Source organism: Bradyrhizobium sp. A11 (assembly GCF_042077125.1).
Taxonomy (GTDB): domain Bacteria; phylum Pseudomonadota; class Alphaproteobacteria; order Rhizobiales; family Xanthobacteraceae; genus Bradyrhizobium; species Bradyrhizobium japonicum_B.
This window is the reverse complement of the sequence record NZ_CP149509.1, coordinates 1763939-1994624: the sequence shown is the minus strand read 5'-3', so window position 1 is coordinate 1994624 and position 230686 is coordinate 1763939. Positions and strand designations below refer to the sequence as shown.

212 protein-coding genes and 3 pseudogenes (2 of these 215 cut by a window edge) are annotated in these 230686 nt (G+C 64.9%); 87 read left to right on the top strand and 128 right to left on the bottom strand.

The genetic code is table 11. From position 1 onward, the window contains the following. From WI560_RS09260 to ltnD, 6 genes are all read right to left on the bottom strand, one after another. Positions 1-544, bottom strand: the 5' end (the start) of a protein-coding gene (locus WI560_RS09260; protein WP_375307745.1) for a methyl-accepting chemotaxis protein. Its footprint begins 1553 nt before the window's first position; only the first 544 of its 2097 coding nucleotides appear in the window; it begins with the start codon at positions 542-544; its stop codon lies off the left edge, out of view. Between the two features lie 243 nt (positions 545-787). Further along, on the bottom strand, positions 788-2482 hold the full coding sequence (locus WI560_RS09255; RefSeq protein WP_375307744.1) for a methyl-accepting chemotaxis protein: 1695 nt from the start codon (positions 2480-2482) through the stop codon (positions 788-790). Positions 2483-2711: 229 nt separating this feature from the next. Beyond that, positions 2712-4403 (bottom strand): methyl-accepting chemotaxis protein, encoded by a 1692-nt coding sequence (locus tag WI560_RS09250; RefSeq protein ID WP_375307743.1) that lies wholly within the window; start codon positions 4401-4403, stop codon positions 2712-2714. A 170-nt stretch (positions 4404-4573) separates the two neighbouring features. Further along, a complete protein-coding gene (otnK, locus tag WI560_RS09245) occupies positions 4574-5863 on the bottom strand; it encodes a 3-oxo-tetronate kinase (RefSeq protein ID WP_375307742.1) in 1290 nt (429 codons plus the stop codon). After that, positions 5860-6642 carry a 2-oxo-tetronate isomerase gene (gene otnI, locus WI560_RS09240; protein ID WP_375307741.1) on the bottom strand — a complete coding sequence of 261 codons (783 nt, stop codon included), beginning with the start codon at positions 6640-6642 and terminating at the stop codon, positions 5860-5862. The genes otnK and otnI overlap by 4 nt, the downstream gene beginning before the upstream one ends. Before the next feature lie 17 nt (positions 6643-6659). After that, positions 6660-7577: an L-threonate dehydrogenase gene (ltnD, locus tag WI560_RS09235; protein ID WP_375307740.1), complete on the bottom strand. Its 918-nt coding sequence runs from the start codon at positions 7575-7577 to the stop codon at positions 6660-6662. Positions 7578-7682: 105 nt separating this feature from the next. Between ltnD and WI560_RS09230 the strand changes: the two genes are divergently transcribed. Further along, positions 7683-8369: an aldolase gene (locus tag WI560_RS09230; RefSeq protein WP_375307739.1), complete on the top strand. Its 687-nt coding sequence runs from the start codon at positions 7683-7685 to the stop codon at positions 8367-8369. 142 nt (positions 8370-8511) lie between these two features. On the opposite strand, the gene WI560_RS09225 is transcribed toward WI560_RS09230, so the two are convergent. The 6 genes from WI560_RS09225 to WI560_RS09200 form a co-directional block, all read right to left on the bottom strand. Continuing rightward, positions 8512-9216, bottom strand: coding sequence for an ABC transporter ATP-binding protein (locus WI560_RS09225; protein ID WP_375307738.1), 705 nt, complete (start codon positions 9214-9216; stop codon positions 8512-8514). Continuing rightward, positions 9200-9931, bottom strand: coding sequence for an ABC transporter ATP-binding protein (locus tag WI560_RS09220; RefSeq protein ID WP_375307737.1), 732 nt, complete (start codon positions 9929-9931; stop codon positions 9200-9202). The genes WI560_RS09225 and WI560_RS09220 overlap by 17 nt, the downstream gene beginning before the upstream one ends. Beyond that, positions 9928-10911, bottom strand: coding sequence for a branched-chain amino acid ABC transporter permease (locus WI560_RS09215; RefSeq protein WP_375307736.1), 984 nt, complete (start codon positions 10909-10911; stop codon positions 9928-9930). Before WI560_RS09215 ends, WI560_RS09220 begins: the two co-directional genes overlap by 4 nt. Beyond that, positions 10911-11744, bottom strand: coding sequence for a branched-chain amino acid ABC transporter permease (locus WI560_RS09210; protein WP_375307735.1), 834 nt, complete (start codon positions 11742-11744; stop codon positions 10911-10913). Before WI560_RS09210 ends, WI560_RS09215 begins: the two co-directional genes overlap by 1 nt. 194 nt (positions 11745-11938) lie before the next feature. Continuing rightward, on the bottom strand, positions 11939-13183 hold the full coding sequence (locus tag WI560_RS09205; protein ID WP_375307734.1) for an ABC transporter substrate-binding protein: 1245 nt from the start codon (positions 13181-13183) through the stop codon (positions 11939-11941). A gap of 89 nt (positions 13184-13272) precedes the next feature. Then, complete coding sequence (locus WI560_RS09200; protein WP_375307733.1) at positions 13273-14088, bottom strand: putative hydro-lyase; 816 nt, start codon at positions 14086-14088, stop codon at positions 13273-13275. Between the two features lie 119 nt (positions 14089-14207). Between WI560_RS09200 and WI560_RS09195 the strand changes: the two genes are divergently transcribed. The 4 genes from WI560_RS09195 (at position 14208) to WI560_RS09180 (ending at position 18468) form a co-directional block, all read left to right on the top strand. Then, positions 14208-15125 carry a LysR family transcriptional regulator gene (locus WI560_RS09195; RefSeq protein ID WP_028135248.1) on the top strand — a complete coding sequence of 306 codons (918 nt, stop codon included), beginning with the start codon at positions 14208-14210 and terminating at the stop codon, positions 15123-15125. A gap of 83 nt (positions 15126-15208) precedes the next feature. Next, positions 15209-16459 (top strand): Zn-dependent hydrolase, encoded by a 1251-nt coding sequence (locus tag WI560_RS09190; protein ID WP_375307732.1) that lies wholly within the window; start codon positions 15209-15211, stop codon positions 16457-16459. A 12-nt stretch (positions 16460-16471) separates the two neighbouring features. After that, on the top strand, positions 16472-17383 hold the full coding sequence (locus WI560_RS09185) for an NAD(P)-dependent oxidoreductase (protein ID WP_375307731.1): 912 nt from the start codon (positions 16472-16474) through the stop codon (positions 17381-17383). An 11-nt stretch (positions 17384-17394) separates the two neighbouring features. Next, complete coding sequence (locus tag WI560_RS09180) at positions 17395-18468, top strand: malate/lactate/ureidoglycolate dehydrogenase (protein WP_375307730.1); 1074 nt, start codon at positions 17395-17397, stop codon at positions 18466-18468. A 180-nt stretch (positions 18469-18648) separates the two neighbouring features. On the opposite strand, the gene WI560_RS09175 is transcribed toward WI560_RS09180, so the two are convergent. Beyond that, positions 18649-19722 (bottom strand): tartrate dehydrogenase, encoded by a 1074-nt coding sequence (locus WI560_RS09175; RefSeq protein WP_375307729.1) that lies wholly within the window; start codon positions 19720-19722, stop codon positions 18649-18651. A 155-nt stretch (positions 19723-19877) separates the two neighbouring features. Here WI560_RS09175 and WI560_RS09170 point away from each other — a divergent pair, with 155 nt between their 5' ends. The 3 genes from WI560_RS09170 (at position 19878) to WI560_RS09160 (ending at position 22923) form a co-directional block, all read left to right on the top strand. Beyond that, on the top strand, positions 19878-20654 hold the full coding sequence (locus tag WI560_RS09170; RefSeq protein WP_375307728.1) for an SDR family oxidoreductase: 777 nt from the start codon (positions 19878-19880) through the stop codon (positions 20652-20654). Positions 20655-20768: 114 nt separating this feature from the next. Next, positions 20769-22187, top strand: coding sequence for an amidase (locus tag WI560_RS09165; protein WP_375307727.1), 1419 nt, complete (start codon positions 20769-20771; stop codon positions 22185-22187). A gap of 85 nt (positions 22188-22272) precedes the next feature. Then, the gene (locus WI560_RS09160; RefSeq protein ID WP_375307726.1) at positions 22273-22923 is read left to right on the top strand and encodes an aspartate/glutamate racemase family protein; all 651 of its coding nucleotides are present in this window, start codon (positions 22273-22275) and stop codon (positions 22921-22923) included. Here WI560_RS09160 and WI560_RS09155 read toward each other — a convergent pair. Continuing rightward, positions 22920-23567 (bottom strand): TetR/AcrR family transcriptional regulator, encoded by a 648-nt coding sequence (locus tag WI560_RS09155; protein ID WP_375307725.1) that lies wholly within the window; start codon positions 23565-23567, stop codon positions 22920-22922. The two genes, WI560_RS09160 and WI560_RS09155, sit on opposite strands and share 4 nt — an antisense overlap. 157 nt (positions 23568-23724) lie before the next feature. Here WI560_RS09155 and WI560_RS09150 point away from each other — a divergent pair, with 157 nt between their 5' ends. The 4 genes from WI560_RS09150 to WI560_RS09135 are packed head-to-tail and all read left to right on the top strand — an operon-like array spanning position 23725 to position 27159. After that, positions 23725-23934 carry a ferredoxin gene (locus tag WI560_RS09150; RefSeq protein ID WP_028135239.1) on the top strand — a complete coding sequence of 70 codons (210 nt, stop codon included), beginning with the start codon at positions 23725-23727 and terminating at the stop codon, positions 23932-23934. A 55-nt stretch (positions 23935-23989) separates the two neighbouring features. Further along, positions 23990-25210: a cytochrome P450 gene (locus tag WI560_RS09145; RefSeq protein ID WP_375307724.1), complete on the top strand. Its 1221-nt coding sequence runs from the start codon at positions 23990-23992 to the stop codon at positions 25208-25210. 36 nt (positions 25211-25246) lie between these two features. Then, positions 25247-25909: a sulfite oxidase-like oxidoreductase gene (locus tag WI560_RS09140; RefSeq protein WP_375307723.1), complete on the top strand. Its 663-nt coding sequence runs from the start codon at positions 25247-25249 to the stop codon at positions 25907-25909. A 26-nt stretch (positions 25910-25935) separates the two neighbouring features. Continuing rightward, complete coding sequence (locus tag WI560_RS09135) at positions 25936-27159, top strand: alpha/beta fold hydrolase (protein WP_375307722.1); 1224 nt, start codon at positions 25936-25938, stop codon at positions 27157-27159. Between the two features lies 1 nt (position 27160). On the opposite strand, the gene WI560_RS09130 is transcribed toward WI560_RS09135, so the two are convergent. The 16 genes from WI560_RS09130 to WI560_RS09055 form a co-directional block, all read right to left on the bottom strand. Continuing rightward, positions 27161-28237 (bottom strand): YeeE/YedE family protein, encoded by a 1077-nt coding sequence (locus WI560_RS09130; protein ID WP_375307721.1) that lies wholly within the window; start codon positions 28235-28237, stop codon positions 27161-27163. A gap of 2 nt (positions 28238-28239) precedes the next feature. After that, positions 28240-29244: a zinc-binding alcohol dehydrogenase family protein gene (locus tag WI560_RS09125; RefSeq protein ID WP_375307720.1), complete on the bottom strand. Its 1005-nt coding sequence runs from the start codon at positions 29242-29244 to the stop codon at positions 28240-28242. 64 nt (positions 29245-29308) lie between these two features. Further along, positions 29309-30640 carry a phenylacetate--CoA ligase PaaK gene (gene paaK / locus WI560_RS09120; protein WP_375307719.1) on the bottom strand — a complete coding sequence of 444 codons (1332 nt, stop codon included), beginning with the start codon at positions 30638-30640 and terminating at the stop codon, positions 29309-29311. 47 nt (positions 30641-30687) lie between these two features. Next, positions 30688-31137 (bottom strand): hydroxyphenylacetyl-CoA thioesterase PaaI, encoded by a 450-nt coding sequence (paaI, locus tag WI560_RS09115; protein WP_375307718.1) that lies wholly within the window; start codon positions 31135-31137, stop codon positions 30688-30690. A 101-nt stretch (positions 31138-31238) separates the two neighbouring features. Then, a complete protein-coding gene (paaE, locus tag WI560_RS09110; protein ID WP_375307717.1) occupies positions 31239-32321 on the bottom strand; it encodes a 1,2-phenylacetyl-CoA epoxidase subunit PaaE in 1083 nt (360 codons plus the stop codon). Between the two features lie 2 nt (positions 32322-32323). After that, entirely contained in the window at positions 32324-32827 is a 504-nt protein-coding gene (paaD, locus tag WI560_RS09105) for a 1,2-phenylacetyl-CoA epoxidase subunit PaaD (protein WP_375307716.1), read from the bottom strand. Next, entirely contained in the window at positions 32821-33597 is a 777-nt protein-coding gene (paaC, locus tag WI560_RS09100) for a 1,2-phenylacetyl-CoA epoxidase subunit PaaC (RefSeq protein ID WP_375307715.1), read from the bottom strand. The genes paaD and paaC overlap by 7 nt, the downstream gene beginning before the upstream one ends. Before the next feature lie 137 nt (positions 33598-33734). Next, positions 33735-34022: a 1,2-phenylacetyl-CoA epoxidase subunit PaaB gene (paaB, locus tag WI560_RS09095; RefSeq protein WP_015687593.1), complete on the bottom strand. Its 288-nt coding sequence runs from the start codon at positions 34020-34022 to the stop codon at positions 33735-33737. 10 nt (positions 34023-34032) lie between these two features. After that, positions 34033-35025: a 1,2-phenylacetyl-CoA epoxidase subunit PaaA gene (gene paaA, locus WI560_RS09090; protein ID WP_375307714.1), complete on the bottom strand. Its 993-nt coding sequence runs from the start codon at positions 35023-35025 to the stop codon at positions 34033-34035. A 76-nt stretch (positions 35026-35101) separates the two neighbouring features. Then, positions 35102-35968 carry a phenylacetic acid degradation operon negative regulatory protein PaaX gene (gene paaX / locus WI560_RS09085; RefSeq protein ID WP_375307713.1) on the bottom strand — a complete coding sequence of 289 codons (867 nt, stop codon included), beginning with the start codon at positions 35966-35968 and terminating at the stop codon, positions 35102-35104. Between the two features lie 99 nt (positions 35969-36067). After that, positions 36068-36838: an esterase/lipase family protein gene (locus tag WI560_RS09080; RefSeq protein ID WP_375307712.1), complete on the bottom strand. Its 771-nt coding sequence runs from the start codon at positions 36836-36838 to the stop codon at positions 36068-36070. Between the two features lie 199 nt (positions 36839-37037). Further along, positions 37038-38324: a DUF445 domain-containing protein gene (locus tag WI560_RS09075; protein ID WP_375307711.1), complete on the bottom strand. Its 1287-nt coding sequence runs from the start codon at positions 38322-38324 to the stop codon at positions 37038-37040. A gap of 188 nt (positions 38325-38512) precedes the next feature. Beyond that, complete coding sequence (locus tag WI560_RS09070) at positions 38513-38968, bottom strand: phasin (RefSeq protein ID WP_375307710.1); 456 nt, start codon at positions 38966-38968, stop codon at positions 38513-38515. Positions 38969-39176: 208 nt separating this feature from the next. Continuing rightward, complete coding sequence (locus WI560_RS09065) at positions 39177-39770, bottom strand: GNAT family N-acetyltransferase (protein ID WP_257193606.1); 594 nt, start codon at positions 39768-39770, stop codon at positions 39177-39179. After that, positions 39767-40849, bottom strand: coding sequence for a PHA/PHB synthase family protein (locus WI560_RS09060; RefSeq protein WP_375307709.1), 1083 nt, complete (start codon positions 40847-40849; stop codon positions 39767-39769). Before WI560_RS09060 ends, WI560_RS09065 begins: the two co-directional genes overlap by 4 nt. Beyond that, positions 40846-41229: a hypothetical protein gene (locus WI560_RS09055; RefSeq protein WP_375307708.1), complete on the bottom strand. Its 384-nt coding sequence runs from the start codon at positions 41227-41229 to the stop codon at positions 40846-40848. The genes WI560_RS09060 and WI560_RS09055 overlap by 4 nt, the downstream gene beginning before the upstream one ends. Before the next feature lie 160 nt (positions 41230-41389). Between WI560_RS09055 and WI560_RS09050 the strand changes: the two genes are divergently transcribed. Further along, on the top strand, positions 41390-42304 hold the full coding sequence (locus tag WI560_RS09050; RefSeq protein ID WP_375307707.1) for an alpha/beta fold hydrolase: 915 nt from the start codon (positions 41390-41392) through the stop codon (positions 42302-42304). On the opposite strand, the gene WI560_RS09045 is transcribed toward WI560_RS09050, so the two are convergent. From WI560_RS09045 to WI560_RS09020, 6 genes are all read right to left on the bottom strand, one after another. After that, positions 42301-42975, bottom strand: coding sequence for a spermidine synthase (locus WI560_RS09045; RefSeq protein WP_375307706.1), 675 nt, complete (start codon positions 42973-42975; stop codon positions 42301-42303). The two genes, WI560_RS09050 and WI560_RS09045, sit on opposite strands and share 4 nt — an antisense overlap. 30 nt (positions 42976-43005) lie before the next feature. Further along, positions 43006-46239, bottom strand: a complete 3234-nt coding sequence (locus WI560_RS09040; protein ID WP_375307705.1) for a bifunctional cytochrome P450/NADPH--P450 reductase — start codon at positions 46237-46239, stop codon at positions 43006-43008. A 151-nt stretch (positions 46240-46390) separates the two neighbouring features. Further along, positions 46391-47386, bottom strand: a complete 996-nt coding sequence (locus WI560_RS09035) for an alpha/beta fold hydrolase (RefSeq protein WP_375307704.1) — start codon at positions 47384-47386, stop codon at positions 46391-46393. A 10-nt stretch (positions 47387-47396) separates the two neighbouring features. Next, positions 47397-48947, bottom strand: a complete 1551-nt coding sequence (locus WI560_RS09030; RefSeq protein WP_257177361.1) for a wax ester/triacylglycerol synthase family O-acyltransferase — start codon at positions 48945-48947, stop codon at positions 47397-47399. A gap of 48 nt (positions 48948-48995) precedes the next feature. Further along, complete coding sequence (locus WI560_RS09025; RefSeq protein WP_257177360.1) at positions 48996-49796, bottom strand: triacylglycerol lipase; 801 nt, start codon at positions 49794-49796, stop codon at positions 48996-48998. Then, positions 49796-50053, bottom strand: coding sequence for a DUF6489 family protein (locus tag WI560_RS09020; RefSeq protein ID WP_028135213.1), 258 nt, complete (start codon positions 50051-50053; stop codon positions 49796-49798). Before WI560_RS09020 ends, WI560_RS09025 begins: the two co-directional genes overlap by 1 nt. Before the next feature lie 304 nt (positions 50054-50357). On the opposite strand from WI560_RS09020, the gene WI560_RS09015 reads away from it, so the two are divergent. From WI560_RS09015 to WI560_RS08960, 12 genes are all read left to right on the top strand, one after another. Then, positions 50358-51953 carry an ABC transporter substrate-binding protein gene (locus tag WI560_RS09015; protein WP_375161293.1) on the top strand — a complete coding sequence of 532 codons (1596 nt, stop codon included), beginning with the start codon at positions 50358-50360 and terminating at the stop codon, positions 51951-51953. Positions 51954-52056: 103 nt separating this feature from the next. Next, a complete protein-coding gene (locus WI560_RS09010) occupies positions 52057-53037 on the top strand; it encodes an ABC transporter permease (RefSeq protein ID WP_028135211.1) in 981 nt (326 codons plus the stop codon). 11 nt (positions 53038-53048) lie between these two features. After that, positions 53049-54023 (top strand): ABC transporter permease, encoded by a 975-nt coding sequence (locus tag WI560_RS09005; protein ID WP_375307703.1) that lies wholly within the window; start codon positions 53049-53051, stop codon positions 54021-54023. A 28-nt stretch (positions 54024-54051) separates the two neighbouring features. Further along, a complete protein-coding gene (locus tag WI560_RS09000) occupies positions 54052-55038 on the top strand; it encodes an ABC transporter ATP-binding protein (protein WP_375161296.1) in 987 nt (328 codons plus the stop codon). Beyond that, positions 55035-56024 carry an ABC transporter ATP-binding protein gene (locus tag WI560_RS08995; protein ID WP_257177356.1) on the top strand — a complete coding sequence of 330 codons (990 nt, stop codon included), beginning with the start codon at positions 55035-55037 and terminating at the stop codon, positions 56022-56024. Before WI560_RS09000 ends, WI560_RS08995 begins: the two co-directional genes overlap by 4 nt. Before the next feature lie 81 nt (positions 56025-56105). After that, complete coding sequence (locus WI560_RS08990) at positions 56106-57911, top strand: gamma-glutamyltransferase family protein (RefSeq protein ID WP_375307702.1); 1806 nt, start codon at positions 56106-56108, stop codon at positions 57909-57911. 10 nt (positions 57912-57921) lie between these two features. Beyond that, positions 57922-58632: a DUF1028 domain-containing protein gene (locus tag WI560_RS08985; RefSeq protein WP_375307701.1), complete on the top strand. Its 711-nt coding sequence runs from the start codon at positions 57922-57924 to the stop codon at positions 58630-58632. Further along, a complete protein-coding gene (locus tag WI560_RS08980; RefSeq protein WP_375307700.1) occupies positions 58629-59618 on the top strand; it encodes an ABC transporter ATP-binding protein in 990 nt (329 codons plus the stop codon). Before WI560_RS08985 ends, WI560_RS08980 begins: the two co-directional genes overlap by 4 nt. After that, on the top strand, positions 59618-60724 hold the full coding sequence (locus WI560_RS08975; RefSeq protein ID WP_375307699.1) for an ABC transporter ATP-binding protein: 1107 nt from the start codon (positions 59618-59620) through the stop codon (positions 60722-60724). The genes WI560_RS08980 and WI560_RS08975 overlap by 1 nt, the downstream gene beginning before the upstream one ends. Before the next feature lie 22 nt (positions 60725-60746). Beyond that, complete coding sequence (locus WI560_RS08970; protein WP_375307698.1) at positions 60747-62255, top strand: ABC transporter substrate-binding protein; 1509 nt, start codon at positions 60747-60749, stop codon at positions 62253-62255. A 157-nt stretch (positions 62256-62412) separates the two neighbouring features. Then, a complete protein-coding gene (locus WI560_RS08965; RefSeq protein WP_375307697.1) occupies positions 62413-63354 on the top strand; it encodes an ABC transporter permease in 942 nt (313 codons plus the stop codon). Between the two features lie 4 nt (positions 63355-63358). After that, entirely contained in the window at positions 63359-64243 is an 885-nt protein-coding gene (locus WI560_RS08960) for an ABC transporter permease (RefSeq protein ID WP_375161303.1), read from the top strand. Positions 64244-64360: 117 nt separating this feature from the next. Here WI560_RS08960 and WI560_RS08955 read toward each other — a convergent pair whose 3' ends face one another. The 8 genes from WI560_RS08955 to WI560_RS08920 form a co-directional block, all read right to left on the bottom strand. Further along, positions 64361-65104, bottom strand: coding sequence for a hypothetical protein (locus WI560_RS08955; protein ID WP_375307696.1), 744 nt, complete (start codon positions 65102-65104; stop codon positions 64361-64363). A gap of 9 nt (positions 65105-65113) precedes the next feature. After that, positions 65114-66364 carry an adenylate/guanylate cyclase domain-containing protein gene (locus tag WI560_RS08950; RefSeq protein ID WP_375307695.1) on the bottom strand — a complete coding sequence of 417 codons (1251 nt, stop codon included), beginning with the start codon at positions 66362-66364 and terminating at the stop codon, positions 65114-65116. Then, complete coding sequence (locus WI560_RS08945; protein ID WP_375307694.1) at positions 66361-66744, bottom strand: response regulator; 384 nt, start codon at positions 66742-66744, stop codon at positions 66361-66363. Before WI560_RS08945 ends, WI560_RS08950 begins: the two co-directional genes overlap by 4 nt. 255 nt (positions 66745-66999) lie before the next feature. Beyond that, positions 67000-70095 (bottom strand): MexW/MexI family multidrug efflux RND transporter permease subunit, encoded by a 3096-nt coding sequence (locus WI560_RS08940; protein ID WP_375307693.1) that lies wholly within the window; start codon positions 70093-70095, stop codon positions 67000-67002. Between the two features lie 70 nt (positions 70096-70165). Next, positions 70166-71359 carry an efflux RND transporter periplasmic adaptor subunit gene (locus WI560_RS08935; RefSeq protein ID WP_257177344.1) on the bottom strand — a complete coding sequence of 398 codons (1194 nt, stop codon included), beginning with the start codon at positions 71357-71359 and terminating at the stop codon, positions 70166-70168. Position 71360: 1 nt separating this feature from the next. Then, on the bottom strand, positions 71361-72050 hold the full coding sequence (locus WI560_RS08930) for a TetR/AcrR family transcriptional regulator (protein WP_375307692.1): 690 nt from the start codon (positions 72048-72050) through the stop codon (positions 71361-71363). A 139-nt stretch (positions 72051-72189) separates the two neighbouring features. Beyond that, positions 72190-72780, bottom strand: a complete 591-nt coding sequence (locus tag WI560_RS08925) for a thiamine pyrophosphate-dependent enzyme (protein WP_375307691.1) — start codon at positions 72778-72780, stop codon at positions 72190-72192. After that, positions 72777-73319 carry a phosphonopyruvate decarboxylase gene (locus WI560_RS08920; RefSeq protein WP_375307690.1) on the bottom strand — a complete coding sequence of 181 codons (543 nt, stop codon included), beginning with the start codon at positions 73317-73319 and terminating at the stop codon, positions 72777-72779. Before WI560_RS08920 ends, WI560_RS08925 begins: the two co-directional genes overlap by 4 nt. Before the next feature lie 119 nt (positions 73320-73438). Here WI560_RS08920 and WI560_RS08915 point away from each other — a divergent pair, with 119 nt between their 5' ends. Further along, positions 73439-74659 carry a cytochrome P450 gene (locus tag WI560_RS08915; RefSeq protein ID WP_375307689.1) on the top strand — a complete coding sequence of 407 codons (1221 nt, stop codon included), beginning with the start codon at positions 73439-73441 and terminating at the stop codon, positions 74657-74659. 98 nt (positions 74660-74757) lie between these two features. Here WI560_RS08915 and WI560_RS08910 read toward each other — a convergent pair whose 3' ends face one another. The 9 genes from WI560_RS08910 to WI560_RS08870 form a co-directional block, all read right to left on the bottom strand. Then, positions 74758-75621 carry a sugar phosphate isomerase/epimerase family protein gene (locus WI560_RS08910; protein WP_375307688.1) on the bottom strand — a complete coding sequence of 288 codons (864 nt, stop codon included), beginning with the start codon at positions 75619-75621 and terminating at the stop codon, positions 74758-74760. Next, the gene (locus tag WI560_RS08905) at positions 75621-76811 is read right to left on the bottom strand and encodes a dihydrodipicolinate synthase family protein (RefSeq protein ID WP_375307687.1); all 1191 of its coding nucleotides are present in this window, start codon (positions 76809-76811) and stop codon (positions 75621-75623) included. The genes WI560_RS08910 and WI560_RS08905 overlap by 1 nt, the downstream gene beginning before the upstream one ends. Before the next feature lie 162 nt (positions 76812-76973). Further along, positions 76974-78125 carry a Gfo/Idh/MocA family protein gene (locus tag WI560_RS08900; protein ID WP_375307686.1) on the bottom strand — a complete coding sequence of 384 codons (1152 nt, stop codon included), beginning with the start codon at positions 78123-78125 and terminating at the stop codon, positions 76974-76976. Continuing rightward, complete coding sequence (locus WI560_RS08895; protein WP_375308802.1) at positions 78122-79519, bottom strand: hypothetical protein; 1398 nt, start codon at positions 79517-79519, stop codon at positions 78122-78124. The genes WI560_RS08900 and WI560_RS08895 overlap by 4 nt, the downstream gene beginning before the upstream one ends. Before the next feature lie 139 nt (positions 79520-79658). Continuing rightward, on the bottom strand, positions 79659-80501 hold the full coding sequence (locus WI560_RS08890; protein ID WP_375307685.1) for an ABC transporter ATP-binding protein: 843 nt from the start codon (positions 80499-80501) through the stop codon (positions 79659-79661). 151 nt (positions 80502-80652) lie between these two features. Next, the gene (locus tag WI560_RS08885) at positions 80653-81645 is read right to left on the bottom strand and encodes an ABC transporter substrate-binding protein (RefSeq protein WP_375307684.1); all 993 of its coding nucleotides are present in this window, start codon (positions 81643-81645) and stop codon (positions 80653-80655) included. 57 nt (positions 81646-81702) lie between these two features. Continuing rightward, complete coding sequence (locus WI560_RS08880) at positions 81703-82512, bottom strand: ABC transporter permease (RefSeq protein ID WP_135162343.1); 810 nt, start codon at positions 82510-82512, stop codon at positions 81703-81705. A gap of 205 nt (positions 82513-82717) precedes the next feature. Beyond that, positions 82718-83425, bottom strand: a complete 708-nt coding sequence (locus WI560_RS08875) for a TetR family transcriptional regulator (protein WP_375307683.1) — start codon at positions 83423-83425, stop codon at positions 82718-82720. A 179-nt stretch (positions 83426-83604) separates the two neighbouring features. Next, entirely contained in the window at positions 83605-84453 is an 849-nt protein-coding gene (locus WI560_RS08870; protein WP_375307682.1) for a VOC family protein, read from the bottom strand. A gap of 224 nt (positions 84454-84677) precedes the next feature. On the opposite strand from WI560_RS08870, the gene WI560_RS08865 reads away from it, so the two are divergent. Together WI560_RS08865 and WI560_RS08860 are read left to right on the top strand one after the other, a co-directional pair. Continuing rightward, positions 84678-85571 carry a sugar kinase gene (locus WI560_RS08865; RefSeq protein WP_257177331.1) on the top strand — a complete coding sequence of 298 codons (894 nt, stop codon included), beginning with the start codon at positions 84678-84680 and terminating at the stop codon, positions 85569-85571. Positions 85572-85577: 6 nt separating this feature from the next. Then, on the top strand, positions 85578-86495 hold the full coding sequence (locus tag WI560_RS08860; RefSeq protein ID WP_375307681.1) for a ribokinase: 918 nt from the start codon (positions 85578-85580) through the stop codon (positions 86493-86495). On the opposite strand, the gene WI560_RS08855 is transcribed toward WI560_RS08860, so the two are convergent. Next, positions 86496-87716, bottom strand: coding sequence for an NAD(P)/FAD-dependent oxidoreductase (locus tag WI560_RS08855; protein ID WP_375307680.1), 1221 nt, complete (start codon positions 87714-87716; stop codon positions 86496-86498). It lies immediately after the preceding gene. Positions 87717-87941: 225 nt separating this feature from the next. On the opposite strand from WI560_RS08855, the gene WI560_RS08850 reads away from it, so the two are divergent. Further along, complete coding sequence (locus WI560_RS08850) at positions 87942-88736, top strand: enoyl-CoA hydratase/isomerase family protein (protein ID WP_375307679.1); 795 nt, start codon at positions 87942-87944, stop codon at positions 88734-88736. Between the two features lie 12 nt (positions 88737-88748). Here WI560_RS08850 and WI560_RS08845 read toward each other — a convergent pair whose 3' ends face one another. Beyond that, positions 88749-90461: an IlvD/Edd family dehydratase gene (locus tag WI560_RS08845; RefSeq protein WP_375307678.1), complete on the bottom strand. Its 1713-nt coding sequence runs from the start codon at positions 90459-90461 to the stop codon at positions 88749-88751. 485 nt (positions 90462-90946) lie between these two features. Between WI560_RS08845 and WI560_RS08840 the strand changes: the two genes are divergently transcribed. Further along, positions 90947-91918 (top strand): hypothetical protein, encoded by a 972-nt coding sequence (locus WI560_RS08840; protein ID WP_375307677.1) that lies wholly within the window; start codon positions 90947-90949, stop codon positions 91916-91918. Between the two features lie 31 nt (positions 91919-91949). On the opposite strand, the gene WI560_RS08835 is transcribed toward WI560_RS08840, so the two are convergent. Next, positions 91950-93743 (bottom strand): winged helix-turn-helix domain-containing protein, encoded by a 1794-nt coding sequence (locus WI560_RS08835; protein WP_375307676.1) that lies wholly within the window; start codon positions 93741-93743, stop codon positions 91950-91952. Positions 93744-93894: 151 nt separating this feature from the next. On the opposite strand from WI560_RS08835, the gene WI560_RS08830 reads away from it, so the two are divergent. The 4 genes from WI560_RS08830 (at position 93895) to mddA (ending at position 95599) form a co-directional block, all read left to right on the top strand. Beyond that, positions 93895-94200 (top strand): nickel-binding protein, encoded by a 306-nt coding sequence (locus tag WI560_RS08830; RefSeq protein ID WP_375307675.1) that lies wholly within the window; start codon positions 93895-93897, stop codon positions 94198-94200. Between the two features lie 50 nt (positions 94201-94250). Continuing rightward, positions 94251-94466 carry a hypothetical protein gene (locus WI560_RS08825; protein WP_375307674.1) on the top strand — a complete coding sequence of 72 codons (216 nt, stop codon included), beginning with the start codon at positions 94251-94253 and terminating at the stop codon, positions 94464-94466. 33 nt (positions 94467-94499) lie between these two features. Further along, positions 94500-94757: a hypothetical protein gene (locus WI560_RS08820; RefSeq protein ID WP_375307673.1), complete on the top strand. Its 258-nt coding sequence runs from the start codon at positions 94500-94502 to the stop codon at positions 94755-94757. A gap of 68 nt (positions 94758-94825) precedes the next feature. Then, positions 94826-95599: a methanethiol S-methyltransferase gene (gene mddA / locus WI560_RS08815; protein ID WP_375307672.1), complete on the top strand. Its 774-nt coding sequence runs from the start codon at positions 94826-94828 to the stop codon at positions 95597-95599. 73 nt (positions 95600-95672) lie between these two features. Here the strand turns inward: mddA and WI560_RS08810 are convergent, their stop codons facing one another. Next, positions 95673-96497, bottom strand: coding sequence for an NAD-dependent epimerase/dehydratase family protein (locus WI560_RS08810; RefSeq protein WP_375307671.1), 825 nt, complete (start codon positions 96495-96497; stop codon positions 95673-95675). Between the two features lie 88 nt (positions 96498-96585). Here WI560_RS08810 and WI560_RS08805 point away from each other — a divergent pair, with 88 nt between their 5' ends. Next, on the top strand, positions 96586-97563 hold the full coding sequence (locus WI560_RS08805; RefSeq protein WP_375307670.1) for an SMP-30/gluconolactonase/LRE family protein: 978 nt from the start codon (positions 96586-96588) through the stop codon (positions 97561-97563). A gap of 30 nt (positions 97564-97593) precedes the next feature. Here WI560_RS08805 and bla read toward each other — a convergent pair whose 3' ends face one another. From bla to WI560_RS08790, 3 genes are all read right to left on the bottom strand, one after another. Then, entirely contained in the window at positions 97594-98484 is an 891-nt protein-coding gene (bla, locus tag WI560_RS08800) for a subclass B3 metallo-beta-lactamase (protein WP_375307669.1), read from the bottom strand. A 124-nt stretch (positions 98485-98608) separates the two neighbouring features. Continuing rightward, positions 98609-100039, bottom strand: coding sequence for an aldehyde dehydrogenase family protein (locus WI560_RS08795; protein ID WP_028135169.1), 1431 nt, complete (start codon positions 100037-100039; stop codon positions 98609-98611). A gap of 275 nt (positions 100040-100314) precedes the next feature. After that, positions 100315-102678 (bottom strand): transketolase, encoded by a 2364-nt coding sequence (locus WI560_RS08790; RefSeq protein ID WP_375307668.1) that lies wholly within the window; start codon positions 102676-102678, stop codon positions 100315-100317. Between the two features lie 132 nt (positions 102679-102810). On the opposite strand from WI560_RS08790, the gene WI560_RS08785 reads away from it, so the two are divergent. Continuing rightward, positions 102811-103272: an Lrp/AsnC family transcriptional regulator gene (locus WI560_RS08785; RefSeq protein WP_375307667.1), complete on the top strand. Its 462-nt coding sequence runs from the start codon at positions 102811-102813 to the stop codon at positions 103270-103272. A 91-nt stretch (positions 103273-103363) separates the two neighbouring features. Next, positions 103364-104282, top strand: a pseudogene (gene ppk2 / locus WI560_RS08780) (polyphosphate kinase 2). A gap of 5 nt (positions 104283-104287) precedes the next feature. On the opposite strand, the gene WI560_RS08775 reads toward ppk2, so the two are convergent. From WI560_RS08775 to WI560_RS08725, 11 genes and pseudogenes are all read right to left on the bottom strand, one after another. Further along, positions 104288-105367: a zinc-binding dehydrogenase gene (locus WI560_RS08775; protein ID WP_375307666.1), complete on the bottom strand. Its 1080-nt coding sequence runs from the start codon at positions 105365-105367 to the stop codon at positions 104288-104290. A 61-nt stretch (positions 105368-105428) separates the two neighbouring features. Next, on the bottom strand, positions 105429-106370 hold the full coding sequence (locus WI560_RS08770) for a DMT family transporter (RefSeq protein ID WP_375308801.1): 942 nt from the start codon (positions 106368-106370) through the stop codon (positions 105429-105431). A 188-nt stretch (positions 106371-106558) separates the two neighbouring features. Beyond that, positions 106559-107397 (bottom strand): annotated as a pseudogene (locus tag WI560_RS08765) (aldo/keto reductase). A gap of 45 nt (positions 107398-107442) precedes the next feature. After that, positions 107443-108345, bottom strand: coding sequence for an SMP-30/gluconolactonase/LRE family protein (locus tag WI560_RS08760; RefSeq protein WP_375308800.1), 903 nt, complete (start codon positions 108343-108345; stop codon positions 107443-107445). A 244-nt stretch (positions 108346-108589) separates the two neighbouring features. Further along, positions 108590-111292: a molybdopterin-dependent oxidoreductase gene (locus tag WI560_RS08755; protein WP_375307665.1), complete on the bottom strand. Its 2703-nt coding sequence runs from the start codon at positions 111290-111292 to the stop codon at positions 108590-108592. 28 nt (positions 111293-111320) lie between these two features. After that, positions 111321-112505, bottom strand: coding sequence for an NAD(P)/FAD-dependent oxidoreductase (locus WI560_RS08750; protein ID WP_375308799.1), 1185 nt, complete (start codon positions 112503-112505; stop codon positions 111321-111323). Positions 112506-112548: 43 nt separating this feature from the next. Continuing rightward, the gene (locus WI560_RS08745; RefSeq protein WP_028135160.1) at positions 112549-112977 is read right to left on the bottom strand and encodes a globin family protein; all 429 of its coding nucleotides are present in this window, start codon (positions 112975-112977) and stop codon (positions 112549-112551) included. Between the two features lie 122 nt (positions 112978-113099). Then, positions 113100-114479 (bottom strand): MFS transporter, encoded by a 1380-nt coding sequence (locus WI560_RS08740; RefSeq protein ID WP_375307664.1) that lies wholly within the window; start codon positions 114477-114479, stop codon positions 113100-113102. 337 nt (positions 114480-114816) lie between these two features. Next, entirely contained in the window at positions 114817-115611 is a 795-nt protein-coding gene (locus WI560_RS08735) for an ABC transporter ATP-binding protein (RefSeq protein WP_257177309.1), read from the bottom strand. A 13-nt stretch (positions 115612-115624) separates the two neighbouring features. Then, the gene (gene ntrB / locus WI560_RS08730) at positions 115625-116521 is read right to left on the bottom strand and encodes a nitrate ABC transporter permease (protein WP_257177308.1); all 897 of its coding nucleotides are present in this window, start codon (positions 116519-116521) and stop codon (positions 115625-115627) included. 63 nt (positions 116522-116584) lie between these two features. Then, positions 116585-117904: a CmpA/NrtA family ABC transporter substrate-binding protein gene (locus tag WI560_RS08725; RefSeq protein ID WP_375307663.1), complete on the bottom strand. Its 1320-nt coding sequence runs from the start codon at positions 117902-117904 to the stop codon at positions 116585-116587. 677 nt (positions 117905-118581) lie between these two features. On the opposite strand from WI560_RS08725, the gene WI560_RS08720 reads away from it, so the two are divergent. Continuing rightward, positions 118582-119421: a formate/nitrite transporter family protein gene (locus WI560_RS08720; RefSeq protein ID WP_257177306.1), complete on the top strand. Its 840-nt coding sequence runs from the start codon at positions 118582-118584 to the stop codon at positions 119419-119421. Between the two features lie 65 nt (positions 119422-119486). Continuing rightward, complete coding sequence (locus WI560_RS08715; RefSeq protein ID WP_375307662.1) at positions 119487-121217, top strand: protein kinase; 1731 nt, start codon at positions 119487-119489, stop codon at positions 121215-121217. Between the two features lie 58 nt (positions 121218-121275). On the opposite strand, the gene WI560_RS08710 is transcribed toward WI560_RS08715, so the two are convergent. Further along, the gene (locus WI560_RS08710) at positions 121276-121596 is read right to left on the bottom strand and encodes a DUF805 domain-containing protein (protein WP_375307661.1); all 321 of its coding nucleotides are present in this window, start codon (positions 121594-121596) and stop codon (positions 121276-121278) included. 206 nt (positions 121597-121802) lie between these two features. Then, on the bottom strand, positions 121803-122720 hold the full coding sequence (locus WI560_RS08705) for an intradiol ring-cleavage dioxygenase (protein WP_375307660.1): 918 nt from the start codon (positions 122718-122720) through the stop codon (positions 121803-121805). A gap of 162 nt (positions 122721-122882) precedes the next feature. Between WI560_RS08705 and WI560_RS08700 the strand changes: the two genes are divergently transcribed. Beyond that, positions 122883-124157 (top strand): serine hydrolase domain-containing protein, encoded by a 1275-nt coding sequence (locus tag WI560_RS08700; protein WP_375307659.1) that lies wholly within the window; start codon positions 122883-122885, stop codon positions 124155-124157. Between the two features lie 42 nt (positions 124158-124199). On the opposite strand, the gene WI560_RS08695 is transcribed toward WI560_RS08700, so the two are convergent. The 3 genes from WI560_RS08695 to WI560_RS08685 form a co-directional block, all read right to left on the bottom strand. Further along, positions 124200-125519: a TRAP transporter large permease gene (locus WI560_RS08695; RefSeq protein WP_375307658.1), complete on the bottom strand. Its 1320-nt coding sequence runs from the start codon at positions 125517-125519 to the stop codon at positions 124200-124202. Beyond that, a complete protein-coding gene (locus tag WI560_RS08690; protein WP_375307657.1) occupies positions 125516-126031 on the bottom strand; it encodes a TRAP transporter small permease in 516 nt (171 codons plus the stop codon). The genes WI560_RS08695 and WI560_RS08690 overlap by 4 nt, the downstream gene beginning before the upstream one ends. 84 nt (positions 126032-126115) lie before the next feature. After that, entirely contained in the window at positions 126116-127114 is a 999-nt protein-coding gene (locus WI560_RS08685) for a TRAP transporter substrate-binding protein (protein ID WP_028135149.1), read from the bottom strand. Between the two features lie 139 nt (positions 127115-127253). On the opposite strand from WI560_RS08685, the gene WI560_RS08680 reads away from it, so the two are divergent. The 7 genes from WI560_RS08680 (at position 127254) to WI560_RS08650 (ending at position 132336) form a co-directional block, all read left to right on the top strand. Beyond that, positions 127254-127589 carry a hypothetical protein gene (locus WI560_RS08680; RefSeq protein WP_375307656.1) on the top strand — a complete coding sequence of 112 codons (336 nt, stop codon included), beginning with the start codon at positions 127254-127256 and terminating at the stop codon, positions 127587-127589. Between the two features lie 36 nt (positions 127590-127625). Further along, the gene (locus WI560_RS08675; protein WP_257177297.1) at positions 127626-128447 is read left to right on the top strand and encodes a FadR/GntR family transcriptional regulator; all 822 of its coding nucleotides are present in this window, start codon (positions 127626-127628) and stop codon (positions 128445-128447) included. 120 nt (positions 128448-128567) lie between these two features. Continuing rightward, on the top strand, positions 128568-129389 hold the full coding sequence (locus WI560_RS08670) for an ABC transporter permease (protein ID WP_375307655.1): 822 nt from the start codon (positions 128568-128570) through the stop codon (positions 129387-129389). Next, positions 129386-130192, top strand: a complete 807-nt coding sequence (locus WI560_RS08665) for an ABC transporter permease (RefSeq protein ID WP_257177295.1) — start codon at positions 129386-129388, stop codon at positions 130190-130192. The genes WI560_RS08670 and WI560_RS08665 overlap by 4 nt, the downstream gene beginning before the upstream one ends. Next, positions 130189-130947 (top strand): ABC transporter ATP-binding protein, encoded by a 759-nt coding sequence (locus WI560_RS08660; RefSeq protein ID WP_239622150.1) that lies wholly within the window; start codon positions 130189-130191, stop codon positions 130945-130947. Before WI560_RS08665 ends, WI560_RS08660 begins: the two co-directional genes overlap by 4 nt. Beyond that, positions 130944-131276, top strand: coding sequence for a hypothetical protein (locus tag WI560_RS08655; RefSeq protein ID WP_028135144.1), 333 nt, complete (start codon positions 130944-130946; stop codon positions 131274-131276). The genes WI560_RS08660 and WI560_RS08655 overlap by 4 nt, the downstream gene beginning before the upstream one ends. 4 nt (positions 131277-131280) lie before the next feature. Next, the gene (locus tag WI560_RS08650; protein WP_375307654.1) at positions 131281-132336 is read left to right on the top strand and encodes an ABC transporter substrate-binding protein; all 1056 of its coding nucleotides are present in this window, start codon (positions 131281-131283) and stop codon (positions 132334-132336) included. A gap of 85 nt (positions 132337-132421) precedes the next feature. On the opposite strand, the gene WI560_RS08645 is transcribed toward WI560_RS08650, so the two are convergent. The 4 genes from WI560_RS08645 to WI560_RS08630 form a co-directional block, all read right to left on the bottom strand. After that, positions 132422-133969 carry a heme peroxidase family protein gene (locus WI560_RS08645; protein ID WP_375307653.1) on the bottom strand — a complete coding sequence of 516 codons (1548 nt, stop codon included), beginning with the start codon at positions 133967-133969 and terminating at the stop codon, positions 132422-132424. 258 nt (positions 133970-134227) lie between these two features. Further along, positions 134228-134500: a hypothetical protein gene (locus tag WI560_RS08640; RefSeq protein WP_257193525.1), complete on the bottom strand. Its 273-nt coding sequence runs from the start codon at positions 134498-134500 to the stop codon at positions 134228-134230. A gap of 142 nt (positions 134501-134642) precedes the next feature. After that, on the bottom strand, positions 134643-135374 hold the full coding sequence (locus WI560_RS08635) for a cytochrome c biogenesis CcdA family protein (protein ID WP_257177289.1): 732 nt from the start codon (positions 135372-135374) through the stop codon (positions 134643-134645). A 204-nt stretch (positions 135375-135578) separates the two neighbouring features. Continuing rightward, a complete protein-coding gene (locus WI560_RS08630; protein WP_375307652.1) occupies positions 135579-135926 on the bottom strand; it encodes a hypothetical protein in 348 nt (115 codons plus the stop codon). A 404-nt stretch (positions 135927-136330) separates the two neighbouring features. Here WI560_RS08630 and WI560_RS08625 point away from each other — a divergent pair, with 404 nt between their 5' ends. From WI560_RS08625 to WI560_RS08610, 4 genes are all read left to right on the top strand, one after another. Next, positions 136331-137380, top strand: a complete 1050-nt coding sequence (locus WI560_RS08625) for a LysR family transcriptional regulator (protein ID WP_028135138.1) — start codon at positions 136331-136333, stop codon at positions 137378-137380. A 29-nt stretch (positions 137381-137409) separates the two neighbouring features. Continuing rightward, the gene (locus WI560_RS08620; protein ID WP_020608151.1) at positions 137410-137781 is read left to right on the top strand and encodes a helix-turn-helix domain-containing protein; all 372 of its coding nucleotides are present in this window, start codon (positions 137410-137412) and stop codon (positions 137779-137781) included. 322 nt (positions 137782-138103) lie between these two features. Next, entirely contained in the window at positions 138104-138919 is an 816-nt protein-coding gene (locus tag WI560_RS08615) for an enoyl-CoA hydratase (RefSeq protein WP_375307651.1), read from the top strand. 102 nt (positions 138920-139021) lie between these two features. Beyond that, positions 139022-139306 carry a hypothetical protein gene (locus WI560_RS08610; RefSeq protein ID WP_257177287.1) on the top strand — a complete coding sequence of 95 codons (285 nt, stop codon included), beginning with the start codon at positions 139022-139024 and terminating at the stop codon, positions 139304-139306. Positions 139307-139337: 31 nt separating this feature from the next. Here WI560_RS08610 and WI560_RS08605 read toward each other — a convergent pair whose 3' ends face one another. The 8 genes from WI560_RS08605 to WI560_RS08570 form a co-directional block, all read right to left on the bottom strand. Next, positions 139338-140417, bottom strand: a complete 1080-nt coding sequence (locus tag WI560_RS08605) for an isocitrate/isopropylmalate dehydrogenase family protein (RefSeq protein WP_375307650.1) — start codon at positions 140415-140417, stop codon at positions 139338-139340. 129 nt (positions 140418-140546) lie between these two features. Further along, positions 140547-141614 (bottom strand): alcohol dehydrogenase, encoded by a 1068-nt coding sequence (locus WI560_RS08600; RefSeq protein ID WP_375307649.1) that lies wholly within the window; start codon positions 141612-141614, stop codon positions 140547-140549. 75 nt (positions 141615-141689) lie between these two features. Then, complete coding sequence (locus tag WI560_RS08595; RefSeq protein WP_375307648.1) at positions 141690-142661, bottom strand: ABC transporter ATP-binding protein; 972 nt, start codon at positions 142659-142661, stop codon at positions 141690-141692. Then, on the bottom strand, positions 142658-143650 hold the full coding sequence (locus WI560_RS08590; RefSeq protein WP_375307647.1) for an ABC transporter ATP-binding protein: 993 nt from the start codon (positions 143648-143650) through the stop codon (positions 142658-142660). The genes WI560_RS08595 and WI560_RS08590 overlap by 4 nt, the downstream gene beginning before the upstream one ends. Then, on the bottom strand, positions 143647-144519 hold the full coding sequence (locus WI560_RS08585; RefSeq protein WP_375307646.1) for an ABC transporter permease: 873 nt from the start codon (positions 144517-144519) through the stop codon (positions 143647-143649). Before WI560_RS08585 ends, WI560_RS08590 begins: the two co-directional genes overlap by 4 nt. Further along, positions 144506-145456 (bottom strand): ABC transporter permease, encoded by a 951-nt coding sequence (locus WI560_RS08580; RefSeq protein WP_375307645.1) that lies wholly within the window; start codon positions 145454-145456, stop codon positions 144506-144508. The genes WI560_RS08585 and WI560_RS08580 overlap by 14 nt, the downstream gene beginning before the upstream one ends. A 7-nt stretch (positions 145457-145463) precedes the next feature. Continuing rightward, positions 145464-147008 carry an ABC transporter substrate-binding protein gene (locus tag WI560_RS08575; RefSeq protein ID WP_375307644.1) on the bottom strand — a complete coding sequence of 515 codons (1545 nt, stop codon included), beginning with the start codon at positions 147006-147008 and terminating at the stop codon, positions 145464-145466. Between the two features lie 129 nt (positions 147009-147137). Further along, positions 147138-148334, bottom strand: coding sequence for a CaiB/BaiF CoA transferase family protein (locus WI560_RS08570; RefSeq protein ID WP_375307643.1), 1197 nt, complete (start codon positions 148332-148334; stop codon positions 147138-147140). A 182-nt stretch (positions 148335-148516) separates the two neighbouring features. On the opposite strand from WI560_RS08570, the gene glgA reads away from it, so the two are divergent. Beyond that, on the top strand, positions 148517-149932 hold the full coding sequence (gene glgA, locus WI560_RS08565) for a glycogen synthase GlgA (protein WP_375307642.1): 1416 nt from the start codon (positions 148517-148519) through the stop codon (positions 149930-149932). A gap of 190 nt (positions 149933-150122) precedes the next feature. Here glgA and WI560_RS08560 read toward each other — a convergent pair whose 3' ends face one another. The 3 genes from WI560_RS08560 to WI560_RS08550 form a co-directional block, all read right to left on the bottom strand. Next, positions 150123-151067, bottom strand: coding sequence for an oxygenase MpaB family protein (locus WI560_RS08560; RefSeq protein WP_375307641.1), 945 nt, complete (start codon positions 151065-151067; stop codon positions 150123-150125). Between the two features lie 72 nt (positions 151068-151139). Beyond that, positions 151140-152288 carry a patatin-like phospholipase family protein gene (locus WI560_RS08555; RefSeq protein ID WP_375307640.1) on the bottom strand — a complete coding sequence of 383 codons (1149 nt, stop codon included), beginning with the start codon at positions 152286-152288 and terminating at the stop codon, positions 151140-151142. A 70-nt stretch (positions 152289-152358) separates the two neighbouring features. Then, positions 152359-153183 (bottom strand): 3-hydroxybutyrate dehydrogenase, encoded by an 825-nt coding sequence (locus WI560_RS08550; protein WP_375307639.1) that lies wholly within the window; start codon positions 153181-153183, stop codon positions 152359-152361. A 179-nt stretch (positions 153184-153362) separates the two neighbouring features. Between WI560_RS08550 and WI560_RS08545 the strand changes: the two genes are divergently transcribed. Then, a complete protein-coding gene (locus WI560_RS08545) occupies positions 153363-154244 on the top strand; it encodes a LysR family transcriptional regulator (protein ID WP_375307638.1) in 882 nt (293 codons plus the stop codon). Between the two features lie 204 nt (positions 154245-154448). Here the strand turns inward: WI560_RS08545 and WI560_RS08540 are convergent, their stop codons facing one another. Together WI560_RS08540 and WI560_RS08535 are read right to left on the bottom strand one after the other, a co-directional pair. Then, positions 154449-155165 (bottom strand): peroxiredoxin-like family protein, encoded by a 717-nt coding sequence (locus WI560_RS08540; protein WP_375307637.1) that lies wholly within the window; start codon positions 155163-155165, stop codon positions 154449-154451. Between the two features lie 91 nt (positions 155166-155256). Next, on the bottom strand, positions 155257-155433 hold the full coding sequence (locus tag WI560_RS08535) for a hypothetical protein (RefSeq protein WP_375307636.1): 177 nt from the start codon (positions 155431-155433) through the stop codon (positions 155257-155259). Between the two features lie 12 nt (positions 155434-155445). Here WI560_RS08535 and WI560_RS08530 point away from each other — a divergent pair, with 12 nt between their 5' ends. After that, positions 155446-155928, top strand: coding sequence for a cupin domain-containing protein (locus tag WI560_RS08530; protein ID WP_375307635.1), 483 nt, complete (start codon positions 155446-155448; stop codon positions 155926-155928). Between the two features lie 93 nt (positions 155929-156021). After that, the gene (locus WI560_RS08525; RefSeq protein ID WP_375307634.1) at positions 156022-157224 is read left to right on the top strand and encodes an MFS transporter; all 1203 of its coding nucleotides are present in this window, start codon (positions 156022-156024) and stop codon (positions 157222-157224) included. Here the strand turns inward: WI560_RS08525 and ccoS are convergent. The 10 genes from ccoS to WI560_RS08475 form a co-directional block, all read right to left on the bottom strand. Next, complete coding sequence (gene ccoS, locus WI560_RS08520; protein WP_028135119.1) at positions 157221-157388, bottom strand: cbb3-type cytochrome oxidase assembly protein CcoS; 168 nt, start codon at positions 157386-157388, stop codon at positions 157221-157223. The two genes, WI560_RS08525 and ccoS, sit on opposite strands and share 4 nt — an antisense overlap. Continuing rightward, positions 157388-159571: a copper-translocating P-type ATPase gene (locus WI560_RS08515; protein ID WP_375307633.1), complete on the bottom strand. Its 2184-nt coding sequence runs from the start codon at positions 159569-159571 to the stop codon at positions 157388-157390. The genes ccoS and WI560_RS08515 overlap by 1 nt, the downstream gene beginning before the upstream one ends. Positions 159572-159582: 11 nt before the next feature. Further along, entirely contained in the window at positions 159583-160068 is a 486-nt protein-coding gene (locus WI560_RS08510; RefSeq protein WP_375307632.1) for a FixH family protein, read from the bottom strand. A gap of 15 nt (positions 160069-160083) precedes the next feature. Further along, entirely contained in the window at positions 160084-161550 is a 1467-nt protein-coding gene (ccoG, locus tag WI560_RS08505) for a cytochrome c oxidase accessory protein CcoG (protein ID WP_375307631.1), read from the bottom strand. Positions 161551-161671: 121 nt separating this feature from the next. Then, positions 161672-162547 carry a cytochrome-c oxidase, cbb3-type subunit III gene (gene ccoP / locus WI560_RS08500; RefSeq protein ID WP_375307630.1) on the bottom strand — a complete coding sequence of 292 codons (876 nt, stop codon included), beginning with the start codon at positions 162545-162547 and terminating at the stop codon, positions 161672-161674. Between the two features lie 6 nt (positions 162548-162553). Further along, the gene (locus tag WI560_RS08495; protein WP_028135114.1) at positions 162554-162718 is read right to left on the bottom strand and encodes a cbb3-type cytochrome c oxidase subunit 3; all 165 of its coding nucleotides are present in this window, start codon (positions 162716-162718) and stop codon (positions 162554-162556) included. Positions 162719-162731: 13 nt separating this feature from the next. Continuing rightward, positions 162732-163466 (bottom strand): cytochrome-c oxidase, cbb3-type subunit II, encoded by a 735-nt coding sequence (ccoO, locus tag WI560_RS08490; RefSeq protein WP_257193502.1) that lies wholly within the window; start codon positions 163464-163466, stop codon positions 162732-162734. A gap of 12 nt (positions 163467-163478) precedes the next feature. Further along, positions 163479-165128, bottom strand: a complete 1650-nt coding sequence (gene ccoN, locus WI560_RS08485; RefSeq protein ID WP_028135112.1) for a cytochrome-c oxidase, cbb3-type subunit I — start codon at positions 165126-165128, stop codon at positions 163479-163481. 258 nt (positions 165129-165386) lie between these two features. Continuing rightward, entirely contained in the window at positions 165387-165812 is a 426-nt protein-coding gene (locus WI560_RS08480; protein ID WP_375307629.1) for an HPP family protein, read from the bottom strand. Between the two features lie 34 nt (positions 165813-165846). Continuing rightward, complete coding sequence (locus WI560_RS08475; protein WP_375307628.1) at positions 165847-166680, bottom strand: universal stress protein; 834 nt, start codon at positions 166678-166680, stop codon at positions 165847-165849. 216 nt (positions 166681-166896) lie between these two features. Here WI560_RS08475 and fixL point away from each other — a divergent pair, with 216 nt between their 5' ends. The 4 genes from fixL (at position 166897) to WI560_RS08455 (ending at position 170296) form a co-directional block, all read left to right on the top strand. Continuing rightward, positions 166897-168414, top strand: coding sequence for a sensor protein FixL (fixL, locus tag WI560_RS08470; RefSeq protein ID WP_375307627.1), 1518 nt, complete (start codon positions 166897-166899; stop codon positions 168412-168414). 2 nt (positions 168415-168416) lie between these two features. Further along, positions 168417-169034 carry a response regulator FixJ gene (fixJ, locus tag WI560_RS08465; protein ID WP_028135108.1) on the top strand — a complete coding sequence of 206 codons (618 nt, stop codon included), beginning with the start codon at positions 168417-168419 and terminating at the stop codon, positions 169032-169034. Positions 169035-169077: 43 nt separating this feature from the next. Continuing rightward, a complete protein-coding gene (locus WI560_RS08460) occupies positions 169078-169494 on the top strand; it encodes a response regulator (RefSeq protein WP_375307626.1) in 417 nt (138 codons plus the stop codon). A 103-nt stretch (positions 169495-169597) separates the two neighbouring features. Continuing rightward, positions 169598-170296 (top strand): helix-turn-helix domain-containing protein, encoded by a 699-nt coding sequence (locus tag WI560_RS08455; protein ID WP_375307625.1) that lies wholly within the window; start codon positions 169598-169600, stop codon positions 170294-170296. Positions 170297-170374: 78 nt separating this feature from the next. Here the strand turns inward: WI560_RS08455 and WI560_RS08450 are convergent, their stop codons facing one another. From WI560_RS08450 to WI560_RS08435, 4 genes are read right to left on the bottom strand one after another with little or no spacing between them, the layout of a single operon-like run. Then, the gene (locus tag WI560_RS08450) at positions 170375-171661 is read right to left on the bottom strand and encodes an MFS transporter (protein ID WP_375307624.1); all 1287 of its coding nucleotides are present in this window, start codon (positions 171659-171661) and stop codon (positions 170375-170377) included. Positions 171662-171684: 23 nt separating this feature from the next. Further along, positions 171685-172203, bottom strand: coding sequence for a PRC-barrel domain-containing protein (locus tag WI560_RS08445; RefSeq protein ID WP_375307623.1), 519 nt, complete (start codon positions 172201-172203; stop codon positions 171685-171687). A 20-nt stretch (positions 172204-172223) separates the two neighbouring features. Then, the gene (locus WI560_RS08440; protein WP_375307622.1) at positions 172224-174428 is read right to left on the bottom strand and encodes a glycogen debranching N-terminal domain-containing protein; all 2205 of its coding nucleotides are present in this window, start codon (positions 174426-174428) and stop codon (positions 172224-172226) included. 58 nt (positions 174429-174486) lie between these two features. Next, positions 174487-176250, bottom strand: a complete 1764-nt coding sequence (locus tag WI560_RS08435) for an ABC transporter ATP-binding protein (protein WP_257177256.1) — start codon at positions 176248-176250, stop codon at positions 174487-174489. A gap of 274 nt (positions 176251-176524) precedes the next feature. On the opposite strand from WI560_RS08435, the gene WI560_RS08430 reads away from it, so the two are divergent. Beyond that, positions 176525-177595, top strand: coding sequence for a glycosyltransferase family 4 protein (locus WI560_RS08430; protein ID WP_375307621.1), 1071 nt, complete (start codon positions 176525-176527; stop codon positions 177593-177595). A gap of 203 nt (positions 177596-177798) precedes the next feature. Here the strand turns inward: WI560_RS08430 and WI560_RS08425 are convergent, their stop codons facing one another. From WI560_RS08425 to WI560_RS08405, 5 genes and pseudogenes are all read right to left on the bottom strand, one after another. Then, a complete protein-coding gene (locus WI560_RS08425; protein ID WP_375307620.1) occupies positions 177799-179727 on the bottom strand; it encodes an alkyl/aryl-sulfatase in 1929 nt (642 codons plus the stop codon). A 245-nt stretch (positions 179728-179972) separates the two neighbouring features. Then, complete coding sequence (locus tag WI560_RS08420) at positions 179973-181214, bottom strand: TRAP transporter large permease (protein ID WP_375308798.1); 1242 nt, start codon at positions 181212-181214, stop codon at positions 179973-179975. A gap of 315 nt (positions 181215-181529) precedes the next feature. Next, a pseudogene (locus WI560_RS08415) lies at positions 181530-181838 on the bottom strand (TRAP transporter small permease); the annotation flags it as partial. Between the two features lie 275 nt (positions 181839-182113). Beyond that, on the bottom strand, positions 182114-183115 hold the full coding sequence (locus tag WI560_RS08410) for a DctP family TRAP transporter solute-binding subunit (protein WP_257177253.1): 1002 nt from the start codon (positions 183113-183115) through the stop codon (positions 182114-182116). Positions 183116-183308: 193 nt separating this feature from the next. Beyond that, positions 183309-184079 carry a methyltransferase domain-containing protein gene (locus WI560_RS08405; RefSeq protein WP_375307619.1) on the bottom strand — a complete coding sequence of 257 codons (771 nt, stop codon included), beginning with the start codon at positions 184077-184079 and terminating at the stop codon, positions 183309-183311. A 145-nt stretch (positions 184080-184224) separates the two neighbouring features. Between WI560_RS08405 and WI560_RS08400 the strand changes: the two genes are divergently transcribed. Then, positions 184225-184968 carry an SDR family NAD(P)-dependent oxidoreductase gene (locus WI560_RS08400; protein WP_375308797.1) on the top strand — a complete coding sequence of 248 codons (744 nt, stop codon included), beginning with the start codon at positions 184225-184227 and terminating at the stop codon, positions 184966-184968. Positions 184969-184980: 12 nt separating this feature from the next. On the opposite strand, the gene WI560_RS08395 is transcribed toward WI560_RS08400, so the two are convergent. Continuing rightward, the gene (locus WI560_RS08395; protein WP_375307618.1) at positions 184981-185910 is read right to left on the bottom strand and encodes a helix-turn-helix domain-containing protein; all 930 of its coding nucleotides are present in this window, start codon (positions 185908-185910) and stop codon (positions 184981-184983) included. Positions 185911-186364: 454 nt separating this feature from the next. Between WI560_RS08395 and WI560_RS08390 the strand changes: the two genes are divergently transcribed. The 8 genes from WI560_RS08390 to WI560_RS08355 all read left to right on the top strand — a co-directional run bounded on the left by WI560_RS08390 (position 186365) and on the right by WI560_RS08355 (position 193928). After that, entirely contained in the window at positions 186365-187309 is a 945-nt protein-coding gene (locus tag WI560_RS08390) for a helix-turn-helix transcriptional regulator (protein ID WP_375308796.1), read from the top strand. Positions 187310-187405: 96 nt separating this feature from the next. Continuing rightward, positions 187406-188395: an alpha/beta fold hydrolase gene (locus WI560_RS08385; RefSeq protein WP_375307617.1), complete on the top strand. Its 990-nt coding sequence runs from the start codon at positions 187406-187408 to the stop codon at positions 188393-188395. A gap of 42 nt (positions 188396-188437) precedes the next feature. Further along, complete coding sequence (locus tag WI560_RS08380) at positions 188438-189643, top strand: NAD(P)/FAD-dependent oxidoreductase (protein WP_375307616.1); 1206 nt, start codon at positions 188438-188440, stop codon at positions 189641-189643. Between the two features lie 36 nt (positions 189644-189679). Continuing rightward, positions 189680-190591 (top strand): MBL fold metallo-hydrolase, encoded by a 912-nt coding sequence (locus WI560_RS08375; RefSeq protein ID WP_375307615.1) that lies wholly within the window; start codon positions 189680-189682, stop codon positions 190589-190591. Between the two features lie 260 nt (positions 190592-190851). Then, positions 190852-191028 carry a hypothetical protein gene (locus WI560_RS08370; protein ID WP_375307614.1) on the top strand — a complete coding sequence of 59 codons (177 nt, stop codon included), beginning with the start codon at positions 190852-190854 and terminating at the stop codon, positions 191026-191028. 120 nt (positions 191029-191148) lie between these two features. Beyond that, positions 191149-191580, top strand: coding sequence for a pyridoxamine 5'-phosphate oxidase family protein (locus tag WI560_RS08365; protein WP_375307613.1), 432 nt, complete (start codon positions 191149-191151; stop codon positions 191578-191580). A 14-nt stretch (positions 191581-191594) separates the two neighbouring features. Continuing rightward, positions 191595-191870, top strand: a complete 276-nt coding sequence (locus WI560_RS08360; RefSeq protein WP_375307612.1) for a hypothetical protein — start codon at positions 191595-191597, stop codon at positions 191868-191870. A 330-nt stretch (positions 191871-192200) separates the two neighbouring features. Next, positions 192201-193928 (top strand): SulP family inorganic anion transporter, encoded by a 1728-nt coding sequence (locus WI560_RS08355; RefSeq protein WP_375307611.1) that lies wholly within the window; start codon positions 192201-192203, stop codon positions 193926-193928. Positions 193929-194064: 136 nt separating this feature from the next. Here the strand turns inward: WI560_RS08355 and cax are convergent, their stop codons facing one another. Next, complete coding sequence (gene cax / locus WI560_RS08350; RefSeq protein ID WP_375308795.1) at positions 194065-195165, bottom strand: calcium/proton exchanger; 1101 nt, start codon at positions 195163-195165, stop codon at positions 194065-194067. A 382-nt stretch (positions 195166-195547) separates the two neighbouring features. On the opposite strand from cax, the gene WI560_RS08345 reads away from it, so the two are divergent. Beyond that, positions 195548-196936, top strand: a complete 1389-nt coding sequence (locus WI560_RS08345; protein ID WP_375307610.1) for an MFS transporter — start codon at positions 195548-195550, stop codon at positions 196934-196936. 7 nt (positions 196937-196943) lie between these two features. Here WI560_RS08345 and WI560_RS08340 read toward each other — a convergent pair whose 3' ends face one another. Further along, on the bottom strand, positions 196944-198563 hold the full coding sequence (locus WI560_RS08340; RefSeq protein WP_375308794.1) for a B12-binding domain-containing radical SAM protein: 1620 nt from the start codon (positions 198561-198563) through the stop codon (positions 196944-196946). A gap of 267 nt (positions 198564-198830) precedes the next feature. Between WI560_RS08340 and WI560_RS08335 the strand changes: the two genes are divergently transcribed. The 7 genes from WI560_RS08335 (at position 198831) to soxA (ending at position 205011) form a co-directional block, all read left to right on the top strand. Beyond that, on the top strand, positions 198831-199280 hold the full coding sequence (locus tag WI560_RS08335) for a (2Fe-2S)-binding protein (RefSeq protein ID WP_028135089.1): 450 nt from the start codon (positions 198831-198833) through the stop codon (positions 199278-199280). 11 nt (positions 199281-199291) lie between these two features. Next, positions 199292-201478 (top strand): molybdopterin cofactor-binding domain-containing protein, encoded by a 2187-nt coding sequence (locus tag WI560_RS08330; protein WP_375307609.1) that lies wholly within the window; start codon positions 199292-199294, stop codon positions 201476-201478. A 55-nt stretch (positions 201479-201533) separates the two neighbouring features. Continuing rightward, positions 201534-202805, top strand: a complete 1272-nt coding sequence (locus WI560_RS08325; protein ID WP_375307608.1) for an FCSD flavin-binding domain-containing protein — start codon at positions 201534-201536, stop codon at positions 202803-202805. A gap of 219 nt (positions 202806-203024) precedes the next feature. After that, positions 203025-203441, top strand: a complete 417-nt coding sequence (gene soxX, locus WI560_RS08320; RefSeq protein ID WP_375307607.1) for a sulfur oxidation c-type cytochrome SoxX — start codon at positions 203025-203027, stop codon at positions 203439-203441. 9 nt (positions 203442-203450) lie between these two features. After that, the gene (locus WI560_RS08315; RefSeq protein ID WP_375307606.1) at positions 203451-203918 is read left to right on the top strand and encodes a SoxY-related AACIE arm protein; all 468 of its coding nucleotides are present in this window, start codon (positions 203451-203453) and stop codon (positions 203916-203918) included. Continuing rightward, a complete protein-coding gene (soxZ, locus tag WI560_RS08310; protein ID WP_375307605.1) occupies positions 203918-204235 on the top strand; it encodes a thiosulfate oxidation carrier complex protein SoxZ in 318 nt (105 codons plus the stop codon). The genes WI560_RS08315 and soxZ overlap by 1 nt, the downstream gene beginning before the upstream one ends. Beyond that, positions 204232-205011 carry a sulfur oxidation c-type cytochrome SoxA gene (soxA, locus tag WI560_RS08305; protein WP_375307604.1) on the top strand — a complete coding sequence of 260 codons (780 nt, stop codon included), beginning with the start codon at positions 204232-204234 and terminating at the stop codon, positions 205009-205011. Before soxZ ends, soxA begins: the two co-directional genes overlap by 4 nt. Positions 205012-205061: 50 nt before the next feature. Here soxA and WI560_RS08300 read toward each other — a convergent pair whose 3' ends face one another. The 3 genes from WI560_RS08300 to WI560_RS08290 form a co-directional block, all read right to left on the bottom strand. Then, on the bottom strand, positions 205062-206729 hold the full coding sequence (locus WI560_RS08300) for a regulator (protein ID WP_375307603.1): 1668 nt from the start codon (positions 206727-206729) through the stop codon (positions 205062-205064). A gap of 11 nt (positions 206730-206740) precedes the next feature. Then, positions 206741-207439 (bottom strand): cysteine hydrolase family protein, encoded by a 699-nt coding sequence (locus tag WI560_RS08295; RefSeq protein WP_375307602.1) that lies wholly within the window; start codon positions 207437-207439, stop codon positions 206741-206743. Positions 207440-207764: 325 nt separating this feature from the next. Further along, on the bottom strand, positions 207765-208718 hold the full coding sequence (locus tag WI560_RS08290) for a hypothetical protein (RefSeq protein ID WP_375307601.1): 954 nt from the start codon (positions 208716-208718) through the stop codon (positions 207765-207767). Positions 208719-208885: 167 nt separating this feature from the next. Here WI560_RS08290 and WI560_RS08285 point away from each other — a divergent pair, with 167 nt between their 5' ends. Further along, positions 208886-212362, top strand: coding sequence for an indolepyruvate ferredoxin oxidoreductase family protein (locus tag WI560_RS08285; protein ID WP_375307600.1), 3477 nt, complete (start codon positions 208886-208888; stop codon positions 212360-212362). A gap of 142 nt (positions 212363-212504) precedes the next feature. On the opposite strand, the gene WI560_RS08280 is transcribed toward WI560_RS08285, so the two are convergent. From WI560_RS08280 to WI560_RS08265, 4 genes are all read right to left on the bottom strand, one after another. Then, complete coding sequence (locus WI560_RS08280; RefSeq protein ID WP_375307599.1) at positions 212505-214238, bottom strand: FAD-dependent oxidoreductase; 1734 nt, start codon at positions 214236-214238, stop codon at positions 212505-212507. A 58-nt stretch (positions 214239-214296) separates the two neighbouring features. Next, on the bottom strand, positions 214297-215316 hold the full coding sequence (locus WI560_RS08275) for a S1C family serine protease (protein WP_375307598.1): 1020 nt from the start codon (positions 215314-215316) through the stop codon (positions 214297-214299). A gap of 81 nt (positions 215317-215397) precedes the next feature. Further along, positions 215398-215847, bottom strand: a complete 450-nt coding sequence (locus tag WI560_RS08270; protein WP_375307597.1) for a hypothetical protein — start codon at positions 215845-215847, stop codon at positions 215398-215400. Between the two features lie 7 nt (positions 215848-215854). Further along, positions 215855-217453, bottom strand: coding sequence for a GMC family oxidoreductase (locus WI560_RS08265; protein ID WP_375307596.1), 1599 nt, complete (start codon positions 217451-217453; stop codon positions 215855-215857). Positions 217454-217653: 200 nt separating this feature from the next. On the opposite strand from WI560_RS08265, the gene WI560_RS08260 reads away from it, so the two are divergent. Both WI560_RS08260 and WI560_RS08255 read left to right on the top strand, forming a co-directional pair. Further along, positions 217654-218442 carry a thermonuclease family protein gene (locus WI560_RS08260; protein WP_375307595.1) on the top strand — a complete coding sequence of 263 codons (789 nt, stop codon included), beginning with the start codon at positions 217654-217656 and terminating at the stop codon, positions 218440-218442. A gap of 383 nt (positions 218443-218825) precedes the next feature. Further along, on the top strand, positions 218826-219626 hold the full coding sequence (locus tag WI560_RS08255) for an SDR family NAD(P)-dependent oxidoreductase (RefSeq protein ID WP_375307594.1): 801 nt from the start codon (positions 218826-218828) through the stop codon (positions 219624-219626). Between the two features lie 184 nt (positions 219627-219810). Here WI560_RS08255 and WI560_RS08250 read toward each other — a convergent pair whose 3' ends face one another. Beyond that, on the bottom strand, positions 219811-221148 hold the full coding sequence (locus WI560_RS08250; protein ID WP_375307593.1) for a PQQ-dependent sugar dehydrogenase: 1338 nt from the start codon (positions 221146-221148) through the stop codon (positions 219811-219813). Positions 221149-221382: 234 nt separating this feature from the next. Here WI560_RS08250 and WI560_RS08245 point away from each other — a divergent pair, with 234 nt between their 5' ends. The 3 genes from WI560_RS08245 (at position 221383) to WI560_RS08235 (ending at position 223923) form a co-directional block, all read left to right on the top strand. Further along, positions 221383-222573 carry a urate hydroxylase PuuD gene (locus tag WI560_RS08245; protein WP_375307592.1) on the top strand — a complete coding sequence of 397 codons (1191 nt, stop codon included), beginning with the start codon at positions 221383-221385 and terminating at the stop codon, positions 222571-222573. Between the two features lie 137 nt (positions 222574-222710). Further along, positions 222711-223568, top strand: a complete 858-nt coding sequence (locus tag WI560_RS08240; RefSeq protein WP_375307591.1) for a VOC family protein — start codon at positions 222711-222713, stop codon at positions 223566-223568. 79 nt (positions 223569-223647) lie between these two features. After that, positions 223648-223923 (top strand): hypothetical protein, encoded by a 276-nt coding sequence (locus WI560_RS08235; protein ID WP_257193450.1) that lies wholly within the window; start codon positions 223648-223650, stop codon positions 223921-223923. Here WI560_RS08235 and WI560_RS08230 read toward each other — a convergent pair. Further along, positions 223920-224954, bottom strand: a complete 1035-nt coding sequence (locus WI560_RS08230; protein ID WP_375307590.1) for a L,D-transpeptidase family protein — start codon at positions 224952-224954, stop codon at positions 223920-223922. The two genes, WI560_RS08235 and WI560_RS08230, sit on opposite strands and share 4 nt — an antisense overlap. A 183-nt stretch (positions 224955-225137) precedes the next feature. Between WI560_RS08230 and WI560_RS08225 the strand changes: the two genes are divergently transcribed. Then, positions 225138-226100: a lytic transglycosylase domain-containing protein gene (locus WI560_RS08225; protein ID WP_375307589.1), complete on the top strand. Its 963-nt coding sequence runs from the start codon at positions 225138-225140 to the stop codon at positions 226098-226100. A 40-nt stretch (positions 226101-226140) separates the two neighbouring features. Here WI560_RS08225 and WI560_RS08220 read toward each other — a convergent pair whose 3' ends face one another. Next, positions 226141-227259: a DUF1236 domain-containing protein gene (locus WI560_RS08220; RefSeq protein WP_375307588.1), complete on the bottom strand. Its 1119-nt coding sequence runs from the start codon at positions 227257-227259 to the stop codon at positions 226141-226143. A 107-nt stretch (positions 227260-227366) separates the two neighbouring features. Here WI560_RS08220 and WI560_RS08215 point away from each other — a divergent pair, with 107 nt between their 5' ends. Beyond that, positions 227367-227828, top strand: a complete 462-nt coding sequence (locus WI560_RS08215) for an NUDIX domain-containing protein (protein ID WP_375307587.1) — start codon at positions 227367-227369, stop codon at positions 227826-227828. Between the two features lie 4 nt (positions 227829-227832). Here WI560_RS08215 and WI560_RS08210 read toward each other — a convergent pair whose 3' ends face one another. After that, on the bottom strand, positions 227833-228816 hold the full coding sequence (locus WI560_RS08210; RefSeq protein WP_375307586.1) for a Bug family tripartite tricarboxylate transporter substrate binding protein: 984 nt from the start codon (positions 228814-228816) through the stop codon (positions 227833-227835). A 463-nt stretch (positions 228817-229279) separates the two neighbouring features. Between WI560_RS08210 and WI560_RS08205 the strand changes: the two genes are divergently transcribed. Next, positions 229280-229936: a hypothetical protein gene (locus tag WI560_RS08205; protein WP_375307585.1), complete on the top strand. Its 657-nt coding sequence runs from the start codon at positions 229280-229282 to the stop codon at positions 229934-229936. Continuing rightward, the gene (locus WI560_RS08200) at positions 229933-230208 is read left to right on the top strand and encodes an HGGxSTG domain-containing protein (protein WP_375307584.1); all 276 of its coding nucleotides are present in this window, start codon (positions 229933-229935) and stop codon (positions 230206-230208) included. The genes WI560_RS08205 and WI560_RS08200 overlap by 4 nt, the downstream gene beginning before the upstream one ends. 60 nt (positions 230209-230268) lie before the next feature. On the opposite strand, the gene WI560_RS08195 is transcribed toward WI560_RS08200, so the two are convergent. Continuing rightward, on the bottom strand, positions 230269-230451 hold the full coding sequence (locus WI560_RS08195) for a hypothetical protein (protein ID WP_375307583.1): 183 nt from the start codon (positions 230449-230451) through the stop codon (positions 230269-230271). Positions 230452-230587: 136 nt separating this feature from the next. Continuing rightward, on the bottom strand, positions 230588-230686 hold the final stretch of the coding sequence (locus WI560_RS08190) for a hypothetical protein (protein ID WP_257193441.1). Its footprint extends 162 nt past the window's final position; 99 of the gene's 261 nt are visible here — the last part of the coding sequence; the start codon falls outside the window, past its right edge — the gene reads right to left on this strand; the stop codon is at positions 230588-230590.

The following is a 230686-nucleotide window of genomic DNA, read 5'->3' as shown; positions in this document are numbered from 1 at the left end:
GCGTCATTGCCGGCGACGGCGCATCGGTCAACGTCTCCAAGGTTAGCCGCAGCCGGTTGGCAGCGATCTCGATGAGTTCGGTCAGGGCCGGAACGACCGCGTTGACGACTGCAGGATCGCGCTCGGCCCTCGGCTTGACCAGATCGGCGTCAACCTTGCGGCGCAGGCTCTCGACCCCGGCAAGCGCGCGCTCGGCTTCCGCAATGCCGGTCTCGATGGATTTCATCGCAGGCAGGTTGCGCAGACGCTGCGCGGCATCCCGGAACGCCTGTCCCGAAGCGGCACGGATCCGGTCAATTTCGGCGCGGCGGTCTGCGCCGACATGCTCGGGCGTGTTCAGCGCCGCGTTGCTCATTCCCCGCTCCAGAGCCCATTGTCCGGCGCTCAGCAGCAGCTGCTGCGATATTCCATTGAGCTCGACGAAGGCGTACGCCTCCTGTCGGTCGTGGTAGGCCCCATAGGCCGTGTAACCGGTGGCGGCCACTCCCATCAGGGCGAGAGCCGAGACAATCAGAGGCAGGATCGTTCCAATTCGCGCGTGCACGGCTGGCTTCCTCTCGTGAGCACCGCCCGAAAAAGAGCAGTTCTGCGAAAGCAATAGCCGGCTCTGGCAACTTGGGATTGTCTCACATCAAAGATCGTCGCGAACCTCGCCTCTGCATGCGATTTCAGAGCGTATGATTATCGAATCATTGATTGCCGGGTGCGACGCAAGCCGCAGAAAAAGCTGCGATCGGAGAGAACGCAGCTTTCAGCCCGTCATGCCCGAGCGCAGCTGATCCGCCGCTCACGCGGCGCGGACGGAGTTCAGGAACTTGCCGACCTCGAGCTTGAGGCGATTGGAATCGCGCGACAGCATCTGCGCCGCCGACAGCACCTGCGAGGACGCCGAGCCGGTTTCGGAAGCACCGCGCTGGACGTCGCCGACATTGGACGAGACCTGCTGGGTGCCTTGGGCGGCCTGTTGAACGTTGCGGGCGATCTCCTGGGTTGCCGCACCCTGCTGCTGCACGGCTGCCGCAATCGCCGAAGCGATCTCCGACAGACGCGCGATGGTGCCGCTGATCTCGCCGATCGCGCTGACCGAATCCTGCGTCGCCGCCTGAATCCCGCCGACCTGCTGGCCGATCTCGCCGGTGGCCTTGGCCGTCTGTTCGGCGAGCGCCTTGACCTCGGAGGCCACGACGGCGAAGCCGCGTCCGGCCTCACCCGCCCGCGCCGCCTCGATCGTGGCATTGAGGGCAAGCAGATTGGTCTGGCCGGCGATCGCATTGATGAGCTCGACGACGTCGCCGATCCGCGCTGCGGCTCGCGACAATTCGCTGACGCGCTCGGTGGTGGCATGGGCCTGGCTGACCGCTTCGTTCGCGATCCGGGAGGAGTCCTGCACTTGGCGGCCGATCTCGCGCACCGAGGACGACATCTCTTCGGCAGCCGACGCCACCGAATGGACATTGGTCGAGGCTGCTTCCGAGCCGGTTGCAACCGCGGAGGCCAATTCCTGCGCCCGGCCGGCGGTCGAGGACAGCGTCGAGGCCGAAGCCTCGAGCTCGGTTGCGGCCGACGAGACGGTCTCGACGATCTCGCCGATCGCGGCCTCAAAGCCGTCGGCGAGTTTGGTCATGTCGGATTTGCGCTGTATCTCGGCACGGCGCTGCACCGCCTGCACCTCGTCGCGGCTGAAGCGGACGATGGTTTGCACGGTCTGGAGATTGCGCAGCGCCTCACCGATCTCGTCGTCGCGCTCGATCACAATGCGGTTGTCGAGCTTGTCCTGCACAATGTTGACCAAAGTCTCGTTGAGCTGCTGCATCGGCCCCCGGATCGCGCGCATGGTCGCGACGCCTGCGAAACCTACGATGGCGGCGCCGACGACGGCCAGCGCGGCCAGAATCAGGCTGGTCGAACCGCCGGTGGCGAGGGCGCCGCCGATGCCAAGCGCAAGCATGAACAGCGCCTGGAGCACCATCGTCGTGACGAGGCGCGCCTTCAGCGTCCCGGTGAAGACGCTGAAGCGGTCCAGCCACGAGCGGCGACGGATGATGCCGGCGTCAATGCGATAGCCATGCGGCTTCTTCTCGCGGATCGCGGCGTAGACCTGTTCGGCGAGCTTGCGCTGGTCGGCCGGCAGCTTTGTGCGGATCGAAGTATAGCCCTTGACCTCGCCATTCTCGCGGATCGGAGAGGCCGTCGCCAGCACCCAGTAGAAGTCGCCGTTCTTGCGGCGGTTCTTCACCGCGCCGAGCCAGGGCTTGCCGGCCTTCAGCGTGTCCCAGAGGTTGTCGAACGCCTCCGGCGGCATGTCGGGGTGACGAACGATGTTGTGCGGCTGGCCCATCAGTTCCGCCGACGTGAAGCCGGCGGCGGCAATGAAGTCCTCGTTGAAGTAGGTGAGCTTGCCCTTGAGATCGGTCCGCGAGACGATCAGCGTCTCGTCGCTGACGGGATATTCGACATCGGTGACCGGAAAATTCTTGCGCATCGGCGCTCCCCAAAAACCGGAATCAGTAAAAAAGTCGTTCCAATCGGGCCCCGCCCTGCATGCGCCTGCCCTCCGCTCACTCTCGTAAATTCGATTTAACCATCGATGAAACGTCTCGACCGTAGAACTACGGCACGCGGAAGTGCGACTGCGAGCGAGATCATGCGACCCGCAAGACGGAACGAGCGGCGCTTTCTGGCGCCGCTCGCCGTTCGATCGGACAGAGACTCTACGCCGCGCGGACGGTGGTCAGGAACTTGCTGACCTCGGTCTTCAGCCGGCCCGAGTCGTTCGAGAGCATCTGCGCCGCCGACAGCACCTGCGAGGACGCGGATCCGGTCTCGGTCGCGCCGCGCTGCACGTCGGTGATGTTCGACGAGACCTGCTGGGTGCCTTGCGCGGCCTGCTGCACGTTGCGGGCGATCTCCTGGGTCGCCGCGCCCTGCTCTTCCACGGCTGCTGCAATCGCCGACGAGATCTCCGACAGACGCTCGATGGTCGAGGAAATCTCCTTGATCGCACCGACCGATTCGTTGGTCGCCGCCTGGATGCCGGAGATCTGCTGACCGATCTCGCCGGTGGCCTTCGCGGTCTGCTCCGCGAGCGCCTTCACTTCGGAGGCGACGACAGCGAAGCCGCGACCGGCCTCACCCGCGCGCGCGGCCTCGATGGTCGCGTTCAGCGCCAGCAGATTGGTCTGGCCGGCGATGGTGTTGATTAGTTCGACGACGTCGCCGATGCGGGCCGCTGCCTTCGACAGCTCGCTGACACGCTCGGTGGTGGCACGCGCCTGACCGACGGCATCGCCAGCCATTCGCGCCGATTCCTGCACCTGGCGGCTGATCTCGCCGACCGACGAAGCCATCTCCTCGGTCGCCGAGGCCACCGACTGCACGTTGCTCGAGGCTTCCTCCGAAGCTCCGGCAACGGTGGTCGCCAGTCTCTGCGAGCGCTCGGCTGTCGACGTCAGCGTCGAGGCGGAGGCTTCGAGCTGGGTCGAAGCCGACGACACGGTCTGGACGATCTCGCCGATCATGGCTTCGAATTCGCGGGTGATGTCGTCGACGCGGCGGCCGCGCTCGATCTTGATCTCGGCATCCGCCGCCGCAGCTTCGTCCGCAGCCTTCTTGGCGATCAACGCCTCCTTGAAGATCTGGAGCACGTCGGCCATGGCGCCGATCTCCGTCTTCTCGCCGCGATGCGGGACCTCGGCGGCCAGATCGCCCCGACCCAGCGCCTGCATCGGCTGCGTGATGGAGTTGATGCCGTTCGAGACGTCGCTGACCAGATAGAAGCTGAGACCAATGCCGACCAGGACGGCGACGCCGAGAATGACCGAAACCAGCATGAAGGCATAGGAATAGCTGTCGGCAGCATCCTGAGCCGCCTGTTCGCCCCCCCTGGTGTTGAGCTCGATGTCCTTGTTCAGGACCTCATCCGCCTGAAGCCCGATCTTGTTGACAGTCTTGGAGTTGAGCTCCTGCGCCTCGCGCGGGATCTTGCCGGCCTCCTTGCGCGACAAGGCCATCACCTCCTCGGTGCCTTTCTTGTAATCGTCCCAGAGCTTGGACCACTGGCTGTAGAGCGCCCGCTCTTCCGGCGAGCTGATCATGGCCTCATACTTGCTGCGCGTCTTGGCGAGCGCGTCGGTCACGGTGGCGGCGGTCTTCTCCACCGCGAGCTTGTCGTCCAAAGCTTCGGCCAGCATGTGCTGGCGCACCACGTTCCGATACGTGATGACTGCGGCCCGCAGGTCGCCGATCACCTTGACGCTCGGCATCCAGTTGGTGGTGATGTCGAGGGTGTTGGCGTTCATCGTCCGCATCTTCGTGACGGCGAGCAGACCCATGCCGGTCATCGCGATCAGCAGGAACGCCACGACACTGATGATCTTGGCGCGGATGGAAAGCTTGGCAAACATAATCGGGTCTCGTTGTGCTGGCGCGGGCGCGCGTCGGGAGCTCTAAAGAATCAACCAAAGGGAGCAGCGCCGACATCAGACAGCAGACCGTCTGCGAAAAATGTTGACTGCGACTCCGCGCGAGCACGGAAGTCGAAAGAGATGAACAGGCGCCTAAGAACGCCCTGCGCTCAGCGCATGAGCCTAAGCGCATCTGCGAAAAACTCGGGGCCGCCGAAGTTTCCGGACTTCAACGCGAGCAGCATTTCGCCTGCTTCGGCGCCGACGGCGCGCAGCACCGGCACGCCCGCGGCGATCTCCGCGCCGACGAGGAAGCCCGGGATTTCGAGGCGGTCGACGACCGCGCCGGATGTCTCGCCGCCGGCAACGACGAGGCGCCGGACCCCTGCTTTCACGAGGCTTTCCGCGATATCGGCCATCGCCTGCTCGATGGCGTGTCCCGCGGCATCGCGCCCGTGGCGGGCCTGCAATGCGGCGACGTCCTCGGGCTTCGCGCTCGAGGCGATCAGCACCGGGCCGTCGGCAAGTCGCGGCCTCGCCCAGTCGAGCGCGCGCTCGGCTTCGTTCGCTCCCGTAATAATACGGTCCTGGTCGAGATGGAACACCGGCATGATGCGTTCGGCATTCGCGATCTGCTGAAGCGTGGCCTGCGAGCAGCTTCCGGCAAGACACGCTGCTGGCCCGCCGACGGCAGCTCCGGACTCGCTGCTTGCCGCACCGCGCTTGACCTTGCCCGTCGACACCAGAGCTCGCGCCAGTCCAAGGCCGATGCCGGAGGCCCCGACCGACAGGCGATGTTCGGCGGCGACGAGGCCGATGGTTTCGAGGTCGCGATCGAACACGGCGTCGATGATGGCAGCGCCGATACCCTTGCCGGCGAGTTCGGCCAATCGCGCCCGCACGGCATCCGCGCCGCGCGCGACAGTCGCGAGGTCGACGAGACCGATCTGCGTCCTGCTCTGGCGCGCCAGCACGCGCACCAGGTTTGAATCATGCATCGGGTTGAGCGGATGGTCCTTCAGCGGGCTCTCGTTGAGCGGCACGGCGCCGACGAAGAGGTTGCCCTGGTAGACGGTGCGGCCGGTCTCCGGGAAGGCCGGCGTCACCAGAACGGCACCCTCGCCGCTATCGGCGCGCAACGCGTCCATCACCGGGCCGATATTGCCTAAATCGGTGGAATCGAAGGTCGAGCAGATCTTGAACAGCACGTGGCGCGCACCGCGGCTCCGCAGCCATTTCTCCGCCGCGCGCGAGCGCGAGACGGCAAGTCCGGCCTCGATCGAACGGCTCTTCAGCGACACCACGACGGCGTCGACCTCGGGCAACGCCAGGTCGTCCGAGGGCACGCCGATGGTCTGCACGGTGCGCAGGCCGGCGCGCGTCAGCGTGTTGGCGAGATCGGAGGCGCCGGTGTAATCGTCGGCGATGCAGCCGAGAGAAAGCTTTGCCGCAAGTGTCACGGCTTCACTCCGGCGTAGGGCTTGAACCAGGCGAGCCCGTCAATGGTCTTGCCGCGTGGATTGTACTCGCAGCCGACGAAGCCGGCATAACCGAGGCGGTCGAGCTCGTCGAACAGGAACGGATAATTCAGCTCCTCGCCGTCGGGCTCGTTGCGCGAGGGGATGCTGGCGATCTGGACGTGGCCGATGATCGGCATCATCTCGCGCAGCCGCATGGTGACGTCGCCATGAATGATCTGGCAATGATAGATGTCGAACTGGAGCTTCAGGTTCGCAAGCCTCAGTTCCTGGATCAGGTCGCGGGCGAAGCCGAAATCGTTGAGAAAGTAGCCGGGCACGTTGCGCGCATTGATCGGCTCGATCACGACGTCGATGCCGTGGGGGGCGAAGAACTCCGCGGCCCATGCCACCGATTTGTAGAAGGCCTCGATCGCGACGCGCTCGCCGCGGTTGGCGATGCCGGCCATCAGGTGCAGGCGCTTCACGCCGGTCGCCTTGGCATAGGGCAGCGCCGTCTCCAGGCTCGCCTTGAGGTCGTTGAACCGTGAGGGGAGCGCCGCAAAGCCCTTCTCGCCGGCATTCCAGTCGCCCGGCGGCAGGTTGAACAGCGCCTGCGTCAGGCCGTTGCGCTTGAGTCGCTCGCCAACCGCCTCGGCGGGATGCTCGTAAGGAAAGAGAAACTCGACCGCGGTGAAGCCGGCTTGCGCAGCGGCATCGAACCGATCGAGGAACGGCACCTCGGTGAACATCATCGAGAGATTGGCGGCAAAACGCGGCATTGGAAATCCCCTCAAACTTACTTGTCGCCGGGCAGCTTCACGCCGGTCACCTGCGCATACATGCGCGCCACCGACGCATCGTCGTCGCGGCCCATGCCGGCGGCTGATGTCATCAGAAACATCTGGAGCGCGGCGGCGGAGACCGGCACCGGGAATCGGGCACTGCGCGCCATGTCCTGGATGATGCCGAGATCCTTGACGAAGATCTCGACCGCGCTGCGCGGCGTGTAGTCGCCGTCGAGCACGTGCGGCATGCGGTTCTCGAACATCCAGGAATTGCCGGCGGAGGCCGTGATCACCTCATAGACCTTGCGGATGTCGAGGCCCTGCTTGGCCGCGAACGCGATTGCTTCGCTGGCGGCGGCGATGTGCACGCCGGCGAGCAGCTGGTTGATCATCTTGAAGGCAGCGCCCTGCCCTGCGGCATCGCCGAGCTCATAGAGCTTTGCCGCCATGGCATCGAGCGCGGGCCGCGCTTTCGCAAATGCAGCGGGGCTGCCGGAGGCCAGGATCGTCAACTCGCCCTGCGCGGCACGCTGCGCCCCGCCGGAGATCGGCGCGTCCAGATAATGCCGGCCCGTCGCCTCCAGCTGCTTGGCAAGGCGCCGCGCCACGTCAGGGTCCATGGTGGCGGAGGAGACGAACACGCTGCCCTTCGGCATGGTCTCGGCGGCACCATCCTTGCCGAACAGGATCGTCTCAGTCTGCGCGGCATTGACGACGACGCTGACGACGATGTCGGCGTCCTTGGCGGCCTCGGCCGGGGTCTTGGCCCCCGTCCCGCCATCCTTCACGAAACGCGCCACGGCGTCAGCCGAGACGTCACAGCCGGTGACCGCGTGGTCGGCGCGCTTCAGCGAGGTCGCCATGCCGTACCCCATCGAGCCGAGCCCGATGACGGCGATGCGCTGATTTTGTGGCGTGGAGGCGGACATGCAACTAACCCTTGCGAACGTTTCCCGGATGGCCGGCCTTTGCGGCGGGCTCGACGAACCGATAACACGGCTTGGTCGCGCTGCCAAAGCGTGAGACAAAGGGGCATGACGGCCATGAGGACTGAAAACAGCAACGAGACGCGGCTGCGCGAGGATATCTGCCGCTTCGGACGGTCCCTGTTCGAGCGCGGGCTGACGCCGGGCTCCTCCGGCAATATCAGCGTCCGGCTGGACGGCGGCGGCTGGCTGGTGACGCCGACCAACGCCTCGCTTGGCTTCCTCGATCCGGCAAAACTCTCGCGACTGGACGATCAGGGCCGGCTGGTGTCGGGCGATGCACCGACCAAGGAAGTTCCGCTGCACACTGCACTCTACGACACGCGCGGCAGCGCACGCGCGATAGTGCACCTGCACTCCACCCATTCGGTCGCGCTATCCATGCTGCCCGAGATCGACCCGCGCGCCGCGCTGCCGCCGATGACGGCGTACTACCTGATGAAATGCGGCGCCACCGCGCTCGTGCCCTATTACCGCCCCGGCGATCCCGCTGTGGCGGACGCAATCAAGGGACTGGCGGGACGATATTCATCCGTGCTGCTCGCCAATCATGGCCCTGTCGTCGCCGGCGACACGCTGGAAGCCGCGGTGTTCGCGACCGAGGAACTGGAGGAGACGGCGAAGCTGTACCTGCTGCTGCGCGGGCTGAACCCGCGATATCTCTCGCCGGAGCAGGTGACGGATCTGGTGAAGGTGTTCGGGGTGACGCTGCCGGAGCATGGGGACGGGCATTAGACGCGGTTCTAACCTCGTCATTGCGAGCGCTCGATACTTCGTAACGATAGTGCCGTAGGGTGGGCAAAGGCGCGCCAGCGCCGTGCCCACGTCTTTGAAAGGCGTGGGCACGCTTCGCTTTGCCCAACCTACGAATCCAACACTACAATCCCAGATACGCCTTCCTCACGTCCGGGTTGCCCTTGATCTCGCTGGCTGCGCCCTGCATCAGCACGCGGCCGGTCTGCAGGATGTAGGCGCGGTCGGCGATCTCGAGGCACTCGGCCATGCGTTGCTCGACGATGAGGACGGTCATGCCGGCGTCGCGGATGCGCTTGACCGCCTGGAAGATCTCATCCACCAGCTTCGGCATGATGCCCTGCGACGGCTCGTCCAGCATCAAGAGCCGAGGGCGCGTCATCAGGGCGCGACCGATCGCGAGCATCTGCTGCTCGCCGCCGGAGAGCGTCTCGGCGCGCTGCTCGAGGCGCTCGGACAGGCGCGGAAATAGGGTGAAGACGAGATCGAGCGGGCCCTCACGATCGGCCTCGCCGCGATAGAGATAGCTGCCGAGGCGCAGATTGTCCCGCACCGACAGGCGCGGGAACAGGCGGCGGTTCTCCGGCACATAGGCGATGCCGGCCGCCGTGATGTGGTGCTGCGCCATGCCGTTGATCTGCCTGCCGTCGAAGGTCACGCTGCCCGAGCGCGGCCGCTCGGCCCCGGCGATCGACTTCAGCAGTGTCGACTTGCCCGCGCCGTTGGCGCCGGCGACGCAGACGATCTCGCCCTTCTGGACCTCGATCGAGACCGCGGAGATCGCGACCAGGCCTTGATAGGCGGTCGTGACTTCACGCACCGACAGCATGACGATCTCCCAGATATGCCTTGATCACCTTGGGATCGCGGACGACGTCGGCGGGCTTGCCTTCGACCAGCACCTTGCCGAGGTCGAGCACGATGGCGCGGTCGACCAGCGGCATCACGATCTCCATGACGTGCTCGACCATCAGCACGGTGATGCCGGCATCGCGCACCTTGCGCACCAGCGCGACACCGGTCTGCGCCTCGGTCGGCGTCAGGCCGGTGAGGACTTCGTCGAGCAGAAGAAGCTTGGGCTCAGTCGCGAGCGCGCGGGCGACTTCAAGGCGGCGCTTCTCGGCCGGCACGAGGTCGCTGGCGAGCACGTCGGCGCGCGCGGCAAGGCCAGTGAACTCCAGCACCTCATGAGCCTTGCGGCGCGCCTCCCGCATCACGGTATTGCGCACCAGCGCACCGACGATGACGTTGTCGATTACGGTCATGGTCTCGAAGCTCTTGACCACCTGGAAGGTGCGCCCGATGCCGCGCTGGCAGCGCGCCGCCGCCGGCATGTGGGTGACGTCCTCGCCATCGAACAGGATCGTGCCTTGGGTCGGCGGCAACACGCCGGCGATCAGATTGAACAGGGTCGACTTGCCGGCGCCGTTGGGGCCGATCAGGCCGACGATCTCGCCGCGGCCGACCGAGATCGAGACGTCGCTGTTGGCGACAAGGCCGCCGAAGCGCTGCCAGACGCCGCGGGTTTCGAGGAGCGCGGTCATCGGGCGGCTCCCGTCTTCTTCGGCCGTGAGAACAGGCTGAGCAGCCCCCGCGGCAGGGCCAGCGAGATCAGGACGATCAGCGTGCCGTAGACGATGAGGTCGACACCGCGCCCCGAGCCACCGAACTTGAAGCGCGTCAGCTCCGTCAGCGGGATCAGGATGGCGGCCCCTAACACCGGCCCCCACAGGGTGCCGATACCGCCGAGCACGGCCGGCAGCGCCATCAGCAGCGAAAACTGAAAGCCCATGACGCTCTCAGGGTCGATGTAGGAGACGAACTGGGCATAGAAGCTGCCGCCGATGGCAACAAGAAAGGCGGAGACGGCTGCCGCGCCCATCTTGGAATTGAACACGTCGACACCGAGGCTCTCGGCCGCGTCCGAATTGTCCTTCACCGCGCGCCACCAGAATCCCCATTTGGAGTTTTCCAGCCACCAGGTCACGAACCAGGCGAGGCAGCACAGCGCGAGCGCGAAGTAGAAATACGGCAGCTTGGTGCGGAGGAACTGGAACTTCAGCCAGCTGTCGCCGCGGATCGGAATGGTGATGCCCATCGCAGCGCCGGCCCATTCCCAGTTGTGGAACAGCAGCAATCCGATCTCGGCGATGACGATGGTGGCGATCACGAAGTAATGGCCGCGCAGGCGGAAGAAGGGATAGCCGAGCCCCATCGCGATCAGCGCCGACACCACGCCGCCGGCCAGCATGCCGAACCAGGGCAGCACGCCGAACTTGGTGAAGAGCAGCTCGGTGGTGTAGGCACCCAGGCCGAAATACAGCGCGTGCCCGAGCGAGATCTGCCCGCAATAGCCGGACAGGATGTTCCAGCTCTGCGACAGACCCGCATACATCAGCGTCAGGATCAGGATGTTCTGGACAACGACGTCCTTGACGAACAATGGCGTCAGCGCCGCAATCGTGGCGAGCGCGGCGGCGATGATGAGGTCGCGGCGGCGCCGCGCTGCAAATTCCTTGTCCATCAGATCGATCCGAACAGGCCGCGCGGCCGGATGAAGACGACCAGCAGATAGACCGCGTAGATGCCGACCGATTTCAGCGACGGCGGCAGCACCAGGGCGGTGGTGGCTTCGACGAGGCCGACGATGATGCCGCCAGCGAAGGCGCCGAACACGCTACCGAAGCCGCCGAGCGCCACGGTGACATAGGCGATCAGCGCAAAGGACGCGCCGACGTCGGGATAGATGTAGAAGAAGCTCGCCATGATCGCGCCGGCGAGGCCGACCAGCGCGGCGCCGAGGCCCCAGCCGAACGCGAACACGCGGTTCTTGTCGATGCCGACCAGCGCGACCGCACCGGGATCTTCGCGGGTGGCTTCGATCGCGCGACCGAAATCGGTGCGGTGGATGAAGAAATAGAGGCCGGCGAAGGCCGCGATCGAGACCAGCGCGCCGACCAGCTGCGGCTCCGGCAGGAAGATGCCGGCAATCGAGATGGTCTTGCCGCCGAGCCATGACTGCGGAATGCTGCGATAATCAGGCGTGAAGAAGTATTGCGCGAGGCCGCGCATGACGATGGCAAGGCCGAAGGTAGTGAAGATCTGCACCATGCCGGCATTGGCCTTGGCCCGCATGGCGAAGCGCACAATCAGCAAGTAGATCACCGCTCCGAAGATGAAGAGCGCGGCAGCGACCAATGGCGCGGACAGCAAGGGATCGATGGCAAAGAACGCGAACAGGAAGAAGGACAGATACATCGCGATCATCAGAAACTCGCCATGGGCGAAGTTCGTGACGTCCATCAGGCCGAAGATCAGCGCGAGGCCGACTGCGATCAATCCGTAGAGCAGGCCCATGAGCAGGCCGCTCGCGAGACTTTGGATAATGGCTTGGGCTGTCAAAAGTCGTCCCCCGAAATAGATCCTCATCCTGAGGAGCGCGCACCAGCGCGCGTCTCGAAGGATGGCCCAGCCCTCGTCCTTCGAGACGCGGGCTACGCCCGCTCCTCAGGATGAGGGCGGGAGCTACATTGAGCTCCCGCTTTCCCAGTTTACTTCATCGGCCAGACCGCCTCGGCAATCGCGGCCTGCGGCGGGAAGATGGTGACGAACTTGCCGCCGATATATTGCAGCAGCACGGGGTCGGCGTCGTTGTTCTGGCCCATCTCGTCGAACTTGACGCGCTTCCAGGGCATGATGGTCTGCTCGCCCGGGATGTCGGTCGCCGCCAGCGCGTCGCGGATCTTCTCGCCGTCGGTCGACTTGGCGCGGCTGATGGCATCGGCGAGGATGATCAGGCCCATGAACTGACGCGAGGTGAGGTCGTTGAAGTCCTTGCCCGACTTCGCCTTGAACATGTCGTTGATCTTGCCGACCATCGGGCGCTTCTGCGCGAGGTCGAGCGAGAAGGTGCCGCGCGAGATCACGCCCTCGAGCTTGTCGCCGACGGCATCATAGAGCGCCTTCTCGGAGAAGCCGGCGTCCTGCGCCACGATCGCATTCGGCTTGTAGCCGAGCTCGGCCATGGTCTTGACCAGGAGGATGCCGTCGGTGGTGTAACTCGATGGCATCAGCACGTCGGCATTCGCCGACTTGAGCTGCTGCACCTCGGCCGAGAGCGAGGGCGAGTTGGCGCGATACTTGATGTCGGTGACGATCTTGTAGCCGCGCTCGCCGGCGATCTTGGCCTGGGCGTTGCCGGAATCGGTGCCGAAGATGGTGTCCTCGTGGAACAGCGAGAGCGTCTCGATCTTGGTGCCCTTCTTCTTCAGGGCATCGAAGAAGTCGAACATGGCGGCCGAGTACATCTCGTCGTGCGGCGCGGCGCGGAAGTAGTACTTCAGGCCGCGGCGATGCAGGCTCGGCGAGGAATTGTCGGCGGAGACGAACGGGACCTGGTAACGCTCGCAGATCTGGCTGACGGTGACGGCGACCGCGCTCTGATAGGTGCCGATGATGGCGCAGACCTTCTCCTGGGTGATCAGGCGCTCGGCCTCGGCGCGGCCCTTCTGCGGATCGGCCTGGTGGTCGGCGAAGACGAGGCGGACCTTGGCGCCGCCGAGGCCCGGCAGGCCTTCGCCCTTGGCCAGTGGCAGATCGAAAGCGGTGTCCTTGTTGATGACCTCGAGCGCGGTCTCGTAGGCCTTCTGCGCATCGACACCCTGCTGCGCGCTGCCGCCGGAGAACGGATAGATCACGCCAATCACGACCTCCGACGTCTGGGCGCGTGCAGCGAGCGGCACCAGGGCAGCGGTGGCGGTGGCACCTAACAACACGTCGCGGCGAGTGATCGTCATGGCGGAGTCCTTTGTGACTGAATTTCAGATGATCGAATGAAGCGATTGACGGATGCGGTAAAGCTCGAAGAAGCAGCAGATGCTGCCCGTTAAATCACGGCCATGGTCCTGTTCTTGAGATCCGTGACCAGCATCAGGCCGGGCGAATGCGTGATCGCAAACGGCAGCTTGGCGGCGTTGATGACCGATTGCGGGGTTACGCCGCAGGCCCAGAACACCGGGATCTCGTCGTCGGCGACGGTCACCGGATCGCCGTAATCGGGCTTGGAAATGTCCTTGATGCCGATCAGATGCGGGTGGCCGAGATGCACGGGCGCGCCGTGCACGGCGGGATAGCGCGAGGTGATCTGCACCGCGCGGATCGCATCCGCAGGCTTGAACGGGCGCATCGACACCACCATGGGACCCGCGAACGGTCCGGCCACGCCGCAAGGAATGTTGGTGCGGTACATCGGCACGCGCACGTTCTGCTCGATGTGACGGATCGGCATGCCCTCGTCGAGCAGCGCCTCCTCGAACGAGAACGAGCAGCCGAGCACGAAGGTGACGAGATCGTCGCGCCAGTACTTGGTCACATCGGTCGGCTCGTCGACGATCTCGCCATCGCGCCAGACGCGATAGCGCGGCACGTCGGTGCGGATGTCGAGGTCGGCGCCGAGCGCCGGGATGAAAGGGCTGCCGACATCGGACATGCCGATGATCGGGCACGGTTTCGGATTGAGCTGACAGAAGCGGTGAAAGGCGCCGGCATAGTCCGCCGGCAGGATCGCCAGATTGCCCTGGACGAAGCCGGGGGCGACGCCGGCGGTGGAGGCGACCAGCCCCTCACGGTAAGCGAGCCGGGCCTTGCGGCTCGGCAGCGTGTCGGTTGTTTCAGTTTGCTGCGTTGCCACCAAAACAGTCATGCGATTGACCTGCCCATAAACTCGACAAAGACAAGCCAACACCACGCGTGCTATAAAGTCTAATCGTCGTTTCTAATCAATCTCGATAAATCCGATTTATCGATTGGGAAAATCCCTCCATGCTGGACTTCAGGTCGATCGAGACGTTCCTGTGGGTGGTGAAGCTCGGCAGCTTTCGCGGCGCCGCCCAACGGCTCAACACCACCCAGCCGGCGATCTCCCAGCGCATCGCCCAGCTCGAGCGCGAGATGGGCGTGAAGCTGCTCAACCGTGATCATCGCGTGGCTTCACCGACCCCGAGCGGCCGGCAGATGATGGTCTATGCGGAGAAGCTGATCGGGCTGCGCGCACAGATGATGGCGGAGATCAGCGATGCCTCGGCGATGCGCGGCGTGATGCGGCTCGGCGTCGCCGAGACCATCGTGCACACCTGGCTGCCGCGCCTCGTGAAGAGCGTCAACCAGGTCTATCCGAACCTGTCGCTCGAGATCGAGGTCGACATCACGCCGAACCTCACCGCGCGCCTGCTCGCGCAGGAGATCGAGCTTGCGTTCGTGGTGGGGCCGCTGTCCGCCTCCGGCGTGCACAACCGCGTGCTTGCCGATTATCCGATCGGATTCCTCGCCAGCCCCTCGCTGGGGCTCGGCAAGGGCCCGGTGACGCCGGCGGACCTCGCGCGGTTTCCGATCATCACCTTCCCGCGCAAGACCAAGCCTTACGAGGTGGTGCGCGAGGTGTTCGACCGGCCGGAGCTGCCGCCGATCCGCCTGCATGCGTCCGCCTCGCTCGCCACCGTCATCCATATGGCGGTCGAGGGGCTGGGCGTCGCCGTGATTCCCGACGCCATAGTCGAGAGCGAGCTCGCCGACGGGCGGCTGCAGCTGCTCGACACCGATCTGGCGATCGCGCCGCTGACCTTCACCGCGAGCTGGCTCGCCTCGCCCGACGTCGTTGCCGTGGAGCGCGTCGCCGAGCTTGCACGGCAGATTGCGCAGAGCAGCCTCGCGGTTGACGCGCCCGCGCAGGCGCGTCATTGAAAAAGGCGCCGGATTTTCTACCGTCATTCCGGGGCGATGCGACAGCATCGAACCCGGAATGACAGCCAAGATGGACTGACCACATGAGCCGTGCCGCCACCAATTTGCAGATCGATTCCGCCCGCCTCTGGGGCTCCATCCACGAGACCGCGCAATTCGGCGCGACGGCCAAGGGCGGCGTGCGGCGGCTGACGTTGAGTGCCGAGGACAAGCAGGTGCGCGACTGGTTCCGCAAGGCCTGCGAGGAGGCTGGCCTCGAGGTGCACACCGATGCGCTCGGATCGCAGTTCGGTCTGCGCAAGGGCCGCGACATGTCGAAACTGCCGGTCGGCATCGGCTCGCATCTCGACACCCAGCCGACCGGCGGCAAGTATGACGGCATCCTGGGCACGCTCGGCGCGCTGGAAGTGATCCGCACGCTGAACGATGCCGGTATCGAGACCGAGGCACCGATCTGCATTGTCAACTGGACCAATGAGGAAGGCTCGCGCTTCGCGCCTGCGATGATGGCTTCCGCGGCCTACGTCGGCGACTTCACCACCGACGACATTTTGTCGCGCAAGGACGCCGAGGGCACCACCGTAGGCCAGGCGCTGGACAGCATCGGCTATCGCGGCGACAAGCCGGTCGGTTTCCAGAAGCTCGGCTGCTTCGTCGAATTGCACATCGAGCAGGGCCCGATCCTGGAGGCCGAAGGCAAGACCATCGGCGTCGTCGATTCCGGCCAGGGCGTGCTGTGGTACGACGGCAAGATTTCCGGCTTCGAGAGCCATGCCGGATCGACCCCGATGCCGCTGCGCCGCGATGCGCTGGCGACGCTGTCGGAGATCGTGCTGGCGATGGAGGCCATCGCGAAGAAGCACGGGCCGAACGCGGTCGGCACCATCGGCGAGGCCGTGATCGCCAACCCCTCACGCAACGTCATTCCCGGCGAGATCGCCTTCACCATGGATTGCCGCAGCGCGGATGGCGCGATCATGGACGCGCTGGATCGCGATTTGCGCGCTGCGATTGCTGAGATCGCCGCACGCCGCAAGGTCGAGGTGAAGATCGATCTGGTCTGGCGCAAGCCGCCGACGCATTTCGATCCCAAGCTGATCGCAGCGGTGGAGAGCGCGGCGAAGACGCTCGGCTATTCCTCGCGCCGCATCACGTCCGGCGCCGGCCACGACGCCTGCAACCTCAATACTGTGATGCCTGCGGCGATGGTGTTCGTGCCCTGCAAGGACGGCATCAGCCACAACGAGCTGGAGGACGCCACGCAGGGCGATTGCGCCGCAGGTACCAACGTCCTCATGCATACCGTGCTGGCGATCGCCGGCGTCGCGTCCTGATCGGAGAGAGCCATGCGCGGAGTTTTCGTCGACGCCAACGAAGCCCTTGCCGTGATCATGGAGCGGCTGGGGAAGCCCGGCGATCCCAAGGTGCGGATCCACCGGGACCCCGACATCAAGCCGGAGCAATACCCTGAAATCCTCGACGGCGCCGAGATCGCGATCGTCGATCACACCGCGCTGCCAACCGAGGTCGCGAAGAAGTGCACCGGCCTCAAGCACGTCGTGTTCCTCGGCACCGGCGCACGCAGCTACATGAACCCGGAAGAGCTCGCCGAGCTCGGCATCTCCGTGCATCTGATCAAGGGCTACGGTGACACCGCGGTCGCCGAAGCCGCGATTGCGCTGATGTGGGCCTCGGCCCGCGTCATCGCGATGATGGACCGCGAGATGCGCGTCGGCAACTGGTTGCGCGAGGACGGCATGCAGCTCACCGGCAAGACGCTCGGGCTGATCGGCTTCGGCGGCATCGCCGCGGAGGTCGCGCGCATCGCCTCCGGCAGCGGCATGAAGGTGATCGCCTGGAATCGCTCGCCTAAGAGCCATCCGAGCGTCGAATTCACCGATCTCGATACGGTGCTGGCGAGGAGCGACGTCGTGTCGCTGCATCTGCTGCTCAACGACGAGACGCGCGGCATGATCACTCGCGAGAGGATCGCGAAAATGAAACCGGGCGTCATCTTCGTCAACACCGCGCGTGCCGCGATCGTCGACGAGGCCGCCATGATCGAGGCGCTGAAGTCGGGCCACATCCGCCATGCCGGCCTCGACGTCTTCAACACCGAGCCGCTGCCCGCAGACCATCCGCTGACGAAAATTCCCAACGTGACGCTGTCGGCGCATTCGGCGTTTCGTACGCCCGAGGCCAGCGAGAACCTTATTGAAGCGGCGCTGGTTCATTGCCGCCGGATCGTGAAGGGATAAGAAGAACAACAATGGCCGAGTATCGCAACATCAAGGCAGGGCCGCTCACCAACGCCATCCACGCCATCGTCAAGGCCGGCGGCTCCTCGGATCGCGAGGCTGAGCTGGTCGCCACCAATCTCGTCGAAGCCAATCTCAAGGGCCACGACTCTCACGGCGTCGGCATGATCCCGCGCTATGTCCAGAGCGTCACCAATGGCGGCCTTGCCGTGAACCAGCACGTCAAGATCGTGCTCGACACCGGTCCGCTGCTCACGCTCGATGGCCTCACCGGCTACGGCCAGGTGATCGGCCATGAAGCAATGGAGCTGGCGGCAGAGCGCGCCAAGCGCAACGGCGTGTGCCTCGTCGGCCTCTCCAACGCGCACCACATCGGCCGCATTGGCCATTGGGCCGAGCAGTGCATCGAGCACGGATTGGTCTCGATCCACTTCGTGAACGTGATCTCGCGCCCGATCGTGGCGCCCTGGGGCGGCAGCGATGCCCGCCACGGCACGAACCCGTTCTGCGTCGGCATCCCGCGCAGCGGCAAGGACCCGATCGTTCTGGATTTCGCCACCAGCAGGATCGCGCAGGGCAAGACCCGCGTCGCCCACAACAAGGGCGTCGATCTGGAGCCCGGCACCATCATCGATCATGAAGGTAAGGCGACGGTCAATCCGCGCTACACCGTGATCCCGCCGTACGGCGCCATCCTCCCCTTCGGCGAGCACAAGGGCTCGGGCCTCGCACTTGTGTGCGAGATCCTCGGCGGCGCGCTCTCCGGCGGTCAGGTGGTGAAGGGTTCGTCCGACGGCAAGCACAACGTCCTCAACGGCATGCTCTCGATCGTCATCGATCCCGGCAAGCTCGGCACCGGCGAGAACCTCGCGCGCGAAGTCGAGAACTTCGTCGCCTGGCACACCGCCTCGCCGCCCGCCCCCGGCGTCGACAAGGTCAGAATCGCGGGCGAGCCCGAGCGCGAAACCAAGAGAAAGCGTCTCGCTGAAGGCATTCCGGTCGACCCAACGACCTGGCAGGAGATTCTGGAGGCCGGAAAGAAGTTCGGCCTGGACCAGGCCGCGATCGAGAAGATCGCGGGCTAAGTAGGAGCCGGTATCTATCCGCTGTCGTCCCGGACAAGCGCGCGCCGATCCGGGATCCATAACCACAGGACGTGGTTTGGCGAAGACTCTGAGTTGCCGGCTCGGCCAAGCAATCTCTGCCCAGGGTCATGGGCCCTAAGTTCGCAGGGACGACCCTGGAGTTGCTTGCGCGAGCGGGCCTTAATCCACCATGTCCGCAACGGCCTTTCCGCACGCCGTGGTGTCGGCATTGCCGCCGAGATCCTTGGTGCGCAGCGTGCGTTCGGCCAGCGTGCGCTCGATCGCTTCGACGATCGACTTGCCGGCTTCCTTCTCGCCGAGATGCTCGAGCATCATCGCGCCGGACCAGATCGCGCCGATCGGGTTCGCAATCCCCTGCCCCGCAATATCGGGCGCCGAGCCGTGCACCGGCTCGAACACCGAGGGAAAGTCCCCCTCGGGATTGATGTTACCTGACGGTGCGATGCCGATCGTGCCGGTGCAGGCCGGGCCGAGATCGGACAGGATATCGCCGAACAAATTGGAGCCGACCACGACGTCGAACCAGTCCGGGTGCAGCACGAAGTTCGCGGTCAGGATGTCGATGTGGTACTTGTCCCACTTCACGCCCGGATATTTCTTGGCCATCGCCTCCACGCGCTCGTCCCAATAGGGCATGGTGATGGAGATGCCATTGGACTTGGTCGCCGAGGTGAGGTGCTTCTTCGGCCGCGACTGCGCGAGCTCGAAGGCGAATTTCAGGATGCGGTCGACGCCGATGCGGGTCATCACCGTCTGCTGCGTCACGAACTCGCGGTCGGTATTCGGGAACATGCGGCCGCCGACGGAAGAATATTCACCTTCGGTGTTCTCGCGCACCACCCAGAAATCGATGTCGCCGGGCTTGCGGCCCGCCAGCGGCGACGGCACGCCGGGCATCAGCCGCACCGGGCGCAGGTTCACATATTGATCGAACTCCCGGCGGAACTTGATCAGCGAGCCCCACAGCGAGACGTGGTCCGGAATCTTGGCCGGCCAGCCGACCGCACCGAAATAGATCGCATCGTGCTTGCCGATCTTCTCCTTCCAGTCATCGGGCATCATCTGGCCGTGCTTCTCGTAATAGTCCCAGGACGAGAAGTCGAAATGATCGAAATGCACCGAGACGCCGTGCTTCTTCGCCGCCGCCTCCAGGACGCGCAGGCCCTCAGGCATCACTTCCTTGCCGATGCCGTCGCCGGGAATGACCGCAATCCGGTATTGTTTCTTGCTCATCGAGAACGTCCTTGGTTGGTCCGGCAGCCGCCGTCTTTTTGACCGCACTGCAATGGACCAAACGCGTCGGCAGTGCAACGCTGCACTGCAATGTTGACCATGGCGGGACCAAGCGCCTACTGATTTGATCCTGTTTCTATCCTGCGAGTACCCTCATGGATCTGCATCTGCGTGGCAAGCGCGTCCTGATCACGGGCGCGTCCAAGGGCATTGGCGCTGCCGCCGCCGAGGCGTTTGCAGAGGAAGGCGCACATCTCCTGCTCGCCGCCCGCAGCGGCGAGGCGCTGAAGGCGCTGGCCGACCGCCTGCGCGCCGCACACCAGATCGATGCCGCTACGAGCATCGTGGATCTGCGCAAGGAAGAGGATGTGGCGCGGCTCGCCAGGGAAGCCGCCGACATCGACGTTCTCGTCAACAATGCCGGCGACATTCCCGGCGGCTCGATCGACAAGATCGACGAGGCCGCCTGGCGTCACGCCTGGGAATTGAAGGTGTTCGGCTATATCAACCTGACGCGGCATATCTACGCGCAGATGAAGGCCAAGGGCGGCGGCGTCATCGTCAATGACATCGGCGCGGCCGGCGAGAAGTTCGACGCCAATTACATCTGCGGCAGCGCCGGCAATGCCGCGCTGATGGCCTTCACCCGCGCACTGGGCAGCAAGAGTCTCGCCGACAACATCCGCGTGGTCGGCATCAATCCGGGCCCTGTCGGCACCGATCGCCACGTCACGCTGCTGAAGACGCGGGCGAAGCAGCAGTTCGGCGACGAAAGCCGCTACAAGGAATTCCAGAAAGGCCTGCCGCTCGGCCGCCCCGCGCATGCGCGCGAGATCGGCGACCTCATGGCGTTCCTGGCCTCGGACCGCGCCGGCTATACGTCGGGCGTGATCTACACGGTGGACGGCGGCATCAGCGCGGGCTGGGGTTAGTTTATCGTCATTGCGACCGCAGCGAAGCAATCCAGGAATGTAATCCGCGGGTCGCAGTCTGGATTTCTACGCTGCGCTCGCAATGACGACACAATGAGCACAGGAGTAAAATAATTGTCTCAAGACCTGATCCGTGAAACCGCATGCGCCGTCGTCGACAAGCTGCGCTCCGGCGACGTCTCGCCGCTCGAACTGCTGGACGTGCTGGAGAAGCGCATCAGTGAAGTCGAGGGCAGGGTCAATGCACTGCCGACCCTGTGTTTCGATCGCGCGCGGGACAGCGCCAAGGCGCTGATGCACAAACCCGCGGGCGCGCGGGGGTTGCTCGCGGGCCTGCCGGTGCCGATCAAGGATCTGACCGACGTTGCAGGCGTCTTGAACACGCAGGGCTCGCCGATCTTCAGGGATAACGTCCCCGCCAAGTCCGACCTCATGGTCGAGAACCTCGAAGCCAACGGCGCGGTGGTCTACGCCAAGTCCAACACGCCGGAATTCGGTGCCGGTGCCAACACCTTCAACGAGGTGTTCGGCGCGACGCTCAATCCCTGGGATACGACGAAATCTGCGGCAGGCTCCTCGGGCGGCGCGGCAGTGGCCCTGGCCACCGGCATGGCCTGGCTGGCGCAGGGCTCGGACATGGGCGGAAGCTTGCGCAGCCCCGCTGCCTTCTGCAGCATCGTCGGCATGCGGCCGAGCATCGGCCGGGTCGCGCACACGCCGAAGGCGGGCATCGATCGCAATCTCGGCGTGCAGGGCCCGATGGCGCGCAACGTCGAAGATCTCGCGCTGCTGCTGGATGCCATGAGTGGCGACTACGCCATCGATCCGCTGTCGCTGCCCGCCCCTGCGACCTCGTTCCTGTCGGCGGCGCAGGCGGGCAAGAAACCGAAGCGCATCGCCTACTCGCCCGATCTCGGCATCACCCCTGTTGATCCCGAAGTGAAAGCGATCACGCGGAAGGCGGCGGAACGCTTCGCCGAGGCCGGCGTCATCGTCGAGGAGGCGCATCCCGACTGGCGCGAGGCGCATGAATGTTTCCACGTGCTGCGCGCCTTCGATTTCGCGATGACCAAGGCCAATCTGCTGCGCACCAAGCGTGATTTGCTCAAGCCCGAGGTGATCTGGAACATCGAGGAGGGGCTCAAGCTCACGGTGGAGCAGATCGCGCGCGCCGAGGCCCAGCGCGTCGGCATGACCGAGCGCGCGGTCGAGTTCTTCAAGACCTACGATCTGCTGCTGACGCCGACCACGATCGTGCCGCCCTTTCCGATCGAGCACCGCTATGTCGCCGAATGCGCCGGCAAGAAATTCGACAACTACGTCGAGTGGCTCGGCATCGTCTACGCCATCACGCTGGCCTGCTGTCCCTCGCTGTCGCTGCCCTGCGGCTTCACGGCGTCGGGCCTGCCGATCGGCGTGCAGGTGGTCGGCGCACCGCGCGCGGACGCGCAAGTGATCGCCGGCGCAAAGGTGCTGGAGGATGTTCTGGGCTTGCGCGGGACGACGCCGATCGATCCGAAGGTGAAGATGTAGCCGGACGTGCCCCCGGACGCAGCGCAGCGCCTCTTCGGCGGCGCGTTGCAGAGCCGGGGCACGAGAACCCAGATAGTCACGCTCCATGACGACGCCCCCTCGCATCACCCTGATCCACGCCCTCAAGCACTCCATCGTCCCGATCGAGGCCGCGTTTGCGAAGGCGTGGCCGGCGGCGCGACTGATGAACCTGCTCGACGACAGCTTGTCGGCGGATCTGGCCCGTGACGGCAGGCTCAACGACGCCATGACCGAGCGCTTCCTGGCACTCGGCGATTATGCGGCGGCGACGGGCGCGGATGGAATCCTGTTCACCTGCTCGGCCTTCGGCCCCTGCATCGAAGCGGTCGCGCGCGCGCAGGCGCCGATGCCGGTGCTGAAGCCGAACGAAGCGATGATCGAGCGCGCGGTGACGATGGGCAGGCGCATCGGCCTGCTCTCCACCTTTCCACCAACGCTGGCCTCGATGCCGCCGGAGTTTCCGGCCTCGGTCCAGGTCGTTCCGAAACTTGCCGACGGCGCGCTGGCGGCGCTCGACCGCGGCGACCGCGCCACGCACGATCGGCTGATCGTCGAAGCGTCACAGGACCTGCGCGATTGCGACGTCATCGCGCTGGCGCAGTTCAGCATCGCGGCGACGGCACCGCTGGTCGCTGACGCCACCGGCCGTCCCGTCGTGACCACGCCTGACAGCGCCGTCGACAAACTGATGACGCTGTTGGGAGCGAAGGCTTAGGCACCCGTCGCTTTTCGACGCCGCGCGGCCCTGATCGCGAGCGCGAGCGCGGCCTTGGTCTCGTTGACGAAATCCTCAACCAGCTCCTCGCGCGTGGCGTGGGCCGCCTCGCCGGTGAACAGGCCCTGCTCGGCCAGCATCACGACGCCGTGCAGCGCCGCCCAGATCTTGAGCGCTTGCCGCTCGCGCAAATAGCCGACGGCAGGCGCTTCCAGCGCCTCGATCACCAGCGCGAACGTCTCGCGCGTGACCTCGTGCAGCTCGCTGCCCTTGGCTGCGCAGGAGACGGTGCGCGAGGCGAACATCAGGCGGTAGATGCCGTTGCGGCGCAGGCCAAAATCCAGGGTCGCCTGTGCCAGCCGTGACAATTTCGATTGCTTCGACGGCCTGGCCATCGCCTCGCGCAGGACCGCACTGAGCTGCCGGAACGCCTCCGCCGTCACCGCCGCAAGCAGCGCCTCGCGATCGGCAAAGTGTCGATACGGCGCCGGCTGAGACACACCGAGCTGCTTGGCCAGCGCCTTGATGCTGATCGCCTCGGCGCCGCCCTGCTCCGCCTCGCGTAGCGCGGCCTTGATCAAAGCATCGCGAAGATCGCCATGATGGTAGGTGTTTTCGGGCTTGCGGGCGAGTTGGGAGCGCATGTTGTGGCCAAGCCTACAAGTTTGCGCTTGACAGGGAAAGCCTGCCGCGAATGTAATAGCATATAACTTAAAGCCCGCGGCAAATGCCGCGAATAAAATTGACATGAGGAACGCGCCGCCCTGCGGGCCACGCGCGGATACGACCAAGGATGCCGCCATGACAGAGCGACTGAGGGTTCACGTCGATCCCGACAAATGCCAAGGCCACGCGCGCTGCAAAGCGCTCGCGCCGGAACTCTTCGAGCTCGACGAATTTGGCAACGCGCACGAAGCCGGCGACGGCACGGTCCCGCCCGGGCTCGAAGACAAGGCCTGGCTTGCCAAAGCCAATTGCCCGGAAATCGCAATCGACGTGATCGAGGAGTAGCACGGGCGCCCTGTGTGCCCGCGCGATTCGACCGCCAGCCCGAGGATTCCCTGTCATGTCCGACGTCAGCCAACCTGTCGCCCATCCGCCCGTCACCGACTGGGTCAACGATTTCGATCACACCGATCCGCAGTGGACGAAAGACCCGTTCCCGATCTGGGAGAAGATGCGCGCCGCAAGCCCGATCGTGCACACGAATCGCTTCCTCGGCTGCTACATGCCGACGACCTATGAGGCCGTGCGCGAGATCGCCAACGACACCGAGCATTTCTCCTCGCGCCGCATCATCGTGCGCGATGTCCGGCCCGAAGTCGCCAGGAACGCAGCTCCGCCGATCACCTCCGACCCGCCCGTGCACAAGCCGGCCAAGCAGCTCCTGCTGCCGCCGTTCACGCCGGATGCGATGAAGAAGCTGGAACCGCGGATGCGCGCGATCTGCAATGAGCTGATCGACGGGTTCATCGCCGACGGCAAGGTCGATGCCGCCGCGCGCTACAGCAAGTACATTCCGGTTCGGGCGATTGCGCACATGCTGGGCATTCCCGAAAGCGACAGCGATCTGTTCATCAAATGGATCCACATGATCCTCGAGCTCGGCATCAAGGACGAGAGCAAGCTGCTGCAGGCCGTGCAGGAGATGAGCGCCTATTTCACCGCGCACATCGAGAAGCGCAAGACCGACCCGACCGACGATCTCATCTCCTACCTGATGAACGCCAGGGACAAGGAGGGCAATCCGCTCGAAGATTCCCACGTCCTTGGCTCGCTGCGCCTGCTCCTGATCGCCGGCATCGACACCACCTGGAGCGCGATCGGCTCCTCGCTCTGGCATCTGGCGAAGACGCCGGCCGATCGCGAGCGGCTGATCGCCGAGCCGGGCCTGATGCCGATCGCCGTGGAGGAGCTGCTGCGCGCCTATTCGCCGGTGACGATGGCCCGCGAGGTGGTCAAGGACACGACGATCTCGGGCTGTCCGGTCAAGGCGGGCAACATGGTGCTGTTGTCCTTCCCGGCCGCCAATCGTGATCCCAACGTGTTTCCGGATGCCGACACGGTCGTGATCGACCGCCGCGAAAATCGCCACGCCGCCTTCGGCCTCGGCATCCACCGCTGCGTCGGTTCCAACCTGGCGCGTATGGAGATGCAGGTTGCGCTGGAGGAATGGCTGAAGCGCATTCCGGACTTCCGGCTCGATCCGGCAGGCACGGTGACCTGGTCGCAAGGCACGGTGCGAGGCCCCCGCCAGTTGCCATTTCTGCTCGGAAAGGCGATGTAAGCCTTTCCGACACCGGAACGGAGAGGCTGGACGGCCATGGCTGACGACAACGAGCCGCCCGACAGCAAATTGACGCGCACCAAGGAAGCATGGGCGCGTGAGGGCCGCTTCCTCACCGGCAGGATCGCGCGGCCGGAAGACCAGCGCCTGCCGCCGGGCCAGCATCTCACCAAGGATTGGCCGGTGCTCGATCTCGGCGTCACCCCGCCGATTTCGCGCGAGCGCTGGCGGCTCGACGTCTACGGTGCAATCGAGACCCCGGTGTTCTGGACTTTTGCGGAGTTCGCGGCGCAGAAGCAGGCCCGGTTCACCTCCGACATCCATTGCGTCACGACCTGGTCGCGCTACGACAACGAGTGGGAAGGGCTCGCCACGCGCGAATTGCTGGCGGCCTGCCAGCCGCGCGAGGGCGCGCGCTTCGTTGTGCTGCATTCCTACGACGGCTACACCACCAACCTCGCGCTGGAAGACTTTGCCGCCGAGGATGCCCTGCTCGCCCATAGCTGGTCCGGCCAGCCGCTGACGGAGGAGCATGGCGGCCCGGTGCGGCTGGTCGTGCCGCATCTGTATTTCTGGAAGAGCGCGAAATGGCTCCAGGCCATCGAATTCCGGACCGACGACGCGCCGGGCTTCTGGGAGGTCCGCGGCTATCATAACCGCGGCGATCCCTGGGCCGAGCAGCGCTATTCGGACGATTAGAGTTCAGATTGGAACGAGGGAAAGCCATGCCGACGGAACGCTTTCAATTCACGGGCGAAGGCGGCCATCAGCTGGCGGCCGCGCTGGAATTGCCGGACGGCGAGCCCGCGGCGTACGCGCTGTTCGCGCACTGCTTCACCTGTGGCAAGGATACGCTGGCGGCCAAGCGCATCGCGGTCGCGCTCGCCGCCAAGGGCATCGCGGTGCTGCGCTTCGACTTCACCGGGCTCGGCTCGAGCGAAGGCGATTTCGCCAACTCCACGTTTTCCTCCAACGTCGCCGATCTCGTGCGCGCCGCCGACCATCTGCGCGGCGTCCGCAAGGCGCCCTGGATCCTGATCGGCCACAGCCTCGGCGGCGCCGCGATCCTTGCCGCAGCCGGACAGATTCCGGAAGCCAGGGCCGTCGCGACCATCGCAGCCCCATCCGACCCGGCGCACGTAACCGGCCTCTTCAAGGCGCATCTCGACGACATCCGCGCACAGGGTGAGGTCGAAGTCTCGCTCGCTGGACGTCCGTTCCGGATCAAGCGCGAATTCCTCGAGGACATCGCGGAGCACGAGTTGATGAGCGATGTCACCGGCCTGCACAAGGCGCTGCTGGTGATGCACTCGCCTGTCGACGACACCGTCGGCATCGACAACGCGACCAAGATCTTCGTTGCTGCCAGGCATCCCAAGAGCTTCGTCTCGCTCGATCACGCCGATCATCTGCTCAGCAAACCCGCCGACGCGCTCTACGCGGCCGACGTGATCGCGGCCTGGGCGGGCCGCTACATGGACACCGCGAAGCCCGCGAAGGCGATGGATCTGCCCGAGGCACCGCGGCAGGTCGTGATGCAGGAGACCCGCAAGAGCAAGTTCAACCAGAGCATCATTGTCGGTCCGCATCATCTGGTGGCGGACGAGCCGGTCGCGGCCGGCGGCGAGGACGCGGGCCCCGGGCCCTACGATTTCCTGCTCGCGGGCTTAGGAGCCTGCACCTCCATGACCATGCGCCTCTATGCCGACCGCAAGTCGATGCCGCTCGATCGCGTCACGGTCACGCTGAAGCATTCCAAGATCTACGCCAAGGACTGCGCGGAGTGCGACACGCGCGAGGGCATGCTCGACCAGATCGAACGCGACATCACGATCGATGGCGCGCTCGATGCCGAGCAGCGCAAGAAGCTGATGGAGATCGCGGACAAGTGTCCGGTGCACCGGACGCTGACGTCGGAGATCCGCATCGTGACAAAGGCGGTGGATTAGCTCAGGCGATCGTCGAGCCCGCTTCGGCGGCCTTTACCGGCTGAACCCGTAGCGCGCCGCGCAGGCCCGCCGTCGTGCCGAGCACGATTCCGGCGAGCGCGACCAACGAGCCCAGCGCGAGCGTCGACATGCCGGTCAGCCCCTGCCCGATCGAACAGCCGAACGCCATCACGCCGCCGATCCCCATCAGCGCCGCGCCGCTGCCCGAGCGCAGCATGTGGCGTGGCGAGGAATAGCCTTCGAGCTTGAAACGGCGGGTTGCGAGCGCCGTCGCCAGGCTGCCGGCGAGGACGCCCACGACCGTGGCGATGCCGAAGTTCAGCGTCAGGCCGGTCGAGAGCATGGCGTATTGCAGGCTGTCGGCGATCGGCGCGATGAATGTCAGGGAGGTCACCGGGATCGGATTGAAGTCGTCGGCGCCGAGATGGCCGGTGACGACCCAGCCACCGGCGACGAGGAGGCCAACGATGGTCCCCGCTACGATCTGGCCGGGCGAGCGGCGGAACCCAGGATGCGCGAACGCAAACAAGATCAGCGCGACGACCATCGCCGCAGTGGCAACCACGCGCGAAAGCGCTTCCGTCAGACCCAGCGTCGCCAGCAAGGACGGCAGCGATTTCGCGTTGACGGTCGTTTGCGAAGCCTGAACCAGCGCGATGCGCGCCGGCGCGATCAGGCCTTTGAGGGTCATCTGGGCGGCGATGGCGAGCACGATCACGACGACGAAGGAGCGGAGATTGCCGCGGCCGAGCAGCACCAGCGCGCGCGAGCCGCAGCCGTTCGACAGCACCATGCCGTAACCGAACAGCAGGCCGCCGAGGAACAGCACCGGCGCCGAGAACGATGGTTGCAGGTAGATGGTCTTGCTGAGATCGACGATGCCGTTGCCGGCGAGGCATTGGCTCGCGGCGATTGCCACCGCGATCGCCAGTGCATAGGTCCGCACCAGCCGTCCGTCTCCCTCGGCCAGCCAGCCGCGCATGCTGCTCATCAGGCAGAAGCCGCTGAGCAAACCCACCGCGCCGTAGACAAGACCGATGCCGAGGCCGGCGAGGATGACGAGTTCGGACGATTCCATGATTACGGCTTCAGGATCACCCGGTCGCGCGAAGAGCCGGCGACGGCGACATAGGCCTCTTTGGCACGCTCGAGCGGATAGACGGCATTCGCCTTGATCGGGAACGGCTTGAGGTGGCCGCTCGCAAAGCCCGGGCCGAGGTCGCGCAGCACTGCGCCGGTCGCCGTCGAGGACAGGCCGAGCGTATCGATGCCGACATAGGTGTGCTGTCCCCGGTAGAATTCGAGGATGTTGAACTGCACGATGCGGTCGATCGCGGCGATCAGGATCTGGCGACCGCGCAAGGCGAGCGACTTGTGCGCTGCCTCGAAATAGGGATCGCCCACCGTGTTGAAGACGATGTCGGCGCCCTTGCCGCCGGTCACTTCGCGCACGCGCGCGGCGACGTCGGTCGCGGAGGCATCGATCACCTCGATTGGCGCATTGCTGTGGCCTTCGTAAGCCTCCGCCTTGCGGACCACGCCGATGACGCTTGCGCTCTGCCAGGTCGCGATCTGCACCGCGGCCTGTCCGACCTTGCCGTTGACGCCGAACACCAGCACGGCGTCGCCTTTCTTCGGCAAGCCCGCGCGGCGAAAGCCTTCCATCGCGGTGACGAAGGGCACGCCGATGCCGGCAGCCTCCTCCCACGACACCGTCTTCGGCTTCTCCACCACGGCGTCGGCCTCGACTACGAGATGGCTGGCATGGGTGCCGTCGCGGCGGATGCCGAGATCGCCGGAGGAGCCGAACACCTCGCGGCCGACCGTGCCGGCCGGCCCGTCGAGGACGATGCCGGCATAATCGCGGCCCGGCGTGCGCGGGAACACGGCATAGGGCATCAGCCCGGTCGCGGCCTTCACATCCGATGGGTTGACGGCGGCAGCTTTCACCTCGATCAGGAGATCGTTCGGGCCACGCGTCAGCGCGTGACGCTCGACCGTCGGCGCAAGCGCGGCGGCATTTTCGGCCTTGGCCTTGAGGCGCACGCAGCGCGCTTCGACGGATTTGGCATCCAGTGGCGACATGAAAGGACCCGCGATTTATCGCGGGCCTTGTCGCCTCTGAAGCCGGTCGAGTCAATCCGTCCGGTCAGTCCTTGGGCCGCTTGTCGTAGAGCCGCTTGGCCTTGCCGAGCGAGCGTTCCAGCGTGTCGGGCGCAACCACCCTCACCTTTGAGCTGATCCCGATCGTGTTCTTGACGTGGGTCGAGATCCGGTCGGCGTGGTCGACGAGGCCCCGGCCATCCCAGCTCTCGGGTCGCGCTTCGGCGATGATGGTGAGCTCGTCCATGCGGCCTTCGCGGGTCAGCTCGAGAATGAAGTGGCCGCCGCACCAATCAGTCGCGAGCAGGACCTCCTCGATCTGGGTCGGGAACAAATTGACGCCGCGCAGGATGATCATGTCGTCGGAGCGCCCGGTCACCTTCTCCATGCGGCGCATGCCCGGCCGTGCCGTGCCCGGCAGCAGCCGTGTCAGGTCGCGGGTGCGATAACGGATCACCGGGAACGCTTCCTTGGTGAGCGAGGTGAAGACCAATTCGCCCTTTTCGCCGTCGGGCAGCACCGCGCCGGTCTCGGGATCGATCACTTCGGGGTAGAAATGGTCCTCCCAGATGTGCAGGCCGTCCTTGGTCTCAATGCATTCCTGCGCGACGCCGGGGCCGATCACCTCGGACAGGCCATAGATGTCGGTCGCGTCCATGTCGAAGGCGTCCTCGATCTCGCCGCGCATGGCGTTGGTCCAGGGCTCGGCGCCGAAGATGCCGACCTTGAGCGAGCACTGGCGCGGATCGAGCTTCTGGCGCTTGAACTCGTCGAGGATCGCCAGCATATAGCTCGGCGTCACGGTGATGATGTCGGGCCGGAAATCGTTGATGAGCTGCACTTGCCGCTCGGTCATGCCGCCGGAGATCGGCACCACGGTGCAGCCGAGCTTCTCGGCGCCGTAGTGCACCCCTAACCCTCCGGTGAAGAGACCATAGCCGTAGGCGTTGTGGATGATCATGCCGGTGCGGCCGCCGGCGGCGCGGATCGAGCGCGCCATCACCTCGGACCAGGTCTCGACATCGGCTTGCGTATAACCAACCACGATCGGCTTGCCCGTCGTGCCGGAGGAGGCATGCACGCGCACCAGCTTCTCGCGCGGCACGGCGAACATGTTGAACGGATAATTGTCCCGCAAATCCGTCTTCACCGTGAACGGAAATTTCGCAAGATCGGACAGCTCGCGAAAATCGGACGGATGCACGCCGGCCGCGTCGAACGCCTTGCGATAATGCGTGACGTTGTCGTAGGCGTGCTTCAGCGACCAGGCCAGCCGCTGCTTTTGCAGCGCCATGATCTCGTCGCGCGAGGCGCGCTCATGCGCGTCCATCTCGGGGCTATAGGCGCGGCCGCCTTGCTCGAGCCTCGTCAGGTTCATCTTCGTTTCCCCACATCATCGGTGTTCTTCTTGTTGTCTTATTGGTTTCATGGCTCCCGGGCCGGCAGCCAGGTTCCGGGAATGACGCGTGAATGTCCGCGGAATTCCGCGATCACGACGTCGCCGACGGTGACTCGCACGTCATAGATGCCGGAGCGCCCGCCGCGCGTGACCTCACGCGCCTTCGCGACGAGGCGATCGCCGAGCCTGCCCGGCTTGATGAAGGTGATCTGGCCCTGCGCCGCGACGACGCGGTCGTTGTGCGAGTTGCAGGCAAAGGCGAAGGCGGAATCGGCCAGCGTGAAGATGAAGCCGCCATGGGCGATGCGCTGGCCGTTGACCATGTCCGGCCGCACCGTCATCGCCAGCGTCGCGAAGCCCGGACCGATCTCGACGATCTCCATGCCCAGTCCCTTGGAGGCGTCGTCCTCCGCCCACATCGCCTCGGCGCAGGCGCGGGCGACATTCTCAGGCGACAAAGCGGCTTTGAGGTTCACGCGCCTCTCCCGGTCAAATGCTTGCACATGATGTTCTTCTGGTTGGCCAAAACTGTCAAATAATGCGACGCATTTGCATCGCCGGGCACTGATGCGCCCTGTCAGACATGGTCATAATCGACCACGACGCGCTCCGACGACGGCTTGGCCTGGCAGGTCAGGACGAAGCCCGCCTTCAGCTCCCACGGCTCCAGCGAATAGTTGATGTCCATGGGCGCTTCGCCTTCGACCAGCTTGGCCCGGCAGGTCGAGCACATGCCGCCCTTGCAGGCAAAGGGCAGATCGACGCCGGCGCGCAGCGCGGCATCGAGGATCGCCTCGTCCTCGGCCACTGGCACCTCGCGGCGCTTGCCGTCGATGATCAGCGAGGCGATCGCTTTCGGCGGCGCGTCGGGGGCAACCGCCTTCTTCGGCCGCGGCTTGCCGCCGAACTCGGAGACGAAGCGCTCGACGTGGATGCAATCCTGCGCGATGCCGAGCGCGCGGCAGGTGGCCTCGATGTCCTCGCTCATGCCAAGCGGCCCGCAAATATAGACATGATCGACGCTTCCCGCCGGCACCAGCGAGCGCAGCAATACCCTCACCTTGTCGCCGTCGAGCCGGCCATGCAGGATCGGGATGTCCTGCTCTTCGCCGGAGATGACGTGGAAGAGCGAGAGGCGATCGATGAAGCGGTCCTTCAGTTCCTCCAATGCTTCGAGGAACATGATGTTGTCGGTGCTGCGGTTGCCGTAGAACAGGAAGAAGCGGCTGTCCGGCTCGCGCGCGAGCACGCCCTTCACGATCGACAGGATCGGGGTGATGCCGGAGCCTGCGGCGAAGCCGACATGAATGCGCGCCCGGTCTGCCGGGGGAACCACGCCGAAGCGGCCGGTCGGCGTCATCACGTCGAGCTCGTCGCCGCATCTGAGATCCTCGGCTGCCCAGCTCGAAAACGCGCCGCCGTCGACCTTCTTCACGGCGATGCGGATCTCGCCGTCGTCAGGGCCGGAACAGATCGAATAGGAGCGGCGCACCTCCTCTCCGTCCAGCATGGTGCGGAGCGTGAGATATTGGCCAGGCGTGAAGGCGTAATCGCGCGCGAGCTCGCCGGGAATCGCGAAGGTCATCGACACGGCGTCGGAGGCCTCGCGGCGGAGGTCGCTGACGGCCAGGCGATGGAAGCGTGGTGCTGCGGCGGACATGATCAATGACACTTGAAGTAGTCAAAAGGTTCGCGGCACGACTTGCAGCGCCACAGCGCCTTGCAGGAGGTCGAGCCGAATTCGGACAGCAGCTCGGTGTCCTCCGAGCCGCATTGCGGGCAGGCCACAGCCTGGGCGCCGAACAGCGCACGGCGCGAGCTCGACGCTTGCGGCGGGGCGATGCCGAAGGCACGCAGCTTCTGGCGCCCTTCCTCGCTCATCCAATCGGTGGTCCACGCCGGCGACAGCACGGTTCGCACCTTCGGATGACGGAAACCGGCGCGCTCCAGCGCCAGCTCGATCTCCAGCGCGATCATGTTCATCGCCGGACACCCCGAGTAAGTCGGGGTGATTTCGACCTCGACCTGATCGCCGTCGACAACGACCTCACGGAGCACGCCGAGATCGGAAATGGTCAGGACCGGAATCTCCGGGTCGACCACGCTCGCCGCCGCGTCCCAGGCGCGCCGGCGCAGCTCGCTATCGCGCTCCAGCACTCTCACCATGTCAGCCCCGGAAAGGTGCGCTGCATCGATTGCAGCTCGGACAGGAGATGGCCGAGATGTTCGCTGTGCCGGCCCGTACGGCCGCCCTGCTGCGTCCAATCATTCTGCGGCAGGACGAGCGTGGCTTCGCTGACGACATCGGAGATCGTCTGCAGCCAGCGATCGCGCAACAGCCCGGGATCGATGGCGATACCGGCCTGGATCAGGGCGCGCTCGCCTTCGTCCACCTCAAACATCTCGCCGGTGAAAGCCCAGAGGTGATCGATCGCGGCTTGCGCGCGGGCGTGGCTCTCATCGGTGCCGTCGCCGAGCCGGATCAGCCATTCCGAAGCGTGGCGCAGGTGGTAGGCGCTCTCCTTCTCCGACTTGGCGGCAATCGCCGCCAGCGTCGTATCGCGCGAGGTCATCATCGCGCGCCAGTAGAGGTCGGCGAACGCGGAATAGAACAACTGCCGCACCAAAGTCTGGGCAAAATCGCCGTTGGGCTGCTCGACCAGGAGCAGGTTGCGGTACTGCCTGACGTCACGCAAGTAAGCGAGCTTGTCCTCGTCGTTGTCCCTGCCTTCGACCTTGGCAGCGTAGCTGTAGAGCTCGCGCGCTTGGCCGATCAGGTCGAGCGCGATGTTGGAGAGCGCCATGTCCTCTTCCAGCATCGGCGCATGTCCGCACCATTCCGACAGCCGATGGCCGAGGATCAGCGCGTCGTCGGCGCGGCGCAGCGTGTAGAGCACCAGCGGCGTTTCGGAGACCTCGATATTGGCAACGGGCATCTGTCCTATCCATCTTGCCACTTGTTCCGACCTCATCCTGAGGAGGCGCGCAGCGCCGTCTCGAAGGATGGCCGCAGTTCACGGGCCTTCATGGTTCGAGACGCGTTTCGCGCTCCTCACCCTGAGGGGAGAGAGCGCTACATATGCCCCACTTCCTCGGGCACCTCGTAGAATGTGGGGTGGCGATAGATCTTCGATTCCGCCGGCTCGAACATCATGCCCTTCTCGGCGGGATCGCTCGCGGTGATCGCGCTCGAAGGCACGACCCAGATCGACAGGCCTTCGCCGCGGCGGGTGTAGATGTCGCGGGCGGCTTGCAGGGCCATGGTGGCATCGCTCGCATGCAACGATCCCACATGCTTGTGCGCGAGCCCGTTGCGGCTGCGAATGAAGACTTCCCACAGCGGCGTGTTCGGCGTGGCCATATTGGTCTCCCTATTCCGCGGCTTGTGCGGTCTGGCGCTGCGCGCGCTTCGCCGCATAGGCTGCGGCCGCCTCACGTACCCAGGCGCCCTCCGCATGGGCCTTGCGGCGCGCGGCGATGCGGTCGCGATTGCAGGGGCCGTTGCCGGCGAGCACCTGCTTGAATTCGGTCCAGTCGATCTCGCTGTAGCGCCAGTGCCCGTCGGCATCCTGAATCATGCCGGGATCGGGAATAGTGAGGCCGAGATATTGCGCCTGCGGCACGGTGGCATCGACGAATTTCTGGCGCAGCTCGTCGTTGGAGAAGCGTTTGATCTTCCACTTCGTCGAGGTGTCGCTGTGCTGGCTCGCCACATCGGGCGGGCCGAACATCATCAGCACCGGCCACCACCATCTGTTCAGCGCGTCCTGCGCCATAGCCTTCTGCTCGTCCGAGCCCCGGCACAGCGTCAGCATGATCTCGTAGCCCTGGCGCTGGTGGAAGGACTCCTCCTTGCAGACCCTGATCATCGCGCGGGCATAGGGGCCGTAGGAGCAGCGACACAGCGGGATCTGGTTCATGATTGCGGCGCCGTCGACCAGCCAGCCGATGGTTCCGATATCGGCCCAGGTCAGCGTCGGATAGTTGAAGATCGAGGAGTATTTGGCTTTGCCGGCGAGCATCGCGTCGACCAGCTCTTCGCGGGAGGCGCCAAGCGTCTCGGCAGCGGCGTAAAGATAAAGGCCGTGGCCGCACTCGTCCTGCACCTTGGCGAGCAGCGCGGCCTTGCGGCGCAGCGTCGGCGCGCGCGTGATCCAATTGCCTTCCGGCAGCATGCCGACGACTTCGGAATGGGCGTGCTGGGAGATCTGGCGGGTGAGCGTCTTGCGGTAGGCCGCCGGCATCCAGTCGTTCGGCTCGATGCGCTCCTCGGCGTCGATGCGGGCCTGGAACTGCGCAGCCTTGGCCGCGTCCTCAAGACCGCGGTCGTCGGTCTCGGCCGTGTTCAGCGCCTGGGTATACATGCGCATCCTCCCAATTCATTGAGAGGCAATATATAACAAGAATTAGTTCATGCAAGATATTTCTGTAACATAAAGCTCAAGCCTCGAACCTCCGTTCCAGGAGTTTTCGCGCCGGCGGCAATGGCCCTTTTTCGTTGGTTCCATGACCATCGAGCCATTGCTCGGACGGCGCAAGCAGCGCGCGATAGATTTCGCCGCAAAGTTCTCGCGCCGCCCTGCCCGGCCAGTCCGCCGGCAACAGGCTTTCGGGCAGCAGCGGATCGCGCAGCACGACACGGCGATAATAGTGGATCAGCAGGATGCGCGCGGTGAAGGCGTCGGCCTCGGACAGCTCCGTGCCGCGCGCGATCGCGGCGCGCAGCGGCTCAAACGTCTTCATGAATTTCAGATAGGCGTCCGCGGTGCGCTGCAGCGGCCAGCTCGCGCTGAGGAGGCGGCGCCCGCTGTCATCCTCCGCCGAGACTTCGAGCCGGATGGCGCCCGCGGCTTCTTCCGGCACGGGCAAGCCCGACGGCGCGACCCACACCCCCGGCAACGGACTGCCGAAGCCGGCGTTGCGCAACGCCTCGCGCGAGACGTCACGATCCTCGCCGTTGCCGATTAGCAGCAGCTCGAAGCGCCCGGTCCAGTCCGACGGCGGCGGGTCGTAGATGTGGCGCGTCGCAGCTTCAAACGTCTGGCGTCCCTTGTCGGCAAGCCGATAGAAACTGTTGCGACCAACCTTCTCCCGGGCGAGCCAGCCATCGGCTGCAAGACGCGACATCGCGGTGCGGACGACGCCGCTATCGATGTCCAGACCTTCGAAGAATTCGAGCAGCGTGCCGAGCCACACCACGCCGCCGCGCGGCACGATGGCATCGCCGAACACGGTGATGACGATGGAGCCGGTGCGCGACGGTTCGCGCTTGAGCTGGTCGATGATGCGAGAGAGCGGATGCGCCATGGGGCATGGCATAGCGCGTTTGGCGCCGGCGCGACAATGGACGCGAGCGACGCTCTTGGTCTCCCTCTCCCCGTTCTTACGGGCGAGGCGAAGAAGGAATCACCGATGCGGATCGGGATACGCCAGGCTGCGCCAGCCGCTGCGATCGAACGGGCGCCACTGGCCTTCCTTTTGCGCGAGGCGATCGGCCACCGCATAGACCACGGCGGGATGATGGCCCATGCCGCAATGACTGCTCTCGACCTCGATGCTCTCGGTCTGCGCTCCCGCTTTCTCCATGCAGCCCTGCCAGGCGCAGACGCCGTCGGTGCGGCTGAAGATGGCGGTGGTCGGCACCGGTGGCGGAACGGCGAGTTCGCCGCCAAACCGCGGATCGACCTCATCGGCCTTCCGTCCGCTGGCCCATTCATAGACGCGCCAGGCGTTGGTGGAGCGGGGATTTCCGGCGAAGGGACTGCCAAGCGTAATCACCTGGCGCACGCGATCGGGCATCATCTTGGCGAGCTGCCGGGCATAAAGGCCGCCGAGGCTCCAGCCAACCAGGCTGATCTTGCGGCCGTGCGTTTCGCTGAGCTCTTCGACCAGATCGACCATCGCGTGCTGCACGCCGTCGCGCAGGCCGTAATTGCGGCCCTGGCGCCAGCCGCTCACCGCGTAGCCCTTGCTGGTCAGAAACGAGCGCAGCGCACGAGTGGACGCGTCCGAGGCCACGAGGCCCGGCAACACCAGCACGGGGTGTCCATCGCCGCGCGGCGCGAGGCTCAGCAGCGGAAGTGCGCCGAGGAATGCGCCGAACTCGTGGATCGCGCGTCCCTCCAGAAACATCAGGGTGCGGGACGGCGGACGCAGCGTCTGGGCAGTAGCGGTCATCAATGTTTCCCCTGGGAAGAACTGGATAAAGGACGCCGGGACGGGGCCGGCAAAGCATCTGAATTCCAACCCTCCGGCTTCTTGATCGTTCCGCATTGCAGCATGAATCAGCTGCACAGCCGGTTCCCGGCATTGAAGCCGGGGTGAGCCCAGGCGACAATAGGCCTGAGTGCTAATGCCGGAAGCCGTGACGCAAAAGTCACAGCCATCGGAGCAGGAATTCTACGGAATAGAGCGCCAGGCCGGCGAGGCCGCCGATCAGCGAGCCGTTGAAGCGGATGTATTGCAGGTCGCGCCCGATGTTGATTTCGATCAGCGAAATCAGCTGCGCCATATCCCACGCCTTGACCTGATCGGAGATGAAGATCGAAACGCCGCTCTTCTGATCGGCAATGAAGCTGCGCAACACCGTCACCAGCCCCTTGTTGATCTCGCCGCGCAGCTCGGCATCCCCGGCGAGCGCTTCGCCTGCCGCGACGAACATGCCGGCGAGATGATGCTGCAGCACTTGCGTTTCGCCGCTCGCGCTGCGCTCGATGAACGAGCGCGTGTTGGCCCAGACCGTGCGCGCAAGATCGGCGAGCTCGGGCCGCGCCAGCAGGTCACGCTTCAATCCGGCGATGCGGTCGATATAGGCCTGATCGGTGCCGAGCCGGTCGACGAAGCTCAGCACCATGCGATCGAACTCGCCGCGGAACGGATGGGTGGCATCGCTGCGCACCTCGTTGAAGAACGCGGTGGCGGACGCCACGATCTTGTTCACCAGAAACTTGTCGGCGCGGTAGAGCCTGAGCAGGGTCGGCAATTCCGCGCGCACCTTCTCGCGGATCATCGCCATCGTCTCCTTCTGGTTCATCGTCTCGTGCATCACCCGCAGGAGATCGTCGAACAGGATCTGGTGGCGTCCTTCCGCCACGAAGCCGCGCAGCGTGCCGGCGGCAAGCGGCGCGAGGTCGATCGCCTGGAGCTGCGATGACATGCGGCGGATGATGAAGGTCATCAAGCCGGAGGTCTCCGTGGCCGAGAAGGCCTCGGGCAACAGGCGTAACGCGAAGCGAGCAAGGTCATCGCTGCGTTTGCGGTCGCGCAGCCAGTCGGCAATGAAGGAGCCGAAATCGATTTCCTTCAGCTTGGCCTCGACGGGACCGGCCTCGAGGAAATGCACCTGGATGAACTCGCCGAGCTTGTCGGCGATGCGGGCCTGGTTGCTCTGGATGATCGCGGTATGCGGAATCGGCAGGCCGAGCGGCCGCTTGAACAGCGCCACCACGGCATACCAGTCGGCGAGGCCGCCGATGGTCGCGGCTTCCGCGAAGGCGGCGATGAAGCCGAACAATGGGTGCACCGGCAGGAGCCATTTTGCCACGATGAAGAGCGCTAGCGTCGAGGCCAGCACCAGCGTCGCCAGCGCCTTGACGCGGCGCAGCTCGGCCGCGCGTTCGGCATCGCCAGGAGTGTCGAAGGTGAAGGTGGCGGGTGGAGTCATCACTGCGTCACAATACTCGTCATTGCGAGCGAAGCGAAGCAATCCAGAATCTTTCCGCGGAACGACTCTGGATTGCTTCGTCGCAAGGGCTCCTCGCAATGACGGCGGAGACGATGGCGGCTGCAGCGCAAGAAACAAAAGGCCCGCCGAAGCGGGCCTCAAATTCAGTTTCTGCTCAGGGCGCCAGATCAGGCGGTCTTGTTGTAGACCTTGGCAAAATTGTCCTGAGCGGACTTCGCACCGTTGGCAGCGAGCTTGCCGAAATAGTCGGCGGTCGCCTTGGCACGCGAGACGAACACTTCGCCGCGCGAGCGGAGCAGGCCCGACTGGATCTCGATGGCCTCGCTGAACGACTTGGCGGAGGCGAGCTTGTCGATGCTCGAGAGGAACGCCTCGGCGTCCTCATAGATCGCCTGCTGGATGTTGCGGCTGATCTTGCCGGCTTCAGCGACGGATTCGGTCACCGCGTTCTCGACGGCGGCGGTCACGCGCTCGGAGCCTGCGAAAGCCTCGGCAGCACGGTCCTTGGCAGTGTTGGCGGTCTTCTTGACGAACTCGCGGGCAGCCTCGGGAACTTCCAGATTCTGGATGTTCTTGAAAGCGTCCTTGAAGCCCTCGAAAGCGGTGTTGGTTTCAGTGGTCATGGGGTTCTCTCCATCCTCATTGCTCTGAGCTATGGGCTCACCCCGTCCGCATTGGCCCGGGGCACGACCTATATGGCATAGTTAATTGTGCAGCGCAATATTCATATTGCACTGCGACATCACGAAACCGTGATAAACCTGAATAAGAGGCATCCTGATGCCTCCTTGGCCACTGGCCGCTCGCGTGCCGGCCGCCTTTTGGCGATCCCTAGTGCTGCACCGCGCCCGGCAGCCCATAGGCCTCCATCTGGGCCTGGACCTGCGCAATGTTGTGACCGAGCACGACGATGTCGTGGGTCTTGCCGTCGACGTCCCGGACGTGGTCCCGCAGCAGCGCTTCGGCCTTGAAGCCGAGGCTCTCGAACACGGCGATCGCCGCCTGCTGGTCGACCGTCATCTGGACCGAGAGCTTTTCCAGGCCCGCCCCGAGTGCGAGCGCAAAGGTCTCCTGCGACAGCGCCCGCCCCACCCCCTTCCCGCGCACATCGAGCGAGACCACCATCCGGATCTCGCCGACATGGGGCGACCAGGAATGGGGATCGCGCACCAGCGTGCCGCAGCCGACGACCTTGCCGTCCTTGACCGCGAGCAGGCTCGTGATCGCGCCCCGCTCGATCTCCTTGACCCAGGCCGACAGCACCTTCGGCTCGCTGATATTGCGCGGCAGGAACAGCAAATCGTGGGTCGGCAGACCCTTGCCGAAGGCGAGCACCGCGGCCTCGTCGGCGGGCGCCATCAGACGAATCTCGATATCGCCGGCGTCCGTCTTGACGTGACGCGGATAGGAACGCTGCTCGCTCATGTCGATCTCTTTCCCAGCCAGGAATCCAGTTTCGGCCATAGCCGCTTCACGGCGTTGGCGCCCGCGACCAGCGAGACGTGGCCGCCTTTCAGGATCACCTCTTCCTTGTCCGCAGATCCGATCTTCGCGATCAGGTGCTTGGCGGCCTCATACGGCACGATGTGGTCGTGCTCGGCGACGGCATGGAGGATCGGCACCTTGATGTTCTCGAGCTTCGCCGTGCGGCCGCCGACCGACATGGTGTCGTTGAACAGCTTGTTGTCCCACATCAGGTCCTTGGTGATGGTGCGGAAATATTCGCCGGCCAGCGGCAGCGTGTCGGTCGCCCAGCGATCGAACATGCGATAGGATTTGACGAACTCGTCGTTCCAGATGTTCTCCCAGAGCTGGATCTGGCTCACCGTGCGTGAGGCCGGGCGCAGCATCTCGAACGAAGACAGGATCATCTCCGGCGGCACGTTGCCGACGCTGTCGACGAGACGATCGACGTCGAAATAGCGGCGGTCGGAGAAGTTTGAGAACAGCTTCATCTCGCGGAAGTCGATCGGCGTGGTGAAGCAGATCAGGTTCTTCATCGGCCCGTCCTTGTGGATGGAGCCGTACAGCAGCGACAGCACGCCGCCGAAGCAATAGCCGATGACCGAGACGTCCTGCTCACCGGAATCGGCCTGCACGCGGCGGACGCAATCCGGGATGAAGTCGAGGACATAGTCCTCCATCCGCAGGCTCTTCTCCTCCGGCCGCGGCGCGCTCCAGTCGAGCATGTAGACGTCGTATCCGCGCTTGAGCAGGAACTCGATGAAGCTCTGCCCGGGGACGAGGTCGAGGATGTAGCCGCGATTGGTGGTCGCCATCACGATCAGCACCGGCACACGGTAGATCTCGTCCGACATCGGCCGATAATGATAAAGGTTCATGGTGCCGCGCGAATGCAGCACGTCCTTCGGCGTCGAGCCGAGCGAAGGGCCCGAGGTCGAGAAATATTCAACGCCCTTGATGCTGCGCTGGATGGCACGCTGCACCTCGGTCTGGATCCGCTCCGGGATTGACGCGAGATCGAGTCCCGCCGGCCCGTTCATGTCGGCTCTCCGGGATCGGAAGGCGGCCGCTTCGTCCGTGGCGGCCGCGGGGTGCTGTCGAAGCCTTGCGTGATGCCGGAATTCGCCGCCATCTGGCTCAGCATCGCCTTGATCTCGCCGATCTGAGCCTCGACCGACTGGAGCCGTTCCGCAAGACCCGTGACCTGCTCCCGGCTCGGCAGGTTCATCGTGACGAGATATTTCTCCATGAGCTCGCCGAGCTGCTTCTGAGCACCTGCAGCAACTCCACCGGCACGGTTCATCGCCTGGGAAAATTCCGGCGACGACATGGCCTGGTTGGCGAAAGAGTTGAACCCCTTCTCCATCTCGCCGACCATCTTCTGCCACATGGCAACGGGGTCATTGGTCTTGTCGGTCATCGGCGTCCTCCTGAAAACGAGAGCTGCGATGCCCTTCTTTTCTCGCCATACCACACCGTTGCGCGGTGTCGGTCAACCGGCAAGCGCACGCGCTGCTCGGCACGCCGCTTCTTTGTGGCGGCAAACCGTGCGATACAACACCGATCAGCAGGAGGGACCCGTGACCACCCATCAGCCGCCCCAGACCGTCCGCGCCAACGGCATCGACATCTGCTACGAGATCTTTGGCAACGACAACGCCGAACCGCTGCTGCTGATCATGGGTCTCGGCGCGCAGATGATCCACTGGGACGATGCGTTCTGCGAGCAGCTTGCCGCGCGGGGTTTCCGCGTGATCCGCTTCGACAATCGCGATATCGGCAAGTCCAGCCATCTCACCGGCGGCAAGCGCCTGACGCCGCTCGAGCTGCTGAAGCTGCGCTTCCTCAGGATTCCCGTCGCCGCGACCTACAAGCTGATCGACATGGCGAAGGACACGGTCGGGCTGATGGATGCGCTCGGCATCAAGTCGGCGCATCTGGTCGGGGCGTCCATGGGCGGCATGATCGCCCAGGAGGTGGCGCTGTCGTTTCCGCACCGCGTCCGGTCGCTGACATCGATCATGTCGACCACAGGCAATCCGCGCATTCCGCCGCCTTCGCGCGAGGCCGCCGCAATGCTGATGGCGCCGCCGCCGCGCAGCAAGGAGGAGTTCATCGTCCGCTACGGCCAGACCTGGAAAGTGTTGCGCGCCGGACATTTTCCGGAGGAGGAAGCGCTCGATCTAGAGCGTGCCGAGCGCGTGTTCGCGCGCGGACTCAATCCGGCGGGCGTCGGCCGCCAGCTTCGCGCCGTGCTGGCGTCCGGCAGCCGCAAGGAGCGTCTGCACGCCGTGCAGGTGCCGACGCTGGTTATTCACGGCACCGTCGATCCGCTGGTCCGTCCCGAAGGCGGCAAGGACACCGCGGCGTCGATCCCGAACGCCAAATTGCTGATGATCGAAGGCATGGGCCACGCGCTGCCGATGCGGTTCTGGCCGGAGATCATCGACGCCATCGACAAGCACGCCCATGGCGCGGCGGCGCAGGCGGCCTAGCTCTTCTTCGCGATCCAGATCACGTGGCGCGCGCCGCCGCCTCGCCCGGTGGCGCGGACATTGACTTCGTTGACGTCGAAGCCGGCGGTGCGAAGACGCCTGGTGAAGGCGGGGCTGGGTCCCGACGACCAGACCGCGAGCACGCCGCCCGGGCGCAGCGCCGTCTTCGCTGCCGCGAGCCCGCTCGCGCTATAGAGCGCGTCATTGCCCTTGCGGGTCAGCCCTTCCGGCCCGTTGTCGACGTCGAGCAGGATGGCGTCGAAGGCCGACCGCTGCGCGCGGATGATTTCGCCGACGTCGATTTCCCGGATCTTCACCCTGGCATCATCGAGGCTGTCGCCGAAGACCTCCGCCATCGGACCTCTCGCCCAGGCCACCACCGCCGGCACCAGTTCTGACACCACGATCTTCGCCTTGGGCCCAAGCACCGTCAGCGCCGCACGCAGCGTGAAGCCCATGCCGAGGCCGCCGATCAGGACGACGGGCTTGGCCACCTTCTCGATTTGCTTCGCCGCCAGCGTTGCGAGCGCGGCTTCCGAGCCGGACAGGCGGTTGTTCATCAGCTCGTTGGTGCCGAGCTTGATGGAGAACTCCTTGCCCCGCCGCATCAGCCGGAGCTCCTCGTCGGAGCCGGGGATTCTTGCGGTGTCGATCTTTTCCCAGGGAATCATCCCCGGGGTTTAGCACGATCGGGCGAACAATCAGCCACCCGCCCAGACATCCAGCACATAGCGGTTGTTGGTGCCCATCTGCTCGATCCACCGTGCGCTAGCGGCCGCGTCGCTGCCGCTCTTCTCGCGGTGGATCGCGACCAGCGCCGCCTTCACGTCGGGCTCCATCTTGCCGCCGTCGCCGCAGACATAGATGATCGCGCCCTGCTCGATCAGCGGCCAGACCTTGTCCTTCTGCGCGGCCAGCACGTGCTGCACATAGGTCTTCGGTCCGTCGCTCCGCGAGAACGCCGTGAACAGCTCGGTGATGCCGCTGGCGGCCAGCGCCTTTAGCTCGTCGGCGTAGAGAAAGTCCTGGTCGGGATGGCGGCAGCCGAAGAACAGCATGGATGGCCCGAGCACCGCGCCCTTGGCCTTGCGCGCGGCGCGCTCCTGCAGGAAGCCGCGGAACGGCGCGAGGCCCGTGCCGGGGCCGATCATGATAACAGGCACGGACGGATCCTCCGGCAGGCGGAAGCCGGCCTTGGTCTCGCGCACGGTGGCGTAGATCACGTCGCCGACGCGGCGATTGGCGAGATAGTTCGAGCAGATGCCCTTGTAGACCCCGCGTCCTGAGGCGGCCGGCCCTTCGACCACGCCGACCGTGATGCTGCAACGCGCGGGATCGACCGACGGCGAGGACGAGATCGAATAATAGCGCGGTGCCAGCAACGAGAGCATTTCCAGATAGACGTGGAACGGCAGTTCGCAGGCCGGATATTCGAGCAACAGGTCGAACACCGATTTGCGCTTGGCGAGAATCTCGGCGCGGTAACGCTCGAGCGGCTCGCTCTCCTCACCGACGAAGGCCAGCAGCTTCGGCTTGGTCACGGGGCATCGGGTGTGCTCCGCCATGATCTGGATCTGCTTGCGGGTTGCGACCTGCTGCAGCTCGACGAACTCGCTGAGCAGGCGCCCGACCGACACGGCCTCGCCGACCGGCAATTGGGCGCGGCGTCCCTCGGCGACCTGCAGCCTGATCTGGTCGGCGGGCAAGAAACCGAAGCGACGGGCCACCGAATCCACCAGCGTCGGATCATTGCGCGGGACGACGCTGAGGTGATCGCCGACCCGGTAGCTGACATTGGCCGGCAGCTGCACCTCGATGTGGCGCGTCGAGCGCTCGGAAGGATTCGCGCCGGCCTTGTTCTGAAGCTCGTCGTTGACCAGCACCTTCATCGCCACAGCACCGCCCTGGGCGACAATGGTGTTGACGGCGGTGACCGCGACCGGCTCGATCGCATAGAGCGGGTCGTCCTCCGCGGTGCGGGTGAAATTCCAGTCGATGCCGAACTCCTTGGTCGCGACCTGGGCCGCGGCCGGGAACCATTTCTGGAACTGGCCATCGAGATCGCTGCGCGCATCGCCCTCGCCGCGCGGATAGACTGCACGCGCGCCATGCTTCGACAATTGCTCGTCGATCAGGCGCGGCACCGATTGATAGGTCGCGGCCCAGTCGCTGTTGCCGCAACCGAACACGGCGTAGCGCACGCCGGCGAAGGCATCCTTCGGCAAATCGCCGCCAAGCCATTTGACGAACTGCGTCGCATTGTCGGGCGGCGCGCCGTTGTAGGAGGCGCAGATGATCAGCACGCCGCCCTGCTGTGGCAGCTTGCCGACGTAATCGTCGAGCGGGCCGAGACGCACGGCAAAGCCGTTGATCTCCGCAAGGTCGGCCATGCGCGTCGCCAGCTCCTCGGCGGTGCCGAGATTGGAGCCGTAGAGCACCAGCATCGGCGTGTTGTGGCCGGGCCGGGCCGTCGGCTGGCGCGCGGCCTTCGGCGCCGAACCGACGGCCGCAATCGGTCCGCCATAGGCACCGCGCTCGCGATCGGCGCGCGGACGCACCTTGATCTTGAAGCCCTCCGGCTTGATCGTCAGCGTCTCCTTCAGATGCATCTGGTAGCGCTGGTGGTCGATCAGCTTGAAGCGCTGCAGGATCATGCCGAGCGCCAGCGCGGCCTCGTGCATGGCGAAGCCGCGGCCGATGCAGGCGCGCTGGCCGTTGCCGAACGGCTTCCAGGCATTGATCGGCCGCTTCGCTTCCGCCTCGCGGCTGAAATTCTCCGGATCGAAGGCGTCGGGATTCGGACCCCAGACGGAGGGATCGCGATGCAGGGCGGTCACCAGGATCGTGGTGAACGTGCCCTTCCGAAGCTTGTACTTGCCGCCGATCGTCTCGTCGTTCAGCGGCGAGATGCCATAGGCCGGCGCCGGCGGCCACAGCCGCAGCGCCTCTTTCAGGATCTGCGTGATGTGGGTGAGCTGCGTCACCTGTTGATAGGTCGGCTTCGCATTGACGTCGGGGCCGAAGACGCGATCGACCTCGTCATAGGCCTTCTTGAGGATCTCGGGGTGCTTGAGCAGCGCATAGAGCGTGTAGGACAACAGGCCGCTGGTGGTCTCGTGGCCCGCGATCAGGAACGTGTTGATCTGGTAGCGGATGTTGACGTCGTCGAGCTGCTCGCCTGTTGCGCGGTCGACGCCGGTCATCATCGCAGCCAGCATGTCCTTCTTGTCGTCGATCCCTTCCGCGCTCTTGCGGCGCTCGGCGATGATCTCGTCGACCATCTTGTTCATGAAGGCGACGTCTTCGACGAGGGTCTTGCGCCGCTTCTGCATCCAGATCTGCTCGAACGGCAGGCCGCGCGTCATCATGATGGTTTCGAGCGAGCGCACCAACGACTCGACGTAGGGATGATAGTCGCTCCGGTAGAAGGAGTTGAAGCGGTAGTCGAAACCGCATAGCCCGATCGTGTCCAGCGTCAGCGCCGTCATATCATGAACGACGTCGATCTCGTCGTCGGCGTTGAGCCGCTCCCATTTCTGGACGAGTTGCTCGGCGATATCGACCATGCTCGGATGATAGGACTGCATGGCGCGGTTGCCGAAGGGCTGAAGCAGGATGTTGTGCGCCTTGCTCCAATTCGGCTCCTTGGTATCGGCCGTGAACAGGCCATCGCCGCCGACCGCGCGCACGCGCCGCAGCGCGCCGCGCACCGTCTTGTCGAAGCGCTTCTCGTCGGAGAGCTCGTCGACGAGATCGTGGCCGGAGACGACCACGATCGGCGAGCCCATCATATCGAGCCAGAAGATCGGGCCGAGCTCCTTGGCGAGCCGCGTCAGGTGCTGCACAGGCGCAGCCGAATCCAGCGACAGCATGTTGCCGACCACGGGCTTGGTCGGCGGATGCGGGATCGGGTCCAGACGATTCGTGGATGACATTAACTGCGCTTCCCCCTCTTGCCGTCATTCCGGGGCGATGCGCAGCATCGAACCCGGAATCTCGAGATTCCGGGTCCGGTCCTCTGGGTCGCTTCGCAATCCCTTCGGACCGTCCCGGAATGACGTCTCATTTGCATCGACGACTGCGTCGTCAACCAAACCGCCTTCTACGCCATTCGATCAGCTTGGCGCTGACCTCCTCCGGCTTCTCCTGCTGCGTCCAATGGCCGCTGTCCTTCACCAGATACTTTTCGAGATCACCGATCAGATTCTCCATGCCGTCCGCCGCAGAGGGCGGCAGCACCGCGTCGTTCTCCGCCATGATCATCAGCGACGGCACGTGGACGTGGTGGTCCAGGCCCTTCGACCGCTCCCAATTGCGGGTGAAGTTACGGTACCAGTTGATGCCGCCGGTGAAGCCCGTCTTCGTGAAGGTGTCGACGAACACCTTCTTCTCGTCGGCCGACAGGATCGATGGGCGCGGATCAACCTTGGAATCGTAGGCCGCGATCATCTGCGGGAAGGCCAGATTGGTTTTTGCCGCGGCGCCGACGCCTGCGATCGGCGGCTCATCCGGCTTCGCCGCAGGCCGCCCCAGCGGCTTGCGCATGAAGGCGTCGAAGGTCTGCTCGACCCGGCTGCCAAAAATCCTGTCCGGCTCGCGCGCGGGATCCTGGAACTGCACGATATACATCTGGTCGCCATAGCGCTGGCGAAACAGCGCGATGGGATCGATCGGGGCGCGATCCCAATGCGGGGTGTTGACCCCAACCACACCAGCGACGCGCGAAGGGTGCCGCAAGGGCATCTGCCAGACCACGAAGCCGCCCCAGTCGTGACCGACGAAGATCGCCTTGTCGATCCCGAGATGATCGAGCAGCCCGACGAGATCGCCGGTCAAATGCTCCATGTCGTAGTCCTCGACCGGCTCGGGGCGGTCGGTCGCGCCATAGCCGCGCTGGTCCGGGGCGATCACGCGGATGCCGGCCTCGCTCAGCGCCTTGATCTGGTGGCGCCAGGAAAAGGCGAGCTCGGGCCAGCCGTGGCACAGCACGACCGGCGGCTTGTCGTCGGCCGGGCCAGCCTCGTAATAGCCCATGCGGATTCCGTTCGTCTGAGCGAACTTGAGCGGCGGCATTTCAATCATTGCAACATTCCTACTCAGCGGCACCCTTGATGTCGGCCGCCGGCGGCGCGTAGGCCGCCTCCAGTGCGGCGAACTCCTCCGGCAACATGTCGCACATCACCTGCACGTGCGGAATGATGTTGGCGCCGACGATGAAGCCGAAATCGAGCTGGTCGCGGTAGCTCTGAACGGTGATGTTGAGCGCCTGCCCGTGTGTCGAGATCGACACCGGGAAGATGTGCAGCAGCTCGGCGCCCGCAGCGTAGAGCGTCTGCCGCGGTCCCGGCACGTTGGACACCGTGATGTTGGCGGCCGGCGGCAGCACGTCCGAGAGGTTCGAGCGGCTGTAGAGCAGCGCCAGGATCTGCACCATGATCGGCGCGCCCAGCATCGAGATGTTGGAGACCTGCGGCATCAGCGCGCGCAGGGGATGCGACATCTCCTTGGACTTGGTCGATTGCGCGATGATGGCCTCCAGCCGCGCCTTGGGATCGTCGACATTGGTCGCGATCGAGCAGATCATGCCGAACACCTGGTTGTTGGCCTCGGTGTTGCCCTCCTCGCGCAGCGAGATCGGCACCGCGGCCGTCAGCGATTTCGCCGGCAGCGTGCCGTATTGCAGGAGATAACGGCGAACCACGCCGGAGGCGAGCGCCAGCACGACGTCGTTGAGCTTGCCGCCGGCCTGTTTGGCCAGCGCCTTGGCCCGCGACAGCGGGATCGACACGCCGGCAAAGCTTCGTTCCGAGGAGATGGTCTTGTTGAGCATCGTCGGGGGCGACACCATGCTGGCGAGGCTCTCGCGCGACTTGGGATCGGCGACCTTGCCGAGCACGTCGGACACGCTCTTGAGCACGGTGGGGATGTTGCCGGCAAAGCGCACCGCACTCTCGATCTGGTACATCGCATTGTCGAACAGGATCGAGCCGATGTCGCTCTTGCCGGTGCGCGGCAGCTGAAGGTTCTTCGCAGCCTGCGAAGCATCGAGCGGCTGGCTGAACAGCTGCTGATAGGAATCCAGGAGGTTCGCGGCGATGTCGCGCGGCTCCTGCCCTGGTTTGCTGCCCGCCGTCGGCGGCTCGACCTTCCGCGGGATCGGCGAGATGTCGTAGATCATGTTGGTCAGCGCCGCGCCGGCGCCGCCGTCGATCGCGGCATGATGCATCTTGGAATAGAGCCCGACCTCGTTGTCCTTCATGCCCTCGAACACGTAGAATTCCCAGAGCGGGCGGGCGCGGTTGAGCAGCTTGGCATGCATCCAGCCGACGATGCGTTCGAGCGTGGCGCGGTCGCGCGGCTGCGGCAGGCTTGCGCGGAAGATGTGACGGTCGATGTCGAACTGGTCGTCCTCGACCCAGGACGGATGGTCGATGTCGAGCGGCGCCTTCTCCAGCCGCGCCTTCAGGATCGGCGCGATGTGCAGCCGCGAGACGATCATCGCCTTGAAGTCTTCGAAGAAGTCGCCCTTGTAGTCGTCGGGCAGGCGAAAGATCGCCATGCTCCCGACATGCATCGGCATTTCCGGCGTTTCCAGATAGAGAAACGACGCGTCCAGCGACGACAGCTTCTTACCGTCAGCCATAATTCCCTCCCGCAACGATTTGACGGGCGCCTTAGCCGGCGCTTCTCGTCAGGCCGATATTGCCTGTTCCGGCGGGGCATATGCAATGGCAAACGGCCCTGCCCGGTCAAATGGCGAGAACTCCCCCTCCGGTTGGGCCAGACGGTCGGCCACCGCCCACAGTGCCGCAGGATTTACCCCGAGCCCGAGATGGCTCGCCAGATGCACCTCGATGTTTTCGGCGCGGTCGGAGGGACGCAACAAGCAGGTCCGCCAGTTAACCACACCGTCGGCCCGCGAATAGATCGAGGTTGTCGGCACCGGCAGATCGCCGGCGATCGCCTCGCGCGCTTCCGCAAAATCCTCGACGCGCTCGCCGGACAGCGCCTCGTAGAGCCGCGTGGCATTGGTCGCCCGCACGTCATTGGCGAAAGGGCTGCCGAGCGTGATGACGTAGCGAACCATGTCGGGCGCCCAAAGCGAAAGATCGCGGGCATAGACGCCGCCGAGACTCCACCCGACCAGGCTGACCTTGCGCCCGCTCGCGGCATGAATCTCGGCAAGTCGGGCGCGCAGCGCGTCCCGCATCCGGCCCAGCCCGCCGAGATTACGGCCCATCCGCCAGGCATGCGTCTCGTAGCCGAGCTCGCTGAGATAGCGCCGCATCGGCGCCATCGAGAGGTCGCTGGCGAGAAAGCCCGGCAGCGCCAGCACGGGATGGCCGTCGCCCCTCGGCGCCCGCATCAGGAGCGGCGACAGCAAGAGGCTTGCATTGAGTTCGAGCAGGCCACGGGCTTCTGCGAGCAACAGGGCGAGGCCCGGCGGACGTAGCCGGCCTTTCTCCAGCGCCCCCTCCTGCCCGGACGACACTATTTTTTCTTGTCGCTGCTGCGCGTGCCGCCGAGGCCGGCCATCGTGACAAACATATCCTGAAACCGCTCGGCGATCTTCGGATCGAACGTGAACCAGCTCTGAATCAGCGATTCCGGCGAGACCTTCTCGATGTTGCTGAGCACCTGCTGCTGCAGCTTGTCCATCACCGCCGTCTGCATCGGCCCTACGTCGGGCAGACCGAAGAACTGGCGAGCCTCGAGGGGCGTGCAGTCGATTTCGATGTTTACCTTCATGTCCCCTCCGGATGAGATTCGAGCCGCCTGGCGGAGTATCGCCGCGAGTTGTGCTGCGACGCAAGCGACCTGATGCAGGCGCGGCGTGCCCCGTCCCCCAATCGGGCGGTATGGTCAACCAAAGTCGAAAGAGGCGATCTTCCATGCCGGACGGCATGGACTGCGTTGCTGCACAGCGGCGCAACTTGGCGCGTTCCTTGCTGGAATGGCGCTTGCACCGGTCGAGAACTCTGGGCAACATGGATCAATCAGCCCCGCCGAACAATCAAAAATCATCGGCATGGCAGAGTGGAGAGGGTCAAGAATGTCATTAGGTCGAAGTCTGTTTGCGACGACGCTCGCCGGTACGCTTGCGTTGGCGGTCACGCCGGCGTCGAGCCAAACGCTCCGTTATGCCAACCAGGGTGACCTGAAGTCCCTTGATCCCTACACGCTCAACGAGAGCACGACCCACGCGCATCTCGGTCACGTCTACCAGGGCCTCACCGCGCGCGACAAGGACCTCAAGATCATTCCGGCGCTGGCGGAGAGCTGGGAGACTCCCGAGCCGACCCGCTGGCGCTTCCATTTGCGCAAGGGCGTGAAATTCCACAACGGCGACCCCTTCACCGCCGACGACGTCGTGTTCTCGGCCGATCGCGTCCGCAAGAAGGGGTCCAACATGCAGACCCGCCTTGCGCCCGACGTCAAGGTCGTCAAGGTCGACGACTACACCGTCGACTTCGTTCTGCCCTCGCCCAATCCCATCCTGCACAATTCGTGGGATGTCTGGTACATCATGGACAAGAAATGGGCCGAGGCGAACAACGTCGTCGATCCGACGCCGGTGGCGGCGACCACGCCCAGCTACGCCTCGCTGCACGAGAACGGCACCGGCCCCTTCATCATCGAAAGCCATCAGCCCGGCGTGAAGACGGTGTTCAAGGCCAATCCCAATTACTGGGGCAAGGTGGAAGGTAACCTGAAGGAGATCGTCTTCACCCCGATTTCCTCCGACGCCACCCGCGTCGCCGCACTGCTCTCCGGCGAAGTCGACGTCATCGAGCCGGTGCCGATCCAGGACATCTCCCGCGTCGATTCCAGCCCGAACGCCCAGGTGCTGAAGGGGCCGGAGCTGCGCACCATCTTCATCGGCTTCGACCAGACGCGCGACGAACTGCTCTACTCCAACATCAAGGGCAAGAACCCCTTCAAGGACGCCCGGGTTCGCGAAGCCTTCTACAAGGCGATCGACATCGAGTTGATCAAGACGCGCGTGATGCGCGGACTGTCGACGCCGTCGGCGCTGATGATAGCGCCGGAACTGTTTGCGCTGTCCAAGGAGTTCACGCGGCCGAAATTCGATCCTGACGGCGCCAAGAAGCTCCTGACCGAAGCGGGTTATCCCGACGGCTTCGAGGTCACGATGGATTGCCCGAACGATCGCTATGTCAACGACGCCGCGATCTGCCAGGCCGTCGTCGGCATGCTTGCCCGCATCGGCGTCAAGATCAATCTTTTGGCGCAGCCGAAGGCGCAGTACTTCGCCAAGGTGCTCAAGCAAGGCGGCTACCAGACCTCGTTCTACCTCTTGGGCTGGACCCCGAGCACGATGGACTCGCACAACGTGCTGTACGACATCATGGGCTGCCGCGACGATGCGAAATCCTCGCGCGGCGAGGCCAATCTCGGCGGTTATTGCAACAAGGAATTCGACGCCATCACCGACAAGGTGCTGGTCGAGACCGACACCGCCAAGCGCAACCAGCTGATCAAGCAGGCCTACGACATCAGCATCAAGGACTGGGCCTACATTCCGCTGCATCAGCAGGCGCTGGCCTGGGGCGTATCGAAAAAGGTCAACCTGCCGCAGCGCGCCGACAATCTGGTCATGTTCCACTGGGCGACCAAGAAGGAATAGCGTCAGTCGAACACGAGGTCCCGGCGCACCAGGCGTCCGGGACCTTTCCTTTTCCGGCTGACAAAGCCGTCGGCCGCACGCACACCCAAGGATAGTGGAAGGCATGCTCGCTTTCACGCTTCGCCGCGCCGTTCAGGCCATCGGCGTCATGTTCGCCGTGGGCATCATCGCCTTCTCGATGTTCCGTTTCGCCGGCGACCCCGTCAACCAGATCGTCTCGATCGACACATCGGCGGCCGAACGCGAAATCGTGCGTAAATCGCTCGGCCTCGACGATCCCGTGCCGGTGCAGTTCGTGCGCTACTTCGCCGATGCCGCGCAGTTCAAGTTCGGCGTCTCCTATCAGTTCCGCCAGCCGGTCTCGACTTTGTTGATGGAGCGCATGCCCGCCACGCTGGAACTTGCGATCTGCGCCACCGTCTTTGCAATGGTGTTCGGGATTCTGATGGGGGTCTATTCGGCGCTCAGGCGCGACACCATGCTGGCCAAGCTGTTCCAGGCGGTTTCGCTTGTCGGCATCTCGTTGCCGACTTTCCTGATCGGCATTCTGCTGATCTACCTGTTCGCCGTGACATTGGGCTGGTTGCCTTCGTTCGGCCGCGGCGAGGTGGTCAAGCTCGGCTGGTGGAGCACGGGCCTGCTCACGCTGTCGGGACTGAAGGCATTGATCATGCCCTCGATCACCCTCGGCCTGTTTCAGATGACCTTGATCATGCGGCTGGTGCGGGCGGAGATGCTGGAGGTGCTGCGAACCGACTATATCCGCTTCGCCCGTGCCCGGGGGTTGACCACCCGCGCCATCCATTTCGGCCACGCGCTGAAGAACACGCTGATTCCCGTGATCACGGTGGCCGGACTCCAGTTTGGCTCGGTTATTGCATTTTCGATCATCACCGAAACCGTGTTCCAATGGCCGGGCATGGGACTTCTGTTCGTGCAGGCCGTGCAAAACGTCGACATCCCGATCATGGCCGCCTACCTGCTGATGGTTTCGCTGATCTTCGTCACCATCAACCTGGTGGTCGACATCCTCTACACCGTGGTCGATCCGCGCCTGCGCGCGACCGTCGGCCGCGCCACATAAGGCAGCCCTGCATGTCCGACGCAGCCGCCTCCAATCATCCTGACGAGCAGAGCGCACCGCCCGCCCACGTCGGCCGCAGCTGGCTGAGCCGCGCGCTCGACAGCGACATCTTCTATTCGTTCCGCCGTTCCAAGCTGACCATGGTGGCGGCGGCCATCACCGTGCTGTTCTTCCTGCTCGCGATCTTTGCATCCGCCCTCGCGGTGCAGAACCCGTTCGATCCGGCGCAGCTCCAGTTGATGAACTCGCGCATCTCGCCGCTCTGGACCGCCGACGGACAGAGCCCGTTCCTGCTCGGCACCGACGAGCAGGGCCGCGACGTGTTTTCCGCGATCCTCTACGGCATGCGCATCTCGCTTGCTGTGGGCGTCGCCGGCGTGATCTTCGCCGGCGCGCTGGGCATCGCGCTCGGCCTGATCGCCGGCTATTTCGGCGGCGCGGTCGATGGCGTGATCATGCGGATTGCCGACGTGCAGCTCACCTTTCCCGCCATTCTGATCGCGCTGCTGGTCAACGGCATCGCCAAATCCATCTTCGGCAACCGGCTGGATGCCACCAGCATGCTCGTGGTGCTGGTGATCTCGATCGGCCTGAGTTTCTGGGTGGGGTATGCCCGAACGGTGCGCGGCTCCGTGATGGTCGAGAAGAACAAGGATTACGTGGCTGCCGCGCAACTGATCGGCCTGCCCGCGCCGACGATCATGCTGCGCCACGTGCTGCCGAACACTATGGGCCCGATCCTGGTCATCGCCACCATCAACCTGGCGCTCGCCATCATCACCGAGGCGACGCTGTCCTTCCTGGGCGTCGGCCTGCCCGACACGATGCCCTCGCTCGGCACCTTGATCCGCATCGGCAACAACTACCTGTTCGCCGGCGAATGGTGGATCGTCGCCTTCCCGGGCCTGGCGCTGGCCGGGCTGATCCTGTCGATCAATTTGCTGGGCGACTGGCTGCGCGACGCGCTCAATCCGAAACTCCGATGAGCAACACTTCGATGAGTCCGCCTCGCTCATGACCGAACCAATCCTCTCCGTGCGCAACCTCCAGGTGGAGTTCGCCTCCCGCCGCGGCACGCTGCGCGCTATCGACGGCGTCTCCTTCGACATCGCCAAGGGCGAGGTGCTGGGCGTGGTCGGCGAATCCGGAGCCGGCAAATCCGTCACCGGCCTCGCCGTGATCGGCCTGATCGATCCCCCCGGCCGCATCGCCGGCGGCGAGATTCGTCTCGCCGGCCAGCGCATCGACCATCTGCCGCCGGAAGAGATGCGCCGTATCCGCGGCAAGCGGATCGGCATGATCTTCCAGGATCCCCTCACCTCGCTCAATCCGCTGTACCGGGTCGGCGACCAGATTGTGGAGACGATCAGGACCCATTTGGACCTGTCCGAATCCGCCGCCCGCCGCCGCGCCATCGACCTGCTCGCCGAGGTCGGCATTCCCGCGCCGGACAGGCGCATCGACGGCTATCCGCACGAATTCTCCGGCGGCATGCGTCAGCGCGTCGTGATCGCGCTCGCGATCTGCGCCGAGCCAGAGCTGATCATCGCCGACGAGCCGACCACCGCGCTCGACGTCTCCGTGCAGGCGCAGATCATCTCGCTGATCAAGCGGCTCGGCCGCGACCACGGCACCGCCGTGATGCTGGTGACGCACGACATGGGCGTGATCGCGGAGACCTCGGACCGCGTTGCGGTGATGTATGCCGGCCGTGTCGCCGAGATCGGTCCGGTGCAGGATGTCGTCAGAAATCCGCTGCACCCCTACGCCAAGGGCTTGATGGGCGCGATTCCGACGCTGGCCGGCGACGACAAGCGCCTCCAGCAGATCCCCGGTTCGATGCCGCGCCTCTCGGCGATCCCGCGCGGCTGTTCGTTCAATCCGCGCTGCGCCTTCGCCTTCGACCGCTGCCGGGTCGAGCGACCGGAGCCGCTGCCGCGCGGCACGCAATCGGTCGCCTGCCACCTCTACGACAACGTGCCGGCGGAGAGCGCGGCATGAGCACCCCCTTCGTTCAGGCCACAAATCTGCGCCGGGTGTTCGATGTCTCGAAACCCTGGCTCAACCGCGTGCTCGAGGGCGGGCACCTCGAATATCTCAAAGCGGTCGATCACGTCACCTTCGACATCAGGAAGGGTGAGACCTTTGCGCTGGTCGGCGAGTCCGGCTCGGGCAAGACCACGGTGGCGCGGATGGTCGTGGGGCTGCTGCCGCCGAGCGCCGGCGACGTCCTGATCGACGGCGTCTCGATGACCGATCCGCGGCAGGCGCCGGCGCGGCGGAAGCTGCGCCGCCGCATCCAGATGATCTTCCAGGATCCCTATGCCAGCCTCAACCCGCGCTTCCGCGTCGACGCCATCATCTCCGAGCCGATCCGCGCCTTCGACCTGATCCAGGGCGAGCGCGACATCCGGGCCCGCGTCGCCGAGCTGCTCACGCTGGTCGGCCTGCATCCCGACGACCGGCTGAAGTTTCCGCACGAATTCTCCGGCGGCCAGCGTCAGCGCATCGCAATTGCGCGGGCGCTCGCCTCCGATGCCGAGTTCATCGTCTGCGACGAGCCGACTTCGGCGCTCGACGTCTCGGTGCAGGCGCAGATCCTCAACCTCATGCGCGACCTCCAGGACAAGTTCGGCCTGACCTACATGTTCATAAGTCACAACCTCGCCGTGGTCCGCCACATGGCGAGCCGCGTCGGCGTGATGTATCTCGGCCGCATCGTCGAGATCGCGGAGGGACGCGAGCTGTTCGCCAATCCGCGCATGCCCTACACCAAGATGCTGCTGGGCGCCGTGCCCGACCTTGCCATGAGCGGCCGCCAGCGCATTCCGGTGAAAGGCGAGATCCCGAACCCGATCAACCCGCCCTCCGGCTGCGCCTTCAATCCGCGCTGCCCGCTGGCGTTCAACCTCTGCCGCAAGGAGGCTCCGGAACTGATCGGCGGCGTCGCCTGCCATGCGGTCAACACCGCGCCGGTCCCGGCGTGACGCGCGCGTGCCATGCAGCCTGCGCATTTGGCGGCGGCCCGTCCCTGTGATCAATTGCGCGCGCCGCAAGTGAGGTAATCGATGGCCAGCAACGTCAACCCCGATCCCTTTACGACGCGCCCCGAGATCGAGGGCACGTTCGGGGTCGTCGCCACCACGCACTGGATCGCGACCGCAATCGGCATGGCCATCCTCGAAAAGGGCGGCAACGCCTTCGACGCCGGCGTCGCCACCGCCTTCACGCTCCAGGTGGTCGAGCCGCATCTGAACGGCCCCGGCGGCGACGTGCCCGTCATCGTGCACGATGTGAAGCGCGGTCGCACCGAGGTGATATGCGGCCAGGGCCCGGCGCCGGCACGCGCCACCATCGCGCACTACAGGAGCGAGGGCCTCGACATGGTGCCGGGCACGGGCCTGCTCGCCGCCTGCGTCCCCGGCACGTTCGAATCCTGGATGATGCTCTTGCGCGACTATGGCACGATGCGCGTGCGCGACGTGCTGGAGCCCGCGATCTCCTATGCGCGCGACGGCTACCCGCTGGTGGAGCGCGCCTGCGCCACGATCCAGACCGTCGAGCAATTGTTCCGCAAGCATTGGCCGACCTCCGCCGCCGTCTACCTGCCGAACGGCGAGGTGCCGAGGCCCGGCACACTATTCACCAACAAGACACTGGCCGCGACCTACGCTCGGATTCTCAGCGAGGCCGAAAGCGGGGGTGGCGGCCGCGACGCCGAGATCGAGCGCGCGCGCAAGGCCTGGTCGCAAGGCTTCGTCGCCGAGGCCATCGACCGGTTCTGCCGGACCCAGGAGGTGATGGACGTCAGCGGCTCGCCGCATCGCGGCGTGCTGTCCGCCGACGACATGGCGCGCTGGCAGCCGACCATCGAGGCGCCGCTCACCTACGATTATGGCCGCTACACCGTGTGCAAGGCCGGCGTCTGGAGCCAGGGCCCGGTGACGCTGCAGCAGCTGGCGCTCCTGAAGGGCTTTGCGCTCGACGGGCTCGATCCGACCGGACCGGAGTTCATCCATCTGCAGATCGAATGCGCCAAGCTCGCCTTCGCGGACCGCGAGAAGTTCTATGGCGATCCGAAATTCAGCGAGATCCCGATCGGGACGCTGCTGTCGGATGCGTATAACGACGAGCGCCGCAAGCTCGTCACCGAGAAGGCTTCGCTCGATCTCCGGCCCGGCGCGGTCGAGGGCTTCGGCGGCGTGGTCAAGCTGCGCCGCGCAGAAGGCCAACGCGAGGCGGTTGGCGCTTTAGGCGCCGGCGAGCCGACCGTGGGGCGCTTCGGCGAGGTGCGCGGCGACACCGTGCATTTCGACATCATCGACAAGGCCGGCAACATGGTGTCGTCGACGCCGTCCGGTGGCTGGCTGCAATCCTCGCCCGTCATTCCCGAGCTGGGTTTCTGCCTCGGCAGCCGCGCCCAGATGTTCGATCTGGAAGAGAACCAGCCGAGTTCGCTGGCGCCCGGCAAGCGGCCGCGCACGACGCTGTCGCCGAGCATGGCGCTGCGCGACGGAGAGCCTTATCTCGCCTGGGGCTCGCCCGGCGGCGACCAGCAGGATCAGTGGATTACCCAGTTCTTCCTGCGCCACGTTCATTGCAATCTCAATCTGCAGGAGGCGATCGACGCGCCGGCCTGGCACTCCGAGCATTTCCCGATCTCGTTCTGGCCGCGCACCGCGCGCCCCGGCGTGCTCGTGGTCGAGAACCGCGTGCCCAAGGCGACGATCGCTAACCTGCGCGAGCGCGGGCACATCGTCGAGGTCGGCCCCGACTGGTCCGAGGGCCGCCTCACCGCGGCCTCGCGTGTCGGACCGCGCCGGCGCGCCGCCGCCAATCCGCGCGGCATGCAAGGTTACGCCGCGGGGCGCTGATAGGCAGCACATGACCTGGTCGATCATTGCGAAAGATCCTGCCACCGGCCAGTTCGGCATCGCGGTCGCGACCCGGTTCTTCGCCGTGGGCGCCCGCGTGCCCTATATCGCGGCCGGCCTCGGCGCGATCGCGACGCAGGCCTTCGTCAATCCCTATTACGGCATCGACGGGGTCAAGCTGCTGCGCGAGGGTCTCAACGTCCACGACGTGCTCGCAACGCTGCTCGCGGCGGACGAGGGCCGCGAAAGCCGGCAGGTCCACATCATGGATGCGAGCGGCGCAATCGCCGCGCATACCGGCCGCGACTGCGTCGACTGGTGCGGGCATGTCGCGGGCAGCGGATATTCGATCGCCGGCAACATGCTCGCGGGCGCCGACGTGCTTGCCGAGACGGCAAAGACCTATCTCGCCAATGACAGCCTGCCCTTCCCGCGCCGCCTGCTCGCGGCGATGCGCGCAGGAGAAGCCGCCGGCGGCGACAAGCGCGGCAAGCAATCCGCGGCGCTGCTGATTCACGGCGAGGAGGAATGGCCGGTACTGGACATTCGCGCCGACGATCATCCCGACCCGCTCGGCGAGCTCGAACGGCTCGAACGCGTCAGCCACGAGCTCTGGGTGCACTTTCGCGCGTCGATGCCGACGCGAAAGAACCCGGCCGGCAACACCGATCGCAGCGTCATCGACGCCAGCATCGCAGCCGCGCGCGCAAGACAGTCATGAGCGCGAGCCCTCTCATCGAGATCAGGGACCTGCGCATCCGTTTCCACGGCGACGACGGCCGCATCACCCACGCGGTCGACAGCGTCGATCTCAGCGTGGCCAACGGCGCGACGCTGGGCCTCGTCGGCGAATCCGGCTGCGGCAAAAGCGTGACGTCGCTCGCGATCATGGGCCTCTTGCCGAAACAAAGCGCGGAGATAACCGGCGCGATCCGCTTCGACGGCCTCGATTTGCTGCGGACGACGGACCAGACCCTGCGCGATTTGCGCGGCAACCGGCTCGCGATGATCTTCCAGGAGCCGATGACCTCGCTCAATCCGAGCTTCACGATCGGCGACCAGATCATCGAGACCATCTTGCGCCATCGCGGTGGCTCGCGGAAGAGCGCGCGCGAGCGGACGATCGAGCTGTTGCGCCGCGTCCACATCCCCTCGCCCGAACGGCGCATCGACGAATATCCTCACAAGTTGTCGGGCGGCATGCGCCAGCGCGTGATGATCGCGATGGCGCTGGCCTGCGATCCGCACCTCCTGATCGCGGACGAGCCGACCACGGCGCTCGACGTCACCCTGCAGGCCCAGATCCTGGAGCTGATGCGCGAGCTGAAGGCCGCCAGCGGCGCCGCCATCATCCTGATCACCCACGATCTCGGCGTCGTCGCCGAAGTCTGCGACGAGGTCGCGGTGATGTATGCCGGCGAAATCGTCGAGCGTGCACCGGTGGACGAGCTGTTCTCCGCCCCGCAGCATCCTTACACAGTGGGCCTGCTCGGCTCGATCCCGCGGCTCGACCATCGCGCCGAGCAGCTTGCGACGATCGAAGGCATGGTGCCGAACATGGCGCAGCCGCCAGCCGGCTGCCGTTTCGCGGCGCGCTGCCCGTTCGTGCTGGAGGCCTGCACCCATGCGCCGCCGCCATTGCTCGAAATCAGCCCCGGCCATCTCTCGCGCTGCATCCGCGCGCCGCTCGAACGTCTGGTGGCGTGATGGCGCTGCTCGAGGTCAACGGCCTGGTCAAGCATTTCGTCGCCCAGCGCTCGCTGTTCGGCCGGCCGCTGGCGCACGTCAAGGCGGTCGATGGTGTTTCCTTCTCGCTCGAGGCCGGCAAGACGCTGGCGCTGGTCGGCGAGTCCGGCTGCGGCAAATCCACGATCAGCCGCCTGGTGCTGCGGCTGATCGAGCCGGATTCGGGCACGGTGCGCTTCGACGGCCGCGACCTGCTCGCGCTCGACGCCGGCGGCTTGCGCGCCTTCCGCCGCGAGGCGCAGATCATCTTCCAGGACCCCTATGCCTCGCTCAACCCGCGCATGACGGTCGGCCAGATCCTGACCGAACCGCTGGCGCTGCACGATCTCGTGCCGCCAGCGCAGCGGCGCGCCCGCGTCGCCGAGCTGCTGCGGCTGGTCGGGCTGGAGCCGCGACTGGCACGGCGCTATCCGCACGAATTCTCCGGCGGACAGCGCCAGCGCATCGCCATCGCCCGCGCGCTCGCGGTCGAACCGAAGCTGATCATCTGCGACGAGCCGGTCTCGGCGCTCGACGTCTCGATCCGCGCGCAGATCCTGAACCTGCTGCGCGAGCTGCAGGACCGGCTCGGCCTCGCCTACATTTTCGTCTCGCACGACCTCGCCGTTGTCAAGCACATCGCTGACCATGTGGCGGTGATGAATCTCGGCCAGATCGTCGAGACGGCGGAGGCCGACGCGCTGTTCGCCGCGCCGCGCCACCCCTATAGCCGCGCGCTGCTGTCCGCGATCCCGCTGCCACAGCCGAAGGCGAAACGAACGACGGTCCTGCTGGAGGGCGAGATCCCGAGCGCGCTCAATCCTCCGGCCGGCTGCCGCTTCCACACCCGCTGCCCGTTCGTGATCGAGCGTTGCCGCAGCGAGGCGCCGAAGCTCGTGGCGGACGGCACCGGCCACGCCGCCGCCTGTCACCGCACGGCAGAGCTGCCGTCTGCCGATGCCATTCTGCCGGTAGCGGGCGGATTTTCGCCGGCGCTTGCAAGATTGGTCGCGGCCTTCAGCCAAAAGACGGAAGGCAGGAGCTTCGCCGGGGTTGGTATACTAGACGCCACGTCCACAACGAAATAGCCGAAGCAATGGGGATTGTCCGATGAAGATGTTACGCCTGGCCGCAACGGCCGCCGCCCTCCTGTCGTCGATCGGAGCCGTGCAGGCTCAGACCACGCTTCGCATCGGCCTCGCCGAGGACCCCGATATCCTCGATCCCACGATGGCACGCACCTATGTCGGCCGCATCGTGTTCTCCGCCTTCTGCGACAAGCTGTTCGACATCGACGAGAAGCTCAACATCGTGCCGCAGCTCGCGCTGTCGAGCGAGACCGTCGACGACGGCAAGGGCCTCGTCGTCAAGTTGCGCCCCGGTGTGAAATTCCACGACGGCGAGCCGCTCGATGCCGAGGCCGCCAAGTTCTCGCTGGAACGCCATCTGACGTTCCCCGGCTCGTTCCGCAAGCCGGAGCTGGCCTCGGTCGATCACATCGAGGTCGTCGATCCGCTCACCGTCAAGCTGGTGCTGAAGTCGCCGTTCTCGCCGCTGCTCGCCCAGCTCACCGACCGTGCCGGGATGATGATGTCGCCGAAGGCGGCGAAAGAGGCCGGCGACAAGTTCGGCCTGCGCCCGGTCTGCGCCGGCCCCTACAAATTCGTCGAGCGCGTGCAGCAGGACCGCATCGTGTTCGAGAAGTTCGCCGACTACTGGAATAAGGACAACGTCTTCATCGACAAGATCGTGTTCCAGCCGATCGTCGATGCCACCGTGCGGCTCGCGAACCTGAAATCCGGCGGCCTCGACCTGATCGAGCGCGTACTCGCCACGGATCTGAAGGACGTGCGCGCGGATTCGCGGCTGAAGGTCGCGACCGCCATCGAGCTCGGCTATCAGGGCATCACGCTCAACATCGGCAAGGACAAGGCCAAGGGACCGCTCAGCCAGTCCGCCAAGGTGCGGCAGGCGCTCGACCTCGCCATCGACCGCGAGGCGATCAACCAGGTCGTGTTCAACGGCGAGTTCAAACCAGGCAACCAATGGGTCAATCCGGATCACCCCTATTATCAGGGTGCATTTCCCATCCGCAGCCGTGATGTCGCCAAGGCCAAGGCGTTGCTCAAGGAAGCCGGCGTGACGCCGCCGGTTAGCGTTGACTTTCTGGTGCCGAAGGGTGCCGAAACCGAAGCCGTGGCCCAAGTGGTGCAATCCATGGCGAGCGAAGCCGGCTTCGATATGAAGATCCGGGTTACCGAGTTCGCAACGTCGCTGAAGCAGGCCGAAACCGGCGACTATCAGGCCTTCATGCTGGCATGGAGCGGACGCATCGACCCCGACGGCAATTCCTACGTGTTCTTGCACAAGGACGCGCCGCAGAACTACAGCGCATGGAACAACCCTCAGGCCGACAAGGCGCTGCAGGACGCGCGGCTGGTCACCGATCCCGCCAAGCGCAAGGCGAGCTATGAGACGCTCGCCAAATTGGTGCAGGAGGAGGAGCCGCTGCTCTACCTCTACCACCGCCGCATCATCATCGCGCACACGACCAGGCTCGAAGGCTACAAGCAGATGCCCGACGGCCTCGTGCGCGTGATCGGGCTGAAGCTGAAGTGATCGATCTGAAACTCAGTCCGCGTCCCGGGCGCGGCGCAGCGCGGAAGCGCTGCACCGCTGAGCCGGGACCCACGGCGACGACGAACCGTGACAGCTGGGTCCCGGTTCAGCGGCGCAACATTGCATGTTGCGCCGCGCCCGGGACACAGGTGCGACCATGCTGAACTTCCTCGCCCGCCGCCTCGCGCAGATCGTGCCGACGCTGTTCTTCGTCTCGGTGCTGATCTTCTCGCTGCAGCAATTGCTGCCGGGCGATCCCGCGCTGGTGATGGCGGGCGAAGAGCGCGATCCGGCCGTGATCGAGCAGATCCGCCGCCAGTACCGGCTCGATCAGCCCGCGCCGGTCCAGTACGTCTACTGGATCAAGGGCGTCCTCGCGGGCGATTTCGGCGAGTCGCTGCGCAACAAGATGCCGGTGCGCGAGCTGATCGCGCAGAAGTTGCCGGTGACTCTGCAGCTCGGCTCGATGGCGATCGTGATCGCGTTCCTGATCGGCATTCCCGCCGGCATCGTCGCCGCCGTCAAGAAGGGTTCGGCCTGGGACTATTGCGCGAACCTGTTTGCGCTGTGGGGTATCTCGACCCCGAACTTCTGGCTCGGGATCATGCTGATCTTCCTGTTCTCGATCGAGCTCGGCTGGCTGCCGGCGTCCGGCTACGTGCCGCTCACAGAGAACTGGCGCGCCAGCCTCGCGGTCACCATCATGCCGGCCTTCGTGCTCGGCAATGCGATTGCCGCTGTCCTGATGCGGCATACGCGCAGCGCCATGCTTCAGGTGCTGGAAAGCGACTACGTCCGCACCGCACGCGCCAAGGGCCTGTTGGAGCGCTCGGTGATCCTCAAGCATGCCATGCGCAATGCGCTGACCCCCGTCATCACCCTAGGCGCGCTCGAGCTCGGCACCCTGCTGTCCGGCGCCGTCCTGACCGAGCAGATCTTCTCCATTCCCGGCTTCGGCAAGCTGATCGTGGATGCCGTGTTCAACCGCGATTATGCCGTGGTGCAGGGCGTGGTGCTGGTGACGGCCACGATCTACATCACGCTGAACCTCGTGGCCGACATCGCCTACATCCTCGTCAATCCGCGGCTTCGGGGCTAGATTCATGACCGACGCCGCGCTGCCGAGCCCTCTCACGCATTCCGACGAGCTGGACAGCCCGGCCCGCCGCGCGCGTCGGCGGCTGTTCAAGCGGAAGGCGGCGGTGTTCGGCCTCATCGTGCTCACGATGTTCATGCTGCTCGCCGTGCTGGCCCCGCTCATCGTGCCCTATGATCCCATCGCGACGAGCTGGAGCCTGGTGCGCAAGCCGCCCAATGCGGCGCACTGGTTCGGCACCGACGAGCTCGGCCGCGACATCCTCAGCCGCATCGTCTACGGCGCACGCGCCTCGCTTCTGGCGGGCCTCATCTCGGTTGCGATCGCGCTCGGCATCGGCGTTCCGCTCGGCCTTCTCGCCGGTTATCGCGGCGGCTTCATCGATGCACTGATCAGCCGGGTCACCGACGCGATGCTGGCGTGCCCGTTCCTGATCCTGGCGATCGCGCTGGCGGCGTTCCTCGGGCCGAGCCTCGGCAATGCCATGATCGCGATCGGCATTTCGGCAACCCCGATCTTCATCCGCCTGACCCGCGGCCAGGTCCTCGTGGTCAAGGCCGAGGACTATGTCGAGGCGGCGCGCGCGCTCGGCAATCCGCCGTGGCGGATCGCGCTCTCGCATATCCTGCCGAACATCCTGCCCGCGCTGCTGGTGCAGGCAACGCTCTCGATCGCCGCCGCCATCATCGCCGAGGCCGCGCTGTCGTTCCTCGGCCTCGGCCAGCAACCGCCGGCACCGTCCTGGGGCAGCATGTTGAACGCCGCGCAACGCTTCCTGACACAGGCGCCGTGGATGGCGATCTGGCCGGGACTTGCGATCTTTCTCGTGGTGCTGTCGCTGAACCTGCTCGGCGACGGCCTGCGCGACGCGCTCGATCCGCGGCAGCGGTAGAAGTTCCTCATGGTGAGGAGCGCACTCCTCGCGCGCGTCTCGAACCATGAGAGCCCCGCTGTCGCCTGCGGCCCTGCTTCGAGGCGCGGCCTGCTGGCCGCTCTCAGGATGAGAATCTCAAATCACGACTTCCCGCATCACGCGGCGGCAATCCATCTCGTATTCCAGATCGACCACCGGCGGCCGGGCGAAATGCCAGGTCAGGCCGGAGCGCAGCGCGCCGCGACGAACCAGCTCGTCGGCCAGCGCGTGATGGAAGTCGTGGACGGAATAGGCCTGGACGCCGGTCGTGTCCTTCCATCCAAAACCGAACGCCGCCATCCGGGTCTCCATCTGCGAGGTGGTGAAGCGCACCTTCTCGCGCAGGCCCTCCGGGCTGAGATCGCGATAGCGCACCGTGCGTTCGACATAGGTCCCGCTGCCCTCGCGCGCCTCGGCGCCGCCGGCGATCACGAAAGACGGCGTCTTGGAGCGGGTCGGCCGCGTGAATGAGAATGCATAGAACGACGGTTCGGACGGCGGGTCGATCTCGGGACAGACATTGCTGCGCGCCACCGGATTGGTGGTGCCGTCGAAGATGCCCCATTCCGACAGCGTCTTCACATAGTGCAGGTTGAACGCGCGGAAGCCCTCCTCGCTGAAGGCCGCCGGCGAACGCAGCTCGCAGGCGCAGAACGCCGTCAGCGGACGCCCTGCTTCCTGGATGAACTTCGCCGCGAGCGCAAAGCCTTCCGCCAACGGGACCAGACGATCGAAGCGGACGCGTTCGATCTCGTAACCGTCATCCGCGGCGGCCCCCGCAGAATATTGAAACACGGATGGAATGAAGCGGTAGTTGCCGGAGGGGAAATCACGGATCATGACGAACTCCTATTCAAGCTGCATGCGAATGCCCTTGGCACCGTTGAGCAGGCGCTTCAGGTGAAAACCGGCCAGGGAATCGTCGGCATGCGCGCCGACCAGCGCAGCAAAGGCAGGCATGGCCGCGGCGTCGCCGGCCGCCATCCTGGCGAAAGCCTCCGCATACAGCGCGGTTTCCGGCGCCTCGTATTTCGCCGGCGGCAACGGCTCGAACGCGCGCAACGGCTCGCTGCGTCCGCGCAGCATCAGCTCACCCACGGGGCGCCCTTGGAAATTTTCAGCCGCCGCGGCAACGCTGGCGCTGACGCAGATGCGCGTCCCCAGATGCTTGTTGGCGGCCTCCAGCCGCGCCGCGATGTTGATCGAATCCCCATACGCGGTGTAGTCGAAGTAGCGGTTGCCGCCGAAATTTCCGACCAGCGCCGGCCCGGCGTGAATGCCGATGCGGGTCGCACCAAAGTTGATGCCCATCGCATGTTGCCGGCCTCGAAACTCCTGCGCCCAGGCATCGAGCGCATGGGCACAGGCGACCGCGCGCGTGGCATAATCCGGCTGATCCCCCGGCGCGTTGAAGAGCACCTGGATCGCATCGCCAATGATCTTTGCGACCGTCCCTTCATGCGCGAAGACGATCTCAGTCATGCCGCCGACATACTCGTTGAGCAGCTTGCCCAATGCCTCGGGCGGGGCGGTCTCGACCAGCGAGGTGAAGCCCGTAATGTCGGTGAAGATGGTGGCGACATCTCGCCACTGCACCTCGACTCCCTCGCCTTCGCCGCTGGCGGCCAGACGCTTGGCGAGCTCGGGCGAGAAATGACGCGACAGCGCGGCATGGGCGCGCTCGGCTTCCATCTGGCGCCGGCGGACCTCGTGCAGCATCTCGATGTGGCGGATGGTCTTGCCGATCGTGGCTTCCAGATCGGCGAAGTCGATCGGCTTGGTCAGGAAGTCGAACGCGCCGCGGTTCATGGCGGTTCGAATGTTGCTCATGTCGCCATAGGCAGAGACGATGATGGTTGACTTCTTCTCCTCGGCCTCCTGGAGCTTCGCCAGCAGCGACAGCCCGTCCATCCGGGGCATGTTGATGTCGGAAACCACCATGTCGACCTGCGGATTCTGCTCGAGTGAGGCCAGCGCCTCGAGGCCGTCGCGGGCGAACATGATGGTCACCTCTCCGTCGCGGATCTGCCTGCGGAACTTCTGCAGGACCAGCGCCTCGAGATCCGGCTCGTCGTCGACGAAGAGGATGGTGGTGCTCATGCGGCCTGCTCGAGCCTCGTGTCGATCTCCTGCCGCAGCAGGGCGAAGTCGATCGGCTTGGTGAGCAGCCCGACGGCGCCGCGCTCGATCGCCTTTCGCCGCGTCTCGGCATCGCCATAGGCCGTGATCATGATGACGGGAACGTCCGGATGCGCGGCAAGCACCTTCGGCAGCATGTCCAGCCCGCTCATGCCGGGCATGTTGATGTCGGACAGGATCAGCGAGGGGGTGCGGACCTCGGCGGCACGCTTGAGCGCATCGGGCGCGGAGGTGGCGAACTCCATCTGAAAGCGGCCGGCGCGCAGCTCGCGTCGGAACTGCTGCCGGAACAGCGCCTCGACGTCGGGCTCGTCGTCAACGACCAGGATGTAAGCGTTCACCACTTGCCTCCGGACATGCCGCCTGCCGCCATCGTGCGCGGCAGGGTGATGGTGAATTCGGTAATACACCGGGTTCGGTATCCACGTCGATGGTGCCGCCGTGCTGCTTCACGACGATATCATGGCGTCGAGCGATTGCCGCAGGCCGGAGGTCCGCTGCGGCTGCGGCGCCGAAATGGCAGATGCCGTGGCACAACGAAAAAAGGGCGGCAACGGCCTGGCCGCTGCCGCCCTCTGGTTCGCGTGCGAGCCGTCTCAGGTCGGCCGCAGGGCCTTGCCGCCGAGATCGAGCTCGTTGACCTGCTTGTTTCGCTCGGAATCGGCCGCCGCGCGGTGGTCCGTCGCCAGCACCACGTACACCGCCGGCAGCACGAACAGGGTGAACAGCGTGCCGATCGACATGCCGGCCACGACGACCAGACCGATCGAGAAGCGGCTGGCCGCGCCCGCGCCGGTCGCTGTCAGCAGCGGAATCAGGCCGGTGACCATCGCGGCCGTCGTCATTAGGATCGGCCGCAGGCGGATGCGGGCCGACATTTCGATGGCCGAGCGGCGGTCGAGCCGCTCGTTGACCTGGAGTTCGTTGGCGAATTCCACCATCAGGATGCCGTGCTTGGTGATCAGGCCGACCAGGGTCAGCAGGCCGACCTGGGTGTAGATATTCATGGTCGCGGCGCCGAAAAACAGCGGGATCAGCGCACCGACGATCGCCATAGGCACCGAGATCATGATCACCAGCGGATCGCGCAAGCTCTCGAATTGCGCTGCCAGCACCAGGAAGATGATGATCAGCGCGAAGCCGAATGTGATCGCGAGCTGGTTGCCTTCCTGAACGTATTGCCTGGAGTCCGCCAGATAGTCGTGGCTGAAGCCCTGCGGCAGATTCTTGGCCTCGCTTTCGAGGAAGTCGACCGCCGCGCCGATGGTCACGCCCGGCATCGGCACCGCCGAGAACGTCGCCGAATTGAGCTGGTTGTAGTGCGTCAGCGAGTTCGGGTCGGTCTTGGTCCTGATCGAGACCACGGTGGACAGCGGAAGCTGCTGGCCGGTGTTCGTGGTCACATAATAGCCGCCGAGCGATTCCGGCGAGAGCCGGTTGATGCGCGGCACCTGCGGAATGACCTGGTACGAGCGGCCCTCGAGATTGAAGCGGTTGATGTAGTTGCCGCCGAGCAGGACCGCGAGCGTCGAACCGAGATTCTGCATGTTGACGCCCAGATCCTGCGCCTTGGTACGATCGATCGTGACTTCGACGTTCGGCTGGTTATAGGCGAGGTCGCTGTCGGAGACGATGAACATGCCGCTCTTGCGCGCCGCGTCCTTCAGCTTTTCCATTTGTTCATAGACCGTCTGGAAGCCGGCCGTGGAGTTGATCACCATCTGCACCGGCAGGCCGCCGGGGCCGCCCGGCAGCGGCGGCAGGTTGAACGCGAAGGCCTGCACGCCCTCGATCTTGGAGAGCTCGGCCTGCACCAGCGGCTTCAAAGCGATCGACGAGCGCTTGCGCTCGTCCCAGGGCTTGAGCAGCATGCCGGCGATGCCGCCCTGCGGACCATTGATGCCGTTCAGCACGAAGCGAAGATCGGTCTCGGGGAATTTCTGGAACTCCTTGTCGAGTTTCTCGCCGTAGAAATCGACATAATCGATGTTGGCGTATTTCGGCGCCTTGGTCACCGCGAAGACGATGCCCTGGTCTTCCTCCGGTGCCAGCTCCTTCGACGTGTGCATGTAGAGGAAGCCGACAAGCCCGAGGATGGTCACCGCGAACAGGCCGGTGATCGCCTTGTAGTCGAGCGAGCGGTCGAGCTTGCGGCCATACCAGCGCGTCATCGCGCCGAACACCCGGTTCACAAGCTTCGCGAAGCGGCCCTCCTCGGTGTTCCTCAGCAGCACCGAGCACATCATCGGCGACAAGGTCAACGCAATCACGCCGGACACGATCACCGAGCCCGCCAGTGTGAAGGCGAATTCGCGGAACAAGGAACCGGTGAGGCCACCGAGGAAACCGATCGGCGCGTACACCGCGGCGAGCGTGATGGTCATCGAGATGACCGGTCCCACGATCTCACGCGCACCTTGCAACGACGCCTGGACCGGCGTCTTGCCCTCCTCCAAATGGCGGTGGATGTTCTCCACCACCACGATGGCGTCGTCGACCACAAGGCCGATCGCCAGCACCATCGCAAGCAGCGTCAACAGGTTGAAGCTGAAGCCCAGCGCCAGCATCAGGGTGCAGACGCCGATCATCGACAAGGGAATCGTGACGACGGGAATGATGACCGATCGCAGCGAGGCCAGGAACAGGAAGATCACCACGATCACGATGATCACGGCTTCGCCCAGTGTCTTCTCGACCTCGTCGATCGAAGACTGGATGAACTTGGTCGAGTCGTAGGCGACCTTCATCTTCATCGACGGCGGCAGGTTGCGTTCGAGCTCGGGGAACAGCGCGCGGACACCCTTGACAAGCGTCAGCGGATTGCCTTGCGGCGTCGCCTGCACACCGATGAAGATCGCGTGCTCGCCGTTGAAGGCGACGCTGGCGTTCGTGCTCTGGGCGGCAAGCTCGACGGTGGCGATGTCCTCCATCCGCACGAAGCCGCCGTCCTTGGCCTTCACGATCATCTTCTTGAACTGATCGACATTGGTCAGATCGGTGTTCGTCGAGACGTTGGAGACGATGAGGTAGCCCTTGGTCTGGCCTGCCGCGGATTGAAAGTTATTGGCCTGGATCGCAGCGGCAACGTCGGTCGCCGAAACGTTGCGGCCGGCCATCTTCACAGGATCGAGCCAGAGCCGCATCGCGAAGGTTTGCCCGCCGAGAATGTCAGCCGACGCGACGCCATCGACGGTCGACAGCACCGGCTGCACCACACGCGTCAGATAATCCGAGATCGCCGAGCCCGAGAGTTCCTCGGACGAGAAGCCGAGATACATCACGGCCGTGGTCTGCCCGGTGGTCTTGGTAACGATCGGGTCGTTGGATTCCTTCGGGATCAGATATTTGACCGAGTTCGTCTTCGCCAGAACCTCGGTGAGCGCCTGGTTCGGGTCGAAATTCAGCTTGATGTAGACCTGGATCGTCGAGGTGCCGAGCACCGAGGACGAGGTGATGTAATCGACGCCCTCGGCCGAGGCGACCGCCTGCTCGATCGGCGTCGTGATGAAGCCCTGGATCAGGTCCGCCGACGCGCCGGGATAGACGGTCGTGATGTTGATGACCGTGTTCGACAGCTTGGGATACTGCCGGATCGGCAGCACCATCGCCGCGCGCAGGCCGATCAGCAGGATCAGCAGGCTGACGACGACCGACAGAACCGGGCGCTTGATGAAAATATCGGTAAGGGCCATCGCGGCGATCTCGATTTCTTTGTCTCAAGAGAAGTGATCCGGCCAGGCCGGATCACTCGAGCGTCATGGATCAATAGCGCGGCGGCTGCGCCGGAATCTGCGGAGCCGGATCGGTCGAAATCGACACCGCCGCGCCCGATTGCAGCTTGAGCTGGCCGACGGCGACGACCTTGTCGCCCGGCTTCACACCCTTGAGGATTTCGACGCGACCTTCGACCCGGTTGCCGGTCTGCACGAAGGTGCGCACCGCGGAGAGGCTGGTCTTGCCGTCTTCTTCCTTCTTCTCGGTGATCACGAACACCGAGTCGCCGTACAGCGTGTAGTCGACCGCCGTCTCGGGAACGGTGATCACCGCCGGCTTGTCCGGCAGCACCACCGTGGTCGTCACGAACATGCCGGGCTTGAGGATCTTCTCCGGATTGGCGATCGTCGCCTGCACGCGGATGTTGCGGGTGTCGGCCGAGATCTGCGGCTCGATCGTGGTGATCTTGCCTTCGAAGGTGCGGCCCGGATAGGCGTCGACCTTGAGCCGGACGGGCTGGCCGACCTTGAGGCTGCCGGAATCCTTTTCGGTCACCGTGAAGTTGGCCCACAGCTCCGACAGATCGGTCAGCGATACGATCGCCGTACCTGCCGTCAGGTATTGACCGACCTCGACCTTGCGGACGCCGAGATCGCCGGCGAACGGTGCGCGGACCAGCTTCTGCGAGATCAGCGCCTCGGTCTTGGCGATGCCCGCCTGCGCCTGGTCATAAGCAGCCTGCGCGGAATCGACGGTCGCCTGCGGGCCGAACTGGCGCGCGGCCAGCTGCTTGGCACGGTCGAGCGACAGCTGCGCGACGGTCGCCTGGGCCTTGTAGTTGGCGAGGTCGCCCTGCTCCGGCGCATCGAACAGCTGCACCAGGGGCGTGCCGGCCTCGACACGCGTGCCCGGCTGGAACTTGATCTCGGTGACGCGGCCGTTGACGTCGGCGCTGACGTCGACCTGGTGCACGGCAACGAGGCTGCCCACCGCAGTGAGCAGGTTCGGCACCACCTCGGACTTCGCCTCCGCCGCGCTGACGGCCGTCGGCGGCGGCTTGTTGTTGGCGAAGAACTGCTTGATCATCTGGCCGCGGAAATAGTTGAACCAGACGAGGCCACCGACCAGCGCGGCGAGCAGCGTGCCGACGATGATGAACCACAGCACCGGCCGGACCGGACGCTTGGGAGCCTTGTTGTCGATCGGTTCGCCCGAAATCTTGTGCTCGGTTACGATGTTCATGTCATGCACTTTCTGCAATCGCCGTCTTGCCTTCATCCGCGGCCTGATCGTGGCCCAGATGGGAAGCAATTGCGGCGTCGTTAAGTCCGATACCCCTCAGGAGAAACTCACACAGCTGCCGCTCGAGGTCGTCACCCCTGCCGTAGACGAGGCAAGGTGTCGTCGACAGCCTGGTCAGCGCGGCGGTCATCACCGTGTGATGCGCAAACCAGAACAGGTTGAGCGGCTCACCACTGCCGGGCCGCGCGTCACCGCTGGCAACGGCGCGTTCGAGCGAGGCGACGAAGATCGAGCCGATCAACGTCTCGATCTTGGCATACAGCAAACGGGCGAATTCGCCATCGTCCAAATGGCTCGTGGCCATCAGTCGCAGACGTTGCGCTTCTTCCTGGTCGGGACCGAGGAAATGCTGGACCATACCGCGGATCAGCTCGACCAGAGTGGCCGTCGACGGCTCCCGCTCCAGCAGTTCGATGAGCGCCGGGTCCGCCTCGCATTCGTCACTGAGGATTTCGGCGTACAGCGCCGCCTTGGACGGGAAATGCTTGAACAGCAGCGCCTCGGAAATGGCAGCGGCGGCCGCCACGCTCTTCGTCGTGGTGCCGTTGTAGCCATGTCGGGCAAAGCAACGCTTCGCGGCACCGAGGATCAATTGACGCCTCAGGTCGCTCGTCATGCGTAATGAGCTCATGCTGGGTGAGTAAGCACTCACCCACGCTGAAGTCAAGCACTATATTGCAGCGCAACCTGCGTGCGACGTGGAATCAATGGAATTTGATCAAGCCTGCAGGACCCGCGTGCAGACGTTCGGCAAGGGATGGACGGACCGCTTAAATCGGCTGGAAGCCGAGATCGTCGCGCAGCCGGTTGACGATGTAGGTCCCGTCGCGGGTCGGCAAGATCCGCTCCAGGCCGGCGCTGTCGATCTTCACGTTGGCAAAGCGCGGCCCGCCCGAGACGTCATGGACGGCTTTGGCGAAGGCCTCGACCTCGGCCATGGTCGTGACAGCCCGGCTGTCGTTGATGCCGCAGGCGCGGGCGATGCCGACCAGATCGGCGGCGGCCGAGGTGTGGCTGGTTTGGCCGCCGGTCTCGCCATAGGCCTCGTTGTCAAGCACCGCGATCGAGAGGTTGGAGGGCTTCTGCAGGCCGATAGTGGCAAAGCTGCCCAGGCCCATCAGCATCTCGCCGTCGCCGGTGATGACCAGCACCGGCAGCTTCGGTTGCGCCAGTGCTAGGCCGAGCCCGATCATGGCGGCGCCGCCCATGCCTCCCCAGAGGTAAAAGTTGCGGGCGTGGTCGCCGGCGGCGCACATGTCGTTGGTGGAGGCCCCCAGGCCGCCGATCGCGACGACGTCCTTGCGGTTCGCCAGCAACGTGGAGACGACCTGACGGCGGTCGAGGAGATTGGCCTTGCTCATTTGGTGAAAACCTTGGCGCCGATCAGGCGCTGCGACAGAAGGACGGCGGTGGGCGTCAGCGCGTTGTAGGCCTGCGATGCAGCGGCCTCCAACACGGCCGGCACCTCGGCCGCGTGCGAGGCGCGCAGCACCTGAACGCCCGAGAGCTCGAACACGCCCTGGGTGGTCGATCCCATCGGCACCTGCCACGGATTGAACTCGCCCCACTCGCCGCGCATGGTCACCAGCGTCAGGAAGGGAAAGCGCAGGATCGGGATCAGCGACAGCATGTTGATGCAATTGCCGACACCGCTCGACTGCATCAGCAAGACGCCGCGCTGTCCGCCGGTCCAGGCGCCCGCAAGCAGCGCCACGCCCTCCTCCTCCGTGGTCAGGGGAATGCCGCGCATCGTGGACGAGGCCAGCACACGGTTGATCAGCTTCGCATGGCCTGCATCGGGCACGTAAGGCACCTGCCGGACGTCGAAGCGTTGCAAGGCCGCGAAAATATCGTCGGGCCAGTTCGGGGCTGTGTCGGCAGCATCGGCGTGGGCGTGCATTTTCCTGTCCGGTCGGCTAGCAAGGTGCCAAGACTAAGCTGCAAAGACTGTAGACGCATGCATGCGCCGATCAGAACAACAAAAACGGCATAACGGCTTTAACCGGCGAGTATAACGGGATGAACGCAAATGCGAAGGAGCTGGCGGCAAGCTTCGACCTCGAGAAGCTGACGCCTGAGTTCTACGACAACCCCTATCCGACCTATCGTGCACTGCGGGAGAACGAGCCGGTCAAGCGCCTGCGCAGCGGCACCGTGTTCTTGACCCGCTATGACGATCTCGTCACCACCTACAAGAACACCAAATCGTTCAGCTCGGACAAGAAGCGCGAGTTCTTGCCGAAATACGGCGACACCCCGCTCTACGAGCATCACACCACCAGCCTCGTCTTCAACGATCCGCCGTCGCATACGCGCGTGCGCCGCCTGATCATGGGCGCGCTGTCCCCGCGTGCGATCGCCGGCATGGAGGGCGATCTCATCAAGCTCGTCGACGGCCTGCTCGATGCCATCGCGGCCAAGGGACGATGCGAGCTGATCGAGGATTTCGCCGCGTCCATCCCGATCGAGGTGATCGGCAATCTGCTCGACGTGCCCCATGACGAGCGCGGGCCGCTGCGCGACTGGTCGCTGGCGATCCTCGGCGCGCTCGAGCCCGTAGTGTCGCCCGACGCGGCTGCGCGCGGCAACAAGGCGGTGCAAGACTTTTTGGCCTATCTCGAAACGCTGGTCGAGCGCCGGCGCGCCAGGCCCGGCAATCCCGAGCGCGACGTGCTGACGCGCCTGATCCAGGGAGAGGAGAACGGCGAGCGGCTGACCGAGAAGGAACTGCTGCACAATTGCATCTTCCTGCTCAATGCCGGCCACGAGACAACCACCAACCTGATCGGCAACGGCCTCGTCGCGCTGGACCAGCATCCGGACCAGAAGCAGCGGCTGATCGACAATCCCGACATGATCAAGACCGCGGTCGAGGAGATGCTGCGCTACGAGAGCTCGAACCAGCTCGGCAACCGCATGACCACCGAGCGCGTCGAGCTGGGAGGCATCATGCTCGAGGCCGGCACGTCGGTGACACTGTGCATCGGCGCGGCCAACCGCGATCCCGCGCAGTTTCCCGACCCCGAACGCTTCGACATCGCGCGCGCGCCGAACCGGCATCTCGCCTTCGCCACCGGCGCGCATCAATGCGCCGGCATGGCGCTGGCGCGGCTGGAAGGGGCGATCGCGATCTCACGCTTCCTGGCGCGCTTCCCGAACTATGCCATGAGCGGCAAGCCGGTGCGGGGCGGACGGGTGCGGTTTCGCGGCTTTTTGAGCGTGCCGTGTACGATCGGCTGAAGCCCCCAACATAAAATTGCGAAAACAACCCCATGCACAGTAGCCAACCGTTTGATTCATCTCGGCAATCGGCAGAAGGGCCGGCGGTGCTTTAATACCTAAACCACCGTCTTGTGCCGCGCGATGCAGGTGCGCAGCACCTCGTCCATCGGCTTGCCCCACCAATCGCTGGAGAAGATCTCGATCTCTGAATAGCCGGCAAAGCCCTGCGCTTCGACCGCTTGACGCACCGATTTGATATCGATGACGCCGTCCCCCATCATGCCGCGGTCGTTGAGGATGTCCCTGGTCGGCACCAGCCAGTCGCAGACATGGAAGGCGAGCAGGCGATCCTGGCCGGCGCGCGCGATCTGGCTCATCAGATCCGGATCCCACCAGATGTGATAGACGTCGAGCGCGACGCCGAGCATGCCGCTGCGGCCGGGGTCAAGCCGGTCGCAGATATCGAGCGCCTGCTTGGTCGTGTTCACACAGGCGCGGTCGGCCGCATAGGCCGGATGCAGGGGCTCGATCGCCAGCGGCAGCTTGGCCTGCCGGGCGTACTCAAGCATCTCCGCGATCGCGTCCTCAACCTGTCCGCGCGCCGCCGCGATGTCCTTCGAGGCCTCGCTGCCCGGCCGCGAATATTGCGGCAGGCCTCCGACGACCAGGACGATGCAGGGCGCGCCCAGCGCCTTGGCTTCATCGACGCAGCGCCGGTTGTCGTCGCGTACCTCGCCTCGGCGCGGGGTATTAGAGGTGAACATGCCGCCGCGGCAATAGCCTGAGAGATCGAGGCCGGCATCGCGCACCACGCGGGCGGCGCGCTCAAGGCCGACGCTTGCGACCTGATCGCGCCAGGGATCGATGGCGCGGATGCCGTGCTTCGCACAGGCCTCGATGATCTCGACGAGATCACCCTGCTTGCGGACGGTCGCCGTGTTCAGCGACAGCCAGCGATGGTCGGACGAGAAATCGCGCATCAGGATTCGATTCCGCGGGTGGCGAGCACGGTTTTCATCCGCTGCGTCGCAAGTTCAGGGTTGGCGAGCAGGCCGGCCTTGTCGGCCAGACGGAACAGTTCGGCCAGATGCAGCGTGGAGCGCGTGCTCTCCTGTCCCCCCACCATGGTGAAATGATCCTGATGGCCGTTGAGATAGGCCATGAACACGACGCCGGTCTTGTAGAAACGCGTCGGCGCCTTGAAGATATGACGCGACAACGGCACGGTCGGGCCGAGCACGTCGTGGAAGCCGGCCTCGTCGCCCGCCGCCAGCCGCAACAGCGCATAGGACGCCGCCGGCGCGATGGCATCGAAGATGCCCAGCAGTGCATGCGAGAAGCCTTGTTCGTCGCCGGCGATCAGCTCCGCATAATTGAAGTCATCGCCGGTGTACATCCTGATGCGCTTGTCGAGACGCCTGCGCATGTCGACCTCGCGCTGCTTGTCGAGCAGCGAAACCTTGACACCGTCGACCTTGGCGGCGTTGCCGTTGATGATGGCGACGGCAATGTCCATCGCCTTGTCCAGGTCTTTCGAACCCCAATAGCCCGCCAGCGCCGGATCGAACATGTCCCCGAGCCAGTGGATGATCACGGGCTCGCGCACCTGCGACAGCACGCGGTCGTAGACCTTGGCGTAATCGTCGGCATTGCGGCCGAGCTTCGCCAGCGCGCGCGAGGCCATCAGGATGATGCGGCCGCCGACCTTCTCGACTGCAGAGACCTGCTCCTCATAGGCGCGGATCACGTCGTCGATCGTCCCGGCATCTTCCACGGCGAGATGGTCGGTGCCGGCCCCCGAGAACACCAGCGCGTTGCGGCGCCTGGCGGCGGCGACCGAGCGCGTGATCAGCTCCAGCGACGTCGGCCAGTCCAGCCCCATGCCGCGCTGGGCGGTGTCCATGGCTTCGGCGACGCCGAGGCCGAGATCCCAGACGTGCTCGCGGAAGGCGATGGTCTTGTCCCAATCGACGGCGGCCGAGAGCCAGGGATCGTTGTCGGCGAAGGGATCGGCCACCGTGTGCACGGCCGAGAAGGCGATGCGATTGAGCGGTCCCTCGAGCTTCGCAGGAAATGTGCGCGAGGCCGCGAGCCGGTAGGTCTCGATCGAGCGATCGGCCTTCGGCAGCTTCACCGACAGGGACGACATGGGTTGGACGGGTTTATTCATGGTTCACACCTCTCCACGTCATCGCGAGGAGCCCGCGACAAATTACGAAGCAATTTGCGCTGGCGACGAAGCAATCCAGACTGCCTCGGCGGAAAGATCCTGGATTGCTTCGCTTCGCTCGCAATGACGGCTTGGTAGACATCGGGGCTTGCCTAATAGACCTCACACCTTGATCGGGGCGACGTCGATCCAGCGCCGCTCCTTCCAGCTCTTCAGTGCGCATTCGGCGAGCTGCACGCCCTTGGCGCCTTCGAGCAGCGTGAACTTGTAGGGCGCATCTTCGTAGACGTGGCGGATGAACATCTCCCACTGCTCTTTGAAGCCGTTGTCGTAGCTGACATTGTCGGGCACCCTCTGCCAGTCGCCGTAGAAATCGTGCAGCCGCTTCTCGTCCGGATTCCACACCGGCCTCGGGGTCGCCTGCCGCGCCTGGATCATGCAGTCGGTGAGGCCTGCTACCGCCGAGCCGTGGGTGCCGTCGACCTGGAAGGTGACGAGGTCGTCGCGATAGACGCGTGTCACCCAGGACATGTTGATGTGGGCAATGACGCCGCCTTCGAGCTGGAACGTGGCGTAGGCGGAATCATCCGCGGTCGCCTTGTACTTCTTGCCCTGCTCGTCATAGCGCTCGGGGATGTCGGTGTTGCCGATGCAGACCACGCTCTGGACATTGCCGAACAAATTGTCGAGCACGTAGCGCCAGTGGCAGACCATGTCGAGAATGATGCCGCCGCCGTCCTCGCTGCGGTAGTTCCAGGACGGCCGCTGCGCCTCCTGCCAGCCCCCTTCGAACACCCAATAGCCGAACTCGCCGCGCACCGAGAGGATGCGGCCGAAAAAGCCGGAGTCACGTAGGAACGCGATCTTCTTCAAACCCGGCAGGAACAGCTTGTCTTGCACGGTGCCATGCTTGACGCCCTTGGCATTGGCGAGCTTGACCACTTCGACTGCTTCTTCGAAGTTCGTTGCGATCGGCTTCTCGCAATAGACGTGCTTGCCGGCATTGATGGCCTGGGTCAGCAGACCGGGCCGCGCTTGCGTGGTCGCGGCGTCGAAGAACATGGTGTCGTTCTTGTCGGCGAGCGCGGCATCGAGGTCGGTGGTCCAGCGCGTGATGTTGAAGCGCCTGGCGAGCGCCTCGACTTTGTCGGCACTGCGGCCGACCAGGATTGGATCGGGCATGATTCGGTCGCCGGTCTTCAGGCGAACGCCGCCCTGGTCGCGGATCGCCACGATCGAGCGGATCAGATGCTGGTTGAGCCCCATGCGGCCGGTGACGCCGTTCATGATGAGGCCGAGGCGTTGGGTGGTCATGCCGGATACTCCTGAAGTGATGTCGGCTGTTCGAGCGGGCGGAGCGCCGACCAGTCCGGATGGACCGACGTCGCAAAGCCCGCAGCATGAAGCGATCCTGTCAGGAGATCGCCGTCGTGAATACAGAGCCGGATGCCCTGCCCGGCATCGGCGTAGAGATCGGGATGCGCATGGGCGAAAGCTTGCGCCTCAGCGGCGGGCGTCTCGCCAAAGCCGTCGACATAGTGATGGCCGTTGCGTTCGGCGTGGGTGACGCCGAGGAAGGCGCCAAGGGCGAGATCCTGCTGCACGGCAAGCCCGGCCTGGCAGGTGAGGTCCTCGCCGGTGACGAAGAACGCTTCCCCGGCCGCGCTCCATTTCGCGGCGCGCGTCGCGTTGACGATCGACTTGTAGAGGCCCTTGCAGGACTTCGAGGAGATGCCGCGATAGCCGAGCGCCCGCGCTGCCGGGAACGCATCGTAGGAATCGTCCGCTTCGTCGATGATGAAACCGCGATCTGCCAGTGCGCCCAGCGGCGATTGCCGCGTGATGTCGCGCGGCATCGGCTGCTCGACATAGAGCAGGCGCGAGGCGATCGGCCGCAGCGCGTCGTCGTGATCGAGCCGGTCCATCAGGGCTTGCAAAGCCGCAAGGTCGGCATACTGCTCGTTGGCGTCGAGCGTCACCTTGTAGCCCCGCCCAAGCGTATCGAGCTCTGTGCCAATCCGTGCGAGCCGCGCCGCGTCGGCAGCGGGATCGCCCGAAAGCTTGAGCTTGAAGTAGCGTGCACCAACGTTCTCGCGCCGATCGGCAACGCCGCCCTCGCCTTCAACGACATCGTCAAGCCCGACCGTATGCCTGATGGCAACACGCTGCAGCGGCACCCGGCCCGAGAGAAACGTCTTGATCTCCCTCTCGCTCAGGTCAGGAGCAAGCCGGGCATCGATGCCGGCGATGTTGGCAGTCATCCCGTCGAAGAAGCTGGTCTCAACGCCGCGCAGCAACGCATCGAGGATCGCCTTGTCGATCTCCGCCGGGCCGTAGGCCGCGGCAAGCGACGGAATGTTCTGCTTCGCGCAGGTTGCAACCTGGGCACCGATGCAGGAGGCATGCAGATCGAACGCGGTCTGAAATCCGGTGCGCGCCAGATAGAGCCCGCGCGCGATCTCGAGCGACCGTCGCAGCCCGTCGACCGTCTGCGCCGGCGACAGCTCCGGCCGCTTGTCGAACCATTTCGGCACCAGCAGCTCGGCACTGGCGCCGACTGCAACGCCCCTGCCCTCGACCTCGATCTCGACCCGCACGAACAGCTGCGGCGTCGCGTTGATCGTGATCGCGCCAAAGCGGAACGGCCGCGCGAACTGCACGGGACGTTCGAAGAAGGCGATGTCTCGCAGCTTCAGGCGGGGGGACATGATTCTACAACGACGCGAACTGAATATGATGCGAGCGGTGGGGCCGCGGGCGACTCGCCTCTCTCCCCAGCCCTCCCCCGCAGGCGGGGGAGGGAGCGCACTGTCGTCGCGGCTGCAGGCCAATCCAATCGCATCGATTCTAATCCAACGCGCCTTGCGAGAAGAAGTGCTTGCGGATGCGCTGCACGAGCTCGGTGAAAACAGGATCAGCCATCACGTCGAGCGAGCGCGGGCGCGGCAGCGGCACGTCGTAGATCGCCGCGATCGCGCCGGGGCGCTCGGTCATCACAAGCACGCGGTCGGCGAGGAACACCGCCTCAGGGATCGAATGCGTGATCAAGAGCACCGTCTTCCTGGTCTCGCGCTGGATCCGCATCAGCTCGACATTCATGCGTTCGCGCGTCAGCGCATCGAGCGCGCCGAACGGCTCGTCCATCAGCATGATCCTGGGGTCGTGCACCAGCGCGCGGCAGATCGAAGCGCGCTGCTGCATGCCGCCGGAGAGCTGCCAGGGTAGCTTCTTCTCGAAGCCTTCGAGCCCCACCAACTTCAACAGCTCCTTGGCACGGGGAAGATATTTGTCCCGCGGCAGGCGCTTCATGTCGATCGGCAGCATCACGTTGCCCAGGATGTTGCGCCAGGGCAGCAGCAGCGCGTTCTGGAACACGATGCCGACATTGCCGTGCGGCGTCGTCACCTTCTCGCCCTCGACCAGAATCTCGCCCGATGTCGGCGGGAGCAATCCCGAGATCAGCTTGAGCAGCGTGGACTTGCCGCAGCCGCTTGGCCCGACCACGACGAAGAACTCGCCGTCGTGGATGTCGAAGTCGAGCGGCCGCAGCGACGGCACGTCGCCGTCGCGCGTGCGGTAGGTTTTGGACACGCCGGACAGCTTGATGCCGGACGCATCGCCGGCGCGGTCGTTCACCAATCGCAGATGCGCGGCAGGCTGCATGTCGATGGGTTTCGTCGCAGGATTCATCGCAGGCCTCTCCACCCGTCGTCCCTGCGAACGCAGGGACCCATACGCCGTGCCGGCGCGTTCGGGCACGCGGGTAGAGACCTTCCGCAACCATCACAGCCGGTGGCTATGGGTCCCTGCGTTCGCAGGGACGACAGCAGAGATTGATCGCTCACGAACCGCTCTTCGGCAGATAATCGTTGGTGTAGAACGCCTTCGGGTTGTCCTTGGCCTTGGCGTCGAGACCGCCGTATTCGACCATCAGACTGACTGAGTCCGTCATGTTCTGGTCGGTGACCTGGAACGGACGCTTGCCCTTGGTCTCCGCGGTCCGATAGAGCGGAATGGTCAGCTCGAAACCTTGCGTCAGCGTGTCGATCTTGCCGCCCTTGGGGTTGGCATCGAGGATCGATTGCGCCGCCGCCTTCGGCTCCTTCTCGGCGGCTTCGACCGCTTTCGTGGTCGCCGACATGAAGCGGCGGACGAGGTCGGCATTGGCCTTCACGTAATCGGTGTTGGCGATGATGCCGGACGACACCATGTTGATGCCGTAGTCGGCGAACTTGATCGGATAGACGTCCTTGCCAGTGGCGTCTTTGATCTTCATCGACTGGTCCATGACGTAGCCGAGCAGGAGGTCAGCCTGGCCGTTGATGACGGCGTTGAGCTTGGTCTGGCCGTCGCCGGCAACGGTCTTGAAATCGCTCTCCTTCAGGCCGGTCTTCTTCAGGAACAGCGGCCAGATCTGGGTCATGGAATCCGCCGGCGTGATCGCCACCGTCTTGCCCTTGATGTCTTCCGGCTTCCTGATGTTCTTGTCGGCGAAGCCCATGGCGGACATCGGCGAGGTCTGCAGCAACACGCCGGCCGCAACCACGGGCGCCCCCTTGATGGCGGCGCGCATCATGGTGGGGACGTCGACATAGCCGAAATCGGCGGTCTTGGCCGCGACGGCCTGGGTTGTGGCGGCCGAGCCGCGGCCTTCCTGGATCTCGAGGTCGATGCCCTCGGCCGCATAGATGCCCTTGGCCTTGCCGTAATAGAACGGCGCGTGCTCGCCATAGACGTACCAGTTCAACATCAGCACGACCTTGTCGGCCGCCTGCGCCGGCATGGCCGCAAGAACCATCAGCACCGCCGAGATAGCCCCAATCAACCGCTTCATCGTCTCTCTCCCTTGCCGTCTGTTACGTCGGCCATTGGTGGCCGTTCGTTGTCTTAGTCAGGATGCAAAGATCACGTCCTCGCGCTGGCTGACATGCCAGGGAATGACCAGCTTCTCGATGCGGTCCACGATCCAGAACAGGACCACGCCGAGCAGTGCGAGGATCACGAGCGCCGCGAACATCGTCGGCAGGTCGAACGTGCCGATCGAGCGCTGCATGACGTAGCCGATGCCGGAATTGGAGCCGACGAACTCGCCGACGACGGCGCCGACCACGGCGAGCGTCACCGACACTTTGAGGCCGGAGAAGATCGCAGGCAGTGCATGCGGCAGGTTCACCGCGCGAAACACCTGGAAACGGCTGCCCTGCATGGCGCGGGCGAGATCGACCATGTCGGGATCGACCGATTTGAAGCCCTGCACGGCGGAGACGACCACGGGAAAGAAGCCGAGCAGGAACGCCGAGATCACCTTCGGAATGATGCCGAAGCCGAACCAGACCACGAACAGCGGCGCGATCGCGATCTTCGGCACGGATTGAGAGAACACCAAGAGCGGATAGACGTAGCTCTCCACCGTCTTCGAGCCCGCGATCAGCATCGCGACGGGGATGCCGAACAGCGCCGACAGCAGGAAGCCGCACACGGTCGCGTAGGTGGTCGGCCAGGACTGGCGCAGCAGTTCCGGCCACTCGGTCCGCAGCACGGCAACGACATCGAGCGGCGACGGGATCTGGTAGGCGGGAATCCTAAACAGCCGGATGGCCAGATCCCAGGCGACGACGATGAAGACCAGGAACAAGAACGGCCGAACCCAGGCTGCATTCAGCAGCTTGGAAACAGCGTTTTGCGGCTTCGGCTCGGCCAATTTTCACTCCCGGCAGTCTTCTTCGTTATGGCGAGAAATTAACCCGTTGGATAAATACTGTCCAGAGCTTTCCCTGTGACGTTTTGTGCGGGGGTTCCGGGGGACCAACGTCATTCCGGGCGATGCGGAGCACCGAGCCCGGAAATCTCGAGATTCCGGGTTCGGTCCTGCGGACCGCCCCGGAATGACAGCGGAGAATGGAGTGTTACATCGTCTGAACGACCGCGCTGCGCGACTTCGGCGCCTTCGCGATCTCAAGCAGCACGGTGGACTGTCCCGTCAGTGCAGCCAGCACGAGGCCCACCATGTGCGCCAGCCGCTCGTCCTTGGCCTTCTTGTCCAAGAGATCGCGGCCGAAGATCACGCTGAGCGTCGCCGAGTTGGAGAGGTAGAAGAAGCTGAGCGCCGCGATCGAGATGTAGAGCTGCACCGGATCGACCGCGACCTGGAAGTCGCCGGATTCGACGCCGCGCCGCACCACGGTGCGGATCATCTCGACGAAGGGCGAATGCATCGACTTGACCTTGGTCGATTTCTTCAGGTGCTTGGCGCGCGCGAGGTTCTCGGTCTGGAGCAGCGACAGGAATTCCGGATTGCGCAGGAAGTAATTCCAGGTGAACTCGATCAGCCGCCTGATCGCCTCGGGCGGATCGAGATGCTCGAGATCGAGCCCCCGCTCCTCGCTGCGGATCTTGTCATAGGCGCCTTCGAGCACCGCCAGGTAGAGCTCGTCCTTGTTGCCGACGTGGTAGTACAGCATGCGCTTGTTGGCGCCGGCCTTGGCCGCGATGCGGTCGACCCGCGCGCCGGCGAGACCATGGGCGGAAAATTCCTGCTTGGCGGCTTCGAGAATGCGCAGCCGCATCCCCTCGGGATCGCGCTGCCATTTCAGAGTTCGCTTTGCCTTCGCCAAACCGGTGCTCGCTGGGTGGTCCATCGCATGTATCACGCGGGAGAGCATTTGAGAACGATCTCGTGCCCGGACGCAGTTTCGTAGGGTGGGCAAAGGCGCACTTGCGCCGTGCCCACGTCTTCTCATCGAGCAGCCAAGACGTGGGCACGCTTCGCTTTGCCCACCCTACGGGACCGCCCTCACTCCACCGGCTTCGGCGAGCGCTCCAGCAACACGGTCTGCACGCCGCAGGTGCCGCTCCGCACCGTCATGATCCGCGTGCCCGGCTTGCGGCCGTTGCGCACTTCGCTGAGGTCGAGGCCGGCCGCGATCAGGCGGGCGCGGGTGGCGTCGATGTCGGCGACGCGCCAGCTCAGGCCCCATAGACGGTCATGCGCGAGGTCGCTGCCGGCGACGGGCCGGCGGACCACCTCGACGATGAGGTCGCCGCAGCGGAAGAACATCAGCTGGCCCCAATCCTGGTGCGAGCGGTCGAGCGCCAGATCGAGGCCGAGCCGCGCGCCGTAGAGTGCGGCGGCCCGTTCGGAATCCTCGGTGGTAACCACGACGTGGTCGAGCGCGTCGATCGGCGCGATGTCGGTGGCGACCGAGAGCGGACGCTCGTCGGCCAGCTCGAGGAAGAACATGCGCACGCCGCGCGTGAGTTCCGTGGCGGCGCGTGTGCGCTTCCAGTGCAGGACGTTACCTGTTTCGGTGTCGCTGCTTTCGACCTCGGTGACCGGATCCGGGTTCAGGGCCACCCGCTCCAGCCGGCGGTGCATCCGGCTCATGTCCGCGACACGGAAGCACAGGCTGGCGAGCATCCCCTCCTGGTCATCGAGCAGCGCCCGCATGCGATCCGCCGTCACGCTGAAGCCGCTCGGCGCCATCAACTCGATCGTCATGTTCGCAAGGGTGAACAGCACGCGATCGGCGCCCTCGCCCGAGTTCTGCCAGGCCGGCGCGCGGGCGAGCAGCGTCTGGTAGGCCGCCTTGGCCGCCCCGATGTCCCTCACCAAAACGACGACGTGATCGAGGCCGGTGATCATTTCTTCTCCCTCTGATCGCCCCTTTCATGGCCCTGGAACCCATGGGCCGAAACACGGCGTTTGTCCGGACTTGGCATTGCCCGGTGATGGTCGTATTCCCAGACCATGCTGACCTCAAGCGCTTCGGGCGGCAGTTTTGCGAATAATTTCAGCGTCCCGCCGGAGCGGAACCGGTGCTACAGTATGCGCACCGGCCGGGACCACAAGCGCATGACGGACAGGCAATGCAGGCTCTCTTCATCGGACAGACCTATATCGACGTCGTCTTCATCACCGACCACATGCCGAGCGGCGACGAAAAGCACGTGGCCTCGGACTACGCCGTCTCCTTCGGCGGCAACGCCGTGACGGCGGCGTTCTGCTGCGCCAAGCTCGGCATCGTGCCGGATCTCATCGCGACGGTGGCCAATGACTGGCTGGGACGCATGTTCCAGGACATGTGCGCGAAATACGCGATCTCGCTGCACGGGCGGAAGGTCAACCAATCCTCGCTCTCCTTCATCATGCCCAAGGACGGCAAGCGCGCCATCGTCCGCTGCCGCGACGACGAGCACATCCATCCCTTTCCGATGCTCAACCTCGGCGGCTGCCGCGCGCTGCATGTCGACGGCCACCAGCCGGATGCGGCGATCCACTACGCCAAGGTCTGCCGCGAGGCCGGCATCCTGACCTCACTCGACGGCGGCGGCCTGCGCACCAACACCCACGAGCTCCTGGAATTCATCGACGTCGCCATCGTCGCCGAGCGCCTGTGCGAGCAGATGGACCTGACGCCCGAGAAGATGCTCGACTACCTCAAGAGCCGCGGCTGCAAGATCGGCGGCGTCACCATGGGCGAGAAGGGCCTCTTCTGGTACGACGAGACCGGAACGGTGCAGGTGATGCCGGCGATGCCGATTCCGCGCGAGCGCGTGATCGACACCAACGGCGCCGGCGACGTCTTCCACGGCGCCTATGTCTATTCCTACCTCGCCCATCCCGGCAAAAGCTGGCGCGAGCACTTTGACTTCGCGCGCGCCGCCTCGACCTTCAAGATCCAGCGCCTCGGCAACGAGGCCGGCCTGCCGACGCTGGTCGACATCGCCAAGGTCAGGCACGAGTTCGAGGTCAGGGTCTAGATTGAGATGGGACGCGTCTTCGTTGCGGGCAGCATCAACATGGATGTGGTGGCGACGGCCGATCGCCATCCGAAGGTCGGCGAGACCGTCGCGGGCCGGCAGGTGCTGTACTTTCCGGGCGGAAAAGGCGCCAACCAAGCCGTGGCAGCGTCACGGCTCGGCGCCGGGACGACGTTGATCGGGCGGCTGGGGAAGGATTCGTTCGGGGCCGAGCTGAGGACCTTCCTCGGCGACCAAGGCATCGATCTCGGCTATGTCGTGGAGACGGCCGAGGCGCACACCGGGACCGCGATCATCACGGTGGCGGAGGCCGATAACACCATCGTCGTCGTTCCCGGGGCGAACGGGCTGGTCGGCGCTGAGGACGTCGAGGTGGTGCCGCTGCTGAAGGGCGACGTCGCGGTCAGCCAGTTCGAGATCCCGCTGCCGACGATTGCTGCATTCTTCGGGCGCGCGCGTGAGGCCGGCGCCGTGACTGTCTTGAACCCTGCGCCGGCGCAGAAGATGCCGGGCGAGCTGCTGGCGCTGGTCGACATCCTCGTGCTGAACGAGACCGAGCTCGGTTTCCTCGGGGACAGCGAGCTGTCGGACGACGATGAGGCCGCAAGGATTATCGACGTCGCGCGAAAACTTCAGGCGCGTCAGGATCAGACCATCTGCGTCACGCTCGGCAAGCGCGGCGTGCTTGCGCTTGCCGGGCGCGAGGAGATCACCGTGCCGGGGCGCGCCGTGAAGGCGATCGACACCACCGGCGCCGGCGACTGCTTTGTCGGCGCGCTCGCCGCGCAACTTGCCGACGATGTGCCTTTGCGCGCCGCCCTTACCTTCGCCAATGCCGCCGCCTCGATCAGCGTGCAGCGGATGGGCGCGGGGCCGTCGATGCCGACGGCCGCGGAGGTCAAGGCTGTTCTCGGTGCCTCTTGATTACGCCAGCGCGCTCTTCAGGTCGAAGCTTTCGTCCGCGGCCTGCTCCGGCGTGATCGAGCGGTCCATGGCCTGCAGGCGGCGGCCGAACATGTGATCGCCGGCGCGGTTGATCGATTCGATGCCGAGCAGCCTGTCGCCCTTGTAGCAGAAGGCCGAAAACGCCTTGTTCGCGGGGCTGCCGCGCAGCACGACGCGGTCATAGCCGGTGGTCAGCCCTGCGATCTGGAGCTTGTCGTCGCCCTGGTCGCTCCAGAACCAGGGATGGCCGTCATAAGGCTTCTTGTCGCCGGTCAGCCGCGCCGCGAGGCAGCGGGCATGATCGGTTGCGTTCTGCACCGATTCCAGCCGCAGCGATCCGCCGAAGCGCGGGCTTGCGAACAGCGCGCAATCGCCGATCGCGGAGATGGCTGGATCGGCCGTCGCAAGATATTCGTCGACGATGATGCCGGCGGCGACCGGAAGCCCCGCCTCGGCCGCGAGCTCGATGTTCGGCAGCACGCCGACGCCGACCACGACGAGGTCGGCAGGCAGATGCCGTCCGTCGCTCAGGGAGACGCCGGTGACCTTGCCGCCCTCCGCCTCGATCGAGGTCGCCTGGACGCCGAGGTGGATGCGGATGCCGGCCTCGCGATGACGCTCTTGAAAATACTCCGACACCTCCGCCGTCACCGCCCGCGCCATCACACGCGGGGCGAGCTCGAGCACATCGACCTCGAGGCCCTTGATCCGCGCGGTGGCGGCGAATTCGAGGCCGATGAAGCCGGCGCCGATGATCACGGCGCGCGTCTTCGAAGGCATGATCGCCCGCAGCGCCTCGCTCTCGTCGAGGATGCGCAGATATTTCACGTCGGGCAGGTTGGCGTTGGGCAGATCGAGCAGCCGGTTGCGCGCGCCGGTCGCCAGCACGAGATGGCCGTAGCCAAGCGTTTCGCCGGAGGCCAGATGCACTTTGTGCCCGGCGCGGTCGATCGAGGCCGCGCGGCCGGCGATCAGCTCGATGTTCTGGTCGTGGTAGAACTTCTCGGGGCGGAACATCAGGCTCTCGGGACCGGCCGAGCCCTTGATGTAAGCCTTGGACAGCGGCGGCCGCTGATAGGGCAGATGCGCCTCGTCGTTGATCAGGCAGACGCGGCCGGAAAAGCCGGCCTGGCGCAGCGATGCCGCGACCTGGTAGCCGCCATGGCCGGCACCGACGATGATCACCGGACCGTCGCTCATTCGACAGCCCACTTCCCGAAGACACGAGCGCGACCCATGCCATCTCCTCTCGCTGATTCTGGTTGCTGACCTTACGAGGAGCCGGCGCTCGTGTCCGTCCCTTGGAAAAGGCCTGCCCATTTGAGCCTATCGTTTGGCCCAGTGCAAGAGCAGCAGGCGGGGATTGTCACCTCTCGGCTTCTGCGATTTAGTTGCAGCAATCACCTCATGCCGGGGATTTCAAGAATGCCAGCTCCCGTTTCAAAGCCCGACGATCCCGCCCTGCTGCGGATCGACGGCCCGATCGCGACCATCACGCTCAACCGCCCTGCCGCATACAACTCGATCAACCTTGCGATTGCGCAGAAGCTCGAGCAGCTCGCGGCCTATATCGAGGGCGACGACGCCATCAAGGTCCTGGTGATCGAAGGCGAAGGCCGCGCCTTCTCGGCCGGCGGCGATCTGCAGACGATCGGGGCGGCCGCCGAGGCCGGCACCGTGACGCCGGTCGTCGGCGAGCTCCTGAAGCACTATCATGCCTTCATCGAGATCGTCAGGCGCATGCCGAAGATCTCGCTGTCGAGCGTGCACGGCTCGGCCGCCGGTGCCGGCATGGGCCTCGCCTTCGTCACCGATCTCTGCATCGCCGCCGACGACGCCAAGTTCACGCCAGCCTATGCCAAGATCGGCGTGTCGCCGGACGGCGGCTCCACGGTCGGCATCGTCGGCACTGTCGGATCGCGGCGGGCGCTGCAGATCTTCCTGTCCGAGGACAATTTCACCGCGCAGCAGGCCTATCAATGGGGCCTGGTCGCCAAGGTCGTTGCCGCCGCGGAGCTGAAGGCGGCGACGCGACAGCTTGCCGAGCGTCTGGCGCAGAACCCGCCGGCTGCGATCGCCGGCACCAAGCAGCTGGTCTATCAGGCCGCGACCACGCCGGTGAAGCAGCAGCTCGATGCCGAGGAGCACAAGATCATCATGGCGATGAACACCGAGGACTTCCGCACCGCCGTGAAAAAATTCACCAGCAAGGGCAAGTAGCGCCGCGCTCGCTCAACCCTTCGCAGGGCCGGTCCTCTGCATGAAGTCGAAATCGCAGCCCTCGTCGGCCTGCATGATGGTCTCGTTGAACAGCCAGGCGTAGCCGCGGCGTGCTTCCTCCGGCGCAGCAATCGGCTTCAAGGCGGCGCGGCGCCGCTCCAGCTCGGCCGCATCGACCAGCAGCTCGATGCTGCGCCTGGCGACGTCCAGGCTGATCATGTCGCCGTTCTGCACCAGGGCGAGCGGCCCGCCCACGGCGGATTCCGGAGTGATGTGCAGCACGATGGTGCCGAACGCGGTGCCGCTCATGCGCGCATCCGAGATGCGGACCATGTCCTTGGTACCGCCGCGCGCGAGCTTCTTCGGGATCGGCAGATAGCCGGCCTCCGGCATGCCCGGTGCCCCCTTCGGGCCGGCATTGCGCAGCACCAGCACGTCTTCGGCGGTGACATCGAGATCGGGATCGTCGACCCGCAAGGTCATGTCCTCGACGGATTCGAACACTACCGCGCGCCCGGTATGCTTGAGCAGCTTCGGGCTCGCCGCCGATTGCTTGATCACCGCGCCGCGCGGCGCGAGGTTGCCGTGCAGCACGGCAAGGCCGCCCTCCTTCTTGATCGGATTGTCGCGCGAGCGGATCGCGTCCTGGCCGGGCACGTCTTCCGCATGCGCCACGACATCACGCAGCGTCTGGCCGGAGATCGTCCTGGCATCGAGATCGACGAGGTCGCCGAGCTGCGCCAGCAGCTTCGGCACGCCGCCGGCGTGATGGAAATGCTCCATATAGTGCTCGCCGGACGGCTTGAGATCGACCAGCACCGGCACCTCGCGGCCGATCCGGTCGAACGCTTCGAGGTCGAGCCGGTGCGGCGAGCGATGCGCCATCGCGGTCAGATGGATCAGGCCGTTGGTCGAGCCGCCGATCGCCTGCAGCACCACCTGCGCATTCCTGAACGAGGCCGGGGTCAGCAGCTCGCTCGGCTTCGGCCCCTTGGTCTTGGCCATCTCGGCGGCAACCCGCCCGCTCGCCTCGGCGAGACGGAAGCGCTCGGCATGCGGCGCCGGAATCGTCGCGCTCATCGGCAGCGACAGGCCCATGGCTTCGATCATGCAGGCCATGGTCGAGGCCGTGCCCATCACCATGCAGGTGCCGACCGACGGCGCCAGACGCCCGTTCACCGCCTCGATCTCGAAATCGTCCATCTCGCCGGCGCGATATTTCGCCCAGAGACGGCGGCAATCGGTGCAGGCGCCCAGCACCTCGCCCTTGTGATGGCCGACCACCATGGGGCCGACCGGAATCACCACGGTCGGCAAGTCGGCGCTGATCGCCGCCATCACCTGCGCCGGCAGCGTCTTGTCGCAGCCGCCGATCACGATCACCGAATCCATCGGCTGGGCGCGGATCATCTCCTCGGTATCCATTGCCATCAGGTTGCGCAGATACATCGAGGTCGGATGCGCAAAGCTCTCGGCGATCGAGATGGTCGGAAACACGAACGGCATCGCACCGGACAGCATCACACCGCGCTTGGCGGCTTCGATGATCTGCGGAACGTTGCCGTGGCAGGGATTGTAGTCGCTATAGGTGTTGGTGATGCCGACGATCGGGCGCTCCAGCGCGTCGTCGGAATAGCCCATCGCCTTGATGAACGCCTTGCGCAGGAACAGCGAGAAGCCGGCGTCGCCATAGCTCGTCAAACCCTTGCGCAAGCCACTCGTCATCAGGTCGCTCCTTCAGCTTTGAAGTCGTGGTAAGGCCGGCCCCCTGATTGTCAATAAGCCGGGTTGCAGGCCTGAGAGTTGGTGGCCGGGCGCCCTCCCGCAGGCGAGCATCTCACGGCCCGTCGCCGTTTCAACTGCAAGGTGATCCTGCATCGGGTTTGCCGTCTCGACGCTCCCCAACCAGCGCGGAGTGCTGCCAGTTTTCCAGCTTCTCGGGCACCGTTCGTGGAACTCCAACGCGCACGCAGCTGAACATCGTGGACCCACCAGCACCCGTGCGCCACTACCAGACTTCTTACTCTCCAGCCTTCGACACGCGGTTCTGGCCTCGAACGCAACTAAGAACGATTAGCAAGTAGTTGCATTCCCGGTCATTCTATGGGATCCTTTTGCGAATGACTTGCAATCGCAGGGGGCTTGTGCGCGAACCCAGAACCCCTGCGTCGATCGGTCCCTTGGTTTGCGCAGGTTGGTGGATTGTCGTGGTGAGAAGATCGAGCTTCCCGGGCGCATTGGCGGCGGCGACCATCGTCGGTCATCTGGCGAGTTGTGTCTCCGCCTCCGCTGATGAGGGCGCACGCGGCCTCGCATATGCGGCTCCGTGGCCCGGCTCCGCGCCCGGCCTCGGCGCCAACAAGCTGGCGGGCGGCCTGCCGTCGGCCCACGCGGAGATCGACACCGAGCACATTTTCGGCTTCAGCATGGGCTCCGACATCGGCAAGCCCGGCGATATCGAGATCGAGTTCGAGAATGTCGGTGCGTTCGGCAAGCGCTCCGGCAGCTACGCGGCCTGGGCCAATCTCAATCAGGTCAAGTACACGGTCTCGGACAATTTCCGGATCGCACCCGGGTTTGCACTGAGCGGACAGCGCATCAACGGCGTTCCGGGACTTGCCGATCATTCGGACGTCTCTTTCGGCGGCGCCGCGCTCGAACTGCGCTACAAGCTGCTCGATCGCACCGTCGCGCCCTTCGGGCTGACCCTCCACGCACAGCCCGGCTGGAGCCGGATCGACGACGCCAGCGGCCTGCATATCCAGCAATATGGCGCGGAGTTTGCCGCGCTATTCGATCGCGAGCTGGTCAAGGACAGGCTGTTTGCGGCGTTCAACGTCTGGTTCGGGACCGGCGGAACCCGCGAGATCGCCACCAATCTTTGGCGACACGATTCCGAGATGCAGCTCCAGGCAGCGATCTCGTACGCGGTGCAGCCCGAACTCGTGCTTGGCCTCGGCGTACGCTACGCGCGGGCCTATGACGGCGGCGCACTCGACCGCTTCCTCGGCGATGCCGTGTTCGCCGGCCCGACCTTCTCCTACAGCATCTCGAAGGAAGTCGGCATCTCCGGGACATGGCAGATGCAGGTTGCAGGCAAGGCGATCGGCGACAATCGCAGTCTCAACCTGGAGCAGTTCGAACGGCACCAGGCACTGTTGCGCCTCAACTTGCATTTTTGATGTCGGGCTGCACGAACGGCGTGGACGGTCGCTAGGCAGCGCGTCCGCTCGTTCGGATATCAGCCTCGCGCCGCAAAGCCGCGCATTCAGCCCCGTACTTCCGCGAGCCGAGTTCGCTTGCCAGGAGCTGGGCTGCGTGGATTTCCGCCGAAGCGCCTCGAACGTCATCATGCGCCAATTGCAGCTTCGCGATGCGGAGCCTCAGCCTAACGGCCTGCACTCGCCCGTCGATGCTCGACCATAGCTGCCGGGCCAGATGAAGATGCCGCAGCGCAGAGTCGTAGTCGTCTCGCGCATGGGCGAGGATCGATTGCGCCTCGTTCGTCAATGCCCGAATCGACGGCATCGGCCATCGGTCGGGACTTCCGGAGAGTTCTTCGATCAGCTCGAGGGCCTGCTCATGGCGACCTGTATGCGCGGCGGCGAGCGCCAAATGTGCAAATAGAATCCCTCGCCTCTGCAAGGTCCACCAGGTCTTTCCGATCAAGCTACGTTCGAGACTGGCATAGGCGGCCTCCGCCTCGCCACGTTCCAGCAAGAGCATGGCCCGGCCGGGCTCAGGGCACCAGCCGAAAGCATAGGCCTTTTCATAGGCTTCGAGAGCGGCGTCGTCGTTGCCGATCGCAGCATGGATGTCAGCCAGCACGCGATTGGCATCGCCGATCGCCCATGGAGCATCAGTGGTGAGCCGTGCCAGCGAATCTTGAATGCGCGACAATGCTTCACCAAGCGAGCCTCTGACGCCGAGAACTTCGGACCGATGGAGCTGGCACGAGCCGGTCAATTCCATCCCGCTCTCGGTGCAATATTTCTGGTAGCCCAGCGTCCACTGGTCGGCTCTCGCCCAATCTCCGAACATCCGCGCAGCCCACAGGATGTTGCAGTAGAGGATGCCTCCGATGATCGGATCGATATCGCCGCTGGAGAGCGCCATCGCGGCGGCAAGGTCCTGATCCGCCAGTCCTGCGCGAGTATCTCCCAGACACAACCGGTAGAACCCGCGATAGGCAAGACTCAGCGCCTCGATGCCAACAGCGTCCTTGTGACGGACCGTGCTGTAGGCAACATCGGCAAGCGAAAGCGCCTGTTCAGGCTCGCCGTCGAACGCGGCGACCTTCGACTTCATCCAAAGTGTCAACGCAGTCGTGGCCGGGTTTTCGATCTCGGAGGCCCAATCCTCAGCACGGGCCAGCCAGCCCTTGGCAATCGCCGCCTGGCCGCGCTCGAAGTGTAAGCCGGAGAGTGTGACGGCGTCGACGACAGCCGGCGGCACTTTGCCGGCCCTGATATGGGCGGCAACCGCGCGAGCCAAAACAGGAACGGCTGCATCGGCCTTGCCGGTGCACTGCAGAGCCAGCGCCCACTGGTGCAAGTCGGCGCCATCGAGGGAATCGGCGATATCGGCCGTCTCGAACAGCGCCGCGGCCTCGCTCCAGACCTGTGCGGCAGCAGCGCTTCGCGCTTGTGCTCGCACGTCCGCGGCTTGCCCGTCCGTCGTACCAGGAGCGGCAACCTGCAGCTCCGATGGGCCTTCGATGCAGAAACGATATCCTCTGCCCGGCATATTCCGGATGGCGCTGTCCATGCCGCCCTTGCGCAGCACACCGCGCAGCATGCTCACCGCTCGCTGCAGCGAGTTGTCCGTGACCGTTACGTCAGGCCAGAGAGCCTCGAGCAGTTCGTCCTTGGTGACGACCCGATCCCGGTTGCGCATCAGGTAGACCAGCAGATCGAACACACGCGGCTGCAACGCGACTTCCTTCTGCGCGTGCATCAGCGCACGGCCCGCTTCATCCAGCTCGAAGGGTCCAAACCTGAGGGTCATATCGTTGAGTCCGGGCCAGGCGGAAAAGGTTCAGACAAGGATCAGGCAATGATCAGGCCGCAGTAAGGACGGTCAGCACCGGCCACGCCTATAGCTCCTCACGGCCTCGGGTTGCTCTCGACCCGCAGGCAACAACCCTGAGGAGCTATTGATGGAACTCTATGTCATTCGCCGCCCAAGCGCTTGGGCGAACCTGAGTGAACTGGAAGCCGCCGGCGCGAAGTCCGCGCGGATCGGCAACGAGCAAATGTCTGACCGCGTCCGCTGGATCCGCAGCTATGTGGTCCATGAGGCGGACGGCCGCATCGGCACCTTCTGCATCTACGAGGCGCGCGATGGGGATTCGATCCGCGAGCATGCGCGGCGCGTCGGCATGCCCGGCGAGGAATTCTACAAGGTCGGCACCACCGTGGTCGTTCGCGGCGATCCCATCCAGCAGACGGCGGCTGCCGAATAGATCAACGCGGGCGCCGTCCTCGACTCGTGATTCCGTGAAAGGATTAGGAAATGTCCATTCAGTCTCAGGCGCCGCCCGCACTGAGCCTCCCGCGGCGATATCTCGCCAGCATCCCGCTGCGGCTTCGCCGGCTCATCAATCGGTCGGTCGCAAGCATGCTGGCGAACCGCGAGAAAGCCGCAATGCAGTTCGCCAAGGGTTGCAACGGCACCACGGCCAGCGATGGCAGCCCGGTTCGAGACACGCATCACCATCAGAGGATTTGATCCCAGCAACCGTTTCAATTCGAGGAAATAGTCATGAGTTCTTTTTCCCAATCCGACGCTTCCGAAGCCAAGGCCTCCGATCTCAGGAATATCAGGCCTGGAAATTTCAAGTTCAGAACCGCCGCGCTGGCGATCGGCACGACCGGTGCCGTCCTGATCTCGCTTGCTCTGGCGTCGGCTGCAACGACGTTCGACGATCATCGCACCGAAGGCGTGAGTGGCAGCGCAACGGTCCAAAAAAGCCCCGGCAGATGCAAGGCCGCGACGGTTCCGACAACCTTTGCAATGTGACGAAGGCAGCAGTGGTACGCCCACTGATCAGCCATTGAATCCTTCACTACGAAACTGGAAACTCTATCATGTCCATCACCATGCATAACGGACCTGTTCAGACCGCAAGCTCGCTGGCGGCACGAAGCTTCGTGCTCGGCTACGGCGTGCTCGCTTATCTCGTCTTCTTCGTGACCTTTCTCTACGCCGTCGGTTTCATTGCGCAGCTCGTCGTGCCCAAGACAATCGACAGCGGCGCGACCGGCTCGACCGGACAGGCCCTTATGATCGACCTCGCGCTGATGTCGCTGTTCGCCGTCCAGCACAGCGGCATGGCGCGGCAGGGCTTCAAGAAGCTGTTCGCCGCCTTCGCCTCGCCCGCGATCGAGCGGAGCACCTACGTGCTGCTGGCGAGCCTGAGCCTGATCCTGCTGTTCTGGCAGTGGCGTCCCGTCACGCCCATCGTTTGGGAGTTCGAGACGCCGATTGCTGTTTACGCCACCGTCGCCAGCAGCTTCGCCGGCTGGCTCATCGTGCTGTACAGCACGTTCCTGATCAGCCATTTCGAACTGTTCGGGCTAACGCAAGTCATCAGCCACTTCGCGGGACGGCTTGCCGAGCCGATGAAGTTCCGGACGCCGGGCCTCTACCGCCTGATCCGGCATCCCATCTATCTCGGCTTCATCATCGCGTTCTGGTCGACGCCCACCATGACGCTCGGTCACCTGCTGTTCGCGACGGTGACGACGGCCTACATCTTCGTCGGGATCTGGCTGGAGGAGCGCGACCTGGTCGCTCTGTTCGGAGATCAGTACCGCCACTACCGGGAGAGGGTGGCGATGTTGATTCCGGGCCTATTCTGATCCCGGCGCGAGCGTAGGGTTTGAGCGGCCGAGCAAGGCTTCGGCCGCTCAAAACCATGCCGAGCGCGCTTCTCTAACGCTTCGTCCAATCGATGATCCGGCTGGGGTCAGCATCGAACTCCATGCTGCAGAACGTGCCGCCCTGGAAGTAATCGCCGACCGGATCCGGCTTCAGCTTGGCCTGCTCCGCCATGGCGTGCTCGCGGAAATCCTCGGCGCGTCCGGTGGGGCGATAGCCGAATTCGTAGGCGCGGTGGTTGTCCCACCAGGCGCGCTCGTTGAAGGAGGCCCCATAGAATATCTCGAAATGGATGTCGGGATGCTCGAGCCCGATGCGGCAGAGCTGCACGAGGTCGTCGGGCTTGAGCCAGATCGAGAGCCGGCGCTGGTCGAGCGGCATGTCGCCGAAATTGCCGATGCGCAGACACGTCACCTTCATCCCGTGCTTGTCGGCATAGAGCGCGCCGACGGCCTCGCCGAACACCTTGCTGACGCCGTAGCGGCTATCGGGCCGCGCAGTGACGTCGGTGCCGATCCTGTGGTGGCGCGGATAGAAGCCGACGGCGTGGTTCGACGAGGCGAACACCACGCGCTTGACGCCCTTCCGGTAGGCCGCCTCGAACAGATTGTAGCCGCCGATGATGTTGGCCTGGAGGATCTGGTCCCAGCTGCCTTCGACCGAATAGCCGCCGAAATGGAGGATGCCGTCGACGCCCTCGCAGATCGCCTCGCATTGCGCGAGATCGGCGAGGTCCGCCGCCTTGAACTTCTCGTTCGCACCGAGATCCGCGGGCGGCTTGATGTCGGAGAGCAGCAGATCCGGATAGATCGGCGGCAGCAGTTTTCGCAGGCTGGTGCCGATTCCGCCTGAAGCTCCCGTCATCAAAATACGCGGCATGTCTTCCTCGCCTGTGGTGTCCGAATTGCGGTCAGGTGTCTCCAATGATAGCAGGATTGTCCAGAGGGAACGAAACGAGAGAACCGACATGAATGAGGCATCGTCCCACACCCAGGAACGGCCGGGCTGGCGGCCGGCGAGCTACTATCCCGATCCGGCCATCCACGCGCTCGATCCCCGCTTCGAGAAATACTGGCTGAAACTGTCGGCGGTGGAGCGGCTCACGACCGGCCTGCGCTGGGCCGAAGGACCGGTGTGGTTCGGCGACGGGCGCTATCTCCTCTGCAGCGACATCCCCAACCAGCGCATCATCAAATGGGAGGAGGAGACCGGCGCCGTCAGCGTATTCCGCAAGCCCTCGAACTTCGCCAACGGCAACACGCGCGATCGCCAGGGCCGGCTCGTCACCTGCGAGCACGGCGGACGGCGCGTGGTGCGCACCGAATATGACGGCAGCATCACGGTGCTGATGGATCAATTCAACGGCAAGCAGCTGAACTCGCCGAACGATGTCGTCGTCAAATCGGACGGCTCGATCTGGTTCACCGATCCGACCTTCGGCCTGCTCGGCAATTACGAGGGCTACAAGGCCGAGCCCGAGATCGAGCCGAACGTCTACCGGCTCGATCCGGCAACCGGAAAGGCGACCATCGTCGCCGAGGGCGTGCTCGGGCCGAACGGGCTGTGCTTCTCGCCGGACGAGACAATCCTCTACGTCGTGGAATCGCGCGGCGTACCGAACCGCAAGATCCTCGCCTATGACGTCTCGGCCGACGGCACTGCGATCTCGAACAAGCGCGTCCACATCGATGCCGGTCCCGGCACGCCCGACGGCATGCGCTGCGACATCGACGGCAACCTCTGGTGCGGCTGGGGCATGGGCGATCCCGAGCTCGACGGCGTCGTGGTGTTCGCGCCCGACGGCGTCATGATCGGCCGCATCGCGCTGCCCGAGCGCTGCGCCAACGTCTGCTTCGGCGGGCTCAAGCGCAACCGCCTGTTCATGGCGGCAAGCCAGTCGATCTACGCGCTGTACGTGAATACGCAGGGCGCTGTGGGAGGATAGGCTCCACAGCGCGCCCACGACCTACCGCCCCTACCCCTTCTTCTCCTGAGCCGCTGCGGTCTGCTTGACGAGCGCCTCTTCGAAGGCCTTCTCCAGCGATGCCGCATAGACCTTGAACTCGCCGGGATCGACGAACGGATTGGGTCCGCCGCCGGCGAGCTTGGCGCGCTTCTCGGCCATCTTATACATCTCGGGATGAGGAGCCAGCAGGATGTCGACCTTGATGTCCTTGGCACGCGCAAAGGTCTTGCGATAGTCGTCAACGATGCCGGAATAGGTCGGGCTGCCGACAAGCCGGTTCAGCGCGACCGTGCCGCTGCAGAAGATCAGCACGGAGCGTGTTGCATCGCCATCCTTCACCGAGAATGCCCAGCTGGTGCAGCCCGGCGAATGGCCGGGCGTCTCGCGCGCCGTTAGCGTAACGCTGCCGATCGCAACGGTATCGCCCTCACGCACCGTTCGGTCCACTTTCACCGGCGGAAAGTCGAGCGCCTTCTCCTCCTGCGCACCCGGATAATAGCCGCCTTCGAGCAAGGGCTTGTCGGCCTCGCCCGCAACCATCTGCGCGCCGCTCGCCTGCTTCAACTCGGCTAGGCCGCCAGTGTGGTCGATATGGGCGTGGGTATTGATGAGATACTTGATGTCGCTGACCTTGAAGCCGAGCTTCTCGATGCTCGTCCTGATCTGCGACGTCGATTCCGGCATCACGGTATCGACCAGAATATGCCCCTGGGGCGATGTGATCAGGTAGGACGCCAGTCCGTTGGTGCCGACATAGTAGACGTTGTCGATGATCTTGAACGGCTCGGTCGGTTCGTTCCATTTCGCCCTGAGCGTGTTGAGCAGATCCTTCACCGTCTGGGCCTGCGCAGCGCCTGACAGCGGCAGCAGCGCAACGAATGCGATGATTAATTTTCTCACGTTCCGTCCCTTTGCTTTTCTTGATTTGACGGGCTGTTGTCGCAGTGAAGCGGCCGGTCCCTGAGCAAAGAATGCCGGCTTCCTTTGGAAGCCGGCATTCCCTGTAGTGCTAGCGCCGTATGAACTACGCCGCGTTGAAGCCCGCGACGGCCTTCACTTCGAGGAAGTCCTCGAGGCCGAACTTGCCCCACTCGCGGCCGTTGCCCGACTGCTTGTAGCCGCCGAACGGCGCGGTGCGGTCGTTGGGCACACCCTGAAGATTGACGTTTCCGGCGCGGATCTGGCGGCCGACGCGCTTGGCGTCCTCGACCGAGGGACCGTAGACGTAGCCGGCGAGACCATAGGGCGTGTCGTTGGCGATCTTGACAGCGTCGGCTTCGTCCTTGGCGCCGATGATGGTCAGCACCGGTCCGAAGATCTCTTCGCGCGCGATCGTCATGTCGGGCGTGACGTCGGCGAAGATTGTCGGACGGACATAGAAGCCCTTGTTGACGCCCTCGGGCAGGCCCGGGCCGCCGGCGACGAGCGTTGCGCCCTCGTCGATGCCCTTCTTGATCAGGCCCTGGATCTTGTCCCACTGGCCACGGTTGACGACCGGGCCGATGGTGGTGCCTTCGGCGCGGGGATCGCCCGCCTTGGTCTTGTCGGCGACGGCCTTCGCGATCGCGGCGACTTCCTTCATCTTGGACAGCGGCACGATCATGCGCGAGGGCGCGTTGCAGGACTGGCCGGAATTGTTGAACATGTGCATCACGCCGCCGGTCACCGCCTTGGTGAGGTCGGCACCTTCGAGGATGACGTTCGGCGACTTGCCGCCGAGCTCCTGGCTGACGCGCTTCACGGTCGGCGCCGCGCGCTTGGCGACGTCGATGCCGGCGCGGGTCGAGCCGGTGAAGGAGATCATGTCGATGTCGGGATGCTCGCTCATGGCGGCGCCGACCTCGGGGCCGAGACCGTTGACGAGGTTGAACACGCCCTTGGGCACGCCGGCTTCATGGAGGATTTCCGCGAAGATCAGCGCCGAGGTCGGAGTGAACTCGCTGGGCTTCAGGATCATGGTGCAGCCGGCGGCGAGCGCGGGCGCGACCTTGCAGGCGATCTGGTTCAGCGGCCAGTTCCAGGGCGTGATCATGCCGACCACGCCGATCGGCTCGCGCAGCACCATGGCGGTGCCGACCGGCTCTTCGAAATGATAGTTCTTGAGCACGTCGAGCGTGGTCATGAGATGACCGAGGCCGGCGCCGGCCTGGAGCTTCTCCGCCATCGGCAGCGGCGCGCCCATCTCGTCGGAGACGGCGGCGCCGATCTCCTTGAGGCGGCCCTTGTAGACCTCGATGACCTTGCTGAGCAGCGCGACGCGCTCATCGCGGCTGGTCTGGGAGAAGGTCGCGAAGGCGCGCTTGGCGGCGGCAACCGCCTTGTCCACGTCGGCCTTGGAGCCCAGCGCAACCTCGTACATCGCCTCTTCCGTCGCGGGATTGACCACGGCGGTGGACTTCTTGACGACCGGATCGACCCAGGCGCCGTCGATGTAGAATTGCATGCGATTGACCATCGTTAACCTCTTCTTGGGGGCGTGGAGGGGGCGTTTCGGCCGGCATCCTTGCACGAAAGCGCCGGCAATTGAACCCGCCATATGCGGGCCAGCGTTGCGGCGGACGTAGGTTATATGAGCCGATGGCGGGAACGTGGCAAGCTTCTCTCCGCCGTCATTCCGGGGCGCGACAACGTCGCGAGCCCGGAATCCATTTCGCCACCTGGACTGAGGCCCGATCGATTCCGGGCTCGACGCTTCGCGTCGCCCCGGAATGACAAGGATGGTTACCCCGACTACACCGCCATCTTCCGGTGCAGCACCGGCGCGCCTACGGTGAGGCTTTCGGCCGCATCGATGATGGCGTTGGCGTCGATGCCGTAGTGCCGATAGAGGTCCGCGATGCTGCCGGTCTGGCCGAACTGCTCGACGCCGAGCGCCTCGACGCGATGGCCGCGGACGCCTCCGAGCCAGCCGAGCGCGGCCGGGTGGCCGTCGATCACGGTCACGATGCCGCAGTCGCGCGGCAGCGGCGCCAGCAGTCTCTCGATGTGGCTGAGATGCTGCACGCCGCGCCGGTCGCGGCGCAATTTCCGCGCGGCGGTCCATCCAGCGTGCAGCCGGTCGGCCGAGGTGATCGCGAGCAGGCCGACGTCGCGGCGGCTCTCGCCGACGAAACCGGTGGCCTCGATCGCCTCGGGCGCGACCGCGCCGGTATAGGCGATCACGACTTCGGCATTCGGGCCCGGCTTGCGCAGCCAGTACGCGCCATCGGTGATGCCCTGCTGCAGCTCCGGTGTCATGATCCGCTGCGCCTGCTCGATGCTGCGCGTCGATAACCGCAAATAGACCGAGCCACCCTCGCCCGGCTCGCGCTGCATGTGCTGGAAACCCCACCCCATGATCACGGCGAGCTCATCGACGAAGGCCGGCTCGAACGAGGCGAGCCCATCCTGCGCCATTCCGATCAAGGGCGTCGCGATCGACTGATGTGCGCCGCCCTCGGGCGCGAGCGTGATGCCCGACGGCGTCGCCGCCACCATGAAGCGGGCATCCTGATAACAGGCGTAGTTCAGCGCATCGAGCCCGCGCTCGATGAAGGGATCGTAGAGCGTGCCGACCGGCAAGAGCCGCTCGCCGTTGATCTGGTGCGACAGGCCGAGCGCCGAGAGCATGATGAACAGATTCATCTCGGCGATGCCGAGCTCCAGATGCTGGCCCTTGGGCGAGGCGTCCCAATTGTAGGTGGAGGGAATTTTCTCACTGCGGAATAAGTCAGCCTTCTCGGCGCGCGCAAACAGGCCGCGCCGGTTCACCCAGGGGCCGAGATTGGTCGAAACGGTGACGTCGGGCGAGGTCGTGACGATGCGCCTCGCCAGCTCGCTGTCGCTGCGCGCGATCTCGTTGAGCACGAGGCCAAAACCCTGCTGAGTCGACATCTGCGGCGACGGCTTGAAGGCAACTTGCTGCGGCACCTCGACGACCGGCGCATTCAGCCGGCGACCGTCCTGATTGAACGGCACCTGCGCGAGGAAAGCTTCCAGCTCCGCCGCATCCTGCGTCAGCCCCTCATACTTGTCCCATTCATGGCCCGGCCGGATGTTCTGGCTGTCTCGATATTTCTCCATCTGCGCGACCGTCATCAGGCCGGCATGGTTGTCCTTGTGGCCCTGGAACGGCAGGCCGACGCCCTTGATGGTGTAGGCGATGAAGCAGACCGGACGGTCGTGGTCGATGGAGTCGAACGCCTCCAGCATGCTCGCCATGTCGTGGCCGCCGAGATTCGACATCAGTGCCAAGAGCTCGTCGTCGCTGCGCTTGTCGATCAGCTTGGTGATCTGGCCCTGGTCGCCGATCTCGTCATGCAGATGCTTGCGAAAGGCCGCGCCGCCCTGGAAGCACAACGCCGCATAGAGCGCGTTCGGGCAATTGTCGATCCAGCGCTTCAAGGCTTCGCCGCCGGGCTCGGCAAAGGCCTCGCGCATCAGGCGGCCGTATTTCACGATCACCACGTCCCATCCGAAATTGCGGAACATGGTCTCGAACTTTTCCCACAGCCCCTCGCGCACGACGGCATCGAGCGACTGGCGGTTATAGTCGACCACCCACCAGGTGTTGCGCAGGCCGTGCTTCCAACCTTCGGCCAACGCCTCCCAGATATTGCCCTCGTCCATCTCGGCGTCGCCGACCAGGGCAATCATGCGACCTTCGCGGCGATCCTTCATCCAGCCGTGCGCCTTGACGTAGTCCTGCACCAGCGAAGAAAACAGCGTCTGGGCGACGCCGAGGCCGACCGAGCCGGTGGAGAAATCGACGTCGTCGACGTCCTTGGTGCGCGAGGGATAGGACTGCGCGCCCTTGAAGCTGCGAAAGTTCTCCAGCTTCTCGCGGCTCTGCCGGCCGAACAGATATTGGATGGCGTGGAACACCGGGCTCGCATGCGGCTTCACCGCGACGCGATCCTCCGGGCGCAGCACGTGGAAGTACAGCGCCGACATGATGGTCGCGAGCGAGGCCGAGGAGGCCTGGTGCCCGCCGACCTTGAGGCCGTCCGCATTGGCGCGGATGTGGTTGGCATGGTGGATGGTCCAGGACGACAGCCACAGCGCCTTGCGGCTGAGGGCGGTCAATGTGTCCAGACGGGCGGAATCGACGGGCATGGCGATGCTCCGGAATTTGATCCGCCGATCATACCCCTGCAGAGGTCGCCAAATATCTCAATTTCTTGCGGTACATCTGACTAAATTGGGATAATTTCCCACAATACCGCCAGAGCTGCAGGTTTCATCCCAATGCCAGACCTCGACACCATCGACCGCAAGATTCTCGCCCTGCTCCAGGCCGACAGCCGCATGACCATGCAGGAACTCGCCGACAGGGTCGGCCTGTCGGTCTCGCCCTGCCATCGCCGGGTCAAGCTATTGGAGGAGCGCGGCGTCATCTCGCGCTATGTCGCGACCGTGGACCAGAAGGCGCTCGGCCTGCACGTCAGCGTCTTCATCTCGATCAAGCTGGCGCGGCAGAAGGAGGAGGACCTCAACCGCTTCGCCCGCGCGATCTCGAAATGGGACGAGGTTCTGGAATGCTATCTGATGACCGGCAATCGCGACTATCTCCTGCGCGTCGTCGCCGCCGACCTCGCCTCCTACGAGACCTTCCTGAAGACCAAGCTGACCCGTCTCGATGGCATCGCCTCGATCGAATCGAGCTTTGCGCTGAGCCAGGTGAAGTATTCGATCGCGCTGCCGGTGTGAGCTGCGTCAGCGGGGTCGCACGTTGTCACATGGTCGCAACAAACCCCGCCGATGGTCGTTGTGACTGGTATTCGAGCCGAGAGAAGCACCCATGACCGCAGCCGATCGCAAATCCGAGATCTCCAAGCGCGCCCGCATCATCCAGGAAATGGCCGACGATCTCGACGAGGAACTGGAGATGGAGCTGGATGATGCCCGTCTCGACGAGCTCCTCGACGAGACCGGAACGCTGAAACCGGCGGTCGATCGCAGGCTCTATTTCCGGGAACTCCTTCGTCTCCAGGGCGAGTTGATCAAGCTCCAGGACTGGGTGCAGAGCGAGAGGAAGAAGGTCGTGGTGCTGTTCGAGGGCCGCGACGCCGCCGGCAAGGGCGGCGTCATCAAGCGCAACCCAGCGCCTCAATCCCCGCATCTGCCGCGTCGCGGCGCTTCCGGCGCCGAACGAGCGCGAGCGCACGCAATGGTATTTCCAGCGCTACGTCGCGCACCTGCCGGCCGGCGGCGAGATCGTGCTGTTCGATCGCAGCTGGTACAACCGCGCCGGCGTCGAGCGCGTGATGGGCTTCTGCTCGGAGGACGAATATCAGGAGTTCTTCAAGACAGTGCCGGAGTTCGAGCGCATGCTGATCCGCTCCGGCATCATCCTGGTCAAGTACTGGTTCTCGATCACCGATGACGAGCAGCAGTTCCGCTTCACCATGCGCATCAAGGATCCCCTGAAGCAGTGGAAGCTGAGCCCGATGGACGTCGAATCCCGTAGTCGCTGGGAGGCGTACACCAAGGCCAAGGAGACGATGCTGGAGCACACGCATCTGCCGGATAGCCCGTGGTGGATCGTCGATGCCGTGGACAAGAAGCGCGCCCGGCTCAACTGCATCGCACATCTATTGACTCAGATCCCGTACCAGGAGGTCGTGCGGGCTCCGGTGACGCTGCCCCCGCGCGTGCGCAACCCCGATTATCAGCGCGGGCCGGTCCCGCCGGAAATGTACGTGCCGGCGAAATATTGAGACCACTACCGCCACGGCTGAACGATGATCTTGGTGTGCGCTTCGGGATTGGCAAGGTCGGCGAACGCCTTTGCGACGCCATCGAGGCCGACCTCGGCCGTCACCATGGCGGCGGCGTCGACCTGCCCTTCGGCGATCAGGCGCAGTGAGCTTGCGAACTCCTCCGGCGTGTAGCCGAGCACGTATTGGACGTTCAGCTCCTTCATGATGCCGAGCATCGGCTCGTTTCTGTCGCTCTCCATGCAGACGCCGACCACGACAATCCTGGCATCGCGCGGCGCGCCCTCGAACACCTGCTGCAAGAGACCGGGCACGCCGACGCATTCGAAGATGATTGCGGGCTTCAGCGCGGGCAGCATCGCCTGGAGCGGCGGCCGTGTCGCCTTCTCCGCGTCCGACATCTGGGCGTGCTCGGCCCAGGTCGCATAGGGCTGCGACGCCCTGGGATCGACGACGACATCGGCGCCGAGCCTGGCTGCGAGCGCGCGCCGCGCCGGCGAATAATCGGCGGCGACGATGGGATGCAGTCCCCTCAGCTTCAGCGCGGCGATCACCGCAAGCCCGACCGGGCCGCAGCCGATCACCAGCGGCACCTCGCCGCCACGGATATTGGCTTTCGCCACGGCGTGGACGCCGACGGCAAGCGGCTCGGTCAGCGCGGCATGTTCCGGCGCCAGACCATTGGGCACTTCGAGCAGCAGCGCTTCGCTGAGCAGCATCGCCTCGGCATAACCGCCGATATTGTCGTTGGAATAGCCGATGCCTTCGATCCCCCCAGGCGTCAGCAGCGCCGGCAGCGAGCAGACGCGCGTGCCTGGCTTGAGCTTGCGTGCGGTGCCGGCTCCGTAGTCGACGATCTCGCAGCAGAACTCGTGGCCGAACACGACGTCGCGGGAGAGGTCCATCGGCTTGCGGCCGGTCTTTTGCGCCATCTCCGCCAAGCGATGGGCGTGCTGGCGCGCGTGCAGGTCGGAGCCGCAGATGCCGCAGGCGAGCGTCTTGACCAGCACCTGGCCGGGGCCAGGCCTGGGCTCGGCCATCTCCCCAACGACAATCTCACCGTTCCTGAAAATCGCCGCGCGCATCCGGCTCCTCCCGTTTTCGTTGGCGCCATTGATAGCACGAAGCGGAAGCTGCGAACTTGCGTCAGGGGTTCGGGGAACGCTCTTCCAAGACCAGCAGCTGGGCGCGCCGGACCCGCTCGCGATGGGCGATGTAAAGGCCGCTGGCGACGATGAAGGCGGCGCCGACGACGGTCCAGACGTCAGGGACCTCGCCGAAGATGAAGAAGCCCAAAATGCTGACCCAGAGCAGCTGCGTGTAGGAGAACGGCGCCAGTACCGAGGCATCGCCGTAGCGATAGGCCAGCACGATGATCCACTGGCCGACGGTCGAAGCAACGCCGATCACGATGCCGAGGCCGATTGCCGTCCAGCTCGGCGTGACCCAGACGAACGGCACCATGACGCTGAGGATCGCAACGCCGGTCAGCGCGGAATAGGCCATGGTGGTGAGCACCGCTTCGCGGCCGCTCATCATCCGTGTCAGGATCAGCGCGGCGGCCCAGCAGAATGCCGAGATGAGCGGGAAGAATGCGGCGGCATGAAACGCGCTCGTGCCCGGCCGCAGGATGATCAAGACGCCCGTCAGGCCGATCGCGGTCGCGATCCAGCGGCGCATGCCGACCTTCTCGCTGAGGAAAATGATCGACAGCGCGGTGACGAACAGCGGCGAGACGAAGCCGGTCGCTGAGGCCTCGGCGATGGGCAGAAATGCAAGACCGGTGATGAAGAACAGCGAGGAGCCGAGCAGTGCGGCGCCGCGCATCAATTGCAGGCCGAGCCGCTCCGTGCGCATCGCATGCAGCGGCGAGCCCGGCAGCATCACCGGCGTGAACAGCAGCGCGAACGTGACGAAGCGAATCCAGGTGATCTCGATCGAGGGCAGGCTGGTCGACAGATATTTCGCGGTGACGTCGGAGCAGCCCAGGAAGATCGTGGAGAGCAACACCAGCGCGATGCCCTTGAAGGGATGATCGACGCGCGCAGGCGCGCGGCGGGCCTTCTGCTTCTTCTCCGGCACGGGCATGGGAATAGTGTCGAGCCTTGCGGCTGCGGCGGGCGGCGGTGTCACGGCAGGAACCCGGGCAAATGCGAATCGAGGAACGGTTGTAAAAAACGCCAAATGCGCCGTGTTCACAACTTCCGAAAACAGGATGCCGATATGCGCGAGCCGCCGCGCGCGTCAATGCTCCGTTAATAATGGGCGTTTGTGCACTACAGCATGGGCAGGCTGCGCGGCTTCGGCCCGCGCGGAAACGCCGCATCGAGCGCTGCAATCTCGTCCGTCGTCAGCACGAGGTCGCCGGCCGCCGCATTCTCGCCGGCATGTTCCGCCGATGACGCCTTCGGAATCGCGAACACCGTAGTCGCACGGGTCAGGAAGCTCAGCGCGACCTGACGCGGCGTCGCGCGACGCGCCTCTGCGATGCGCGCCAGCACGGCGCCGCCCTTGCTGCGCGCATCCGGGAAATCATCGTGGCCGAAGGGGGAATAGGCAACCACCGCGACGCCATGCCTCTCGCACCAGGGGATCACCGCATGCTCGATCGCGCGTTCCTTCAGATGATAGAGCACCTGATTGCAGGCGATCCGGCCTTTCCCGGAGACTTCGAGAATCTCGTCGAGGTCGTCGGCGTCGAAATTGGAAACGCCCCATGACTTGATCTTGCCTGCTTGCACCAGCTCCTCGAACGCGGCCACCGTATCCTGCAGCGGATAGGAACCGCGCCAATGCAGGAGGTAGCAGTCGAGGCGGTCGGTCTTGAGGCGCTTCAGCGAGCGCTCGCAGGCAGTGATGGTTCCGTGGCGCGAGCGTTGCTCGGCAGCACCTTGGAGACGAGGAACACCTCGTCGCGACGTCCCGCGATGGCATCGGCAATGACGAGCTCGGCATCGCCATACATCTCGGCGGTGTCGATATGCGTCATGCCGAGATCGAGCCCGCGCTGAAGCGCAGCGATCGCGCGTTTGCGGTCGCCGTGGTCGAGATACCAGGTGCCCTGCCCGATGACGGAAACGTCGGCGCCGGTTCGGCCGAAAGGTTTTGCGTTCATGCTCGCTCCGCTGTGGTTCTTCAGCTCAGCCAACCGCTACCAAGCTCAGGAGTTCAATCCGCTGATGTCGGCGACCAGAATGCTGCCGGTCGACGACTCCGTGATATAGAGCCTGACTTTCCCGGCGCCACCGATCGCGACGTTGGTGCAATTCGGCCCCGCGCACGACTTGATCCGCGCGATCAGTTCGCCGTTAGGGGCGAACACGAAAACGTGGCCGAGCGAGGCGTGGCCGACGAACAAGCGGCCCTTCGCATCCATCGTCATGCCGTCGGGACCGCTGGTGCCGAACAGCGAGCAGAAGCGGCCGACCTTGGACACGCTGCCGTCCTTCATGAACGGCAGCCGCCACACCGCGTTGTCGCGCGTCATTGCCACGAACAGCACGGTTTCGGTCGGGTCGAGCACCAGGCCGTTGGGGCTGATGCCGGTGTCGATCAGGCAATCGAGCCGGCCGTTCGACGCCAGCCGATAGACCCGGCCGCTGGGGTCATGCAGGCCGGTCTGGCCCTGATCAGTGAAGTAGATGTCGCCGTTGGAGGCCAGATGCAGATCGTTGCAGCCGCGAAACGATTCCGAATTGCGCGCGGTCAGGACGGACGTCACGCGGCCGGCTTTGGCATCGAGCTCCATGATGCCGTGCATGTAATCGGCAACCAGAATGCGGCCGTCGGCGGCGATCTTCAGGCCGTTCGGCCATCCCTCGTACTCGATCACCAGCGACCATTCCCCGTCGGGCGCGACGCGAAAGATGCGACCGAAGGGAATATCGACGATGTAGAGGTTGCCGTCCGTGTCGAAGGATGGCCCTTCGATGAAACTGTCGGTCGGCACATGTGGCCGGTTGGCATCGGCCCAATCGCTCCGCACCCCCTTGCGGCGGAACTTGTCAGGCATGGCGGAGAACAGCGTGGTTTCGATCAGCCGCGGCGGCGTTTCCAGGTACATCATTTGTTGTTGTGATTGTTGAGGGAGAGCGCGCGGCAGCATAGGGCACTATCGAGGGCGCGTCGATTGGGGCGAAGGAAATAGCGGCCCACATCACTCTCGTGTCCCGGACGCGCAGCAGCGTGAAACGCTGCTGCGCAGAGCCAGGACCCAGGAAGCCGAACACTTCGCTGCTAGATGGGCCCCGGCTCTGCAGCGCACCACGTCGTGCTGCGCAGCGTCCGGGACACGAGAGCGAGCTCGCCTAACCCGCCGCGCCGGCGAGCTTGGCTTCTTTCACCGGCACATCCGTCGCCGCAATCAGCCGCTTCAGCTCGGGGATGCAGGAGCCGCAATTGGTGCCGGCCTTGAGCTCGGCACCGATCTCGGCCGCCGTGCGCGCGCCGGCGGCGATCGTGTCGCAAATGGTGCCGCGACCGACGCCGAAGCAGGCGCAGACGATCGGCCCGGTCGAGGCCGCCCCCTCCGTCGATTTACCCGAGAGCAGCATACGGCGCTGCTCGTCGCTGACGTGATCGGCCGCAAAGGCAGTCTTGACCACCTCCCAATCGCCGGCGTCATGCCCGGGGCCGACGAACAAGCAGGCCTCGATGCGATCACCGGCGAAGGAGGCGGCGCGATAGATACCGCCGCCAAAATCGCGATATTCGGCGACGTCCTCGCCGGCGACGCCGTCGAGCCAGGCCGGCCAGCGCGACAGATCCGCGTTGTCGGCGAACAGATAGCCGAAGCCGCCGGCGACCGTGACGCGGGTCCACAACACGTTTGATGGAAGGTCGAGCTGCTGCCGCGACAGCGCAAAGCCGCGGAAGACGAATTCATACGGCGCGATCGCGGCCGGCGTCGCCTTCGATTCCGGCTGTCCGGAGAACGGATCGGTGAACGACTGCACCAGCGCCCCGACGCGGCCGTGCGAAGCATTCATCGCGCTCCAGTGGATCGGCACGAACAAGGCGCCGCGCTGCTGTCGTTCGCTGACGACCACCTTCAGGATGCACTGTCCGTAGTCGGTGGTGATGCGGGCATAGCCGTCGTGAATGATGCCGTATTTCCTGGCGTCATCGGGATGGATCTCGACGAACGGCTCGGGCAGATGCGCGCCGAGCCGCTGACTGAGGCCGGTGCGCGTCATGGTGTGCCACTGATCGCGGATGCGGCCGGTGTTGAGCCTGAGGGGGCGCGAGGGACCGGTCTCGCTGCGCAATAGCGGCACCTCCGGCGCAACGAAGCGGCCTCTGCCGTCATTGGTGAAGAAGCCGCCGCTCGCGAAGAAACGCTCGCCGGGCGCGCCACCGTCGCGCACCGGCCATTGCACCGGCTTCAGGGCGTCGAAGCCCTCGTCGGACAGCGAGGTCAGCGCGCCAATGTCGAAATCGCGGCTGCCATCGTTCTCGAATGCCGAGAGCGCGGCGTGCTCGCGGAAGATCTCGGCGGCGGATTTGTAGTTGAAACTGTCGCCGAAGCCGAGACGCTTTGCGGTCTCGCTCAGGATCCACCAATCGGGGCGCGCCTCGCCCGGCGCCGGCAGGAACGAGCGCTGGCGCGAGATGCGGCGTTCGGAATTGGTCACCGTGCCCGACTTCTCGCCCCAGGCCAGCGCCGGCAGCAGCACGTGCGGACCCGCCTCGACGGTGTCGTTGGACAGCACGTTCTCGGAGACCACGAACAGCTCGAGCTTCTTCAATGCCTCGCGCACGAAGTCCGCATCCGGCAGCGACACCGCGGGGTTGGTGCCCATGACCCAGAGCGCCTTGACCTCCCCGCGATTGATGGCCTCGAACAATTGCACCGCCTTCAGCCCCTCATGGGTCGCGATGCGCGGCGCCTTCCAGAACCGTCTGACGCGATCGATGTCCGGCGGCGTGAAGCCCATATGCGCGGCCAGCATGTTGGCGAGTCCGCCGACCTCGCGGCCGCCCATCGCATTGGGCTGGCCGGTGAGCGAGAACGGCGAGGCGCCCGGCTTGCCGATCCGCCCCGTCGCCAGATGGCAGTTCAGGATCGCGTTGACCTTGTCGGTGCCCTGCGCCGACTGGTTGACCCCTTGCGAATAGAGCGTGACGACGCGCGGCGTCTCGCGAAACATCTTGAAGAAAGTGGCGACGTCCTGCTCGGACAAGCCCGTGGCGAGCGCCGTCGCGCGGACGCTGCCGGCGATGCTCCGCGCGCGCGCCAGTGCGTCCTCGAAGCCCGACGTGTGGTTCGCGACGTAATCGGTGTCCAACGCGCCGTTGTCGACGAGATCGACGAACAGCCCGGAGAAGAGCGCCGTATCGGTGCCCGGCTTGAGGCCGAGAAACAGGTCGACGTCATCGGCGGTGTCGGTGCGGCGCGGATCGATCACGATCATCCGTGCCCCCCGCTCCTGCCGGTTCTTCAGCATGCGCTGGAACAGCACCGGATGGCACCAGGCCGCATTCGAGCCGACGAAGACGAGCAGATCGGCCTGGTCGAGATCCTCGTAGCAGCCGGGCACGGTGTCAGCGCCGAAGGCGCGGCGATGACCGGCGACGGAGGACGACATGCACAGCCGCGAATTCGTGTCGACGTTGGCCGTGCCGACAAAGCCCTTCATCAGCTTGTTGGCGACGTAATAGTCCTCGGTGAGGAGCTGGCCGGAGAGATAGAACGCGACCGCGTCGGCGCCGTCGCGGGCTGCGATGTGCTGCATGCGATGGGCGACGTGATCGAGCGCATCGCTCCAGGCGACGCGTTCCAGCACGCCCTTGCAGCGGATCATCGGATAGAGCAGCCGGTTTTCCAGTCCGACGGTCTCGCCAAGCGCCGAGCCCTTGGAGCAGAGCCGGCCGAAATTGGCGGGATGATCAGGATCGCCCGCGATCGCCGCGCCACCCTTGCCGTCGGGCGTCGCAAGCACGCCGCAACCGACGCCGCAATAGGGACAGGTCGTCTTGGTGGCGCGGAGCGAGGGATCGATTGCCGTCATGTCGAACTTGCCTTGTCAAGCTGGCCGGTCACGCCGCCCTGGGAGGACGCGCGAGCGCGCGGCCGAACATCATGTCGGTGCGGATCGCCGCCACCTTGTCGCCATTGCGGATCAGCTCGAGATACCAGAGCGCATCGGCGTTATCGCCGATCAGCACCGCACCGGTGAGCCGGCCGTCCGCGATCACCAGCTTCTTGTAGGTGCCGCGCCTGCGGTCGGTCAGCACCAGGCTCTCGCTGCCCTCCCCGCCCATAAAGTCGCCGGCGGAGAACACGCTGACGCCGGACACCTTCAGATTGGTCGAGACCACGCTGCCCTGATAGGCGGCGGGCCGGCCGGCCAGGTGCCGCGCCAGCACCCGGGCCTGCTCGTAGGCGGGCTCGACCAGGCCGTAGCAGGTGCCGCGATGCTCGGCACACTCGCCGAGCGCGAAAATGTCGGACGAGGACGTCTGCATCACGTCGTTGACGACGACGCCGCGATTGACGGCTATGCCCGCCTCTTTCGCCAGCGCGACGTTCGGCCTGATGCCGGCAGCGAAGATCACGGCGTCGGCCTCGATACGGCTGCCATCGGCAAGCTCGACGGCCTCGACATGTCCATCGCCATGGATGCGGGCGGTCGAGGCGTTGAGCAGGATGCGGATGCCCTTGCGCTCGACCAGCGTCTTGAGCAGATCGGCAGCCGGCCCATCGAGCTGGCGCTCCATCAACCGGTCCATCAGATGCAGCAGCGTCACCGGCGCCCCCGCCTTGGCGAGGCCGTAGGCTGCTTCAAGTCCGAGCAGGCCGCCGCCCACGACGACGACGCGCTTCCTGGCCGCGGCCAGCGTCAGCAAAAGGTCGACGTCGCGGGTGTCGCGAAAGGTGTGCACGCCGGCGAGGTCGGCGCCCGGCAAATTGAGCCGAAGCGGCGTCGATCCCGTGGCGAGCACGAGCTTGGAATATTCCATGCTCTCCTCGCCCTCGATCTTGAGCTCGCGGCGGCCGACATCGATTTCGGTGACGCGATAGCCGTAGCGCACGGTGACGCCGCGATGGCGCCACCAGTCCGCCGGCCGCAGCTCGATCTCGTGCGAGCCGGTCTCGCCGGCCAGCACGGATGAGAGCAGCACGCGATTGTAAGCAAGCCGCGGCTCCTCGCCGATCACGGCGACCGCGTAGCGGCCGAGCGCGGTCTTGGCGAGCTCGTCGACCAGACGCGCGGCCGCCATACCGTTACCGACGATGACGAGCGGTTCACTCACGAGACATCTCCTATTCAGCGGCCTGCGGCTGTGCGCCGTAGGCCTCGGACATCATGTAGCCGGACAGCACGCCGTAGGCGTCGGTCCAGGCCTTTGCCAGCTCGGGCGTCCAGGCTTCGCCAAGGCCCTTCTCCAGGGTCCACAGCAGCGTCGCGCCGACCACGGGATAGTGCTCGGGCGCCGCGCCGTAGGCGACGTGGCGCTTGGCGAGCGCGGAGGCCGCGGGAAGAATCGAGTCCAGATTCGACAGGCCGCCGACGACGGCGGCGAGCATGCCCATCAGCTTCTTGCGCTGCTCGGTCATGTCCTCGGGAAACATCGCGCGCACGGACGGCGCCACCTCGAACAGACGATCGTAGAACAGCACCGCGGCCTGCTCCGAAATCGGCGCGACCTTGGAAAAGCTCTGCTGGATGAGGGCGATCTGTTCTGGCGTCATGATGTTCTCCTGTCTGTTTCGGTCTGCCTTCGTCCGCGCCGTTGCGGAAGAAGTTCATGGATCAAACGTCATCAGAGGGACTTCTCCCCGCGTACGGAGAGAAGCGAGATTCGTACCAAGTGCTACACGCGAGCCTCGGCGAGGCTTGGTGCGCCTTCGCTTTGCGGGCTGCGACGCAGGTAGAACCACCAGGTCAGAGCGAGGCAGGAGGCGTAGAAGCCTAGATAGATCGCAAGCGCGAGCTGCGGGCCGCCGGTCAAGGCGATCGACTTGCCGAAGCCGCTGGGGATCAGGTAGCCGCCGACCGCACCGACCGCGCCGATGAAGCCGACCGCCGCGCCGCTTTCGATGCTCGCCGTCTTCATGGCGGCCGCGCGCTCCGCGTCGCCCTTGCCGCGCACCTTGAACAGGTTCTGCTCGCGGAAGATCGAAGGGATCATGCGGTAGGTCGAGCCGTTGCCGATGCCCGTCGTCACGAACAGGATCAGGAACATCGACAGGAAGCCGATGAAATCCTTCTGCCCGACGAAGTAGAGCACCCCGACGGTGGCCGCCGCCATCAGGATGAAGTTCCAGAAGGTGATGATGGAGCCCCCGACCTTGTCGGCGAGCCAGCCGCCGAAGGGACGCGACAGCGAGCCGACCAGCGGCCCCAGGAACGCGATCGAGATCGAGATGGCCGGGAATTGCGTCTTGATCAGCAGCGGAAATGCCGCGGAATAGCCGATGAAGGAGCCGAACGTGCCGATATAGAGGTACGCCATGATCCAGGTGTGCTTGCGCTTGACGATCGCGAGCTGGTTCTTCACCGACGATTTCGCGGTGGTGAGGTTGTTCATGAAGAACACCGCGCCGAGCACTGCGATGGCGATCGGCAGCACCCACATCAGGCCGGCATTTTGGAGGAAGATGCCGTCGACGGGCGTCGCCTGATACAGGTTGAAGACGGCCAGCGTCATCAGGATCGGTGTCAGGAGCTGCACGCTGGAGACGCCGATATTGCCGCCGGCCGCATTCAGGCCGAGCGCCCACCCCTTCATCCGGTCGGGGAAGAAGAAGGAGATGTTGGTCATGCTGGAGGCGAAATTGCCGCCGCCCAGACCCGCGGTCGAGGCCACCAGCAGCATCAGCCAGAACGGCGTGTCGGGCTGGCTGACGAAATAGGCAAGCGACAAGGTCGGAATGAACAGGATCGCCGCACTGAAGATGGTCCAGTTGCGGCCGCCGAACGTCGTCACTGCGAACGTATAGGGAAAGCGCATGAAGGCGCCGATCAGGCCCGGCACCGCGACGAGCTGGAACAGCTGGTCGGTGGTGTAGTGGAAGCCGGCCTGCGGCAGCTTGGTGGTGACGATGCTCCAGATCAGCCAGACCGAGAAGCCGATATGCTCGGCCACGATCGACCAGATCAGGTTGCGTCGCGCGATGGTCTTGCCGGTCGCATTCCAGAACGCCTCGTCTTCGGGGCGCCAATCTGAAATCCAGGTTGGATTCTTCGTCATTGAGTATCCCTTCCAGTCTCACCGCTGCGTCGTTGCAGGCTCAGCCTCCGGCCACGGAGGCGCGCTCCGAGGCTTCACCCCGGTGGCGAGTTCACGATGCTGATTGATGATGTTGAGGGACGTCGTCGTTGGCGTCGCGCAAAGACATTTCAATTTCCGTGCCAGTTGCGCGCACGCGGGAAAGACAGGGATTTCAGAACGTTATTCGCGTTGCCCGAATTTTTCGCAGGGCTTGTTCGCACGGTAAATTTGCGATTCGCTCAATCCTTGTGCGGCGCACAAGGATTGAGCTTGCTGTCGATTAATTGGGCGCGCGCGTGGTTCGCGTTAACTCTGGTTACGCGGCCTCGACGAAGCGATGACGCTCGTAGAGGAATTCGAGCACGCGCTGGCGGCACTTCAAATAGGTCGCATTGGTGGCCAGCTCGAGCCGCTTGCGCGGCCGTGCCAGCGGCACGTCCAGCACCTCACCGATGCGCGCGCTCGGCCCGTTCGTCATCATCACGATGCGGTCGGACAGAAGCACGGCTTCGTCGACGTCGTGCGTGATCATCAGGATGGTGTTGCCGAGCTTCTGGTGCAGCGCCATCACGGAGTCCTGCAAGTGCGCGCGGGTCAGCGCATCGAGCGCGCCGAACGGCTCATCCAGCAGCAGCACCTTCGGCTCCATCGCCAGCGCCCGGGCGATGCCGACGCGCTGCTTCATGCCGCCGGAGATCTCGGACGGACGCTTGTCGCGGGCGTGGGCCATCTGCACCAGGTTGAGATTGTGCATCACCCATGCGTCGCGCTCGGCGCGGGACTTGGTCCTGGCGAAGACCTTGTCGACGCCGAGCCTGACGTTCTCGTAGACGGTGAGCCACGGCAACAGGCTGTGGTTCTGGAACACCACGGCGCGGTCGGGTCCCGGCGAGTTGACCTCGCGATTCTCCAGCAGCACGCCACCCGTGGTGGCGCCGGTCAGCCCTGCGATGATATTGAGCAGGGTCGACTTGCCGCAGCCGGAATGGCCGATGATCGAGACGTATTCGCCCTTCTCGATCGTGAGGTTGATGTCCTTCAAGACCTCCGTGGTGGCGGCGCCGCGGGTAAAGACCTTGTCGATGTGGTCGAGCTTCAGATAGGCGGTCATATGCCCACTCCTCTCAGTTCTGCGCGGTGCCGCGGGTAACGACCTTGCCGAGACCCGCGATCAGCCGATCCAGCACGAAGCCGATGATGCCGACATAGAACAGTGCCAGGATGATCTCGCTGATGTGCGAGGAGTTCCAGGCGTCCCAGATGAAGAAGCCGATGCCGACGCCGCCGATCAGCATCTCCGCCGCCACGATCGCAAGCCACGACAGGCCGATACCGATGCGCAGGCCGGTGAAGATGTAGGGCGCCGCCGCCGGGATCATGATCTTGGAGAAGAATTCGAGCGGATTGAGCTGCACCACCGCCGCGACGTTGCGATAGTCCTGAGGGATGTTGCGGATGCCGACCGCCGTGTTGATGATGATCGGCCAGATCGACGTGATGAAGATGACGAAAATCGCCGAGGGCTGGCCGTCGCGGAACGCGGCGAGCGACAGCGGCAGCCAGGCCAGCGGCGGAATCGTGCGCAGCACCTGAAACAGCGGATCCAGCCCGCGCATCGCCCAGACCGACTGGCCGACCAGCACGCCGAGCGCGATGCCAGCGATGGCCGAGAGCGAATAGCCGAAGGCGACGCGCTGCAGGCTGGCGGACAGATGCCAGAACAGGCCCTTGTCGATGCCGCCATGGTCGAAGAACGGATCGAGGATCAGCTCCTTTGTGTCCTTGAACACTCTCGACGGCGGCGGCAGCGCCGAGCCGGCGCGACGGCAGATCAGCTCCCAGACCAGCGTCAGCAGCGCAATCACGACCAGCGGCGGGATCACGCGCACGGCGGTCTCCCGTGCCATGCGCGCGTAGGCTTCAGTGCGCGGCGGCCGCTTCGGCGTCATCGCGACGACCGGTGCAGCGGCTGCGGCGGGCGTCGCGGTCTCAAGCTCGATCTTCGTGGCAGGCATGTTCATCGCTATCTCTCTCCGGCTTGGCAGGGACGATGCGGCCGCCCCTCGGGCGGCCGCAGGGCTCCATCAGACTTCGACGCGCTTGATCGCGAGCGACTTCAGATAGGCAGCCGGGTTTTCCGGATCGAACACCTTGCCGTCGAAGAAGGTCTCCTTGCCGCGCGAGGTCGAAGGTGGAATGTCGGAGGCCGCGACACCGAGCGCCTTGGCCGCATCGCGCCACATGTCCTCGCGATTGACCTTGGCGATCAGCGCCTTGGTGTCGAAGCCAGCCTCGTACTTGCCCCAGCGGATGTCCTCGGTGAGGAACCAGAGATCGTGGCTCTGGAAGGGATAGGAGGCATGATCACGCCAGTACTTCATGATGTGCGGTGAGTTCTCGACCACCTTGCCGGGGATGCCGTAATCGAACTTGCCCGCACTGCGGTCGAACACGTCCTCGACCGGGCAGTTCATCCACTGCCGCTTGCCCATAATGGCGGCAAGCTCCGCCTTGTTCTCGGCCTTGTCGGCCCATTGCTGGGCTTCCATCACCGCCATCAGCAGCGCCTTGGCGGCCTTGGGATACTTGTCGACGAAGGCGGCGCGCATGCCGAAGGATTTTTCCGGATGCTTGTTCCAGAGCTCGCCCGTATTGACCGCGGTGTAGCCGATCTTCTGATGGATCAGCTGCAGATTCCAGGGCTCGCCGACGCAGAAGCAATCCATGGTGCCGACCTTCATGTTGGCCACCATTTGCGGAGGCGGCACCACGATGGTCTCGATGTCCTTGTCGGGATCGATGCCGCCGGCGGCGAGCCAATAGCGGATCCAGAGGTCGTGCGTGCCGCCGGGGAAGGTCATCGCGGCTTTCACCGCCTTGCCGGAGGCCTTCTTCTTCTCCAACGCCGCCTTGAAGGGCGATGCATCGACGCCGAGCTTGAGGTCCGCATATTCATTGGCGACCGAGATGCACTGGCTGTCGAGGTTGAGCCGCGCAAGAATGTACATCGGCGTCGGCTGGTTGTTCTGCGTCACCTTGCCGGCCGAGATCAGGTACGGCATCGGCGTGAGGATATGCGCGCCGTCGATGCCGTTGCCTTCGGAACCCAGCACGAGATTGTCGCGCGTGGTGCCCCATGAGGCCTGCTTCTGCACGTCGGTGTCGGGCATGCCGTACTTGGCGAACAGGCCCTTGTCCTTGGCGACGAAGAGCGGTCCGGCATCGGAGAGCGCGATGAAGCCGAGCTTGGCGCCCTTGACCTCGGGGCCTGCGTCCTGCGCGAAGGCGCCGGCGGGGAAATTCAGTTTTGCTGCGGCGAGAAGTGCGGCGGTGGAGCCGGTGGCTTTCAACAATTGACGGCGGCTGAGGCCCGTCTCCGCGGGCCGGCGGGTGCGCTTGGTCATAGGCAGTGTCGTCCTTTGCGTCGTTGCAGAATTGGGTGGCGTCTGTGCACACGAGCAGCCCGTCCGTCCGGCGGCGCCGTCTTTGGCGCATGCGAACGCGCGACGGGGGAGACCCCCGCCTTGGTGGCGTCGGCAAATCGGATGAGAAGTCTCGCGGGACGGCTTCAATGGCGTCGGCTGGAACCATTCAAGCTTCGTGCCAAGGCCGGCATTACGAAAAGTATCGGAAAATCAGGATGTTGATGACTCTGCGCCAGCCTGCCGCAGGCCGGTTCCGCTTGTGAAATTTGCGGTCTGCTTGATTCTTGTGCGACGCACAAACCTTGTGCAGAAGCTCATGCAAGAGGCCAAGGGAAGCGCCAAGGCTCCCCTCCGCAACGACACATCGTCTTGATATTGCTACGTCTTTCCAGCGCGCCCATGCGGCACACAACTTGCATTTCCCTAGGCGTCAACGAAGACTGCGGCTTGCCGCATTGTTGCAGCCTCTGGCGGCTGCATCCGGAAGCTCACCTGCTTCGCGGCCCTCGCCGGCTCAATCCTCGTGACGCGATTCCCACGGCTTCCAGACTTTCCATAGCCCCGTGCGCGGCCGGCCGCCCGCACGACCCAGGACGTTCAGCCGCGCTCTCGCAGAGGGCGCGTCGATCTCACTTACGAAGCAAAGGAACCATTGAATGTCGTATCTCGCGCCTTCGGAATTCGTCACCAAGATGGTGGATGCCGGCGAGTCCAAGATCTTCATGTCCACCCGGGATACCATCATCCGCGCCTACATGGCCGGCGCCATCCTGGCATTGGCGGCATGGTTCGCCGTCACCATCACTGTCAACACCGGCCAGCCGCTGGTCGGCGCGCTGCTGTTTCCGGTCGGCTTCGTCATGCTCTACCTGCTGGGCTTCGATCTCCTCACCGGCGTGTTCGTGCTCTCGCCCCTCGCCCTGATCGACAAGCGCCCCGGTGTCACGCTCAATGGTGTGCTGCGCAATTGGGGTCTGGTCTTCGTCGGCAACTTCGCCGGCGCCTTCACCGTGGCCTTCATGATGGCCTTCGTCACGACGTTCGGGTTCACGCAGGCGCCCGACAAGGTCGGCGCGGCCATCGGCAACATCGGCGAGGGCCGGACGCTCGGCTATGCGGCGCACGGCGCGGCCGGCATGGCGACGCTGTTCCTGCGCGGCATGCTCTGCAACTGGATGGTCTCGACCGGCGTCGTCGGCGCCATGATCTCGACCTCGGTGCCCGGCAAGGTGATCGCGATGTGGATGCCGATCCTGGTGTTCTTCTACATGGTGTTCGAGCATTCCGTCGTGAACATGTTCCTGTTCCCGTCGGGCCTGCTGCTCGGCGCGAAGTTCTCGATCATGGACTATCTGATCTGGAACGAGATCCCGACCGTGCTCGGCAACCTCGTCGGCGGCCTCGCCTTCACCGGCATGACCCTCTACGCCACGCATGTCATGACCCTGCCGAAGCGTCAGGTCGACAAGGCGGCGAAGCCCCGCGTCGCCGCCTGATCGAATCCATCTCGACAGGGGAGCCGCGCCCGAGCAGGGTGAGGCTCCCCTCTCCCGGTGATGCGATGACCCGCGGACTCCTGATCTCGGTCGGCCAGCATTCCGACAAGGGCCGCAAGCCCGTCAACCAGGATTTCCACGGCGTCCTGATTCCGGAGGAGCCGCTGCTCAGCCTGAAGGGCATCGCCGCGGTTCTCGCCGACGGCATCTCGAGCAGCAGCGTGAGCCAGATCGCCAGCGAGTCGGCGGTCAAGAGCTTCCTGATGGACTATTACTGCACGTCGGAATCCTGGACGGTGAAGACCTCCGCCCGCCGCGTGCTGGACGCCACCAATTCCTGGCTGCATGCGCAGACGCGCAAGAGCCAATATGCCTATGATCGCGACAAGGGCTACGTCTGCACCCTCAGCGCCATGGTCATCAAGGCGACCACCGCGCACATCTTCCATGTCGGCGACTGCCGCATCTACCGCGTCGCCGGCAAGACGCTGGAGCAGCTGACCGACGATCACCGCATCATCGTCTCGTCCGAGCAGACCTATCTCGGCCGCGCGCTCGGCATCAATCCGCAGCTCGAGATCGACTACCAGGCGTTCGAGATCGAGGCCGGCGACACCTTCCTGCTGGCCACCGACGGCGCCTATGAATTCGTCGACGCGCGTTACATCACGAGCGTGCTGAACGAGCATGCAGCTGAGCTCGACGAGGCCGCGAAGGCCATCGTCGAGGAAGCCTACCGGCGCGGCAGCGACGACAACATCACCGTCCAGATCCTGCGCATCGATGCGGTGCCGCAGCGCGAGCCGGCCGGCATCTTCAATCAGAGCTCGGAATTGCCGCTGCCTTCGCTACCGGAGCCGCGGGCGATGTTCGACGGCTACCGGATCGTCCGCGAGATCCACGGCAGCAGCCGCAGCCATATCTACCTCGCCGTCGACACCGAGACCGAGCAGCCGGTCGCGCTCAAGCTGCCGTCGGTGGACCTGCGCGACAACGCCGCCTATCTCAAGCGCTTCCTGATGGAGGAGTGGATCGCGCGCCGCATCGACAGCCCGCATGTGCTCAAGCCGCTGTCGCAGTCGCGGCGGCGCGGCTATCTCTACGTCGCCACGGAATTCGTCGAGGGGCAGACATTGAAGCAGTGGATGACCGACAATCCGCGGCCCGATCTCGAAACCGTGCGCGGCATCATCGAGCAGATCGCCGCGGGCCTGCGCGCCTTCCATCGCATGGAGATGCTGCATCAAGACCTCAGGCCCGACAACATCCTGATCGACAAGACCGGCACCGCAAAGATCATCGATTTCGGATCGGTCAGGGTCGCCGGCGTCGCCGAGGCCGCGCCCCCGGACGAGGCCGACGAAATCCTGGGAACGATGCAGTACACCGCCCCGGAGTATTTTCTTGGGCAAGGCGGCTCGCCGCGTTCCGACATGTTTTCGCTGGCCGTGATCTGCTACCAGATGTTGACGGGAAAGCTGCCCTACGGCGCCCAGATCGCCAGGATCCGCCGCAAGGCGGACGTGCGAAAGCTCAAATACCGCCCGGCCGACGACGACCGCAATGTGCCCGCATGGATCGATGGCGCGCTGAGGCGCGCGCTCCATCCCGATCCCTACAAGCGGCACGAGGACCTCTCGGAATTCGTCTTCGAGCTTCGCACCCCCAATCCAGCGTATCTCGACACCCGGATCACGCCGCTGTTGGAGCGCAGCCCGCTGATGTTCTGGAAGCTGACCACGGCGGCGCTCGCCTGCGCCGTCGTCGTGCTGCTGGCGCTGCTGCACGCGCGATAGGGTGCAAAGGCGTATGCGTGCAAAAGGTGGATGCTCGCTGAGGTCCAGAACAGAGCAGCTATTCACCTAAAAAATCAGCCGGCGGCGGCCCAAATTCGTTTGCCGTGGCGTCACCACGATACAGGAGCAAAGCGATTGGCCAAAATGGTCCTCGAAGGGGAGCAAATAAGAGCACACTATGCAGACCCGGCCTATTGATATCGTGAAAGCGCTTCGCCATTGCAGCGAGCAAAATCCAGAACGCAACGACTAGAATTGCAATGCCGGTAAATGCTCCGAAATCGCCCATCACGCGCAGACTTTGCCAAGTCAGCGCAAATACGACCAGCAGTCCGACGAATCCGATCAGGATGACGGTAGCGTACTGAAGCCTATTCATCCGGCCACGGAAGCTGAAAAACGCCCTGATATATCTCACTTTCACCTTTGGATGGTTCGCACGTCGAGCGTTGCAGCGGCAGGGCGTTCTATCAGGGCCAACCAACTACGGCCCTTGGACCCACTCGGATACGAGTGAGGCTGCATTGCACCGCTTTCAGACGCACAGCTGACGTCGTCCGCGCCCGGGCAGCCTCCAGCAAGCCCTCACGCCGGCTCCCCCGCCTTCACCCCCAGCGGCTTCGGCGCCACGCCGCCGCCGGGCTTGAGGTGGAACTCGTAAGTCATCAGGTGCCATTGCCCGCTTGCCTTGGTGCCGTCGGGCATCGTGGGCTCGGTGCGCGGCTCGACCTTGGCGATGAGGTCGTCCTTGACGCCGAACACCACGTCGGAATCCAGATATTTGTCGCCATCCATGAAGACGTGGGTGATCAGCGGCTCATAGCCCTTGGCATTGACCAGGAAGTGCACATGCGCGGGGCGCATTGGATGGCGGCCCGTCTGCACGATCATCTCGCCGACCGGGCCGTCGGTCGGAATCGGGTAGCTGCAAGGCAGGATGGTGCGGAAGAAGAAACGGCCGTCATCGTCGGTGATGAAGCGCGCCCGCGCCGAGGCGCCGACCTCGTCGTAGTTCGGCTTCTGTGAATCGTAGAAGCCGTCGTCATCGGCATGCCAGACGTCGACGGGGACGCCCGCGAGCGGCTTGCCCTTCAGATCCGTGACGCGGCTCTGCACGAACATCTTCTCGCCGGTCTGGTTGCGCGGCGAGATGTCGGTGCCGTGCGCGGTCACCTTGTGCTCGCCGACATAGAACGGGCCCAGCACGGTGGTCTGGGTCGCGCCCTCGCGGTCGCGATGGTTGACCGCGTCGACCAGCATGGACACGCCGAGCACGTCGGACAGGAGGATGAACTCCTGGCGCGTATCGGTGCATTTCTGGCCGGTGCGGGTCAGGAAATCGATCGCGTAGTCCCACTCCTCGAAGGTGAGACCGGTCTTGCTCACGTAATCGTGCAGCGACTTCACCAATTCCTGGAGCAGGAATTTCGCGCGGGGATTGGGGGTGCTGTCGAAGCTCTTGACGACGGCTTCGGTAAGATCGGTCTCGTTGAACTGGGTCATGATGGCTTGCCCTGTGTTTTTCTCGTTCGCCCCCGGGGGCCGCCTGGAGGCGTTCCAGGGGACAGCCTACACCAGCCGGGCCCCCTGCGTTAAGCGCGAGCGGCTTGGAATGAGGCCGTCATTTCGCTATCAACGAACCACAGAACTGCCCGGAGGAAACTGATGCTCGCGCCCACCCCCGCCTCGCCCGAATCCGTCGGCATGTCCAAGGCCGCGCTCGACCGCGTCGATGCGCATCTGAAGAGCCGATACATCGATGCCGGCCGCTTTCCGGGCACGCATCTTCTGGTCTATCGCCGCGGCAAGGTCGCGCACAGCTCGGTCCAGGGCCTTGCCGATGTCGAGCGCAAGCTGCCGGTCAAGGACGACACCATCTACCGCATCTATTCCATGACCAAGCCGCTCACCAGCGTCGCCTTCATGATGCTGGTCGAGCAAGGCCTCGTCGCCATCGACGAGCCCGTCGCCAAGTACATTCCGGAATGGAAGGATCTCGGCGTCTTCGTCGCCGGCACCTATCCGGCCTTCCTGACCCGGCCGCCGTCCCGGCCGATGCTGATCGTCGACCTGCTACGCCACACCTCGGGCCTCACCTACGGCTTCCAGCAGCGCTCCAATGTCGATGCCGCCTATCGCAGTGAAAAGATCGGCGAGGTCGAGAAATCAGGCACGCTGCAGACCATGATCGAGGGCCTGGCCAAGATCCCGCTGGAGTTCTCGCCGGGGGACGCCTGGAATTATTCAGTCTCGACCGACGTGCTCGGCTATCTCGTCGGCAAGATCTCCGGGGTGCCTTTCGAGCAATTCCTTAAATCACGCATCCTCGATCCGCTCGGCATGACAGACACCGATTTCCACGTGCCGGCCTCGAAGGCTCATCGCTTTGCCGCCTGCTATTCCGCCGATCCCGGTGGCGGCATGACCTTCCATGCCGGCCAGCGCCGCGAAGGTTTGACGCTGCAGGACGATCCGGCGACGAGCTCGTTCCTGTCTCCGCCCTCCTTCATCTCCGGCGGCGGCGGTCTGTGCTCGACGGTCGCCGACTACCTCACCTTCTGCCGCGCACTGCTCAACGGTGGCGAACTCGGTGGCGTCAGGCTGATCGGCCCGAAGACGCTAGCGCTGATGACCACCAACCACATCCCGGGCGGCCGTTTCCTGCCCGACGTGTCGCGCTCGCTGTTCTCCGAGGCCACCTATAATGGCATCGGCTTCGGCCTCGGCTTTGCCGTGACGATGCGCCCGGCCGAGACGCTGATCGCCGGCAGCCCCGGCGAATACAATTGGGGCGGCGCGGCGACCACCTCGTTCTGGATCGATCCGGCCGAGGAGCTGATCGCGATCTTCATGACGCAGGTGCTGCCGTCGAGCGCCTACCCGATCCGGCGCGAGCTGCGCAGCATGGTGTACGCGGCAATCACCGAGAGCAACCTGTAATCAATTGCCCCGATCCCGCGGCTTCGTCCGCGGGATTGCATCTCATTTGAGCATCTCCGGCACGATCAGGCGCGGCAGGAACAGCGACACGCTGGGCCAGACGATGACGGCCGCCAGCACCAGCAGCATCGGGATCAGCATGATCACCGTATCCTTCAGGGCATAACGTAGCCGCACGCCGGCGATCGAACAGGCAATCATCAGGCACAGGCCATAGGGCGGCGTCACCAGCCCGAAGGCCAGCGAGACGATGGAAATGATCGCGAACTGGACGGGATGCAGATCGACGGACCTGGCCAGCGGCTCCAGCACGGTGCCGACGATGATGATGGCCGGGATGGCGTCGAGGAAGCAGCCCACCACCAGGAAGCAGAAGGCGATGAAGAACCCGGCCGCAACAGGGCCCATCCCCCAGGTCGAGACATTGGCCAGCAGTTCTTGCGGGATCTTGTAATAGGCGAGCAACCAGCCGAACGCACTGGCGGTGCCGACGCAGAACAGCGCCACGCCGGCGAGGCGCCCGGTATCGAGCAAGGCCCTGTACAATTCCCGGATCCCCGTCTCGCGGTAGAAGAACGCCGAGAGCACCACGGAATAGAGCACGGCGACGCAGGCGGATTCCGTCGCGGTGAACCAGCCGAGCAGGATGCCGCCGACGATGATGAACGGCGTCATCATGGCAGGTATCGACCGCCAGATCGCGCATCGCATCTCGACCCAGGTCGACTTCGGATAGGTCGGATAGCCCCGGCGCACCGCGTAGACGTGCACCGTCGCCATTTGGGCGCCCGCAATCAACAGGCCCGGCACGATGCCGGCCAGATACATCGCCGCAATCGAGGTCGAGATCAGCCCGCCCCAGACGATCATCAGGATCGACGGCGGAATGACGACCGCAAGCACCGCGGACACCGCGGTGATCGCGATGGAGAACGACAGGTCGTAGCCTTCCTTGGTCTGGGCATCGATGAAGATCTTGGACTGGCTCGCCGCATCGGCCGTCGAGGAGCCCGATATCCCGGCAAAGAACACCGACAGCACGACGTTGATCTGCGCCAGCGATCCCGGCCAGTGCCCGACCATCGAGCGCGACAGCGCCACCAGGCGGTCGGTGATGCCGCCGATACTCATGAGGTTGGCCGTCAGCAGGAAGAACGGCACCGCCAGCAGGATGAATGAATTGTAGGCATTGAAGGTTTCCTGCGCGAGCGTCATCAGCGACAGGCGCGGCTCGATCAGCAGGATCGGCACGCAGGCAAGACCGAGCGCGAAGGCGACCGGTACGCGCACGATGAGCAGGCCGACGAAGACCCCGAACAGCACCATCGCGGCCTGTCCGGCGGAGAGTACATTGCCGCTCATTGCCTTGCCCCGACCACGACGCGCGCTTCATCAAGGATCTGCTCGCCCGCGAACACGATCCATGTGACCCCGGCGACCGGCCAGGCGACGTGGATCAGCCAAAGCGGCAGATCGGCCAGCTCCGACGTTCTGTTCCAGGCAAAGCGGGTGAACTCGAGGCCAGCCGTTACGAACACCAGCGCCAGCGCCAATATGCCGAGACGCGCCAGTATTCGCACTACGGCTTCCGAGCGCCGCGACAGGTCGGGCCACACGTCGACCTCGAAATGCTGCGCTTCGCGCACGCCGACCATGGCACCGATCATGATCGTCCAGATGAACATGAAGCGCGCCATTTCCTCCGTCCAGATGTAGGACGGAATGAACGGCGTGTAGCGTGAGATGATCTGCAGCGTGACCGGAACAACGAGGATGCCGACGCAGGCGGCCAGCAGGAATTCCAGCAACTTGGCATAGGCCGCCGTGACGCGGCGCCACAGCGACGGTGTGGACGAGACGGGCATTTCAGTCATTGGAACTCCCAGCGACAAAACATCCGCCAACTCCGGGCAGGAAGCGGGGCCTGCCCGGATATGCTCTCGGCGGACGCAAGGGTCTCAGACGGCGTTGATCTTCTCGAAAATGCCTTCCGCGCCGATCTCCTTGGCGTAGGTAGCCATCACGGGATCGGCGAGCTTCTTCATGGCGTCCCGCTCCTCGAAGGGGACGCGCTTGAGCTTGCCGGCCTTTTCGAGCGTGTCGAGCTTGACGACCTCCTCGCTCGACTCGAGCTTACGCCCGTAATCGCCGGCCTCCTTGCCGGCCTTCATGATCGCGTCCTGCAGATCCTTCGGCAAGGTCTTCAGCGTCTTCACCGAGAAGCAGATCGGCCGGATCGACACCGCGTGCTGGGTCAGGTTGAGATGCGGCGCGACTTCGTAGAATTTCATCGCCTCGACGCCGGCCGCTTCGTTCTCGCCGGCCGAGATCACGCCGTTCTGAATCGCGTTGTAGACCTCGTTATAGGCAATCACGGTGGGGCTCATGCCGACCGCCGCGAAGGTCTTCGACCAGATCGGCGCGCCCTGCACGCGGACCTTGAGCCCCTTGAGATCGGCGAGGTTCTTGAGCGGCTTGTTGGCGAAGATGTTACGGATGCCGCCGCCGGCGTAACCGATGAGAACGACCTCGGCCTTGGCAGCAACCTCGTCGGCGACCGGCGCCAGGATGTTGGCCTCGACCACCTTGTTCATGTGCTCGATGCCCTTGAACACGAAAGGCGCGTCGATGAACGGGGCCGCCTTGGCGAAGGTGGACATGTGCGCCGGCGAGACGATGCCATAATCGACCGCCTTGCCTTGCGACATGTACTCGAAATACTGCTTCTCGAGGCCGAGCGAAGAGTTCCTGTGCAGGGTGAAATTGACGGGCTTGCCGTAATACTTCTTCACCAACTCCTCGAACCGGAGCAGAGCCCGGTTGAAGGCATGGTCGTCGTTGAACTGGACCGCGCCGTTCAGCGTAACCGGCGCTTGCGCCCTGAGGATCGACGGCATGCCGATCGTAGCTGCCGCAGTGGTCGCGCCGATACCAGCGAGAAATGACCTTCGCTTCATCGTCTCCCCTCCCTTTGATGCTCCGACCCTGTCGCCGGGCCGTGAGTGCAGCCGGTATGCGGCTTGCGTGCAGAGAGGGTATGAAAATCCATGGCGGCACGGAAGCCCAATTCGGATGCCCGGCCGGACACTGACAAGCTTGCCGCTGATACAGTTCGACGCAGGAACGGCCGACACGCCATCTATTGCACTGCAGCTTTCATCTCTGGCCCATGACGTTTGTGCAGTGGCGCAGCGCCGCGGGGATGCCAGCATCCTGCTGCTGGCCGATAGATCCGGCCGCCAGCTGTTTTCAACGGCGACGCCGGACAACGACATCTGCCACCGCTCATCTGCACGCTGGATGCCGCCCCCTTGCATATCGCAGCGCAACACAGCGATCCCTGCGACAATTCAGCTTGCGTTCACGCAATCATCCGATGTTAAACATCGGATGATTGTGCCGCTGCCGGGCGTGACAGCCAAAAATAAATGAACCGGCTGGGACCGGCCGGGGCGGGAGAACATACAAGTGGCAAGAGCGCGCCCGAGCCCCGTCGACAAGCCGATCAAGCCCGGCCGCATTCGTGCCGTGCTGACGACGCTCGGCCGCGAGATCGCCCAGGATCTCATTCCCGTGGGGACGACGCTGCCGCCCGAGCCTGAGCTCGAAACCAGGTTCGGCGTCGGACGCGGCGTGGTGCGCGAGGCCATCAAGACGCTTGCTGCGAAGGGTCTCGTCAGCGTGCGGCCACGCCACGGCACGCACGTGCTGCCGCGCCACGAATGGAGCCTGCTCGACCGCGACGTGCTGAGCTGGCTCGTCGGCCAGGACGAGCCGGATCGCGACCTTCTGCTGGCAATCCAGGAGGTGCGCTCGATCATCGAGCCGGCCGCCGCGGCGCTCGCCGCCGAACGTGCGACCAGGAACGACCGCTGGCGGATCGACACGGCCCTGGCTGCGATGCAGACGGCAAGAGACCAGGCCAGCGCTCTCGCAGCCGACAAGGCTTTCCATCTTGCCATCCTGGACGCGACCCACAATCCGGTGCTTCAGGGCTTTCGCGGCGCGATCGATACCATTCTGAGCACCGTATTCACCGTCGCCGTCGGGGGCCCCGGCGGCTGGTTCAAGGACAATCTGCCGAACCACGCGGCGGCGGCGCGGGCCATCGAGAGCGGCAACCCGGAGAAGGCGCGCGCCGCGATGGAGCGGCTGCTGGGCTACACCCGATTAAAGCTGTCGAACCGTAAGACAGTCATCGCTGCGGCGACACGTAGAGCGGGCGGATCGGACGTGCGCGTGACCAGGACGTCGCCCCTCAAGCCCAAGAGAAGACGCCATGACCCGTGACATGAAGGGCTCGGGCCATATCCTTGCTCCGCCCGGGATCTGTTGCAGGACCGGTTACGAAGCCAGGAGTGATCAGCGCGAAATGCCGACAAGGGCATAGCTGAACGTCAGGGAGGCCAGATGCAGGTGACGGGCAGTCTGAAAGGTCGATCGTCGCGGCTGATCCGCAGCGTCAATTCGCTGGCGGGAATCGCGATGTTCGTCGCGCCGCTGCTGGCCTTAATCGCGATCTGGGCCGCCGTCGTCCCGCTCTTCAACGTCAATCCGCGCGTGTTTCCCTCCGTCGGTGCGGTCGGTACCGCTGCGCTGGATTCGATCCGCGACGGCACGTTGCTCGCCCATGTCGGCGCAAGCCTCCTGCGCGTCGCCCTGGGCACGCTGATCGGCATTGCCACCGCCGTGCCGCTCGGCATCGCCATGGGCGTCAGCCCGACGGTCGCGTCTTTCCTGACGCCGCTGTTCCGCTTTTTCTCGGTGCTCGCCGGCATCGCCTGGATTCCGATCGCAACCTTGTGGTTCGGCTACGGCTTCGGCGCGATCGTGTTCGTGATCTTCAATGCCGTGTTCTTCGTCGTCGCCTACAACACCCTGCTCGGCGTCAGGACCATTCCGCACACGCTGCGCAATGCTGCCGCCTCGCTCGGCGCCGGCCGCTGGGCGCTGCTGACCGAGGTACTGCTGCCGGGCGCGCTCCCCAACATCGTCACCGGCATCCGGACGGGCCTTGGCTTCGCCTGGCGCGGGCTGATCGCTGCCGAGATGATCGCGACCAATGTCGGGCTCGGCTACATGCTGTTCGTCGCACGCGACTTCTACCGCACCGAGGTGATCGTGTTCGGCATGATCGTGATCGGCGTTCTCTGGCTTCTGATCGATCGCCTGCTGCTGGTCCCGCTCGAGCGCGCGACCATCGAGCGCTGGGGCATGGTGAGGCGCGCATGAATCTGATGCTGCAAATCTGGGCCGGCTATACCCGTCTGACCCAGCGCTGGCCGGGGCTCGCCGCGATCATACCGTTCATCCCGGTGCTGGCGCTGTGGACCGCGGTGAGCGAGGCCGGACTGTTTCCGCGTGCGTTCTTCCCGGGCCCGGCCGACGTCGTGCGCGCGTTCGTCACGCTGACCTATAAGGGCATCCTGCCCGACTATCTCCAGGACAGCCTGATCCGGCTCGCGACCGGTGCCGCGGCCGGCATGGCGCTCGGCATTCCCCTGGGCATCCTGATCGGCACCAGCCGCTGGGCGCACCGCATCTGCTGGCCGGTGCTGCTGTTCTTCCAGGCCATCGGCGATATCGCCTGGCTGCCGATCCTCCTGATCTGGTTCGGCTTCGGATTGACGACGATGACCTTCGTCATCGTCTACACCGTGTTGTTCCCGGTCGTGCTCAACACCGTGCTCGGCGTCGAATCCGTGCCGCGGGACCTCGCGCGCGCCGCCTTGAGCCTCGGGGCCTCGCGCGCGCGCGTGCTGTGGGAGGTGACGCTGCCGGGCGCGCTGCCGAACATCATCACCGGACTTCGCAACGGGCTCGGCTATGGCTGGCGCGCGCTGATCGCCGTCGAGATGATCGTCGGCACCTCCGGCATCGGCTTCATGATGTTCGATGCGCGCCGCGCCGGCTCCACCGTCGAGATCATCCTCGGCATGATCATTCTCGGATTGCTCTGGTACATCGTGGACGCCTGGATCCTCGCGCCGCTCGAGCGCGCGACCGGCCAGCGTTGGGGATTGGTGACATCATGAAGACGCTCTCGCTGCGCAATCTCGGCAAGACCTATTTCGACCCCTATGCGGGCGCACACGTCACCGCCGTCCACGACGTCTCGCTCGACGTCGAGCCCGGCGAGTTCATCTCGGTGGTCGGGCCCTCCGGCTGCGGCAAGACGACGATCCTGAACATGATCGCCGGCTTCATTCCCTACTCGAAGGGCGACATCCTGCTCGACGGCAAGCCGGTGCACGGGCCCGGTCCCGAGCGCGGTGTCGTGTTCCAGTCGTTCGCGCTGTTTCCCTGGAAGACGGTGCTCGACAATGTCGGCTTCGGCCCGAAGATGCGTGGCGTGCCGAAGGCCGAGCGCGACCGCATCGCGCGCGAATATCTCGCGCTGGCCGGGCTGTCGCACGCGGCGCATCGCTATCCCAACGAGCTCTCCGGCGGCATGCAGCAACGCGTCGGCGTGGTGCGCGCACTCGCCAACAACCCCGACGTCCTGCTGATGGACGAGCCGTTCGCCAGCGTCGACGCGCAGACGCGCATGACGCTCCAGGAGGAGCTGACCCGCATCTGGCAGGAGCGCAAGCCGACGGTGATCTTCATCACCCATGACGTGGCTGAGGCGGTGTTTCTCGCCAACCGCGTGGTCGTGCTGTCAAAGGGACGCGTGCTCGACCAGATCGCGGTCGACCTTCCTCGTCCCCGCGTCTGGGACGACCTCGTCAAGGACGACCGGTTCAAGCAGCTGTCCGCGCGGGTGCTGCAGATGGTGCGCGCAGCATGAGCATCGCCTCCGACGTCTTGCGCTCGACCAAGGCACGCGTCGTGCTCGGCGCCGTCGCGGCTTGGGCGCTGTTTCAGCTCTGGCTGACCATCGCGGCCCCGGGCAAGATCGCGCCGGAGCTGAAAGGCACGTCGGAGAAAGTGAATGTCCAGATCGAGCTGCCGTTCACGCCGGAGCGATTCCATGTGCTCGCGTTCCAGCAATACGGACGCGTGTCGGGCACGGACGAGCATTCGATCGAATTGCGTGGCGTCAAAAGAACGGACCTCAACGCCGTCGCCCGGCCCTACTGGGTGACGGCGGTGGGGCCGATAAAAGAGGGAGGCTGAGACTATGAAACGACTCGTGTTGCTTGGACTAGCGCTTCTGGCCGGCGTCATGCCGGCGAGCGCCCAGAACCTGACGAAACTGAAGGCCGGCATGGTCACCGGCATCGACCAGATCGGCCTGCCGATCGCACTCGAGCGCGGCTTCTTCGAGAAGTACGGACTCGACGTCACGATCGCGCGCCCCTACGCCACCGGCGTCGACGCGCTGAATGCGTTGCAGGCCGGCGAGAGCGAGATCGTGCAGGTCGGCGTGCCCATGATCGGCGCCGTGCTGCGCGGCATGGACCTCGTCGCGCTCGGCAATTACAGCGGCAACGCCACCAAGGCCGGGTCCGACGCGACGATGGCGATCATCGCGCGCGAAGGTTCGGGCATCGTCAAGGGCGACCTGTCGACGCTGAAGGGCAAGAAAATCGCGGCATCCTTCGGCACGATCAACCATCTCTATATCCTGGCGACGCTGGAGAAGGCCGGGCTGAAGCCCGATGATGTCACGCTGGTCAACACGCCGCCGCCGGACATGACCGTCGCCCTGCTCGCCAAGGGCATCGATGCGTTCTCGGGCTGGGATCCCTGGCCGATCGTCGCCGGCAAGGACGTGCCGGGCGCGGTCGAGATCATCAGGGGCGGCGACGTGATCTCCTATATCGGCTTCAATGTGGCGCTTCGCCCCTGGGTGCAGGCCAACGGCGAGACCATCGAGAGATTCCTCGCGGCCGTCTCCGAGGCCGACCAATGGATGCGCAAGAACCCGAAGCTGGCGGCGCAAGTTGCCACGCGCTGGATACCGGGACTGAAGCAGGAGGTCGCCGAGACCGCGATGCAGTTCAACATCCAGCAAGCGGACCGCCGGCTGTCGGCGAACAATTACCGCGCGCTGTGGAGCGCCGAGGACCGGCTCGCCCGTCTCGGCATCCTCAAATCGACCTTCGACGTCAATGCGCATATCGAGCCGAAGCACATTCTCAAGGTCATGAAGGATCGTCCCGAGCTGTTCGCCGACCTGCCGCCGATTCCGGCGACGGCGGCGATCACGCCGGGCTACGTGTTCAAGCCGTGAGCCTTGTTGCCAACATCAGGACCGGCGCGCCGTGCGCGCCGGTCTACCCCATCGTCTGCAACGCCAACGCCGGCGGAGGCCTGGACTAGACGGTCGAGATGCCGTCGATCGGGCTGATATCACCGACGAAGCGCAGCAGATCGGCCATCGTGAACTCGCCCGGCACTTGCGATGGAAGCGTCGGCTTCCAGCTTTTACCCTTGAGCCACAGGTACGACTGGTGATCACCATGGACGAGGCCGACGAAGACCTCGGCGAGCAGCGTCGCGCCGACCGGTCCGAGCCTTTCGCCGCCGCCCCGCTGCTCCGCCTCCTTGAGGATGTAGTACCAGAGCGGGGTGTGCTGGTGCAGGCCATGCTTCTTCGCCACGGCACCGTCAGTCCCCTTGGAGATTTCGTCCGGGGTCAGAGGATTCTTGATCTTCATGGCCTTGGCGACGTCCTGTCCAGACGGCAATCCCAGCAACACGCCGCGCTTGAGATTGCGGAACGGCAGGCTGCCGCCGTCGCCCGGCAGGGTGTGGAGCTGCGGCACGACGAACGGATCGATCTTGCGCGACGGATTGAACCCCACGCCCGGAGGATTGTTGGGCAGCACCTGAAAGTAGCGCCGCCAGTCGATGATCCAGTTGCTCGAAAGCACCGGAAGCGGGAGCGGCGGCTGGATCGGATTGGGCGCGAGATCTCCAATGATCCCTCCCGATAGCCCTGTGAACTTGAACAGCAGGTCGAGGGTCGCCGGGATGTTGCCTGGTCCGAATGTGAAGATCCTGTTGTGGCTGTAGGCTTGACGAACCATGCTGTGGCCGAGCCGGTAGACGGCGCCCGAAAACTCGACGGGCATGTAGGGCGTCTTCTTGAAGCGGTAGAAGCGCCGCCCCTGCTCGAGAATCTTCGCGACGATCCCCTTCTCGGTGATCCGCTCGACGAAATCGTGCAGGACCATCCATTGATAGTGCCAGGTCACGATCCGGCGCGCCTCCTCGAAGATCTCGCCCGCCGGCTTGCCCGACGCCGCGAGCTGATCGCAGACCTTGTTGTGGAACTTCAGCATCGCAAGGTGGGTTTGCGCGACGAGCAGGTTCTCGTCGTTGCGGTGATCGCCGATCAGGGCGAACCCCTCGGGATTGCGCGGCAGGTCGTTGCGATGATCCCCGGTGATGTCATCGACGTTGACGGTCTTGCCGATCAGGAGCTTGGGACCCGGAGTCTTGCCGCTGTCGCTCGCCGAATTACGCGCGTACAGGTGGCGGCTTCCGTCCGGACCGAGACCGTAGATGCTGTCGAGATCGAGGGCGGGCGTGCGAAAGTTCGTCACCGCCATCGGATCGGCCTCCTTCTCGCCAAAGGAGGTCAGGTCGAGCGTAATGTCGTGGTCGACGAATTGTCCGAGATAGGTGAAGCCGGCGGGTACGTTGGCATTGTTTCCTGCGGGATCGCCGGGATTGGGGTCCTTCATCGCATCGGCGAGTTCATGGAGCGGGCCGTCATCGACAGCCAGCGGCTCCAGGGTCGGAAACATCCGCCCAAACATGCCCGGATCTTCGTGTCCGGAAAGCGTATGGAGAAATTGTCGCGTCGGATGACGTCCGGCCTTGCCATGACCGGGATGAACGTTGACGTCGGTTCCCATCGCTTGCTCCTGCTTAAAATGCTGTGGGGAGAGGGGCGACGAAGTTGTCGATTGGGCTGAAATTCCCGTTTCAGTATAGGTCTTTGAAAATTGCCCCTCAGGGTGCAGTAAAATGAAATATTACCACAGATTGCATATGTAGGTGAGTCCTACCGGCGAGGCTTTTTGCCCCACGGACGACACGGGCTTTTGACCGCTCGGAGCTCAAGCAAGAAAGACTAAGGCGTGACGCACGATCCGCGGCGATCGCGTCGCGCTTCAGCGTTTCGCAGCGAACCGCGTCCAGATCTCGGCGTCGGTGTAGAAATCGACGCCACCATCGAGATCTCGCACCAGCCACTCGCCGAGATAGACGATCTGGGTGCCGTTACGCCGCTCGTGCCGAAGCTCGAATTTTCCCTCGGCATCCTTCTGAAGCGAGCAACTCGACTGAACCCAGCTTGGCCACTCCTGCAAGGGCTGTCCGACGAATTGCCAGGCCACCAGGGCCACGTTGCCCGACAAGGGCTCTAGGCGCACTGTCTTGGTCACGAGATCTCCCATCATGCAATTGTCCGTGCTCCAACGCCTCGGGATCGGAAAGGTTGGAGACCTGCTCTCAGGTAGCATGCCTGACGGTTCTCAACGGTTCCTTGCGGTTTTCATCCGTGAAAACCCGGTTCCCGTGGGGCAGCTAGCCGATCGTCTGCAGCGCTGGAAAGGTCTCCAGCAGCCAGATGCTTACATTCGAGACCGCGCCGGTGAGAAAGCCGATGCCGGTGATCACCATGAGGACGCCCATGGCGCGTTCGACATTGACGAGGTGGCCCTTCATGCGTGCGAACAGTGCCGAGAACTGCTCGATCATCAGGGCAGCGATCAGGAACGGAATACCGAGGCCCGCGGAATAGACCGCGAGCAGACCCGCGCCCTTCATCACCGTGGTTTCAGCCGCGGCGATCGACAGGATCGCGGCGAGGATCGGGCCGATACAGGGCGTCCAGCCGAAGGCGAAGGCGAGGCCCATGATATAGGCGCCCCAGAGGCCGACCGGCTTCGGGATCGGCAGCCGTCCCTCGCGCATCAACAGGCCGATGCGCGTCAGCCCGAGGAAGTGCAGGCCCATGACGATGATGACGATGCCGGCGAGGATCGAAAGCTCTGCCGACCAGGCCCGGATCAGCCCGCCGATCAGCGAGGCGCTGGCGCCGAGCGCGACGAATACCGTGGAGAATCCCAGCACGAACAGCAGCGCCGACAACAGGATGGCGCGCTTGGAGGCCTCCGCTGGCTCGTCGCTCTCGACATGCTCGATCGTGGCGCCCGTGAGGTAGACCAGATAGGGCGGGACCAGCGGCAGGACGCAAGGCGAAAGGAAGCTGACGAGGCCGGCAATCAGAGCCGCCGGGATCGAAACATTTTGCATGATGCCGTCTGAGCCATCTCAGGTACCGGTACGGCGCGCGGGAAATGCGCCCGGCCGGAGCGAACCGGCTCTGGTGTAGCCGATGCCGGAGAATGCGCAACAGAGGCGCACGAAACCAGGGCTCCGCCCGATGCCGTCTGCGATCACAGATGCGGCATCGAGACGCGCACAAATCTCGCCAAAAAGCGAGGTTCGGCGGCGCGGCTACTTCACCACGCGGAGCAGCGGACGCCGGGGCTGGTCCTGCGTCTGCTTGGAAGGGGTCGGCGGCGCGCTCGCAGCGCTCCGCAGCATTTCATCGCACAATGCCTTGAGATCGGCACTGTCTATTCCTTTGAGCTTCATCCTGACGTCGAGGATGACGATGGAGAGCAGATCGGCCGATTCCCGGCTGTTGCACGCATTGAGAACCTTGCGGCATCCCTCGAGTGTTTCCAGCACCGACTGCAATTGTTCGTCTGAATGCGACACCGGCGTTCTTTCCGTTAATTCGGCCTGCGAGACGTGATTGTGACGATCCCCTCGGCGCCCCTGGAATGCCGAGGATAGCATGAGGCCGCCGCCCCTCTGAACCTGATTTCAGTTGGTTTCCGCCGTGGAACTGCGATTCCGGCCAACGTGGCCGCGCCGCGCTGTTCGCGCCGTTTGAATTGATTGAGAAGGAAACGCTTGGCGTGCTGCAATTGATCCATCGACGGAGACGGCGCAGGCTTGCGAACAAAGACGGTCATCGCGGACAGCGCCTGCAATCCCGTAGCCATTTCACGGCTCGCAACGGAACCCACGCCACACCCCTCGTATAGGCGACAAATTCACCCGATTCCAGCCCATGCCGGCACCTAAATACCACTCACCCTAGATGGTAAGGATGACGGTTCAAAACTCATCATCCCCCAACCCGCAGTGGTTGTGGTTTGCGCCAGATTCTGCCAGTTTAGCTATCCGAAGGGACTTGTATGCACTCCTTGGCGGAAAGGGGCGTTCCTCTGGCGGAACGCCCAAAGACAAATCTCAGCGGCCTCTCGGATTGGGATGCGGCCCGCATATTTCTCGAAGTCGTCCGATGCGGAAGCTTCCGGTCGGCGGCCGAACGCCTGTCGCTGTCGATCAACGCGGTGCGCCGGCGGATCGACGATTTCGAACGCCAGACCGGCACCACGCTGTTCACCCGCGACGTCCACGGCACCCATCTGACCGATGAAGGCGCGCTGGTGGTGTCCGCCGTCGAGCGCATGGAAGCTGCCACCTTCGACGTGCTGCGGGCCAGCGATTCGATGGCCAACGCGCTGTCCGGCGAGGTCCGGGTCGCCGTCACCGAGGGGCTCGGCACGTTCTGGCTTGCGCCGCGCCTGGTCGAATTCCAGCAGGCCTATCCCAAGATCCTGGTCGACCTACATTGCGCGATGCGCTCGGCCGATGTCTCGCGCCATGAGGCCGACGTCGCCATCCATCTGTCCCGTCCCTCGGCCCTCGACATCAAGCTGGTGCGGCTCGGCCGCATGCACCTGATGTTCTGGGCCTCGGAGAAATACATCGCAAAACATGGCGCGCCGCGTTCGGCGGCGGAATTGATCAAGCATCGCCTGGTGCTGCAATTCGCCGACCAGCTCGCCGCCAAGGAATCCTTCGAAAGCTTCTTCCCGGGCGTTTCGGAACGGGACCTTCTGGTCATGAAGACCAATGTCTCGAGCGCCAACTATTGGGCGGTCGCGAATGGCGCCGGCATCGGCGTCTTCCCCAGCTACGCCATTGCGCTTGGCGGGAAATTGATTCCACTGGAGGTCGAGCTGAACCGACCGCTGGATATCTGGCTGTCCTACCATCCCGGTAGCGGCCGTATTCCGCGCGTGCGGCACATGATCGACTGGCTGATCGAAGCGTTCAGTCCAGCTCGTTTCCCGTGGTTTAAGGAAGAGTTCGTGCACCCGCATGAATTCAAGGACTCGTACATGGGCGAACCCCTGACCCAGCTCTTCGGGGGATTTTCAACCGAAGAACAAAGGTGAGAACGAAGATGAAAGCAGCGGCAAAGAGAATGAAGCAGCGTAGTGCCGGCAAGCCGGACATCGAGCTTGGCAAGCGGATCCGCCTGCGGCGCGTCGAGATGAAGATCTCGCAGGCCGAGCTCGGCGAGAAGCTCGGCGTCAGCTTCCAGCAGGTCCAGAAGTACGAGAAGGGCGTCAATCGCGTGGGCGCAGCTCGCCTTCAGCAGATCGCCTCCGCGCTCGACGTGCCGGTGACCTTCTTCTACGACGGCGACAACAAGGCGCGCGAAGTCGAGAGCCTGCTCTTCCTCGATTCGGCCTTCAGCCTGCGCCTGCTGCGCGCCTACAGCAAGATCAAGGACCAGACGGTGCAACGTCAGCTGGTCTCGCTGATGGAATCGATCGCAGCGAACGAAAGCTGAGATCGGCCGACGATCTGCCTCTACGGCCGACCTTCAATCCGCCGCGTCACGGGACGCGGCCGGATTGAACGGGACCCGGATCGCATGTCGTTGCGTCCGACTTGGCCCGCGCGCTTTCCGCGCGCGGCCTTCGCTTCCGGGGCGGCCTGACCGCCCCTTTTTGTTGTCAGATTCCGTGTCGTTCGTCCTGTCTTGCCGAAGCAGCGGCACCGCCGCCATGCAATGGCGGCACAGGCGGATGCAAGCTGCCTCGCCTGTTGCCGTTGACCGCGGCGATGCCCTCGCAGCACATTGCACCTTGTCAATGACAAGCGAGCGCGCGATGCCCGATACCTCCGATGAGAAATCCTACGCCGACGGCAAGATCCTCAAGCGCGTCATTGACGGTGTCGGCGTGATCACCTTCAACAATCCCGACAAGCGCAACGCGATGTCGCTGGAGATGTGGGAGGGATTTGGCGAGGCACTGACGGCGTTGCGCGACGACGAGACGGTGCGCGTCGTGATCCTGCGCGGCGCCGGCGGCAAGGCCTTCGTCTCCGGGGCCGACATCAGCCAGTTCGAGAAGACCCGCCATAATGCGGCGGCGTCCGAGCAATACGCCAAGCGCAGCGCGGCCCAGCGCGCGTTGCTCGCCGACTTTCCCAAGCCGACGATCGCCTGCATTGAGGGCTTCTGTCTCGGCGGCGGAATGCAGGTCGCGATGCTCGCCGATATCCGTCTCGCCGCGCATGGCAGCCAGTTCGGCATTCCCGCGGCTCGGCTCGGCATCGCCTATGGTTATGACGGCCTGAAGCATCTGGTATCGCTGGTCGGCCCGTCCTGGGCCCGGCTGCTGATGTACACGGGCATGCGCATCGAGTCCGCGGAGGCGCTGCGGATCGGCCTCGTCGAGCGCCTGTTCCCGATCGATGAGCTGTGGGGTGAGACAATGGCGATCGCGCATGCCATCACCGAGAACGCTCCGCTCGCGATCAAGGCCGCGAAGATCACGATCGCGCAGGTGCTGAAGGACGAAAGCCAGCGCGACATGGACGCCATCAAGGCGATCGGCCATGCCTGCATGGACAGCGCGGATTTCCGCGAGGGCCGGCAGGCCTTCATGGAGAAACGCAAACCGCGGTTCCAGGGCAGGTAGCTGAACCTCTATTCAGGAAGATTAAATTCCTCGTGCAGCTTGCTGCGGCAGCAACCAGGTGATCGCGCGATAGTTCTCCCGCCACCAATGAGGGAGGTTGCGATGACATTCAAACTTGCTGTGCTCGGTCTGGCTGCCATCGGCGGTGTGGCGCTCGCTTCGGGACCGGCCCTCGCGGCCATGCCGAATGGCATTCCGCAGGCGAACCAGATTGCAAAGGGCCCGGCCGCCGACGTCGATCAGGTCCGTTGGGTCTGTAATCCCTGGGGCCGCTGCTGGTGGCGCCCGAACTACTACCGCGCCTACGGCTATTACGGTGGCCCGCGCTTCTACGGCCCGCGTCCGTGGGGCTGGCGTCATCACCACCATCACTGGCGCCGCTGGTGAACCAAGGGGCCCGCGGGCCCCTTTTCTTTAATTACAGCGCTGCCAGCACCGCCTTGGTGATGTCGGCCGTGCCGTTGCTGCCGCCAAATTCCATCGGCTTGATGCCGCCGGCATAGACCTGATCCACCGCCCGCTCGATCGTCTCGCCCGCTTCCGCGGCGCTCTCGACGCCGAGCTTGTCGGCGAGCCAGTCCAGCATCATCGCCGCCGACAGGATCATGCCGGTGGGATTGGCCTTGCCCTGCCCCATGATGTCGGGGGCGGTGCCGTGACAGGGCTGGAAAACCGCGTATTTGTCGCCGATATCGGCCGACGGCGCCATGCCGAGGCCCCCGATCAGGCTCGCGGTGATGTCGGAGACGATGTCGCCGAACATGTTCTCCATCACCATCACGTCGAAATCCCAGGGGCGCTTCACCAGCATCGCTGAGCAGGCATCGACATAGAGCCGGTCGGTCTTCACGTCAGGATGCTTCTTCGCGATCTCATCGAAGATGCCGCGGAAGAATGCAAACGCCTTGAACACGTTCGCCTTGTCGACGCAAGCGAGCATCCCCGGCTTGCCGCGCGCCTTGCGCCGCTCGGCCAGGCGAAACGAAAACTCGAACAGGCGCTCGGAGGTCCGGCGCGTGATCACCATGGTCTCGCGCGCGTCCTCGTGGGTGACGACGCCCTTGCCCATCGAGGCAAACAGCCCTTCCGTGGATTCGCGAATCACGACGAGATCGATGCCGCGCTGGTCGGCACCGACGATCGGGCTCGGCACGCCGGGAATGAGGCGCGCGGGCCGCACGCCGGCATAGAGATCGAAGATGAAGCGCAGCTCGATCTGCGGCGCGATCTCGGTATTGTCGGGGTAGCGCACCGACGGCAGGCCACAGGCCCCGAGCAGGATCGCGTCCGCCTCCTCGCACAGCTTGATCGTCGAATCCGGCATTGACTTGCCGGTCGCCAGATAATTGCTCGCCCCAGCCGGGGCCTCGGTGAAACGGAAGCCGAGGCCCGATTTCTCGCCGACCTTGCGCAGCACCTCGAGTGCGGGCGCCATGACTTCGGGACCGATGCCGTCCCCGGCGAGCACGGCAATGTGGAAGGCGTTATTTGCGGACATTGGAGGTTCCTGTAGGACGCGTCATCCCGGGGCGGCTCGAAGAGCCGAACCCGGGATCTCGAGATTCTCAGGTGCGCAATTGCGCACCGTAGTTCGGTCCTTACGGACCGCCCCGGAATGACAGATGGATTACGGCGTCAGCACCGTGCGCCCGACCACCGCGCCCTGCTGCAATTGCAGCAGCGCGTCGTTGGCCTTGGCGAGCGGGGCCGTCGTGACCGGGATCGGCGGCACCTTCTTGGTGCGCACGAGGTCAAGCAGCTCCTGCGTTTCGCGCAAGTTGCCGACATAGCTGCCCTGGATCGTGATCGCCTTGATCGGAATCAGCGGCAGCGCCCAGGTCGCGCCGCCGCCGAACAGGCCGACGATGACGAGCTTGCCGCCCTTGGTGAGGCAATCGAAACCGAGCTGCGTCGTCGCTGCATTGCCGACGAGGTCGATCACGGCGCGGATCGGCCCGCCCGCTTTCCTGGCAAGCTGTTCCAGCGCATCCGGTGCCTTGGGATCGACAGTGGCGAGCGCGCCGGCCTTCTCCGCCGCCTCGCGCTTCCTGGCGTCGATATCGACCATGATCGCGCCCTTGCCGCCCATCGCCTTCAACAGCGACAGCGCCATCAGGCCAAGACCGCCCGCGCCGAACATCACGATCGGCGTGTCGAAATGCTGCTCGACCTTCTTCAGCGCGCTGTAGGTGGTGACGCCCGAGCAGGCATAGGGGGCGGTCGTCGCCGGATCGAGCCCTCGCAGATTGAGCAGATAGCGCGGATGCGGCACCAGCATGTGATCGGAATAGCCGCCGTCGCAATAGACGCCGAGCGAGCGCGGCGTCAGGCACATGTTCTCGTCACCGCCAAGGCAGGTGGCGCACTTGCCGCAGCCGATCCAGGGATAGACCAGCCCGACGTCGCCGATCTTCAGCTCGCCCTGGTCGGTCGGCTTCACGTCGGGCCCGAACGCCAGGATTCCTCCGACGGTCTCATGGCCCATGGTCAGCGGCAGGCTGATGCCGCGGTCCTTCAGCGACAGCGGCTTGCGGCCGTGGCCGAGATCGTAACCGCCTTCCCAGATGTGGAGATCGCTGTGGCAGACGCCGGCAGCCTTCACCTTGATCAGCACCTGCGTGCCCGACGGCTGCGGCGTCGCTTCGTCGAACTCCTGCAACGGCGCCTTGAAATCGGCAACCTTGAAACTCTTCATCGGCGTCCTCCCGCATGCTTCTTGTCGCCGCGCCACCATGCCATGGCCGGCAAGGCGAGACAAACCGGTCTTAGTTCAGGCCAGCGGATAATGGCAAGCCGCGAACTGGCCGGGTGCGACTTCACGCAACTCCGGTATCTCCGCGCTGCATCGCTGATCGGCCCGCGGGCAGCGGGTGCGGAAGCGGCACCCGGACGGCGGCGCAATCGGCGATGGCGGCTCGCCGCCCGCTATGCTCTCGGCGGGACGAACGTCCGGATCGGGCACCGGGATCGCCTGCAGCAACAGCTCCGTATAGGGATGCGCCGGCCTCGCGAACAATTGCTCGGCAGGGCCGACCTCGCAAAGCCGGCCGAGATACATCACCGCGACGCGGTCGCTGACGGCTTTGACGACAGCAAGATCATGCGCGATGAACAGCAGCGTCAGGCCGAAGCGCGCCTTCATCTCCTCCAGAAGGTTGAGGATCTGCGCGCGGATCGAGACGTCGAGCGCCGAGACCGGCTCGTCGCAGACGATGAACTCGGGATTGAGCACGAGTGACCGCGCGATGCAGATGCGCTGGCACTGGCCCCCGGAGAACTCGTGCGGCAGGCGCCCTGCGACGAGGTCAGGGTCAAGCCCGACCGCCGACAGCACCTCATGGACGAGCCGCTTGCGCTCGGCCGCATCCTTGACGCCGGCGATGATCAGCGGCTCGGCCACGATGTCGCCGATCCGGCGGCGCGGGTTGAGCGAGGCGATCGGGTCCTGGAAGATCAGCTGCACGCGGCGGCGCATCCTGCGCAGCGCCTCGCCCTCCATCGCGGTGAGGTCCTCGCCGTCGAACAGCACGCGGCCGGATCTGGCGCGGCGCAATTGCAGCACCGCGCGCCCCAGCGTCGACTTGCCGCAGCCGGATTCGCCGACCAGCCCCAGCGTCTCGCCGCGCGCGACCTGAAAACTGACGCCGGAGACGGCATGCACGGTCTTGTTGCCGAGGCCATATTCGACGACGAGATTGTCGACGTTCAGAAGCGGCTCGGCGCGCGCGGCAAGCTGCATCATGCGCCAATTCCCTCCGCCATCTGGATCGGGTGGAAGCATGCATAGAGATGATCTGGCATCTCGGCGCTTGCCAGCGCCGGCTTGGCCTCGCGACAGCGGCCGGTGGCATAACGGCAGCGCGGCGCGAAGGAGCAGCCACGCAACGGCCGCGTTGGATCGGGCGGACGGCCGGAGATGGCCGGCAGCGGCGTATGCGGCGCGGCATCCAGCTTGGGAATCGCAGCCAGCAACGCCTCGGTGTAGGGCATGTGCATGCGCTTGAACAACGCCGAGGTCGGCGCGCGCTCCACCACCCTGCCCGCATACATCACCGCAACCTCGTCGGCACGGCCGGCGACGACGCCGAGATCGTGGGTGATGATGATCATCGCCATGTGACGGCGGCGCTGTTCGCGCGCGAGCAGATCGAGAATCTGCGCCTGGATGGTGACGTCGAGCGCGGTCGTCGGCTCGTCCGCGATCAAGAGCTTCGGCTCGCAGGACAGCGCGATCGCGATCGCGATGCGCTGGCGCATGCCGCCGGAGCATTGATGCGGATATTGCGCGAGCCGCTGCTCCGGCGCGGGAATGCCGACGGCGGCCAAGAGCTCGATGCTGCGCGCCTTCGCCGCCGAAGCATCGAGTTCGAGATGCTCCTGGATCGTCTCCATCAACTGCGTGCCGATCGTGAGCACCGGATTGAGCGAGGTCATGGGATCCTGGAACACGACCGCGAGATCGCGGCCGCGCAGCCGCCGCAGGCTTTCCGGCGCGAGCCGCACCAGATCCTGGCCGTCGAACATCACGCGGCCCGTGAGCTTTGCTTTCTTCGGCAGCAGCTGAAGCACCGCGCGCGACAGCATGGTCTTGCCGCAGCCGGATTCGCCGACGATGCCGAGCGTGCGGCCCGCCTGCAGCGACAGATCGACATGATCCACCGCGCGCAAACTGCCGCGCGGCGTCGGCAGCTCGACGGTGACGTCCGCGATGGTCAATAGCGGGGCGCTCACAGCGCCCCCTGACGCGGATCGGTCAGCGCCCGCAAGGTGTCGCCGACCAGGTTGAAGGCCAGCACGGTCACGAAAAGTCCGACCGCCGGCAGGAAGGCCAGCCGCGGCGCGACGTCGAGGCTGTCGCGCCCCTCCCCGATCATGCTGCCCCAGCTCGCCATCGGCGGCGGCACGCCGAGGCCGAGGAAGGACAGCGCCCCCTCGACCACGATGGTGACGGCGACGCCGAGCAGGAAGAAGGCAAGCAGCGGCAGGATCACGTTCGGCAGCAGCTCGCGCAGCAGGATACGCGCATGGCTGGCGCCGAGCGCCTCGGCCGCGATCACGAATTCCCGCCGCGCCAGCGTCAGCGTCGCCGCCCGCGCCACGCGCATGAAGGCGGGAATGCCGAGCACGCCGAGGATCACGGTGAGGTTAGGGACGGACTGGCCGAGATAGGCGGTCACGGCAAGTGCGAAGATCAGCGGCGGAAAGGCGAGCAGCACGTCCATGCTGCCGACCACGATGATCTCGAACCGGCCGCGGAAATAGCCGGCGAGCAGACCGAGCGCGCCGCCGATGGTGAGACCGATCATCGGTGCGATCAGCCCGACCGTCAGCGAGGTCCGCGCGCCGAAGATCAGGCGGGCGAGCTCGTCGCGGCCGAGCCCGTCGGTCCCCAGCCAGTGCTCGGAAGAGAACGCGGCGCGGCGCTCCAGCATGTCCATGTCGACGGGATTCTGCAGCGGCAGCACCGGCGCGAGAATCGCGAGCGCGAGGATGATCGCAAGCCAGCTGCTCGCGATCCAGAACAGCAGGCCGAGCTTGCGCTTGCGGCCGACCGGCACGGGCGCCGCCTCGTCCTGCAGCGAGAGCTCAAGCGTGGCCATGGCGGATCCTGGGGTCGAGCACGGCGTAGAGCATGTCGACGACGAAATTCACGATGACGAAGCCGCAGGCGACCAGCAGCACCACGCCCTGGAGGATGACGAGGTCGCGGGTATAGATCGCGCCGACCAGGAGGCGGCCGATGCCGGGCAGCGCGAAGATCGATTCCACGATCAGCGTGCCGCCGAGCAGACGGCCGATATTGATGCCGGTCACCGTCACCAGGGTCAGCGACGACGGCTTCAGCGCATGCACGAACAGGATGCGCGCGGGCTTGAGGCCTTTTGCCTTGGCGAGCGCGATATAATCCTCCTGCAGGGTCGCGATCATGTCGGAACGCAGCACCCGCATGATTCCAGGCCATTCGGCGAGGGCGAGCGTCAGCGCCGGCAGCACGAAGAAGCGCAGATTGCTGAGCGGCGCCTCGGTGAACGGCACGTAGCCGGTCGCCGGCAGCCAGTGCAGCTCGACCGCGAACAGATAGATCAGCAGGATCGCCACCAGGAAGGACGGCATCGACAGCATCGCGAACGCGCTGCCGGTCATGAAGCGGTCGAACGCGCCGCCGGCACGCGCGGCACAGGCGATCGCGACGGGAACGCCGATCAGGAGGCCGAGGAACTCGGCCATCAGCATCAATTGCAGCGAGACCGGAATGCGCTCGGCGACCGCCTGCAACACCGTCTGCCCGGTGCGGAACGAGCGGCCGAGATCGCCCTGCAGGACCTGGCCGAGCCAGCTGAGATAGCGCCACCACAGCGGCTGGTCGAGCCCCATGTCGCGGCGGAGCGCCGCCACGTTCTCCGGCGTCGCCTGATCGCCGAGGATGACGAGAGCGAGATCGCCCGGCAGCAGCGAGGCAATCAGGAACGTCAGCAGCGAGACAGCGAGCAGCACCGGCAGCATGGCAAGCAGCCGCCGAACGACGAAGTTCAGCATCGCGCCATCATTCCAGCCAGGTCCTCGAGACGTCGATCACGCCGTTGTACATCTTCGGGAAGCCCTTCAGCTTGGCGCTCGACAGAGCGTAATAGGTGTTCTGGAAGGTCCAGAACCAGATCGCCTCCTTGTTGATCAGGCGGCTGATGGCGCAGTAATCTTCGGTGCGCTGGCCGAGGTCGGCCGTGACGCGCGCGTGGTCCAGCAGCTTGTCGAGCTCGGGGCTTGAGTATCCGGCGAGCGCCAGCGGGCTGCCGCTGCGGAAATTCGCGTACATCTGCGGATCGGGATCGGCGAGATCGACGATGCGCCACGGCGTCATCTGGAACTGGCGGGTGAAGGCGCGCGAGGGAATGGTGGCCTGGTCGACCTGCTCGATCTCCATGTTGGCGCCAACGCGCTTCCAGAACTGCTGCAGCACCTGCCCGACCATGCGGCCGCGCGGCGTCGCGGTCACCAGCATCTTGAACTCGACCGGCTTGCCGTAATCCTTGATCAGTGCCTTGGCCTTCTCGACGTCGAACGGCAGCGCGCCGTCGTCCTTGCATTTCACCCAGGAGCCGTCACCGTAAGGATTGCTCGCGGGCCGGCTCAGACCGTTGGTGATCGCCTGTGACATTTTCGGGCGGTCGATCGCCATCACCAGCGCCTGGCGCACGCGGACATCGTCGAACGGCGCGACCTTGGTGTTGAAGGCGTAGACCGCCGCGCCCGAGCCCTTGTAGGTGTGCACCGTGAGCTTGGGATCCTTCTGCGCCTTCATGATGTTGTCGGCGTCGTTCTCGTCGTCCCAGATGATGTCGGCCTCTCCCGATTGCAGCGAGGCGAAGCGCGACTGCGCGTCGGGCAGCGGCTTCAGGATGATGCGGTCGAGATAGGGTCGGCCCTTGTCCCAGTAGTTTGGATTCTTCTCCAGCACCATGCGGTCGCCGGCGGTCCATGACTTCAGGATGTAGGGACCGGTGCCGACGGGATTGCGATTGTAGTCGTCCCCCTTGGTCTTCCACGCCGTCGGCGAATGCACCGCGTTGTTCTGGCTCTGAATCGTGATCACCGCCGGCAGATTCACGGAAGGGTCGGTGAGCTTGTAGACCAGGGTGTATTCGTCCGGCGCCAGCACTTCCTTGATGTTGGTGATGTAGAAGGCGCAGCGGCACTTGTTGGCGGGATCCTTCTGCCGGTCGAAATTCTCCTTGAAGGCCTGCGCGTTGAACGGGGTGCCGTCGTGGAATTTCACGCCCTCGCGCAGCTTGAAGGTCCACGTCATGTAGTCGTCGGAATGAGTCCAGGACACCGCGAGCTTCGGCGCGGCCTGTCCCTTCTCGTCCAGCGTTGTGAGCGTGTCGAAGATGGCGGCGGCAGCCGTGAAGGTCGAGGTGTCGTAGACGCCGACTTTCAGGGGATCGAAGCCTGCAATCTCCAGCTCCTGGCCGACGGTGATGCTGCCGCCGGACTTCTGCGCCTGCGCAGGCCCAGTCAGTGGAAGGAGGGCAAATGCCGCAACAAGGAATATCGGCGCGCGCTTGCGCGCCGCAGCAGCAATCTTCGTCATGGTTCCTCCCCGGATCCCTCGTCCGATGTTTCGGATCGCTGAATGACTGGGGCGAGAGTGGCGGCAAAACCGCGCCACCGCAAGAGGAACGCGTGCGAGATCACACGCCGCAGTGCGGCGCAACGTTGCTCAGCGTGTCGCGGCTGTTTTGCCTGTCGGAATTGGCGCATCATCGGCGAGGCCAATCTCCTCGCGCAGCGCATCGGTATGCTCCCCGAGCCCGGCCATCGTCGTGGCGGGCGCGGTGTCCGCGCCCGACATCCGGAACGGCAGGTTGAGCACTTTGAAGGAGCCGCCCTCGTCCTGCACGGACGTGAGCGCCTGCCGGTGCGCGAGCTGCGGATCGGCCAGCGCCTCGGCCACGGTGCGATAGGCCGAAGCCGGCACGCCGGCCGCGCCGAGCGCGGCGAGACACGCATCGGTCGTGAGCTGCCGGGACCAGGCCTCGACCCCGTCCATCACCTCGGCCCAATTCTCGCGACGCGGGGCATAGGTCGAGAAGCGCGGGTCGGTGATCCATTCGCCGTGGCCGATCACGCCCATCAATCCCTGGAACGTCTTCTCGCTGGCGACCGTGATCATGACGTAGCCGTTTGCCGTCTCGGTCGGTCCGAACATCGGGCGCGGCGGCGGCTTCACGGCAAATTGCGCGCTCTGCAGCTCGGTCAGCGTCAGCGACAGCATCGATTCCAGCATGGACACGTCGATATGCTGGCCGAGCCCGGTCACGGTCCGCTGATAGAGCGCGGAGGCGATCGCGCCGAAGCCATAGGTGCCGGTGACCACATCGGCATGATAGATGCCGCAATAATCGGGACGGTTGCGGCCGGGCTGGTAGGCCAGATGCGCCATGTCGTAGCCGGAGGCGGCATGGATTACCGGCGCATAGGCCGGCAGCTCGGCCGAAGGGCCGCTCTGGCCGTAGCCGGAGATCGAGCAATAGATCAGCCTCGGATTGACGGCGCGCAGCCTGTCATAGTCGAGCCGCAGCCGGTGCATCACGCCGGGGCGGAAGTTCTCGACGAGGATGTCCGACGTCGCGGCCAGCCGGCGGACCGCATCCCTGCCGTCCTCCGATTTGAGGTCGAGCACCACGCTCTTCTTGCCGACATTGAGCTGGCCGAACGTGGTGCTGCAGCCCTTGCGCAGCGGCGGCCGGGTCCGCATCGTCTCGCCGCCCTCGGTCTCGATCTTGATGACCTCGGCGCCCATGTCGGCAAGCATGCGCGCGCAGTGAGGACCGGCGATGGTGGTCGAAAAATCCAGGACGCGGAGGCCGGCGAAGGCCTTTGTCGTCGTCCCCTCATGCTTATCTGCTAGCTGCATCCCCGGAGCCCCTTGGAACCTTCAATGTTCTCTCTTGTTGATGCGGCGACCCTAGAGGGCGGCGGCTGAGTAGGAAAGTCTTTACCGAACGGACGTGCCGCGTGGGCGGGCTTTGAGATTTCGTGGGCAACTGGACCCGTTCTTGCATAGCAGCAAACGGGATCGGAAGAGGGCAGCTGTTCTTGAGGGTCTTGTTCGTCACGACTGAGATGGACGACTTCGTCCGCGTCGGCGGCCTTGGCGCCGTATCCGCAGCTCTCCCCCGCGCGCTTCGCTCCTTTGCCGATATCCGGGTCATGCTGCCCGGTTATCGCGACATCATCGAACAACTCACGCATATTCAGATCGTTGGCCGCTGCCCGGCGTTCGCGGAAATGCCGGCATGCTCGCTCGGCCGAGCCGCGACCAAGGACGGCCTGCCGGTCTACGTGCTGCTCTGCTCGCAACTCTACGACCGGCCCGGCAATCCCTATGGCGACGAGTCCGGGCGCGACTGGCCCGACAACGACATTCGCTTCGCCCGATTTGCCTCCGCCGCCGCTGAGCTGGCCATGGGCAAGCTGGACAAGAATTGGGCAGCAGACCTGATCCATGCCAATGACTGGCAGGCCTCGCTCGTGCCGGCCTACCTTGCCTGGCACGGCGCCAAGCTGCCGTCGATCCTGACCATCCACAACCTCGCCTATCAGGGTCTTTTCCCGAAGGACGCGCTGCGGCGGATCGGAGCACCGGAGAGCTCCTTCCACATCGACGGCGTCGAGTTCTACGATCAGGTCTCCTTCCTCAAGGCGGGCCTCGTCTACGCCTCGCACCTCACCACCGTCAGCGGCACCTATGCGCGCGAGATCACCACGGCCGAGTTCGGCTGCGGCCTGGAGGGACTGCTCCGGCTGCGCTCGGACGCCGCCGAGCTCACCGGCATCCTCAACGGCATCGACGAGAGCTGGGACCCGCGCTCCTGCGCCCAGCTCGCCCAGCAGTTCGGCGCCGGCGACTGGGCCGGCAAGAGGGCCAATGCTGATTACGTCCGCAAGCAGTTCGGGCTTGCGGTCTCGCGCGGCCCGATGTTCGGCATCGTCGCGCGCCTCGTGCACCAGAAGGGTATCGACCTCGTGCTGTCGGCGGCCGACGAGATCGTCGATGCCGGCGGGCAGATCGTGGTCACCGGCTCCGGCGAGCCGGCGCTTGAGCAGGCCTTGATCGACGCGCATCGCCGCCGCCCCGACGCCATCGGCGTCGTGATCGGCTTCAACGACGCCCAGGCGCGCCGCATCTTTGCCGGCAGCGACTTCACCCTGATGCCGTCGCGCTTCGAGCCGTGCGGCCTCAGCCAGATGTACGCCCAGCGCTTCGGCTCGCTGCCGATCGGACACCAGACCGGCGGCCTCGCCGAGACCATCACCGACGGCGAGACCGGATTCCTGTTCTCGAAACCCTCGCGCGATTCCTTCCTCGGCGGCGTCCGCCGGGCCTTCTCGGCCTTCATGGCGCAGGACCAGCTCGACACCATGCGCCGCAGCGCCATGGGCCGATCGTTCTCCTGGAGCATCTCGGCCGGCAGCTATACCGCGCTGTACCGCAAGCTGGCGTCGGTGTGAGGCGCTTCGGCGCTTCCACAAACTCAGGGCGCCTCGCCCTCTCGTGCCCCGGACGCAGCGCAGCGTCTCTTCGACGGTGCGCTGCTGAGCCGGGGCCCATCGCGCGTCGCAGTTGGTGGCTCCTGGGTCCCGGCTCTGCACTGCAACGCGCTTTGCGCGTTGTGGCTTGTCCGGGACGCGCCGGAAGCGCTCAGCGGCACACGTCCATCTGCGGCCGTCCGATCCAAGCCCTGTTGAGGCAGCGGATCATCCAATCCGGCTGCGGCTCGCCGCGCAGGCGTGCCTGTGCTTCCTGGTAGGGGCCGACATAGCGCAGCCGGTCAGGCAGTCTTGGATAGGCACGCCTGATCCAGCGCAGCGCATTGTCGACCGCCCTCTCGTCCTTCGCTTCGAGTGCAAGGGCGAACCCGGCGCGCAACCGCTCCGGCAACATCCGCGCCGTCAGCGCGCGGTACCAGCGCGGCGGCCGCAGCCACGGGCGTGCGCCGGCAAAGATCTGCGTCGCGATCTCGCGTGCCGCCGGGCTCACGGTCAGCGTCTCCGATTGCGCCATCGCCGCGGTGTAGGCAGCAAAGCCGGACCAGTCCGCCGGCAGATCGTCCGCGGTCAACCCGAACAAGGCACCGAACAGCCGGCTCTCGCTCCAGTAGCGCTCGCGCTCTTCCGCCGTGAGAGCCGGCAGGACCAGGTCATGCGCCATCAGCGCCGACTCCACCAGCGTCGCATGGACCCAGCGCAGCGACGGGATGTCGTTGGCGTGGTAGCGCGAGCCTGCCGCGAACGGGCCGACCGTCTCGGGCATCTCTCCGACGATCATGCTGTGGCGCCGGTGCAGCTGGCGCGACGACAGTAGCGCCCGCTCAAGGGAGCCGAACACCATGGCAAACACGATGTCGAAGGTGCGATGGAAGCGTCCGATCGGGTCGGCAAAGGTTTTGGAATGCTCGGCGATGGCCGCGGCAACCCAGGGATGGGCCAGCTGCAGCAACAGCGCGCGGCCGGCGCCGAGAAAGATGACGGCCTCGCGGTCGATCCGCCAGGTCAGCGTGTCAGGACCGAACACGCCGGCCACCGCTCCCGCTGCGTTGGCACGGACCTGATCGAGCGTTGCCTCGAGATCGTTCGCGGACACCATCTGCACGGCCTTCGGCTGCGAGGTGACCGACGATCCGCAAGGCCTGTGGCAATTCGATGATGAAAGAGCCGACTACTCCGCCGCCATCGGCAGCACGTCCATATGCTCGTGCAGCACCACGCCGGCGAGCGGATCGAATTCGCCGATCCACGGCTTTCGTTCGAGCACGGACCGCGTATGCGCATAGCCGGCGTCCCAACGCCGCATGATGCCGGACGGGCTGAAGTCGATGTCCTTGGTATGGGTCTCACGATCGAGCTGCGGCGCCAGCAGCCGCACGACATGCATCCGGGTCGGACAGCCGTAGCTGATCAACTCCCGCACTGCGGCGTCGCGGCGCTCGCTCTCGGAGAGGCGGGCCGCAAGCTGATTGATGACGTGGCGCAGGCGGTGGGCCTGCTGCTGGCGGGCGATCTGGCTCGCGATACGGCTCGAATATTGCACGTCCTTGTGCCGGTTCAGCACCTCCGCCATCGTCGTCGGCTCAGCGCCGATCGGATTCCACAGATGCACGGCGAAGATCAGCGAATTCCTGCGCGGATTGTCGTCGAACACGGCTTCGGTCGGCGTGTTGGACAGGATGCCGCCGTCCCAATAGAGCTCGCCGTCGATGCGCACCGCCGGAAACGCCGGCGGCAGCGCGCCGGAGGCCATCACGTGCTTCACGGTCAGCTCGCCGTCGCGGCTGTCGAAATAGCGCATCTGGCTGCTGCGGACATGGGCCGCGCCGACCGTCAGCCGCGGCGAGCAGCTGTTGACCAGGCTGAAATCGACCAGCTCGAGCAGCGTCCTCTCCAATGGTGCGGTCGAATAGAAGCCGGCGTGATCCGCCCCAAGCGGATAGGAATCACCGGCATGCGCCAGCGGATTGGGGCGAAAGAATCCGGGAATGCCGTTGGTGACGGTCGACCAATAGGTGAGCTTCTCGTTGAAGCCGGGAAACGCGGTGCGCAGATTCCAGATCGGATTCTGCTCCATCCGCTTCCAGAATTCCTTCAGATGCGCCAGCCGCTGGCCGGGTGCATTGCCCGCGATCAGGCTGGCATTGATGGCGCCGATCGAGGTGCCGATGATCCAGTCCGGCTCGATGCCGGCCTCATGCAGCGCCTGATACACGCCGGCCTGGTAGGACCCGAGCGCGCCGCCGCCTTGGAGCACGAGCACGACCTGGCCGGGCAGATCCGCGCCCTTGCTCTGCGTGTTGTCCTGCATGCCATTCATGTCCTGCTCCTGGTGAGCTTGCACCGATCGAATATTCACATGCCGTTGCGGCTTGTTGCGCCGGCCCATCTCAATGCGCGGTCCAGCCGCCGTCGACCGGAAGCGCGATGCCGGTGATCGAAGCCGCCGCGTCGGTCGACAGGAACACCGTCAGTGCGCCGAGCTCTTCGACCGTGGCAAAGCGCTTGTTCGGCTGCTGCGCCAGCAGCACGTCGCGGATGACCTGATCGCGGGAGATGCCGTGCGCCTTGGCCTGCCCGTCGATCTGCGCTTCGACCAGCGGCGTATAGACGTAGCCTGGGCACACGGCGTTGCAGGTGATGCGCTGCTCCGCCGTCTCCAGCGCCGTCACCTTCGTCAGACCGACGATGCCGTGCTTGGCGGCGACATAGGCGGCCTTGAACGGGGAGCCGACCAGGCCGTGCGCGGAGGCGACGTTGATGATCCGGCCAAACCCATTCCGGCGCATCGCCGGCAGCGCGAGCCGCGTCGTGTGAAAGGCCGAGGTCAGATTGATCGCGAGGATCTGATCCCACTTCTCGACGGGAAATTGCTCGAGCGGCGCCACATGCTGGATGCCGGCATTGTTGACGAGGATGTCGAGCCGGCCGGACTCGGCGATGGTCGCCGCGATCATCTCGGCGATCGACTTTGGCCTCGTCATGTCGGCCGGCGAGTAGCTCGCCTTGACGCCGAATTCGGCCGCGATCTGCTCGCGCGTCCGGCCGATCTCGCTGGCGACGCCGAGGCCGTTCAGGACGACATCAGCGCCGGCCGCAGCCAGGGCACGTGCGATGCCGAGACCGATGCCGCTGGTCGAGCCCGTGACGAGCGCAACCTTGCCGGCCAGCGCGCGGGCAGGCTGCGATGTCTGCGGCTTCAGCGATATATTCATGGCACGGTCTCCGTTGGCGGTCACTGGACTTCAAGCCTTCGCAACACCCTGCAGGATCGGCGGCCCGAACGGAAATACCGGCTGGCTTCCAACTCCATACGTCCGCGCTATCGCGGGCGGGATGTCATTTCCGGCTCCGATCGGCTAGGTTTCCGGCCGATCTTGCTGGGAGCCGATCCATGGAAATGCACCAGGTCCGCTATTTCCTCGCGGTGGCGCGATTGCTCAATTTCACGCGCGCGGCGGAGGAGTGCAACGTCACGCAGCCTTCGCTGACGCGCGCGATCAAGCAGCTCGAGGCCGAACTCGGCGGCGACCTGTTTCGCCGCGAGCGACCGGCGGCGCAACTGACCGAGCTCGGCCAGCGCATGCATCCGCTCCTGAAGCAGTGCTATGATGCCGCGGTCGGCGCGCGCTCGCTCGCCTCCTCGTTCAGGAGCGGTGAAGTCGGCGCGCTGCGCATCGCGCTGACGCATTCGATCGATCTGGCATTGCTGATCCCGCATCTCAACGAGATCAGGCGGCAGTTCAACCGGCTCGAGCTCCGCTTCCTGCGCGGGACGAGCCGTGAGGTCGCCGATTTCCTCAAGAAGGGAGAAGCCGAGCTCGGCATCGCCGCCGAGATCGACGAGGCTTGGGACCGGCTCGACACCTGGCCGCTGTTCACCGAGAGCTTCGAGCTCGTCGTTGGCGACGGACATCGGCTGGCCGGCCGCAGCAGCATCGAGCTGGACGATTTGCGCTCGGAGCAATTGCTGAGCCGGACCTTCTGCGAGCATTCGCGCCGCATCTCCGCGAACCTGCGCGAGCACGGCATCGAGCATGGCCACGAGATTTCGAGCGAGCGCGACCTGATCGAGCTGGTCGAAGCCGACATCGGCGTCGCCATGGTGCCGCACACCTCGCCTTTGCCGGAAACGCTGAGCCGCGCCACCGTCGCCGGACTGGACGCACGCCGCACCGTCAGCCTCTACGGCGTGGCCGGCCGGCAGCGCACGGCGGTCGCCAACGCCGTGATGCGCATGCTGCGCGGCGCCGACTGGCGGGAGATTGCTGGCTAGCAGAGCGAGCGCTCCCGCCCCAGTCCAGAGGCGGAGGCGCATTGCTGTGCCCTCGCCCCTTGTGGGAGAGGGCAGCGACGCTGGCAGACCCAGACTCGCTTGGGTGAGGGGTATATCTCCACGCACACCAGTAGATGGGGCTAGTGACCCCTCATCCGGCGCTCCGCGCCGCCTTCTCCCGCAAGGGAAAAAGGGAAGAAAAGCTTAGTTCTCCCGGCTCGCGCTCTCCAGCGCCGCGAGCAGATCATCGATCTCCATGCGCTTGCGGAAATCGGGATCGACGAAGCGCGCTTTGACGATTCCGTCGCGGCCGACCACGAACACGGCCGGGATCGGCAGCATCCAGCCATCATTGCCGTGGAATTTCGCCATGTCCTGATACGACAACAGGTGCTGGATCTCCGTGCCGAGCCAGATCGCGAGATTGAGCGAGAGCGCATAGCCGTTGTCGAGATCGGTCAGGATCGGAAACGGCGCGCCGGATTCGGCCTTGAGCTGTCCAGTATATTCCTGCGTCTCCGGCATGATTGCGACGACCTGCGCCCCCATGGCCTCGATATGATCGAGCGCCTGGACCACGGCGCGGACATTGAGCCGGCAATAGGGACACCAATGGCCGCGGAAGAACATCACGGCGAGCGGACCGCGCTCCAGCAGCGCAGGCAGCGCGACCAGACGCCCGCCCTCGTCCGGCAGCATGAATGGCGGCATTGCATCGCCGGGACGCGGCGCGGTCTCGCCGCCGCCGTTCCCACCCAATCTCGCGACCAGGCGATCGACTGCCTCGCCATAGGCCGGAAAGACCGCACGGCTGGCATCGGCATAGGCGCGGAGCTGCTCGTTCAGGGTGCCGTCCATGTCGCGGCAGCGCTGGAAGGCAAGCCTGAGCTGCTCGGCATCGGCTGGCGAGAGAGATGTCATCTTCTGCTCCGGCATTGCATTCGGTGAATATTAGTTTCCCGGTTCGGCCGGCCGCAAGGGGCGCGATACCGGGCGCCAATCGGGCGCCCTGTCATCGGACGCCGAATGGTACGAAAGCGGAAATGCCGTTGCCCAATCGGATCGATAGCCGCCGCGCATCAACATAGCGGATCGCTATCGCATCGAGAGCAAGCCGGCATTTCAGGATCGACGCGATCTCGACGAAGCTCCCGTCATAGCCGGCGACCAGCGAGGTTGCGGCCAACACAGGAGACTCCCCATGTCCAAGCATCCCACATTGTCGCGCCTGGTCTGGTCCGGCCTCGCCGTCGTCGGCGCGCTGACATTCGCGTCGCAGCCTGCCGTCGCGGGCGAATGCCCCGCCGACAAGGTCAAGCCGAACGCGCAAAAGACGGTCGACTACAAGCCGGTCGGCGTCACCGACGTGACGCTGGGCGCCATCGACCTCGGCAAGCAGCCCGCCCATATCGAGGGCCGCGAGCTGCGCTTCCGCAAGCTGACCATCGCGCCCGGCGGCATCGTGCCGTGGCACAGCCATGACGACCGTCCCGCGCTGATCTTCGTGCAGCAGGGCGAGATCGTCGAATACGCCTCCAACTGCGTCGATCCGATCGTGCACAAGGCCGGCGACATCCGTCCCGAGGTCCACGGCACCTCGCATTGGTGGAAGAACCTCGGCAAGGAGACCGTCATTCTCTACGTCGGCGACGTCCGCAAGGATCCCAACGACCATCACATGTGAGGCCGCCTCGGGGGCTTGCATCCCCACCATTCCGGGCCTGGCGCTGCCGCGCCATCCCGGAATGACCATCCACGATACGCGGACAATTACGCCATGACCGACCTCTCCACGCCGATCAAGCCGTCCGCAATGGCGATGGACGCGCATTTATCCGGTCTCGTGCTTCGCTCGGTCGTGATCGGGTTGACTGCATTCCTGACGGTCGTCGACCTGTTCGCGACGCAGGCGATCCTGCCGGCACTGACGCGCCATTACGGCGTCTCGCCCGCGGCGATGGGCTTCGCCGTCAATGCCAGCACCTTCGGCATGGCCGTCGCAGGTCTGGTGGTCGGCCTCTTCAGCCCGCGCATCAACAGGCGGGCCGGCATCCTCATCAGCCTTGCGCTTCTCGCCATCCCGACGAGCCTGCTGGCGAGCGCGCCGAATCTTGCCGTCTTCACGGTCTTGCGGGTCGCGCAGGGCCTGTGCATGGCCTCTGCCTTTGCCTTGACGCTCGCTTATCTCGGCGAGCAATGCAGCACGATTGACGCCGGTGGCGCATTTGCCGCCTACATCGCCGGAAACGTCGCCAGCAACCTCGTTGGGCGCCTATTCTCGGCAGCGCTCGCCGACGGCCTTGGCCTCGCCTGGAATTTCTACGTCTTCGCCGCACTCAATCTGGCCGGAGCGATCCTGGTCTTCTTCACGATCAAGCGTGTACCGCCGATGCATGCGACCATGCCTGCGACATCGCCGCTGATCGCCGCGATCGCGCACTGGCGCAATCCGTCGCTCCGGGCCGCCTACGGCATCGGCTTCTGCATCCTGTTCGCCTTCATCGGCACCTTCACCTTCGTCAATTTCGTGCTGGTCCGGCCGCCGCTGTCGCTTGGCATGATGGACCTCGGCCTCGTCTATTTCGTCTTCCTGCCCTCGGTCGTCACGACGCTTCTGGCCGGCAGGGTGGCATCAAAGCTCGGTACGCGTCCGACGATCTGGGGCGCGCTCGCCATCGCCGGGCTCGGCCTGCCGTTGATGCTGAGGCCACATCTGAGCGAAGTCCTCACCGGCATGGTTCTGGTCGGCGTCGGCACATTCTTCGCGCAGGCCGCCGCCACCGCCTTCGTCGGACAGGCGGCTGCTGACAACCGCGGCATTGCCAGCGGGACCTATCTTGCATGCTATTTTGGCGGCGGGCTGGTCGGTACGGCCGTGCTCGGGCGCCTGTTCGACGCTTTCGGATGGCCCGCCTGCGTGCTCGGCGTCGACGCGGCCCTTGCGGCCGCGGCCCTGCTCACCTTCGCCTTGAAGCGCTAGCGCTTGGTGGGAGCTTCAGGCGCCGGCTCCTCGTCGGCAATGGCGCGCCAGGCGGCGCCGTCGAGATCATCGTACTGGCCGCTCTTCAGCGACCACAGGAAGGCGACGAGACCGGCACCGCCGAGCATCAGCGCCAGCGGGACCAGGATGACCAGGATCTCCATCACACGATCTCCCGCGAGGCGCTGCGCGCGCGTAGCGAATTGAGCATGACCAGGATCGACGATCCGCTCATGGCAGCCGCCGCGATCAGGGGCGTCACGACGCCGCTGATGGCAACCGGCACGGCGAGGACGTTGTAGCCGATCGCGAGCCAGAGGTTCTGCCGCATCAAATGCAGCGCCTTGCGCGAGGCGTCGATGGCGGCAATTACCGGCGCCAGCGGCCGGCCGAGGAAGACGAGATCGGCGGTGGCCTGGCTCAGATGCGCGGCCGAGATCGGCGACATGGAGACATGGGCCGCCGCCAGCGAGGGCGCGTCGTTCATGCCGTCGCCGACCATCAGCACCTTGGCGCCGCGCTGCTTCAATTCCTCGATCCGCGCGATCTTGTCGGCCGGCGTGACGCCGGCGCGCCATTCGGGAATGTCGAGCGCGTTGGCCGCCGCCTTCACGGCCGCCTCGCGATCGCCGGAGAGAATCTCGATGCCGATGTTGCGCGCCTTCAGCGCCGCGATCACCGCCTTCGCATCCGGACGCAGGCCCTGACGGACCGAGAGGACGAATCTCTCGCTGCCCTTGCTGAACGCGACGATGGAGGCCTCGGGATCGACGCTGCCGACCAGCGCCTCGGCGCCGCAGAAAGAGGGGCGACCGAGGCGAAGCTCGACGCCGTCCACGATCGCACGGACGCCCTGCCCGGCCTCTTCGACCGCACCGACGACAGGTGATTTGGCGCCGGCGGCCTGCGCGACGGCGGCAGCGACCGGATGATGGCTCGACAGCGCGAGCCGGCCGGCGAGCTCGAAGATGTCGGCGGGGATGTCGGCGGCATTCATCACTTCGAGATCGGGCAGCGTCAGCGTGCCGGTCTTGTCGAAGATGACGTGATCGGCCTCGGCCAACCGCTCGATCGAGTCGCCGGAATTCAGCAGCACGCCGGACTTGAACATCGCGCCGGAGGCGATGGTCTGCACGGTCGGAATGGCCAGTCCCAGCGCACAGGGACAGGTGATGATCAGCACCGCGACGCCGGTCACGATCGCATCATGCCAGGTTGCACCCGCGATGACCCAGCCGAGGATGGTCAGAAGCGCGGTCGCATGCACCACGGGTGCGTACAGCCGCGAGGCGCGGTCGGCGAGCCGCATGTAGCGCGAACGGGCCTGCAGCGCGTTGTCGAGCAGCCGGGTGATTTCGGCCAGCAGCGTCGCCTCGGAGGCGGCCGAGACCCGCACCCGCAGCGTGCCGGAGATGTTCATCGATCCCGCATAGACCGGCGTGCCCTGCTCAGCGGTGACATAGAGCGTCTCGCCGGTGATCAGGCTCTGGTCGATCTCAGATCGCCCCTCGATCACGGTGCCGTCGACCGCGCAGCGCTCGCCGGGCCTGAGCAGCACGATGTCACCGGGATTGATGGCTGCCACCGGAACCTGCGAGATCTCGTCGGGTCCGACGAACTTGGCGGCCGTCTCCGCCTTGAGCGCGGCGAGGTTGCCGGCGACCGCGCGGGTCCGCCGCCGCATGTTCTGGTCGAGGAAGCGGCCGACCAGGAGGAAGGTGAGCAGCATGATCGCCGCGTCGAAATAAGCGTGCTCGGCGTGGTGGATGGTCTCGACCACGGACATGCCGAGCGCGAGGATCACGCCGATAGAGATCGGCACGTCCATGTTGGTCGTCTTCGCCGACAGCGCGCGCCAGGCCGAGCGGAAGAACGGCTGGCCGGCATAGGCCGCCGCCGGCAATGCGATCAGCGCCGAGAGCCAGTGGAAGAAGTCGCGCTGCTCGGGCAGCATGTCCGAAACGTTGCCCGACCACACCGGGATCGACAGCATCATCACGTTCATGGTGGCGAAGGCAGCAACGCCGAGGCAGCGCAGCAGGAGACGCGATTCGGCGACCTCCGCCGCCTCCGCGCTCTCGGTCTCGAATGGATAGGCCTTGTAGCCTAGCTCCTCGAGCCGATCGATGAAGCGGCCAGGGTCGAGCGTGCCCGCCTTCCATTCCAGCGCGACGCGGCGGTCGGTCAGGTTGACGCGCGCCAGCGTGACGTCGGGGATAGCGGACAGGCCGCGCTCGATCTTGGCCATGCAGCCGGCGCAATGAACGCCTTCGACCGCGAGATCGATGTGCTGGACGCCCTCGCCCGCGGCCCGGACGTAGTGCGAGAAATCCCGCGTGACGTGCATGACAAAATCCCTCAGTTCAGGATCACGCGGTTGCGCGACAGGAACACGCGCGTCCCCCGCGCCTCGCCCTCGATCACCAGGTCCCACTGGCCCGGCGCGACGGAAGCGGCATCGCCGCGATAGAGGCCGATGCCGGATTCGGTGAGCTCGACGGCAAGGTCGGCGCGCTTGTCGGTCGGCCGCTCCAGGCGTCCGCCGAATTTCAGCCCCGAGAGCGGCTGGCCGCCGGCATCGCGCGCCTCGACCTGGACCAAGGCAGCGCCGTCGTTGCGGCGCTCTATATGGGCGTTGACCTTCCATTTGCGCAGCGCCTGGTCCTGCGCCGCCGAGATCTCGCGGTCGTAGGTCAGGCCTGCGGCATAGGCGCTGTCGACTTCGGTTCCCGGCAGCGTCGCGATCGCCAGCTTCATCATGGTGGCGTTGACGCCGATCACGAGGGCGAAGAAGGCGACCAGCATCAGGAACACCTTGGTTCCGGTCAGCGGCTTGGATGACATGATGGTCTCCTCGACTTACGGCGCGACGAAATTGTCGGTGGCGCTCGCGGCCACGCCCAGTCCGATATCCATGACGTGGAAGCGGACCGGAATCGACTTCTCGGGATTGTTCTCGGCTGGCGCGGTGACGAGCAGCCGCAGCTCGCTGGTGGAGTCGCGCGGGATCACGACGATCGGCCGATCCGGCGTCACCGAATCGACGCCGACGACATGCATCGTGGGATTGATCGGCCCCTCCACGTCGATGGCGATGGCGCGATCGTAGCCGCTCTTGTTGAGCAGCCGCACCGTGTAGGCGTTGCGAATCGAGCCGTCGCTGAGCTTGACCGCGACCGGATTGCGGTCGTGCAGCACGTTGACGTCGAGCAGGCTGCGGGTCGCCAGCGTATAGACCATGAAGCCGCCGACCGCCGCGATGATCGCGCTGTAGACGATGGTGCGGGCCCGGACGATCCGGTAGATCGGCGCCTTGCCTTCCTGGCGGCGATGGATGTTGATGTCGTTGTCGTAGCCGATCAGCCGCTTCGGCCGCCCGATCTTGGCCATCACGTTGTCGCAGGCATCGATGCAGAGGCCGCACTGGATGCATTCCATCTGCGGTCCGTTGCGGATGTCGATGCCGGTCGGACAGACCGCGACGCATTGGTAGCAATCGACGCAATCGCCGACCTGCTGGCCGAGCGCGCGCAGCTCGGCGGCCTTCTTGACCGAGGTGCGCTTCTCGCCGCGGTCGTAGCGATAGGTGACGTTGAGCGCCCATTCGTCGGTGAGCGCCGCCTGGATGCGCGGCCACGGGCACATATAGGTGCAGACCTGCTCGCGCATGTAGCCGGCGAGGATATAGGTCGTCGCGGTGAGGATGCCGATCCAGATATAGGCGAGCATCGGCCCCTGGAAGGTGACGAGCTCCTTCACCAGGGTCGGCGCGTCGTTGAAGTAGAGCACCCAGGCGCCGCCGGTCCACCAGGCGATCATCAACCAGATCGAATGCTTGAGCACGATCTCGGAGACGCGCTCCAGCTTCAAGGGATCGGCCGACTTGGCCTTCTTCATCCGCTCGCGCCGGTCGCCCTCGATCAGGCGTTCGACCGCGTAGAACAGATCGGTCCACACCGTCTGCGGACAGAGATAGCCGCACCAGATGCGGCCGCCGACCGAGTTCATCAGGAACAGCGCCACCGCGGCCACGATCAGCAGGCCGGTGAAGTAGTAGACCTCCTGGGGCCACAGCTCGATGAAGAAGAAGTAGAAGCGGCTGTTGGGCAGATCGATCAGCACGGCCTGGCTGGGGGCGCCGAGGCCGCGGTTCCAGCGCACGAACGGCAGGAAATAGTAGATGCCGAGGCAGATCGCCATCAGGCCCCACTTGATGCGGCGGAACGTGCCGGAGACGCTCTGGGGGTAGACCTTCTGGCGGGGCGCATAGAGCGGCCCGACGTCGTCCACAGGCTTGAGCTCGTTCGGATTGACGGTCTTGTTCATCGCTTGGAACTTCTAAAAGAGGTGCGATTAAACCTAGACCCGACACCGCCGCGTCAGTTGATCCAGCTCAAACGGGGGCACTTTTGTTCACCCCCGTTTGAGCCTTAGTGCCACGGATCCGCTATTTTCCGCCGCCGAGCGAGTGGACGTAGACCGCCATCGCCTTGATGGTGGCGGGATCGAGCCGCCCTTCCCAGGCCGGCATCACGCCGGCACGACCCTGGCTGATGGTCTCGATCAGGCTCGCTTCGTCGGTGCCGTAAAGCGAGATCTTGTCGGTCAGATTCGGGGCGCCCACCTCCAGGTTGCCCTTGCCGTTGTCGCCGTGGCAGGCGACGCAGTTTTCCGCGAAGATCTTCTGGCCCTTGGCGGCGTCATATCCGTTTCGGGTCGACAGGCCCGACAGCGAGCGCACGTAATTGGCGACCGTGACGATCTCGTCCGGCTTCAGCATGCCATCCTTGCCGAAGGCGAGCATCTGGCCTTCATGCCCCTTGGCATGACCGGACCGGGCGCCGAACTGGATGGTCTGCATGATCTGGTCGAGCGTGCCGCCCCACAGCCAGTCGTCGTCGTTCAGGTTCGGATAACCCTTGGCGCCGGCACCGCCGGAGCCGTGGCACGGCGCGCAATTGTCGCCGAACACGGTCTTGCCCTTGGCGCGAGCGAGCGCCAGCAAGGCCGGGTCCTTCTCGATGTCGACCAGCGAGGCAGTGCCCAGCGCCGCCATCTTGTCACCGCGGATCTTCTCGAGGTTCGCAAGCTCGACCGCGACGTCGGCGCGCGAGGAGTAGCCGAACATGCCGGTGGTATTGCTTTGGATCAGCGGCCAGGCCGGATAGACGATCCAGTAGCCGATCGACCAGATGATGGTGAGGTAGAAGGTGATCACCCACCAGCGCGGCAGCGGCGTGTTGAGCTCCTTGATGCCGTCCCATTGGTGGCCGGTCGTGGACTTGCCGGAGACGGAATCGATGTCGCTAGAATGATCGGTCATGGTTCTCTACTCCTCCCGCAAGGGCAGGTGCGCTGCCTTGTCGAACACAGCCTTGTTACGGGGCCAGAATGCGTAGGCGATGATCGCGAGAAAGATCGCGACGAACACCGGTGTCCAGATCGTCGTCACGAGATCTGACGCAAGATTGTGGACTGTAAGGATGGCTTTCATCGTTCATGCCTTCTCAGCGAAGATTGGCTTTCTCGTTGTAGATCTTGAAGTCGACCAGCGTGCCGAGCATCTGCAGGTACGCGACGAGCGCGTCCATCTCCGTCGGCGTACCGACCTTGCCGTCGAAGTTCCGCACGACGGCCTTGGCGTAGCGCTTGGTGAAGGCGTCGGACCCGGCATTCTCCGGATCGGCCTGGGCTTTCATGTCGGCGGCGGCATTGGCGATCTGCTCGTCGCTATAGGGGACGCCGACCGTCCTGAGCGCGCGCATGTCGCCCGCGATCGCATCCGGGTCGACCTCGGCCTTGCTGAGGAACGGATAGCCAGGCATCACCGACTGCGGCACGATCGCGCGCGGGTTGGTCAGATGGGTGACGTGCCAGTCGTCGGAGTACTTGGCGCCGACGCGGGCGAGATCCGGGCCGGTGCGCTTGGAGCCCCACTGGAACGGGTGGTCGTACATGCTCTCGGCGGCGAGCGAGAAATGGCCGTAGCGCTCGACCTCGTCGCGCAAGGGCCGGACCATCTGCGAATGGCAGAGATAGCAGCCCTCGCGGACGTAGACGTTGCGGCCCGCCAGCTCCAGCGGCGTGTAGGGCCTGACCCCGTCGACCTTCTCGATCGTGCTCTTGAGGTAGAACAGCGGGGTGATCTCGACGAGACCGCCGATCGCGATCACCAGCAGGATGCCGACGACCAGGATGATCGAGTTCTTTTCGAAGACTTGGTGGCGTGTCCAGAACGACATTGCTTTAGCTCCTCATTCCGCCGGCTGGAGAGCGACGGGCATCTGGACTTCCTGCTCGCCGACGCGAACGGTCATCCAGAGATTGTAGGCCATGATCAGCGCGCCGATCAGGAACAGGCCGCCGCCTGCCGCGCGGATGATGTAGAAGGGGTGCATCGCCTCGACGGTCTCGATGAACGAGTATTCGAGGAAGCCGAGCGAGGTGTAGGCGCGCCACATCAGGCCCTGCAGGATGCCGGACACCCACATCGCCGAGATGTAGAGGACGATGCCGAGGGTGGCGACCCAGAAGTGCCAGTTGACGAGCTTCAGGCTGTACAGGCCCTTGCGATTCCAGGCCCACGGCACCAGGCAATAGAGCGCGCCGAAGGAGACGAAGCCGACCCAGCCGAGCGCGCCGGAATGCACGTGGCCGATGGTCCAGTCGGTGTAGTGGCTGAGCGAGTTGACCACCTTGATCGACATCATCGGGCCTTCGAAGGTCGACATGCCGTAGAAGGCGACGGAGACCACGAGCATGCGCAGCACGGGGTCGGTGCGCAGCTTGTCCCAGGCGCCCGACAGCGTCATCAGGCCGTTGATCATGCCGCCCCAGGAGGGCATCCACAGCATGATCGAGAAGGTCATGCCCAGCGTCTGCGTCCAGTCCGGCAGCGCCGTATAGTGCAGATGGTGGGGACCTGCCCAGATGTAGAGGAAGATCAGCGCCCAGAAGTGGATGATCGACAGCCGGTAGGAATAGATCGGCCGTTCGGCGCGCTTGGGGATGAAGTAGTACATAATGGCGAGGAAGCCGGCGGTCAGGAAGAAGCCGACCGCGTTGTGGCCGTACCACCACTGGAACATGGCGTCCTGGATGCCGCCCCAGGCGACGTAGGACTTCGAGCCGAACACCGAGACGGGAAGCGCCGGGTTGTTGCCGAGATGCAGCACCGCGATCGTCACGATGAAGGCGAGATAGAACCAGTTCGCGACGAAGATGTGCGGCTCCTTGCGCTTGATGATCGTGACAAGGAAGACCAGCAGATAGACGACCCAGACGATGGTCAGCCACAAATCGGCGTACCATTCCGGCTCGGCATATTCCTTTGACTGAGTGACCCCGAGCAGATAGCCGGTGCCGGCGATCAGAATGAAGAAATTGTAGCCCAGGACGACGAACCACGGCGCGAGGTCGCCGGCGAGGCGCACGTGGCAGGATTTCTGCACCACGTAGAAGGAGGTCGCGATCAGCACGTTGCCGCCGAAGGCGAAGATCACGGCGGAGGTGTGCAGCGGCCGCAGGCGGCCGAAGCTGGTCCAGGGCAGATCGAAGTTCAGTGCGGGCCAGGCCAGTTGCGAGGCGATGATGAGGCCGACCAGGAAGCCGGCGATACCCCAGAACATCGCCATGAACGCCGAGAACTTGATCGGGCCCATATTGTAGTTGGGGCGTCCGTTGATCTCCGCCGGCGGCAGCGCCGCCGGGCGATCGAGGTAGCGGTTGACGATGACGAACAGCGCCGCGAGGCTCGCCGCCGCGCTGAGCGCGGCATGGAAGGCGAAGGGCGCATCGAGCGCCTTGGCCGAAGCGACCACGCACAGGAAGGCGGTGACTGCGAACACGACAGCCAAGCCGCTTTCACCGATGGTCATGGATTTGGAAATGGAGGGCTGGCTCATGCGGATTCTCTCTGAAAGAACACACCGCCAGAAACCACATTCATCCTCACCGGGAATTGATTGAAATCAAGGGCGGCACTTAAGTTCTCCGCGGCCACCCTTCGTGAAGACAAGGACCATGCGGGAAGCTCAACTGTATGTGGGCTGGCCGCAGCGGACGTGTTTCCCGCCGGAACTGGTCCGGCGTCGCGCGCAAACGGGAGCAGCCTCCGTATAATAACGGAGGCGACGATGAGATTGCCGGTCAGGGATGGTGCGTCAGTCGCGCGTCGTCGCCTTGAGCGCCGCGATGACGTCCTCGCGGGCGATGATCCCGACCAGCTTCTGCGCGTTGTTGAGCACGATGATGCTCCGGATGCGGTGCTCGACCATGATCTGGAGCACGCGCGTCAGCCGCGTATCGGGGCTGACATAGATGAACTCCGGTGTCATGACGTCGCCGACCCTGCGGCTCATCAGGTCGTCATAGCGCGGCATCATCTGGCTCGGCGTGAAGGCGAAGCACTTCAGGATGTCGAACTTGGTGACGATGCCGACCACCTGCCCGTCGTCCTCGACCGGATAGGAGTTGAAATCGTCGGCCTCGAACATCTCGCTGAGCTCGAACAAGTCACGGTCGCGCTGCACCGTCTTGACGTTGCGCGTCATGTAACCGTCGACGGTCTGTTCAAGAAATCTGTACACGGAGCGTCCTCCTCGATTCGATTCCGGCCGGCCGTCAGTGCGACAGCAGCACACAGCGGGCGGTCTGCGTGACCAGATACTGGGTGACGCCTCCCAGGATCAGTTCACGAAACCTCGAATGACCATAGGCGCCCGCGACGATCAGGCTGGCATCGACGTCCCCTGCGACTTTTTCCAGTTGCGCCGAGGCGTTTCCGTTCCGGGTGCCTTCGCACAGGCGCGCCGTCGCCGTGACGCCATGGCGGGCGAGCCAGGCGGCAACGTCGGTGACGCCGGCCATCACGACCGAACGGTCGTCGTCGCGCTCGGGAATTGTCGCGATGGTGACGTCCCTCGCCTTGCGCAGCATCGGCAGCGCATCGGCCACTGCGCGCCGCGCCTCCGGCGTATCCTTCCACGCCACCAGCACGCTGCGCAGGTCGAGCCACGTGACCCGATCGGGGACGACAAGAAGCGGGCGGCCGGCCTGCATCACCAGGTCCTTGGGACTTGCGAGCGCAAACGCGTCGGAGAAGGCCGGGCTCTGCCCGCCGCTGACGATGATGTCGGCGCAGCGCGCCTGCGTCAGGACGAATCGCGCCGGAAAGTCCATCGCGCTGCGCCACTCCGCATGACCGCCGCGATTCTTGGTCCCCGCCCGGAATTGAGCCTCGAGGCCGGCCAGCCGCCGCTTGACCGAAGCTTCGCCCTCGTCGATCAGCGCTTGTGCCTCGGCGCCGTCGGTGAAATAGAGCGGCGGTGCGAACTGTGCCGCGGCGACCCCGACGATGGCCGCCTCGAATCGTTCGGCAAGCTCACCGGCCACCTGGAGACGCGCCTCGTTGGACTGATCGAGCGCCAGGCTGACCATCACCGTCGCGTATGTCATCGAATATCTCCACATCACCGGGTTTTGTTGAAGCCTAAGCCGGCTGCCGTGCAGCAGGATGAGATAGATCAAAATGAGCACTTCCGGCTCCCTTGTCCTTCCCAATGGAATACGCCAGTGAGTTCAACGTCCGCGCTTGCCTCGGAGCGCGCCTTGGGCGAAATTGCGCCAGCGGTAACGGCGTCCTGCCGACCGGGCCGAGATGAGGAGCAGAGTTTGGCGCCGACCCGCGAAACCCAACCGGCAGACGATGGTCGGGGCGAGCATTTCCCGGTTCGCATCGAGGAATTCGGGGTGGGCACCTGGGACCTCGATCTAAAGACGCACGAACTCGAATGGTCGGACATGGCCAGGCGGCTGTTTGGTCTCGAGCGGGACCAGACCGTCAGCTACGATCTCTTTCTTTCCTTGCTGGAACCCGGGGATCGGGACCACCTTCTGAAGGCGATCGGACGCGCCTCGGAAGGCGGCGGAGGACTTGACCTGTCCTTCAGGTTGGGCGGCGCCTCCGGGACCGGTCAATGGATCCGGGCCAGGGCCGGCGTGATCCGGGACGATTCAGGAACGCCACGTCATCTCAGCGGAATCTTCCTCGACATCAACGAGGAAAAGCATCTCGAGGACGCCCTGCGTTCCCAGGAGAATCATCTTCGCTCGATTCTCGAGACCGTGCCGGACGCCATGATCGTCATCGATTCGCGCGGCATCATGCAGCTGTTCAGCAGCGCGGCGGAGCGGCTGTTCGGCTACAGCCGGCAAGAAGCCATCGGCCGGAACGTCAGCATCCTGATGCCGGAGCCCGATCAGTCGCGTCACGACAGCTATCTCGTGCGCTATCTCAGGACGAATGATCCGCACATTATCGGCATCGGCCGCATCGTGACGGGAAAGCGGCGCGACGGCACGACTTTCCCGATGCACCTGTCCGTCGGGCAGACGCAGCGCGCCGGCGAGCCCTATTTCACCGGCTTCGTCCGCGACCTCACCGAGCACCAGCAGACCCAGGCCCGGCTCCAGGAATTGCAGGCCGAGCTGGTCCACGTCTCGCGGCTGACCGCGATGGGTGAAATGGCCTCGGCGCTCGCCCACGAGCTCAACCAGCCGCTGGCGGCGATCAGCAATTACATGAAGGGATCGCGGCGCCTGCTCGCCGGCAGCAGCGATCCCAACACGCCGAAGGTCGAAAACGCGCTGGATCGCGCGGCGGAGCAGGCCCTGCGCGCCGGCCAGATCATCCGGCGCCTGCGCGACTTCGTCTCCCGCGGCGAGTCGGAGAAGCGGGTCGAAAGCCTGTCCAAGCTGATCGAGGAGGCCGGCGCGCTCGGGCTTGCCGGCGCGCGCGAGCAGAACGTGCAGCTCCGCTTCAGCCTCAATCCCGACGCTGACCTCGTGCTCGCCGACAGGGTGCAGATCCAGCAGGTGCTGGTCAACCTGTTCCGCAACGCGCTGGAGGCCATGGCGCAGTCGCCGCGCCGCGAGCTCGTCGTTGCCAACACCCGCGTCGCCGACGACATGATCGAGGTGGAGGTCTCCGACACCGGCGCCGGCTTCCGGGAAGACGTTATTCCAAATCTATTCCAGACCTTCTTCACCACCAAAGACACCGGTATGGGAGTCGGGCTCTCCATCAGCCGCTCGATCATCGAGGCCCACGGCGGCCGCATGTGGGCCGAGAGCAACGCAGCGGGCGGAGCGACATTCCGCTTTACCTTGCCGGCAACGGACGAAAGCTGATCATGACGACCAAGGGACGTGTCTATGTCATCGACGACGACGCAGCGATGCGCGATTCGTTGAATTTTCTGCTGGATTCCGCCGGCTTCGACGTCACGCTGTTCGACGACGCCCTCGCTTTTCTCGAGGCCCTGCCGGGCCTCGGCTTCGGCTGCGTCGTCTCCGACGTGCGCATGCCCGGCCTCGACGGGATCGAGCTGCTCAAGCGGATGAAGGCGCAGCAGAGCCCGTTCCCGATCCTGATCATGACCGGTCATGGCGACGTGCCGCTCGCGGTCGAGGCGATGAAGCTCGGGGCGGTCGACTTTCTGGAAAAACCTTTCGACGACGACCGCCTTACCGCCATGATCGAGTCGGCGATCCGCCAGGCCGAGCCCGCCGCCAAGAACGAGGTCGTCGCGCAGGACATCGCCGCCCGCGTCGCGTCCTTGAGTCCCAGGGAGCGCCAGGTCATGGAAGGGCTGATTGCGGGCCTCTCCAACAAGCTGATTGCCCGCGAATACGACATCAGCCCGCGCACCATCGAGGTCTACCGGGCCAATGTCATGACCAAGATGCAGGCCAACAGCCTCTCGGAACTGGTCCGGCTGGCGATGCGTGCCGGCATGCTCAACGATTGAGGCAGGTCAAGGCACCTTGCCGGAGCAGTGCTAGCCAGACGACATGATCGAGGTTAGCTCACATCCTGCGCGGCCATCATCCCCTGCCCGACCCACCGTTTTCGTGGTCGACGATGACGCCGCCGTCCTGGGATCCCTGCGGTTCCTGCTGGAGACCGACGGCTTTGCCGTGCGGACCTTCCGGAGCGGCACGGCGCTGCTCAACATCGGCAGCGCGGCCGGACCGGACTGCTACGTCATCGACTACAAGATGCCGGACATCAACGGCATCGACTTGGCCGGCCGCTTGCGCAAGTCCGACCGCGACGCGCCTGTGATCCTGATCACCGGCTATCCCGACGAGAACATCTCGGCCCGGGCGGCGACGGCGGGCATCAAGGAGGTGGTTTTGAAGCCGCTTCTCGAGGAAAACCTGGTCAAGTGCATCCGCCACGCCATCCAGGACCGCCCCGTCGCCTGACCTACGGGATTCTACGTAAGGCGCCCCCCTTAAGATATCGATCGAAATTTTCGAAGCCCCCGATACCGCGTACCAAGGCGCCATCACAACGGAGATGGCGCAGATGCTGACCCAGACGATCAACACCCCCGCGATCAACACCCAGCTTATCGGCAAGGCTGCTCCCGCCCATCCCGTCACCGACCAGTTCGGCGCCGTCACCGGCCACGTGGGCTTGGTCGCCACGGAATTCTCCTACCGCAAGGACGAGGAGATCTATGGCGAGGACGAGCCGGCCGAATACGTCTACCAGGTCGTGTCAGGCGCAGTGAGCAGCTACAAGCTGCTTTCCGACGGCCGTCGCCAGATCGGCGCTTTCCATCTTCCCGGCGACGTGTTTGGCCTCGAGTCCGGCCCCGCTCACCGCCTTGCCGCCGAAGCCATCATCGACACCACCGTGCGCCTCGTGAAGCGCGCGAGCCTCGAGAAGGCCGCCGGCACCGACGTCCAGGTCGCCCGCAAGCTTTGGGCGATGACCGCCTCCGAGCTGCGCCATGCCGAAGACCACATGCTGCTGCTGGGCCGCAAGACCGCGATGGAGCGCGTCGCGACCTTCCTGCTCGAAATGGACCGCCGCCTCGCCGTCGCCGGCATGATGGCGCTGCCGATGTGCCGCCGCGACATCGGCGACTATCTCGGCCTCACCCTTGAAACCGTGTCGCGCGCGCTGTCCCAGCTTCACACGCAGGGCATCCTCGGCTTCTCCGGCGCCCGCCAGATCGTGCTGCGCAACCGTCAGCGTCTGCAACATCTCGACGCCTGATCTTCGCCTGATTCTCCTCCCTACCAACTTGGCCGGTCGAACTCGTTTCGACCGGCCATTTTCTTTCTTGGCCGGCGGTCATGCCGTACGACGCGTCTCCGGCATCGCAAGGAGAATCAGCAAGAGTCCGGTCGCGGCAACGCCGGACAGCCCGATGAAGGCGGTTGCGTTGCCGAACTTGTCGCTGACATAGCCGCCGAGCACGGTGCTCAGCGACGCGCCGATGCCCGTTGCGGTGCCGACAATTCCTTGCGCCAGATTGAAATGGCCGCTGCCGAAGGCGACGTCTGCGACGATCAGCGGAATCATCACCGCGAATACGGCGGCGGTAATGCCGTCGAACACCTGCACGGCGACCAGCAGATAGGGATCGCGCACGGTCGCAAACAACAGGCCGCGAATCGCCAGCGCGCCGAACCCGATCAGCAGCAGCGGTCGCCGACCCCACGCCTGCGCCTTGCGCCCGACCGTCGGCGACAGCAGCGCCACGATCGCTTGCGGGACGACGATGCAAAAGGCGACGAGCACCGTCGCCCATTGGGCGGACCGCGCCGTCACTGCGCTTGCCATCAGCGGCATCATCGAGGCGTTCGCCAGTTGCAGCAGCAGAACGCTCAGGGCAAAGATGATCAGCGGACGCTGCCGAATCAGGTGCCAGATATTGGTGTCGGCACGGTCGGCGGCTTCAGGCGGCATCTCGCCGTGACAGCGCCTGATATCGACCTCATTCTCGCGGATGCGCGAGAGTGCGATCAGGGTCGGAATCACGAGCAGGAAGGTGACCAGGAAGACCGAGCGGCTCGACAGCAGATAGCCCGCCGTGCCCATCACTGCCGCCGCGACGCCGTTGCCGAGCGAGGCAAAGCGCGCGTTGCGGCCGAGCCGCTCGCCGATCGCGAGCGGGCCGACGAGACCGAGGCTGATCGCAGCGATCGCCGGGCCCAGCACGCAGCTCGCCATCGCGTGCAGGGTGGCGGCGGTCACCACGACCGCGAAGATCGGCATCGCGGCATAGGCGAGCGCGCAGGCGCCGATGGTCGCGATCGCGAGGGCGGCGACGAGACGCTCCGATTTCGCGGCATCGATGATCGCCCCGCCCGGCATCTGCCCGATCAACGCGACGATGCCGCCGATCGACAGCACGAGGCCGATCTCGACCTGGGTCCATTTCTGGGTGGTCAGATAGACCGCGATGAAAGGGCCGAATCCGGTCTGCACGTCGGCGAGGAAGAAGATGAACCAGTCGAGGCCGCGCAGGCTCTGGCGCGACGGCGCCGGGACGCCGGCGACCGAAGGCGCGGCGACGTTGTCCTGCTCAACGCGGCCCTCCCGATCTGCATGGTTCGGCTTCCTCGACAACAGCACAGGCGGTGGACCCTCCCCGCACCTCACTGGATCGCTTGCAGCGGTTGAAGGCTGCCGGACGCGCCGAGCACGACGATCGGCGTGTCCTCCTTGTATTCCGGCGCGGCCGCGACCTGCGCCTTGGTCAATTCCAGTGTGATGCTGTCCTTCTTGTTGGCAATCTTGCCGAAGCGCAACGCGTTCCATTCCACCACGATCTTGCGGCTGCCGACGCCGAGAAACCCGCCGAAATCGATCGCGGCAGCGCGCACATGGCCGGTGCGATCGACGATGACGTCGACGATGCGGCCCATGTCCTCGCCGGCCGCACTGCGCACGTCGCGGCCGAGCACGCCATGGGCCTCGCTCGCGCCGATGATGGTCACCGACGGCGGCGGGGCGGCATCCTTCGGCGTCACGGGCACGGTCGAGGCCGGCGGCTGGGTCGCCGGCGCATTGGCCTCGCGCGGGCCTGTCGGCGGCTCGTCCGCGGCGTGCGAGGTGGCGACCGCCAGGCTCGCAACGATGGCTGTACCAAGGATCAACGCTCCATTCGCACGCATGACGCCCTCCTTGCGCGCCGCTAGCGCGCCAGCACGATCGAGACCTGGATCTGGCCGCGCGTGCGCATCACCTCCAGCGCCACGTCGTCGCCGTGGCGGCTGACGCGCAGATCGACGCTGGAATCGCCCAGGCGCAGATCGCGCAGGATCACCTCGTTGAGGAACGCCGGCAGATGCGGGTTGCGCAGGCGAATCTCGCCGCGCGCGACGTCGAATTCGAGTCCGAGCGCCGCCTCCAGGAGCGTGAACGGCGTCGCGCTGGCCCAGGCCTGCGGCGCGCAGGCGACCGGGTAGAGCGTCGGGCCTCGCCGCTTCTCGCGCCGGAAGCCGCAGAACAATTCGGGCAACCGGCGCAGGTCCATGTAGGTCGCCGCGTCGAACAGCCCCTTGAAGACATGCGCCACCGAGTGCTTGAGGCCGTAGCGCGCGAGCCCGAGCGCGATCAGCGCGTTGTCGTGCGGCCAGATCGACCCGTCATGGTAGGACATCGGATTGTAGCGCGCTTCGCCCTGCGCGACGGTGCGGATGCCCCAGCCCGAGAAGAAATGCGGCCGCATCAGATCGGCGGCGACGAGGCGGGCGCGGTCCTCGCGGATCATGCCGCTGAACAGCACCTGACCGGCGTTCGAGGTCCGCACCTTGCACGGCCGCTTCCTGCCGTCGAGGGCGAGCGCATAGGTGCCGAGCTCTTCGCACCAGAACGCCTGCTCGAAGCGTTCGGCCAGCGCCCTGGCATCGGCGTCGAGCTTGCGCGCACGGTCCAGCTTGCCGAGCCGCAAGGCGCAACGCGCGGCGAGCTGCTTGGCGGCATAGACGTAGCCCTGGACCTCGGCGAGCGCGATATTGCCTTCCGCGAGCTTTCCGTCGGCGTGGAAGATCGCGTCGTAGGAATCCTTCCAGCCCTGGTTGGCCAACCCCTTCTCGGTCGCGCGCTGGTATTCGACGAAGCCGTCCTGGTCGGGATCGCCGGGGCCGTCGATCCAGGCCAGCCCCGCCTCGATCGCCGGCCACAGCTCGATCAGCGTGGCCTCGTCGCCGGTGCGCTCGAAATAGCTTCCCGCGAGCAGCACGAACAGCGCAGTCGAATCGACGCTGCCGTAATAATGCGCGAACGGCACCTCCCCGAGCGCCGCCATCTCGCCGCCGCGCATCTCGTGCAGGATCTTTCCGGGGGCCGCGTCCGCGAGCGGGTCGACCGCTTTTGCCTGGAAATGCGCGAGCCGGCGCAGAACGCCCTTGGCGATGCGCGGATCGACCCACAGCATCTGCAGCGCGGTGATCAGGCCGTCGCGGCCGAAAGTCGTCGAGTACCAGGGAATGCCGGCATAGGGATAACGCCCCTGCGGCGTCTCCGTCATTAGCATGTTGAGGTCGGCCATGGCCTGGCACAGCACCTCGTTGAAGATGTTGTTGGAGGTCTCGATGCTGGCGGCGCCCATGGTGGAATGGCGCATCTCGCGGCGGTGAGCGAGCAGTCCCCGGAAGAACCGCGCCGGCTTCTCCGCGATCGGCCGGTTGCAGGACACGGCCACGAAAAGCGAAGTCGATTCGTGCGGGTCCAGCTCGAGCTGCCAGGTCGCCGCGTTGACCGAGAGCCGCGTCGGACGCGGGTCGAGATGCAGCGCCGTGGTGCGCTCGGTGTCGTCGAGACCGCGATACTCGAACAGCACGTCGGTCGGCCCGAGCAATCTGCTCGTGCCGGTCCCGCGGTGGGGGCGGCGCTCGCCGCGAACCTCGAACAGGTCGGCAAAATCATTGTCGAACAGCAGCGTCAGCTCGAAGCTGGTGCGCTGCTCGCCATGGTTCTGCACGCCGATGCGCTGATAAGCGGTGCCGCGCCAGAGGAAGATCGTGCGCACGATGTGCAGCAGATCCTTCTGCAGGACGAGGCTGTCCTGCCGGTAGATGTCCGGATTGGTCAGATCGACGGTCAGCGCCGAATTGTCGTCGCGCAGGTTGGAGCCGAGCAGCAGCGGCTGGAGATCGTCGAGCACGAGCTCGAGCCGCGCGAGGTAGCGCGTATCGTGATGGAACAGGCCATCCGGCCCGCCTGCCGATGCGCCGATGTCGCCATGGCTGTCGAGCACGATGAACATGTCGTCGTGCTTGAGCGACCGCCGCGGCCGCGCCGAGGGCCCGGTCATCGGAATGTAGAAAGGTTGCTCCGCGACCTGTTCGGAGGTCCGTGTCACGGAGGCGAGTTGGGTTACGGCTTCGGCCGACATGAGCAGCTCCCCTGCGCTTGTTTTGAAACGCGACCGACTCGAGAACGCGACTGTTGGCTTACGCGGCGGCTTGCGCCAGCCTACTCATTTCCTGCGTGACCAGTTCACGATAGGGTCCGTGCCCCTGCATGAGGCGCTCGGGCGATCCGTCTTCGATGATCTTACCATTTCTCAGCACCACCACGCGGTCGAAATTGCGCAACGTCGCCAGCCGATGCGCGATCGCGATCACGGTGCGGCCACGCATCAGGCGCGACAGCGCCTCGCGGATCGCCTCCTCCGATTCGCTGTCGAGTGCGGCGGTGGCCTCGTCCAGCAGCAGGATCGGCGCGTCCTTCAGGAAGGCGCGCGCGATCGCGATGCGCTGGCGCTGGCCGCCGGACATTTTGACGCCGCGGTCGCCGACCATGGTGTCGAGACCTTCGGGCAGGCCGTCGATGAAGTCGCAGCGCGCCGCGATCGCCGCGCGCAGCACCTCGTCGTCGGTCGCGTTCGGGCGGCCGTAGCGGATGTTCTCGCGAATGGAGCGATGAAACAAGGAAATGTCCTGCGGCACGACTGAGATCGCCTCACGCAGGCTCAGCTGCGTCACCTTGGAGATGTCCTGCCCGTCGATGGTGACGTTACCCTCGTCGACGTCGTAGAAGCGCTGCAGCAGCGTGAACAGCGTCGACTTGCCGCCGCCGGACTGGCCGACCAGGCCGACGCGCTGGCCGGGCTGCAAGCGAAGGCTGAACCGCTCGAAGATCTTCTCCCCGCCGGGATAGCCGAAGGTGACGTTGTTGAACGCGATCGCCGCGCCGCTCTTGACCAGCGGCTCGGCCTCGGGATGGTCGCGCAGTTCGTGCGGCACCAGCAGCGTGGCGATCGCCTCGGTCAGGCGCGCGACGTGCTGGGTGACGTCGACCAGCGCCACCGCGAGATCGCGCGTCGCGCTCAGGATGGAGATGCCTAGCGTACAGACCAGCACGACGTCGCCGGTGGTCGCCGCCCCCTTCTGCCAGAGCGTGATGGCCCAGGCCATCAGCGCGATCGTCAAAAGCACGGTCACGGCGGCATGCAGCAACCGCAGCTTTTCCAGATAGCGCAGGCTGCGGCTTCGCGCAGTCAGCTCCCGGTTGACAGTCGCGTCGAACCGCTCATGCTCGTGGCCGATGCCGCAGAAGGCCCGCACCAGCGGCATGTTGCTGATGACGTCGATCATCTCTCCGTCGACCGCCGCCGCCTTGTCGGCGAAATCGTCGTGCAGCGGCTTGCCGGCGGCGGCAAGGTGAAACATGGTGACAACCATGCCGCCGGCGATCACGATGAGGCCGAGCGCCATATAGGGACTGACGGTTCCGATCAGCGCGATCGCCGCAATTGTGGCGATGCAGGGCGGCAACACGTTCCAGACGAACATGTTCTCGACCGTGAAAACCGCGTTCGAGGTCGCCGTGATCCGGCTGGTCAGCATCCCCGGCATCCGGTCTGAGAAATAGCTGGGTGCGTGTCCGGTCAGATGACGAAATATGTCACGCCGTAAGTCGCCCGTGACCCGGACGAAGGTGAAGCTCGCCGTCCAGCTTGCGATCCGCCACAGGAAGTTGTCGGCGGCGATCAGCGACATGAGCAGAATGAATGCCAGCCATACGCCACCGCCCTGCGATGGCCCCGCCGACAAGGCGTCGACGAGAGATTTGACCCCGTACTGGGTGCCTACGGAGCAGGCAACCGCTCCGACCACCGCGGTGAGGATCACCAGATGCGACGCCATTCGCATCCGAAGATAGCGCAAGACAAAGGCAAATGGCCTGCGCGCGTATCCAGAAAGATGATCCATATGACTGTCGCCCCGTTATTCTGTTGTTCGTTTCGTTACTGGTCGAGTGAACATCGACCGCTTCCGCTCGGTTCCCCGGCGACGCCATCACGACATGCGGATGCGGACGATCTGCGAAGATGTGGTGGCAGCATCGCGACGCTCCCCGGACGTGTCGAATAAGTAACGTTTGGGAGAAGGAACTTCGCAGGTGCGGGAACGTTCCCCTGTCTGGCATAGCCGGTGCCGTACTGGCGGGGGTTTCGACAATCATGATCGCAGAGGAGATGGTGAGATGCGCATCGCGCAGGTAGCTCCGTTGACGGAGGCTGTTCCACCCAAGCTGTATGGCGGCACCGAGCGGGTGGTGCATTGGTTGACGGAAGAGCTGGTAGCCCTTGGACACGACGTGACGCTTTTCGCCAGCGGCGACTCGCAGACCTCGGCCAAGCTCGATGCCTTGTGGCCGAAGGCGCTCCGCCTCGACGGTTCCGTACGGGATCCCAATGCGCTGCACATGGTGCTGCTGGAGCGGGTGCGGCAGAAATGTGACGACGAGGAATTCGACTTCCTCCACTTCCATCTCGACTATTATCCCTGGTCGCTGTTCCACCGGCAGCCGACGCCGTTCCTGACCACGCTGCACGGCCGGCTCGACCTGCCGGAGCATCAACCGGTCTTCAACACCTTCTCCAAGATGCCGGTCATCTCGATCTCCAACGCGCAGCGGCGGCCGGTGCCGCAGGCCAATTGGGTGACGACGATCCATCACGGTCTTCCGGAGAACCTGCTGACGCCGAAATCCACGCGACAGGAATACCTCGCCGTGCTCGGCCGCATCGCGCCCGAGAAGGGCGTCGACCGCGCCATCAAGATCGCGACGCATTGCGGCATTCCGCTGAAGATCGCGGCCAAGGTCGATCGTGCCGACCAAGATTACTACGACGAGTTGATCCGGCCGATGATCGAGAACAACCCGCTGGTGGAGTTCATCGGCGAGATCGGCGATCACGAGAAGTCCGATTTCCTCAGCGGCGCGCTCGGCCTGCTGCTGCCGATCGACTGGCCGGAGCCGTTCGGCCTCGTGATGATCGAGGCCATGGCATGCGGAACGCCGGTCGTCGCCTTCAACCGCGGCTCGGTGCCCGAGATCATCGACGAGGGGCTGACCGGCTTCATCGTCGAGGACGTGATCAGCGCGGCGGGCGTGGTGAACCGCCTTCCGCAACTCGACCGCGCCGCGATCCGCAGGCAATTCGAGACGCGCTTCACGGCGCGGCGCATGGCGCTGGACTATCTCGCCGCCTACCGCAGCCTCGCCGAAGAGAAGGCGCCGCGCATCAAGCTGGTGAGCAGCGCGGAGTAGCGAGCCACACCCACAAATGTCGTCCCGGACAAGCGCGCCGCAAGCGCGCCGATCCGGGACCCATACTCCGCAGCAGTAGTTGTGCGAAGACTCGGAGCTGGCAGCACGCGCCTCAACTTCTCCCTGGGGTTATGGGTCCTCGCCTTCGCGGGGACGATAGCGGAGTGCGACGCAGCTCTTGGGTACGCCAAGGCCAACCCAACCTACACCACCACCGCCCGCTTCGGCTCGACGATCTCGAACATCCTCGGGAATTCGTCCATCAGGCCCATCAGCTCGGCGAGCTTCATCGGGTTGCCTGATAGCTTGACCTTGCCGGCCGCAACCGCCTCCGGAAAGCTCGTCAGTTTGGCGATCACCTCGTCGAGCGTTGCGCGCGCCAGCGTGAAGCTGGCATCGGCGCCTTCCGCCTGCACCCCCTCGCTGTAGGTGAGCGCACAGTTCTCCAGATTGAGCACGAATGTCTCGCCGGTGTCGGAAAAGCGCCAATTCAGGACGATGTGCTTGCCTTCCGCCTTCGGACCGTTGAGGCGAATACCGAGGACATCCCAGAGCTGCGAAGTGCGCAGCGCGGCCAGCGTCTCGCGCGGCATCGGCGGGCGTGCCGGCACCTTCGGCATGCCCTGGCGCAATTCCTGGGCGCCGAACAGATAGGCATTGCGCCAGGTCGCGCTTTCGGCGGCGTAGCCGAGCTGCTCCAGCGTATCGGCCAAGAGACCGCGGGCCGCCGCATTGTCAGGCTCGGCGAAGACGAGATGGCCGAGCACTTGCGCGACGAAGCGGAATTCACCCTTGTCGAAATCGGTGCGCGCCCGCGCCAGGATCGCGTCCGCCCCACCCATGTACTCGACATACTTCTTGCCGGACTCGACCGGCGGCAGCGGATCGAGATTGACCGGATTGGCGTCGTACCAGCCGAGATATTTCTGGTAGATCGCCTTCACATTGTGGCGGATGTGGCCGTAATAGCCGCGGCCGTGCCAGGCGCCCTCCAGGCTCTTCGGCAGCTTGATCGTCTCGGCGATCTCGGCGGCGGTGAGGCCGTGATTCATCAGGCGGATGGTCTGGTCATGCGCGAACTTGTAGAGGTCGCGCTGCTGCCGGATCATCATGCCGATGCGCTCGCGTCCCCACACCGGCCAGTGATGCTGGCCGCACATCGCCTCCGCCTTGCCGTCCCAGAGCTGCAAGGCCTCGCCCAGATATTTCGACCAGGCCAGCGCGTCGCGCACGTCGGCACCGCGGAACGGCAGCAGGTTGTGGAAATTGTGCGTGCAGTTCTCGGCGAGGTTCAGCAGCTTGTAGCGCGCGACGAAGAAGTGCATCTCCGCCGGCGCTTCGCTGTTCGGCGCCATCTGGAATTCGAACGCAACGCCGTCGATCACGCGCGTGTCGCCGGTCGCCATGATCAGGTCGGTCGGGCGCAACAGCGCAACCGATCCCGCCGCCATCGACTTGCCGAGACCGCAATCGACCTGTCCCCGCGCCCCCTTGGCGAGCAACGGCCCGAACTGGTACTGCGCCCGGCGCAGCATCGCCGGTCCCGCAATGATATTCTCGGAGACGGCGTGCTCCATGAACAGGTTCGGCGCGATGAGGGGTACGCGGCCGCTGGCGAGCGCCTCCTCTTCCACCACGCCGCGGGCACCGCCCCAATGGTCGGTATGGGTGTGCGTGAAGATGACGGCCGAGACCGGCTTCACGCCGCGATGCCTGAAATAGAGATCGAGCGCGGCGCGGGCGCCCTCGATCGAGGTCAGGGTGTCCACGACGATGACGCCGCTGTCGCCCTCGATCAGCGTCATGTTGGCGATGTCGAGCCCGCGCACCTGGTAGACGCCGGGCACGACCTCGAACAGGCCGTGCTGCATGTTGAGGCGCGACTGCCGCCACAGGCTGGGATTGACCGTGGGCGGCGCTTCTTCGGCGGACAGGAATCCGTAAGGCCGAAGGCTCCAGACCGTCCGCCCCTGCGGGCTCGTGATCTCCGCGTTCTCGATGCTGCCGAGGAAGCCGCGCGCGGCATCGTCGAAATCCCGCGTGTCGGAAAACGGCAGCGCGTTCAGCATCGCCGCTTGCTGCGCGATGACGGAGGACGTTGCGTCCTTCGGCTCGTTGCTGCGTTCAATCATGCTTGCTCCTCCCGGCCCGTTGCGCGGCATCTAACCGCATCTCGCGGTCGATTGCCATCACTGGCCGCGGCAGCAGGCGGTGCCTCTTTCCTTCTCCCCTTGCGGGAGAAGGTGGCGCGAAGCGCCGGATGAGGGGTTTCTTTCCGTCTCGCAAGACTGTTCGTGAGGAGAGAGAGACCCCTCACCCGGCTCCGCTTCGCGAAGCCACCCTCTCCCGCAAGGGGAGAGGGATTCAGCACTCGCAGCTACATCCCCAGCAGCCTCGGCAGCCACAGCGACAGGCCGGGCCAATACGTCACCACCACGAGGAAGCCCAGCATGGTGAGCAGCCATGGCCACACCGCGACCGTGAGCTCGGTGATCCCCATCTTGGCGATGCCCGAGGCGACGTAGAGATTGAGGCCGACAGGCGGATGGCACAGGCCCACCTCCATGTTGACCGTCATCAGGATGCCGAAATGAATGGGATCGATGCCGAGCTTGACCGCGACCGGAAACAGGATCGGCGCCATGATCAGGATGATGGAGGACGGCTCCATCACGTTGCCTGCGATCAGCAGCAGCAGGTTGACGAGCAGCAGGAACCCGATCCACCCCAGACCCTGGTCGATCATCCATTGCGCCAGCGCCTGCGGCACGTTCTCGTAGGTCATCAGGAACGAGAACAGCACGGCGTTGGTGATGATGTAGAGCAGCATCGCCGAGAGGTTCGCCGATGACAGCAGCACCCGCGGCACGTCGCGCAGCTTCAGATCCTTGTAGATGAACACTGCGACGATGAAGGCATAGACCGCGCTGACTGCGGCGGCTTCGGTCGGCGTGAACAGGCCGCTGTAGATGCCGCCGATCACGATCACGATCAGCAGGATGCCCCAGATCGACTTCCGGAAGGCGTCGAGACGCTCCATCAACGTCGCCTTCGGCATCCGCGGATAATCGTTGCGCCAGGCGCGATAGAACGTCGTGGCGCCGAGCAACGAAGCGAGCGCAAGCCCGGGGACGATGCCGGCAATGAACAGTTTTCCGACTGAGCTGTTCGTTGAGACGGCGTAGAGCACCATCGGGATCGAGGGCGGAATCAGGATGCCGAGCGAACCCGAGGTCGTGATCACGCCGGCGCCGAACCGCTTCGGGAAGCCTTGCGCGACCATCGCCGGCAGGATCACCGAGCCGATCGCCACCACGGTCGCCGGCGACGAGCCGGAGATCGCAGCAAACAGCGCGCAGGCCACCACGCCCGACAGAGCGAGACCGCCGTACCAATGGCCGACCAGGGAGGTTGCGAAGGCGATCATCCGCCGCGCCACCCCGCCATGGGTCAGGAAGTTACCGGCCAGGATGAAGAACGGGATCGCCATGATCTCGAAGTTCTCGATGCCGGTGAACAGCTTCAGCGCCACCGATTCGGTTCGCACGTCGGTCAGCGTGAACATGAAGCTGAGCACGGTGAGACCCAGCGCGATCGAGATCGGCATGCCCGTCAGCATCAAGGACAGCAGCAGCGCGAACACGATGAAGACGCGCAGGCCCTGCGGCAGTGCGATGATGTGGGCCGCATGAGCGATGCACACGGCAACAATCAGCACCGGCAGCAGCATCAGGATCCAGCCCAGCGGGCTGCGCTCGTCCCGAACCACCTGCGTGGGCGTGACCGGGGCCGGATGCACGGGATCCACCTCGACGCCTTCAACGCCTTCGACGCCCGCCACGTCGTGGTGTGGCAGCTCGCCGGTGCGGTAGAACGACCAGGCGACCTGCAGGAAGCGGAAGCACATCAGGCCGGAGCCAACCGGGATGGTGAGATAGACCATCCACATCGGCGCTTCCAGATCGTTGGACTGCTGGCCGCTATGCCACATGTGGCTGACGAAGGCGGCGCCGAAATAGCCGATGATGGCGGTGAAAAGTGCGCCGCACAGCAGGCCGAAGGTGATCACGCGCCGGCGCGATCCGCCCGGAAGGATGTTGACCAGCACGTCGACGCCGACATGGATGCCGGTCCGCACGCCGTAAGCGGCGCCGAACTTCGCCATCCAGATGAACATGTAGATGCAGAGCTCCTGCGCCCAGGACAGGTCGAGCGCGGCAAGCCAGGCGAACACCGCGCGCATCGGGACGGCCAGGAAGGCCAGGTTGCGGGCTTCCGCCCATTTGGCGATATCGATCGACAGCCCGGCACCGTAGCGGTGCAGCACAGCGACGAAGATGAGCGACGTCGCAGCCGCGATCATCGTCGCGATCAGCCATTCCTCGAGATGATCGAGAAAACGATTCAGCACTCGCAGCAACTTGGTCCCCCCAGCTTCGGCTCGTCCATTCAAGAGCGAAACGGCCGGGAGTGCGATCACCCCCGACCGTCGGCGTTGTTCTTATTGGGCCGTGGCCGTCAGTTCATCTTGACGTCGAGTTCCTTGGCAAGGAGATCGAGCACCTCCTGCCCGACCCGCCCCTTTGCCCATTTATACGTCGGCTGCATCGCCTCTTGCCAGGCCTTGCGGTCGGCATCGGTGAGATAGTGCAGATTGGTCTTGCCCGTCTTCTTGATCGCGGCCAGCGCGTCCTCGTTCTCCTGGCGCGCGATCGAGTTGGTGTAGTCGGTCGCCTCCGCCATCGCCTTGTCGAGCTGGGCGCGGATGTCGGGCGGCAGGCCCGACCAGAACTTGGAATTGACGATCACGGCATATTGCAGATGGGCATGATAGGACACGGTGATGTCCTTCTGCACCTCGTAGAACTTCTGCGTCAGGTAGTTCGACGCCGTGTTCTCGCAGCCGTCGACCACGCCGGTCTGCAAGGCCTGGTAAACTTCCGAGAACGCCATGATCTGAGGGATCGAGCCCATGATGCGGAGATATTGGTCGGCGATCTTCGATCCGGAGATGCGGAATTTGAGACCCTGGAAATCCGTCGGCTTCAGCAAGGCGCGGTTGGCGGAGAGCATGTGGAAGCCGTTGTCCCAATAGGCGAGGCCGGTGATGCCCTTGGCCTCGAGCTTCTGGAACAGCCATTTGCCGATCGTGCCCTTCATCGCGTTGGCATAGACCGCATCGTCCTTGAACAGCCAGGGCAGATCCAGCGCTTCGAACTCCTTGACGCCGAGCGGCGCGAATTTCGCGGTGGAGGGCGCGAGCATCTGCACCGAGCCGAGCTGCAGCGCCTCGATCTCCTCCTTGTCCTTGTAGAGCGTGGAGTTCGGGTAGACTTCGACCTTGACCTTGCCGTCGGTGTATTTCTCGGCCAACTCCTTGAATTTCAGCGAGCCCTTCCCTTTCGGGGTGTCGTTGGCGACGACGTGGCTGAACTTGATGACGATCGGGGCTTGCGCCGGCGCAGCGGCGGGGGCCAGACCGAATGCGGCCGCCGCGACCGCGAGTAGCAGTTTGCGCATGAAGACCTCCCCAACAACCTCGAAACCGGGTTCTTTTTGTTTTGCGGTCAGTACTGGCAGCAATCCGCAAGCCGAACAACCAGACCTAAGCCCAATTTACCGCACCCAAGCTATCTTGACGGACGCTGTCTGCGCAACCCGGCATGCGGGCCCGTCCGTGGGAAAGAGCGCTTATGTGCATTGCGGCAATGCATCAGCCCTTGCGCTGGGCGACCATGAAGAGACGGCGGAACGGGAACAGGGTCTGCCCCGCCGCATTCGTCGGATAGGCTTTCGCAACGCGCGCGCCATAGGCGGCTTCGAACGCGATCTTCTCGTCGCCTGCGAGCACGTCGAGATAGCGCGTCAGCCAGGTCCCCTTGGTCCATTCCTTGACCGGGTTGTCGCCTTCGAGCACTTGCAGATATTCGGTCTCCCAAATGTCGATATTGGCCGACATCGGCGCGAGAAGATCATGGTAGTAGGCCGGCGCCTCGACCGGCGGCGGCGTGACGAGATGCTCGACCTTGGATCGCCATGGACCATCGAGCGCGGTCTCGCCGATCAACACATGCGACGGCGCCAGGAAGTTGCGCGGCATCTGCACCGCAAGCATGCCGCCAGGCTTCACCCTCTCCATCACCGACGGAAACAGTGCCGCATGATTGGGCAGCCAGTGCAGTGCGGCATTGGAATAGATCAGGTCGTATAGCCTGGCCGGATGCCAATGGCCGAGATCTTCATGTGACCATTCCACATCCGGCGCCGCCTTGCAGCCGGCGGCGACCATCTCGGCCGAACCTTCGACGCCGGTCACGCTCGCCTCCGGCCAGCGCTCCTTGATGAGTTTCGTGACGTTGCCGGCGCCCGCGCCGAGATCGACAATCTCGCGCGGGCCAAAATCCGGAATCCGCATCAAGAGGTCGACGGCGGGCCGGAGCCGATGGCCGGAGAATTTCAGATATTGCTGCGGATCCCAGACCATCGCCCAACGCCTATTCTTTTTCGTGTTTCCTTCAACGCCGCTCTTGGTTACCACTGCTCGTCCCGCCCAGGCAATTCGCAAGGCCGCCGGGACGGGACAGGAAGCGATCAGCAATAAGCAAGAACAACCAAGAGAGCGTGTGACCATGGACCTCGGGCTCAAATCGAAAACCGCTGTTGTCACCGGCGCGAGCATCGGCATCGGACGCGCCATTGCCAAGGGCCTCGCGGCCGAAGGCGTGCGCGTCGTCGGCGTGGCGCGGCGCGGCGACTTGCTCGCAGAGCTCGTGAAGGAAGTCGGCGGCGGGCTGATCACGCCGTTCGAGCAGGACGTCATGGCCAAGGACGCGGCGGAGCGGATCGCTTCCTTCGCCTTGAAGGAGCTCGGCCATGTCGACATCCTCGTCAACAATGCCGGCGGCAGCCGGCCGCTGCCGGTCGATGCGCCCGACAGCAAATGGGACGAGGCGATCGCGCTGAACTTCACCAGCTACCGCCGCATCGCGCATGCGCTGCTGCCGCAGATGATCGAACGCAAATGGGGCCGCATCGTCAACATCACCGGCAAGTCGGAGCCCGAAGGCCTCAACGCCGCCTTCGCCGCCAAGGCCGCGGTGCACGCCTGGGCCAAGGGCCTGTCGCGCGAGATCGGCGAGCACGGCATCACCATCAATTGCATCCCGCCCGGCCGCATCATGAGCGAGCAGATCCGGCGCAACTACGCCCCCGACTATCGCGAGCGCTTTGCGGAAGAGGAAATTCCGGTCGGCTATTGGGGCGAGCCGGAGGATCTGGCGGCGCTCGCGGTGTTCCTGGCCTCACCGGTGGCGCGGTACATCACGGGCACGGTGATCCCGGTTGACGGCGGATTGCGGCGGTATCAGTTTTAGCACACGAGCAAATCACCGGTGGCGGCTTGCTGTACCCAGCGCATCGCGCCGCCACGCGCCCGGGCTGACGCCGGTAATCGCGGAGAAGACCCGCGTGAAGTGGCTCTGGTTGGCAAAACCGGCCGAAATCGCCACCTCGGACAGCGATGGACTGCGCTCGCCCATCAGACGCTTGGCGGTTCTCACGCGATGATGCAGAAGCCAGCGATGCGGCGGCAGGCCGGTCGCAGCGCGAAACGCACGAGAGAAATGGCTGACGGAGAGGCCGAGCTCCGCAGCGATCGCCTGCAACGGCAACTTTCCGCCCAGGTCCGCCTCAAGTTTGTCGCATGCGCGCGCGAGCTGCCATGGCGCAAGCGCACCGCGGCTGGTCTCGGCTTTGTGCCGAAAGCCTCCATAGGTCTCCGCGACATGAGCCGTGAGCGCCAGCATCATATGATCGATGAAAAGCTGGTTGGCTTGGTCCGGCCGGCGCAATCCATCGCGCAAGCAAATGCCGATACTACGGACGGTGGCATCATCGTGCCCGACGGGGCTGCAGTCGAGCGCATCGATGCGTCGCGCTCCGGATTGATCGGCAAGACCATCGAGCGCCGAACGCGGCACGTAGAAATGCAGCGAGTGAAACGGCTTGTCGATCACGTAGCGGGGGTCGGCCCTGAGATCGTATAGATAGGTCGTCCCGGCATGGACATCCGCCTTGGTGAGGTGACGACCCTGCTCCCAGATCTCGCATTCCGGGTAGTCGCGCAATTTCAGACTGACAAGATAGGCATCTTCCGCAGCAAACGAGCCGGACAGACCCAGCACGGGATCGTCGTGTCGCGTTTCCGTCACTGCGATCTCGGCGTTGCGCAGCGACCGGGTCATCAGCGTGGACGGCACTTCATCGAGACGGAGGAATGCACCGATCCGTTCGCCGTACGCACCTGTTCTGGTCATCCCATGTCTCCTCCGTGACGTCGAGGAGCAGGCCAAGCAACCTGCCATTTCCAAGGTCGTATATCGGTATTCATCCACCGCTGTCCACGGCTGACCACGTCGCACTCTCTCCTGGCCCGCCATTGGCGTTGGCGAGAATTTATCAACCATTTCAGGATGATCGGCTCGTCCCTTGGCAGCGCGAGCGGCTACCGAACCGTAACGCGGACCTCACGACTTTTCACAAACGCACGCAAACTGCGCACTCTTGGCGTGCGCGAAGCAGGATCAGGCAATGCACGGCAGGATCAGGAAAGACACAGGTCTTTGCGCCACCTAGAACCCCGTAAATCAACGGCATCGGAACTTCGACGGATCGTTCGGAGCCGATGCATCCCTTGAGCAAAGATCACCAGACCGGCCGTTCGGCCCGGCCCTGCGGCTGGCGATGATCGATTTGTCGCGCACCCAAGCCATGAGCAAAGTCGTCTTGCGAGATTCGCCGAACGAGATCCTCGCCGCGTCGCAAATGCGGCGTGACTCGGCAGGAGATCGGCCAGCTGCCGACGTGGAGATGGCCCGCGTGCTCGGAACGGTGCCTTTCCGCATGGCGCTGGATCCATCTGGCGCCGGGATTGCTCACTGGAAGCATGAGCCGCTGCACGACGTCGTCGCGCCCATGAGCCACCACGTCATCATGGCTTACAACGGCGCCGTGCAACGCATGGAGCGGCGGTCCGGGCCATCCGTCGCAATCGGGACCTTTCGTCCGGGAGTTGTGATCATCATTCCCGAGGGATCGAGCTCCCGGTGGGACATTCCAAAACCCGTCGATGTCGTTCAACTTTACCTTCCGCAGACGACCTTGAAGCGCGTCGCGGACGAAGCAGAAGCCGGCGCACCGTCCGAGCTCCTGGAGCGAACCGCGCATCCTGATCCAGTGACGTCCCGGCTGCTGCTGAGCGCGGCGGACGTGCTGGAAGGGCACGACGCGCTGGATACGCTATTCAGGCAACAACTCATGGATTTGCTGGCGACGCGGCTTCTGGCCGCGCATACCGGCTCGCCAAGCATGATCGCGCCGGCCAGGGGCGGGCTGGCGCCGAAAGCATTGCTTCGGGCGATCGAGCGGTTGCGCTCCGACAGTGATGCCGATGTCTCGCTCGCAGCGCTTGCCGCCGAGGCCGGCTTGTCGCGCTTTCACTTCTGCCGCGCCTTCAAGGACAGTACCGGGCTTTCTCCGCATGCCTGGCTGCGCCAGCACCGACTCGAGCAAGCCATGAACATGCTGCGCGACACCGACGCGTCCGTCGTCTCGATCGCGGTCGCGCTCGGCTACTCCTCCCAGACCGCCTTTGCCGCAGCGTTTCGCAAGCTGACCGGGGAGTCGCCGAGCGATTGGCGTCGGCGCGCGCGTTAGCAGCAATCTCGCTGCAATCGCATCAATCGTGCTGGGGCCGCGGTGCACGCAGTTCGCTAGAAACACCCTGCCCCACACCTGAAACGGAAATGGCAAATGACCTTGATCAGTTCTGTCAGCCGGCTCGCGAGCACCTCGCGGCGAAACATTCTCGCAACGACGCTGCTGTACACGGCGTCGTTGACTGTCCGCTCCACCTCGGCAGCGGACCACGATGACAAGACCACCGCCCTTTCGATCGGCAAGGGCGACGGTGCAACCTCCGTCACCACCAGCGACGGTGTCCAGATTTTCTACAAGGACTGGGGACCAAAGTCCGCGCAGCCGATCGTCTTCCATCACGGTTGGCCGCTCAGCGCCGACGACTGGGACGCCCAGATGCTGTTCTTCCTCGGCAAGGGCTTTCGCGTGATCGCGCATGATCGTCGCGGCCATGGGCGCTCGAGCCAGGTCAGCGACGGTCACGACATGGATCATTATGCCGCCGACGTCGCCGCACTCACCGAGCATCTTGATCTTCGCAACGCCGTTCACGTCGGCCACTCCACCGGTGGCGGCGAGGCAACGCGATACGTGGCGTGCTATGGCCGGGATCGCGTCGCCAAGCTCGTGCTCATCGGCGCCGTGCCGCCCCTGATGCTGAAGACCGAATCCAATCCCGGCGGACTGCCGCTTGAGGTGTTCGATGGGTTGCGCCGGCAGCTTGCCGCCAACAGGTCGCGTTTCTATTTCGAGTTCGCGAGCGGTCCATTCTACGGCTACAATCGTCCGGGCGCCGAGCCCTCACAGGCCGCCATCTGGAACTGGTGGCGTCAAGGCATGACGGGCAGCAGCAAGGCCCACTACGACGGCATCAAGGCCTTCTCCGAAACCGACTTCAGCGAAGACCTCAAGAGCATCGGAGTGCCGACGCTCATTCTCCACGGCGGCGACGATCAGATCGTCCCCGTTGCCGACTCGGCGCAGCTGTCGGCCCGACTCCTGAAGCACAGCACATTGAAAATCTACGACCTGCTGCCACACGGCCTCTGCACGACGCATCCCGAGATCGTCAATGCCGACTTGCTGAGGTTCGTGACGGCGTAACTCCGCTCTCTTTCGCAATCGCATCAATCGAGACCAGTCAACATGCGCATCGTCATCATTGGCGCCGGCTTCGCCGGCATGTACGCCGCCCTTTCAGCTGCTCGCCTCCGCGACATCCAGGGCGTTTTGCCCAACAAGCTGGAGATCGCGCTCGTCGCGCCCGAGCCGACGCTCGTGGTTCGCCCGCGACTGTACGAGCCGAACCCCGCGACCCTGACCGCCCCCCTACAGGACCTCCTCAAGTCGATCGACGTCGTTTATGTCAAAGGCCGAGCTGAGGCGATCGATACCAAGTCTAAGGTCGTCGAGATCGCTGCCGCGCAAGGCACGCACAAGAAGCTGCCCTACGACCGGCTGGTGGTCGCCGCCGGCAGCCGGCTGTTTCGCCCGAATGTCCCCGGCCTTGCCGAGCACGGTTTCAGCGTGGACCAGCTCGATGATGCAATCGCACTCGATCGTCACCTCCACGGGCTGTCGAGCCGTCCGGCCTCGAAGGCGCGCAATACCGTTGTCGTCGCAGGCGGCGGGTTCACCGGCATCGAGGCGGCGACCGAGGTGCCGGCGCGCCTGTGCAAGATACTTGGCAAGGACGCCCAGCTGCGCGTGGTGATCGTCGACCGCAACGAGGTGATCGCGCCGGACATGGGCGCAGGCCCCCGCCCCATCATCGAGGAGGCGCTGCGCAAACTCGGCATCGAAACCAGGCTCGGTGTCGGCGTGGCCTCGCTCGACAAGTCCGGCGTCAAGCTTTCCAGCGGCGAGCAGATCGAATGCGAAACGGTGATCTGGGCCGCCGGCATGCGCGCAGCTCCGTTGACGGCTCAGATCCCTGCCGAACGCGACCAGTTTGGCCGGCTGCTCGTCGACCGTGACCTTCGCGTCCCATCGGTGACCGGTGTCTTCGCCACCGGCGATGCCGCACGAGCCGCGTGTGACGATGTTGGCAATTACGCGCTGATGTCATGTCAGCACGCGACCCGGATGGGCGCCTTCGCCGGCAACAACGCCGCCGCCGAGTTGCTGGGCGTTGCGACCAGACCTTATCACCAGAAGGCTTACGTCACCTGCCTCGACCTCGGCGATGCCGGTGCGCTGTTCACGCGCGGCTGGGAGCGCGCAGTCGAGATGGCCGGCGACGTCGCCAAGAAGACCAAGCAGGAGATCAACACCGTCTGGATATATCCGCCCAAGGCTGAACGTGCCGCAGCCCTCGCCTCGGCCGATCCGGAGCGCGTCACCGCTCTTTAAGCAAAGTAGCCACCCAAAATTCAACAGGAGACCAAAATGAACCTGCACAACGTTTCCATTGCATCGAAACCCGAAGAGCTCGTGCCGTCGCGCTACGCGGTGCGCATCGGCGACATCGACGTGCTGGTGGTCAGCGACGGCGTGCTGCCGCTCCCGACCACCATGCTGGCGCACAACGCCGACCCGGCTGTCCGGGCAGCCTGGCTGGACGACATGTTTCTGCCTCGGGATGCCTTTGACTGGGCGCTAAATGCTGTCATGGTGCGCAGCGGCACCCAAACGATCCTCATCGACGCCGGACTCGGGTCCGACCCAGACCTGCATTTGCCTCGGGCTGGACAGTTGATCAAGCGCCTGGAGGCCGCCGGGATCGACCTCTCGTCCGTGACCGACCTGATCCTCACCCACATGCACATGGATCATGTCGGCGGGCTGCTGGTCGACGGCGTGAAGGAACGGCTGCGCGAGGACCTGCGCATCCACGTGGCGGCCGCAGAGGTCAAGTTCTGGGAGTCGCCCGATTTCACCCATACCAACATGCCGCAAGGCTTTCCGGATGCGCTTCGGGCCACCGCCAAGCAGTTCGTTAAGATGTACGGCAGCCAGATCCGGCCGTTCGAGGAGCAGCACGACGTTGCACCCGGTGTCGTCGTCCGCCGTACCGGCGGTCACACGCCCGGACACAGCGTGGTCCGCGTGGCGTCCGGCGGCGAGGCGCTGACATTTGCCGGCGACGCCGTGTTTGCCGTCGGCTTTGACCAGCCCGAGTGGCATAACGGGTTCGAGCACGACCCCGAGGAGGCAGCGCGCGTCCGCATCCGGCTGTTACGGGAGCTCGCAGAGAGCGGCGAGCTCCTGGTGGCCACGCACATGCCGTTCCCATCGGTCGGTCATGTCGCGGCCGCTGGCGATGCTTTCCGCTGGGTACCCGTCTTCTGGGACTATTGATCGGCTCTTGAACCAAACCGGACTGGAGCGCGCGTTCACGGCCGAATTGAGCGCGCGCTCCGGAACACCGCCGCGCGAGCTTGGTCCAGGAGACAATGCGGCAGCATGCAACCATCGCCGGCATGACCGCGGATGCGCGTCCGTCGAAACATCCCGCCGCAACGACACGCCCGAACTCAGTTCCACGCAAATTGCGCTCGTCTGAGACCGGAACGGTAGCTGCGCCCACGCGTTGTTTCTTACATCCAAGGGAGACCATCATGAGTGTTGAAGGCAAGATCAAGGAAGGTGCCGGTTACATCAAGGAAGAGATGAACGAGCACGGCAAGGACCCCGAGAGCAAGCGCAAGGCTCAGGAGGGACGCGATCTTCGCAACGAGGGCCGCATGGAAGACGGCAAGCCGCCGAAGACCACCAAGCCCGGCACTGGACACTGATCCGATCCAGTTCAAAACCGCCTCCGGTCGAAGCCGGGGGCGGTTTTTGTTTGGGCAATACGAGGGCGCGGAACATGCGTGGGATCGCGCCGTTGCTCCGGGCTCACTGGAGGAAAGTTCATGTCCAAGACATCGCTCGCCGAGATCGCGAAGGAAATGGCCGGCATCGACATCGCCATTCTTTCGACCCACACCGACGACGGCCAGATCGCCAACCGTCCCATGAGCAACAACGGGGATGTCGCCTACGACGGCACGTCATACTATTTTGCCCATGAGCGGACTCGTACCGTAGCAGACATCCAGCGAAACCCGAAAGTGGCGCTCGGGTTTTCGTCGGAAGCAGGCCTGTTCTCAAAGGGCATCTACATCGCCGTCGAAGGGACCGCCGAGCTGATCCGTGACAAGGCGGCTTTTCAACAGCATTGGACCAGCGATCTCGACAAATGGTTCGAGAACGGCATCGATACGCCGGGCATCGTCCTGATCAAGGTCAAGGCTAGCCGCGTGACCTATTGGAAGGGGCGAGACGAGGGTGAGATTGAGCTCTGATCGGCGGGTTCATCGTGCGGCGATTCCTTCGGTGGTTCTTCCAGAACCGCGAGACCGGTGCCATCACCGTCGCGCAGTGGCCCAACCTCCTTTTGTGGACCGTGATCGTTGCGGGCGTTCTGCTTTGGATCTGGCCTTCCGCAGGCAAAGCCAGCGTCGGCTTGACGATCGTGTTGAAAGGCGGACTTATCATCTGGGGCATCGACGAGATCGTTCGCGGCGTGAATCCCTGGCGGCGCTGTCTCGGCGCCGCCGTCGTCATCTATGAGTTCATGACCCTGCTGCCGTGAAGCCGGGAGACAATCGACGGGTGAGACGACGGCCCTGCCGCTGCAAGCTTGCGGCCCTGCTTCGAGACGCGCTCAGTTCGCGCAACGCGCCAAATGCTGTCTGCCCCCGGGGGATGGGGAGCGACGGTATCAATTCCGGAAATGCAGGTTCTTGCTCCACGTCCTGAACGTTGCTACGCCGCAGCAGCGTCGAGGCGTCGACAACGTTGATTTGCGTCAAGGGAACGTTCGAGATGCTGCCAGATCTTTGCGCGCGATCGGCGAGCCGCCACCAGACTGCCGCGGTATTGGCCATAGCCCGCAGGGCGGCCGGCCATTGGAGTGAACTCCGTGAACGATTGGACACGTTGGGTCCCCGGAATCCATACGCTTCGCCACTACGAAGCTGATTGGCTTCGGCACGATGTTTTCGCAGGTCTCGTGCTGGCGGCCATGCTCGTTCCGGTCGGAATTGCTTATTCCGCGGCGTCCGGCCTGCCGGGCATCCACGGGCTCTACGCCACCATCGTCCCTCTTCTTGTCTACGCGATGTTCGGTCCGAGCCGCATCGTCGTGCTTGGCCCCGACTCGGCGCTGGCTGCCGTCATCGTCGGCGTGATTGCCCCCTTGTCTGGCGGTGATCCGGTGCGCGCAGCGATGCTTGCCGCGATGATGGCGCTCGTTTCAGGAGCTATGCTCATTGTGGCGGGCATCGCGCGGTTGGGGTTTTTGACCGAGCTTCTGTCCAAGCCGATACGCTATGGCTACATGAACGGCATCGTGCTGACCGTCTTGATTAGCCAGCTGCCAAAGCTGCTCGGCTTCTCGATCGAGAGCGAGGGCCCGCTGAAAGACCTTTGGGCTATCGCCACCGGGTTCCACGAAGGCAAGATGAACAGGGCCGCATTCGCAGTCGGGCTTGGCACGCTGATCGTCATCCTGCTGCTTAAGGGCAGCAAACGACTTCCGGGAGTCCTGATTGCCGTCGTCGGAGCGACCCTTGTCGTCGCACTGCTTGATCTGGCAACCGGTCATGGTGTGAAAGTCCTGGGGCCACTTCCGCAAGGTCTGCCGGCTTTCGCGATTCCCAAGATCGGATACGGCGATCTGATCCCCGTGCTGGCCGGCGGATCCGCAATCGCCCTGGTCTCGTTCGCCGACACCAGCGTGTTGTCGCGAACCTATGCTGCTCGTTTGGGTGACAAGGTCGATCCCAACCAGGAAATGGTGGGTCTTGGCGCAGCCAACCTGGCGACCGGCTTCTTTCAGGGTTTTCCGATCAGCAGCAGCTCGTCGCGTACGCCGGTTGCCGAAACCGCCGGCGCGCGCACCCAGCTGGCGAATGTCGTCGGCGCGCTCGCAATCGCGTTCCTTCTACTGATTGCGCCCAATTTGCTGCAGCACCTGCCGAACGCCGCATTGGCGGCAGTGGTGATCGCAGCCGCGATCGGCCTGATCGAGATCAACGATCTCAAGCGGATCTACCGGATCCAGCGGTGGGAGTTCTGGTTGACCGTGCTGTGCTTCGTGGGCGTGGCCGTGTTCGGCCCAATTCCGGGAATCGGCCTCGCCGTTGCGGTGGCGATTGCGGAATTCCTGTGGGACGGCTGGCGTCCGCACTCCGCCATTCTCGGGCGCGCGTACGGCGTCAAGGGCTATCACGACATCACGAGATATCCTGATGCCCGTTTGATCCCCGGACTGGTGCTGTTCCGATGGGATGCGCCGCTGTTCTTCGCCAACGCCGAGTTCTTCAAGGAGCGAATTCTCGCCGCGGTCGAGACATCGCCAACACCTGTGCGCTGGCTGGTCGTCGCCGCCGAACCGGTCACGAGCGTAGACGTAACCGCCTGCGATACTGTTGCCGAACTGGACGAGGCGCTCAAGGCCAGGGGCATTGAACTCTGCTTTGCCGAGCTCAAGGATCCCGTGAAGGACAAGCTGAAGCGTTTTGGTTTGTATGCTCAGCTTGGCGAAGCCCAGTTCTTTCCGACCATCGGTTCGGCCGTTTCGAGCTATCTGGAGATCAATGACGTCGCGTGGGAGGACTGGGAGGACCAGGTCAAGGTCGGCCCGTAGAAAGGCAGAGCGGGGAATATGACCCGCTCGCGCCTGCAGTGACCGGGCCTACCCGCGACAACGAATTAGCCTCGTCGGCAGATGACTTGCCGCAAGCCGGCCATTCTCCGATGAGCCGCCGGCAAACCGATGCAGTCTATCCCTGGCCCGTCGGCGGGACGACATACAGCGTCAGCGCAAAGACCGCATAGATGAAGATCATCAGCGCGCCGACGAACCACGCGGAGCGGCCGCTGGCGGTGATGTAGGCGGACGTGACCGTCGCGATCATCACCATGGTAACGGCGCCCGGCCAGAACTGCAGGTCCATGGGCTTCGGCCCGACCACGTAACTGAGCAACACCAGCGCGGGTGCCACGAACAGCGCGATCTGCGAGGCGCTGCCAAGCGCGATGCTCACCGCCATGTCGAGCCGGTCCTTACGTGCAGCGGCAAAAGCCACCGCAAACTCGGCTGCGGCCCCGACCAGCGAGACGACGATGAAGCCGACAAAGGCCGGGCTCATCCCGAAGGTTTCCGCCGCCTTTTGCACCGATTCCACGAAGATTTCGCTGACCAGCGCGACCAGCACCGTGACGACCAGAAGCGTGCCCACGGCTACTCCGATCGGCCAGTGCGCCTCCTTGTCGTCGCCGTGGTCGGCGCTGGCAAACAATTCCTTGTGGGTCACGAGCGAGAACCAAAGGCCGAGTCCGTAAGCGAGGATCAGCAGGATCGAAATGCCGAGGCTGAGCTTGGTCAGGATGCCGCCATCCTGCGGCAGGTGATCGAGATTGGCGACCGCCGACGGCGCGAGCAGGGCCACGGTTGCCATCAGGAGCAGACCCGATGATAGCCGCGCGCCGGCGCGGTTGAACTCCTGAACGTGGTAGCGCAGGCCGCCGAGCAGCAGGCAGGCCCCCAGCATGAACACCGCGTTGGTGACGATCGCGCCCGCAATCGAGGCCTTCACTAGCATGTACTGGCCCGCATGCAGTGCCGTGATGGCGATGATCAGTTCCGTCAGGTTGCCGAGCGTAGCATTGAGCAGCCCGCCAACGGCATCACCAGTCTTCGCTGCCACGGCTTCGGTAGCATGACTGAGCAGGGCCGCCAGCGGCACGATGGCAAGCACGGCCAGCACGAACAGCAGCGTGTGGGACTGCGGAGCCGCCTTCTCGGCCACCAGCACGATGGGCACGAAGGCGAGCATCCACAGCAAAGGAGTATTCCGGATCTCGCTGAGCAGGATCTGCATATCGGCGGCCCCTTCCATCGATGCCCTCCAGGAAAGGTCCGCGAGCCTGCTGCGGGAGTGTTGATCTGGCTCAACGTCGGCCGACAGATGCGCGCGCCGCGGGCTTCATCGTATGCGTCCGCGGTTTGCAGCCGCAGGGGTTTGGCCGATGCGTCAACGTGATCGCAACCGCCGACGCGGCGTTTCGAAAATCCCTTATCTTTCAAGGGGCATTCTACTGTGCATGGGGTTGTTTTTCGATTTTTGTCTTGAGCCCCGGGCACCGCCGCCGCACCTTTTCGCGCATAGACAGCATGCAAGCGGATGGCTGTGGAAGGCGGTCCCACCGTAGTACATGCCAATTGGACCTTGGAGCCACGCGCCGGAGCGCCGCGCGAACGCAATGACAACCACGTTACCCGCCGCTGCGCGCGAGCCCGACCGCCCCGTCGCCGATGGTCTCCCGGCAGCCCAGCGGCGCTGGGCGATCGCCGCGATCTTCACCGCACTGGCGATGGCCTCGCTCGACACCGCGATCGCCAACATCGCCCTGCCCGCCATTGCCGCGGATCTGCACGTCAGCCCGGAGCAGTCGGTCTGGGTCGTCAACGTCTACCAGATCGCGCTGGTGGCAACGCTGCTGCCGCTCGGCGCCCTCGGCGAGATCGTCGGGCACCAGCGCATCTATCTCGGCGGCCTGATCCTGTTCACCATCGCCTCGCTGTTCTGCGCGGTGGCGTGGTCGCTGGACAGCCTGCTGCTCGCGCGCACGCTGCAGGGCCTCGGCGCCAGCGGCATCATGAGCGTCAATACCGCGCTGGTGCGCTTCGTCTATCCCGGACGGATGCTCGGCCGCGGCTTCGGCCACAACGCGCTGGTGGTCGCGACCGCCTTCACCTTCGGGCCGTCGATCGCGTCGGCCATCCTGGCGTTCGGCCCGTGGCCCTGGCTGTTCGCCGTCAACATCCCATTCGGCCTCGTCGCGATCGCCATCGGCTTTGTGATGCTGCCGAAGACGCCGCGCGCCGATCACGGCTTCGATTTCATCGGCGCGATGCTGGCGTCGGCCTGCCTCGGCCTGTTCATCACCGGCATCGGCAGCGCCGCGCACAATCTGTCGCCGGTGCTCGTGGGCACCGAGCTGGTCGCCGCGCTCGCGCTCGGCTTGATCCTGATGCGCCGGCATGCCGACCATCCCGCGCCGATGCTGCCGATCGACCTGTTCGCCCGGCCCATGTTCGCGCTGTCGGCGGCAACGGCCGTGTGCTCCTTCGCGGTCCAGGGCCTCGCCTTCGTCTCGCTGCCGTTCTATTTCGAGGACGTGCTCGGCCGCTCGCAGGTGGAGACGGGCTTCTTCATGACGCCGTGGCCGCTGGTGGTCGGCATCATGGCGCCGATCGCCGGCCGCCTGTCCGATCGCCACGCCGTCGGCCTGCTCGGCGGCATCGGCCTCGTGCTGCTCGGCCTCGGCATGGCGCTGCTCGCGACGCTTCCCGCCAACCCCGCCATTGCCGACATCATCTGGCGGATGGTGATCTGCGGCATGGGGTTCGGCTTCTTCCAGGCGCCGAACATGAAGGCGGTGATGTCGAGCGCGCCGGCGCATCGCAGCGGCAGCGCCTCGGGCATCGTCGCCACCGCGCGCCTGACGGGACAGACGACGGGCGCAGCGCTTGCCGCCGCCTGCTTTGCGCTCGCCGGCCACGAGGGCGCAACGCTGGCGCTGGCGCTCGGTGCCGGCTTTGCCGCCCTCGGCAGCGTGATGAGCTTCCTGCGGCTGGCGGTGAAGTAAGGCCCCCTTAGGCCAGATGCCGGGCGGCCGTCACGCCGGACGTCGCCGCCGGAACGACCATCTCGTCCTCGATCGCGGCAAGACGCGTGTCGATGGCAGCGATGACCTTGCGCGAGTACGGTCCGAGGTGGGCGTAGGCGGCGATCATCTGCACCGCGATGCGTGCAGATGACGTATCGCGCTTGGCGCAGTTCATGAAGGCCTGCCACAGCGGCCCCCGCGCCTCGGGAAGGGCGGTGACCACCTTGTGCACCGTTTCCATCGCCCCCAGCTTGGAGCGGATATCCCCTTCGGTGAGCTCGGAGCGCTGCCTGGATCGATCGAGCAAGGTCATCAGGCGTTCGATGCGTCCCGCATAGGCTGCGGGGCTGTAGATGTGCTCCAGCACCCGCTTGTAGTCCGTCAGAATTTCGCGCAGCGGGCGGACCGGATCGAAGTTGATGCCGGCCGTGCATTGATCGGCACCGATGGTCGGCGCCACGTCGTGGCCCGGATGCAGCCGCCCTTCACGCTCCAGCCGCCGCGTCAGCTGCGTGTTCGGCAACGCGTAGAGCAGGCCGACCATGGCGACGGGAATCGCGGCCTCCTCGATGAAATCGATCATCGCATCGGCCATCGAGACCTTCTCGTTGTCGAAGCCGACGATGAAGCCGGCGGTGACCAGCATGCCGGCGGCATAGATCTTGTGGATGCTCTCGGCGATGTTGCGCCTTGTGTTCTGCTTCTTGCGCATCGCGACCAGGGTCGCGGGATCGGGACTCTCGATGCCCACGAAGATGGCGAAGAAGTTGGCCGCGCCCATCAGCTCCAGGAGTTCAGGATCGTCGGCGAGATTGACCGACGCCTCGGTCGATAGCTCGAAGGGGTAACCATGAGCGCGCTGCCACTCGGCGAGCTGCGGCAGGAACTGGCGGAGCGACTTCTTGTTGCCGATGAAATTGTCGTCGACGAAGTCGAGATGGCCGCGGTAGCCCATCTTGTAGAGCGTCTCGAGCTCGACGAACATCTGCTCGACCGTCTTGGTCCTTGGCACGCGGCCGTAGAGCTCGATGATGTCGCAGAACTCGCAGGTGAACGGGCAGCCGCGGGAATATTGCACTCCCAGATAAAGATAGTCCTCGAACTTCAGGAGGTCGAAGCGCGGCACCGGCGTCCTGGTGACGTCGGCCTGGAACTTCGGCGCGGTGAAGGTGCCGGAGCGTGCCCCGCTCTCCCAGGCCGCGATGAAGTCGTCGATGACGCTCTCGGCCTCGCCGAGCACCCGGAAGTCGGCCTTCTCGTAGATGTGCGGGCTGGAGGTCGGATCGGGACCGCCGACGACCACCGGCTTGCCCGCCGCGCGGCACATATCGATCAAGCGCAGCGTATCCGCCTGCTGCGGCAACATGCCGCCGGTAAAGACGACGTCGGCCCAGGCGAGCTCGTCGTCATCGAACTCCTGCGTGTTGCAGTCGATCAGCCGGACCGTCCAGCTCTCGGGCAGCATCGCCGCGACGGTGATCAAACCGAGCGGAGCTGCGGGACGCCGCACCCCCATCAGCTTGCAGGATTCGCCAAAGCTCCAGAACGATTCCGCCGTGAACAGCGGATAGAGCATCAACACGTTGCAGGGGCTTGGCACGTCGATGGAACTCCTTTTGCGTCGGCGCAGTGTAGCAAAGCGCGGTCGTCTTGCATCCCGGCAAAAAGGACAAACTGTCGCTCGGCCACATGCGCTGGAACCGCAGACGTCGCCTCAGGCCCGGCAGCCGGCGCCTGAAGAGAGATCTTGCGGCCCGCGACGGCCAAATTCCTCGCAGCGACCCCTCGGACTGTTGATTTGAACCGTTCCAGTTTGCCGGACACATTGCGCGCCTGAGTTCAATCGGTGGATTGGGCCAATCAGGGGACTGCGATGGCAAACCTAACAATCAACGGAAAAACCTTCACCCTCGACGTCGAGCCGGATACGCCCCTGCTGTGGGCGATTCGCGAGAATGCCGGCCTGACCGGCACGAAATACGGTTGCGGCATTGCACAATGCGGTGCCTGCACGGTTCACATCGAAGGCGTCGCCACCCGCTCCTGTGGGGTTTCGGTCAGCGAGGCCGAAGGCAAGAAGATCACCACGATCGAAGGGCTCGCCTCGGGCGACACGCTGCACAAGGTGCAGGAGGCCTGGATCGCCCAGGACGTGCCGCAATGCGGCTATTGCCAGAGCGGCATGATCATGGCCGTGGCCGCGCTGCTGAACGAGAAGCCGAAACCGACCGACGCCGACATCGACGAGGCCATCACCAACATCTGCCGCTGCGGCACCTTCCAACAGGTGCGTGAAGCGATCCACACGATCGCCAGCGCGTAAGGAGCCGCCTCATGAACAAGCATGTTTCTCCCAGGATGAACCGCCGTGCCTTCGTCATCGGCAGCGCCACGCTCGGCGCCGGCCTCGCCATCGGTCTCGACATCCCCTTCGGCGGCCCCGCCGTGGTCCGCGCCGCGGACGGCTCGCCCGAGATCGGCGCCTGGGTCGTGATCAGACCCGATGACACTATCGTGATCCGCATCGCCCGCTCCGAGATGGGCCAGGGCTCGCTCACAGGCCTCGCCCAGCTCGTGGCCGAGGAGCTCGAATGCGACTGGACCAAGGTCACGACCGAATACCCGACACCCGGCACGAGCGTCGCCCGCAAGCGCGTCTGGGGCGATTTCTCCACCGGCGGCAGCCGCGGCATCCGCTCCTCGCAGGATTATGTCCGCAAGGGCGGCGCCACCGCGCGCGTGATGCTGATCCAGGCCGCGGCCGACGGATGGAAAGTGCCGGCCTCCGAATGCACGGCCGAAAACAGCGTCATTACCCACAAGCCGTCGGGCCGAACCACGACCTACGGCAAGGTCGCCGAAGCCGCCGCGAAGCTGACGCCGCCGGCCGAGGTCAAGCTGAAGGATCCGAAGGACTGGAAGCTGATCGGCAAGGGCGTGAAGCGGCTCGACACCCTCGACAAGACCACCGGCGCCATGATCTACGGCACCGACGTCAAGCTGCCGGGCATGCTGAACGCCGCGATCAAGGACTGCCCGGTGTTCGGCGGCAAGCTGAAGAGTTTTGACGAAGCCAAGATCGCCGCCATGAAAGGCGTCAAGAAGGTCGTCAAGGTCGGCGATACCGCGGTTGCCGTGGTCGCCGATACCTGGTGGCACGCCAAGACCGCGCTGGAGGCGCTGCCGATCGTCTGGGACGAGGGTGACAACGCCAAGGTCTCGAGCGAGTCGATTGCAAAGTGGCTGGCCGAGGGGCTCAAGGACGACCAGCCGGCCTATGTCGGCAACAAGAACGGCGACGCCAAAGCCGCCATTGCCAGTGCCGCCAAGAAGGTGGAGGCCGTCTACTCCTATCCCTACCAGAACCACGCCGCCATGGAGCCGATGAACGCCACCGCGCTCTACACCGCGGACAAATGCGAGGTATGGTGCGGCACGCAGAACGGCGAAGCGGCCTTCGCAGCGGTGCTGGAGGCCTCCGGGCTGCCGGCGGAGAAGTGCGACGTCCACAAGGTGATGCTTGGCGGCGGCTTCGGCCGGCGCGGCCAGACCGATTATGTCCGTCAGGCCGTGATGATCGCCAAGCAGATGCCGGGCACCCCGGTCAAGCTGTTGTGGTCGCGCGAAGAGGACATGGCGCACGGCAGGTATCATCCGATCACCCAGTGCAAGATGACCGGCGCGTTCGATGCCAACAACAATCTGATCGCGCTGCACTACCGTCTGTCCGGGCAATCGATCCTGTTCTCGCTCCGCCCGGAAGCGCTGCAGAACGGCATGGACCCGGCGGCCTTCCAGGGCGTCGCCCAATCCGGCGAGGCCGCGTTCGGCTATTCGGTGCCGAATCTGTTGGTCGAGCACGCGATGCGCAACCCGCACGTCCCGCCCGGCTTCTGGCGCGGCGTCAACGTCAATCACAACGCGATCTACATGGAATGCTTCATGGACGAGCTGGCCCAGGCCGCAGGCCAGGATCCGCTCGAATTCCGCCGCAAGCTGATGGGCAATCACCCCAAGCACCTCGCGGTGCTCAATGCGGTCGCCGAGAAGATCGGCTGGGACAAGCCGGCGCCGCAGGGCGTCTATCGCGGCATCGCGCAAGTGATGGGCTATGGCAGCTATGTCGCCGGCGCCGCCGAGATCTCGGTGACCGACGGCAGCAAGATTAAGGTGCATCGCATCGTCGCCTCCACCGATCCCGGCTACGTCGTCAATCCGGCGCAGGTCGAGCGACAGGTCGCGGGCTCCTTCGTCTATGGGCTATCCGCGCTTTTCTATGGCGGCTGCACCGTCAAGGACGGCAAGATCGAGCAGACCAACTTCGACACCTACAATTCGATGCGCATCAACGAGATGCCGAAAGTGGAAACGGTGATGGTGCCGAGCGGCGGGTTCTGGGGCGGTGTCGGCGAGCCGACCATCGGCGTCGCGGCGCCGGCGGTGCTCAACGCGTATTTCGCCGCGACCGGCAAACGCATCCGCTCGGTGCCGCTGCGCGACCAGAACATCACCTTTGCCTGAGACGCGCGGCGGCGGCCACGACGGCCGCCGCCGCACGCTTTTCCGGACAAGTCCCATGAATGTGCCGGTGACACGGCGGAATGCCGTCCTCGGCATCACCGCCGCGGCCGCATCGCTCGCCACACCCTCGATCCTGCGTGCGCAAGCGTCAGGCCGCATCGTCGTGGTCGGCGGCGGCTTCGGCGGCGCGGCCTGCGCGCGTGCGCTCAAGCGCGCCGGCGCGAACCTGCAGGTCACCTTGATCGAGCCGAACAAGATCTTCGCCTCCTGCCCGTTCAGCAACGAGGTGATCGCCGGCCTGCGTAAGATCGAGACGCAGCATTTCGGCTATGACAAGCTCGCTGCTGCCGGCGTCACCGTGATCAGCCAGGCCGCCGCGAAGATCGAGCCGCAGCAGCGCAGCGTCACCACGGCCGATGGCACGGTGCTGACCTATGATCGTCTCGTGCTCTCGCCCGGCATCGACTTCCATGTCGAAGCCCTGCCCGGCTACGACGAGGCGGCATCGGAAAAAATGCCCCATGCCTGGAAGGCAGGCGCGCAGACGCTGCTGCTGCGCAAGCAGCTGGAAGCGATGGACGACGGCGGCACGGTCGCCATTGCCATTCCCGCCAATCCCTCGCGGTGTCCGCCCGCGCCTTACGAGCGCGCCAGCCTGATCGCGCATTACCTGAAGACGAACAAGCCCCGCTCGAAGGTGCTGATCCTCGATGCCAAGGACAATTTCTCCCAGCAGCGGCTGTTCGAGAAGGCGTGGAAGGAGCTCTACGGCGGCATGATCGAGCGCATCGCGCTGTCGCAAGGCGGCCGCGTCACCTCGGTCGATTCGGCGACCATGACCATCGTCACCGAATTCGGCAATTACACGCCCGATGTCGCCAACGTCATCCCGCCGCAACGTGCTGGACGCATCGCCGAGATTGCGGGCGCTGCAGATGCGACCGGCTGGTGTCCGATCGATCCCGTCAGCTTCGAGTCGAAACTCGTCCCGAACATCCATGTCATCGGCGATGCCTGCCTCGGCGGCGGCATTCCCAAATCGGCGTCGGCCGCAAGCGGGCAAGGCAAGGCCTGCGCCGCGGCCATCACCGATCTCCTCGCCGGCCGAGCGCCGCAAACGCCGCGGCTGGCCGGCATCTGCTACAGCACCGTCGCACCCGGCTACGGCTTCTCCCTTGCCGGCAATTACCAGCCAAGAGGCGACATCTTCGCCGAGGTCGAGGGCGGCGCGACCAGCCCGGTCGATGCCCCGCGCGAATTGCGGGCGCGCGAGGCCGCTGAGGCGGAGCGCTGGTTTGAGGCCATCACGGCGGATACTTTTGGTTAGCGCATGATGATCCGAGCATGTCGCCACGGTCACGATGCGCTCCCTCCCCCGCTTGCGGGGGAGGGTTGGGGAGAGGGTGTCTCCGCGCGCGAGAACCCCCAAGAGGAGAGAGCCCTCACCCGGCGCTTCGCGCCGACCTCTCTCGCAAGCGGGAGAGGTAAGTGGCATTCGCGGCGACCCCAGCCATCCCATCCGATAGCTGCGATTGCGGCGCTCATCGTGGCAAGCCTGGTCGTCGCCTTGCCGACCCAAGCCGAAGAACTCCTGCCCTACACGGTCGTCAACGACGGCATCCCGCAATCGCTCACCGGCTCGCCCGGCGATGCCGTGCGCGGACGCGCGCTCGTGCTCGCGCGCACCACGACCTGCATCCTCTGTCATTCCGGCCCGTTCCCAGAAACGCGGTTCCAGGGAGATCTCGCGCCCGACCTTGCCGGCGCCGGGAACCGATGGACGGTGAGCCAGTTGCGGCTTCGACTGGTCGATGCCTCGCGCTTCAATCCGAACACCATCATGCCGTCCTATTATCGCGCCGACGGCCTCGTGCGGGTCGGACGCAATTTCGCCGGCAAGCCGATCTTGTCGGCTGCCGAGATCGAGGACATCGTGGCCTTTCTTGCAACGCTTCGCGACTAGGACCGTTCCATGCCCACCACGCGACGACAATTCCTGAGCCTCGCCGGAGGCGTCACGGCCGCCGGGACGATCCCGGTCGTCACCCTGCGTCCGCTGCAAGCAACGCCCGCGATGCTCAATCACGCGATCCACAATATCGTCGGCGAAGCCCCGATCCGCACCGGCAGGGTGAAACTCGACATTCCGCCGCTGGTCGAGAACGGCAACGTGGTGCCGATGACGGTGAGCGTGACAAGCCCGATGACGGCAGACGACCACGTCAAGAGCATCCACGTCTTCAACGAGAAGAACCCGCAGCCGAACATCGGCAATTTCTATCTCGGCCCCTCCTCCGGCCGGGCCCAGGTCTCGACCCGCATCAGGCTCGCCGACACCCAGAAAGTGGTGGCGATCGCGCGCCTGTCCGACGACACGTTCTGGCAGGTCGCCGCCGACGTGGTCGTGACGCTGGCCGCCTGCACCGAGGAGATGAACTGATGGCCGCGCTCATCAACGTTCCCTCAAAGGCCAGGCGCGGCGACGTCATCGAGATCCGCGCGCTGACCTCGCACATCATGGAGACCGGATTTCGCCACACCGTGGACGGCAAGCTGGTGCCGCGCGACATCATCACGAGCTTCACCTGCCGCTACAACGGCGCCGAGATCTTTCGCGCCGACCTCTTTCCGGCGATCGCGGCCAATCCGTATCTGTCCTTTTTCACGGTCGCCAAGGACAGCGGCAAGTTTGAATTCGAATGGGTCGGCGACAACGGCTATTCGTCCACCGCCTCGGCATCGATCACGGTCGAATGAGCGTTTGGCGCGCGATAGCAGCAGCGGCCTTGTTCGCCGCGGCACCTGCCTTGATCGCCGGCGAAATCCCGCCCGATGCGCGCCGGTCCGGCTATTCGTTCATGGGGCCGGACACCCGGGCGATGCAGGACGACGACACCTCCAATCCCGGCATGCTGTTCGTGCTCGACGGCGAGGCGCTGTGGGCGAAGAAGACCGGCAGCGCGGAGAAGGCCTGTGCGGATTGCCATGGCGAGGCGCGCGCCAGCATGAAGGGCGTCGCGGCGCGCTACCCCGCCATCGACAAAGCGCTTCACCGCCCCGTCACGCTCGACCAGCGCATCAATCTGTGCCGCGCCGATCACCAGCAGGCAACGCCGCTGCCCTACGAGAGCCGCGACCTCCTGGCGCTCTCCGCGTTCGTCGCCCATCAATCGCGCGGTGTTGCGATCACCGCCGGCGACGATCCGCAGGCAAAACCCTTCGTGGAGCAGGGCCGCGAGCTCTTCATGCAGCGCGAAGGCCAGCTCAACCTCGCCTGCACCAATTGCCACGACGACAATTTCCACAAGCGCCTCGCGGGCGCGCCGATCACGCAGGGACAGCCGACCGGCTATCCGCTCTATCGACTGGAGTGGCAAACGCTGGGATCGCTCGAGCGGCGGCTGCGCAGCTGCATGACCGGCGTCCGCGCCCAGGCCTATGATTACGGCTCGCCCGAGCTGGTCGCGCTCGAGCTCTATCTGATGTCGCGCGCGCACGGCCTGCCGATGGAGACGCCGGCGGTGCGGCCCTGAATGAAAGCGGCCGGCATTTGCCGGCCGCTTCGAACGCGTTCGCGCCTTGCCTATTCCGCCGGCGCCGCCGACATCTCCGGATGCGCGGGATAATGTTCGCTGACGCCGAGCTTGCCGGCGGCGAACAGGCCGGCCGCCATCGCAGCGTAGGCCAGCGCGACCGCCGGCGTGACGCCAAAGCCGCCGCCGATGCCGACGGCCTCGCCATGCATGAAGCCGAAATAGGTGAGCACGGCACCGACCAGAGCAAAGGCCGAGGCCTTCTCGAAATCGCGCTCGATGATGAAGACGCCGATTGCGCCGAGGACCAGGCCGCCCAGGATGGAGCCGCCGCCCATCACTTCAAGTCCGTGGTAGAATACGCCCTGCTGCGGCAGCGCGGCGATCGCGGCCGCCTTCACGGCGTCGGCCTTGTCGGCCGCCAAGCCACCGACGGTTGTCGCCGCATTCATGGTCGAACCAAGCATCGTGTCGATTTGCAGCTTGGCCCAGGCGGCCAGATGCGGCGTCAGCGCCAGCACGATGGCGGGCGCGTGCTTGACCGGCGTGGTCTGGAACGCCTGCGCACCGATCAGCATGCCGATGTAGAGCAGGATCGGCGAGATCGCGACGACGGGCACCAGGGCCAGCAGCACCGAAATGATGCCGAACCAGGACAGCACGATCACCATGATGCCGGTCGCAGCGGAATAGCCGATCCGGCCGCCCATCGCCTTCCAGCCGGGATGGCCGATATAGACGGCGTTGATGAAGGGATTGCCCATGAAGCAGCCGATCAGGCTGACGACGCCGTCGGCCGTAAGCACGCGCGTGGTTGGATATTCGTCGCCGGCAGCCTCCGCGCTCTCGACATTGTCCATGGCTTCGACCAGATCGTAGATGCCGAACGGAATGGCCGTGACGAGGATGATGCCGAGGAATTCGAAGCCGGAGAAAACATAGCCTATTGCCGGGATCGGCACCGAGAAGCCGAAATTGGCGAAGGCAGCGCCGACGCCAGCAAGGCTCAAGCCGCCGATGCCGAGCCCGAACAGGTTGGAGCCCCAGGCGATGATCATGCCGACGGCGATGGCGACGAGGCCAGCAGGAATGCCGCGCGGATACTTCACACCGCCGAACCAGCTCACCAGGATGATGGCGAAGCAGACCAGACCGATCTGCGGCGTCATGTACATTTCCAGTGCCGGCCGCATCGAGATGAAGGTGACGGAGACGCCGGCAAGCGTGCCGAGCAGCGCCGCGCGCGGCGTGATCCTGCGGATGAACGGGGCAATGAAGCCGCCGATCATGAGAATGAAGCTCTGGAAGAACACCCAGACCAGACCCGCGGACCAGCCCTTGAGCGGATCACCGGTCTTCAGGGTGATCGGCAGCATGATCACGAAGGTGACGATGAACATGTGCGGCACGCTGACGCCCGAGGGCAGCGCACAGACGTCGCTGCGGCCGGTCTTCTGCGCCAGACGGTAGGCAAGGTAGGCGTAGTAGAAGGTCGAGAGGCACATCATCAGCCCGAGCGCGGGCAGGATGCGGCCGAACACCAGACTGTCCGGCATCTTCAGGACAAAGCGCAACAGGCCCGTGAGCACCAGCATGTTGACGAGGATGTTGGTGCCGAAGCCGAAAAACGCGTTCCAGTCGCCCGATGTCCATAGTGCCGGCTTGAACCCGGACGTGTCGATTTCAGATTTGCCGGCCGTCCCCGTCAATGTGCTCATGATATCACCCCTCAAATGGTCGAAATCCTCATTGCCTCCAAGACTGCGGCTGAGGTTGCGACCCAGCCGAAGATGCCGCCCTGGGCCTTGATCATCTTCAGGCCCATCTCGTGAAACTCGGGGAAGTAGGACGCGCAGCCGTCGGAGATGACGACGCAGCGGTAGCCGCGGTCATTGGCCTCGCGCACGGTGGTGTTGACGCACACTTCTGTCGTGACGCCGCACACCAGCAAATTCTCGATGCCGTATTTCCCAAGGACGTCGCCGAGCTCGGTCGCGTAGAACGCCCCCTTGCCGGGCTTGTCGATCACAATTTCGCTGTCGAGCGGATAGAGCTCGGGAATGATGTCGTGGCCGGCCTCGCCGCGAATGAGGATGCGGCCCATCGGGCCGGGATCGCCGATGCGCAAGGACGGCGCGCCGCGCTCGATTTTCGCCGGGGGCGCGTCGGAGAGATCGGGCAGATGGCCCTCGCGGGTGTGGATGACCAACATGCCGGTGTCGCGCGCCGCTTTCAGCACCGCGCCGATCGGCTTCACTGCGCGCGCAAGCTGGCTGACGTCGTTGCCGAGCGTCTCACCGAAGCCGCCGGGCTCCATGAAGTCGCGCTGCATGTCGATGATGAGAAGCGCGGTGGCGGACCAGTCCAATCTGACCGGCTCGGGCTCGGCGCTGATGACGCCCAATGTCGGCTTGCTCAAGTCCAGCATGACGCCCGCCCCTCGCGAGAACTGCGCGAGGAGTTCTGCAAGCGGCGTGCCATTGTGTACAATTGCGATGGCGCACAGGCTGCGAAAAAATTCTAAGGAAGCTCAGAAGGTTAAGCCGAAGATCGAGTTTTGCTTATTCCCTGTGCGACGGCCTTGTGGCGTGCATTTGCTTAAAGCATGGGCGGTCTTCGCCGTCATTCCGGGGCGCGCCGAAGTCGCGAGCCCGGATTCCATCGGGCGGCAATAAGCGAGGTGAAATGGATTCTCTGATGCGCAATTGCGCATCCTAGCTCGCGCTACGCGCGCACCGGAATGACGAGGAGAGCTACCGCCCCGCCCCATACAGCCGCCGATACTCCTCCTCATACGGCGCATAGGAATCCTTCAGCGTCGCCATGTTGAGCAGCATGGTCGCCACCACCGCGCCCGCCTTGTCGAACACGCGCGTCTTCACCCAGGCGCTTTCGGTGCGGCGGCTGCCGGAGAGCGCGACCACCTCGCGCTCGACCTCGTAGTCCTCGTCGACGAACAGCGGCCCCTTCACCAGGCGGATCTCCTGGTCCGCGAACAGGCCGACGGCCGGGCCCTTGGCCGGCAGCGGATCGTCCTTGGAGCGGTACTGGAACAGCACGCTCAGCATCTCCATCGGGATGATCGGCCTGCGCCACGGATTGTCGGCAGTCGAATAGTAAGGCGAGTTCTCGGTGATGGCGGCGAGCTTCTGACGCAGCGAGAACGGATAGAGATCGCCCATGATCTGGTCGAACGCCATCCGCACCGCCTGGCGCTTGCCGGTCTGAGCGACCTTCACATCGCGCAGGATGACGGGATCGGCGAGCGGCTTGAGCTCGCCAAGGCGGGCCTCCAGCGCCGTCGCCGCGTGCGGTTCACCGACCGAAGCCGTGCCGCGCAGCACCTCGGTGCCGTCGCGCTTGACCATCTGGATCTGGCACTGGCTGGTGCCGGGCAATGGCTTCGACAGGATCGCCTGCACCTCTTCGCCCTCGTAGCAGACGCTGCGATAATGCGCGGACAGGCATCCGGTCTCGAACCAGGCCTGTCCCCACAATCGCGCGCCGAGCGGGGCGAACTGACTGAAATGCGTCGGGCCTTCGATGGTGCCGCCCTTGAAGCCGAGCTTCTGCGCGGTGGCGTCGTCATGGATCGAGGCATGCGCGTCGTAGGTTTGCGCCTGTAGCATCTGACGCGGCTGGCGCCACGGCCCGATCAGGGTCTCGGTCGTCTCGGTGATTTCGGTGTCGAATGCGTTTGCAGCCATGATGTCCTCCGCTCGCAAGCCATGACTAGCAGGAGCGCCACGGATGCGGCCAGCCGTATTGACTTCGCCGGCCCATGCTCTTGACTGGGATCCTCCGCTTTGCAAGGCCGCAATCCTCCCGCGGTGCAAAATTCCTCGCCAGGCCAGAACAATAAGGACTCCACGACATGACGCTGTTGCAGGTCGAGCTGGACGATAAATACCGGCTCGAATCGAAGCGGATCTTCCTGTCCGGAACACAGGCCCTGGTCCGCTTACCCATGCTGCAGCGCGAACGCGACCGGCTTCAGGGACTCAACACCGGCGGCTTCATCTCCGGCTATCGCGGCTCTCCGCTCGGCATGTACGACCACGCGTTGTGGCGCGCGAAGTCTCACCTCCAGCAGCACGACATCGCCTTCGTGCCCGGCCTGAACGAGGACCTCGCCGCGACCGCAGTCTGGGGCAGCCAGCAGGTCGGCCTGTTTCCCGGCGCCAAGGTCGACGGTGTGTTCGGCATCTGGTACGGCAAAGGCCCCGGCGTCGACCGCTCGGTCGATGCGCTCAAGCACGCCAATGCGGCCGGCACCGCGCTCAACGGCGGCGTGCTCGCGCTCGCCGGTGACGACCACGGCTGCCAGTCCTCGACGCTGGCGCATCAGAGCGAGCAGGTGTTCGCCGCAGCGCTGATCCCGGTGATCAACCCGGCGACGCTCCAGGATTATCTCGACCTTGGACTCTATGGTTTTGCGCTGTCACGCTTCTCCGGCTGCTGGGTCGGCTTCAAGGCGATCAGCGAGACCGTCGAGAGCTCGGCCTCGATTGACAGCGACCCGGAACGCATCAAGATCGTGCTGCCCGACGATTTCGAGATGCCGCCCGGCGGCCTCAACATCCGCTGGCCCGATCCGCCGCTGGAAGCGGAGAAGCGCCTGTTTGGACCGAAGATGGCGGCGGTGCAGGCCTTTGCCCGTGCCAACCGGCTCGACCGCATCGTGCTCGATTCCAAGCCGGCGCGGCTTGGCATCGTTGCGACCGGCAAGGCCTATCTCGATCTGCGCCAGGCGCTGGCCGACCTCGGCATCACCGACAAGGACGCGCAGGATCTCGGCCTTCGCATCTACAAGGTCGCGCTGACCTGGCCGCTGGAGGAAAGCGGCGCCAAGCGCTTCGCGGAAGGTCTGCAGGACGTGCTCGTGGTCGAAGAGAAGCGCGGCTTCATCGAAGACCAGCTGATGCGCATCCTCTACAACATCGATGCCTCGAAGCGCCCGACCGTCACCGGCAAGCGCGACGAAAGCGGCGCGCCGCTGCTGCCGAGCGAGGGCGAGCTGACGCCGACCATCGTGGCATCCGCGCTGGTGGCGCGCCTGCGCAAGCTCGGTCATCACAGCCCGGTGCTGGAGCAGCGCCTCGCCCGGCTCGAGGCGTTCGACAATCCCGTCACCACGAGCACGCAGATCAAGCTCGCGCGCACGCCGTTCTTCTGCTCGGGCTGCCCGCACAACACCTCGACGCGCGTGCCCGAGGGCAGCCGCGCCATGGCCGGCATCGGCTGCCACGGCATGGCGCTGAGCATGCCCACCCGCCGCACCGATCTGATCTCGCATATGGGCGCCGAGGGCGTGAACTGGATCGGCCAATCGCCCTTCACGAGCGAGAAGCACATTTTCCAGAATCTCGGTGACGGCACCTACACCCATTCCGGTCTTCTGGCGCTCCGCGCCGCGTCCGCCGCCGGCATCAACATCACCTACAAGATCCTCTACAACGATGCCGTCGCCATGACCGGCGGCCAGCCGGCCGAAGGTGCCTTCAACGTCGCCCAGATCGCGCATCAGGTCTGGGCCGAGGGCGTCAAGCGGCTCGCGATCGTCTCGGACGATCCGAGCAAATACCCGCAAGGCAATTACTTCCCGCAAGGCGCGACCATCCACCATCGCCGCGAGCTCGATGCCGTGCAGCGCGAGCTGCGCGATATCAAGGGCCTCACCGTCATCATCTACGACCAGACCTGCGCCGCCGAGAAGCGCCGCCGCCGCAAGCGCGGCCTCTATCCCGATCCCGCCAAGCGCGCCTTCATCAACGAGCTGGTCTGCGAAGGCTGCGGCGATTGCTCGCAGGCGTCCAACTGCGTCTCGGTGCAGCCGCTGGAGACCGAGTTCGGCCGCAAGCGCCAGATCGATCAGTCGAATTGCAACAAGGATTTTTCCTGCGTCGAAGGGTTCTGCCCAAGCTTCGTCACCGTGCACGGCGGCACGCTGAAGCGGATGAAGACCTCGGCGGTCGATTCCGGCCAGCTGTTCGCCGATCTGCCGCTGCCGCCAGCGCGTGAGCTGGACGGCCCCTACAGCATCCTCGTCACCGGCATCGGCGGCACCGGCGTCATCACCATCGGCGCACTGCTCGGCATGGCCGCTCATGTCGACGGCCGCGGCTGCTCGGCGCTGGATTTCACCGGCCTGTCGCAGAAGAACGGCGCGGTGATGAGCCATGTCCGCATCGCTCCGAAGCCGGAGGACATCTCCGCCGTCCGCATCACCACCGGTGGCGCCGACGTCATTCTCGGCTGCGACATGATCGTCTCGGCAGGTCCCTCCGCGCTCAGCCGCGCCGAGCGCGGCGTGACCAAGGCCTACATCAACGCCGACCTGCAGCCGACCGCGAGCTTCGTGCAGAATCCCGATCTCGATTTCGAGATGGGCACGATGCAGACCGTGCTGCGCGACGCGATCGGCGACAAGAATCTCGATATCATCGATGCGACAGGCATTGCCGCGGCGCTGATGGGCGACAGCATCGCCACCAATCCCTTCATGCTCGGCTTCGCCTTCCAGAAGGGAGCGATCCCGCTGTCGCTCGAAGCTCTGCTCCGCGCCATCGAGATCAACGGCGCCGCGATCGAGATGAACAAGCTCGCCTTCACCTGGGGCCGCCTCGCCGCCCACGACATGTCGCGGGTGCGCAGCGTGGTGCAGTTCAAGAACCGTGCGTCCGCGCCCGCGAAGTCGCTCGACGACATCATCGCGACCCGCGCCGAATTCCTGACCTCCTACCAGGACAAGGCCTATGCCGACCGCTATCTCGCGGCCGTCGCCAAGGTGCGCAAGGCGGAAGCCGCCGCCTCGCCCGCGTCAACGGAGCTGACCGAGACGGTCGCGAAGAACCTGTTCAAGCTGATGTCCTACAAGGACGAGTACGAGGTCGCGCGGCTCTATACCGACGGCAGCTTTGCGAAGAAAGTGTCGGAGAAGTTCGACGGCGACTTCACGTTGAAATACCATCTGGCGCCGCCGATCTTCGCCAAGCGCGACAAGGTGACGGGCCGGCTCCAGAAGCAGGAGTTCGGCGGCTGGATGCTCCATGCCTTCCGCGTGCTCGCCAAGCTGAAGTTCCTGCGCGGCAGTGCGTTCGATCCGTTCGGCCGGACCGAGGAGCGCCGCACCGAGCGCAAGCTGGTCGCGGATTATCTGGCGATGATCGACCAGCGAATCGCCGGGCTGAAGCCGGAGCAGATCCCGCTCCTGACGCGGCTCGCGCGCGTGCCGGAGACGATCCGCGGCTTCGGCCACGTCAAGGAAGCCAACGTCAAGCTCGCGGCAGCCGAGACGGCGCGGCTTGAGGCGGAACTGGAGAACAGCCGCTTTGCGGCGGCAGCGGAGTAGCGGCTAGAGTCTCGCCACACACTCAGTGTCATCGCCCGGCTTGACCGGGCGATCCAGTACTCCGAGGCGGTGGTGATTCAACCGATGGCCCGCAGCGTACTGGATGCCCCGCTTTCGCGGAGCATGACGGCGGTGGGGATGGCTAGACTGAAGTCGTGGCGGTGGCGGGCGTCGTCGCAAACGTCATCGCCCGCTCCGCCAGATGCCTTCCCGCAATATATCCAAACACCAGCGCCGGTCCCAGCGTGATGCCCGGCCCCGGACAATTCCCGTTCATGATCGAGCCCATGTCGTTGCCGCAGGCATAGAGCCCGGCGATCGAGGTACCGTCTGCGCGCAACACGCGGGCCTGCGCGTCGACCTTCATGCCGATCGCGGTGCCGAGGTCGGCCGGATGAATGCGCATCGCGAAGAATGGCGCGCGGACGATCGGCGCGACGCAAGGGTTGGGCTTGTGGCTGATATCGCCGAGATGGCGCTGATAGAGGGTGCTGCCGCGGCCGAACTCGGGGTCGCGGCCCTCCTCTGCATCGGCGTTGTAGTTCACGATCGTCGCCGTGAGGGTGGACGGCTTGACGCCGATCCTGGTGGCGAGTTGCGCGATATCGGCCGCCTCGATCAGCTCGCCGCTCGCCACATAACGCCGATAGCGGCGCGTGAACGGCCTGATGCGGCCGAGGCCGTAGTCCCATAGGAAGCGGCGGTCGCAGATCAAATGGAACGGCTGGTCCGGCTCGCCGTTGCCGTCGCGCAGCATGGCGAGCACGAATTCGTGGTAGGACAGCGCCTCGTTGACGAAGCGCCGGCCCGCGGCATTGACGGCGATCACGCCCGGCTTGGCGCGGTCGGTCACCATGTGCGGAAATACGCCGCGGCTGCCGTCGGCCCGGGGGAACAACGAGGCCGGCACCCAATAGGCCGGGCTGGTCGCGTCCGTGTTGAGCGCTGCACCTGTCGCTGCCGCCAGCCGCAGCCCGTCGCCGGTGCTGGAGGTGTTGGCCGCCGAGACAAATCCGGCCGCCGCCGGAAGAAGACGCTTGCGCAACACGGCGTCGTGCGAAAAGCCGCCGGTCGCCAGCACAACACCGCGGCGCGATGCGATCGGCCGGTCGCGGGAACCATGACGGATCACCACACCGCTAACGCGCTCGCCCTGCATCGAGAGATCTTCGACATCGGCGCTGAAGAGAAATTCGACCTGCCGCGCCAGCAGCGAAGCGTATAGCCGCGCGGCAAGCGCGTTTCCGAGATGCAGCGTCGTGCCTCGCGGGCTTCGCAGCCGCTGCAACGCATAGGGCAAAACCAGCCGCGCCGCGCGCATGGTTGCGCGCAGGGATTTTCCAACGCTGCGCAGATGCGGAATGTCGAGCCGATCGACCATCATCCCGCCGAACAGCGTGGACTCCGGCAGCGGTGGCCGCAGGCGCGCAAAGCCCTCACCCAGCCGCCTGCCGTCGAAAGCAACCGGCGCCAGCACGCGGCCGCCTGATGTCGCGCCCAGTCGTTCCGGATAATAATCCGGATAGGCCTTAACCAACTGCAGACGAACCTCGGTATTGGCTTCGAGATAGGCGATCGCCTCGGGCCCGCGCGCGAGGAAGGCGGCACGCAGGCCGGCATTGGCGGTTTCAGGCACCGTGCTCGACAGATATTGGACGGCATCCGCGACACTGTCGGAGAGCCCGGCCTCCTTCATTTTCGCATTGGCAGGGATCCAGACCATGCCGTCTGACCAGGCGGTGGTGCCGCCGGCGAACGCGGTCTTCTCGATCACCAGCACCCGCAGGCCTTCGGCAGCCGCCACGGCCGCGGCCGTCATGCCGCCGGCTCCGGCGCCGATGACGATGACGTCGTAGGTCTCATGCGCCGGCATCATGCGGCAGTGTTCCGGGGACGAGGCATGACATTGTCATACCTCGCCCCTGAGCCCGCAGCTAGCGTTGCGGCTTGCGCTCGATCGGGTCGATGTCGATCGCCCGCAGGCGGCCGAGCCGCAGCACGTCCATGGCGAGCCGCCGGCCGATCCGGTCGCGGTCGAGCACGCGGATCAAATCGTCGACGCCGTTGATCGCGACGCCATCGAGCCTGATGACGACGTCGCCCGGCAACAGGCCCGCCTTCGCCGCAGGGCCGTCCGGCTCGATCTGCGCGAGCAGCGCGCCCATCTTGTTCTCGACGCCGGCCACGACCGCATGCCGCCGAGGCACCGGCGCGGTCTGCCCGGCGACGCCGATATAGGCGCGCCGGACATAGCCGTGGCGGATGATGTCCGACAGCACGAATTGCGCGGTGTTGCTGGCGACCGCAAAGCAGATGCCCTGCGCACCGTTGATGATGGCGGTGTTGATGCCGATCACCTCGGCATGCGAGGACACCAGCGGCCCGCCAGAATTCCCCGGGTTGAGCGCGGCATCGGTCTGGATCACGTCTTCGATGGTGCGCCCGCTCACCGAGCGGATCGAGCGGCCGAGCGCCGAGACCACGCCGGCCGTGACGGTCGATTCGAAGCCGAGCGGATTGCCAATGGCGATCACGAGCTGGCCGCGACGCAACGTCTTGGAATTGCCGAGCGCGGCATAGGGCAAATGGCGCACGCCGTTGGCGCGCAGCAAGGCGAGGTCCGTGTCGGGATCGACACCGAGCACCTGGGCGTCACCGACATGACCCTCGACGTCGCGCAGCCGGATCTCCTTGGACGTGCCGACCACGTGGCTGTTGGTGAGCACGAGCCCATCAGGCGAGATCACGATGCCCGAGCCGAGCCCGCCGCGCTCGCGTCTATCAGGCACCTTGGGCCCGGTCTCGACCCGCACGACCGCGGGGCCGACCCGGTCGGTGACCTCGATCACGGCATTGGAATAGGCGTCCAGCAGCGCTCCGTCGTCGACCGGAGCAGCCGCCGCCGCTCGCGATGACGGTGCGTCATCGACGATATCTGAGGTGAAATCCAGCATGGCAAGAGTCCTTGAAGGCTCACACAGATGGTGGCCTGTTCCCTGCCGCGCAAGGACCGCAGGGCTGGACTGCCCAGATGGCTAGGGCGCCCGCCTCAGCGAGCCGCCCCTCGCCTTGACCGGATCGAGCAGCGACCAGTCGCCGTCCGGCAGCACGTGGCCCTTGGGGAAGGGCGCGCGCAGCTCGAGCCCGAGCGAGCGCAGCACGCGGTCGTCGCGGTAGTAGCATTGCAGGACGACGCGGACGAGTGTTGCAGCGGCTACGCCCCCGTCCCTGCGGAACTCTTGCGCCACGGCATCGCGCCTCCCGGCGTCGAGCTCGGCAAGCGGCTCTCCCGCAAGCCTCGCCAGATGGTCCAGCGCCGCTGCCACCGGCTTAGCGTCGCGGCCGAGCGTCGCAAGGATGTCGGCCTGGATCGCTGCATCGTCGGCGCCGGGTACCTTGTACTCGTCGCTGGCGGGAATGATCATCCCGGCGACGACGCGAAGGTCGTCTCGTTGCCTGCGTGTCAGTTGATTGTCTGCGGACATGACGATCTCAATCGAACAAATTGGCGAGGCGCTGCTTCATCTGGTCGGCGATGTAGAGCGCAAGAGCCTGGATGGTGGAGGTCGGGTTCACGCCGCCCGAGGTGACGAAGATGCTGCCGTCGACGATGAAGAGGTTCTTGACGTCATGGGTGCGGCCCCATTCGTTGACGACGGAGCGCTCCGGATCGGTGCCCATCCGCGCGGTGCCGAGCAGATGCCAGCCGCCCCAGGGGATCGGCGAGTTGATGCAGATGTCGGTTGCACCTGCCGTCTCCAGAATCTCCCGGCCGCGGGCGAGGGCGTGCTCCATCATCTTCCGGCTGTTCTCGCTGATCGTGTAGTCGACCTTCGGCGCGGGAATGCCGTGGCTGTCCTTGAGCACGGGATCGAGCGTGACCTGGTTGTGCTCCTCCGGCAGATCCTCGCAGATCGCGGAGAAACCCAGGCGATGACCATTGAGCTTGCGGAAGACGCGGTGATGATCCTCGCCCCAGGGCAAAATGCCCTTCTGCTCGCTGACGACGGCCTCGAACACCGGGCCCGCGCCCCGCACGAATTGCACGCCATAGCCGCGCACGAAGCCGCGCGACAGGTCCGTGTCGTACCACTGCTTGCTCCACAGGCAGGTCGGTGGCGCGCGATTGCTGTCGGTCGGCTCCTTCACATAGCCGTAGATCTGCGCGTAGGGATGGAACATCAAATTCTTGCCGACGAGACCCGACGAGTTGGCGAGACCGTTGGGAAACCGGCCCGATGCCGAGTTGAGCAGCAGCCGCGGCGTGCCGACGCCGTTGCAGGCGATGATGACGACATGCGCGGGCTGAAACTGCTCGACGCCGTCCTTGTCGTAATAGACCACGCCCGAGGCCATGCCGTTCTCGTCGGTGGTGATCTCGCGCACCCGGCAATGGGTGCGCAGCTCGACGCCGGCGCGGATCGCATGCGGCCAATAGGTGATGTCGGTGGACGACTTTGCGCCTTGCGCGCAGGCCGGGGTGCAATGGCCGAGATTGATGCAGCGCGCCCGCCCCTCATAGTCCATGGTCGCGACCGTGGTGTCCGAAGGCCACCAATGCCAGCCGAGCTGGTTCATGGCCTTGCCGATGATCGCGCCGGACAGGCCGAGCGGCTGCTGCGGCATCGGCGGATGGGTCAGCGGCGAGCGCGGATCGCCTGAGAGCCCCGACGTGCCCATCATGCGGTCGTTTTCCTCGAAGAACGGGGTCAGCGCGTCGTAGTCGATCGGCCAGTCGTCGGCGACGCCGTCCAGCGTCTTCACCTTGAAATCGGAGGGATGCAGCCGCGGCCAATGCGCGGTGTACATCACCGTCGAGCCACCGACCGCATTGTAGTTGACGACCTTGATCGGCGAATTGTCGTCGTTCACAGGATAGTCCTCGGGCCGGCCGCGCACGTTCGGGCTCGACGACCACTCGCCGTAGAATTTGGCCTCCCAGTCCCGGCCGGTGCTCGGATATTCCGCCGGGTTCATCCAGCCGCCCTGCTCCAGGCAGAGAATGTGCATCTTGGTCTCGGCCAGCGACCACGCCACCGCGGCGCCCGAAGCTCCGGCGCCGATGATCAGGACATCCACGGGGTCTTTCATCGCAACCTTTTCCTCCCGCCCTCGCCGCTTTCCGGGCGATTCGGCCTGCACGGCTCGCAAGGCCCGCGAACGATAGGGTCAGAGCGGCTGGGGAGTAAAGCCGCGAGGCCGGAATGTCGCACTTCGCGGGGTGCAGACCATTGGTATCGCCATATCCGGATGCTAGGAACGGGCAGACTGGCAATCGATAGCGAGACCGCATGTCCTTCCGAAATGTCTTTGCCGCCGCCCGCGCTTTCGCGCTCGTTTGGTTTTGCGCCTTGCCCGGCTTCCTGGCGTCTGCCCAGCCGGCCTCCGCGCTGACAGCCGCCGCGACGGCCCGCGACGGCAATTCCATCCAGCTCGGCGACGTCACCTACCGGCTCGACGGCGTCGACGCGCCCGAACTGGACCAGGTCTGCATCGACGACCACGCCGATCCCTGGACCTGCGGTATCGAGGCACGCGACCAGCTGGCCAAGCTGATCAACAAGCGCTCCGTGCGCTGCGACGATGTCGGGCCGGAGAAGAGCTTCGGCAAGCGGCACCGCGCCATCTGCACGGCCGAGGGCGACAAGGCCAGCCTGAACGAGCAGCTCATCAGGCTCGGCTTTGCGGTCGCGCGAGAGCCGATCAAGGCGAACGTCAAGCCGGCAGCCAGCGAAGCCAAGACGGCGTCGGCCGGAATCTGGAAGGGCTGCTTTGTTGCACCGCAGGACTTCCGCGCCGGCAAGAAGGACGGCGCACTCCTGGGCTCGGCCTGCCGCCCGGATCGCGACAAGGAGATTCGCGCCGTGCTGTTCCCCGAGGAGCTGACGATGCCCCCGAGCTGCAGCATCAAGGGCAAGCTTGCGGTACGCGCGCGCGTCACCGGCAATATCGGCATCTATCATTTACGGGGCTGCCCGAGCTACCCGGCGACCACCAAGCCGGACCGCTGGTTCTGCTCGGAGGACGACGCCCAGGCGGCCGGCTTCCGCAAGGCCTACAACTGCCGCCGCCCGAAGTGAACAAAGCGCTTCACGCAGCCGTGAGTAGTAGTCCGGGTCCGTATTGATCCGGAATTGAACCAGGCCGGGACTTGCTGCATTTGTATGCGTACGCAAGCGCTTGCGCGAGCGTTTCCTTGGCGGACGATCCTCATCGGATTGTCTTTGCTTGGGCGTTTCCTCCCTAGACTTGGGCCGCTTGTCATCACAAGCGGCTCTTCTTTTTTGGGGCGGGTCTCGTCACTGCATCCGCATGATCTGGTCCATCGGCGGCATGTTCGCATTCAGATGCGCCATGCATGCTCGGCGGGACCGCGTGCGCCGGGCGCGACCATGATCGGCACGATCTGTCTTCTGCCTCGCATCGTCCGTGCTATCGTGATGAAAAGCGGGGAGAAAGCGTCATGCGCCTGAACGACAAGGTCGCCATCGTGGTCGGAGCCGGACAAAGCCCCGGCGAAGGCATGGGCAACGGCCGCGCCACCGCGCTGACCTTCGCACGCGAAGGCGCGAAGGTCCTGTGCGTCGACCATCATCTGGAATCCGCGCAGGAGACCGTTGCGATGATCGCCGCGAAGGGCGGCACCGCTGCGGCGTTCAAGGCCGACGTGACCAAGTCGGCCGACATCAAGGCGATGGTTGAGGAGACGCAGTCGCGCTGGGGCCGGATCGACGTGCTGCACAACAATGTCGGCGTCAGCCTCTCTGGCGGCGATGCCGAGCTCCTTCAAATCACCGAGGAAGCGTTCGACCGCGTCGTCGCCATCAACCTGAAGAGCTGCATTCTCGCCGCCAAGGAAGTGATCCCGATCATGCGCGCGCAGAAGAGCGGCGCCATCATCAACATCTCCTCGATGGCGGCGATCACGACCTATCCTTACGTCGCCTACAAGGCGACGAAGTCGGCGATGATCGCCTTCACCGAGCAGCTTGCCTACCAGAACGCCGAATACGGCATCCGCGCCAATGTCATTCTGCCCGGCCTGATGAATACGCCGATGGCCGTCGATACCCGCGCCCGCGAATGGCACAAGACCCGCGCCGAGGTCGAAGCCGACCGCGACAGCAAGGTGCCGCTGCGCAGGAAGATGGGAACGGCGTGGGACGTGGCCAACGCCGCGCTGTTTCTCGCGTCCGACGAGGCGAACTTCATAACCGGCGTGACCCTGCCGGTGGACGGCGGAGCAAGCGTGAGACGGGGGTAGAGGCCGCGAGTGCGGTGCCCTTCCCTTCTCCCCTTGTGGGAGAAGGTGGCGCGAAGCGCCGGATGAGGGGTTCTCTCCACGCATTCATAGCGAGATGGACTCGCGGAGAATCCCCCTCACCCGGAATTTGCTTTCGCAAATTCCGGCCTCTCCCCGCAAGCGGGGAGAGGCGAGGTATCCACCGTCACTGCCGAACGCTGGTCACCCGCCAGATCGTGCCGTTGCCATCCTCCGACACCAGCAGCGATCCGTCCTTTGCAACCGCCACTCCCACCGGCCTTCCCCAGACTTCCGTGTCGCTCACCACGAATCCCGTGACGAAGTCCTCGTATTCGCCGGTCGGCTTGCCGTCCTTCATCCTGATCCGGATCACCTTGTAGCCCGTGCGCTTCGAGCGGTTCCAGGAGCCATGCTGAGCGGCGAACGCGTCGCCTTGATATTCGCTCGGAAACTGCGTGCCCTGGTAGAACGTCATGCCGAGCGAGGCCGAATGCGGCTGGATCAGCACGTCGGGCGCCGTCACCTTGTCCTTGAGGTCCGGCCGCGCGCCCAAATGGCGCGGATCTTCATTGCTGCCGATGTAGAACCACGGCCAGCCATAGAAGGCGCCCTCCTTCACACTGGTGACGAAGTCGGGCACGAGATCGTCCCCGAGGCCGTCGCGCTCGTTGGTCGAGCACCAGGGCAGACCGGTCTGTGGCTGGACCGCAAGGCCGACGCAATTGCGGATACCGGTGGCGTAGATCTTGCGCTCCTTGCCATCAGGCGTGAAAGCCAGCACCGCCGCGCGCTCCGTCTCGCTGGCCCAGGCCGCGCCGAGCGGTTGCGCTTTCGACCACGCCTCCAATCCGCCCGGCGGCGTGCCCAGACCTTCCGCGACATTGCTGAGCGAGCCGACCGAGACCAGCATGCGCTTGTTGTCGGGCGTGAAGACGATGTCGCGGGTGGAATGGCCGCCGTCATGCGGCAGGCTTGGCACGATCGTCTCGGCCTTGCCGCGCGCCTTGAGATCACCGGCCTGATAGGGAATGCGGACGACGCTGTCGGTGTTGGCGACATAGACCCATTGCGGATTGTCGCCATTCGGGAAGAAGGCGATGCCGAAAGGCTGGCGCAAGCCGCTGGCAAAGACATCGTTGCTCGCGACCTTGCCGCCCTCGCCTGCGCGCAGCACGCGAATGGTGCCGGCCCGCGTCTCCGCGACGAAGACATCGCCGTTCGGCGCCACCCGCACGATGCGCGGCGCGCGCAGGCCGTCGGCGAACAGCTCGATCTTGAAGCCCGCCGGCACCCGGAGTGCGGCCTCCGGCGGGCGCGGCACCACGCGCGACGAGCTCGCAACCGATCGCGTAACGCCGGGCCTGACCAGATCCTGCGGCCGGATCAGCCTGATCGTGCCGGGCTTGTCGGCCTGCCAATCGCCATAAGCGTCCTTGCCCTGCAACACGGGCTCGGCCTGTGCACCGGTCGAGGCCACGATCAACCCCGCAGCCAGCACCGCGGTCGAAATCCTGTTCGTCACGTCGTCATCCTCCCGGCCTGCACGTCGCAAACGTCAACGCCGATCGCCCCGCAAATGGTCCGCGGCAGGTTACACGCCGCCGAATTCCACGTCAGCCCGTGCTCGCACGATGTGCATCGGGCGCGTTCCATCGTACTGGAAAATGCGGCCGATCGATGCGACAGATGTGAGGGCGCGGCTGCACGTCGCGGTCAGCAAAGCCGCGGCATCGCCGCCACCATTGTTGGGGGCATCATGTGGGGATCCATCATATCGGAATGGGCGAGCCTGCTGCTCCGCTGGCTGCACGTGGTGGCGGCGATCGCCTGGATCGGCAGTTCCTTCTATTTCATCGCCCTCGATCTCAGCCTCAGGCCGAGACGCGACCTGCCCGATGGCGTGCAGGGCGAGGCCTGGCAGGTCCATGGCGGCGGCTTCTACCGGATCATGAAATACCTGGTCGCTCCCAGCCAGATGCCGGACGAGCTGACCTGGTTCAAATGGGAGGCCTACACGACCTGGCTGTCCGGCTTCGCGCTGATGGTGGTGGTGTATTATCTCGAGGCCGACCTGTTCCTGGTCGACAAGTCGATCCTCGACCTCACGCCGTTCCAGGCCGGCCTGTTCAGCTTCGCGAGCCTCGCGCTGGCATGGCTGCTCTATGAGGCCGCCTGTCGCAGCGGGCTCGCCCAGCGCGAGTTGCCCTTTGCCATCGGCGGCTATTTGTTCCTGGTCGCGCTGACTTACGCCTTCACCCATGTGCTCAGCGGTCGCGGCGCCTTCAACCAGATCGGGGCGATCATCGGCACCATCATGGTCGCCAACGTCTTCGCGCTGATCATCCCGAACCAGAAGAAGATCGTGGCGGCGCTGATCGCGGGGCAGGCGCCCGATCCGAAGCTCGGCAAGGCCAGCAAGGAGCGCTCGGTCCACAACAATTATCTGACGCTCCCCGTCGTCGTGCTGATGATCAGCAACCACTATCCCCTGCTCTACGCCACCCGCCTCAACTGGATCATCGTCGCGATCATCCTGGCGCTTGGCCCCGTGATCCGCCATTTCTTCAACGCGCGGCACGCCGGGCGCAAATCGCCATGGTGGGTGTGGGGCGTGGCGGCAATCGGCGTGATCGCGATCCTGTTCCTGTCCGCAGCCGGTCCACGCGAGGTGAGGACGGGCGCGCTGTCAGCCCAACCCACGCGCAATGCCGTCGAGGAGATCGTGATGTCCCGCTGCAGCATGTGCCACGCGGCCGAGCCGGTCTGGGCCGGGATCGTGACCGCGCCGAAGGGCATCCTGCTCGATACGCCCGAGCACATCCATCGCAACATCCGCCTGGTCGGCCGTGTCGCGGCTTGGTCCGGCGCAATGCCGCCGGGCAACATCACCGAGATGACCGGCGAGGAGCGCGCGATCCTCGCCGCCTATCTCGAGCAGCCACACTGACCTGGTCATCCAACAGAATCGCATTTCACGACATGAAATTCCGTACCTCGCCCCCGATTTGAAAATGACTTGGCCGCCTTTCCGGCGTAGACAAGACCAACGCAGTCCAAGTCAGTTGCACAGGCGGGAAAAGAACAGTGGCTCTCAAGAACGTCATCGGTGTCGACCACGCCGTCATCATGGTGAAGGACCTCGACAAAGCCGCCGAGAACTACCGGCGGCTCGGCTTCACCGTCTCCCCGCGCGGCACCCACAGCGCGCATATTGGCACCGGCAATTACACCATCATGTTCGATCCCGATTATATGGAGCTGCTCGGCGTGCTCGCCGCGACCGAGCACAACGTGCCGGCGCGGGCCTTCCTCGACAAGCGCGGCGAGGGCATCGAGCGCATCGCCTTCACCGCGGTCGATTCAGCCGCCGGTGCCGAGGAGATCCGCGCCCGTGGCCTGACGCCGATCGGCCCGACCGATTTCGAGCGGCCGGTGACGCTGCCAAACGGCACTGTCTCGGCGGCAAAATTCCGCACCTTCATGTGGCCGACCGCCGAAGCGCCCGGCGGCGTGCGCATCTTCGCCTGCCAGCACAAGACGCGCGAGACCGTGTGGATTCCCGAGTTGATGAGGCACGCCAACGCGGCGAAGCGGATCAAGCAGGTTCTGATCGCAACGCCCGAGCCGGCGCAGGATGCCGCGCATCTCGGCCGGCTGATCGACCGCGAGCCGAAGGCCGAGCCCGACGGCGCCATGACCGTGCCTTCCGGCGGCGATCGCGCCGACTTCGTCTATCTCACGCTGGAGCAGCTCGAAAAGCGCTATCCGGGCGTGCCGCTCGCCGGCCTCGTCGAGCGCGGCGGCGCCGCGCTGGTGCTCGTCAGCGGCGATCTGGCTGCGACGGAGAAGGCGCTTGGTTCGGCTGCGGTGCGCAGCGGGCCCGCGGTCTGCGTGCCGCCGGCCAAGGCCAACGGCACCCTGCTCGCTTTCGTCGCCGGCTGATTTGAAACTAATTCTTTAACGCGTGTTTACCCGGCGGCTGTAGGATTCCCGGCAATCCAAAGCCACCGGGGCCCAACGCATGTTCAAAGAGGGATCGCCGATCGCCTATGACGCGCCAGCCGAATTGAAGAAGTGGCCGTCGCTGAAGGGCGAGAGGCAGAAGGACCGGGGTCCGCCCTATCTCGTCTACAACGGCACGCTCGCCGACTGCGTCCGCGAGCTGATGGGCAAGCCCATCAAGGGCATCTCGCTCTACGATATCATGACGACGCCGCAGGCCGCCTTCGACCAGACCGTGCTGTCGCCCGCCGACGCCGCCGAGATCGCGATGCGGAAGGATTTTCCCAAGGACTAGTTCGCCGCGCGCTTGCCGGCCGCCGTGTCCCGTTGCTTCGAGGACGATTCCGTCGGCGCATCGAGGAAGACGACGGGGATGCCACGCTTGGCATTCTCGCCGATCACGCGCGCGTCCCAGTTGGTGAGCCTGACGCAGCCGTGCGATGCGGACTTGCTGACCCTGTCCGGCTCCGCCGTCCCGTGGATGCCGTAGCCCTGCGCCGATAGCCCGATCCAGTACGATCCGACGGGGCCATTGGGACCCGGCTTGATCTCGAAGGGCCTTTTGGATTTCACGCTCTTGAACTTGTATTCGGGATTGTAGCGGTAGGTCGGCAGCTCATGGGTGCTGGTGACTTTCAGCGTCCCCGTCGGGGTCGGACGATCCGGACTGCCGATTGACGCCGGGTAGAACGCGACCAGCCGACCAGAGCCCTCGTAGGCCTTCAGCGTCGCCTGCTGCTTGTCGATCTCGATCCGAACGATGCGCGGAAGCTCCCGCCGCGCCGCTACGTTGGCGACGACGATCGTCTCACCGGCCTTGTCGAACGCCTTTCCCGGATTGAGCGCCTTCAACAGCTCTTCGCTCATGTGGAATTTTTCGCCGAGCCCTTCGAGCGGGCTGGTGTAGCTCAGCGCCTCCAGCGACTTCATGTCCTCGAGCTTGGTTGGCAGCTTCTTGAGGAATGGCCCCTTCACATCCGCGTCGGTGATCTTGTAGTCGACGAGAACGGGGCCTTCGCTGGCTGCGTTCAGCTTGTCCCAGAGTTCAGGGGCGATGGTCTTGTCAAAGGCAAGACCGTTCTGCTCGGCGAACGCCTTCAGCGCCTTCTGCGCGTTCTCGCCGAGCTTGCCGTCGATCTGGCCCGGAGAGAATTGCGCACGATCGAGCAGAATCTGAAGCTTCGTCACCGGCGCGCTGATCTTGTCGGCAGCGGGCAGCTTTTCCGGACGCGCTGCATCGTTCACGGCCTTCGCATCGAGATTGCCTGCGTGCCCCGGACAAACCAGCCACAGCGACATCACCGCGCCAAGCATCCATCGCATCATGATCGCTCGTCCCATTCCGAAAATAATGATCCGCAAATCGCGGGCAGTTTCTTTTTGGGAACACCGTACTAACACCGAAGGAACCGGCGAGATCGCAGCTTTGCCGCAATCGGAAGGTTAAGAACTTCCTAGCGCCGGCGCATCGCTGGCCGTTGATCCCACAGTTCGAGGTTGTCCCAGCAAATGCGATTTGTCGTCGCGGCTTGCGCCGCGTTTCTGCTTCTGATGTGTGACCTCGATCCGTCGGCGTCCCGGAAAACATCAACTTTCGACACCGCCATTCTTCAGAACAATCATGCCTCGCCGCTGGTTCCGATGGTCGAACTCTTCCTCGCCAGCGTCCAGGCCATCGAGCTCGCCAACGCGCGCGCGGCGCATGAGGAAACGATCGAGCCGCTGCGCGCGAGCGAACCCGTCGCCGAGGAGCCGGTTTCGCCGACGGACAAATTCTGCCATGCGCTTCGCGAAGCCGCCGAGGCCAGCGGCATTCCCGTGCCGTTCTTTGCCCGCCTGCTCTGGCAGGAGAGCCGCTTCAAGTCCAACGAGGTCAGCCACGCCGGCGCCCAGGGCGTTGCGCAGTTCATGCCGGAGACGGCTGCCGAAGTCGGGCTCGACGATCCCTTCGATCCCATGAAGGCGCTGCCCGCCTCGGCAAAGTTCCTGCGCAAGCTGCGCGATGATTTCGGCAATCTGGGCCTTGCCGCAGCCGCCTACAATGCAGGCCCGGGCCGCATTCAGAAGTGGCTTGCCAAACAGAGTGAGTTGCCACGCGAGACGCGCGACTATGTCCGCATCATCACCGGCACCAAGGCCGAGGACTGGACCGAGCGCTCGGAGGCCATTGCAATCCGGATCGACCTGCCGCGCGAGGCGCCTTGCGAAGGTGTCGGCAGCCTCTCGAAGGCCAAGGACGTCGCCTGGGTTCCAGTCAACCTGACACATTCCGCCATCGGCTTCATTCGCAAGGCCGAGCAGCTCGCCGCCCGGCTGTCGACGAGTCGAGCCCGCAAGCAATTCGCGACCCTGCTGCGCAAGAATGCGTCCGCGCACGGCAAGGCGCGCAGCATGATTGCAGCGCGCGCGGCCGGAAAGAGCGCGAAGGCCCGCGCCGTTCGCTTCGCATCACGCGAACGGCCCTCGGGCTAGTGCTCGGAGCCACCCTAATGGGTGGCTCCGACATTCGCCGCTAGTCGATCTCCTCGATCACGCGCCGTTCGCGGGGCTCGATGAGGTAGGTCCGGGTATCGCGATGGATGTAGCGGTATTCCCGCAGACCCGGCGCGTCCCGATAGACCGTGCTCGGGAATTCCTCCACTTCGACGCTGTCCGGCACGCGCTCGCCGACGTGGATCTCGGTTCGCGCCGTGCTGCCCGTGGTCCGCGCCTCGCTTCGTCCTTCGGTACGGGTCTTCGCATGCTTGCGGACGACCTCACGATCGCGATCGGAGAACTTGCTGGCGCTGCGCTCGCGCGTGGTCGTCGTTGTCGCGGTGGATTGCCCCGAATACGGCAACACCGTCACGATCTTGTACGTCGCCGGATCGACCACGACGATCTGATCCTTGACCAGCGCAAAGCTGTAGCCGCGATATTGCGGCACGATCTCGACGACGTCCGGCGGCAACGTCGACAGATGCACGTCGCGCGGCACCACCGTGCCGACGTTTAGCGAGAAATTGACGCTGGTCAACGGCCGCACGTTCAGGCGCGAGATCGACGTGCTGATCTTTGTCTCCTGCTGCCGGTTGAGATTGACGTCGGTCGGCGCGGCCGCCTGTGAGCCGGTTCCGGTCCGCTCGCCCTGCGCCTGATTGCTGGCCGGGGCATTCGGGGCCTGCTGGGCCTGGTTGGTCCCGGACGCAGCGGGCGCCTGCTGGGCCTGATTGCTGTTGGTCGGAGGCGGATTGGACCGATCCTGCGCCTGGTTGCTGTTGGCCGGTGGCGGGTTGGCACTCTGCTGCGACGCGGGCGGGTTGCCGGCCGTGTTCGAGTTCGCTGTGCCGCTCTGCGACCGCGAGGCGTCCGTGCTGTTCGCGGTATTGTTGGTTGTACCGGGATTTGCGGCCCCAGTCGACGCGGGGCTCTGCGTATTCTGTGCCGACGTTCCAGTTGCCGGTGATTGCTGCGGCTGCGATGGGGTGCGCTGCGCATCAGCGGCGCCGGATGGCGAGGTGGTGGACGGCGCTGTGGAATTCGTCTGGGATTGCGGCGTCTGGTCGGACTTCGTGGCCGTGCCGGGCGATTGCGCAAAGGCGGCGTTCGCCAGCACCAGCCCCAAGGCCGTGGTTGCCAACAGGCGGAACATGGGTCACTCCCTTTCATCAAATGAACGTTGCCTACTAACCAGCGCTAAAACCGCCTGTTCCACTTTTTCCCGAACCAAAGCTGGCCCCTTCTGCACGGAACCCCGCGATGCCATCGAAGAGTGCCGGGATCATCGCCTATCGGAGGCGCCGCAAGCTCGAGGTTCTCCTCGTTCATCCAGGAGGGCCGTTCTGGCGCAACAAGGATCTCGGCGCATGGTCGATCCCCAAGGGGGAATATGCGGACGACGAAGATGCTGAAATCGCCGCGCGGCGCGAATTCGCCGAGGAGCTTGGACTCGATCTGTCGGGGCCGCTGACCGCGCTTGGTCAGGTCAAGCAGCGCGGCGGCAAGCTCGTCACCGCCTTCGCGGCCGAGTTCGATCTCGACGTGCGCAGCATTCGCAGCAACACGTTCGAGATGGAATGGCCGCCACGAAGCGGCAAACGGCAGACCTTCCCGGAGGTCGATCGTGCCGAATGGTTCACGCTCGAAGCGGCGCGGGAGAAGATCAATGCAGGGCAACGCCCGCTGCTCGACCGGCTGGCGCAGCTGGCGGGTGGCGAGTAGAGACTCACTCCGCCTTGATGTTCGCCGCCGCCACGACCTCGGCAAGGTCTTTCGTCTCCTTCGCGATCTTGGCGGCGTAGTCGGCCGGGCTGAGCACGCTGACGACGCCTTGCGACCCCAGCTTCTCCGCGATTGCGGGATCCTTGGCCGCCGCGACGATTTCCCGGTGCAGCGTCTCGAGTATCGGCGCCGGCGTCGATTTCGGCATGAAGAAGCCGACCCAGAACGAGATGTCGAAGCCGGGATAGCCCGCTTCCGCGACGGTCGGCACGTCGGGCAGCGACGGCAGCCGCTCGGCCGACGACACCGCGAGCGCGCGCAGCTTGCCGGCCTTGACCAGCGGCACGGCGGAGAGCGGATCGAACACCGCCAGCACCTCCTGTGCGAGAATCCCGACCTCGGCGGCCGAGCCGCCGCGATAGGGCACGTGGATCAGCTTGATGCCGGCCTTCTGGCTGAGCAGCTCCATGGCGAGATGGGCAAGGTTGCCGTTGCCGCCCGAGCCGTAGGCCAGCGCCCCGGGCGCCGCCTTGGCCGCGGCGACGAGATCGGCGACGGTCTTGATGTCGGCCGTCTTGGGATTCTCCGGATTGACCACCAGCACCAGCGGCGCCGACACCACGGTGGTGAGCGGCGCGAAGTCCTTTTCCGGGTCGTAGCGGATGTCCTTGAACAGCGTCCTGTTCAGCGTGATGGTGGAGGAGTTACAGGCGAGCATGGTGTAGCCGTCCGCATCGGCACGCGCGACCCCTTCGGCCGCGATCATGCCGTTGGCGCCGGCGCGGTTCTCGACCACGAAGGGCTGTCCGAGCTTGCTGCCGAGGCGATTGCCGATAATGCGCGCGACGACATCGACCGGCCCGCCCGCGCTGAAGCCGACCATGACCTTGACCGGCCGCACCGGGTATTTCTGCGCCATGACTTCGGTGGGCAGCACAGCGGCGCACAATCCGGCGATGACGGCCAGCAGGCGGACGGTTCGTTGCATCGGTTCTCTCCCCAGATCTCACCAGCGCCGCTTGTGCAGGCTTGTTGGTGCGACGCATTGGAGGATCATGAATAGCGGTCGCGCCGGATTTCGCAATCGCGTTCGCCCGCCTTCATTCCGCAGCACGGCAGGTCCGCACCTCCTCCAGACAAAAAATGCGAAAACAACCCCATGCACAGTAGACGGCCTCAGTCGAAACAAGGACTTACGGCAGGGCCGCAAGCTTCGAATTTGGCTTCGGATAGCACGAAATCGCAATTGACTCGTCGGGCAAAACAGGGGCATCCTGGCATCATCGCGATCCGCGTGAGCATCGGCCTCCACAACCATGTGGGTCTCGCTTCGGTCGCGAACAAGTCCTGCATCGACATCTAACAACGCAACCGCCGCACAGCAGCTGCGCGCCGGTTTCGCATCAGCGGAGCCTGCTGGCACGTGCCGTGGGCCCAAAGGATCTCTCGACATGACGACAGCCCTGACACGCAACAGCACGATGCCCGTCGCCCGGTATGGCGGAAACCGGCCGAGCCCGCGGATCAAGCTCGACCGAAAAGACATCGTGATCCAGCATCCGGACGCCGAAACCGGCGAACGATTGATGGGCGAGGCGCTCGGCGCCGTCGACCGCGACGCGCTGCACGGCATCCTCAAGCAATTGATGAAAGCCAGCGTGATCCTGCAGAAGCCCGACGAGGACAATCTCGCTTTCATGATCTCGATGGTGAAAGGCATCGCGCCCAGGGATTCGCTCGAGGCCATGCTGACGGCGCAGATGGTGTCCGTTCACGTCGCCACAATGCGCGCCGCATCTCGCCTTGCCTTCACCGAGGGCCTCTCGCAGCAGGAAGGCGCTTCGCGCACATTGACCCGGCTGGCCCGCACCTTCGCGGCGCAGATGGAAGCGCTCAACCGCCACCGCGGCAACGGCGAGCGTGCGATCACGGTGCAAAATCTGTCGGTGCAGGATGGCGGCAGCGCAATCGTGGGGAATGTCGCACAGCATGCGCACCTGACCGTGGGCGAGCCGGGCACCGCGAAAGACGCGGGACTGGTCCCCTCCGACGAAACCGGCGACTACCAGCACGACCGGACCGAAATATTGCGGGGCGCCACCGCATGAGTGCGGATCGGGTCCGCAACACGCGCGCAATGGCGGCGAGCCCGCGCTGCGGCGCCAGCACGCGCGGCGGCCTCGCCTGCCGCGCGCCGGCCGTGCGTGGCAAGCTGCGCTGCCGCATGCACGGCGGCGCCCTGGGATCGGGTGCGCCATGGGGCAACCGCAACGCGCGCAAGCACGGCGCCTTCACGCCGGAGCGGATCGCGGAGCGAAGGGCGATCCGGGAGTTACTCGACGAGGCCGGGGAACTCTTGAAGGAACTGGACTCGAGTTGAGGGATTCGGGTCATTCAGACGTTAAGCGTCGATCACACCGGGGCTTGGCCAGCCGAAAGGCTAGTGCGGCCCGTTCGCCGGATTGGCGGCAGAGATCTGCAGCCCTGCCTCCTCCAGCGCTTGGGTAATCTGCTTCGCCAGCAGCTTGGCTTCTTCGGTCCCGATCCGGGCGTCGGGATGTCCTTTGAAGAACGCGCAAATGGTCGTGGCGATGATGGTGTTCACCTGGTGCAGATCATCCATTTGGTACACACCAAATTGCCGACTGCTTCACCCGGACGGGGTGCGCGCCGGCCCGCAGAGAACGATCAGCGCAAGCCAAAGAATGACAAAATGGCCGCGATCACGACGATTAGCCCTATGAGGTAGATCAGGCCGTTCATCTCAGTTCTCCTTTGGATGGGATGATTGAATCTATCCGGGGATCGTGTCCACCCTTCGCGCTGCACTGCTCAACCAGCTCAAGCTTTTCGAGCTG

Bases quoted from the DNA above. Each gene is read 5' to 3' on its own strand.
- paaK (WP_375307719.1), bottom strand. From the start codon at position 30,640: ATGAACCTGACGAGGCTCGAGCAAGGCGGCCGCGCCTATAGCCCCGAG.
- WI560_RS08605 (WP_375307650.1), bottom strand. From the start codon at position 140,417: ATGTCCGCAAATAACGCCTTCCACATTGCCGTGCTCGCCGGGGACGGC.
- otnI (WP_375307741.1), bottom strand. From the start codon at position 6,642: ATGCCGCGTTTTGCCGCCAATCTCTCGATGATGTTCACCGAGGTGCCG.
- ccoS (WP_028135119.1), bottom strand. From the start codon at position 157,388: ATGGAGATCCTGGTCATCCTGGTCCCGCTGGCGCTGATGCTCGGCGGT.
- WI560_RS08230 (WP_375307590.1), bottom strand. From the start codon at position 224,954: ATGATGCGATGGATGCTTGGCGCGGTGATGTCGCTGTGGCTGGTTTGT.
- WI560_RS08740 (WP_375307664.1), bottom strand. From the start codon at position 114,479: ATGACGAAGAATCCAACCTGGATTTCAGATTGGCGCCCCGAAGACGAG.
- WI560_RS08420 (WP_375308798.1), bottom strand. From the start codon at position 181,214: ATGCTGACGGGCATGCCGATCTCGATCGCGCTGGGTCTCACCGTGCTC.
- WI560_RS08560 (WP_375307641.1), bottom strand. From the start codon at position 151,067: ATGGTGTCCGCGAACGATCTCGAGGCAACGCTCGATCAGGTCCGTGCC.
- WI560_RS08365 (WP_375307613.1), top strand. From the start codon at position 191,149: ATGTCCAAGACATCGCTCGCCGAGATCGCGAAGGAAATGGCCGGCATC.
- paaA (WP_375307714.1), bottom strand. From the start codon at position 35,025: ATGTATACCCAGGCGCTGAACACGGCCGAGACCGACGACCGCGGTCTT.
- WI560_RS08555 (WP_375307640.1), bottom strand. From the start codon at position 152,288: ATGAATGGCATGCAGGACAACACGCAGAGCAAGGGCGCGGATCTGCCC.
- WI560_RS08885 (WP_375307684.1), bottom strand. From the start codon at position 81,645: ATGAAGCGGTTGATTGGGGCTATCTCGGCGGTGCTGATGGTTCTTGCG.
- WI560_RS08625 (WP_028135138.1), top strand. From the start codon at position 136,331: ATGCACTCCTTGGCGGAAAGGGGCGTTCCTCTGGCGGAACGCCCAAAG.
- ccoN (WP_028135112.1), bottom strand. From the start codon at position 165,128: ATGAGCCAGCCCTCCATTTCCAAATCCATGACCATCGGTGAAAGCGGC.
- WI560_RS08710 (WP_375307661.1), bottom strand. From the start codon at position 121,596: ATGAATAGGCTTCAGTACGCTACCGTCATCCTGATCGGATTCGTCGGA.
- WI560_RS08920 (WP_375307690.1), bottom strand. From the start codon at position 73,319: ATGCACGCCCACGCCGATGCTGCCGACACAGCCCCGAACTGGCCCGAC.
- WI560_RS08325 (WP_375307608.1), top strand. From the start codon at position 201,534: ATGAATGTGCCGGTGACACGGCGGAATGCCGTCCTCGGCATCACCGCC.
- WI560_RS08540 (WP_375307637.1), bottom strand. From the start codon at position 155,165: ATGACATCTCTCTCGCCAGCCGATGCCGAGCAGCTCAGGCTTGCCTTC.
- WI560_RS08405 (WP_375307619.1), bottom strand. From the start codon at position 184,079: ATGGTCTGGGATCCGCAGCAATATCTGAAATTCTCCGGCCATCGGCTC.
- WI560_RS08600 (WP_375307649.1), bottom strand. From the start codon at position 141,614: ATGAAGAGTTTCAAGGTTGCCGATTTCAAGGCGCCGTTGCAGGAGTTC.
- WI560_RS08290 (WP_375307601.1), bottom strand. From the start codon at position 208,718: ATGGCTGCAAACGCATTCGACACCGAAATCACCGAGACGACCGAGACC.
- WI560_RS09140 (WP_375307723.1), top strand. From the start codon at position 25,247: ATGGCTGACGACAACGAGCCGCCCGACAGCAAATTGACGCGCACCAAG.
- WI560_RS08890 (WP_375307685.1), bottom strand. From the start codon at position 80,501: ATGAATCCTGCGACGAAACCCATCGACATGCAGCCTGCCGCGCATCTG.
- WI560_RS08825 (WP_375307674.1), top strand. From the start codon at position 94,251: ATGTCCATTCAGTCTCAGGCGCCGCCCGCACTGAGCCTCCCGCGGCGA.
- WI560_RS08255 (WP_375307594.1), top strand. From the start codon at position 218,826: ATGCGCCTGAACGACAAGGTCGCCATCGTGGTCGGAGCCGGACAAAGC.
- WI560_RS08410 (WP_257177253.1), bottom strand. From the start codon at position 183,115: ATGCGCAAACTGCTACTCGCGGTCGCGGCGGCCGCATTCGGTCTGGCC.
- ccoP (WP_375307630.1), bottom strand. From the start codon at position 162,547: ATGACCGATCATTCTAGCGACATCGATTCCGTCTCCGGCAAGTCCACG.
- WI560_RS09230 (WP_375307739.1), top strand. From the start codon at position 7,683: ATGACGGCCATGAGGACTGAAAACAGCAACGAGACGCGGCTGCGCGAG.
- WI560_RS08620 (WP_020608151.1), top strand. From the start codon at position 137,410: ATGAAGCAGCGTAGTGCCGGCAAGCCGGACATCGAGCTTGGCAAGCGG.
- WI560_RS09080 (WP_375307712.1), bottom strand. From the start codon at position 36,838: ATGACCGCTACTGCCCAGACGCTGCGTCCGCCGTCCCGCACCCTGATG.
- WI560_RS09030 (WP_257177361.1), bottom strand. From the start codon at position 48,947: ATGGCTGACGGTAAGAAGCTGTCGTCGCTGGACGCGTCGTTTCTCTAT.
- WI560_RS08650 (WP_375307654.1), top strand. From the start codon at position 131,281: ATGAAACGACTCGTGTTGCTTGGACTAGCGCTTCTGGCCGGCGTCATG.
- WI560_RS08805 (WP_375307670.1), top strand. From the start codon at position 96,586: ATGAATGAGGCATCGTCCCACACCCAGGAACGGCCGGGCTGGCGGCCG.
- WI560_RS09145 (WP_375307724.1), top strand. From the start codon at position 23,990: ATGTCCGACGTCAGCCAACCTGTCGCCCATCCGCCCGTCACCGACTGG.
- WI560_RS09195 (WP_028135248.1), top strand. From the start codon at position 14,208: ATGCTGGACTTCAGGTCGATCGAGACGTTCCTGTGGGTGGTGAAGCTC.
- WI560_RS09070 (WP_375307710.1), bottom strand. From the start codon at position 38,968: ATGACCACTGAAACCAACACCGCTTTCGAGGGCTTCAAGGACGCTTTC.
- WI560_RS08550 (WP_375307639.1), bottom strand. From the start codon at position 153,183: ATGAATATATCGCTGAAGCCGCAGACATCGCAGCCTGCCCGCGCGCTG.
- WI560_RS08925 (WP_375307691.1), bottom strand. From the start codon at position 72,780: ATGAGCAAGGCCAATCTCCTCGACCGCCGTCAGGTCGTCTCCACGTTG.
- WI560_RS08475 (WP_375307628.1), bottom strand. From the start codon at position 166,680: ATGACATACGCGACGGTGATGGTCAGCCTGGCGCTCGATCAGTCCAAC.
- WI560_RS09015 (WP_375161293.1), top strand. From the start codon at position 50,358: ATGTCATTAGGTCGAAGTCTGTTTGCGACGACGCTCGCCGGTACGCTT.
- WI560_RS08695 (WP_375307658.1), bottom strand. From the start codon at position 125,519: ATGAGCGGCAATGTACTCTCCGCCGGACAGGCCGCGATGGTGCTGTTC.
- WI560_RS08950 (WP_375307695.1), bottom strand. From the start codon at position 66,364: ATGAGCACCACCATCCTCTTCGTCGACGACGAGCCGGATCTCGAGGCG.
- WI560_RS08580 (WP_375307645.1), bottom strand. From the start codon at position 145,456: ATGCTGAACTTCGTCGTTCGGCGGCTGCTTGCCATGCTGCCGGTGCTG.
- WI560_RS08395 (WP_375307618.1), bottom strand. From the start codon at position 185,910: ATGACCAGAACAGGTGCGTACGGCGAACGGATCGGTGCATTCCTCCGT.
- WI560_RS09035 (WP_375307704.1), bottom strand. From the start codon at position 47,386: ATGATTGAAATGCCGCCGCTCAAGTTCGCTCAGACGAACGGAATCCGC.
- WI560_RS09000 (WP_375161296.1), top strand. From the start codon at position 54,052: ATGACCGAACCAATCCTCTCCGTGCGCAACCTCCAGGTGGAGTTCGCC.
- WI560_RS08985 (WP_375307701.1), top strand. From the start codon at position 57,922: ATGACCTGGTCGATCATTGCGAAAGATCCTGCCACCGGCCAGTTCGGC.
- WI560_RS08195 (WP_375307583.1), bottom strand. From the start codon at position 230,451: ATGGATGATCTGCACCAGGTGAACACCATCATCGCCACGACCATTTGC.
- WI560_RS08745 (WP_028135160.1), bottom strand. From the start codon at position 112,977: ATGACGCCAGAACAGATCGCCCTCATCCAGCAGAGCTTTTCCAAGGTC.
- WI560_RS09200 (WP_375307733.1), bottom strand. From the start codon at position 14,088: ATGACTGTTTTGGTGGCAACGCAGCAAACTGAAACAACCGACACGCTG.
- WI560_RS08960 (WP_375161303.1), top strand. From the start codon at position 63,359: ATGACCGACGCCGCGCTGCCGAGCCCTCTCACGCATTCCGACGAGCTG.
- WI560_RS08720 (WP_257177306.1), top strand. From the start codon at position 118,582: ATGTCGTATCTCGCGCCTTCGGAATTCGTCACCAAGATGGTGGATGCC.
- WI560_RS08895 (WP_375308802.1), bottom strand. From the start codon at position 79,519: ATGTCCCCCCGCCTGAAGCTGCGAGACATCGCCTTCTTCGAACGTCCC.
- WI560_RS08275 (WP_375307598.1), bottom strand. From the start codon at position 215,316: ATGCTGGATTTCACCTCAGATATCGTCGATGACGCACCGTCATCGCGA.
- WI560_RS08285 (WP_375307600.1), top strand. From the start codon at position 208,886: ATGACGCTGTTGCAGGTCGAGCTGGACGATAAATACCGGCTCGAATCG.
- WI560_RS08440 (WP_375307622.1), bottom strand. From the start codon at position 174,428: ATGTCGGCCGAAGCCGTAACCCAACTCGCCTCCGTGACACGGACCTCC.
- WI560_RS08990 (WP_375307702.1), top strand. From the start codon at position 56,106: ATGGCCAGCAACGTCAACCCCGATCCCTTTACGACGCGCCCCGAGATC.
- WI560_RS08205 (WP_375307585.1), top strand. From the start codon at position 229,280: ATGACGACAGCCCTGACACGCAACAGCACGATGCCCGTCGCCCGGTAT.
- WI560_RS08845 (WP_375307678.1), bottom strand. From the start codon at position 90,461: ATGACGAGTGGCTTGCGCAAGGGTTTGACGAGCTATGGCGACGCCGGC.
- WI560_RS08850 (WP_375307679.1), top strand. From the start codon at position 87,942: ATGCCAGCTCCCGTTTCAAAGCCCGACGATCCCGCCCTGCTGCGGATC.
- WI560_RS08775 (WP_375307666.1), bottom strand. From the start codon at position 105,367: ATGCGCGCGGCGATTTTCAGGAACGGTGAGATTGTCGTTGGGGAGATG.
- WI560_RS08810 (WP_375307671.1), bottom strand. From the start codon at position 96,497: ATGCCGCGTATTTTGATGACGGGAGCTTCAGGCGGAATCGGCACCAGC.
- WI560_RS09155 (WP_375307725.1), bottom strand. From the start codon at position 23,567: ATGCGCTCCCAACTCGCCCGCAAGCCCGAAAACACCTACCATCATGGC.
- WI560_RS08795 (WP_028135169.1), bottom strand. From the start codon at position 100,039: ATGGTCAATCGCATGCAATTCTACATCGACGGCGCCTGGGTCGATCCG.
- WI560_RS08295 (WP_375307602.1), bottom strand. From the start codon at position 207,439: ATGCTGGACTTGAGCAAGCCGACATTGGGCGTCATCAGCGCCGAGCCC.
- soxA (WP_375307604.1), top strand. From the start codon at position 204,232: ATGAGCGTTTGGCGCGCGATAGCAGCAGCGGCCTTGTTCGCCGCGGCA.
- WI560_RS08400 (WP_375308797.1), top strand. From the start codon at position 184,225: ATGGACCTCGGGCTCAAATCGAAAACCGCTGTTGTCACCGGCGCGAGC.
- WI560_RS09125 (WP_375307720.1), bottom strand. From the start codon at position 29,244: ATGTCGCCACTGGATGCCAAATCCGTCGAAGCGCGCTGCGTGCGCCTC.
- WI560_RS09190 (WP_375307732.1), top strand. From the start codon at position 15,209: ATGAGCCGTGCCGCCACCAATTTGCAGATCGATTCCGCCCGCCTCTGG.
- WI560_RS08670 (WP_375307655.1), top strand. From the start codon at position 128,568: ATGCAGGTGACGGGCAGTCTGAAAGGTCGATCGTCGCGGCTGATCCGC.
- WI560_RS08345 (WP_375307610.1), top strand. From the start codon at position 195,548: ATGACAACCACGTTACCCGCCGCTGCGCGCGAGCCCGACCGCCCCGTC.
- WI560_RS09175 (WP_375307729.1), bottom strand. From the start codon at position 19,722: ATGAGCAAGAAACAATACCGGATTGCGGTCATTCCCGGCGACGGCATC.
- WI560_RS08375 (WP_375307615.1), top strand. From the start codon at position 189,680: ATGAACCTGCACAACGTTTCCATTGCATCGAAACCCGAAGAGCTCGTG.
- WI560_RS08575 (WP_375307644.1), bottom strand. From the start codon at position 147,008: ATGACGAAGATTGCTGCTGCGGCGCGCAAGCGCGCGCCGATATTCCTT.
- WI560_RS08770 (WP_375308801.1), bottom strand. From the start codon at position 106,370: ATGCCCGTGCCGGAGAAGAAGCAGAAGGCCCGCCGCGCGCCTGCGCGC.
- ccoO (WP_257193502.1), bottom strand. From the start codon at position 163,466: ATGTCGTTCTGGACACGCCACCAAGTCTTCGAAAAGAACTCGATCATC.
- WI560_RS08380 (WP_375307616.1), top strand. From the start codon at position 188,438: ATGCGCATCGTCATCATTGGCGCCGGCTTCGCCGGCATGTACGCCGCC.
- mddA (WP_375307672.1), top strand. From the start codon at position 94,826: ATGTCCATCACCATGCATAACGGACCTGTTCAGACCGCAAGCTCGCTG.
- WI560_RS09010 (WP_028135211.1), top strand. From the start codon at position 52,057: ATGCTCGCTTTCACGCTTCGCCGCGCCGTTCAGGCCATCGGCGTCATG.
- WI560_RS08910 (WP_375307688.1), bottom strand. From the start codon at position 75,621: ATGCGCGATTTCTCGTCCGACCATCGCTGGCTGTCGCTGAACACGGCG.
- WI560_RS08585 (WP_375307646.1), bottom strand. From the start codon at position 144,519: ATGGCCACGCTTGAGCTCTCGCTGCAGGACGAGGCGGCGCCCGTGCCG.
- WI560_RS08870 (WP_375307682.1), bottom strand. From the start codon at position 84,453: ATGATCACCGGCCTCGATCACGTCGTCGTTTTGGTGAGGGACATCGGG.
- WI560_RS09065 (WP_257193606.1), bottom strand. From the start codon at position 39,770: ATGAGCGAGCAGCGTTCCTATCCGCGTCACGTCAAGACGGACGCCGGC.
- WI560_RS08980 (WP_375307700.1), top strand. From the start codon at position 58,629: ATGAGCGCGAGCCCTCTCATCGAGATCAGGGACCTGCGCATCCGTTTC.
- WI560_RS08705 (WP_375307660.1), bottom strand. From the start codon at position 122,720: ATGACCCAGTTCAACGAGACCGATCTTACCGAAGCCGTCGTCAAGAGC.
- WI560_RS08280 (WP_375307599.1), bottom strand. From the start codon at position 214,238: ATGATGCCGGCGCATGAGACCTACGACGTCATCGTCATCGGCGCCGGA.
- WI560_RS08975 (WP_375307699.1), top strand. From the start codon at position 59,618: ATGGCGCTGCTCGAGGTCAACGGCCTGGTCAAGCATTTCGTCGCCCAG.
- WI560_RS08445 (WP_375307623.1), bottom strand. From the start codon at position 172,203: ATGCGTGCGAATGGAGCGTTGATCCTTGGTACAGCCATCGTTGCGAGC.
- WI560_RS08995 (WP_257177356.1), top strand. From the start codon at position 55,035: ATGAGCACCCCCTTCGTTCAGGCCACAAATCTGCGCCGGGTGTTCGAT.
- WI560_RS08570 (WP_375307643.1), bottom strand. From the start codon at position 148,334: ATGCAGCTAGCAGATAAGCATGAGGGGACGACGACAAAGGCCTTCGCC.
- WI560_RS08735 (WP_257177309.1), bottom strand. From the start codon at position 115,611: ATGACCGCCTATCTGAAGCTCGACCACATCGACAAGGTCTTTACCCGC.
- WI560_RS08830 (WP_375307675.1), top strand. From the start codon at position 93,895: ATGGAACTCTATGTCATTCGCCGCCCAAGCGCTTGGGCGAACCTGAGT.
- WI560_RS08385 (WP_375307617.1), top strand. From the start codon at position 187,406: ATGACCTTGATCAGTTCTGTCAGCCGGCTCGCGAGCACCTCGCGGCGA.
- WI560_RS08635 (WP_257177289.1), bottom strand. From the start codon at position 135,374: ATGCAAAATGTTTCGATCCCGGCGGCTCTGATTGCCGGCCTCGTCAGC.
- WI560_RS09250 (WP_375307743.1), bottom strand. From the start codon at position 4,403: ATGTTTGCCAAGCTTTCCATCCGCGCCAAGATCATCAGTGTCGTGGCG.
- WI560_RS08315 (WP_375307606.1), top strand. From the start codon at position 203,451: ATGCCCACCACGCGACGACAATTCCTGAGCCTCGCCGGAGGCGTCACG.
- WI560_RS08525 (WP_375307634.1), top strand. From the start codon at position 156,022: ATGACCGACCTCTCCACGCCGATCAAGCCGTCCGCAATGGCGATGGAC.
- soxZ (WP_375307605.1), top strand. From the start codon at position 203,918: ATGGCCGCGCTCATCAACGTTCCCTCAAAGGCCAGGCGCGGCGACGTC.
- WI560_RS08940 (WP_375307693.1), bottom strand. From the start codon at position 70,095: ATGGCCCTTACCGATATTTTCATCAAGCGCCCGGTTCTGTCGGTCGTC.
- WI560_RS08515 (WP_375307633.1), bottom strand. From the start codon at position 159,571: ATGCACGTCACGCGGGATTTCTCGCACTACGTCCGGGCCGCGGGCGAG.
- WI560_RS08390 (WP_375308796.1), top strand. From the start codon at position 186,365: ATGAGCAAAGTCGTCTTGCGAGATTCGCCGAACGAGATCCTCGCCGCG.
- WI560_RS08530 (WP_375307635.1), top strand. From the start codon at position 155,446: ATGTCCAAGCATCCCACATTGTCGCGCCTGGTCTGGTCCGGCCTCGCC.
- paaC (WP_375307715.1), bottom strand. From the start codon at position 33,597: ATGCCCGTTGCCAATATCGAGGTCTCCGAAACGCCGCTGGTGCTCTAC.
- WI560_RS09060 (WP_375307709.1), bottom strand. From the start codon at position 40,849: ATGAACGGGCCGGCGGGACTCGATCTCGCGTCAATCCCGGAGCGGATC.
- WI560_RS08970 (WP_375307698.1), top strand. From the start codon at position 60,747: ATGAAGATGTTACGCCTGGCCGCAACGGCCGCCGCCCTCCTGTCGTCG.
- WI560_RS08820 (WP_375307673.1), top strand. From the start codon at position 94,500: ATGAGTTCTTTTTCCCAATCCGACGCTTCCGAAGCCAAGGCCTCCGAT.
- WI560_RS09210 (WP_375307735.1), bottom strand. From the start codon at position 11,744: ATGGGCCTGCTCTACGGATTGATCGCAGTCGGCCTCGCGCTGATCTTC.
- WI560_RS09075 (WP_375307711.1), bottom strand. From the start codon at position 38,324: ATGACTCCACCCGCCACCTTCACCTTCGACACTCCTGGCGATGCCGAA.
- WI560_RS08330 (WP_375307609.1), top strand. From the start codon at position 199,292: ATGAACAAGCATGTTTCTCCCAGGATGAACCGCCGTGCCTTCGTCATC.
- WI560_RS08725 (WP_375307663.1), bottom strand. From the start codon at position 117,904: ATGACCAAGCGCACCCGCCGGCCCGCGGAGACGGGCCTCAGCCGCCGT.
- ltnD (WP_375307740.1), bottom strand. From the start codon at position 7,577: ATGTCCGCCTCCACGCCACAAAATCAGCGCATCGCCGTCATCGGGCTC.
- WI560_RS08700 (WP_375307659.1), top strand. From the start codon at position 122,883: ATGCTCGCGCCCACCCCCGCCTCGCCCGAATCCGTCGGCATGTCCAAG.
- WI560_RS08200 (WP_375307584.1), top strand. From the start codon at position 229,933: ATGAGTGCGGATCGGGTCCGCAACACGCGCGCAATGGCGGCGAGCCCG.
- ccoG (WP_375307631.1), bottom strand. From the start codon at position 161,550: ATGAACAAGACCGTCAATCCGAACGAGCTCAAGCCTGTGGACGACGTC.
- WI560_RS08900 (WP_375307686.1), bottom strand. From the start codon at position 78,125: ATGACCACCCAACGCCTCGGCCTCATCATGAACGGCGTCACCGGCCGC.
- WI560_RS08225 (WP_375307589.1), top strand. From the start codon at position 225,138: ATGCGATTTGTCGTCGCGGCTTGCGCCGCGTTTCTGCTTCTGATGTGT.
- WI560_RS08955 (WP_375307696.1), bottom strand. From the start codon at position 65,104: ATGATCCGTGATTTCCCCTCCGGCAACTACCGCTTCATTCCATCCGTG.
- WI560_RS09180 (WP_375307730.1), top strand. From the start codon at position 17,395: ATGGCCGAGTATCGCAACATCAAGGCAGGGCCGCTCACCAACGCCATC.
- WI560_RS09225 (WP_375307738.1), bottom strand. From the start codon at position 9,216: ATGCTGTCGGTGCGTGAAGTCACGACCGCCTATCAAGGCCTGGTCGCG.
- WI560_RS08210 (WP_375307586.1), bottom strand. From the start codon at position 228,816: ATGCAACGAACCGTCCGCCTGCTGGCCGTCATCGCCGGATTGTGCGCC.
- WI560_RS08265 (WP_375307596.1), bottom strand. From the start codon at position 217,453: ATGAAAGACCCCGTGGATGTCCTGATCATCGGCGCCGGAGCTTCGGGC.
- WI560_RS08430 (WP_375307621.1), top strand. From the start codon at position 176,525: ATGCGCATCGCGCAGGTAGCTCCGTTGACGGAGGCTGTTCCACCCAAG.
- WI560_RS08220 (WP_375307588.1), bottom strand. From the start codon at position 227,259: ATGTTCCGCCTGTTGGCAACCACGGCCTTGGGGCTGGTGCTGGCGAAC.
- WI560_RS08235 (WP_257193450.1), top strand. From the start codon at position 223,648: ATGTTCAAAGAGGGATCGCCGATCGCCTATGACGCGCCAGCCGAATTG.
- WI560_RS08755 (WP_375307665.1), bottom strand. From the start codon at position 111,292: ATGACGGCAATCGATCCCTCGCTCCGCGCCACCAAGACGACCTGTCCC.
- cax (WP_375308795.1), bottom strand. From the start codon at position 195,165: ATGCAGATCCTGCTCAGCGAGATCCGGAATACTCCTTTGCTGTGGATG.
- WI560_RS09005 (WP_375307703.1), top strand. From the start codon at position 53,049: ATGTCCGACGCAGCCGCCTCCAATCATCCTGACGAGCAGAGCGCACCG.
- WI560_RS08905 (WP_375307687.1), bottom strand. From the start codon at position 76,811: ATGAATAAACCCGTCCAACCCATGTCGTCCCTGTCGGTGAAGCTGCCG.
- WI560_RS09150 (WP_028135239.1), top strand. From the start codon at position 23,725: ATGACAGAGCGACTGAGGGTTCACGTCGATCCCGACAAATGCCAAGGC.
- WI560_RS08335 (WP_028135089.1), top strand. From the start codon at position 198,831: ATGGCAAACCTAACAATCAACGGAAAAACCTTCACCCTCGACGTCGAG.
- WI560_RS08930 (WP_375307692.1), bottom strand. From the start codon at position 72,050: ATGAGCTCATTACGCATGACGAGCGACCTGAGGCGTCAATTGATCCTC.
- WI560_RS08510 (WP_375307632.1), bottom strand. From the start codon at position 160,068: ATGTCATCCAAGCCGCTGACCGGAACCAAGGTGTTCCTGATGCTGGTC.
- WI560_RS08215 (WP_375307587.1), top strand. From the start codon at position 227,367: ATGCCATCGAAGAGTGCCGGGATCATCGCCTATCGGAGGCGCCGCAAG.
- WI560_RS09135 (WP_375307722.1), top strand. From the start codon at position 25,936: ATGCCGACGGAACGCTTTCAATTCACGGGCGAAGGCGGCCATCAGCTG.
- WI560_RS09160 (WP_375307726.1), top strand. From the start codon at position 22,273: ATGACGACGCCCCCTCGCATCACCCTGATCCACGCCCTCAAGCACTCC.
- WI560_RS08495 (WP_028135114.1), bottom strand. From the start codon at position 162,718: ATGAAAGCCATCCTTACAGTCCACAATCTTGCGTCAGATCTCGTGACG.
- WI560_RS08245 (WP_375307592.1), top strand. From the start codon at position 221,383: ATGTGGGGATCCATCATATCGGAATGGGCGAGCCTGCTGCTCCGCTGG.
- WI560_RS08630 (WP_375307652.1), bottom strand. From the start codon at position 135,926: ATGCTATCCTCGGCATTCCAGGGGCGCCGAGGGGATCGTCACAATCAC.
- paaE (WP_375307717.1), bottom strand. From the start codon at position 32,321: ATGTCCGCCGCAGCACCACGCTTCCATCGCCTGGCCGTCAGCGACCTC.
- WI560_RS08715 (WP_375307662.1), top strand. From the start codon at position 119,487: ATGACCCGCGGACTCCTGATCTCGGTCGGCCAGCATTCCGACAAGGGC.
- paaB (WP_015687593.1), bottom strand. From the start codon at position 34,022: ATGGCCACGCCGAACACGCCGCTGTGGGAAGTCTTCATTCGCAGCCGC.
- WI560_RS08860 (WP_375307681.1), top strand. From the start codon at position 85,578: ATGGGACGCGTCTTCGTTGCGGGCAGCATCAACATGGATGTGGTGGCG.
- WI560_RS08935 (WP_257177344.1), bottom strand. From the start codon at position 71,359: ATGAACATCGTAACCGAGCACAAGATTTCGGGCGAACCGATCGACAAC.
- WI560_RS09045 (WP_375307706.1), bottom strand. From the start codon at position 42,975: ATGATTCCCTGGGAAAAGATCGACACCGCAAGAATCCCCGGCTCCGAC.
- WI560_RS09170 (WP_375307728.1), top strand. From the start codon at position 19,878: ATGGATCTGCATCTGCGTGGCAAGCGCGTCCTGATCACGGGCGCGTCC.
- WI560_RS08610 (WP_257177287.1), top strand. From the start codon at position 139,022: ATGACATTCAAACTTGCTGTGCTCGGTCTGGCTGCCATCGGCGGTGTG.
- WI560_RS09185 (WP_375307731.1), top strand. From the start codon at position 16,472: ATGCGCGGAGTTTTCGTCGACGCCAACGAAGCCCTTGCCGTGATCATG.
- WI560_RS09215 (WP_375307736.1), bottom strand. From the start codon at position 10,911: ATGGACAAGGAATTTGCAGCGCGGCGCCGCCGCGACCTCATCATCGCC.
- WI560_RS08760 (WP_375308800.1), bottom strand. From the start codon at position 108,345: ATGTACCTGGAAACGCCGCCGCGGCTGATCGAAACCACGCTGTTCTCC.
- WI560_RS08855 (WP_375307680.1), bottom strand. From the start codon at position 87,716: ATGAGCGACGGTCCGGTGATCATCGTCGGTGCCGGCCATGGCGGCTAC.
- WI560_RS08300 (WP_375307603.1), bottom strand. From the start codon at position 206,729: ATGAGCACATTGACGGGGACGGCCGGCAAATCTGAAATCGACACGTCC.
- fixJ (WP_028135108.1), top strand. From the start codon at position 168,417: ATGACGACCAAGGGACGTGTCTATGTCATCGACGACGACGCAGCGATG.
- WI560_RS09040 (WP_375307705.1), bottom strand. From the start codon at position 46,239: ATGTCATCCACGAATCGTCTGGACCCGATCCCGCATCCGCCGACCAAG.
- WI560_RS08460 (WP_375307626.1), top strand. From the start codon at position 169,078: ATGATCGAGGTTAGCTCACATCCTGCGCGGCCATCATCCCCTGCCCGA.
- WI560_RS09205 (WP_375307734.1), bottom strand. From the start codon at position 13,183: ATGACGATCACTCGCCGCGACGTGTTGTTAGGTGCCACCGCCACCGCT.
- WI560_RS08685 (WP_028135149.1), bottom strand. From the start codon at position 127,114: ATGAAGCGAAGGTCATTTCTCGCTGGTATCGGCGCGACCACTGCGGCA.
- WI560_RS08260 (WP_375307595.1), top strand. From the start codon at position 217,654: ATGTCCTTCCGAAATGTCTTTGCCGCCGCCCGCGCTTTCGCGCTCGTT.
- WI560_RS09055 (WP_375307708.1), bottom strand. From the start codon at position 41,229: ATGACCGACAAGACCAATGACCCCGTTGCCATGTGGCAGAAGATGGTC.
- WI560_RS09020 (WP_028135213.1), bottom strand. From the start codon at position 50,053: ATGAAGGTAAACATCGAAATCGACTGCACGCCCCTCGAGGCTCGCCAG.
- WI560_RS08660 (WP_239622150.1), top strand. From the start codon at position 130,189: ATGAAGACGCTCTCGCTGCGCAATCTCGGCAAGACCTATTTCGACCCC.
- WI560_RS08865 (WP_257177331.1), top strand. From the start codon at position 84,678: ATGCAGGCTCTCTTCATCGGACAGACCTATATCGACGTCGTCTTCATC.
- WI560_RS08425 (WP_375307620.1), bottom strand. From the start codon at position 179,727: ATGATTGAACGCAGCAACGAGCCGAAGGACGCAACGTCCTCCGTCATC.
- WI560_RS08545 (WP_375307638.1), top strand. From the start codon at position 153,363: ATGGAAATGCACCAGGTCCGCTATTTCCTCGCGGTGGCGCGATTGCTC.
- paaD (WP_375307716.1), bottom strand. From the start codon at position 32,827: ATGGTGAGAGTGCTGGAGCGCGATAGCGAGCTGCGCCGGCGCGCCTGG.
- WI560_RS08915 (WP_375307689.1), top strand. From the start codon at position 73,439: ATGAACGCAAATGCGAAGGAGCTGGCGGCAAGCTTCGACCTCGAGAAG.
- WI560_RS08270 (WP_375307597.1), bottom strand. From the start codon at position 215,847: ATGTCCGCAGACAATCAACTGACACGCAGGCAACGAGACGACCTTCGC.
- WI560_RS08370 (WP_375307614.1), top strand. From the start codon at position 190,852: ATGAGTGTTGAAGGCAAGATCAAGGAAGGTGCCGGTTACATCAAGGAA.
- WI560_RS08785 (WP_375307667.1), top strand. From the start codon at position 102,811: ATGCCAGACCTCGACACCATCGACCGCAAGATTCTCGCCCTGCTCCAG.
- WI560_RS08615 (WP_375307651.1), top strand. From the start codon at position 138,104: ATGCCCGATACCTCCGATGAGAAATCCTACGCCGACGGCAAGATCCTC.
- WI560_RS08790 (WP_375307668.1), bottom strand. From the start codon at position 102,678: ATGCCCGTCGATTCCGCCCGTCTGGACACATTGACCGCCCTCAGCCGC.
- WI560_RS08595 (WP_375307648.1), bottom strand. From the start codon at position 142,661: ATGATGCAGCTTGCCGCGCGCGCCGAGCCGCTTCTGAACGTCGACAAT.
- WI560_RS08750 (WP_375308799.1), bottom strand. From the start codon at position 112,505: ATGGCGGCCGCGCGTCTGGTCGACGAGCTCGCCAAGACCGCGCTCGGC.
- WI560_RS08835 (WP_375307676.1), bottom strand. From the start codon at position 93,743: ATGACCCTCAGGTTTGGACCCTTCGAGCTGGATGAAGCGGGCCGTGCG.
- WI560_RS09220 (WP_375307737.1), bottom strand. From the start codon at position 9,931: ATGACCGCGCTCCTCGAAACCCGCGGCGTCTGGCAGCGCTTCGGCGGC.
- ntrB (WP_257177308.1), bottom strand. From the start codon at position 116,521: ATGAACATGCCTGCCACGAAGATCGAGCTTGAGACCGCGACGCCCGCC.
- WI560_RS08435 (WP_257177256.1), bottom strand. From the start codon at position 176,250: ATGGATCATCTTTCTGGATACGCGCGCAGGCCATTTGCCTTTGTCTTG.
- WI560_RS08690 (WP_375307657.1), bottom strand. From the start codon at position 126,031: ATGACTGAAATGCCCGTCTCGTCCACACCGTCGCTGTGGCGCCGCGTC.
- WI560_RS09255 (WP_375307744.1), bottom strand. From the start codon at position 2,482: ATGCGCAAGAATTTTCCGGTCACCGATGTCGAATATCCCGTCAGCGAC.
- WI560_RS08455 (WP_375307625.1), top strand. From the start codon at position 169,598: ATGCTGACCCAGACGATCAACACCCCCGCGATCAACACCCAGCTTATC.
- WI560_RS08645 (WP_375307653.1), bottom strand. From the start codon at position 133,969: ATGGGAACCGACGTCAACGTTCATCCCGGTCATGGCAAGGCCGGACGT.
- WI560_RS09130 (WP_375307721.1), bottom strand. From the start codon at position 28,237: ATGGAATCGTCCGAACTCGTCATCCTCGCCGGCCTCGGCATCGGTCTT.
- WI560_RS08965 (WP_375307697.1), top strand. From the start codon at position 62,413: ATGCTGAACTTCCTCGCCCGCCGCCTCGCGCAGATCGTGCCGACGCTG.
- WI560_RS08665 (WP_257177295.1), top strand. From the start codon at position 129,386: ATGAATCTGATGCTGCAAATCTGGGCCGGCTATACCCGTCTGACCCAG.
- paaX (WP_375307713.1), bottom strand. From the start codon at position 35,968: ATGGCGCATCCGCTCTCTCGCATCATCGACCAGCTCAAGCGCGAACCG.
- WI560_RS08655 (WP_028135144.1), top strand. From the start codon at position 130,944: ATGAGCATCGCCTCCGACGTCTTGCGCTCGACCAAGGCACGCGTCGTG.